This window comes from Tunturiibacter gelidiferens, assembly GCF_013410115.1.
In the GTDB taxonomy this organism is placed as follows: domain Bacteria; phylum Acidobacteriota; class Terriglobia; order Terriglobales; family Acidobacteriaceae; genus Edaphobacter; species Edaphobacter gelidiferens.
Map to the genome: position 1 here is coordinate 2,580,951 of NZ_JACCCV010000001.1, position 230,686 is coordinate 2,811,636.

174 protein-coding genes and 4 tRNA genes (2 of these 178 only partly in view) are annotated in these 230,686 nt (G+C 57.9%); 82 read left to right on the top strand and 96 right to left on the bottom strand.

Annotation, left to right across the window (positions count from 1 at the left end):
* Positions 1-475: the end of a hypothetical protein gene (locus HDF12_RS10925; RefSeq protein WP_257025495.1), read on the top strand. 1,385 nt of this gene lie to the left of the window's left edge; only the last 475 of its 1,860 coding nucleotides appear in the window; its start codon lies off the left edge, out of view; the stop codon is at positions 473-475.
* 80 nt (positions 476-555) lie between these two features.
* Here the strand turns inward: HDF12_RS10925 and msrB are convergent, their stop codons facing one another.
* Positions 556-1,161, bottom strand: coding sequence for a peptide-methionine (R)-S-oxide reductase MsrB (gene msrB, locus HDF12_RS10930; protein WP_179582840.1), 606 nt, complete (start codon positions 1,159-1,161; stop codon positions 556-558).
* A gap of 156 nt (positions 1,162-1,317) precedes the next feature.
* Here msrB and uxaC point away from each other — a divergent pair, with 156 nt between their 5' ends.
* The 4 genes from uxaC to HDF12_RS10950 all read left to right on the top strand — a co-directional run bounded on the left by uxaC (position 1,318) and on the right by HDF12_RS10950 (position 5,703).
* A complete protein-coding gene (uxaC, locus tag HDF12_RS10935) occupies positions 1,318-2,721 on the top strand; it encodes a glucuronate isomerase (protein WP_179582842.1) in 1,404 nt (467 codons plus the stop codon).
* Positions 2,722-3,066: 345 nt separating this feature from the next.
* Complete coding sequence (locus HDF12_RS10940; RefSeq protein ID WP_179582844.1) at positions 3,067-4,341, top strand: nickel-dependent putative hexonate epimerase; 1,275 nt, start codon at positions 3,067-3,069, stop codon at positions 4,339-4,341.
* A gap of 45 nt (positions 4,342-4,386) precedes the next feature.
* Positions 4,387-4,887, top strand: a complete 501-nt coding sequence (locus HDF12_RS10945) for a gluconokinase (protein WP_179582846.1) — start codon at positions 4,387-4,389, stop codon at positions 4,885-4,887.
* Between the two features lie 39 nt (positions 4,888-4,926).
* The gene (locus HDF12_RS10950; protein WP_179582848.1) at positions 4,927-5,703 is read left to right on the top strand and encodes an SDR family NAD(P)-dependent oxidoreductase; all 777 of its coding nucleotides are present in this window, start codon (positions 4,927-4,929) and stop codon (positions 5,701-5,703) included.
* 532 nt (positions 5,704-6,235) lie between these two features.
* Here HDF12_RS10950 and HDF12_RS10955 read toward each other — a convergent pair.
* From HDF12_RS10955 to larE, 5 genes are all read right to left on the bottom strand, one after another.
* Positions 6,236-6,487 carry a hypothetical protein gene (locus HDF12_RS10955; protein WP_179582850.1) on the bottom strand — a complete coding sequence of 84 codons (252 nt, stop codon included), beginning with the start codon at positions 6,485-6,487 and terminating at the stop codon, positions 6,236-6,238.
* Between the two features lie 58 nt (positions 6,488-6,545).
* Positions 6,546-7,307, bottom strand: coding sequence for a nickel pincer cofactor biosynthesis protein LarB (gene larB / locus HDF12_RS10960; protein ID WP_179582852.1), 762 nt, complete (start codon positions 7,305-7,307; stop codon positions 6,546-6,548).
* A 319-nt stretch (positions 7,308-7,626) separates the two neighbouring features.
* Positions 7,627-8,643, bottom strand: coding sequence for an aldo/keto reductase (locus HDF12_RS10965; RefSeq protein WP_179582853.1), 1,017 nt, complete (start codon positions 8,641-8,643; stop codon positions 7,627-7,629).
* A 72-nt stretch (positions 8,644-8,715) separates the two neighbouring features.
* Complete coding sequence (gene larC / locus HDF12_RS10970; RefSeq protein WP_179582854.1) at positions 8,716-10,074, bottom strand: nickel pincer cofactor biosynthesis protein LarC; 1,359 nt, start codon at positions 10,072-10,074, stop codon at positions 8,716-8,718.
* 32 nt (positions 10,075-10,106) lie between these two features.
* Entirely contained in the window at positions 10,107-10,943 is an 837-nt protein-coding gene (gene larE / locus HDF12_RS10975; RefSeq protein WP_179582855.1) for an ATP-dependent sacrificial sulfur transferase LarE, read from the bottom strand.
* Positions 10,944-11,186: 243 nt separating this feature from the next.
* On the opposite strand from larE, the gene glgX reads away from it, so the two are divergent.
* Positions 11,187-13,328 carry a glycogen debranching protein GlgX gene (gene glgX / locus HDF12_RS10980; protein ID WP_179582856.1) on the top strand — a complete coding sequence of 714 codons (2,142 nt, stop codon included), beginning with the start codon at positions 11,187-11,189 and terminating at the stop codon, positions 13,326-13,328.
* On the opposite strand, the gene HDF12_RS10985 is transcribed toward glgX, so the two are convergent.
* The 4 genes from HDF12_RS10985 to HDF12_RS11000 form a co-directional block, all read right to left on the bottom strand.
* Positions 13,325-17,197 carry an alpha-amylase family protein gene (locus tag HDF12_RS10985; protein WP_179582857.1) on the bottom strand — a complete coding sequence of 1,291 codons (3,873 nt, stop codon included), beginning with the start codon at positions 17,195-17,197 and terminating at the stop codon, positions 13,325-13,327. The two genes, glgX and HDF12_RS10985, sit on opposite strands and share 4 nt — an antisense overlap.
* Before the next feature lie 582 nt (positions 17,198-17,779).
* Positions 17,780-18,667 (bottom strand): HvfC/BufC N-terminal domain-containing protein, encoded by an 888-nt coding sequence (locus HDF12_RS10990; RefSeq protein ID WP_179582858.1) that lies wholly within the window; start codon positions 18,665-18,667, stop codon positions 17,780-17,782.
* The gene (gene bufB / locus HDF12_RS10995; protein WP_179582860.1) at positions 18,664-19,557 is read right to left on the bottom strand and encodes an MNIO family bufferin maturase; all 894 of its coding nucleotides are present in this window, start codon (positions 19,555-19,557) and stop codon (positions 18,664-18,666) included. The genes HDF12_RS10990 and bufB overlap by 4 nt, the downstream gene beginning before the upstream one ends.
* A gap of 78 nt (positions 19,558-19,635) precedes the next feature.
* Complete coding sequence (locus tag HDF12_RS11000; protein WP_179582862.1) at positions 19,636-19,920, bottom strand: hypothetical protein; 285 nt, start codon at positions 19,918-19,920, stop codon at positions 19,636-19,638.
* 311 nt (positions 19,921-20,231) lie between these two features.
* On the opposite strand from HDF12_RS11000, the gene HDF12_RS11005 reads away from it, so the two are divergent.
* The 4 genes from HDF12_RS11005 to HDF12_RS11020 all read left to right on the top strand — a co-directional run bounded on the left by HDF12_RS11005 (position 20,232) and on the right by HDF12_RS11020 (position 22,386).
* Positions 20,232-20,810, top strand: a complete 579-nt coding sequence (locus tag HDF12_RS11005) for a peroxiredoxin family protein (protein WP_179582864.1) — start codon at positions 20,232-20,234, stop codon at positions 20,808-20,810.
* Positions 20,811-21,029: 219 nt separating this feature from the next.
* Positions 21,030-21,503: a DoxX family protein gene (locus tag HDF12_RS11010; protein ID WP_179582866.1), complete on the top strand. Its 474-nt coding sequence runs from the start codon at positions 21,030-21,032 to the stop codon at positions 21,501-21,503.
* Entirely contained in the window at positions 21,485-22,120 is a 636-nt protein-coding gene (locus HDF12_RS11015) for a sigma-70 family RNA polymerase sigma factor (protein WP_257025496.1), read from the top strand. Before HDF12_RS11010 ends, HDF12_RS11015 begins: the two co-directional genes overlap by 19 nt.
* Positions 22,111-22,386, top strand: a complete 276-nt coding sequence (locus HDF12_RS11020) for an anti-sigma factor family protein (protein ID WP_179582870.1) — start codon at positions 22,111-22,113, stop codon at positions 22,384-22,386. The genes HDF12_RS11015 and HDF12_RS11020 overlap by 10 nt, the downstream gene beginning before the upstream one ends.
* Here the strand turns inward: HDF12_RS11020 and HDF12_RS11025 are convergent.
* Both HDF12_RS11025 and HDF12_RS11030 read right to left on the bottom strand, forming a co-directional pair.
* The gene (locus HDF12_RS11025) at positions 22,383-22,847 is read right to left on the bottom strand and encodes a hypothetical protein (RefSeq protein WP_257025497.1); all 465 of its coding nucleotides are present in this window, start codon (positions 22,845-22,847) and stop codon (positions 22,383-22,385) included. The genes HDF12_RS11020 and HDF12_RS11025 overlap by 4 nt on opposite strands.
* 90 nt (positions 22,848-22,937) lie before the next feature.
* Positions 22,938-23,636: a 4'-phosphopantetheinyl transferase family protein gene (locus HDF12_RS11030; RefSeq protein WP_179582872.1), complete on the bottom strand. Its 699-nt coding sequence runs from the start codon at positions 23,634-23,636 to the stop codon at positions 22,938-22,940.
* Between the two features lie 445 nt (positions 23,637-24,081).
* Between HDF12_RS11030 and HDF12_RS11035 the strand changes: the two genes are divergently transcribed.
* From HDF12_RS11035 to HDF12_RS11045, 3 genes are read left to right on the top strand one after another with little or no spacing between them, the layout of a single operon-like run.
* A complete protein-coding gene (locus HDF12_RS11035; protein ID WP_179582874.1) occupies positions 24,082-26,025 on the top strand; it encodes an amino acid adenylation domain-containing protein in 1,944 nt (647 codons plus the stop codon).
* Positions 26,022-34,115 carry a hybrid non-ribosomal peptide synthetase/type I polyketide synthase gene (locus HDF12_RS11040; RefSeq protein ID WP_179582876.1) on the top strand — a complete coding sequence of 2,698 codons (8,094 nt, stop codon included), beginning with the start codon at positions 26,022-26,024 and terminating at the stop codon, positions 34,113-34,115. Before HDF12_RS11035 ends, HDF12_RS11040 begins: the two co-directional genes overlap by 4 nt.
* Positions 34,112-36,727 (top strand): condensation domain-containing protein, encoded by a 2,616-nt coding sequence (locus HDF12_RS11045; protein ID WP_179582878.1) that lies wholly within the window; start codon positions 34,112-34,114, stop codon positions 36,725-36,727. The genes HDF12_RS11040 and HDF12_RS11045 overlap by 4 nt, the downstream gene beginning before the upstream one ends.
* Before the next feature lie 24 nt (positions 36,728-36,751).
* On the opposite strand, the gene HDF12_RS11050 is transcribed toward HDF12_RS11045, so the two are convergent.
* The 4 genes from HDF12_RS11050 to HDF12_RS11065 all read right to left on the bottom strand — a co-directional run bounded on the left by HDF12_RS11050 (position 36,752) and on the right by HDF12_RS11065 (position 42,021).
* Positions 36,752-38,221 carry an alpha/beta hydrolase family protein gene (locus HDF12_RS11050; RefSeq protein ID WP_179582879.1) on the bottom strand — a complete coding sequence of 490 codons (1,470 nt, stop codon included), beginning with the start codon at positions 38,219-38,221 and terminating at the stop codon, positions 36,752-36,754.
* Between the two features lie 211 nt (positions 38,222-38,432).
* Positions 38,433-39,350 carry a transcriptional regulator gene (locus HDF12_RS11055; RefSeq protein WP_179582880.1) on the bottom strand — a complete coding sequence of 306 codons (918 nt, stop codon included), beginning with the start codon at positions 39,348-39,350 and terminating at the stop codon, positions 38,433-38,435.
* A 344-nt stretch (positions 39,351-39,694) separates the two neighbouring features.
* A complete protein-coding gene (locus HDF12_RS11060) occupies positions 39,695-40,681 on the bottom strand; it encodes a rhodanese-like domain-containing protein (protein ID WP_179582881.1) in 987 nt (328 codons plus the stop codon).
* A gap of 338 nt (positions 40,682-41,019) precedes the next feature.
* Positions 41,020-42,021 carry an aldose epimerase family protein gene (locus HDF12_RS11065; protein WP_179582882.1) on the bottom strand — a complete coding sequence of 334 codons (1,002 nt, stop codon included), beginning with the start codon at positions 42,019-42,021 and terminating at the stop codon, positions 41,020-41,022.
* 251 nt (positions 42,022-42,272) lie between these two features.
* Here HDF12_RS11065 and HDF12_RS11070 point away from each other — a divergent pair, with 251 nt between their 5' ends.
* Positions 42,273-44,816, top strand: coding sequence for an alpha-galactosidase D (locus tag HDF12_RS11070; RefSeq protein WP_179582883.1), 2,544 nt, complete (start codon positions 42,273-42,275; stop codon positions 44,814-44,816).
* A gap of 26 nt (positions 44,817-44,842) precedes the next feature.
* Here HDF12_RS11070 and HDF12_RS11075 read toward each other — a convergent pair whose 3' ends face one another.
* On the bottom strand, positions 44,843-45,175 hold the full coding sequence (locus HDF12_RS11075; protein WP_179582884.1) for a hypothetical protein: 333 nt from the start codon (positions 45,173-45,175) through the stop codon (positions 44,843-44,845).
* 241 nt (positions 45,176-45,416) lie between these two features.
* Here HDF12_RS11075 and HDF12_RS11080 point away from each other — a divergent pair, with 241 nt between their 5' ends.
* The 4 genes from HDF12_RS11080 to HDF12_RS11095 all read left to right on the top strand — a co-directional run bounded on the left by HDF12_RS11080 (position 45,417) and on the right by HDF12_RS11095 (position 56,375).
* Positions 45,417-48,848, top strand: a complete 3,432-nt coding sequence (locus HDF12_RS11080) for a DUF5107 domain-containing protein (protein ID WP_179582885.1) — start codon at positions 45,417-45,419, stop codon at positions 48,846-48,848.
* Positions 48,849-48,851: 3 nt separating this feature from the next.
* Complete coding sequence (locus HDF12_RS11085) at positions 48,852-50,288, top strand: sugar porter family MFS transporter (protein ID WP_179582886.1); 1,437 nt, start codon at positions 48,852-48,854, stop codon at positions 50,286-50,288.
* Between the two features lie 511 nt (positions 50,289-50,799).
* Positions 50,800-54,216: a TonB-dependent receptor gene (locus tag HDF12_RS11090; protein ID WP_373563889.1), complete on the top strand. Its 3,417-nt coding sequence runs from the start codon at positions 50,800-50,802 to the stop codon at positions 54,214-54,216.
* A gap of 194 nt (positions 54,217-54,410) precedes the next feature.
* Positions 54,411-56,375 (top strand): glycoside hydrolase family 97 protein, encoded by a 1,965-nt coding sequence (locus HDF12_RS11095; RefSeq protein ID WP_257025501.1) that lies wholly within the window; start codon positions 54,411-54,413, stop codon positions 56,373-56,375.
* Positions 56,376-56,414: 39 nt separating this feature from the next.
* Here the strand turns inward: HDF12_RS11095 and HDF12_RS11100 are convergent, their stop codons facing one another.
* Entirely contained in the window at positions 56,415-57,494 is a 1,080-nt protein-coding gene (locus HDF12_RS11100; protein WP_179582891.1) for a LacI family DNA-binding transcriptional regulator, read from the bottom strand.
* 166 nt (positions 57,495-57,660) lie between these two features.
* On the opposite strand from HDF12_RS11100, the gene HDF12_RS11105 reads away from it, so the two are divergent.
* The 4 genes from HDF12_RS11105 to HDF12_RS11115 all read left to right on the top strand — a co-directional run bounded on the left by HDF12_RS11105 (position 57,661) and on the right by HDF12_RS11115 (position 63,771).
* On the top strand, positions 57,661-59,967 hold the full coding sequence (locus HDF12_RS11105; RefSeq protein WP_179582893.1) for a glycoside hydrolase family 95 protein: 2,307 nt from the start codon (positions 57,661-57,663) through the stop codon (positions 59,965-59,967).
* Positions 59,958-60,152, top strand: a complete 195-nt coding sequence (locus HDF12_RS22880; protein ID WP_373563891.1) for a hypothetical protein — start codon at positions 59,958-59,960, stop codon at positions 60,150-60,152. Before HDF12_RS11105 ends, HDF12_RS22880 begins: the two co-directional genes overlap by 10 nt.
* A 145-nt stretch (positions 60,153-60,297) precedes the next feature.
* Entirely contained in the window at positions 60,298-62,484 is a 2,187-nt protein-coding gene (locus HDF12_RS11110; RefSeq protein ID WP_257025502.1) for an alpha-galactosidase, read from the top strand.
* Between the two features lie 195 nt (positions 62,485-62,679).
* Positions 62,680-63,771: an oxidoreductase gene (locus HDF12_RS11115; protein ID WP_179582895.1), complete on the top strand. Its 1,092-nt coding sequence runs from the start codon at positions 62,680-62,682 to the stop codon at positions 63,769-63,771.
* A gap of 25 nt (positions 63,772-63,796) precedes the next feature.
* Here the strand turns inward: HDF12_RS11115 and HDF12_RS11120 are convergent, their stop codons facing one another.
* Both HDF12_RS11120 and HDF12_RS11125 read right to left on the bottom strand, forming a co-directional pair.
* The gene (locus HDF12_RS11120; protein WP_179582897.1) at positions 63,797-64,915 is read right to left on the bottom strand and encodes a lactonase family protein; all 1,119 of its coding nucleotides are present in this window, start codon (positions 64,913-64,915) and stop codon (positions 63,797-63,799) included.
* Positions 64,916-64,940: 25 nt separating this feature from the next.
* Complete coding sequence (locus HDF12_RS11125) at positions 64,941-66,476, bottom strand: FAD-binding oxidoreductase (RefSeq protein WP_179582899.1); 1,536 nt, start codon at positions 66,474-66,476, stop codon at positions 64,941-64,943.
* Positions 66,477-66,807: 331 nt separating this feature from the next.
* Between HDF12_RS11125 and HDF12_RS11130 the strand changes: the two genes are divergently transcribed.
* The 9 genes from HDF12_RS11130 to HDF12_RS11170 all read left to right on the top strand — a co-directional run bounded on the left by HDF12_RS11130 (position 66,808) and on the right by HDF12_RS11170 (position 81,464).
* A complete protein-coding gene (locus HDF12_RS11130; RefSeq protein ID WP_179582902.1) occupies positions 66,808-68,100 on the top strand; it encodes an MFS transporter in 1,293 nt (430 codons plus the stop codon).
* A 71-nt stretch (positions 68,101-68,171) separates the two neighbouring features.
* Positions 68,172-71,336 carry a sensor histidine kinase gene (locus tag HDF12_RS11135; protein ID WP_257025504.1) on the top strand — a complete coding sequence of 1,055 codons (3,165 nt, stop codon included), beginning with the start codon at positions 68,172-68,174 and terminating at the stop codon, positions 71,334-71,336.
* On the top strand, positions 71,333-71,956 hold the full coding sequence (locus HDF12_RS11140; protein WP_179582904.1) for a response regulator: 624 nt from the start codon (positions 71,333-71,335) through the stop codon (positions 71,954-71,956). Before HDF12_RS11135 ends, HDF12_RS11140 begins: the two co-directional genes overlap by 4 nt.
* A 208-nt stretch (positions 71,957-72,164) precedes the next feature.
* Positions 72,165-75,563 (top strand): TonB-dependent receptor, encoded by a 3,399-nt coding sequence (locus HDF12_RS11145; protein WP_373563892.1) that lies wholly within the window; start codon positions 72,165-72,167, stop codon positions 75,561-75,563.
* Between the two features lie 141 nt (positions 75,564-75,704).
* Positions 75,705-76,487 (top strand): RraA family protein, encoded by a 783-nt coding sequence (locus tag HDF12_RS11150; RefSeq protein WP_257025505.1) that lies wholly within the window; start codon positions 75,705-75,707, stop codon positions 76,485-76,487.
* Positions 76,488-76,508: 21 nt separating this feature from the next.
* Positions 76,509-77,813, top strand: a complete 1,305-nt coding sequence (locus HDF12_RS11155) for a selenocysteine synthase (protein WP_179582906.1) — start codon at positions 76,509-76,511, stop codon at positions 77,811-77,813.
* Positions 77,814-77,860: 47 nt separating this feature from the next.
* Positions 77,861-78,334, top strand: a complete 474-nt coding sequence (locus HDF12_RS11160) for a RidA family protein (protein ID WP_179582908.1) — start codon at positions 77,861-77,863, stop codon at positions 78,332-78,334.
* 146 nt (positions 78,335-78,480) lie between these two features.
* Positions 78,481-80,010: a Cys/Met metabolism pyridoxal-phosphate-dependent protein gene (locus HDF12_RS11165; protein ID WP_373563893.1), complete on the top strand. Its 1,530-nt coding sequence runs from the start codon at positions 78,481-78,483 to the stop codon at positions 80,008-80,010.
* A 107-nt stretch (positions 80,011-80,117) separates the two neighbouring features.
* Positions 80,118-81,464, top strand: a complete 1,347-nt coding sequence (locus tag HDF12_RS11170; protein ID WP_179582910.1) for an amidohydrolase/deacetylase family metallohydrolase — start codon at positions 80,118-80,120, stop codon at positions 81,462-81,464.
* A gap of 269 nt (positions 81,465-81,733) precedes the next feature.
* On the opposite strand, the gene HDF12_RS11175 is transcribed toward HDF12_RS11170, so the two are convergent.
* Positions 81,734-84,457: a glycoside hydrolase family 3 C-terminal domain-containing protein gene (locus HDF12_RS11175; RefSeq protein WP_257025507.1), complete on the bottom strand. Its 2,724-nt coding sequence runs from the start codon at positions 84,455-84,457 to the stop codon at positions 81,734-81,736.
* A 305-nt stretch (positions 84,458-84,762) separates the two neighbouring features.
* Between HDF12_RS11175 and HDF12_RS11180 the strand changes: the two genes are divergently transcribed.
* Both HDF12_RS11180 and HDF12_RS11185 read left to right on the top strand, forming a co-directional pair.
* On the top strand, positions 84,763-86,307 hold the full coding sequence (locus HDF12_RS11180; protein ID WP_179582911.1) for a DUF6600 domain-containing protein: 1,545 nt from the start codon (positions 84,763-84,765) through the stop codon (positions 86,305-86,307).
* Positions 86,308-87,329: 1,022 nt separating this feature from the next.
* Entirely contained in the window at positions 87,330-87,923 is a 594-nt protein-coding gene (locus HDF12_RS11185) for a tyrosine-type recombinase/integrase (RefSeq protein ID WP_353071206.1), read from the top strand.
* Between the two features lie 50 nt (positions 87,924-87,973).
* On the opposite strand, the gene HDF12_RS11190 is transcribed toward HDF12_RS11185, so the two are convergent.
* Positions 87,974-88,050 (bottom strand) — tRNA-Met (locus tag HDF12_RS11190).
* Between the two features lie 215 nt (positions 88,051-88,265).
* On the opposite strand from HDF12_RS11190, the gene HDF12_RS11195 reads away from it, so the two are divergent.
* The 4 genes from HDF12_RS11195 (at position 88,266) to HDF12_RS11210 (ending at position 93,574) form a co-directional block, all read left to right on the top strand.
* Positions 88,266-89,546, top strand: a complete 1,281-nt coding sequence (locus HDF12_RS11195; RefSeq protein WP_179582914.1) for a BON domain-containing protein — start codon at positions 88,266-88,268, stop codon at positions 89,544-89,546.
* Between the two features lie 1,080 nt (positions 89,547-90,626).
* The gene (locus HDF12_RS11200) at positions 90,627-91,265 is read left to right on the top strand and encodes a flavin reductase family protein (protein ID WP_179582915.1); all 639 of its coding nucleotides are present in this window, start codon (positions 90,627-90,629) and stop codon (positions 91,263-91,265) included.
* A gap of 8 nt (positions 91,266-91,273) precedes the next feature.
* Positions 91,274-92,299, top strand: a complete 1,026-nt coding sequence (locus HDF12_RS11205; RefSeq protein ID WP_257025508.1) for an FAD:protein FMN transferase — start codon at positions 91,274-91,276, stop codon at positions 92,297-92,299.
* A gap of 33 nt (positions 92,300-92,332) precedes the next feature.
* Positions 92,333-93,574 carry a Gfo/Idh/MocA family protein gene (locus HDF12_RS11210; protein WP_179582917.1) on the top strand — a complete coding sequence of 414 codons (1,242 nt, stop codon included), beginning with the start codon at positions 92,333-92,335 and terminating at the stop codon, positions 93,572-93,574.
* Positions 93,575-93,606: 32 nt separating this feature from the next.
* Here the strand turns inward: HDF12_RS11210 and HDF12_RS11215 are convergent, their stop codons facing one another.
* Together HDF12_RS11215 and HDF12_RS11220 are read right to left on the bottom strand one after the other, a co-directional pair.
* Complete coding sequence (locus tag HDF12_RS11215) at positions 93,607-94,449, bottom strand: ABC transporter ATP-binding protein (RefSeq protein ID WP_179582918.1); 843 nt, start codon at positions 94,447-94,449, stop codon at positions 93,607-93,609.
* 19 nt (positions 94,450-94,468) lie between these two features.
* Positions 94,469-95,248, bottom strand: a complete 780-nt coding sequence (locus tag HDF12_RS11220) for an MlaE family ABC transporter permease (protein WP_179582919.1) — start codon at positions 95,246-95,248, stop codon at positions 94,469-94,471.
* Positions 95,249-95,376: 128 nt separating this feature from the next.
* On the opposite strand from HDF12_RS11220, the gene HDF12_RS11225 reads away from it, so the two are divergent.
* The 4 genes from HDF12_RS11225 to hpnE are packed head-to-tail and all read left to right on the top strand — an operon-like array spanning position 95,377 to position 99,723.
* Positions 95,377-96,432 carry a zinc-dependent alcohol dehydrogenase gene (locus tag HDF12_RS11225; protein WP_179583666.1) on the top strand — a complete coding sequence of 352 codons (1,056 nt, stop codon included), beginning with the start codon at positions 95,377-95,379 and terminating at the stop codon, positions 96,430-96,432.
* Between the two features lie 5 nt (positions 96,433-96,437).
* Positions 96,438-97,370, top strand: coding sequence for a squalene synthase HpnC (gene hpnC, locus HDF12_RS11230; protein WP_179582920.1), 933 nt, complete (start codon positions 96,438-96,440; stop codon positions 97,368-97,370).
* A complete protein-coding gene (locus tag HDF12_RS11235; RefSeq protein ID WP_179582921.1) occupies positions 97,367-98,305 on the top strand; it encodes a phytoene/squalene synthase family protein in 939 nt (312 codons plus the stop codon). The genes hpnC and HDF12_RS11235 overlap by 4 nt, the downstream gene beginning before the upstream one ends.
* Positions 98,302-99,723 carry a hydroxysqualene dehydroxylase HpnE gene (gene hpnE, locus HDF12_RS11240; protein ID WP_179582922.1) on the top strand — a complete coding sequence of 474 codons (1,422 nt, stop codon included), beginning with the start codon at positions 98,302-98,304 and terminating at the stop codon, positions 99,721-99,723. The genes HDF12_RS11235 and hpnE overlap by 4 nt, the downstream gene beginning before the upstream one ends.
* A gap of 171 nt (positions 99,724-99,894) precedes the next feature.
* Here hpnE and HDF12_RS11245 read toward each other — a convergent pair whose 3' ends face one another.
* The 8 genes from HDF12_RS11245 to HDF12_RS11280 form a co-directional block, all read right to left on the bottom strand.
* Positions 99,895-100,281 carry an EamA family transporter gene (locus HDF12_RS11245; RefSeq protein ID WP_179582924.1) on the bottom strand — a complete coding sequence of 129 codons (387 nt, stop codon included), beginning with the start codon at positions 100,279-100,281 and terminating at the stop codon, positions 99,895-99,897.
* Complete coding sequence (locus tag HDF12_RS11250; RefSeq protein WP_306458007.1) at positions 100,278-100,748, bottom strand: EamA family transporter; 471 nt, start codon at positions 100,746-100,748, stop codon at positions 100,278-100,280. Before HDF12_RS11250 ends, HDF12_RS11245 begins: the two co-directional genes overlap by 4 nt.
* Before the next feature lie 43 nt (positions 100,749-100,791).
* Positions 100,792-102,279, bottom strand: coding sequence for a hopanoid biosynthesis associated radical SAM protein HpnJ (hpnJ, locus tag HDF12_RS11255; protein ID WP_179582925.1), 1,488 nt, complete (start codon positions 102,277-102,279; stop codon positions 100,792-100,794).
* Positions 102,280-102,407: 128 nt separating this feature from the next.
* Positions 102,408-103,742, bottom strand: coding sequence for a TolC family protein (locus HDF12_RS11260; protein WP_179582926.1), 1,335 nt, complete (start codon positions 103,740-103,742; stop codon positions 102,408-102,410).
* A 53-nt stretch (positions 103,743-103,795) separates the two neighbouring features.
* Entirely contained in the window at positions 103,796-104,770 is a 975-nt protein-coding gene (locus tag HDF12_RS11265; protein WP_179582927.1) for a tetratricopeptide repeat protein, read from the bottom strand.
* Positions 104,771-104,772: 2 nt separating this feature from the next.
* The gene (locus HDF12_RS11270; RefSeq protein ID WP_246373453.1) at positions 104,773-106,014 is read right to left on the bottom strand and encodes an efflux RND transporter periplasmic adaptor subunit; all 1,242 of its coding nucleotides are present in this window, start codon (positions 106,012-106,014) and stop codon (positions 104,773-104,775) included.
* A gap of 93 nt (positions 106,015-106,107) precedes the next feature.
* The gene (gene recJ / locus HDF12_RS11275; protein ID WP_179582929.1) at positions 106,108-107,928 is read right to left on the bottom strand and encodes a single-stranded-DNA-specific exonuclease RecJ; all 1,821 of its coding nucleotides are present in this window, start codon (positions 107,926-107,928) and stop codon (positions 106,108-106,110) included.
* Between the two features lie 9 nt (positions 107,929-107,937).
* Positions 107,938-108,396, bottom strand: coding sequence for a hypothetical protein (locus HDF12_RS11280; protein WP_179582930.1), 459 nt, complete (start codon positions 108,394-108,396; stop codon positions 107,938-107,940).
* Positions 108,397-108,486: 90 nt separating this feature from the next.
* On the opposite strand from HDF12_RS11280, the gene HDF12_RS11285 reads away from it, so the two are divergent.
* From HDF12_RS11285 to HDF12_RS11315, 7 genes are all read left to right on the top strand, one after another.
* On the top strand, positions 108,487-108,852 hold the full coding sequence (locus tag HDF12_RS11285) for a (2Fe-2S) ferredoxin domain-containing protein (RefSeq protein WP_179582931.1): 366 nt from the start codon (positions 108,487-108,489) through the stop codon (positions 108,850-108,852).
* A 52-nt stretch (positions 108,853-108,904) separates the two neighbouring features.
* A complete protein-coding gene (locus HDF12_RS11290; RefSeq protein WP_179582932.1) occupies positions 108,905-109,183 on the top strand; it encodes a DUF507 family protein in 279 nt (92 codons plus the stop codon).
* Positions 109,180-109,455 (top strand): DUF507 family protein, encoded by a 276-nt coding sequence (locus HDF12_RS11295; RefSeq protein WP_179582933.1) that lies wholly within the window; start codon positions 109,180-109,182, stop codon positions 109,453-109,455. The genes HDF12_RS11290 and HDF12_RS11295 overlap by 4 nt, the downstream gene beginning before the upstream one ends.
* A gap of 98 nt (positions 109,456-109,553) precedes the next feature.
* Positions 109,554-109,630, top strand: a tRNA-Glu gene (locus tag HDF12_RS11300).
* A gap of 28 nt (positions 109,631-109,658) precedes the next feature.
* Positions 109,659-109,735, top strand: a tRNA-Glu gene (locus HDF12_RS11305).
* Positions 109,736-110,438: 703 nt separating this feature from the next.
* Positions 110,439-111,815 (top strand): tRNA (N6-isopentenyl adenosine(37)-C2)-methylthiotransferase MiaB, encoded by a 1,377-nt coding sequence (gene miaB / locus HDF12_RS11310; RefSeq protein ID WP_179582934.1) that lies wholly within the window; start codon positions 110,439-110,441, stop codon positions 111,813-111,815.
* On the top strand, positions 111,815-112,339 hold the full coding sequence (locus HDF12_RS11315; RefSeq protein ID WP_179582935.1) for a bifunctional nuclease family protein: 525 nt from the start codon (positions 111,815-111,817) through the stop codon (positions 112,337-112,339). Before miaB ends, HDF12_RS11315 begins: the two co-directional genes overlap by 1 nt.
* A 9-nt stretch (positions 112,340-112,348) precedes the next feature.
* Here HDF12_RS11315 and HDF12_RS11320 read toward each other — a convergent pair whose 3' ends face one another.
* Together HDF12_RS11320 and aroA are read right to left on the bottom strand one after the other, a co-directional pair.
* Positions 112,349-113,464, bottom strand: a complete 1,116-nt coding sequence (locus HDF12_RS11320) for a glycosyltransferase family 4 protein (protein ID WP_179582936.1) — start codon at positions 113,462-113,464, stop codon at positions 112,349-112,351.
* A gap of 58 nt (positions 113,465-113,522) precedes the next feature.
* The gene (aroA, locus tag HDF12_RS11325) at positions 113,523-114,842 is read right to left on the bottom strand and encodes a 3-phosphoshikimate 1-carboxyvinyltransferase (RefSeq protein ID WP_179582937.1); all 1,320 of its coding nucleotides are present in this window, start codon (positions 114,840-114,842) and stop codon (positions 113,523-113,525) included.
* 285 nt (positions 114,843-115,127) lie between these two features.
* Here aroA and HDF12_RS11330 point away from each other — a divergent pair, with 285 nt between their 5' ends.
* Positions 115,128-116,003, top strand: a complete 876-nt coding sequence (locus HDF12_RS11330; protein WP_179582939.1) for a DUF2076 domain-containing protein — start codon at positions 115,128-115,130, stop codon at positions 116,001-116,003.
* Between the two features lie 140 nt (positions 116,004-116,143).
* Here HDF12_RS11330 and HDF12_RS11335 read toward each other — a convergent pair whose 3' ends face one another.
* From HDF12_RS11335 to HDF12_RS11350, 4 genes are all read right to left on the bottom strand, one after another.
* Entirely contained in the window at positions 116,144-118,027 is a 1,884-nt protein-coding gene (locus HDF12_RS11335) for a SpoIIE family protein phosphatase (protein WP_179582941.1), read from the bottom strand.
* A gap of 930 nt (positions 118,028-118,957) precedes the next feature.
* Positions 118,958-119,749, bottom strand: a complete 792-nt coding sequence (gene deoC / locus HDF12_RS11340) for a deoxyribose-phosphate aldolase (protein ID WP_179582943.1) — start codon at positions 119,747-119,749, stop codon at positions 118,958-118,960.
* A 186-nt stretch (positions 119,750-119,935) separates the two neighbouring features.
* Positions 119,936-121,513 (bottom strand): UdgX family uracil-DNA binding protein, encoded by a 1,578-nt coding sequence (locus HDF12_RS11345; RefSeq protein WP_179582945.1) that lies wholly within the window; start codon positions 121,511-121,513, stop codon positions 119,936-119,938.
* Complete coding sequence (locus HDF12_RS11350) at positions 121,513-122,745, bottom strand: putative DNA modification/repair radical SAM protein (RefSeq protein WP_179582947.1); 1,233 nt, start codon at positions 122,743-122,745, stop codon at positions 121,513-121,515. Before HDF12_RS11350 ends, HDF12_RS11345 begins: the two co-directional genes overlap by 1 nt.
* Before the next feature lie 113 nt (positions 122,746-122,858).
* On the opposite strand from HDF12_RS11350, the gene HDF12_RS11355 reads away from it, so the two are divergent.
* The 3 genes from HDF12_RS11355 (at position 122,859) to HDF12_RS11365 (ending at position 126,311) form a co-directional block, all read left to right on the top strand.
* A complete protein-coding gene (locus HDF12_RS11355; protein ID WP_179582949.1) occupies positions 122,859-123,944 on the top strand; it encodes an LLM class flavin-dependent oxidoreductase in 1,086 nt (361 codons plus the stop codon).
* A gap of 439 nt (positions 123,945-124,383) precedes the next feature.
* Positions 124,384-124,887: an OmpA family protein gene (locus HDF12_RS11360; RefSeq protein WP_179582951.1), complete on the top strand. Its 504-nt coding sequence runs from the start codon at positions 124,384-124,386 to the stop codon at positions 124,885-124,887.
* 449 nt (positions 124,888-125,336) lie between these two features.
* Positions 125,337-126,311, top strand: coding sequence for a YncE family protein (locus HDF12_RS11365; protein WP_373563895.1), 975 nt, complete (start codon positions 125,337-125,339; stop codon positions 126,309-126,311).
* A 106-nt stretch (positions 126,312-126,417) separates the two neighbouring features.
* Here the strand turns inward: HDF12_RS11365 and hpt are convergent, their stop codons facing one another.
* Positions 126,418-126,981, bottom strand: a complete 564-nt coding sequence (hpt, locus tag HDF12_RS11370; protein ID WP_179582953.1) for a hypoxanthine phosphoribosyltransferase — start codon at positions 126,979-126,981, stop codon at positions 126,418-126,420.
* Between the two features lie 65 nt (positions 126,982-127,046).
* Between hpt and HDF12_RS11375 the strand changes: the two genes are divergently transcribed.
* Positions 127,047-127,919: a prolipoprotein diacylglyceryl transferase gene (locus HDF12_RS11375; RefSeq protein ID WP_179582955.1), complete on the top strand. Its 873-nt coding sequence runs from the start codon at positions 127,047-127,049 to the stop codon at positions 127,917-127,919.
* A 157-nt stretch (positions 127,920-128,076) separates the two neighbouring features.
* Here the strand turns inward: HDF12_RS11375 and aqpZ are convergent, their stop codons facing one another.
* Together aqpZ and HDF12_RS22660 are read right to left on the bottom strand one after the other, a co-directional pair.
* Positions 128,077-128,811 (bottom strand): aquaporin Z, encoded by a 735-nt coding sequence (aqpZ, locus tag HDF12_RS11380; RefSeq protein WP_179582957.1) that lies wholly within the window; start codon positions 128,809-128,811, stop codon positions 128,077-128,079.
* A gap of 223 nt (positions 128,812-129,034) precedes the next feature.
* Positions 129,035-129,268: a M48 family metalloprotease gene (locus HDF12_RS22660; RefSeq protein WP_306458008.1), complete on the bottom strand. Its 234-nt coding sequence runs from the start codon at positions 129,266-129,268 to the stop codon at positions 129,035-129,037.
* A 12-nt stretch (positions 129,269-129,280) separates the two neighbouring features.
* Here HDF12_RS22660 and HDF12_RS22665 point away from each other — a divergent pair, with 12 nt between their 5' ends.
* Positions 129,281-129,817: a hypothetical protein gene (locus HDF12_RS22665; protein ID WP_306458009.1), complete on the top strand. Its 537-nt coding sequence runs from the start codon at positions 129,281-129,283 to the stop codon at positions 129,815-129,817.
* Positions 129,818-130,120: 303 nt separating this feature from the next.
* Here HDF12_RS22665 and HDF12_RS11390 read toward each other — a convergent pair whose 3' ends face one another.
* The 6 genes from HDF12_RS11390 to HDF12_RS11415 form a co-directional block, all read right to left on the bottom strand.
* A complete protein-coding gene (locus tag HDF12_RS11390; RefSeq protein WP_179582959.1) occupies positions 130,121-131,506 on the bottom strand; it encodes a Dyp-type peroxidase in 1,386 nt (461 codons plus the stop codon).
* Positions 131,499-132,137: a hypothetical protein gene (locus HDF12_RS11395; RefSeq protein ID WP_179582961.1), complete on the bottom strand. Its 639-nt coding sequence runs from the start codon at positions 132,135-132,137 to the stop codon at positions 131,499-131,501. Before HDF12_RS11395 ends, HDF12_RS11390 begins: the two co-directional genes overlap by 8 nt.
* Positions 132,138-132,160: 23 nt before the next feature.
* Positions 132,161-132,757, bottom strand: a complete 597-nt coding sequence (locus HDF12_RS11400) for a hypothetical protein (protein ID WP_179582963.1) — start codon at positions 132,755-132,757, stop codon at positions 132,161-132,163.
* 223 nt (positions 132,758-132,980) lie between these two features.
* Positions 132,981-133,517, bottom strand: a complete 537-nt coding sequence (locus HDF12_RS11405; RefSeq protein WP_179582965.1) for a hypothetical protein — start codon at positions 133,515-133,517, stop codon at positions 132,981-132,983.
* A gap of 20 nt (positions 133,518-133,537) precedes the next feature.
* Complete coding sequence (locus tag HDF12_RS11410; RefSeq protein WP_179582967.1) at positions 133,538-134,002, bottom strand: hypothetical protein; 465 nt, start codon at positions 134,000-134,002, stop codon at positions 133,538-133,540.
* A gap of 25 nt (positions 134,003-134,027) precedes the next feature.
* Positions 134,028-135,404, bottom strand: coding sequence for a tetratricopeptide repeat protein (locus tag HDF12_RS11415; protein WP_179582969.1), 1,377 nt, complete (start codon positions 135,402-135,404; stop codon positions 134,028-134,030).
* 535 nt (positions 135,405-135,939) lie between these two features.
* On the opposite strand from HDF12_RS11415, the gene HDF12_RS11420 reads away from it, so the two are divergent.
* The 3 genes from HDF12_RS11420 to HDF12_RS11430 are packed head-to-tail and all read left to right on the top strand — an operon-like array spanning position 135,940 to position 137,331.
* Positions 135,940-136,233, top strand: coding sequence for an ArsR/SmtB family transcription factor (locus tag HDF12_RS11420; protein WP_257025515.1), 294 nt, complete (start codon positions 135,940-135,942; stop codon positions 136,231-136,233).
* Positions 136,214-136,723 (top strand): SRPBCC family protein, encoded by a 510-nt coding sequence (locus HDF12_RS11425; RefSeq protein ID WP_179582972.1) that lies wholly within the window; start codon positions 136,214-136,216, stop codon positions 136,721-136,723. Before HDF12_RS11420 ends, HDF12_RS11425 begins: the two co-directional genes overlap by 20 nt.
* A 44-nt stretch (positions 136,724-136,767) precedes the next feature.
* Entirely contained in the window at positions 136,768-137,331 is a 564-nt protein-coding gene (locus HDF12_RS11430; RefSeq protein WP_179582973.1) for a DinB family protein, read from the top strand.
* A 189-nt stretch (positions 137,332-137,520) separates the two neighbouring features.
* On the opposite strand, the gene HDF12_RS11435 is transcribed toward HDF12_RS11430, so the two are convergent.
* The 5 genes from HDF12_RS11435 to ileS form a co-directional block, all read right to left on the bottom strand.
* Positions 137,521-138,060, bottom strand: coding sequence for a DUF4760 domain-containing protein (locus HDF12_RS11435; protein WP_179582974.1), 540 nt, complete (start codon positions 138,058-138,060; stop codon positions 137,521-137,523).
* 63 nt (positions 138,061-138,123) lie between these two features.
* Positions 138,124-140,163, bottom strand: coding sequence for a hypothetical protein (locus HDF12_RS11440; RefSeq protein ID WP_179582975.1), 2,040 nt, complete (start codon positions 140,161-140,163; stop codon positions 138,124-138,126).
* 106 nt (positions 140,164-140,269) lie between these two features.
* Complete coding sequence (uvrA, locus tag HDF12_RS11445; RefSeq protein WP_179582976.1) at positions 140,270-143,338, bottom strand: excinuclease ABC subunit UvrA; 3,069 nt, start codon at positions 143,336-143,338, stop codon at positions 140,270-140,272.
* A 25-nt stretch (positions 143,339-143,363) separates the two neighbouring features.
* Positions 143,364-143,909 (bottom strand): signal peptidase II, encoded by a 546-nt coding sequence (gene lspA / locus HDF12_RS11450; protein WP_179582977.1) that lies wholly within the window; start codon positions 143,907-143,909, stop codon positions 143,364-143,366.
* A complete protein-coding gene (gene ileS / locus HDF12_RS11455) occupies positions 143,909-146,803 on the bottom strand; it encodes an isoleucine--tRNA ligase (protein ID WP_257025618.1) in 2,895 nt (964 codons plus the stop codon). The genes lspA and ileS overlap by 1 nt, the downstream gene beginning before the upstream one ends.
* Positions 146,804-147,357: 554 nt before the next feature.
* On the opposite strand from ileS, the gene HDF12_RS11460 reads away from it, so the two are divergent.
* Positions 147,358-148,329 carry an energy transducer TonB gene (locus HDF12_RS11460; RefSeq protein WP_246373450.1) on the top strand — a complete coding sequence of 324 codons (972 nt, stop codon included), beginning with the start codon at positions 147,358-147,360 and terminating at the stop codon, positions 148,327-148,329.
* Between the two features lie 67 nt (positions 148,330-148,396).
* Here HDF12_RS11460 and HDF12_RS11465 read toward each other — a convergent pair whose 3' ends face one another.
* The 5 genes from HDF12_RS11465 to HDF12_RS11485 all read right to left on the bottom strand — a co-directional run bounded on the left by HDF12_RS11465 (position 148,397) and on the right by HDF12_RS11485 (position 153,541).
* Positions 148,397-150,103 carry a methyl-accepting chemotaxis protein gene (locus HDF12_RS11465; RefSeq protein WP_179582981.1) on the bottom strand — a complete coding sequence of 569 codons (1,707 nt, stop codon included), beginning with the start codon at positions 150,101-150,103 and terminating at the stop codon, positions 148,397-148,399.
* Between the two features lie 102 nt (positions 150,104-150,205).
* Positions 150,206-150,541, bottom strand: coding sequence for an energy transducer TonB (locus HDF12_RS11470; RefSeq protein ID WP_179582982.1), 336 nt, complete (start codon positions 150,539-150,541; stop codon positions 150,206-150,208).
* Positions 150,542-150,701: 160 nt separating this feature from the next.
* Positions 150,702-151,319, bottom strand: a complete 618-nt coding sequence (locus tag HDF12_RS11475) for a class IV adenylate cyclase (protein WP_179582983.1) — start codon at positions 151,317-151,319, stop codon at positions 150,702-150,704.
* A 39-nt stretch (positions 151,320-151,358) separates the two neighbouring features.
* Positions 151,359-152,390, bottom strand: a complete 1,032-nt coding sequence (locus HDF12_RS11480) for an L-threonylcarbamoyladenylate synthase (protein WP_179582984.1) — start codon at positions 152,388-152,390, stop codon at positions 151,359-151,361.
* Positions 152,387-153,541: a DNA polymerase III subunit gene (locus HDF12_RS11485; protein ID WP_348641539.1), complete on the bottom strand. Its 1,155-nt coding sequence runs from the start codon at positions 153,539-153,541 to the stop codon at positions 152,387-152,389. Before HDF12_RS11485 ends, HDF12_RS11480 begins: the two co-directional genes overlap by 4 nt.
* Positions 153,542-153,964: 423 nt before the next feature.
* Here HDF12_RS11485 and HDF12_RS11490 point away from each other — a divergent pair, with 423 nt between their 5' ends.
* Positions 153,965-155,281 (top strand): carbohydrate porin, encoded by a 1,317-nt coding sequence (locus HDF12_RS11490; RefSeq protein ID WP_373563896.1) that lies wholly within the window; start codon positions 153,965-153,967, stop codon positions 155,279-155,281.
* A 123-nt stretch (positions 155,282-155,404) separates the two neighbouring features.
* Here HDF12_RS11490 and HDF12_RS11495 read toward each other — a convergent pair whose 3' ends face one another.
* Positions 155,405-156,169, bottom strand: a complete 765-nt coding sequence (locus HDF12_RS11495) for a CAP domain-containing protein (protein ID WP_179582985.1) — start codon at positions 156,167-156,169, stop codon at positions 155,405-155,407.
* An 88-nt stretch (positions 156,170-156,257) separates the two neighbouring features.
* On the opposite strand from HDF12_RS11495, the gene HDF12_RS11500 reads away from it, so the two are divergent.
* Positions 156,258-156,683, top strand: coding sequence for a TOBE domain-containing protein (locus HDF12_RS11500; RefSeq protein ID WP_179582987.1), 426 nt, complete (start codon positions 156,258-156,260; stop codon positions 156,681-156,683).
* Positions 156,684-156,790: 107 nt separating this feature from the next.
* Here HDF12_RS11500 and HDF12_RS11505 read toward each other — a convergent pair whose 3' ends face one another.
* Positions 156,791-158,266, bottom strand: coding sequence for a cytochrome P450 (locus HDF12_RS11505; RefSeq protein WP_179582989.1), 1,476 nt, complete (start codon positions 158,264-158,266; stop codon positions 156,791-156,793).
* Between the two features lie 308 nt (positions 158,267-158,574).
* Positions 158,575-159,249, bottom strand: a complete 675-nt coding sequence (gene tmk / locus HDF12_RS11510; protein ID WP_179582991.1) for a dTMP kinase — start codon at positions 159,247-159,249, stop codon at positions 158,575-158,577.
* A 113-nt stretch (positions 159,250-159,362) separates the two neighbouring features.
* On the opposite strand from tmk, the gene HDF12_RS11515 reads away from it, so the two are divergent.
* Positions 159,363-159,515, top strand: a complete 153-nt coding sequence (locus tag HDF12_RS11515; protein WP_179582993.1) for a hypothetical protein — start codon at positions 159,363-159,365, stop codon at positions 159,513-159,515.
* A 266-nt stretch (positions 159,516-159,781) separates the two neighbouring features.
* On the opposite strand, the gene HDF12_RS11520 is transcribed toward HDF12_RS11515, so the two are convergent.
* Complete coding sequence (locus HDF12_RS11520) at positions 159,782-160,138, bottom strand: hypothetical protein (RefSeq protein WP_179582995.1); 357 nt, start codon at positions 160,136-160,138, stop codon at positions 159,782-159,784.
* Between the two features lie 19 nt (positions 160,139-160,157).
* Between HDF12_RS11520 and HDF12_RS11525 the strand changes: the two genes are divergently transcribed.
* Positions 160,158-161,030 carry an alpha/beta hydrolase family protein gene (locus tag HDF12_RS11525; protein ID WP_179582997.1) on the top strand — a complete coding sequence of 291 codons (873 nt, stop codon included), beginning with the start codon at positions 160,158-160,160 and terminating at the stop codon, positions 161,028-161,030.
* Between the two features lie 447 nt (positions 161,031-161,477).
* Here HDF12_RS11525 and HDF12_RS11530 read toward each other — a convergent pair whose 3' ends face one another.
* The 3 genes from HDF12_RS11530 to HDF12_RS11540 are packed head-to-tail and all read right to left on the bottom strand — an operon-like array spanning position 161,478 to position 163,973.
* Complete coding sequence (locus HDF12_RS11530; RefSeq protein ID WP_179582999.1) at positions 161,478-162,314, bottom strand: response regulator; 837 nt, start codon at positions 162,312-162,314, stop codon at positions 161,478-161,480.
* Between the two features lie 57 nt (positions 162,315-162,371).
* Entirely contained in the window at positions 162,372-163,388 is a 1,017-nt protein-coding gene (lpxD, locus tag HDF12_RS11535) for a UDP-3-O-(3-hydroxymyristoyl)glucosamine N-acyltransferase (protein ID WP_179583001.1), read from the bottom strand.
* 45 nt (positions 163,389-163,433) lie between these two features.
* The gene (locus HDF12_RS11540) at positions 163,434-163,973 is read right to left on the bottom strand and encodes a DUF6982 domain-containing protein (RefSeq protein ID WP_179583003.1); all 540 of its coding nucleotides are present in this window, start codon (positions 163,971-163,973) and stop codon (positions 163,434-163,436) included.
* Between the two features lie 216 nt (positions 163,974-164,189).
* On the opposite strand from HDF12_RS11540, the gene HDF12_RS11545 reads away from it, so the two are divergent.
* Both HDF12_RS11545 and HDF12_RS11550 read left to right on the top strand, forming a co-directional pair.
* Positions 164,190-166,094, top strand: a complete 1,905-nt coding sequence (locus tag HDF12_RS11545; RefSeq protein WP_179583005.1) for a CCA tRNA nucleotidyltransferase — start codon at positions 164,190-164,192, stop codon at positions 166,092-166,094.
* A gap of 546 nt (positions 166,095-166,640) precedes the next feature.
* Positions 166,641-167,231 carry an NADPH-dependent FMN reductase gene (locus HDF12_RS11550; protein WP_179583006.1) on the top strand — a complete coding sequence of 197 codons (591 nt, stop codon included), beginning with the start codon at positions 166,641-166,643 and terminating at the stop codon, positions 167,229-167,231.
* Positions 167,232-167,333: 102 nt separating this feature from the next.
* Here HDF12_RS11550 and HDF12_RS11555 read toward each other — a convergent pair whose 3' ends face one another.
* A complete protein-coding gene (locus HDF12_RS11555; protein ID WP_179583007.1) occupies positions 167,334-168,161 on the bottom strand; it encodes an isocitrate lyase/PEP mutase family protein in 828 nt (275 codons plus the stop codon).
* A gap of 14 nt (positions 168,162-168,175) precedes the next feature.
* Here HDF12_RS11555 and HDF12_RS11560 point away from each other — a divergent pair, with 14 nt between their 5' ends.
* Positions 168,176-168,472, top strand: coding sequence for a hypothetical protein (locus HDF12_RS11560; RefSeq protein WP_179583008.1), 297 nt, complete (start codon positions 168,176-168,178; stop codon positions 168,470-168,472).
* 301 nt (positions 168,473-168,773) lie between these two features.
* Here HDF12_RS11560 and HDF12_RS11565 read toward each other — a convergent pair whose 3' ends face one another.
* From HDF12_RS11565 to pdxT, 5 genes are all read right to left on the bottom strand, one after another.
* Positions 168,774-169,547 (bottom strand): cytochrome c oxidase subunit 3, encoded by a 774-nt coding sequence (locus HDF12_RS11565; RefSeq protein ID WP_179583009.1) that lies wholly within the window; start codon positions 169,545-169,547, stop codon positions 168,774-168,776.
* Between the two features lie 36 nt (positions 169,548-169,583).
* A complete protein-coding gene (locus HDF12_RS11570) occupies positions 169,584-171,425 on the bottom strand; it encodes a cytochrome c oxidase subunit I (protein ID WP_179583010.1) in 1,842 nt (613 codons plus the stop codon).
* Positions 171,422-172,201 carry a cupredoxin domain-containing protein gene (locus tag HDF12_RS11575; RefSeq protein ID WP_373563897.1) on the bottom strand — a complete coding sequence of 260 codons (780 nt, stop codon included), beginning with the start codon at positions 172,199-172,201 and terminating at the stop codon, positions 171,422-171,424. The genes HDF12_RS11570 and HDF12_RS11575 overlap by 4 nt, the downstream gene beginning before the upstream one ends.
* Before the next feature lie 44 nt (positions 172,202-172,245).
* A complete protein-coding gene (locus HDF12_RS11580) occupies positions 172,246-172,449 on the bottom strand; it encodes a hypothetical protein (protein ID WP_179583011.1) in 204 nt (67 codons plus the stop codon).
* Between the two features lie 83 nt (positions 172,450-172,532).
* Positions 172,533-173,174 (bottom strand): pyridoxal 5'-phosphate synthase glutaminase subunit PdxT, encoded by a 642-nt coding sequence (gene pdxT / locus HDF12_RS11585; protein ID WP_179583012.1) that lies wholly within the window; start codon positions 173,172-173,174, stop codon positions 172,533-172,535.
* Positions 173,175-173,463: 289 nt separating this feature from the next.
* Between pdxT and HDF12_RS22885 the strand changes: the two genes are divergently transcribed.
* Entirely contained in the window at positions 173,464-173,757 is a 294-nt protein-coding gene (locus tag HDF12_RS22885) for a potassium channel family protein (protein WP_179583013.1), read from the top strand.
* A 237-nt stretch (positions 173,758-173,994) separates the two neighbouring features.
* The gene (locus HDF12_RS22890; protein WP_373563917.1) at positions 173,995-174,378 is read left to right on the top strand and encodes an MBL fold metallo-hydrolase; all 384 of its coding nucleotides are present in this window, start codon (positions 173,995-173,997) and stop codon (positions 174,376-174,378) included.
* Between the two features lie 546 nt (positions 174,379-174,924).
* Here the strand turns inward: HDF12_RS22890 and HDF12_RS11600 are convergent.
* Complete coding sequence (locus tag HDF12_RS11600) at positions 174,925-175,632, bottom strand: lipid-binding SYLF domain-containing protein (protein WP_246373449.1); 708 nt, start codon at positions 175,630-175,632, stop codon at positions 174,925-174,927.
* A gap of 290 nt (positions 175,633-175,922) precedes the next feature.
* On the opposite strand from HDF12_RS11600, the gene HDF12_RS11605 reads away from it, so the two are divergent.
* Positions 175,923-176,249, top strand: coding sequence for a hypothetical protein (locus HDF12_RS11605; RefSeq protein WP_179583015.1), 327 nt, complete (start codon positions 175,923-175,925; stop codon positions 176,247-176,249).
* A 108-nt stretch (positions 176,250-176,357) separates the two neighbouring features.
* Here the strand turns inward: HDF12_RS11605 and pdxS are convergent, their stop codons facing one another.
* Positions 176,358-177,311, bottom strand: a complete 954-nt coding sequence (pdxS, locus tag HDF12_RS11610) for a pyridoxal 5'-phosphate synthase lyase subunit PdxS (RefSeq protein ID WP_179583017.1) — start codon at positions 177,309-177,311, stop codon at positions 176,358-176,360.
* Between the two features lie 333 nt (positions 177,312-177,644).
* Here pdxS and HDF12_RS11615 point away from each other — a divergent pair, with 333 nt between their 5' ends.
* A complete protein-coding gene (locus HDF12_RS11615) occupies positions 177,645-178,364 on the top strand; it encodes a glycosyltransferase (protein WP_179583019.1) in 720 nt (239 codons plus the stop codon).
* A gap of 104 nt (positions 178,365-178,468) precedes the next feature.
* Here the strand turns inward: HDF12_RS11615 and HDF12_RS11620 are convergent, their stop codons facing one another.
* The 4 genes from HDF12_RS11620 to HDF12_RS22895 form a co-directional block, all read right to left on the bottom strand.
* Complete coding sequence (locus tag HDF12_RS11620) at positions 178,469-178,996, bottom strand: PaaI family thioesterase (RefSeq protein WP_179583021.1); 528 nt, start codon at positions 178,994-178,996, stop codon at positions 178,469-178,471.
* Between the two features lie 91 nt (positions 178,997-179,087).
* Complete coding sequence (locus tag HDF12_RS11625) at positions 179,088-179,465, bottom strand: VOC family protein (protein WP_179583023.1); 378 nt, start codon at positions 179,463-179,465, stop codon at positions 179,088-179,090.
* A gap of 80 nt (positions 179,466-179,545) precedes the next feature.
* On the bottom strand, positions 179,546-182,107 hold the full coding sequence (locus HDF12_RS11630; protein ID WP_179583025.1) for a RecQ family ATP-dependent DNA helicase: 2,562 nt from the start codon (positions 182,105-182,107) through the stop codon (positions 179,546-179,548).
* Positions 182,108-182,218: 111 nt separating this feature from the next.
* Complete coding sequence (locus HDF12_RS22895; protein WP_179583684.1) at positions 182,219-182,611, bottom strand: energy transducer TonB; 393 nt, start codon at positions 182,609-182,611, stop codon at positions 182,219-182,221.
* A 211-nt stretch (positions 182,612-182,822) separates the two neighbouring features.
* On the opposite strand from HDF12_RS22895, the gene HDF12_RS11640 reads away from it, so the two are divergent.
* Together HDF12_RS11640 and HDF12_RS11645 are read left to right on the top strand one after the other, a co-directional pair.
* On the top strand, positions 182,823-183,824 hold the full coding sequence (locus HDF12_RS11640) for a serine hydrolase (protein ID WP_179583027.1): 1,002 nt from the start codon (positions 182,823-182,825) through the stop codon (positions 183,822-183,824).
* A 122-nt stretch (positions 183,825-183,946) separates the two neighbouring features.
* A complete protein-coding gene (locus tag HDF12_RS11645) occupies positions 183,947-184,393 on the top strand; it encodes a rhodanese-like domain-containing protein (RefSeq protein ID WP_179583029.1) in 447 nt (148 codons plus the stop codon).
* A gap of 92 nt (positions 184,394-184,485) precedes the next feature.
* Here the strand turns inward: HDF12_RS11645 and HDF12_RS11650 are convergent, their stop codons facing one another.
* The 3 genes from HDF12_RS11650 to HDF12_RS11660 are packed head-to-tail and all read right to left on the bottom strand — an operon-like array spanning position 184,486 to position 188,518.
* The gene (locus tag HDF12_RS11650) at positions 184,486-186,726 is read right to left on the bottom strand and encodes a xanthine dehydrogenase family protein molybdopterin-binding subunit (RefSeq protein WP_179583031.1); all 2,241 of its coding nucleotides are present in this window, start codon (positions 186,724-186,726) and stop codon (positions 184,486-184,488) included.
* Positions 186,723-187,730, bottom strand: a complete 1,008-nt coding sequence (locus HDF12_RS11655; protein ID WP_179583033.1) for an FAD binding domain-containing protein — start codon at positions 187,728-187,730, stop codon at positions 186,723-186,725. The genes HDF12_RS11650 and HDF12_RS11655 overlap by 4 nt, the downstream gene beginning before the upstream one ends.
* Positions 187,727-188,518 carry a 2Fe-2S iron-sulfur cluster-binding protein gene (locus tag HDF12_RS11660; RefSeq protein WP_179583035.1) on the bottom strand — a complete coding sequence of 264 codons (792 nt, stop codon included), beginning with the start codon at positions 188,516-188,518 and terminating at the stop codon, positions 187,727-187,729. Before HDF12_RS11660 ends, HDF12_RS11655 begins: the two co-directional genes overlap by 4 nt.
* A 198-nt stretch (positions 188,519-188,716) precedes the next feature.
* Between HDF12_RS11660 and HDF12_RS11665 the strand changes: the two genes are divergently transcribed.
* The 4 genes from HDF12_RS11665 to HDF12_RS11680 all read left to right on the top strand — a co-directional run bounded on the left by HDF12_RS11665 (position 188,717) and on the right by HDF12_RS11680 (position 193,105).
* Entirely contained in the window at positions 188,717-190,297 is a 1,581-nt protein-coding gene (locus HDF12_RS11665) for a S10 family peptidase (protein WP_257025519.1), read from the top strand.
* Positions 190,298-190,439: 142 nt separating this feature from the next.
* Positions 190,440-190,667: a hypothetical protein gene (locus tag HDF12_RS11670; RefSeq protein ID WP_020713518.1), complete on the top strand. Its 228-nt coding sequence runs from the start codon at positions 190,440-190,442 to the stop codon at positions 190,665-190,667.
* Between the two features lie 126 nt (positions 190,668-190,793).
* The gene (gene ribB, locus HDF12_RS11675) at positions 190,794-191,939 is read left to right on the top strand and encodes a 3,4-dihydroxy-2-butanone-4-phosphate synthase (RefSeq protein WP_179583037.1); all 1,146 of its coding nucleotides are present in this window, start codon (positions 190,794-190,796) and stop codon (positions 191,937-191,939) included.
* Between the two features lie 350 nt (positions 191,940-192,289).
* Positions 192,290-193,105, top strand: coding sequence for a GAF domain-containing protein (locus tag HDF12_RS11680; protein WP_179583039.1), 816 nt, complete (start codon positions 192,290-192,292; stop codon positions 193,103-193,105).
* 289 nt (positions 193,106-193,394) lie between these two features.
* Here HDF12_RS11680 and HDF12_RS11685 read toward each other — a convergent pair whose 3' ends face one another.
* On the bottom strand, positions 193,395-194,225 hold the full coding sequence (locus HDF12_RS11685) for a response regulator (RefSeq protein ID WP_179583040.1): 831 nt from the start codon (positions 194,223-194,225) through the stop codon (positions 193,395-193,397).
* A 177-nt stretch (positions 194,226-194,402) separates the two neighbouring features.
* Here HDF12_RS11685 and HDF12_RS11690 point away from each other — a divergent pair, with 177 nt between their 5' ends.
* Complete coding sequence (locus HDF12_RS11690; protein WP_179583041.1) at positions 194,403-195,131, top strand: DUF4440 domain-containing protein; 729 nt, start codon at positions 194,403-194,405, stop codon at positions 195,129-195,131.
* 32 nt (positions 195,132-195,163) lie between these two features.
* A complete protein-coding gene (locus HDF12_RS11695) occupies positions 195,164-196,036 on the top strand; it encodes a hypothetical protein (protein ID WP_179583042.1) in 873 nt (290 codons plus the stop codon).
* Positions 196,037-196,162: 126 nt separating this feature from the next.
* Here the strand turns inward: HDF12_RS11695 and HDF12_RS11700 are convergent, their stop codons facing one another.
* Positions 196,163-202,126: a beta strand repeat-containing protein gene (locus tag HDF12_RS11700; protein WP_179583043.1), complete on the bottom strand. Its 5,964-nt coding sequence runs from the start codon at positions 202,124-202,126 to the stop codon at positions 196,163-196,165.
* A 103-nt stretch (positions 202,127-202,229) separates the two neighbouring features.
* On the bottom strand, positions 202,230-202,892 hold the full coding sequence (locus HDF12_RS11705) for an HAD family hydrolase (RefSeq protein WP_179583044.1): 663 nt from the start codon (positions 202,890-202,892) through the stop codon (positions 202,230-202,232).
* 376 nt (positions 202,893-203,268) lie between these two features.
* Here HDF12_RS11705 and HDF12_RS11710 point away from each other — a divergent pair, with 376 nt between their 5' ends.
* Entirely contained in the window at positions 203,269-206,784 is a 3,516-nt protein-coding gene (locus tag HDF12_RS11710; protein ID WP_179583045.1) for a TonB-dependent receptor, read from the top strand.
* Positions 206,785-206,945: 161 nt separating this feature from the next.
* Here HDF12_RS11710 and HDF12_RS11715 read toward each other — a convergent pair whose 3' ends face one another.
* Positions 206,946-207,812 (bottom strand): hypothetical protein, encoded by an 867-nt coding sequence (locus tag HDF12_RS11715; RefSeq protein ID WP_179583046.1) that lies wholly within the window; start codon positions 207,810-207,812, stop codon positions 206,946-206,948.
* A 129-nt stretch (positions 207,813-207,941) separates the two neighbouring features.
* Here HDF12_RS11715 and HDF12_RS11720 point away from each other — a divergent pair, with 129 nt between their 5' ends.
* Positions 207,942-209,102: a pyridoxal phosphate-dependent aminotransferase gene (locus HDF12_RS11720; RefSeq protein WP_179583048.1), complete on the top strand. Its 1,161-nt coding sequence runs from the start codon at positions 207,942-207,944 to the stop codon at positions 209,100-209,102.
* A gap of 75 nt (positions 209,103-209,177) precedes the next feature.
* Here the strand turns inward: HDF12_RS11720 and HDF12_RS11725 are convergent, their stop codons facing one another.
* The 5 genes from HDF12_RS11725 to HDF12_RS11745 all read right to left on the bottom strand — a co-directional run bounded on the left by HDF12_RS11725 (position 209,178) and on the right by HDF12_RS11745 (position 214,202).
* Positions 209,178-209,807, bottom strand: a complete 630-nt coding sequence (locus HDF12_RS11725; RefSeq protein WP_179583050.1) for an MBL fold metallo-hydrolase — start codon at positions 209,805-209,807, stop codon at positions 209,178-209,180.
* Positions 209,808-209,890: 83 nt separating this feature from the next.
* Positions 209,891-210,190, bottom strand: coding sequence for a preprotein translocase subunit SecG (gene secG, locus HDF12_RS11730; RefSeq protein WP_179583052.1), 300 nt, complete (start codon positions 210,188-210,190; stop codon positions 209,891-209,893).
* A gap of 517 nt (positions 210,191-210,707) precedes the next feature.
* Positions 210,708-211,463: a response regulator transcription factor gene (locus tag HDF12_RS11735; protein WP_179583054.1), complete on the bottom strand. Its 756-nt coding sequence runs from the start codon at positions 211,461-211,463 to the stop codon at positions 210,708-210,710.
* A 257-nt stretch (positions 211,464-211,720) separates the two neighbouring features.
* A complete protein-coding gene (locus tag HDF12_RS11740; RefSeq protein ID WP_179583056.1) occupies positions 211,721-212,680 on the bottom strand; it encodes a UDP-glucuronic acid decarboxylase family protein in 960 nt (319 codons plus the stop codon).
* A gap of 103 nt (positions 212,681-212,783) precedes the next feature.
* A complete protein-coding gene (locus HDF12_RS11745; protein ID WP_179583057.1) occupies positions 212,784-214,202 on the bottom strand; it encodes a UDP-glucose dehydrogenase family protein in 1,419 nt (472 codons plus the stop codon).
* A gap of 701 nt (positions 214,203-214,903) precedes the next feature.
* Between HDF12_RS11745 and HDF12_RS11750 the strand changes: the two genes are divergently transcribed.
* The gene (locus tag HDF12_RS11750; RefSeq protein ID WP_179583058.1) at positions 214,904-216,355 is read left to right on the top strand and encodes a sugar transferase; all 1,452 of its coding nucleotides are present in this window, start codon (positions 214,904-214,906) and stop codon (positions 216,353-216,355) included.
* Positions 216,356-216,673: 318 nt separating this feature from the next.
* Here the strand turns inward: HDF12_RS11750 and HDF12_RS11755 are convergent, their stop codons facing one another.
* Positions 216,674-218,302: a lipase maturation factor family protein gene (locus HDF12_RS11755; protein ID WP_179583059.1), complete on the bottom strand. Its 1,629-nt coding sequence runs from the start codon at positions 218,300-218,302 to the stop codon at positions 216,674-216,676.
* A gap of 72 nt (positions 218,303-218,374) precedes the next feature.
* On the opposite strand from HDF12_RS11755, the gene HDF12_RS22900 reads away from it, so the two are divergent.
* A complete protein-coding gene (locus HDF12_RS22900; RefSeq protein WP_179583060.1) occupies positions 218,375-218,788 on the top strand; it encodes a winged helix-turn-helix transcriptional regulator in 414 nt (137 codons plus the stop codon).
* Between the two features lie 179 nt (positions 218,789-218,967).
* Here the strand turns inward: HDF12_RS22900 and HDF12_RS11765 are convergent.
* The 5 genes from HDF12_RS11765 to HDF12_RS11785 form a co-directional block, all read right to left on the bottom strand.
* Positions 218,968-219,052 (bottom strand) — tRNA-Leu (locus tag HDF12_RS11765).
* Positions 219,053-219,266: 214 nt separating this feature from the next.
* On the bottom strand, positions 219,267-219,956 hold the full coding sequence (locus tag HDF12_RS11770) for a lipid-binding SYLF domain-containing protein (protein ID WP_179583061.1): 690 nt from the start codon (positions 219,954-219,956) through the stop codon (positions 219,267-219,269).
* Positions 219,957-220,203: 247 nt separating this feature from the next.
* Complete coding sequence (locus HDF12_RS11775; protein ID WP_179583062.1) at positions 220,204-222,636, bottom strand: Orn/Lys/Arg family decarboxylase; 2,433 nt, start codon at positions 222,634-222,636, stop codon at positions 220,204-220,206.
* A gap of 105 nt (positions 222,637-222,741) precedes the next feature.
* Positions 222,742-223,272, bottom strand: a complete 531-nt coding sequence (locus HDF12_RS11780; protein WP_179583063.1) for a sigma-70 family RNA polymerase sigma factor — start codon at positions 223,270-223,272, stop codon at positions 222,742-222,744.
* Between the two features lie 350 nt (positions 223,273-223,622).
* On the bottom strand, positions 223,623-224,345 hold the full coding sequence (locus tag HDF12_RS11785; protein ID WP_348641535.1) for an HAD family hydrolase: 723 nt from the start codon (positions 224,343-224,345) through the stop codon (positions 223,623-223,625).
* Between the two features lie 349 nt (positions 224,346-224,694).
* On the opposite strand from HDF12_RS11785, the gene HDF12_RS11790 reads away from it, so the two are divergent.
* The gene (locus HDF12_RS11790; protein WP_179583064.1) at positions 224,695-227,997 is read left to right on the top strand and encodes a serine/threonine-protein kinase; all 3,303 of its coding nucleotides are present in this window, start codon (positions 224,695-224,697) and stop codon (positions 227,995-227,997) included.
* Positions 227,998-228,066: 69 nt separating this feature from the next.
* On the opposite strand, the gene HDF12_RS11795 is transcribed toward HDF12_RS11790, so the two are convergent.
* Both HDF12_RS11795 and HDF12_RS11800 read right to left on the bottom strand, forming a co-directional pair.
* The gene (locus HDF12_RS11795; RefSeq protein WP_373563899.1) at positions 228,067-229,116 is read right to left on the bottom strand and encodes a radical SAM protein; all 1,050 of its coding nucleotides are present in this window, start codon (positions 229,114-229,116) and stop codon (positions 228,067-228,069) included.
* Positions 229,100-230,686: the 3' portion of a methyltransferase domain-containing protein gene (locus HDF12_RS11800; RefSeq protein WP_373563900.1), read on the bottom strand. Its footprint extends 357 nt past the window's final position; the window shows 1,587 of its 1,944 coding nt (coding positions 358-1,944); its start codon lies beyond the right edge, outside the window; it ends in the stop codon at positions 229,100-229,102. The genes HDF12_RS11795 and HDF12_RS11800 overlap by 17 nt, the downstream gene beginning before the upstream one ends.

Below are 230,686 nucleotides of genomic sequence, written 5' to 3' on the forward strand. Positions count from 1 at the left end.
CTACCAGTTCCTGGGATCGCTCGAGCTTCACCCGCAGAAGAAGCTCGATCTCGACCTCTACTATGGTACTGAGTACGCGCAGCGCACCACCTACCTCAGCACCGTGGGTGCAGATGCCGGCAAGCTCGTCGGTTACGCACCCATCAGCAGCTCCAATGCAGGTTGCGGCATCGAGACACTGCCTACCTCTACCGGCAATGGACTCGCCGGTGCCGCTCCCTACAACCCCGGTACACCTGCAAGCTGCCTGGGCGCAACCCGTCAGGTCTCCGAACTTACCGGAGAGTTCGTCTACCGCTTCTACAACAGCCCCAAGTACGGCCGTCTGCAGTACACCGTGCAGTACAGCTACCTCCAAAGGGTCGGCTGGGCCGGTTTGACCAGCGGTACCTTCGGTTCTTCCACCGCAACCTACGGCGCTCCCAAGGCCAACAACAACATGGTCTTCACCGGCCTCCGTTACTACATCCCGTAACGGCTGCCGATTCACGAGAAAGGCACCCCTCGGGGTGCCTTTTTTTCGTTCGCAACCTGTAGCGACAATCGACCGCCAATTCAAGCCTTCATAAACTTCATCGAAGCCGAGTTCATGCAATACCGCAGTCCCGTCGGTGCCGGGCCATCGTCGAAGACGTGCCCTAAATGCCCCTCGCAACGCATGCACTTTACCTCGGTACGATCTATGCCCAGCGAGCGATCCGCCACCTCCGCGATATTCTCTTTCGCAATCGGCGCCCAGAAGCTCGGCCAGCCGGTGCCGGATTCGAACTTCGTCTGCGAGTCGAACAACGCGGTGTCACAGCAGATGCAACGAAAGACACCTTTTCCATGCTCGTTCAGGCTGACGCCCGAATAGGGCATCTCGGTATCCGCCTCCCGCGCGATCTCAAATGAGTTCTTGCCCAACTGTCGAAGCCACTCTCCGTCGGGCTTCACAATCTTTGCAACCGTCTGCTTCCCAAGGTTCTTCCCGTCATTGCCAAAGTTGACGATCGTGACCTCACCCGGTGTCCCATGCACCGCCACGCTCGCCTCGACTCCGGGAGCCCTCCGCATCACAAGCACAGCATAAGAGGCCGCAACCGCAGCGCCGCCGGCCACAAACACTCGTCTTGTCATCTTCCTGGAACCATCGTCGCGGCTGACATCCGAATCAAACATAAGGAGACCCCAGGCTTCTACTATGCGACGGGAGCAATCAAAAAAGGTTACAGGCGACCGATTCCTACCTTTTGTTCGAGCTACGGCTAAATCTTTGGTACGCTTCAATGTGCCGGTATCTTCGGATGCCTGGAGCTTCTGAAGAGGTGATGAAGGATGATTCTCGATCCAAACCGGCTTTTCCCTGCGGACAGCGAGGCGCGGTCAGTCGCCGCAAGATTGTATGAAACAGTTCGCGACCTGCCAATCATCTCCCCGCACGGTCACACCGACCCGCGCTGGTTCGCCGAGAACGAACCCTTTGCCAATCCCACGGCCCTCTTCATTCAGCCTGACCACTACATCTTTCGCATGATGTACTCGCAGGGAATCTCGCTGGAGTCGCTAGGCATCCCTCCGCTCGACGGCACCGCCGCTCCGGTCGATCCAAAAGAGGTCTGGCGTATCTTCGCAAGAAACTACTATCTCTTTCGTGGTACTCCCACTCGTCTATGGCTCGACTACTCGTTTGAAAATCAATTCGGCCTGACCAAACGTCTTAGCCCGGAAAATGCGGATGAATACTACGAAATCATCGCCAGGAAACTCCAGACGCCCGAATTCCGTCCGCGCGCACTCTACGAGCGGTTCAATATCGAGGTCCTCTCCACCACCGACACCCCCCTCGACACCCTCGAATACCACAAGGCCATAAAGGAGTCTGGCTGGAAGGGCCGCATACTGCCAACCTTTCGTCCGGATCCTGTGATCGACGCCGACTACACCGGCTTCCTCGCCAACATCCAGAAGCTCGGCGAGATCACTGGAGAAGATACCGCCACATGGAAGGGCTATCTCAACGCACTCCGCAACCGCCGCGCCTTCTTCAAGTCCATGGGAGCCACCGCAACCGATCACGGCCACCCCACAGCCTTCACAGCAGACCTGGACCCTGACACCGCCGCCTCGCTCTTTGGTCGCATCATCTCCGGCCGCTCCGTACCCCAGGAGCAGGAGTACTTCCGCGGCCAGATGCTCACCGAGATGGCCGGCATGAGCGTCGAAGATGGCCTCACCATGCAACTCCATCCCGGCTCGGTCCGCAACCACAACCGCCAGCTCTACGAGAGATTCGGCCGCGACAAAGGCGCCGACATCCCCTCCCAGACCGAGTACGTCCGCGGTCTTCAGCCCCTGCTGAACCGCTACGGAAACGACCAGCGGCTGACCTTTATTCTCTTCACCCTCGACGAATCCACCTTCTCCCGCGAACTGGCTCCCCTGGCCGGACACTACCCCGCGCTCAAGCTCGGTCCTCCCTGGTGGTTCCACGACTCCGCCGAGGGCATGATGCGCTTCCGCGAGCAAGCCACCGAAACCGCCGGCTTCTACAACACCGTCGGCTTCAACGACGACACCCGTGCCCTCCTCTCTATCCCCTCTCGTCACGACGTAGCCCGTCGCATCGACTGCGCCTTCCTTGGACGTCTCGTAGTCGAACACCGCCTCGACGAAGACGAAGCCTTCGAGGTAATACAAGACCTCACCGTAAACCTGGTCAGAAAAGCCTACAAACTATAAAAATTCTCCGGAACAAGAGGGAGGAATAACGCAGCCGCAAAATCTGGATAGCCCTGGCCAACCAATGGAAAAATAATTCAAAATCTTGGCGTATTTTTCGTGGTCCAAATCAACGCTGTTTTTTCTCCACATCAGCCACACATCTCACCACGTTCTCACCAGCAAAACACCACCACAAACTCACCCATTTTCCATCAACCCCTACAAAAAAACGCAGCAAAGCCGACAAAAAGTACCCCATGCAGACCGTCCAGATTTTTTTTCACGACTCCAGCAAATTTTCGACTTCGCGCATCCCATCGACTCAACGAATTCGCACCAGTACCGGGAGTAAGATCTAAGCCCATGAGCCTATTTTTCGCCGCTGGCAGCGCGACAACGGAGATGTCCCTCCAGGAAGTGCAAACAAACCTCTTCCAGGCCCTGGACAAGCTGGGCCCACGCAGGAAAGTCCTCGCAATCCCACCAGATTTCACGCGCATGCACTCCCAAAGCGGCGTCCTGACTGAACTTGCGTGGCAATACTACGGAGACAAACTCACCGACATCCTCCCCGCCCTCGGCACTCATAAGCCGATGTCCGATCAGGAGATTGCAACCATGTACGGCGCTACTCCGCGAACTCTCTTTCGCGTGCACGATTGGCGCAACGATGTCGTAACTCTAGGAGAAGTTCCCAGCGAATTCATGTACGAAGTAAGCGAAGGAAAGCTCGATTACACATGGCCCGCACAAGTAAACAAACTGCTACGCGACGGGGGACATGATCTCATCCTCTCGATCGGCCAGGTCGTTCCCCATGAGGTTGTCGGCATGGCCAACTACAACAAGAACATCTTCGTAGGCACTGGTGGCTCCATAGGAATTCACCGCAGCCACTTTCTCGGCGCTGTGTACGGCATGGAACGCATGATGGGACGCGCCGACACTCCTGTTCGCCGCGTACTCAACTACGCGAGCGAGCACTTCGCCAGTCACATGCCGATCGTTTATGTGCAGACGGTAGTAGCGAAAAACGCCGATGGAAAGTTAGTCATTCGCGGCCTCTACATTGGAGATGACGTAGAGTGCTTCAAACTCGCCGCAGCTCTTAGCCTGAAGGTCAATTTCAAGATGATGGATCGCGAAATCAAGAGGGCAGTCGTCTTCCTCGATCCCCACGAGTTCAAAAGCACCTGGCTCGGAAACAAAAGCATCTATCGCACACGCATGGCTCTCGCGGATAACGCTGAACTTGTCGTCCTTGCTCCAGGCGTCCACGAATTTGGCGAAGACGCTGCCATCGATGCTCTAATCCGCAAGTACGGCTACTGCGGAACTCCTAAAACACTTGAAGCTGCTAAGGAAGATGCACAGCTTGCTGGAAATTTGAGTGCTGCCGCCCACCTCATCCATGGGTCTAGCGAAGGTCGCTTTACTATCCGTTACTGCCCGGGTCACCTGACGCGGGAGGAGATCGAAGGCGTTCACTTTGAGTATGGCGATCTCGCCGAGATGACCTCGAAGTACAATCCTGCCACGCTGGAAGACGGTTGGAACACAGTGGATGGTGAGGAGATCTTCTACATCTCCAATCCTGGTCTTGGGCTTTGGGCCTATCGTGGTCGTTTTGGGAGCTAGTTACAGAATACTGTCTGTGTCGGTCGGTTGAGAGGATGTCGCTGGATGGTTGTTGTGTTGATGGGAGTGAGCGGATCGGGCAAGACGACGATCGGGACGTTGCTGGCTGAGCGCTTGGGCGCTGTGTTTGCCGATGGCGATGACTATCACCCGCTGGCGAACAGGGAGAAGATGGCTGCTGGACATCCCCTCGATGATCGAGATCGTCAACCGTGGCTTGAGGCGCTGAATCGGCTGCTGCGGAACTGGCTTGCAGAGGGGAAGAGCGGTGTGATGGCGTGCTCTGCGTTGAAGGCGCGTTATCGGGCTACGTTGCAGGCGGGAATGCCGAAGGGTGCGGTGAGCTTCGTTATGCTGGAGGCGTCTAAGGAGATGCTTGCAGCTCGTCTGGCGGAACGAAAACATGAGTTTATGAATCCTGGGCTTTTGGACAGTCAGCTTGCTACGCTCGAGATGCCGAGCGATGCTGTCCGGATCGTGAACGATCGAGCGCCGGAAGAGATCGTGAGTCAGATTCTGGCTCAGATTTCGTCAAGGAAGAACTGAATTTTTGAGAAGATGTTGAAGCGGGAAAGAGGACGTTTGATGGGGCATCCGTTGTTTGATTTGAGTGGGAAGTCGGCTGTGGTGGTGGGGGGTACCTCGGGTATCGGGTTGGCCATGGCGGTTGGGCTGGCGGAGGCGGGTGCTGATGTGGTGGCAAGTTCGCGGCGGCTGGAGCAGGTGGATGAGGCGGCGAAGGCGATCGAGGCGACGGGGCGGAGGTCTCTGCGTCTGACCTCGGATGTGGCGGACCGGGCGAGTCTGCAGGCGCTGCTGGATGGGACGGTGAAAGCGTTCGGCAAGGTCGATATCCTGATCAACTGCGCGGGGAAGATCAAGCGGGAGCCTACGCTGACCGTCACGGAGGAGACCTGGGACGGGATCATGGATACGAACGTGACCGGAACGCTGCGGGCCTGCCAGATCTTCGGCAAGCACATGCTGGAGCGCGGCTACGGTCGCATCCTCAACATTGCTTCCCTGAATACGTTCGTGAGCCTGAAGGAGGTCACGGCGTATGCGGCGAGCAAGGCTGCGGTTGGAGCGTTGACCAAGTCCCTGGCGGTGGAGTGGAGTGCGCAGGGTGTGACCGTGAATGCGATTGCCCCCGGGGTCTTTCGCACGGCGTTGAACCAGAAGCTGCTGGACGAGAGCGATCGGGGCAAAGAGTTGTTGATGCGGACCCCGATGGGGCGCTTCGGCAAGACTGCGGAACTGGTTGGCGCGGCGATCTTCTTAGCGAGTGATGCTTCAGCCTTCGTGACGGGTGAGATTCTTGTGGTGGACGGGGGATTCCTGGCTAGCGGTGTGAACCAATAGCTGTTCCATCCTCCCCCACCCCCCGGGGGTATCTTCGTGTAAGTCATTTATTTGCTTTAACTTGCTAAAATTGGTCTCTTGCAAAATCGTCATAATAAAGCGGTTACGGGCAAAAATGTCTAAACAAACGACTTAGCAGCTTTTGCGTCATTTCGCATGCAAAAACCCGGTTTCGGCCGGGTTTTTTTATGCTTGTACTCATTATATCGGTTTCGTCATAACTAATACGCCAACGGTATGTTGTTGTCACTGCGCGGTTTACCCGGTTTGGGGGCTTGACAGGTTTGCGGGGGGTCGTGCTCGAGGGCGGAAGCGAAGCTGGCTTCGAGGGGTTTTGACGTGGGATGGCGAAGTGCGTCGCTTTTGGGTGACCGGATTTGAGTGTGTGGAGAGGCTAACAACAGATTCCTCCCCCTTCGACTACGCTCAGGGTGCGGAATGACAACAAAAGAACAAACAACGGCAATGACGGACAAGAGGCAGTGACAACAAACCGAAGAGGCCGCTTCTCAGGTGCTGGTAGGCGAGGGGTCTATCGAACGGTGGATTTGGTGGCGCGGTTACTGTTGGATTCGTGGTGGGTTGGGAGAATCCAGGGGTAGAGTACGGCCAGGTTGGGTGGGACGATGGTCAGGAAAAGAAGGAAGATGCCGACCATCTCTGGGATGTGAAGCATGTTGCGGCTGTCGAGGAACAGCGCCAGGCAGACCAAGGCAACAATTGTCAGACAGATGACGGTTCGTGCAAGGGTCTTTGCCCAGGGTTTGTCGTCGTGCGGGAGCATTTTGGGGCCGCCTTTCGTCACGCTTTGATAGCGAATTTGCTAGCAATGCTCCGTTCCTTCAACTACGAGGGACAGAGGCACGTGCGATTAATACGGCAGTGTAGGCTGCGCCGAAGCCGTTGTCTATATTTACTACGGTAACGTTGGGGGAACACGAGTTGAGCATTCCCAAAAGGGCTGCGGCGCCGTCAAAACTGGCTCCGTACCCGACCGAGGTGGGGACTGCGATGACGGGGACGCCGACCAGGCCGCCGACGACAGAGGGGAGGGCGCCTTCCATTCCGGCGCAGACGATGACGACGTCTGCCCGGGTGAGTTGATCGCGGACCGAGAGGAGTCGGTGGAGTCCGGCTACGCCTACGTCGTAGAGTCGGGTGACCTTTGCGTTGAAGAGTTCGGCGGTAACGGCGGCTTCTTCTGCGGTGGGCTGGTCGCTGGTGCCGGCGCTGAGGATGGCGATGTGGCCTTTGGGGTCTGCGGGTGGTGATTGTTTGAGGGTGATGGCTCGAGCTGAGGGGTGATGGGTGGCTTTTGGGTGGGCCGCCAGAACCAGGGCGGCGGTGGCTTCGTCGGCGCGGGTGGCCAGGACGTCGGTGCCAGCGGCGGCCATGCGAGAGAAGATCTCGGTGGTTTGTTGCGGGGATTTTCCCTGGGCGTAGATGACCTCAGGGAGGCCGGTGCGGAGGGTGCGGTGGTGGTCGATGCGGGCGTGGCCGATGTCCTCGTAGGGCATGTCGGCGAGGCGCTGGGAGGCGGCGGCTGGGGTGATGGCTCCGGTCTGGACGGCGGCGAGGAGTTCGAGCAGCTTGGTGGGGTTCATGAAATTATTCGGCGTTCCTTGATTGGGCCGTGTGTATCGGCTAACCCATGCTTCGAGATTTGCATGTTTGCGGTATTTGTCGAGGAGCTCAAGAGAAAATACGGGGGTCTCTCCACTACGCGGTTCACGATGAGGCTGTGAACCGCTTCGGTCGAGATGACGATATTGGTGGTCGGACTGATGATGATTAGTGGTTCTTTCGTGGTGGATTGGTGGTTGCTTGTGGTGATTTTGCGGTCATTTGATGGACTGCTCGTGGTTCTTCGCAGTCACTCGGAACAGCGTGGTTCAAACGCGAACGTCGCTCCCCCTGCTTTTCCTATCCTAGCCACTTTGGGTTTTGTGCGGTGCCGTCGTAGTGGTTGGTGGTTTTGAAGAGTTCGAATTTACCTTCGCTGGCGGCGGTGGCGGTGCGGGCCAGCAGGGAGCTGATCTGGGCCTGGTCGAGGGGTTTGAAGGTGCGTGTGGCTTCGAAGGCCTGGTCGAGAGTCTGGGTGTTGTCGATGCCGGTGATGACGACCGAGACCGGCTGGGTGAGGCCGTAGTGGAGGGCTTCGATGGGCTGGACCGTGTTGCTCTTCAGGATGAAGGGATCGCCGAAGGTCTTCATGGCGAGGATGCCGATGCCTTGTTTGAGCGCGACGGGCATGACCTCTTTTTCGAAGGAGCGGAAGTGTGCATCCATGACGTTGATGGGCATCTGTACGGTGTCGAAGTGGAAGCTGTGTTTTTGTGCGACCTCAAGCATGCGGAGGTGGACGGCGGGATCTTTGTGGCCGGTGAAGCCGATGTAGCGGATCTTTCCTGCGCTACGTGCGGCGATAGCGGCTTCGATGGCTCCGCCTGGGGCGAAGATGCGGTCGGGGTCCTCCATGCGGATGACCTCGTGGAACTGGACGAGGTCGATCATGTCGGTCTGGAGACGGCCGAGGGATTGTTCGAGCTGCTTGTTGTACTCGTCGGCGGTGCGGCCGTCCATTTTGGTCATGAGGAAGACTTTTTGACGGTAGCCGTTGCGCAGGGCCTGACCCATGCGGACCTCGGAGATGCCGTCGTTGTAGTCCCAGCAGTTGTCGAGGAAGGTGATGCCGCGGTCGATGCCGGCGTGGAGGAGTTGGATGCTCTCGGAGGGGTCCTTCTGTTTGCCGAGGTGATAGCCGCCCATGCCGATGGCGGAGACGCGCTCGCCGGTGGTGCCGAGTTCGCGGTAGATCATGTCGGGGGATTCGGGGCGTTTGATGGGCTGGCTGGCGGTGGGAGGGGTTTGCGCGTTGAGCGGGATGGCTGCGCTCACGCCGGCGACGGTTGCGGTTTTTAGAAAGTCTCTACGCTCCATGCTGTGCTCCTCGGGTGAGAGAGTTGACTTGTCGATTTGATGCAGGTTTGTGGGCTATGGGCGGGGTGCGGATTATTTGAGGTAGGCTGCGATGGCTGTTTGTTGAACCAGCTTCAAGGGGACGTTGTGTTTTGTGGCGGCGGTGCGGCAGTCTTCAAACTCAGGGGCGATGTTGCACTGCTCACCGTTGAGGGTGCCGATCTTTACGCGGATATCGCCGTAGGGTGTGGTGACGGTGGCGTGGTGGCGGTCGACGCAGACGCGGGTGTCCTGACGGATGCGGAGGCCGAGGGTGCTGGTCTCGCGCAGGATGAGTTGCTGGAGGGCGAGGCTGTCGGATGGATTGCAGAGGATGGTGAGGAGGGTGCCGGGGCGGCCTTTTTTCATGATGACGGGAGTGAGCATGACGTCGAGCGCGCCTTGTGCCAAGGCGATCTCGGAGACGTAGGCGAGGATTTGGGGGGAGAGATCGTCGAGGGCGGCTTCGAGCACTGTGACGGTTTGTGAGTCGTGATCGTGATGGGTGTGGGGTAGTTCAGTTGGAGATGGGATGGAGTGTGTGGAGTTGTCGGCTTCGCCGATGCTGAGGCGGAGGACGTTGGGGAAGTTCTTCGGGTTGCGGGTGCCGGCGCCGTAGCCGATGTGCTCGACTCGCATGCCTGGTTGGGGCCCGAAGGTTGGGGCGAGGGCTCGGATGAGTGCTGCGCCGGTGGGGGTGACGAGCTCTTTTTCGATGTGCGCGGAGTAGGTGGGAAGGCCGCGGAGGAGGTCGGCAGTGGCGGGGGCGGGGACGGGGAAGCGGCCGTGGGCGCAGTCAACCATGCCGCCGCCGACGTTGATGGGGGAGGAGAACCACTTGTCGATTGCGAGGGCGTGGATGCCGGCGGAGGAGGCGACGATGTCGACGATGGCGTCGACTGCACCTACTTCGTGGAAGTGAATTTTTTCGATGGGGACGTTGTGGATCTTTGCTTCGGAGGCGCCGAGGAGTTCGAAGGCGTGGATTGCGGTTTGTTTGACGGCGAGTGGGAGGGATGCGGCGGTGATGAGGTCGCGTATGACGGTGAGGGAGCGGCCGTGGGTATGTTCGTGGTCGTGTGTGTGGGGCTGGCCGGTCTTGTGCTGGTGCTGGGTTTTGGGGTGGTGCTGATGGGTGTGGGTCTGCTGATGGGTCTGGGCTACTTCTTCGTTTTCGTGACGATGGGTTGGCTCGGCGGTATTACTCTCGGCGAGGCTGGAGCCTTCGTAGACGTGGACCTTGGTGGAGGAGATGCCGCTGCGGTCTACTTTTTCGATCTTGAGAGTTGCGTTGAGGTTCAGGGCGGCTACGGCTTCGTGAAGGATGTTGGGATCGAGGCCGGCGTCGAGAAGGGCTCCGAGGAACATGTCGCCACTGATGCCGGCGAAGCAGTCGAGGTAAGCGATACGCATAGGTTTATTGTTTCATGTTCGGAGTGCGGCGTTTATCGGGCGGCGGGAAGGATAGAGGAGGCGGCGAGGAGGGTGTCGTTCATGGAGCCGGAGCGGTAGCCTTCGGTGTCGAGGGTGACGTAGAGGAAGCCGAGGGGCTTGATGGCGGCGGTGATGGCTTCGAGGATGGGGAGGGTGAGGGCTCGGGGGAGGTCTGCGCGGGCGATTTCGATGCGGGCGAGGTCGCCGTGGTGGCGGACGCGGACCTGGGGGAAGCCGAGGGCGTGGAGGGCCTCTTCGGCCTGCTCGACCTGGGAGAGATTTTCGCGGGTGACGGGGCGGCCGTACTCGATGCGGGAGGAGAGGCAGGCGCTGGCGGGCTTGTCCCAGAGGGTGAGGCCGGATTGCTGGGCGAGGGTGCGGATCTCTTGTTTGGTGAGGCCGGCGGTGACGAGAGGGGCGACGGCGTGGTGTTGCGCGGCGGCTTGCTGGCCGGGGCGGAAGTCGGCGCGGTCGTCGAGGTTCATGCCGTAGGCGATGTGAGCGAAGTTACGGGCGGCTCGGGCTTGCTCCATTTGTTGGAAGAGCTCGTCTTTGCAGTGGAAGCAGCGGTGGGCGTCGTTGCGCTGGTAGTCGAGGTTTTCGAGTTCGTTGGTGCGGAGAATCTGGATGGGGATGTTTTGATCGGCGGCGAAGGCGAGGGCAGCGGCGAGTTCGGCGCGCGGGAGGGAGGGGGAGTCGGCGATGACGGCGTGCATGTTGTCGCCGAGGGCCTGGTGGGCGGCGTAGGCGAGGTAGGCGGAGTCGGTGCCGCCGGAGTAGGCGACCAGAACGCTGCCTAGTTGCTGCAGGGTCTCGTGGAGCTTCGCGGATTTGGCGGCAAGGTCCATCAGTTTTATTGTAGGGCAGGTTGGACGACGGTGGTATTCGGAGGGGCTGGGAGTGCGTCGATTTCAGGTTCGAGTGGGCTGGCCGACCGCTCTGGCTCTGAGCAGAGTCGAGCCCCGTTGTCGCGGCGGTCGCTGTTTGTCGAAGGTGCGGCTAATTCTTGGAGATCTGGAAGCAAGGTGAAATTGAATTTGATTTTTATGTATTCCTCGTAACTACGGATCGTTGGCCGCATCGAAAGGGTTATGAAACGCACACTTCTTCCTGGTCGACCGTATCCGCTTGGTGCGACTGTATCGAGCAAAGGCACAAATTTTGCTATTTTCTCAGAGGGTGCGACCCGGGTTGATCTTTGCTTCTTTGATGCTGCGGGCAAGCAGACGGACTGCGTGACCCTACGGGAGCGAACCGCTTATGTGTGGCATGGACTTGTTCGTGACATCAAAGCGGGGCAGTTTTATGGCTACCGCATTGATGGGCCGTGGGAGCCGGAACGTGGTCATCGCTTCAACCCAAATAAGCTTCTGGTGGATCCGTATGCTGAAGCTCTTACCGGGCAGGTGGACTGGAAGAAGCCCATCTTTGCGCATGACGTTGCCTCTGGGGACGATCTGAAGATGGATACGCAGGACAGCGCGGACGGCGTTCCAAAGTGTGTTGTGGTCGATAGCGAGTTTGATTGGGGAGACGATCATCCGCCCGAGACTCCTCTGGCGGACTCGGTGATCTACGAGATGCATGTGAAGGGCTTCAGCATTCGAAATCCTAGGATTCCAGAGAAGCTTCGCGGGACCTACGCGGGGCTCGCATGCGAGCCGGGGATCGACTACTTGAAGAAGCTTGGCGTGACGGCGGTGGAGTTGTTGCCTATTCATCATTTTATTGATGAGGGGCCGCTGGTGGATAGGGGACTGGTGGACTACTGGGGATACAACACGCTTGGGTACTTCGCCCCGATGGCTCGTTACAGCTCGTGCGGGGATACCGGCGGCCAGGTGAACGAGTTCAAACAGATGGTGAAGGCGCTGCACGCGGCAGGCATCGAGGTGATCCTTGATGTGGTCTACAACCACACCTGCGAGGGCAATCAGTTTGGCCCGACTTTGTGTTGGAAGGGAGTTTGTAACACGACCTATTACAGAGTGAACGAGGAGAATCCTCGTTATTACGTGGACTATACGGGGACTGGCAACACCTTGAATGTGCGAAATCCGCAGGTGTTGAAGATGCTGATGGATTCGCTGCGCTACTGGGTTACGGAGATGCACGTCGATGGTTTTCGTTTTGATCTTGCGGCGACGCTTGCGCGTGAGCTTCACGATGTGAGCCGGCTCTCTTCGTTCTTCGACACGATTCACCAAGACCCTACTCTTGCAGATGTGAAACTTATTGCGGAGCCGTGGGATGTTGGCGAAGGGGGTTATCAGGTGGGGCAGTTTCCTGTTCTTTGGGCGGAGTGGAATGGGAAGTATCGCGATACGGTGCGCCGGTTCTGGAAGGGTGACGGGGGCCAGCTCTCGGATCTTGGAAACCGGCTTACCGGATCAAGCGATCTCTATCAATACGACGGACGGAAGCCATATGCGAGCATCAACTTTGTCACGGCCCATGATGGATTTACGTTGTGTGATCTGGTGAGCTACAACCAGAAGCACAATGAGGCCAATGGAGAAGGCAACAAGGATGGCTCGGACAGCAACGACTCCTGGAACATGGGTGCGGAAGGCCCAACGGATGATGAAGGGATCAACCTGTTGCGAGAGAGGCAGACGCGAAATTTTATGACTACGCTGATGCTCTCGCAGGGCGTGCCGATGCTGAGCGGAGGCGACGAGATTGCGCGGTCGCAGAGGGGGAATAACAACTGCTACTGCCAGGACAACGAGCTTACCTGGCATGACTGGAATCTGGATGAACCACGTAAGCGGGTGCGTGACTTTACGAGTCAACTGATCCACTTCCGTTTGAAGCACCCGAATCTGCACCGGCGGAAATTTTTCCAGGACCGTGAGATTCGCAGGAAGGGCGAGGACCTGATTATCAAGGATGTCGCATGGTTTAATACCGACGGCAACCAGGTCTCCGACGAGGTTTGGAATACTGAGTGGAACCGCTCAGTGGCTGTGCTGCTGAACGGACAGACGCTGCAGGTGACCGATGAGGACGGCAACCCGGTCATCGACGACAGTTTTTTTCTGGTTGTGAACGCGGCCGAGGGCGGCGTCGTCTATATGCTGCCCGCATCGCCTTCCGGGAAGCCGTGGTGTCAGGTGATCGATACCGAGAATATCGACAATCCTTTTGCCCGCATGGAGGTTGAGGAAAAGATTATCGTTGGAGGTCGAGCACTGAAGCTGTTCAGCGATGGGTCTATGTCAGCGAACTAAGGTTTGGGCGTAGTGGGTTCGGGGCGTCTCTTTGGGGCAGCTTTCTTTTTAGCGGATGATTTTGTTTTGGGAGCTGACTTCTCATTCGGAGGGGGGGGCGGTGTCAGCTCGGGGGAGCTGGCTTGTATCTCTTCGCTCATTGCGATTGGTTCAGGACTGAGATAACGGTCCAGATTGTAACCAGCTTTCTTTGCGGAGACGCAGGAGTCTATAGCGGCGGCTTCCAGCTTCGTGAGCGAGTCGACAGAGACAGGGGTCTGTTGTGCAGTTTTTATTAGCGCGGGAAGTTGGAGCCAACCGAGTAGTTCTTCAAATCCTTCCTTGTTGAAGTAAGTAGCGCCAGAGGACTCGTTGACGCCTGTGAGCCATCGAACGTCTGGATCGGACCAGAATCTTTCGGTCTTGGCTGCGGCTGGAGAGATGTCAGTTTGAGACAGCAGAATTCTTACGCGAGCAGCAGCGCGCCAGGTGTTTTCTCCTTCCATCCCGATGGCGCTGAATGTCTCTGATAAAGCAGAACGCAGCTGGAGCTTGTCGAAGAGATCCGCCTGATCTTTATGAGGAAGACTACTCAGAGTGATCCAAGCCAGAATAGGAGCCCAGATTTGTTCCGTATGATTGGGTGCTTTGCTAGCGGGTAGAAAGCTGGTCACTGCAGGCGGCAGGGTAGATGAGAAGTCTTTGACGATTGAGATGAGATGGAGGGCCGCTTTCGTCAAGCTCTCGCAGATGTCCTTATAGGTCAGGGGCGGAGGGGGTTCGGTTGTGAGGGAGGACTCGGCCTCGGCCTCGGCCGCGGAGGCGTGCGGGGTGGGATCTGCGTTTTCGACGGGTAGAGTGTGGAGCACATTTTCAAAGAAGCGCTGACTGCATTTCACGAATGGCTGCAATCGGGGGTCAAGGGCAAGTTGTTCGGGGTGCGTGGCAGAGGCACTGTTGACTTTTTCTGTGGGTGATTTGGCGTCAAGGAGTTGCTGTTGAGCTTTCTCCTTATGGTTTGCGAATGATCTCTCGCCTGCTTTCGGTGCAGCGGGCTTCGTCGCGATCGATACGGTCTCGTTAGCTGCAAGCTCCGAGGCAACGGTTGCGAATGCGCGAATGTGGCTTTCGCTGAGAGCCTGGCGGAAGGCTTCGTGCAACGGGCGCAGGCGAAGTTTGGAGAGCGCCTCTTCGACGCTGTAGACGCCGGCGCCGTTGAGTGCGTCGTAGAGCTGATCCCAGGGTTGATCGACTGTGGCGTGAAGCTCGCGCCAGTTGAGCAGGACTGCATATTGATATCCGCGGAGATCGACGGTGAGGCCGGTGTGGTGGAGATCGGTGCTGCGGCGGAGATATTCGAGACCGTGGGCGGTGTCGCGGTAGGCGAAGAAGGTGAAGTAGTTGTAGGGGAGGTCGAGTCCTTCGGAGAGACTTCTCTGGCGAAGGTGGCCGGTGGCTTTGTCGACCGAGGCTGCGGAGAAGTGGATGGTGCCGCGAGTGCTGCCGTAGCTGTTGTTGTAGAGGATGATGGCGCGCTGGCCGTGGGAGCGGTTGGAGTAGGCAAAGACGTTTTCGTCGACGGTGCCGTGGTCGGTCCAGAAGTCGTAGAGGACGAAGTTGGTGCTCTCGGCGAAGAGACGCCGATTTTTTAGCAGAGGTGCGATCTCATGTTGGTGGCGGGCTACGAGGTGGTCGTTGGGCCACTCTTCCATCTTGGCTTGTTTGAATTCCATGCCGTAGCGCTCGGTATAGCCTTCGATCTGGCCGTGACCGAACATGGGCAGGCCGGGGAGCGTGGCCAAGAGGGTGCAGACGCCGAAGTACTTGTCGCCGGAGCCGAACTGGTCGATGGCGGTGCGCTCGTCAGGATTGCTCATGAAGCTGACGTAGCGTTTGAGGATGTCGGGGTCGAACTCGATTGTCTTTTTTAAATAGGAGCGGTACTTTGCGTTCTCTTCATCGCGGAGCATGTTCATGAAGGCGCTGTTGTAGACGCGATGCATGCCAAGGGTGCGGACGAAGTAGCCTTCGAGGAGCCAGAAGGCTTCGGCGAGGAGGAGGGTGCCGGGGACCTCGACGGCGACTCGGTCGACGACCTCGCGCCAGAACTCGTGAGGCATGAGGGAGTCGAACTGTTCCTGGGTCATCGCGTTTTCGGCGCGTGAGGGGATGGAGCCGCCGGTGCCGGGGAGAGGGAACCAGAGGCGCTGGACGTGGCGTTTGGCGAGGACCATGGCGGCGTCGAAGCGGATGATGGGGAAGAGGCGAGCGACGTGAAGGATGACCTGGATGACGTGCTCGCGAACGGCGGCTTTGGAGTAGTCGAGTTGCGCGGTGTCGTTCCAGGCGAAGGTGGTGCCGTCGTTGCCGTGATACATGTAGCGGGTGGCTCCGTCGCGATGATGGCGGAGGCGGAAGACTACAGCGGCGTCGGACTGGTCGTAGTAGTGGTCTTCGATTTTGATTTCGACGCGGCTGTCGGTTGAGAGGTCGGGGCCTTCGAAGCGGTAGACGGGGAAGGGGCTCTCCCAGCGGTAGAGGAACCAGTCGGGATTCTCGATGACCCAGTTGGAGTCGATGCCCATGTGGTTGGGGACCATGTCGCTGGCGAGGCGGATGCCGGTTCGGGCGGCACGGTCGCGGAGGTTTTCGTAGGCATAGTTTCCGCCGAGGTCTTCGGCGATCTGGTACTCCTTGAGGGAGTAGGCGGAGGCGACGGCGTCGGTGTGTCCGCGCAGGCGCTTGATGGTTTGGGAGGCGACGCTGCGCTCCCACAGGCCGATGAGCCATAGGCCGGTGATGCCGCGGTCGGCGAGTAGGCGCAGCTCTTCGTCGGGGATCTGGTCGAGACGATGGATGTGGCGGAGGTATTTTTTTGAAAGCTGCTCGAGCCAGACGTAGGTGCTCTTGGCCATGAGGACGACGGTGGGCATCCATGCCTGATCGGCGCTGAAGGCTTCGTACTCGTTGAGAGGGGCCTGATAGTCATGGCCGTAGCGGCGTTGCCTGGTGCCGTCCGGGCCAGTGATGTACTCGTCTTCGAAGCCGATGTACTCGTCGCCGACGAAGCCTTCTCCGCCGCGGCCGGGTGCTCCGTGGCGGTATTGGTCGGGGCCCGGGGGATGGAAGCGCATCCAGATGGCGAGGTCTTCTTCGCGGAGGACGTCGATGGCGAGGAGCACGCGGCGGAGGTCTTCGCCGAGGTATTTTGGCCAGTGCTCGCGGATGTAGTCGAGTTGGCCGGTGAGGGAGTCGGGTGAGGCGAGAAGGGGAGCGCGGAGGGCGTCGAGTAGGCTTCCGACTTCGGGGGAGACGTGTGGGCGGGTGATGAAGTAGTTGGGGAAGGCAGCGGTGACCGTCTGATAGATCGTCTGCTGTTTCAGGGGAGTGTCTTCGAAGAGTTCGCGGAAGGGGGTGAAGGCGGGGTTGATGTTCGCCAGCCAGAGGAGGAGGAGCTCTTCGAGGGCTGCTTCGCGATTGGGCAGGCCGTCGGTTGTCCCGTTGAGCCATTGGGCCGGGGTGAGCTCGCCGCGATAGACGGCCACGTTGGGAAACTGGCTGGTGAAGGTGAGGAGGAGGCGTTCGATCTCGGCGGGAGTGGCGTGACCGGTGAACCAGTGTACGGCCTCGGCGAAGACTGCGGGATCGATCTCCTTGCGATAACGGGCGATCATCGCGTGGTTGAGCTCGTCGATCAGGCCCATCGCGAAGAGAGCGCCGGCGTTTACGACTCGAGTTGGATCAGTCTGTTGGGTGCGCAGATCCTGGAGCTGTTTTGCCAGTTTTCTGCTTGCAGCGACGTTGCCGAAGACGATGTTGCCCGTGAAGTTGAAGAGCAGATCGTCCAGGTCCAGTTTTTCTCGGAGAGCGCGGGAGATGTGAAATTCCATGCAGGGTTCCTCGTGCAGATGCCTTAGTCGCGCTCCAATCCTAACGGACCGGTTTTTTGTTATTTAGAGAAAACGACGGCCACAAAGATTGGCCTGTATCGTCGGAAGCCAGCTGCGACGAAATGGATGCCTCGTCAACAGTTTGGAATAAGGATGACAGGCTTCCTCACGTGTCGCAACCAGCGTAGGTTATTGGCACGGAATTCAGCGTCCGTATGATACGCGCTGGATGATGGAGATGGGTATTTCACGCTGTCTTCAGCTGTTAGATGCCGGAGAAGACGTCTCTCGCGGTTAGATTGCGAGCCTACTTGAGTGTTTGAATCTGAGCTCACAACGCACAAAATGAGTTCGGGTGCGGCAACGTCTTGCGAGGGCCGATTAAGAACAGACGACGGCTTGAAAGGCGTGGGTGAAAAGGGATGAGCGGTTTGGGCAGGACGGAGTTCGTCGGGTCCTTCCCCATTCGACTTCGCTCAGGGTCAGGATGACGGCAAAGGCTATGACGGGGGTTCGTCTCAAAGGCCTCCTACTGGGTTTCTCCGGCGAACAGCCTGTTAGGGGGCTTCGTCTGCAAAGAACTCATAGGTTGTTTGCGGGTGGTTTGCAGAACCAGCCGAGTTCCGAGGCGTGGGCGAAGTACTCCTGAATTTTCGCCGCCTGATCTTCGGGTGAGAGGGAGCTTCCGCGGAAGGCGGCTTCGAGTGCCTGGCCGAGCAGAGTACCGCTCTGAAGGGCGGAGAGAAGGCGGAAGGCCTCGTGGTCTATCCGCCGGTAGTAGACGGAGTTGTCGTAGCGATGGACTGCAAGGTGGATTTGAGAGCGGCGCATTGCGGGAAGACGGGTTCGCCTGGCTTGCTTGCGCTCCGTGACGGCGTTGCTCATGATGTCGCTAGGTGCGGTCTGGCGGTGAACGGCCAGGACGAGCTCGTCGACGGGATAGCGGAGGTCCAGCAGTTGGAGATGAGGCTGAAGAAAGAGGGGGGAGGCAGCGCCGAGATCTCCGAAGTCAGCAGCGGTGAGGGGAGCGAGGTCGGCTCCGTCGAAGGCTTCTACGTAGGCCCACTCTAGGCGGGCTATGTCGAGGAGGAGATCGTGACGCCGGGGAGAAAATTCGGGGTGCGATTCGAGCCACTTCGGCAGTTTGGAGCCGAGATTGCGCAGGGTGAAGGAGGTGGATGGATTCTCGCGGAGATAGGCGAGGATCATCGTGTCAAACTTTTTGGCTCCGAGGACGGCGCCGATGGCGGGGAAGTCCTCCGAGACGGCTCCTATGACGCGGAACCAGTATTGGCGGTTGTAGATTTCGAGGCGATCGAAGGAGGAGAGGCGGTCGTTGGGTTTGATGTAGGTGCTGGCGAGGTCTTCGGTTGATTTGCCGTCGGAGGTTGCTGGCTGCATCTGAAAGTCGGGCGTGAGGGGACGCGTTACGTCTTCGGCCATGCGGCGTTGCAGTTCGAGAAGGTTCACGAGTGAACCACCTCTCTGACGTCTGCTTCTGCTGCTCTCTCCGAGGGGATGAGAGATTCTGCTGGTGTGAGATATTGCGTGGCCTTGAGGGCTTCGGAGTGAACCTCGTCGAAGGTCGGGATGTTGTCGTCCCATTCGAGGAGAGTTGCGGTGGGGCCGACACGCTCAATGGCCCGGGCGTAGAGATGCCATACCGGATCGAGTACGGGATGATCGTGGGTGTCGAGGATGTATTTCTCGAACTTCGAGTGACCGGCGATGTGAATTTGCGCTAGACGCTCGGCGGGAACACTGTTGACGTAGTCGAAGGGGTTGAAGCCGTGATTCTGAGAGGAGACGTAGATATTGTTGACGTCGAGCAAGATGCCGCAGTCGGCGGCTTCGACGACTTCATTGAGGAACTCCCACTCGGTCATCTGGGACTCGTGAAACTCCGCGTAGCTGCTGACGTTTTCGACGGCGATGGGTATTTCGAGGAAGTCCTGGACCTCGCGAATGCGTGCGGCTGTGGCCTTCACCGCTTCGAAGGTGTATGGCATGGGGAGGAGGTCGTGGGTGTATCGGCCGTCTACGCTACCCCAGCAGAGGTGATCGGAGAGCCAGGGTGTTTTGGTGCGACGGGTGAGGGTCTTGAGGCGCTTGAGGTGCTCGCGGTCGGCTGGCTGGGCGGAGCCGAAGTACATTGAGACGCCGTGCTGGACCACGCGATAGCGTTCAAGGATCTGGTCGAGGATCTTTAGCGCGCGACCGCCGTCGACCATGTAGTTTTCGGAGATGATCTCGAACCAGTCGACGACGGGCTTTTCGGCGAAGATGTGGTCGTAGTGCGGGACGCGAAGGCCGATCCCTACGCCGTAGTCGCTGAAACCGTTGAAGCGATTGGCTGGCATGTCTCCCCTTTTGTTAAATGATAGTGAAGAGGACTGGAGGCTTGAAGGGATAACCAAGCCTCCAGACAGGGGAGGTGCTTAGGCGAGCGAAGGCTTGGAGCCGTCGGTGGCGCATCCGCCCTTGCCCTTGCAGTCGTTCTTGCCGGGGTGCTTGCCGCCGCCCTGACCCTTACAGTCGTTCTTGCCCTTGCAGGAGTGCTTCGGAAGATCGGGCTTGTCCTGGGCGATGAGGACGCCGGCGTGAACGGTGGTCGTGGGGGTGTTGTTTGGCTGCGCGGTCTGGGCATTCATACGGACAGCGGTGCCGCCCAGCAGACCTGCGAACGCGGCGGCCAAAGCGAGAGATTGTGCTGAATTCTTCATATTGATGAGCCTTTCCTGGTTGAGCCGCACGCAAGAACGTGCCGGACGTGGATGGTGGCTACGCTGATCGTAGCAAGAAGTTAACGGCGAAACTCCCTACTTCGGATTGCATTCGCGACAAGGATCGTTCGCCGATTTTTTCCTTGCCGCTGATTCGACTACGTCAAGGCACAAAGGTTACAGCGACAGTGGAACATCGGAAGCCTATCACTCTCTGTAACCTTTTGGCGCGAGGGTACTCAAACCGGGACACGTTGGATAAATCTGAAGGACGGCGACGCCAGAGCGTGGCGCGTCGTAGGAGTTGAAGAATGATTGCCAGGAATTTCTTGGTATTGGCTTTAGGTGTATTGATGATTGGTATCGCACCGCTGGCGACTGCGGAGACGCCGGAGGTGGGACAGAAGGCGCCGGAGTTCAGCCTGTCGACTCCGGATGGACACCCTCTGAGCCTGTCGGAGTTTACTTCGAAGGGGACGGTGGTGCTGGTTGTGCTTCGGGGATTTCCCGGTTACCAGTGCCCGTATTGCCAGAAGCAGGTGCATGACTTTGTGACGAACGGCGAGAAATTTGTGACGGCAGGCGCGGAGGTGATGCTGGTCTATCCCGGACCTCCGGCCGCCCTCGATCAACATGCCAAGGAGTTCCTGGCGAAGGAAAATCCGCTACCGGCTAATGTGCACCTGGTCGTCGATCCCGACTATGCTTTCACGAATCAGTATGGACTTCGCTGGGACGCGCCGCACGAGACTGCTTATCCTTCAACCTTTCTGATCGATCGTCAGGGCGCGGTTTTCTTCAAGAAGGTGAGTCACGAGCATGGTGACCGAACGACCGCGGCGGATGTGCTCGCTCAACTCGAGCACGAAAAGTCTGCCCACTCACATTAATGCTTTATTGACGGCTGATTCAAGACGCCCGGGGAGATATATTGTCGTTTTGAAGCGATCTCTCTTCGAGTTCCGGTGGAGACTGTAACCAATTCCATCGTCGTGGTTCTAAGTACATGCAGGTCCCAACAGGTTCCTGGCCGAGCCTGCATTTATTGGGGCCTGCGCAAGATTGCTCAGATTTATTCACGCTCGCTGGAGTGGAGAGAAGAGGTTGTGATGAAAAAACTGCTTGAGGTGTATGCACGGTTTGCAGCATTGGCTTCTTATCTCCAGTCCCCATTTCTCTTGGTGGTGCGTCTCTACTGGGGATGGCAGCTTGTCCAGAGCGGATGGGGGAAGCTGCATCATCTGGATAAGATCACCGACTACTTCACGAGCCTGAATATTCCGCTTCCTGCTATAAGTGCTCACTTCGTGTCGGGGTTGGAGTTCGTTGGAGGACTTCTGCTGATTGTGGGGCTCGGCTCGCGGCTTATCGGATTGATGCTTACGGTGAATATGCTGGTGGCATACTGGACTGCGGATCGAGAGGCGCTCTTTGCGGTCTTCTCAGATCCGGGCAAGTTCTATAACGCTGATCCATACACGTTCCTGTTCGCGGCGGCGATGGTTCTGGTGTTCGGTGCTGGGTTGTTCTCCTTAGATGCGTTGTTGAAGAGGCGTTATCGAGGATGGATCGAGAAGCAATGACCGCAATCTCCGAGAACAGGAATGAAGCTCAGATGATCGCCTCCATCCTTGCAGGCAATACGCACGAGTTTCATGATCTGATTCAGCCGTATGAGCGAAGCGTCTACAGCATGGCCCTGTCGATGTTGCAGAACGAGGCGGATGCGGAGGATGCCGCGCAGGAGTCGTTCCTCAAGGCGTTCCGCAACCTTGAGAAGTTCCGCGGCGAGGCAAAGTTCAGCACATGGCTGATCAGCATTACGCTGAACGAGGCTCGGAGCCGGCTGCGGCGGAAGAAGACCGCGAAGACGGAGTCGCTGGATGAGTTGCAGGAAGGCGGGCATGTGTCGCCGGCGTTGCTGCGAGACTGGCGGGAGATTCCCTCCGAGGCCCTGGAGCGGCAGGAGGTGCGGCTGTTGCTACAGGATGCGATTGGCGATCTGCCGCTGATCTATCGGGAGGTCTTTGTGCTGCGTGATATGGAGGATTTGAGCGTCAACCAGTCGGCGGCGGCGCTTGGTATTACTGTTGCAGCGGCAAAGGTGCGGTTGCATCGCGCGAGGCTGATGTTGCAGAAGCGGCTGGCTCCGCAGTTGAGACAGGTGCTGCCGAAGCGGAGGTGGTTCCCATGGTTCTAGAGTGCAAGCATGTGTGGGAGCATATCTCCGGCTATCTGGATGGGACGCTGGATGCAGCGGTGCTGGAAGAGGTGCAGAAGCATCTGGAGCATTGTGAGATTTGTTCTGCGATTCTGGATTCGACGCGCAATATTTTGATTTTGACCGCAGATGAGCGTGTCTTTGAACTACCGCTGGGCTTTAGCGAGCGGCTGCACGCGAGGTTGGAGGCAGAGATGCGGGGTTTTACTTACAGGCCCTCCGGGTCGGGCGAGGGCGATACCTAGGAACCGCGATGAATCATGGAGTGAGTGATCCACTCGGCCGCCACCAGGATGAGGGTGATGACGGCGAGCGCGATCTGGAGGTGTTCCGAGCGCCGTTGGCTGGGAGTAGCTGGCTGGGTGCGCCACTGCGAGGAAGGGCGGGTGCGCAGGGAGCGAATGCGCCAGATGACGTAGAGATTAACGAAGGAGCCAAGGGTCGCGGCTATCATCATGGGGATTCGGATAGCGTCGCGATGGAAGCCGGTAGGGTGTGGGTGGATGCCAAAGGTGGCCGACGCGAGGGCGCTGAGGCCGATGGCGACTCGAACTCCGCTGAGGGCGATGACTGCCGTGCAGGCACTCTGCAAAACGATAAAGACGAGGCTGGTGGCGGTGACGAGCCAGGTTTTTCTGCTCTCCGGTGGGGGAAGGGCCGACGGCGCCTGGGGCGAGACAGTTCGGGAGGTTGTCTGAAGGGCCATCTGTTCCTCAAGTTATAGACGTATCAGCGTGGTTGTCGAGGGACCGGGAGATATAGTGTCGGTATCTTTTGTGCCAGGAGTCGGGAAGGGTCACCAGGGACGGCTCAGGGGGAAGATCAGCTGCCTGACCGGGGAGTCGGGCGATTCGAGTGCGATTGCTCCGGCTGCTTCGATCCCCAGGGATAAATCGCTGACGAAGAACAACTTCCCTTGATCATCTGGCGATTCGGCGATGCGAACGGGGTGCAGGGTTACTGATTCGAACGATATATCGAAGGATGCCAGGGAGGCGATGAGGCCGCGGCCGTCTGCTTTGAGGACTGCTTCTTTGCGGGTCCAGTAGCGGTAGAAGGTTTTGACGCGAGCCTGTGGGTCGGTGATTGCAGCCAGGGAACGGCTTTCGCTCGCCGTGAAGTTGTGGTGGGCGACCTCCATGATGTCGGTCGACCGGTCGAAGTATTCCACATCGACTCCGATGTGGCCAGTGCGGGTGAGTGCGATGAGGATTGTGTCTTTGGAATGAGCTACGTTGAAGGCGATCCTAGGGCCGTTGCGATGGGAGAGCTGAGGTTTTCCGTGAACTCTGGTTGTGATCGTTAGAGAGAGGGGATCAAGTCCCGAAGCGTTTCCGAGAAGGATTCTCAGACATGCCCGTCCGACGGAGAAATGTTCCTGGACCCGTCCCGTTCGGCGACGGCTGGCTTGGAGCTGTTCGGCGTGAGTGAGAAGCGGGGCGAAACGGTCGTGCAGTCCTGTGGCACCGGCCAGGTCGATCCGCCAGAGTTGCACTTCGCCGGCCTCCAGTGGCGGGAGGGTATCGACCTGTTTCCAATCACTCGACATAAGAGACAAAAGGGGCGCGATGCAACCGTGTTGCCATCATAACCAGTCCGTTGGGTACTTTAGTTCTCGTGCGCCCGGGAAGACGGTGAAATACTGGGAAACATACAACTTTCAGGTATTTTCGAGCACGATAGTCTTAATCGGTTTTTGGAATTATGCGTACAATTAGGCAACATGAGCGGGTTGACTTCGAGAGCTTCTGGCAGTACCTTTCGCTCCAGTTGCATCCTTTATTTAAGTATTGAGCGATGTCAGCGAATTAGCGATCGATTAGCCAATGCCGGTAGGGCACTCTGAGTCAATTTCGTTTCTGCTGCGTTTCTGATCTGCGTGGGGCTCGATGGAGAACGATGGACATGTTAAGAATTCGGCCACTGAGGGCGAGCGACTGATGGGTCTTTCCCAGACTCCCGAAGCTCCGGAGTTGAACGGATTGGACGGGAGGGCTCTCGACACGATCGTGAGTGTCTTTGAGCGAGTGGCTGCGGCAAAATCCGACGCGGTTGCGATCGTCTGCGGCGAGACTCGCTGGACTTACGGACTGCTGAACGCGAAGGCGAACCATCTCGCCGGGGTGTTACGGGAGATTGGGGTTCGAACGGACTCCTTTGTTGCCGTCTATCTTGACCGCTCGCCTGAGATGGTGGCGGCGATACTCGGCATCCTGAAGGCCGGAGGCGGGTATCTTCCGATCGACTTTGGATATCCCAAGGCCCGGGTACTGGAGATGGTTGAGGATGCGAGGCCGGTTGCGATTCTAACGACTGCATCTCTTGCTTCGGGGGTATCTGGGGAGTTAGCCGCTTTGTCCGTGTCGGTTGTGGAGATGGATAATTCCGCGGCGGACTCTTTGAGAACGGACGATCCGCCACCTGCATCGACAGGAGAAGATTTAGCGTATCTGATGTATACCTCGGGTTCGACCGGGAAGCCAAAGGGCGTGATGGTGACGCACAGGAATGTACTGCGCCTTCTGGAGCAGACCGATGCGTGGTTTCACTTCGGAGCGAACGATGTGTGGACGATGTTTCACTCCATTGCGTTCGACTTTTCGGTGTGGGAGATTTGGGGACCGTTATTGACGGGTGGGAGACTGGTGATCGTACCGTTCGCCGTGAGCCGCTCGCCAAGGGATTTCTACGAGCTTCTCTCGATGGAGCGGGTGACGGTGCTCAATCAGACCCCATCGGCATTCTTCATGTTGATCCAGGTGGAGCAAGACAGTGCTGTTCTTCCGCTGTCACTGCGCGTTGTCATCTTCGGCGGTGAGGCTTTGCAGTACCGCAAGCTGGCTCCGTGGTTCCAGCGACACGGAGATACGGCCCCGCGGCTGGTGAACATGTACGGGATCACGGAGACGACGGTTCACGTGACGTACCGCCCTATCACTGCGGGAGAGGCGGAGTCGGTGCAAGAGAGTCTGATCGGGACGCCGATACCCGATATGCAGCTTCATCTGCTCGATGAAGCGAAGAGGCCGGTGCAAGCGGGTGAGGTGGGTGAGCTTTATGTAGGCGGCGGCGGGGTTGCACGCGGATATTTGAATCGTCCGCAGTTGAACGCTGAACGTTTTATTGCTGATCCCTTTGAAGGGCCGGCTGGCGCTCGGCTGTATCGTACTGGCGATCTTGCGCGGATTCGCCCTGATGGCGAGGTTGTCTATCTCGGCCGGAACGATAGCCAGGTAAAGATCAACGGATTTCGGATCGAACTAGGAGAGGTTGAGGCGGCTCTGGCCCAGGTTCCAGGGGTGAAGCAGTCGTGCGTGGTGGCGCATACGGATAAGACAGGAAATCAGCGGTTAGCAGCCTATTTTGTTGCGACTCCGGGCATTGAATTAACCGCTCGGACGCTCGGAGAGTTTTTTGTCGCTAAGATGCCTGCGCACATGAGGCCCTCTTCTTATACCGCTTTGAAAGAACTGCCATTGACGGTGAACGGGAAGTTGGATGTTGTCGCCTTGCCTGCTCCTTCGATTGGGTCTGGTGCGACGACGGCGGATTCGGCGTCACAGTCGCTCTCTGAAACAGAGGAGCAGGTGTCGCGGGTGTTTACCGATGTACTCGATCTCAAGGGAATTGGGTTGGACGATAACTTTTTCGATTCGGGAGGTACATCGCTGCTGCTGATTAGTGCTCACCTGCGGTTGCAGGCTCACTTTGAGCGGGTGATTCCCGTTACGGTGATGTTCGAGTGTCCGACCGTACGGTCGTTGGCGAAGCGGCTTTTGGCGAATGGATCCTCCACATCGGAGAAAGATGCGATCCGGCAGCAGGCACAGAGGGCGAGAGGTGCGTTCGCACGAGCCAGGGCAACGAAGGGTGTGGCGTCATGAGTGAGCGACTGAACCATGAAACTCGTATGGTGGACCAGAATGCAGGCGACGATCAGCTGCTGGACTGCGTCGCCATCATTGGCATGTCGGGACGTTTTCCGGGAGCGCCAGATGTGGAGGCGTTCTGGCAGAACATTGCAGCCGGCAAGGTCTCCATCTCTCACTTCTCTCCGTCCGAACTGGAGGCGAGAAACAGTGCGGGACTCGAGAACGGCTCGGATTATGTTGCCGCGCGCGGAGTGCTCGATGACCCCGGGATGTTCGATGCTGAGTTCTTCGGGATATCACCTCGCGATGCTGAAAGCATGGATCCGCAACATCGGATCTTTCTGGAGACATGCTGGAATGCGTTGGAAGATGCGGGCTATGACCAGTCGACCTATGCGGGGCAGATTGGCCTCTTTGGCGGGTGCAGCCTCAATACGTACCTGTTGGCGAACTTGTGCCGTGATCGAGCGTTTATCGATGAGGTGACGGGAAGTTATCAGGTTGGCGAGTTCCGGTCGTTTATGGGGAACGATAAAGACTTTCTGACGACTCGTGTTGCTTACAAGTTGAACCTGCGCGGGCCGTGCATCAGCGTGGCGTCGGCGTGTGCGACCTCGCTGGTTGCGGTGGCGCAGGCGAGTCAGAGTCTGTTGAACTATCAGTGCGACATGGCGTTGGCCGGCGGTGTTTCGGTCACGTTTCCGCAGAGGCGCGGGCACATGTACTCCGAAGGAAGCATTGGATCGAAGGATGGTTTCTGCAGACCCTTCGACGCTGCTGCGACTGGGACGGTGTTCAGCCATGGCGCGGGCGTGGTTTTGTTGAAACGGCTAGAGGATGCCATCGCCGACCGCGATCATATAACCGCTGTAATTCGCGGGTTTGGAGTGAACAACGACGGGTCCATGAAGGCCGGATATATGGCTCCCGGCGTGGACGGTCAGTCGGGTGTGATTGCTGCTGCGCAGGCCATGGCCGGGGTCGATGCGCGCACTATTACTTATATTGAGGCGCACGGAACGGCGACGCCGCTGGGCGATCCGATTGAGGTCGCGGCGTTGACGAAGGCGTTTCGTTTGAGCACGGAGGCGTCGGGCTTCTGCGCGATCGGTACCGCGAAGGCAAACGTTGGGCATCTCGACGCTGCTGCGGGTGTGGCGGGGGTGATCAAGACGGCGCTTTCTCTGAATAAGGCTACGCTGCCTCCTTTGGCGAAGTTCGAGACTCCTAATCCGAACATAGCCTTTGAGGGTTCGCCCTTCTACGTCAATCGCGAGCTGAGCCCATGGCGATCCGACGGGCCGCGACGAGCGGGTGTGAGCGCCTTTGGCGTTGGCGGTGTGAATGCGCATGTGGTGTTGGAAGAGGCGCCCGGCTTCCAGTCGTTGAAACCTTCCTTGCGCTCGGCGCAGTTGCTCTGTGTCTCGGCGAGATCGCAGAGTGCGCTGCAGGTTGCCATCGACAATCTTGCTCGGTATGTCAGAGAGCACCCTGAAGTTCCTCTCGAAGATGTGGCTTACACGCTGGCGGTAGGAAGAAAGGCGTTTGATCATCGTGCTGCGTTTGTGTGTGCGGGATCGGAAGATGCGATCGCGAAACTTTCGTCTGCCGGGGCGCAGGCGCAGCGGGTAATCCCTGCGAAACGGCCGGAGGTAGCCTTTCTCTTTCCGGGGCAGGGGTCGCAGTTTGCGGGTATGGGTAGCTCGTTATACAAGAGCGAACCGGTGTACCGCCGCGAGGTTGATGAGTGCTCCGAGATTCTGCGGCCTTTGCTCGGCCTCGATCTCCGCGACGTTCTCTTTCCGGTCGATGTGGCTGCGCCGGAGGCTGCGGAGAGGCTTCAGCAGACCCAGTTCGCGCAGACGGGAATCTTCGTGACGGAGTTTGCGATGGCCAGGCTCTGGCAATCGTGGGGGATTGAACCGCGTGCCTGTGCAGGCCACAGCATTGGGGAATATGTGGCAGCTGTTCTTGCAGGAGTTATGAGCCGCGAAGATGCTCTTCGGCTGGTGAGCCTTCGGGGCCGAATGATGCAGGAGATGCCACGCGGAGCCATGGTGGGCGTACGGCTTAGCGAGTCGGAGCTTCAGCCGTATCTCGCTGCCGACATTTCGATTGCTGCGTTGAACGCTCCGAAGTTGAGTGTACTGGCGGGTCCGCTTGAGGCTGTTGAGCGGCTGGAGAAGAGGTTGACGTCGGATGGAGCGCTCTTCCGCAGGCTGCGTACCTCGCACGCGTTTCACTCATCGATGATGGATCCGATGTTGGCTGGGTTCGAGGCCGAGGTTGCCAAGGTCACGCTGCACCATCCCGTTCGCCCGTATGTTTCGAGTTTCACGGGGACGTGGATTCAGCCGGAACAGGCTACAAGTCCGCGCTTCTGGGCTGACCAGGTTCGTAATCCGGTTCGCTTCGCCGATGCGCTGAAGAGTTTGATGTCGACCCCGCAGATATTGCTGGAGGTTGGGCCGGGAAATACGTTGGCTACACTCGCGCGTCAACAGCCGAATAGTAGCGCGGCAGTTATCATCTCGTCGCTTTCGCAGCGTGATGAACAGTCCCCGGTTGAGGCGGGTTCGCTTCAGGAGGCGCTCGGGCAGCTGTGGATGGCGGGGGCCACGCCGGACTGGACGAAGGTGTACGGCGAGGAGCAGCGGGGACGAGTCTCCCTGCCGACCTATCCGTTTGAACGCAAGCTGTACTGGGTTGAGCCCCCGCCGTTTACGGCTGGCTCGCAGAGCAAGGAACGCCCAACTGTTCCTGGAGCAGAGATGTTGGATACACCACGCGGAGGCCAAGTTGTTCCCGCCGTGATTGAACCGTTGAAAGAGGCACCAATGCAAGAACGCAAACTGCGTCTGCAGCCGATTGTTGCAGAAGTCTTTACTCAGCTGAGCGGGATTGAAGTCACGCCGGATCAGGTCGATCATCAGTTTCTGGAGCTTGGTCTCGACTCACTGTTTCTCACGCAGGCTACTCAAGGAATTCAGAAGAAGTTTGGAGTGAAGCTGACGTTCCGCCAGATTATGGAGCAGTACTCCACGATTGCGAGCCTTGCCGGCTATCTGGACAGCGTGCTTCCGCCTGATGCATTTCCAGTAGCGGCGCAGGTACAAGCTGCTCCAGTGAATGGGGCTGTATCTCCGGTGGACTTCTCCGCTCCGTCTGCGAGTTTCACGAGTGCTGGTTCGCCGGGGCCTGCGGGGTCAGCAGCGGAGCGGCTGTTTAGTGAGCAGATGGCGATGATGTCGAAGGTGTTTGAGCAGCAGATGGCAGCGTTGCGCGCAACAACGGGATTGCCGGCGGCAGCTACTCAGGCGTCGTCCGCGACGATATCTGCGGCGACACCCTTGTCCGCTCCTGCGTCGCCATCAGCGGCACCGTTACCGACGGGCGAAACCTCAGAGGTTAAGCACGGATCTTACAGACCATTGCAGCCGCGGGTTCAACAGGATCTTAATAGCGATCAGCAACAATACCTCGACACGCTGATCGCGAAGTATGAGAAGAAGACGCCAGGGTCCAAGCGTTTGACCGATAAGGCGCGGCCTCATCTTGCAGATCCTCGTGCGGTCGCCGGTTTCCGTCCGCAGTGGAAGGAGATGGTGTATCCGCTTGTGACCGAACGCGCCAAGGGTTCGAGGATCTGGGACGTCGATGGTAACGAATATATAGACATCGTGAATGGTTACGGCGCAATCATGTTCGGGCACTCTCCGCAGTTTGTGCTGGACGCTGTTCATAAACAAATTGAAGAAGGAGTTGCCATCGGACCACAGTCTCCGCTGGCAGGGGAAGTTGCGGCGCAGATCTGCGAACTTACGGGAAACGATCGTGTGACCTTCTGCAACACTGGGTCCGAAGCGGTAATGGCGGCTATACGCGTGGCTCGCACGGTTACAGGACGAGATCGCATCATTTACTTTGCCGGCGATTATCACGGAACGTTTGACGAGGTTCTCGTTCGCAATACGCCGCGGGGAACGGTGCCGCTGGCGCCAGGAATTCCACTTGCGAATACAGGAAATGTGGTTGTGCTGGAGTATGGTGCGGACGCCTCACTCGACTACATTCGCAAAAATGCGAGTGAGATCGCGGCAGTTTTGATTGAACCGGTGCAGACGCGCAACCCGGGCCTGCAACCCATTGCTTTCATCAAGACAGTACGGCAGATTACCGAGCAGGCCGAGATTGCTCTCATCATTGACGAGGTTGTCACCGGCTTCAGGCTTGCGCCGGGTGGTGTGCAGGAGGCGTTCGGAGTTCGCGCGGATCTGGCAACTTACGGCAAGGTGATTGGCGGTGGATATCCGATCGGCGTTCTCTCGGGCAAGGCGCAGTTTATGGATGCGCTCGACGGAGGAGCGTGGCAGTATGGCGACGCTTCAATCCCTGAGGTCGGCGTAACCTTCTTCGCGGGGACCTTCGTTCGACATCCACAGGCTCTTGCAGCCGCTCGCGCGGTGCTCAATCATTTGAAGGCCGCTGGGCCGCAACTTCAGCTTGATCTGAATCGAAAGACTGCTGAGCTAGCGACGCGGCTCGATAATTTCTTTGTGGAGCGCGGCGTTCCGAGCCGGATCCATCACTTCGCGTCCTGGTTTTACTTCACCTTCCACGGTGACGCTCGACTTGGCAGTCTTCTGTACTATGCGATGCGGGAGAAGGGAGTTCATATTCAGGAGGGGTACCCCTGCTTCCTTACCACAGCGCATTCGGAAGAAGATTTGCAAAGAGTTGAGGCCGTGTTCCGGGAGACGGTCGAAGAGATGCAGTCAAGTAACGCGCTTCCCAGCCATGGGGAGCACCACAGTCAGGCGGTTACGGCGCCAGTGTCCGCGATGCATCCTGCGGCTCTGAAGGATACTCCTGCGCAGGTTCCAATCACTGAGGCGCAGCGTGAGATCTACTTTGCGGCCGCGCTAGGCGATGAGATGAACTGTGCCTTCAATGAGTCGGTAACGCTTCGACTGCGCGGCCATGTCGACGAAGCCGCGCTGAAGCAGGCGCTCGAGTCAGTGTTTGCTCGACACGACGCCCTGCGCAGCACCATCAGTGAAGATGGCGAATCGATATTGATCGCTCCAACCTTTCATGGAGTTGTTGAACAGACGGACCTCTCTTCGATAACAGCCGGGGATCGAGAGCAGACGCTGCACGAGGCGATTGAGAGGGAAGGGAAGACGCCGTTCTCGCTTACAGAGGGGCCGCTTGTACGCGCAACGATCTTCAGGATGTCCGTCGATGAGACGGTGCTGCTCTTTACCGGACATCATATTGTTCTCGATGGATGGTCCGTGAATCAACTCTTCGAAGAGCTCAGCAAGTTCTATAGCGCAAAGGAGAGCGCAAGCGAAAAATTGCTTCCTCTGCTTCCGTTCAGCAGTTATGCCGTTCTGGAGCAGACCCGTCAGAAGTCGGGTGAGTTTGCGGACAATGAAGCTTATTGGGTTAATAAGTTCTCCGGCCTGACGCCGGTGCTTGATCTGCCAACCGACAGACCTCGTCCGATGAATAAGACTTACTCCGGTGCGACTCTGAATGGTAGTCTCGGGTCCGCACTGTATACCGATCTGAAGGGTGCAAGCGCGCGGTTGGGTTGCACGCTCTATGTCACGCTGCTCTCGGGCTTTCAACTTTTGCTGCACCGTCTGACCCGTCAACCGGAGGTAGTAGTTGGGATCTCTACGGCAGGGCAGGCTCTGTTTCAGAATGCGAGTCTCGTCGGACACTGCGTTCACTTCTTGCCGATGTTGAGCCAGTTAGCAGAGGCCGAGACGGTAAAGAGCCATCTCGCCGCAACTCGCAATGTGCTCTTCGATGCGTTCGATCATCAGGAGTTTACCTACGGCAGTCTGCTCCACAAGCTTTCGATTCCGAGAGATGCGGGGCGCCTGCCGTTGATCGAGGTGCAGTTCAATCTCGAAAAGATCGGGAGTCGCATCGGCTTCGACGGTCTGTCGGCGGAGATCAAGGCGAACCCGAAACAATTCGTAAATACGGATATGTTCCTGAACGTGATCGAAACCGAAGATGATCTCAAATTCGATTGTGACTTCAATACGGGCCTCTTTGACGGAGAGACGATTCGCCGCTGGATGCGCCAGTATGCCAACCTGTTGAGCAGTGTAGTAAGAGATGCGACGGTGCGGGTGGATGAACTGGAGCTGCTGGGTCAGGAAGACCGTTTGGAGATAGTAGAGGGTTGGAACCGGACCGAGGTAACGTTCGACCGAGAGTTTATTCCGATCCATCGGTGGGCCGAGACACGAGCCAAGGAAAAGGCGGATGAGTTCGTCGTAGAGTGCGGCTCAACGAGATGGACGGGAAGGGAACTGGATCAATATGCGAATCGTGTTGCCCACAGACTGCATCGGGAGGGGCTGAAGGCGGGCGATCTGGTGGGACTCTGCGTTCCGCGGTCAGTCGAGATGCTGGGAGCGCTGCTCGGAGTGTTGAAGGCTGGGGGTGCCTATGTACCGCTGGATCCACGGCATCCAAAGGAACGATTGGAGATGGTGCTCGAAGACGCAGGCGCGGGGCTTCTGGTTGTGGGGAGTTCGTTTGCCGCTGCACAACCTGGATTCAAAACGTCGGCGAAGGTAGTGACGTTGGATTCACGGATAGCCGAGGAGAGCGATGCGCCTCTTGAAGTGCCGGCCGCAGCGGACTCGTTGGCGTATGTCATCTATACCTCCGGCACAACCGGCCGACCGAAAGGCGTAGCCATTGAACATCGGGCGCTGATGAACTTGTTGCGCTCCATGGAGCGTGAGCCTGGACTGAATCGAGCGGATGTGCTGGTGGCTGTGACGACGCTTGCCTTCGATATCGCAGGGCTGGAACTGTTGTTGCCGTTGTTGACGGGAGCGCGACTGGTGATCGCGAACGAAGAGGAGGTGGCGGACGGCTACTTGTTGCTGCAACTGTTGCAGCGCAGTAAAGCGACCGTGCTGCAGGCCACTCCAGGAACGTGGAGAATGCTGATCGATGCGGGATGGAGCAGCGAGTTGCCGCTGAAGGTACTGTGCGGTGGTGAAGCGCTGCCGCGAGACCTGGCAGATCAACTGGTGGAGAGAAGCGAGCAGGTTTGGAACGTCTACGGGCCAACGGAAACAACGATATGGTCGTCCGCAACGCGGGTCACCGCTGGGACAGGACCGTTGCTGATCGGGCCTCCGATTGCGAACACCCAGTTTTATGTGCTCGATCATCGGCTGCATCCGGTGCCTGTTGGAGTTGTGGGAGAGCTCTATATTGGAGGCACGGGACTAGCACGTGGATATTGGAAGCGTCCCGACCTGACTGCCGAACGGTTCCTGCCGAACCCATTTGCTGAGGGGCGCATTTACAAGACTGGAGATCTGGGTCGCTGGCATGTCAATGCCGAGGGACAAGGACAAGTTGAATTGCTCGGTCGCACCGACTTCCAGGTCAAGATTCGCGGCTATCGAATTGAGTTGGGAGAGATTGAGACCGCTCTGAACAGACACCCCGCGGTGCGCGAGGCTGTGGTGGTTGCGCACACAAGCAAGAGCGCTGGAGCGGCGATCACACGACTCGTGGCTTATGTCGATGCCGGCAATTCGGCGGAACACGCTACCGCGCTCACAGAAGATCTACTTACGATGTTGACCGGTGCACTGCCTGAATACATGATTCCTGCGGTGATCCTGCCGTTGCCGCAGCTTCCGCGATCTCCGAACGGAAAGATAGACCGCAAGAGTTTGCCGGATGCGGAGATGTTTCTCAAAGGAGGTTTTCATTCTGGACAGCGGCCGTTCACTGCACCTAAGACGGCTGATCAAAAGAAGCTTGCGGAGATTTGGTCTGAGGTGCTCATGCTCGATCGCGTTAGCATCACAGATAGTATCTTTGAACTTGGAGCAGACTCTTTGCTCATCTTCCGAATTGCCGCACGCTCTCAGAAGGAAGGTTTGAACGTCACAGCAGCGCAGATATTCAAGCATCGGACTATTCTGGCCTTATCCGATGGTTTGGGGGGGCAAGCGGAGACGAAATCCAACACGATCAAGGTAGCACCGCGAATTGCCGTAGCTCCACGAAAGGCCTATCGCGGTGAAAGCGGGACGCGCGGATGAAGCAACATTCCCAGGCTGCGACGGGGGTTACCACGAATACTCCTGAGGAAACGCCTGTCGTAAGCTCGATGGCGCCGCCGGCGGACGAAGTGTACGTCATGCCTGCCACGCAAGGACAGGTTCGCTTTTGGTCACTGGATCAGATGCATCCTGGAAATCCTGCGTTGAATATGCCGCTGATGTGGCAATGCCGCGGCGAATTGAATGTGGATTTGCTGGCCATGGCTTTTACCCTGGCGGTGCGACGACATGAGATGTTGCGAACGACCTTTGCGATGGTGGATGGAAGACTTTCGCAGATCATCGGGGGACCATACAGTGTTGCGCTGCCGGTCAAAGACTTGCAGGACGTGCCTGATGCGGCAAACTCACCCGAGGCAGGCAGACTGATCCGTGAGCATGCGGCCTACCGCATGGACTTGTTCAACGGGCCGCTTCTCGCTCTCAAGCTGCTGAAGTTTGCTCCGCAGCATCATCTGCTGCTCGTCACGATGCACCACATCATTTGTGATGGCATCTCTCTTGGCATTCTCCTGCGCGACATTGCGGTCTTCTATGAAGCTCTGATGGAAGAGAGAAAGCCTGTTCTGCCGGAGCTGCCGATTCAGTTTGCAGACTTTGCCGTCTGGCAGGAGGAGTGGCGAAAGAGTGAAGCAGCCGAGACTTCGCTGAATTTCTGGCGCGAGACTCTCGGAACAAACTTTGGGCGACTTGAACTCCCACACGATGCGACTCCCGAAGGCAGGCGAGATGTTCGTACGGACTCCGAGTCAGGAGACATCGAGACGCTTCTGATGTCACCGGAGCTAACTGCCTTAGCTCACGAGTTCTGCAAGAATCAAAATGTAACGCTGAATATCCTGCTATTCAGTATCTTCTGCGCTCTGCTGCACCGGGTAACCGGGCAGCGGGATATTGTCATTGGATCTCCGTGCGCCAACCGGAACGAAGATACGGACGAGCTGATTGGGCTCTTCATGAATATTCAAGTGCTTCGTGTGGGGATCGAACCGCAGGAGACGTTTCGATCTCTGCTTACAAAGGTGCAGGACTGGACGCTTGGCGCATACGAAAATCAGGAGCTTCCGTTTGAGGAGCTGATCTACGACTCACATTTCTCGCACAACAATACTTCGTTTGAGATTCCGATCTTCTTTCTGTATCAGAAGTCGTTCATGGTGATTCAGCGGGTTGCCGGACTTGAGATTACGCCCCTGCGATCAATGAGTCCGGGCGCCGTCTTCGAGTGGATGTTCGCCATCGTCGACCGGCCGGAAGAAGGGCCACGGCTGCAGCTTGAATACAATCCCAACTACTTTCGTCCAGGAACAATTCAACGATATCTGACGAGTTTCATTGCACTGCTGGAGTCTGCAGTGCGGGAATCCTCAATCCAGCTGGAGAAGATGGCTCCGGCAGACGATTTTCTTCCTGCCAAGCTGCCCGATAACCAGAGCCGAATCGTATCGCGCAGAAACGCGCGGCCTCTCCAGGAAAAACAATTTGATGGTGGCGCTGCGATCATGGAGAAGTTGGACGACCAGGTCGCGACTATTAGTGACCCGATCGAGATTCAACTGCTTGAGCTTTGGCGCTCGATGCTGGGTGTTGAGGAGATCTCCGCTGATACGAACGTCTTTTCTCTTGGAGTAAGTTCGCTTTCGATCCTTCGCCTTGTCACGCGAATGAACAGCCTGTATTCCATGGGTTTTGGCCTGGCCAGTTTGATCTCTGCTCCGACGATCAAGATGGTTGCAGAGCTGGTCCGCAGACGCTACGCGCCTAACACGGTGACCTCGTTGGTGCCGATTCAACCTGTCGGCACGAAACGGCCTCTTTACATCGTCCATGGTGCGGGAGGGAACGTAGTCAACTTCTATGGCCTTACGACAAGAATTGGTGCGGATCAACCAGTTTACGGGGTGCAGGCACAGGCGCTTGAGCTCGATCAGCCGGCGCTGCTTCGCATCGAGGATATGGCTGCTCACTATCTGAAAGAGATTCGTCGAGTTCAGCCAGAGGGACCTTATCACCTGCTCGGTTATTCCTTCGGTGGAATTGTGGTCCTTGAGATGGCCCATCAACTACTTGCTGCGGGCGAAACGATTGGCCTACTGGGGATGCTGGACACAAGAGCGAGAGATTACATCGAAGGATGGCCGGCCGAACTATCGTCCAACAATGGGCGGACTCAACGCGGCGGTCTTGCGGGATTTTTTCGCAGCCACGCCGGTCATGGAAGCGCCAAAGGATGGTGGGATTTTTTTCTCAAAGATCTTGGGGAACGCAGGGTTCGCTACACAATTACATTCGCTGCGCGAATGTTCTCTACGTTGCCAGCCTTCCTCAAGAATACCCACGAGATCAACTCCGTTGCTGCGCGAAACTATAAAGTGAAACCAGTCTCACAAAAGTTGACTCTATTTCGAGCTGCGAATCAGGCGGATAGCAGTATCCCTTCTGACAACGGCTGGTCGCCAATCTTCAAAGGTGGAGTGGAAATTCATGAGATTCCCGGAGATCACTGGCAGGTTTTGTCTGTGCCGGGAATCGACGTATTAGCGAAGTCGATCCATGGGTGCCTTAGTCAATTTGATGAACCCATGGGGTAGGGTGTTCTGGTCCGCAAAGATGCTCTATCGAAACAGAGTCGGCTTTAGAGCTGTCTCGACTGATGCTGCTTTGGATTCTGGACTCCAGTGCTCTATCTTGACCTCGCGAAACGGGCTAGAAGTTCCTGATTCAAGTAGAGTCGGCTTTCTTTCTCGGATAGTCTGATCGAAGAAGGCGAGCGCGTAGGCGCGAACGATAGTTTCTATGCGTCCCGGTGAAATATGGCTGGGTTGTGTCCATCTGCGCCACGGACTAACGAGAGGATGGTCTGTAAAGTCCATGTGTGAGGTGTTGCTGATGGATACCTTATACCCGCCAAACTGCCGGAGACTGGTATCGACCACGTTGCGGTCGGTTGCGTCTAGTTCAGCCTCGGCGCGTGCGGCAGTTCCCAGCGTTGCTGGATCTGGGGGCGGGGCGCCGCTTCCTAATCCGTAGAGAAACATCGTTGGCTGATTCGCCGCGCGTTGCCGGAGATCTCCGAACGTCCAGCCGTCCATGTTTATAGCGGATTGAATTCGGGCATCCACCGAGCACACCTGTATTGCGGCTGCGCCACCGAAGGAATGACCCAAAGCGCCGGCTCGCTGAGTCTCGAGTCGACCATACCAGGGGCTCTTTTGATCCAGATTCTCGTTCTGCAGCGTGCTTAGAACAAAGACCTCGTCGGCCACCCATTTATTGAGCTCTTTATTCCAGGTATCAATAATTTCACTGGCCGAATGCAGACTGGTATCCAGTGCATCGCCGCCGTTGATATCTTCGACGATACGATCTCCAGGCAAAGCAACCCGGCTGGAGTTGTAGGTGTGATCAATCGAAGCCACCACGTAACCATGGCTGGCAAGGTCTTCTGTAAGAAATGTATCCTGCGTACGTCTTCCCGCCCAGCCGTGATTAAATAGCAGGACGGGAAACGGACCACCCTGGCTTGCCACGGGTGCATCTTCTCTGGAGTTGGTCCATAGGACGCTTCGGTAAGAGGTGGCGAGAATTGTCTCGGACGTTGTCTCATAGGCAGCCAGATGATTGTTCGAAGGATCGGCTGGGTACCATAGTTGCACCACGAGTTCTCTGGACGTTCCGGGCTTCTCCGCCCTGTCTTCCATGCGACTCGAATCCTTGAGATAAATGATGCGTGTTCCGACCGGGTAGGTTCCCGTTGGTTTCGGAAGAGTAAACATGGGTACGATCAGGAGCAGTCCGAACGTTGTGATGGAAAGCAATGCGACGCCGATGGCCACGGGCTTTCTCATCGCTGGATAGCGTGAAGCTCGACGAGATGCCGTTATCAGCTGCCAGGCCACGAGCAGGATGAGTCCTGCAAGGACAGGAAACATCTGCCAGTGTGTCCCCTCGTGGATTACATGCCAGGTAGCGACGAGCACTCCGAACACCGTAAGAGGCCTCGACCAATGGGCGGCCGATTTCGTCATCTGCGCCACGGCGGCAGCAAGCAGGGTTGCAATCAAAATTACTTCAAATAGTCGCATAGCCTGTCGAGTGCACTCATCCGGCGGCATGATGAAGCAGCTCGGATAACTCCGAATCGAACCCAAGTGCTGCCAGTCGGTTGAAGCCAACCATGATGATGGCAGGTCGAAGGTCAGAAACGATCTTTATTGAAATGGAGAATGCATTTAGTGCAAACCAAGTACTTCAGGCCATGAGAATCCACGCCTGCTCTAAGTTGCTCGGACACTCTTACGAAGACTTTCTCAAGGAAGACAGCTTATGCAAAGCAGCCTTCGCAGCAACCACAGCAACCATGGAGTGAGATTTGAGGTAATCCACCGTGGGGGACTGGCCGGGCGGACGCGGAGTTAGGCCGAGTGTTCGAAGGGCATGGTTCGCTCTATAGGTGTTGGCTCGAAGCGTGTCTTTGAACTGAACGTTGACATTAAGCGAAACAGAGACGTTGTCGTCGTTTTCTACCCAGTGAGGGCAATTCACAGGAATATGCACACCATTTCCGGGGCGTAATTTATAGGAAGTAGCGCGGGCCTGAAACTGTGGTTTGTAGACAGGCGCGTTGTTATCAACCGTCCAGAAACGTTCGATCTCCTCTTCAGGAAGAACCTCTCGATCCGCACGGTCGAAGATGTGAATTGTCTTTGTTCCCTTGATCTGAAGCAGGAAACTGCACTCTCGATCTATGTGGTAGGTTGCGATGCGCTTCGGGGAGGTGACAAAGATGAGAGCGTCTTCGCGGAGGATTCGAGACTTCAGGTCTTGATCAATCTTTGATTTGATCCTTTCCCATCCACTGCCCAGAAATATCTTGTATTTTGGGTCCTTCTGAACGTCCTTGAATAGTAGCCACGCGCCACAGGTCTCAATACGTTCCATGGTCTCGACGACCGAGAACTGCTTTGCAGGCATCTGATCCCATCGCTGGTCGACTTTGATATCCCTACCGGCATCGTAGTAGATGCCTCCTGGTCTATCTCTTTTCGTACGATCCGCTAGTTCCATGAGTTCGGGGATCTGCAGGAGCGGATGTTCGGCGAGGGAATGAGTGATCTCGAAGTGTTCGTGATCGAATCCACTGCTTAGCCGGTCGCTGTCGGTCGTAATCCAGCACTCTTCAAGAAGGTCGTTTGAGATGGTTTGAGTTGACATAACTAGCAGGTACTCCTAGGCCAGAAATTTCACGCAAAGTCTATTCTCTAGCTTCGCGTCCGCACAATGAAAATGTAAGTACAGGTTTAGTAACTTACTAAAGTAATTTTTAGAAACTCAACCTTGCGTCGGTTTGTCACTATCTCAGAGGTACAGGGTATAGCTTTTTCTCAGTGGAATCACTCAAAATCTTCGATTGTAATGTGGTTTCGTCTAACGGCCTATCCGCGGGCCTATGGACCGGAACCACCGACAGGCGGTTAAGTGACGAGAGTCGCCGGAACGCCCAAACTCTTTGAAGCTTTGGCTCATGGGTCGCGTTCTAACTCCAGCACAGGGATAAGCTACCGTTCATGAGCGGGATGGATTTTAGAAGGCTCTGCTGGCGGCACAGTCGGCAGCCCCGCTGCGCGCCACGCATGAAATCCACCAACTATGTCCGTCGCGCTCCAGAGTCCGAGATCCTGCAGAGATGCGGCCGCGAGGCTTGAGGTGTAGCCTTCCGAACAAAACACGATTATCTGGAGATCATGATTGGACGCGACCGGCAACCGCGCGCTCGATGCTGGGTCGAACCTCCATTCGAGCACGTTACGCTCGACAACCAATGCGCCCGCAATACTGCCCTCGATCGCGCGCTGGCCTTCGGGGCGAATATCGACGAGTATCGCCTCTGGTTTGATCATCGCCCCATAGGCCTCATCCGGAGATAGCCGTTGCAATCGGGCCCGTGCCGCTGAAAGCACCTGCTCAATGTTCGAGGCACCGGTCCGGTCTACTGGTTTCCGCCTCTGCACTGGCCACTCCTGATCGAGCGTCTCAGCATTCTCAGAAACGCGTTCACGCGGAACCAGTCGACTCCCATCCAGCTCGTACTCGTTCATCTCGTCGAGCGGAGGCGAATAGGCGTGGATACTGATGGCCGGTGCAAGGGAGATATTTCGGACGTCATGCGCGTAGTCGGGACCGAATGCACGCGGCTTACCCGGATAGATCACATGGCTCCGCTCACCAACACGATGCTCTTCAAGAGTCCCAGTCGCCACTACGAAGGCTCCTGAAGACGCGCCGTGATCGTGGAAGCCAGTGGATTGTCCCGGCATCCAGCTGATCACCCATATGTCATAGTCCTGATCGTGATAGAGCCGCTCATACCATCGCCGTTCGGCGCGCAGTCGCACTCGGTCCAGCCATTCATCAGACGCCGCGAACAGCGAGACGATATTTTCTAGCTGCTCTGGCGTTCTCGAAACCACGACGGGAAGGCCTTTCGCTGCTATCAATGTGTTGCTAGCGTCATGGGCAAGTCGTTTGTCTGTTGCAAGTTGCATGGGACTTCTCCTGCAGCAAAATCTTCGCCAACAAGCCATGCACGGATGCCGGCTTCTCGACGGATGCTATGGGTGGACGGTGAGGTTTTCGGATGAGCTTTGGGGAGGGCGCTTCAGGTGTATCTGGGGATGTTGCCGCTCACCCAACGAAGGGCTGGTCACAGCAACAACAATGAAATAGAGAAAACGCCATGTTTGACGCTAGCATGGCATGAAGAATCGGGTCAATGTTTTAGGAACCTTGTTCAAGCAGCTTGATCCTTCGGGGGTGGCATTTTGCGGTCAGAGGCGTGCGACTTCACCGACGCTTACTGGAGGGGCGACCTCGACGGCCTCGGCTAAGTTGCGGCAGGTGCTGGAGTTGATGAGCTAGATCTTACGGTTGCACAGAAGTCATCGAAACTGAGACGCGACGAAGCCCCAATAAGCTGAATCTCGAGTTTCCATCGACATCTCTCTCGCGCCCCAAGGCTTCGGGCGGTGCGGTTAAGTACCGCGGAGGCGAGGGAGTCGACATTTGAAGTAGTGGGTTCGAGCGCCACGGTGTATTGCTTCTCGACTCCGGTTGTAGGCCACGTTCCTGCACAGATCCACATGCCTAAGAAGGGAAGGGCGTTTGGATCAAACCGCACGACGAGCCCCTGGCCCACTTTTTCCCGGTAGAGTGCACCCCAGCCAGACTTTCCCATGCGGGCAAAGAGTTTGTGTGCCGTTCTTCCATCCTTGGCTCCAACTCTGCTGAGGTCCACTACAGCTCCCGAGGACGACTGCGCTCGAGGCCACGCGACGGCACTATTTCGCATGACCAGATCGGCGGCTGAATACTCAACCGTGACTTCTTCGATCTCGCTCGGTAGGACGATACGGTCTCCCGCGTCGACTCGGAGTAGCGGATGGGCGGACCAGAGCCAGGTTGTAGGGGAGTCAGACGGATTGAAGAGGTCGTACTCGAGAACGAGGGAGGACTCCTGCAAGGTGGCGCGTCGGGTTAGGCTCAATGGTCTCGACGTCGCATCGGCGTGAAGGACAATGCCCTCATCGTGAGAGTCGACATTCCAGTTGATCCGCCATAGGTCGCCGTGGTCAGGTACTGGCGCTTCGCATGCAATACTCTCGCAACTCGCAACACTCGGAAGGCACTCGTCAAAACCGCCGCCGTCACTCTCGTCGAAGTTTGCTGTCGACGAGACTCGATGGTAGCTCTGCAACGGTGGCAATAAAAACTCCTCTCCCGTCAACGTGCTGCACAGAGACGTGATCTTGCCGCCAAAAGCAGGAAGAATTCGAACCTGCAGGAGGTCGTTTTGAAGCGAAAGTGTTTGTTCCGTGTTCCTCTCCATAGGTCAATCAGCCTTCATGGTAGACCGTATCAAAAATATCTTGACAATCAGGAATTGACTGTGACACCTTCTTTAGCGGTAACGTTCACGATATTTACACCATTATGCAAATACCGAATTGCTAACGTTGCATCGTGTACCTACACATTGTATTGCGCTTTGCCGCTTTTGCAGAGGATACGCATCTGAAATGCGATCACACTCATGAAGCTTCGCGCTTCAATCGAGTAATAGTAATAAGGAGAGGCGTTATGACGGCGAGGATGACAAGCTCCATTGAATCAAAGATATCGAACCTGAAGCATCAGCACGGCGAGGCAGGAAGTAGATACTTGCGAGTTGTCTTCGCAATCTGTTTTGCGGTCTTCTTCGGATGTGCTTTAGGTGGACGCGCACAGACGCCTGGAATCGCCGAAAAGCCTTATCAGGGTTGGAGCAGCTTTAGTCAGCAGACGATCTCGAGTAACTTTCTGACTCAGGCAAATATGACTGCGCAATCGGACGCATTGTTCGCTTCTGGGCTGCAGGGCCACGGCTTCAACTACATCAACATGGATTCAGGCTGGCAGGGGAGCTTCGATGCTAATGGGCGTCCGATTCCGAATTCCACGATCTTCCCCGATATCACTGCGCTCGTCGCGCACATCCATACAAACGGGCAAAAGGCCGGAATCTATTGGATTCCCGGCGTGGAATATCCGGCTGTGGTTGCGAACTCGACTATCCTTGGTACGCCGTACCATATCCAGGACATTCTGGCCGTCCCTTATACGGCTGGGAATGCCTTCGGTGCGCCTGGAACCTCGCCGTATCACTACAAGATCGACTTCACGAAGCCGGGAGCGCAGGAATATATCAATTCTGTTGTAAATCTCTTCGCTTCGTGGGGTATCGACGCGATCAAACTCGATGCTGTGACGCCGGGCTCGTATAGCGATGACCTGTCGATCGATAACCGAGCGGATGTGGCGGCGTGGGCGGAGGCAATTGCACAGAGCGGTCGGCCAATCTGGTTCACTATTTCGTGGGCACTCGACCAGGACTACCTGAGTGTCTGGCAACAGTTTGCGAACGCACGCAGAATTGAAGGCGACATCGACTGCGAAGGAAACTGCTCCACAATTACGAACTGGGCCATGGCCTCCTGGCGTTTTTACGATCTAGTGGGTTGGCAGAATGCTGCCGGTCCTTTGGTTGGCTGGAACGACCTTGATTCGCTGGAGGTCATGAACAACACCACTTCAGGCTTGAGCTATGAGGAGCGGCGATCAATAGCTACCCTGTGGGCGATGGCCAATGCGCCAATGTATCTGGGTGGCGACCTGACGACTCTGGATGCTTTTGGGAAACAGCTTCTGACAAATGATGAGGTAATTGCTATCGATCAGTCCGCGCATCCAGCGAAGCAGGCTTTGGGTGGTGATACACCAGTCTGGGTGTCTGACATGGAAGATGGGAATTACTACGTGGCGTTGTTCAACTTGAACGCGTTCCCATCCCGAGTGGTCGTCCCCTGGAACAGTCTTGGCTTTGCTCACGCGAGCCGAGTTCGCGACTTGTGGAATCACATTGAGCTGGGAAGCCTAGACCACGGATTCGATACGACGATCCTGGGTCACGGCGTGCGACTTCTGAAGGTTACAGGTGAGGGACGCCCCAGACCAACCGAATCGCAGAGCTATGAGGCCGAGGCGGCGACATTGAGCGGCACCGCCGTTATTGCCGCTTGCTCAGCCTGCTCCGGCGGAGAAAAGGTTGGTGGTCTTGCACTGGGTTGGAACAATGCGGTCACTTTCAACAACGTCGCCACGAGCAGAACAGGGGTCTATCAGATGCAGATTGACTCGTTGACCCAGGGTCCACGGTCGCTGATCTACCAAGTGAACGGAGGGCCACTTCAGACTCTTAATGTAGGCGGTGGCAGCTTCTTTCTCCCGTCCAGCACCACAGTCTCAGTTGCTCTGAATAAAGGTATCAACAGTATTAAATTCGGAAGTCCGACCAGCTATCCGCCGGACATGGACCGCATCGTCGTTAGTGGAGATGGTTCCGGAGCTCCTCCTCTTCCGAGCTCGACGACCTTTGAGGCGGAAAACGCCACGCTGGCAGGAACCGTAACTCCGCCCTATTGCGAGTACTGTTCCGGCGCGGGCGAGGCGGGAAACATTGGCGGTGGCAGCGGAAATACTGTGACCTTCACGCAAGTCAATGTCGCCAAGACTGGGACCTATCTGATGGAAGTTGACTATCTCACAGCCGCGCCACGCTCGTTCTTCATCTCGGTCAACGGTGGTGCCAACACGGAGCTGGATTTGAATGGAAGCAGCTGGAATCTGCCAGCCAGCACGGTGATTCCTGTCCAGTTGCAGGCTGGATCTAATACGATTCAGTTCGGCAACGATTCTGGTTATGCGCCGGCTCTGGACCGCATTGCGATTGCGCCCAGCGTAGAGTCGCCGACGCTGACGGGAGCGATTGCAAGCAAAACAGGTGGAGAGAATCTGCGCGTCTGGAAGATTGCACTGACCAACTCGGGTGCTGGTCGCGCTGAAGGCAGCCAGATCAACACCCTTTCTGTGACACAAGCGGGCGGAGACGGTACTTGTCATCCACGGGTGATTGAGCAGTTGCCGATTCAACTGAACGGAATCGCATCCAGTGGTCATGCTGTCGTTGATGTTCCGATTGACTTCTCCAAATGCGCCAAATCTGCAACGTTCAACGTGAACCTTGTCTTCTCCGCGAACAATGGCGCTGATGTCGGAGATTTAGTGGGAACTGCGGAGCCGCGATAGCGACTGCGAGCGTTTCGTTTCTCAAGTCAATCAACCGAAGTGGAGTTTGCATGCCGCAAGATGCCAAGGGAGCGCTGCAGAATCATCTGCAGCGCTTTGGGCGGTGGGAAACTGCTGGATTGCCGGTCGCTGGAATTTGAGTTGTTGAGGTTGCCGGCGGAGGTGAGGGTGTTGGTTTGCAACTCGATGGTGAAACATGCGGTGACGACGGGGGAGTATGGCAACCGGCGCGGCGGTTCTGCGGCAAGCCGGAGCGCGGCTCCCTGGTAAGAATTCAGAAATGCATCCTCAACCGTCTGAGGGACGGATGTTGCTAATTCTGCGTGTACGAGCACGACAACCGGGGTTTGGTGGCGCATTCCAAGGACGAACTTTGATTCTAAAATCCGAATACGCTAGATTTCATATCGCTGAGGAGCGATGGAAATATCGGCGAGACAAATGAGTGGTGACATCTTTTCTTGACAACGCTGAACTAGCCGCCTAGAGTTTGATTTGCGGTAACGTAAACGTAAATGTAAACGCATGATTCATAACGCGCTCGCCGGCTCTCAATCCGCACTCCAGTCGCGCAGCCGGCACGTTATCGGGGAATAGGACATGGCACAACAGAAAGCTTGTAATGTGGACGGGGACATCACTGGCGAAGGGCAAGGTTCTGCGCGGTTGCAGTTACCAGACGCGCCGCTGACTGAAAAAAATGCTGTGAAGGCATGGGAAGAACCGGTGATGATTCGGTCTTACATGCCAGCCGCACCAGACCTCAATCCGCTCTTTCTCGAAAAGCGTGTGTATCAGGGCAGCAGCGGGCGTGTATATCCTTTGCCTGTCATTGATCGCGTTAATACAGAGCCGCAACTTCGCGAGTGGAAGGCAGTTCACATCGAGAATGAGTTTATACGGCTCATGGTTATGCCCGAGATTGGCGGGCGCATTCATGTCGGTTTAGACAAGCTGAATGGCTACGATTTTTTCTACCGTCAGAATGTGATTAAGCCAGCCTTGGTTGGTCTTGCAGGCCCCTGGATCTCGGGAGGGGTGGAGTTCAACTGGCCGCAGCACCATCGGCCCGCGACGTTCATGCCGGTTGAAGTGACGATTGAGCGTGATCCGGATGGGGCTGTGACGATCTGGTGTAGCGATCATGATCCCATGGCGCGCATGAAAGGGATGCACGGAGTATGCCTGAGACCAGGCAAAGCCTACCTCGAACTCCGCGTCCGCCTCTACAATCGCACACAAGATACTCAGACCTTCCTGTGGTGGGCAAACGTTGCCACACGAGTGCACGAGAAGTATCAATCCTTTTTCCCAAAGGATGTGCGATTTGTAGCCGACCATGCCAAGCGGGCAGTTACGGAGTTTCCACTCAGCGAGGGTTGTTACTACGGCATCGACTATAAGCAGCGTTCGGTTAAGGGAGTTCCGGAAGACGAAAAGCCAGCGAATTTTGTGCCAGATGGATCGTACCCGCCAAACGACCTGAGTTGGTATTCGAATATCCCTGTTCCAACGAGCTATATGGTCGCAAACTCGAAAGGGGATTTTGCAGGGGGATATGACCACGCTGCCGAAGCCGGCATGGTCCATGTGGCCAATCATCACATCGCTCCCGGAAAGAAGCAGTGGACTTGGGGGAATCATGAGTTTGGCTACGCGTGGGATCGCAGCCTTACAGATTCCGATGGACCTTACATTGAGTTGATGGCCGGAGTCTATACCGATAATCAGCCTGATTTCTCTTTCCTCGCTCCGGGGGAGACGAAGGTCTTCAGTCAGTATTGGTATCCTCTCCGCGAAATTGGGCTGCCTGATCTGGCGAATCGTGACGCAGCGGTCCGCGTGGAGAGAGAACGTGGCAAAGTGGTAGTTCATCTCATGGTCACTCGCGAGCTGCCCAAGGCTACGGTTTCTCTAAGAATTAGCGGGAAGGAGTCTTCATCTTGGTCGGGCACATTGAACCCTGCGTTTGCGCTGCACACGGAATTCTCTGTCGCCGATGATGAACAAGAGCTGGAGCTTTTGCTTATCGTCAACGATAAAACTGGCGAGAATGTAGTTCTGCGGTATGCCCCGTCAGAGATTATTGCGGCCCCTTCGCCCGATGTTGCCGAGGAACCTCCTCTACCGGAAGAGATTCAATCAAGCGACGAACTTTACCTGACAGGGCTGCATCTAGAGCAGTATCGTCACGCGACAATGAGCCCTGAAGGATATTGGCGTGAGGCAATCCGGCGGGACTCCGGGGACAGCCGGTCGAACCATGCGTTGGGGCGTTGGCATCTAAGATGTGGTGAGTTTACGACGGCAGAGCGCTACTTCCGCACTGCGATTACCCGTCTGACTGCCCGCAATCCGAACCCCTATGATGGCGAGCCGTACTACAACCTTGGGTTGGCACTGACCTACCAAGGAAGGATTTCTGAAGCATACGAGGCCTTCTACAAGTCCACGTGGAATGCCGCCTGGCGGGGGCCGGGCTACCACCGGTTGGCTGAGATCGACAGCAGTCGCCGGCTGTGGGCACAGGCGTTGGATCATATCGAGCGATCACTCCTGGCCGACGGCGACAATCTGAACGCGCGGAATCTGAAAGTTGTCGTACTACGTCGATTGGGCAGGCAGCCCGAAGCTGAAGCGTTCCTCAAGCTGACTTGTGAACTCGATCCTCTCGATAACTGGAGCCGGTATCTTGCAACGGGTAGTGTCCCACTAGATGGTCATCAACAATTGGATCTGGGTTTCGACATGCTGCGCTGCAATTTGCTGGAGGACGCGTTAGCTGTTTTTTCCGTCGGTTCTACAAAAGCGAAGGACGGATCTTCCGCTATCTTGCTTTATGCGCTCGCCCGCACCTTTGCTCTGCTTGGCCTCAACGAAGATAGCGCCGTGACATATCAGTTAGCCGCCACAGCGGACGCCGCATATGTCTTTCCTAGTCGTTTGGAGGAGATCGCGCTCCTTGAAGCCGCAGTTACGCGAAATTCGAAGGACGCGCGAGCGCCATATTATCTAGGGAATTTGCTCTACGACAAGAAGCGTCATGAAGACGCCATAAGATATTGGGAGCGGGCCTCGGAACTTGATCCTACCTTCCCTACGGTCTGGCGCAATCTTGGGTTCGCATATTACAACGTTCGCAAAGATGAGAAGAACGCGCGTGCTGCCTTTGCTCAGGCACGGCTATTTGCTCCCGCGGACGCTCGTATCCTCTATGAACAAGATCAGTTGCTGAAGCGAACCGGTGAGAGTCCTGGACATCGGCTCGCTGCTCTCGAAGCAGTGCTGGAATTAGTGGCATCGCGAGATGATCTGTCCGTCGAACTAGCCTCACTCTATAACCAGGTTGGTCGGCCTGAGGACGCCTTGAAAGTTCTGCTCTCGCGTAAATTTCAGCCTTGGGAGGGGGGCGAGGGATTAGTGCTGACGCAGTATGTGCGCGCCAATCTACTGCTTGGCCAGAAGGCCTTGGCAGAGAGAGAGACATCCACTGCGATTCGGAGATTCGAGGCAGCGCGGGACATTCCACCTAGCCTCAGTGAGGCCAAGCATTTGTTGATGAATCTGAGCATGATTGACTACTGGCTCGGAGTGGCGCATACGGCAAATCTCGACGAAACGACAGCGAAATTGCATTGGGAGCGCGCTGCGAGCCACCGCGGGGACTTTCAACAGATGCAGGTCCACTCGATCTCGGATACAACCTACTGGAGCGCGCAGGCTCTCGTCAGTCTCGGGCGACACGAAGAGGCGAGGAAGATACTTAAGGGCATTTACGACTACTCGGTCGACCTTGAACATAAAGTTCCTAAGATTGACTACTTCGCTACCTCATTGCCTACCATGTTGCTTTTTGAAGAGGACTTGCTCAGACGGCAGGAAATTTCAGCGAAGTTTCTGCGTGCTCAGGCGTTGTTGGGGCTCGAACAGACAGAGCAGGGATTGATCTTGTTGAACGAAGTGCGCCGGCTCGACGAGAATCACGCCGGGGCTGCAGATCTGTTGGCAGCACTCGAAACGGCAGTGAACTAAGCCATGCAGACCACCCATGTCCCTCTCGATGCGGCCGCTCCCGGATCGCAGGCGCAACAAACTCCATATCTGTGGGCGATCACACTGGTCGCCGCAATGGGTGGGTTGCTGTTCGGATATGACTGGGTAGTGATCGGCGGGGCGCGTCAGTTCTACGAAGCGTATTTTCAACTTACGTCGGAGCAACTTGTTGGATGGGCTAACAGCAGTGCGCTTGTCGGCTGTTTTTTAGGATCATTGGCTGCCGGGTATCTGGGAGACCGCTTTGGCCGCAGGCGTTTGCTTTTGGTCTCTGGGATCCTGTTTTCCATCTCTTCAGGGCTGACTGGCCGGGCATCCTCTTTTTCGATGTTTATCCTTTGGCGAATCGTCGGCGGCACTGCAATTGGGCTCAGTTCCAATATTTCACCTCTATATATTGCTGAGATCAGTCCGGCGTCCGTACGCGGCCGACTCGTCAGTTTGAACCAATTCGCGATCGTTGTGGGCATTTTGCTAGCGCAAATTGCGAACTGGCAGATTGCGAGACCGATTCCTGAGCATATAACCCGCATCGACTTTCTGCAGACCTGGAATGTGCAGTACGGTTGGCGTTGGATGTTCTGTGCCGTTGTAGTGCCGGCAGTTGTGTTTACCGTCATGTCGCTATTTATTCCTGAGAGCCCTCGCTGGCTGCTGACTAAGAGCCGCGACGATGAAGCATATAAGGTTTTGAAACGTGTCGGGGGGTTACCCTATGCGTTGAGTGAACTTCCTGCCATCAAGAAAAACTTGCAGTTGGAAACAGGGATCCAAACCTCCTGGAAAGAACTCTGCGTGGCTGGAATGCGGAGGGTTGTTTTCATCGGTGCAGCTCTTGCCGTACTCCAGCAGTGGACGGGCATCAACATCCTCTTCAACTACGCTGCCGAGGTGTATCGCAGTGCGGGTTACGGTGACAACGACATCCTTCTGAACATCGTGATCACAGGAGCCATAAACCTAGTCTTCACGGTTTTGGCAATGTTGATTGTCGATCGCGTTGGGCGTCGCCCTATGATGTTATTCGGTTGTATCGGGATCGGTCTGTCACACTTGCTATCCGCAATGGCGTATCACGCAAGATGGCACAGCGGCGCCATTCTTGTCCTGACGCTGAGTGCGATCGCGTGCTATGCCCTCACATTGGCTCCCGTCACCTGGGTTCTGATCTCCGAAATTTTTCCTAACCGGATACGTTCACAAGCAGTGTCATTCGCTGTGTGCGCACTGTGGATTGCGTCGTTTGCGCTAACCTATACCTTCCCTCTAATCAATCGAAAACTCGGGAGCTCTGGCACTTTCTTGGGCTATGGAGGAATCTGCATGCTGGGGGCGATCTTTGTTTTGACATTCGTGCCCGAGACGAAGGGGCGAACACTCGAAGAGATCGAGGCGAGTGTGCTGTCTTCAAAGCAGTAAGACGGCTGCTTAATTGAAGCGGGCCTAAATTGATCCCGCCTCGCGTGACTGCACTCCGTATGGAATTCCGAGTCGAACCGTTGTGATGCCAATTTGGTGTTGGCTCTTGGCCGCGTGCGGGTACTGGTGATGAGTGGTGCTTATATTTAAGCTAACGTACACGTTATCGAGGTAAGCGAATCTAGTGAGCGGCTAAGCTTGATAAGGCGGGAGTAAAAGTCTAGATTCCAAAAAGTTCTTGACAGTCTTTAGAAATGAGGATTACTGTGTTTTACGGTAACGTACACAATAGATTTTCAGTTTGAACCTTTCGGTGAAAATCTATTGCTGGCGCGTTCGACTTTTTGAGGGGCCAATGGAAGTAGGACCAAAGAGATTGATAGCTAGAAAGGGCATTAATATGATGACCGAACTGCATAGGATTCTTGAACGGAGCGCACGTTATTCGATTCTGCTCCTAAGCTTTTGTGCGCTTGTATGCTGCTGCTGCGCACGAAGCGCGATAGGTCAGGTGGATCAGGGAGCTATTACGGGGGTCGTACAAGATAGTTCAGGAGCGGCCGTTGCGGGCGCACGGGTCACGGTGACGAACGTCGACACTGGACTGGTGCTGGAGGGGTCAGCGAATAGCAGCGGTGTTTATGTCTTCTCTCCCTTGAAGATTGGCAATTACATTGTGAGTGCCACGGCGAAGGGATTTCAGACGACTAAGCAGGAGAATCTTCACCTTGATGCGCAGCAGCGGTTGAACATTGTCATATCCCTCAAGCTTGGCTCGGTTTCCGAGGTTGTGACGGTAACCGAGGCGCCGCCTCTACTCGAGACGCAGACGAGCGGAGTCGCTCAGGTCATCAGCAGCGAGACCATCAACAATACCCCTTTGAATGGTCGCAATTTCGTATATATCGCTCAATTGACTGCTGGCGTCGCCCCTCCACTCGGGAACACCCGAGGTTCGGGCACGGGTGACTTCGTGGCGAACGGGCAGCGCGCGGAACAGAATAACTTCATCCTGGATGGAGTCGATAACAACACCAATCTTGTCGACTTTCTAAACGGATCGAGCTACATCATTCGACCTCCACCCGATGCTCTGTCGGAATTCAGCCTTCAGACGAGTAATTTCAGCGCGGAGTTTGGACATTCGGCCGGCGCGGTCCTAAGCGCGAGTATTAAGTCGGGTACGAATCAGATCCATGGAAGCGTCTGGGAGTATGTTCGCAACACAAGTTTGGACGCGAAGAACTGGAATGCGTTGACTATCCCTCCGTACCACGAGAATCAATTCGGAGCTACGCTGGGCTTTCCAATTATAAAAAACCGACTCTTCTACTTTGGCGATACCGAGGCTAATCGCATCGCCTACAGCAATCCGGGTACATACAGTGTGCCTACGGCGCTTATGAGGCAAGGGAATTTCTCTGAACTGCTCAACGCGGGTCTTAACGGTCAGAGTGTTCAGCTCTATCAGCCGAATTCAGGCGGGGGCGCATCTAACAAGTTGTCGTGCAACGGCGAGAACAATGTTTTTTGTACCAACCAGATCAACACGGTTGCCCAAAATATTCTTAAGCTTTATCCATTGCCAAATGCTAACGGTGGGAAGACATTCAACAATTACGTTGTCAATGTGCCCACCCACAACAACACGTTTCAGTGGGACCAGCGGCTGGATTGGAACATCAGCGCAAAAGACCAGGCTTATGTTCGATACAGCTATGTGCATCAGATCGCTCAGAACGGCCTTCCGCTTGGCGATCCACTGGACGGAAGCGGATACGGCGGTGAATACGACGTTAACCTAGCCCAGAACTTTGTAGGGAGCGAGACTCATATCTTCAGTTCGACTCTCACCAACGAGTTCCGATTCAGTTTCAATGCAGGCAGGTTCTCTTTCCTGCAGCCCAATGCGAATGTCGACCTGTCGCCTACTCTCGGCCTGGGGGGCATACCCTTCACGCCGAATGAAGGTGGGCTTCCATTGGGGATAGTCTACGGCATTGCCAACTGGGGCTCGCAGGGCACATCAAATGAATCACAGAACGTCTATCAGATACTGGATAACGTATCGAAGACGCTGGGAAATCACTCATTGAAGGCCGGCGTTTCTTTCCAGGCCATCCGCTTCTTCTATCGGTATGCGCCTTCCAATCTTGGCAATTATTACTTCACGGGTCTATATACGAGTGACCCCACGGTGAGTGCAACAACGGGTTCCGGCGTTGCAGACTTTCTCGCGGATCAGATGAACACCGGCGCGATCTCGAGTGCACCGAATGTGAATGACGCCCAATGGTACGACTCAGTGTATTTTCAGGACGACTGGAAGGTGTCACCGCGGCTTACACTTAATTTGGGCGTACGCTACGACTATTACGAGCCATTCAAAGAGAATTCGGGAAGTCAGGAAAATTTCATTCCCGACGTCAACTCGCTCGGAATTGGAACCGGCTCTGGCACCGTCATTTTCCCGAAGAAGATTCAAAACACGGTTGCTCTTGGTAGCGTCTTTCCGGGGATTTTGGCCAAGGATCATATCGGGATCCAGTACGTGGATAACGAACGCCTGACAAGTGCACAGCTGAGTAACTTTGCGCCACGTGTGGGTGTAGCTTACCAACTGGATCCTCAAACGGTAGTTCGAGCCGCTTACGGGATCTTCTACGGAGGATTGGAGAGCAACGGCGGTACAAATATCGGCGATAACTTTCCCTTCCGTGGCCAGATCAACATCAACCCAAAATCCTGTTCTCTGGGGAATTGCCCCTCGAATGGGATCACTTTGGAGTCTGGAATGTCGGCTTACCTGGGCAATGGCATTTTGAATGCAGTCAGTAGTCCTGGTTTCCACGCTGTCGACAGCCAGATCAAGACGCCCTATACGATGAATTACAACTTGTCGTTTCAACGTCAGCTGACTCCCAATCTCGCGGCGACGATCAGTTACGTCGGCAATTCCTCACGCCATCTGGGAACGTACGCCGACCCGAATGCAGTTCGCGCTCTCTATCCTGCGGGGACCAGCACTCAGCAATTCCAGCCGTTCCCGGATCTGGGTGGTATAGGCACCATCCATTACGGTGGTGTAAGTACGTACAACTCGCTACAAGCTAAGGCTGAGAAACGAACGTCACATGGCCTGAGCTTTCTCGCCACATACACTTGGGCTCATGCGATGGATGACACCGGCTCCGCTGGTGGCCTCTCAACCGGAATCGGCGATCGGCAAAGGGCTCTCATTCCGCTCATTGATGAATTGACGAACTCGGTCTACGACATTCGCAACCGCTTCACGTTGAACGGCAACTATATCTTTCCTTTCGGTAAAGGGCGTACCTATTTGAACCACTCTGAGTGGGTCGACCTGATAGCGGGCGGATGGGCCTCGAGTCTGACGTGGGTGTCTCAGAGTGGGACCCCTTTCACGGTTGACGCGAACAACTCAGGAGCTGCTGGAGCGACTGACAACAGGAGAGCGAACGTGGTGCGCGATGCATTCTCCACTGGGGGTTCGCCCGACCCATCGAATACTTCGCTAACACCTGCTGACTGCCCGACGTCGGTGAGAAATCGTACGAACTGGTACAACCCATGTGCCTTTGCCAACCCCCTGCCCGGTAACTTGATCACTGCACCGGTGACCGATACTGCGACTGCGATCGAGTATTTAGGGGGGAAGTCCAACCAGATCTACGGGCCTGGATACTATGGCGTAAATATGTCTCTCTTCAAAAACTTTACAACGTGGCGTGAACAGTACCTTCAGTTCCGTGCCGATGGTTTCAACGTGTTGAATCACCCTACGTTGGCTAATCCATCTACCTACAACATCAATTCCAATGGAGGCAATATAACGGGTCCAAAATCGTTCCAAAACAATACACCGGACGCCCGCTTCTTCCAGCTGTCATTGAAGTACGCCTTCTAGGCTCATTGCGGCGTGGCTCGTAAATCCAGTTTCCAAACGGTGAATGAAGCTACAACTTGTAGCTTCATTCACCTTGATTCACCTCAACGACTGTAATGCGATTGAGCTCGATACCTAAAGCGATCTCGTCTTTTCTGGAAAGGCTATTCCCTATGCGTCGGTGCTTGAGCGGGCCTCTCGTTTTGTCAGTTCTAATGTTGATTTGCAATCTTGAAGGATTTGCGGACCCAGACCCGGTTATTCTTTCTTCTCCCGATCAACAGCTCATCATTCGGTTCGCGACGGTTGCCGGAAACGAATCAAGTGGATCAGGTGGCAAGCTCGTTTACTCTGTAGACTTTCACGGAAAACACGTAATTGATGCATCCTCACTTGCTCTGGAACTGTCAGGCCAGCCTACTCTGGGAAGCAACATGGAGATCTCCGAAAGCACTCCCGCAAAGGGGAGTGATGACTACAACCTGATCGGAGGAAAGGTCAGCAACGTTCACGATCTATATAACAGTGTGCAATTGCGTGCCGTCGAAAGGAGCGAACCGAAGAGGTCGCTCGTGATTGAGGCGCGAGCCTATAACGATGGAATTGCTTTTCGGTATGTCCTACCTGAGCAAGACGCGATGAAGGACCTTCGTCTGAAACAGGAGGACACCGAGTTTCGCGTTAGTACCGATGCCACCACCTGGGCGCTTGCGCTCCCTAACTATCGCAGTAGTTATGAGAGCGAATACGTGAAGTTGCCCACTACAGCCTTTAGTAATCAGGGAGGGGTATCAAGTAGTTTTCTGATCGGCATGCCGTTGCTTATGCATCTGCCTGGTGTGGCCTGGGTAACGTTTACTGAGGCAGATCTTGAAGGCAATCCCGGGATGTACGTCACGAATCCTTCCGGAAATTGGGCAGGCCATTGGTTTGTCTCAAAACTCTCACCGCGGTTCGATGATCCAGGCTTAGCGCTCACAACGACCTTGCCACATCACTCTGCGTGGCGCGTTCTGCTGGTTGCGGACAAGCCTGGCAAGCTCATGGAGTCTAATGTCATCTCGGACTTGAACCCACCGAGTCGAGTGCAGGATACGAGCTGGATTCACCCTGGAAAAGCATCCTGGAATTGGTGGGCGGGCGACATCGGACCGGATGGAAAGTCGGCATATACTACGAAAAACATGGAGTACTACGTAGATTTTGCTGCACAGTCGGGCTTTCCTTACATGCTGCTCGACGCAGGTTGGGCCGATGGGCGCGACATCACCAAGCAGCGCGGTAACGTCGATGTACCCGAATTGGTGCGCTACGCCGCGGCCAAGCAAGTCAAGGTTTGGATCTGGCTCTACTCCACCTCGGTGATGGATCAAATGAAGGAAGCGTTCCCGCTTTTTGAGAGCTGGGGGGTTGCCGGCGTCAAGATCGATTTCATTAATCGCGACGATCAGGATGGAATAAAGTTCTACTATGACGTTGCTCGCGAAGCCGCGGAACATCACCTCATGGTGGACTTCCATGGAGCCAGCAAGCCCTGGGGCATCGAAAGAACCTATCCGAACGTGCTTAGCTATGAAGCCGTCTTGGGAGCGGAGAACAACAAAGTAGGCAGACGCGATAGTCCCGTAGATCGAACCGTCTTTCCATTTACCCGCATGGTTGCCGGTCCCTTGGATTACACACCTGGCGGGTTCACTAATGCCACAGAAGACGATTTTGTTGCCCGCGATCGGAGCCCTATGGTGATGGGCACTCGAGCGCAGCAGCTTGCGCTCTATGTCGTCTTCCAGACTCCATTTCAAATGGTGTCGGACCGACCTCAGGCTTACGCTGATCAGCCTGCTTTTCAGTTTATTCGCGATGTTCCGACGCAATGGGACTCGATGTACGTTCTCAATGGCGAACCAGGAGAGTTCGTGACGATCGCTCGGAATCACGGGAACGAATGGTATCTCGGCAGCATTACCAACTGGACTCCACGCGACCTTCATGTGCCCCTAAACTTTCTCGGTAGCGGACGATACATCGCCGAGATCTATCAGGATGGGGCCGATGCAGGGGGTCATCCAGAGCATGTCACGATCAAAAAACAGATCGTGGACAGAACGGAGCAGCTGACCTTGCACTTGGCCGCGGGAGGAGGATGCGCGATTCGTTTCATTCCCAAGAGCAAGAAATAGAGGGGCTGGTCCAGCGGAAATTCGGCGGCTTAGACGGGCCTAAGACTGCGACGTGTCCGTGAGGTCGTCCAAGCGGTCAGTGAAGAGAGGAAGGTTGCTGCGAAAAATAATATGCGGTGCGAGGCGGATCATAGGAGAGGCCTTTTTCTCTTCGAGAAGATAGGCGACGAGGCTTTCAAACGCAACCTTTCCTTGAGTGAAAGGACGTTGATAAAGCGTTGCGAGAATTTTGCCCGTCTCGATCAGAGGGACCAACTCTTGGAACAGATCGGTAGTGACGACTTGAATCTTCCCAAGCAGGCCTTCCTCTTCAAGCGCCTGGAGAACCGGAACACTGTTCGCTGTGCTGATATACAGGCCTTGCGGCTTCGTTTCACCGCGGAGCAGAGCGATTGTTTGGCGATACGCTTCCTTGGGACGTTCATGCGACTCGACCGCCGGAAGCAAGCTGAGATGAGGAGCAAGCATGGCAAGAGTAGCCGCGAAGCCGCGAAGTTTGTCCGCGTGATCGAGAGTCGTGAGTTCGCCAGTGATGGTCGCCACATGCGCTTTCCGCGCGAGCTTATGAGCCAGAAGTTCCGCCGCCAACGCACCGCTGGTATAGGCGTGCGCAGAAACGAGACCGATCCGCTCGCTGGAGGGTGCATCGCTGGCGACACAGAGCATCGCGGTGCCATGCGCGGTCAAGCGATTGATGATCGAATCAAGCTTCCTCGGATTTCCGGGGGTAAAGATGATGCCGTCGCATTTCTCCTTCAGCCTGCTCTCGAGCAACTCGCCGTCTCCCTGTCCCAAACGCGGATACTCATGAAAGGTGACTTTGACGCGCATTCCGACGGTGGCTTCGGCGGCCGATCTTATCCCCGCGCGCAAAGGATCGAAGAAATGGGAGATCTGCTTGGGAAGAACGACTGCAATTTCGATCGTGCGGTTGAGCTTCAGCGCCTGCGCGGCAAGATTGGGTTTATAGCCCAACTTCTCCGCCGTCTCAAGCACACGGGCCTTGGTCTTCAAACTGACGCCAGTACGGTTATGCAGGACTCGATCGACCGTGCCAATCGAGATCCCGAGTGCTCGAGCTATGTCTTTGATTCCGGCAGATCTGGGTGTGCTATTCATCGGGTCAAAAGTTGTGCCACAAAGCACAAGACTCATGTTACGGTGGTTTCGCATCCGCCGCACAAGCCTTTTATTTTACTTTTATGCCGAGGCTGCCGAGACGTACGTGGTCAGTCAATCCCACAAACGATGAGAGGCATCGAATCTGCCGGTTTTGATCGAGCAGATGACCGTAGATATTGCCCTCTCCCAGCGGGCAGGGGCTTTAGTGGCTCTGCAGAGGGTGTCTGTGTCTCCTACTAGGCGGGAATTTGTTCGGGCCGGTCTGGCTCTCGCTGCCGTTCCGGTCAACGCACGCCTTGCACTCGGAGAGGAGGCGGGGGCTGACCAGGTTCTTTGGTACCGCGGCGAAGCGAGGCGTTGGCTCGAGGCCCTTCCTATAGGGAATGGAAGGATCGGCGGGATGGTCTACGGGGGCGTCACGAGGGAGCGGATCGCCTTAACTGAGTCAACGGTTTGGTCCGGCGCGCCAGGCGTATCCGATATCAATCCAGGAGGAGCGTCGCATCTCGATAAGATGCGCTCCCTCCTCTTTCAAGGAGATTATGTTCAGGCACGAAAGCTCTGTGAAGAATGTCTTCTCAGTCACCCAACTTCATTTGGCACAAACCTACCGCTGCTCGATCTGGTTTTAGAATTGACTCATCGCGGTGACCCAAGCCAGTACCGGCGGACCCTCGATCTGGACGAGGGAGTTGCTCGTGTAGAGTATCGGGCCGACGGGAATCGCTTTACGCGAGAGGTGTTCTCTTCAAATCCAGATGGTGTACTTGTCGTTAACCTGCGAAGCGATACCCCTGGGCATGTCAGCCTCAAAATGATCTTCGAGAGTATCAAATTACCAGGAAAGATCGTTCGGTCCGGATCTGACACTCTTATTTTTCGAGGACATGCATTCGAATCGATGCTCAGTGATGGGAAGCAGGGCGTTGAAGTGGAGTGCAGCGCCCGTCTATTCCACGTGGGGGGAGTGATTACGAGCGGGGAAGAGCATCTGCAGATCAATAATGCAGATGCGGTGACGTTAATTGTCGCGATTGCCACCAGCTACGGTGGTCACGTTCCGGAGATGGACTGCGCTCAGGCATTACAAGGCACGACTTCAAAGAGTTACGCTGAGCTTCGTCGAAACCATATCGCGGACCATCAAACCCTGTTCCGTCGTGTTCAGATCGATCTCGGATCTCGAGCGGGAGCTAAAAGGATTCCAACCGACCAAAGGCGACGGTCGTTGGAGGCAGGAGTCAGTGATCCTGGATTGTGTGCGCTTTTCTTTCAGTACGGTCGTTACCTGACAATCGCCGGTTCGCGAGCGAATTCACCTCTTCCACTTGCATTGCAGGGAATCTGGAACGATGGACTTGCTTCGAGTATGGGTTGGACCGACGACTTTCATTTGGACATCAATACCGAGCAAAATTATTGGCTAGCCGAGGTTGGCAACCTCACGGACTCACAGCTTCCACTCTTCACTCTGATCGAGCAAATGATTGGTTCAGGCAGGCGCACTGCGCGGAGTCTCTACGGTGTGCGCGGGTGGATCAGCCATGTGGTCACAAATCCGTGGGGCTATACGGCACCTGGCTGGGGGTTGGGATGGGGAATCTTCGTCACCTCTGGCATCTGGATATCGCTCCAGATGTGGGAGCACTTCCGTTTTACGCAGGATATAGAGTTCCTTCGCGAACGCGTGTATCCAGTATTGAAAGAGGCTGCTGAGTTCTTCATTGCATATATGGTGGAGCATCCGAAACATGGATGGCTGGTCACTGGGCCATCCGACTCACCGGAGAATTGGTTTCGCACTACCTCTGGTGCCGAATGCAGCGAATCGATGGGACCTACGTGTGACCGTGTCCTCGTTTATGCGCTCTTTAGTATCTGTCTGGAAATTCAGGGGAGGCTCGCAATCGACTCTAGCTTCGGCAGCGAGCTTCGACGGGCGCGAGAGAAGCTTCCCCCATTCCAGATTGGGCGTCACGGCCAGTTGCAGGAATGGTTGGAGGACTTCGAAGAAGCTCAGCCGAATCATCGGCACACCTCACACCTAATCGCCCTCTATCCGGAGAATCAAATCTCCCCAGAAAAGACTCCTGAGCTCGCCAACGCTGCGCGCGTCACACTAAAGCGGCGTATCAATCAACCGGATTGGGAAGATACAGAGTGGAGCCGCGCCAATCTCGTGAACTACTACGCCAGACTCTGGGATGGAGAGGCGGCGCACCGTCACTTGGTCGGCCTCATCGGCAAAGCGACCGAGGACAATCTCTTAACTTACTCACGCGGTGGCGTTGCTGGCGCGACGCAAAATATCTTCGCGGTCGATGGCAATACCGCTGGAGCTGCCGGTCTTGCCGAGATGCTGCTGCAATCGCAGGGTGATTTCCTGCATCTTTTACCAGCCCTCCGGCAGCGTGGCCAGACGGGCGGTTCAGTGGACTTTGCGCTCGCGGTGGCTTTCAGGTGGACATGAGCTGGGGTTCGAATCGACTGATCTCGGCGGCGATTTCGAGCAAACTCGGCGGGACTTGCAACGTCCGTTACGGAAGAACCGTACTCTCGGTTCGTGTAGAACAAGGCCGTAGAGTGCGTTTGACGGATGTGTCCTTCCGAAATAAAGAGAGCATAGGAACACACGAACCGATAGTGTCTTTGTAAGCAACTGTTCGACAATCGGATGGAGCGACGAATGAATGCTGGGATGACGAAGAAGATTGGGATAGGGACTAGCAAAGGGCCTTTCTGTGGGGATGCAATGTACGGACGGAGGCTTCGCTTCATACTCCTGCTTTGCATGGTATTGATGAGCGCGTTCCTTCCCCTCTTTGTCCGAGGCCAATCGAATGCAGCTTTGATTCATTTTGACGGCCGGACGCAGGTCTTTCGTATTGACGCGGGTGACATGTCCTATGTGTTTGGAATTAACGAAAAGAAACAACTGCAGGCGATTTATTGGGGAAAATGTCTGAGTACGGCGGATGCGTTCGCGATGCCGCATTCCGATCCTGGCCCATCTTCCTTTGAATCTTCGATTAACACGACGCAACAAGAGTTCGTTGGTTGGGGAGGAGGACTTTACGTTGAACCTGACCTGAAGGTTACTTTCCCGGACGGAAATAGAGACTTGGTTCTGGAGTATGTCTCGCATCGCATAGACGGGAACCAGCTCACTATTCTGCTGAAGGACGTCTCGCGAGAGGTCTATGTCGAATTGCAGTATCACGTCGATGCAACTACAGGCATTCTGACGCGATCGGCACAAGTACAGAACAGAACCTCTGTTCCGCTCACAGTTGAGGAGATTGCTTCGGGCACGTGGAACCTGCCGCGCGGTACTGATTACCGCTTGCGTTACCTCACCGGTCGTTGGGCAGGTGAGTGGAACCTCCGCGAGCAAATCATTCAGCCTGGAAAAACGATTCTCGAGAGCCGTCGCGGATCGACAGGCGCCCAGAACAATCCGTGGTTTGCTATCGATCGAAACGGCTCAAATGACCAGGACCACGGCGACGTTTGGTTTGGCGCCCTGGGGTGGAGCGGCTCCTGGCAGATCAGCATTGAACAGGATGCCGCACAGCAGGTTCGTGTAACAGGTGGCCCCAATCAATTTGATTTTGGCTATCGTCTATCCCCAGGAGAGCACCTGCAGTCACCCGACTTTTATGCTGGCTACTCGCATGACGGCATCGGAGGTGCTTCAAGACTTCTACACCGCTTCGAGATCTCGAGCATCTTGCCGCACGCACCTAATCCGAAGCTTCGTCCCGTTCTGTACAACTCCTGGGAGGCGACAGAGTTCAAGGTGGATGAGGCTGGACAGGAAGCCCTCGCGGAGAAGGCAGCAAGCATCAGTGTCGAGCGCTTCGTCGTAGATGACGGTTGGTTTGGGCAACGCTCTACCGATCGAGCCGGTCTCGGAGACTGGTACGTGAATCCGGAGAAGTTTCCGCATGGCCTCAGGCCGCTGATCGACAAGGTTCACTCTCTCGGCATGGATTTTGGACTATGGGTTGAGCCGGAAATGGTTAATCCGGACAGCGATCTCTATCGCAAACATCCTGACTGGGTGTTGAACTTTACCGGTCGGCCACGAACCGAGGGCCGGAATCAGTTGATGCTCAATCTCGCTCATCCGGATGTACGCGAATATGTCTTCGAGTTCCTGGATAAGCTGCTCAGAGAAAACGACATTGCATTTCTGAAGTGGGATTACAACCGTAATTGGTCCGAACCGGGCTGGCCCGCGGTAGCGCCGGAGGACGAGAAGAAGGTCTACATCGCCTATATCCAAAACCTATACTCCATCCTCGATGAGCTGCGCAAGAAACATCCCTATGTCGAGATTGAAAGTTGCTCCGGAGGGGGGAGTCGGGTGGACCTCGGCATCATGCATTACACGGACGAGGTCTGGCCGTCCGACAATACCGATGGGTTCGATCGTCTCTCGATACAGGACGGGTTCACCTATGCTTATGCTCCAGGTGTGATGATGGCGTGGGTCACGGACTCGCCGACCTGGGTCAATCAACGAACTCTATCCCTCGAATACCGCTTTCTCTCTTCCATGCAGGGATCGCTCGGCGTCGGTGCAAACCTGAACAATTGGAAGCCGGAGGATTTTGCAACTGCGAAAAAGATGGTGACCCAGTACAAACAGATTCGGGAGATCGTGCAGCGGGGATCGCTCTACCGCTTGATCTCACCGCAGAATGGAAGTGAGCAATCCGTGACTGAATCGGTGTCGAAAGATCAGCGACACGCCGTCGTTTTCGCCTTTCTGCACTCCAGCCAAATGTTATATCCCTTTCCAAGAATTTATCTCCGCGGATTGAACACCGACGCGAAGTATCGGATCGCGGCACTTGACGGGAAGCTGTCCGCAGGCTTGGCGGCAGTTGCCAGTGGGGCTTTCTGGATGCAGCATGGCGTTGATGTTGACCTCCGTGGAGATTTCCAGGCTGCTGCTTTCACATTGGAGAGGGTAGATTGATAGCTTACGGTGAATGCAAACTGGACCAAGACGTAAATAAGTTACCGTCAAGTCCACCGTCAACAATCCTCTCCTTGTGAACTGGCCCGTAAATGGCTTTCTGAAAATCACTGACGTGCCAGAAGCACGTGTTATACAACAATTTAGAACAGGGCGTTACCACGCTCATATTTCGTTGGAAACTCTGAAGGTGTGATGAGCGGAAATTCCAGAAGAATTCGTGTCGGTCTAATCGGCTATGGGTATGCAGGAAAGATCTTTCATGCGCCACTTATCCGCGCGGTTCCGGGGCTTGCGCTAACGATGGTGGGCTCAAGCAGGCCGGAGGTTGTGCGGAAGGACCTGGGTGAGATCGCGGTTTGTTCTCCTGCGGAGGTGGCGATATATCCCGATGTCGATCTGGTGGTGATCGCGAGCCCTAACGACAGCCACTATCCGCTTGCTTCGGCTGCGCTGCGAGCGGGGAAAGATGTGGTCGTCGACAAGCCGTTCACGGTGACGCTGGCCGAGGCGCGCTCTCTGCTGCAAATCGCGGAGGAGCAGGGAAGAATGATTTCGGTCTTTCACAATCGCCGATGGGAGAGCGAGATTCAGGCTACACGCGCGGTGCTGCAGTCGGGCGCGCTTGGTGTGGTCTCACATTATGAGTGCCACATGGACCGCTACCGGCCTCACGTTCGTCAACGCTGGCGCGAGGATGAGGGCCCAGGTGCCGGATTGTGGTTTGACCTGGGGCCACATCTTATCGATCAGACGCTGTATCTCTTCGGCCTCCCACAATCTATTAGTGCAAGCTTTGCCACTCTGCGCGAAGGCGGAAAGACAGACGACTGGGCTCATGTTCAGCTGAACTATGAGCGCATGCGAACTATTCTTCATGCGTCGTTGCTGGTATCGAGAGGCGGTCCAAGGACAATCGTGCATGGGACACGAGCGAGCTGGATGAAGTACGGTGCGGATGTGCAGGAGGCACAGCTGAAAGAAGGCATGGTACCTGGCAGTCCTGGTTTCGGCTACGACCCTCACCCCGGCCTTCTGTATGACGGCGAGACTGGCAGGCGCACAGAGATTCCGGCGCCGTTAGGCAATCAGCAGATGTACTACATGCAGATTAGGGACGCGATTCTCGGAGGGCAGCGGGAGGCTTCGATTCCGGGGATCGATGCGGTTGCGGTGATGGCTGTGCTGGAGACAACATTTCACTCGGCCAAGCAGGGAAGGGTGCTGCCGCTCTCGATGAGCCCAGATGAGATTGCGCAGTGGCGTCGAGCTCATCCTGCTCTTTAGTGGCGCGAATCTGAGGACCCGTGAATTACATGGAGAGTGTCGCGATGCTGAGTGGCTCAGGGACCTCTGCTGCCAGTATGGGACCACTGAGACGTCCGTCGGCGGGATCTGCTGTAAAACGCAGCACGCCGTCGAAGGTCTCGCTTACGACATGGAGGGTATCGCGCTCTGCTGTCATGGCGACGGATCTTCCGGAGTGCAGGTGCCAACTCTGGAATCGATTTAGTATGCCGGGGGAGCGATCGATGTGCCAGACCTGAAGGACATCGTCCTCCCTGCCGCCGATGGTGTAGAGGGCGCGGCCTGATGGATGGAGAGCCAAAGGTCCGCCGGTGTCTTCGGCGATGCGTTGGATGCAGTGGAGAATTCTTCCATGTTCAGGGTCGTATTTGTAACTGCATAGGGAGCGATTTAGCTGGTTGGCAACGAAGAGAATATCTCCTTTGGGATGCAGTACGAGATGGGCCGGTCCGCTGCCTGCGTCTGTGGCGAATCTCTGGTGCACTGTGAGGCTGGTTTCGCTGACTGCCAGGACGCTGATTTGGTCACTGCCTGTGTCAGATGTGAGGACGCGGCCATGTGTCGTGTCAAAGAGAGCCATGCTGGGATGGGCGGAGAGCTGATGTAGTGCATCGGGTCCGCAGCCAGTTTCCTTGAGAATTCCAGCTACCTGTGGGCACTGGCCGCCCTCGAGGAGGGAAAGGAGGTTGTAAGCTCCGCCCCCGTGGATTGCTACGACAGCGCTTTTGCCATCGGGCGATAGAGTGAGGTGCCGGGGGAGGGTAGCGGAGAGCGAGAGGGAAGTTTTACTGAATGCGGTAAGTGTGCCATCGGGTGCGAGGGTGAAGGTTTCGACTGAGCCTGTGGGCAGGTGTTGGTGGTCAGCGACCTGGTTGATGGCGTAGAGAGTACGGCGATTCGGATGGACTGTGAGGGAGGCGGGAACTTTGCAGGCTACGATCTGCTTGAGGGCCCAGTTGAGACCATCAACCTGGAAGACGTGGATCTCGTCGTGGCCGCTCCCGACGTATGCAAGATGAGGAGACGACGGAAGACCACGCGCCATGCTCGTTCGCAGCGCAAGGGAGGCGGTGCCCACGATGCGAAGGAAGTGTCTACGATTGAGGGAGGAGCGTTGCTTCATCGGAGTTCCTTGTTGGTTCGGCTCTTCAGGGTCGTATCGACATGGCGTGATGAAAGATGTTGTTGGGGTCGTACTTGCGCTTTACGGTCTGGAGGAATGGGTATAGTTTTCCGTGGCCATAGTAGAGCTGAGGCCAGTAAGTGTAGGAGAGCATATCCCGATCGGGGTAGTTGATGTAGCAACCTTCATAGCGGGGGCTCCACCAGGGAGTTTCTTTGTGGTCGGGGTCGGAGTCGGGGCCCGAGTAGAGATCTTTGTAAATGTCACGGATCCACTGAAGTCTTCCGGCGTCGTCTTCGGGATTTCCCCAGAAGGACATGAATTGGAGCTTGAGCACCGAGGACCGTTGCGCGACGGAGGTCGTTTCGAGGAGTTCTTTGCGGTTAATCGCTCCGCCGTAGGAGTCCATCTCGATCACTGAGCCCCGAAGATCAACGTTCGGGATCGTCCGGGTCATGTGTTTGTAGATGCAACGAGCTTCAACCTCAGTGAAGCCGCGTTTCATATAGGCAGATTTGTACTTGGCGCGGGCGCTGCTGCCGGAGCCGTTGTTGCCGCCTGTGGCGTCGAGCCAGTTTCGTCGTCGGACGGTGTGGACTCCAGAGCAGAGAGATTCGCCTGCGTCTTTTCTGGCTGAGAGTCCTGCATGGCCAGTGCCATCTGCCGGAGATGCTGGGGAACCGCATTGAAGGAAGCAGTCCAGATAATCGTTGAGCGCAGCCAGATCGCGACATGTGCCGTCGGGGTTACAGAACTGCACGGACATTCCCATGTGCCCGCCGCCCGACTGATGCGAGACCACCAGGACCGCGAACATACCCCAGGCGTCTGGTTCCTGGCCACGAGTCTCCCAGTACTCTCCGAATGTCTTCAAGAGTGATACGAACTTTTCTTCTGTCATACCCTCCCACGGAAAGGAGATGTAAGCCTCGATGACCTCCGCTGGAGGGTGCGGAAGTTTGTTGAATTCGTAGGAGGTGATGACACCCAGGCTACCGCCTCCTGCACCTCGGCAGGCGCGAAAGAGGTCTGCGTCGTGGTGCGCATTTACTCGGCGAGGAATGACCTTGCCACTTCCATCGACCGTCAGGATCTCTACGGCAGTCAGCCAGTCGGAGGAGAGACCATGGAGCCGCGACAAGAGGCCATATCCTCCGCCGCTGATGTGGCCACCTGCCGCGACGGTTCCACAAGTCCCTCCTGGAAGCGTTACACCGTAACGCTTGTACAACTCGAGGTACCCGTTCCAGAGCTGTACTCCGGGACCAATCCGATAGGGCGGGGCACTTCTGCCGTCGTTGACGCCGGAAAGAAGGCTCAGATCCAGAATGGCGCCGCTGGGATTATTTGCGACGAAGTCCTCATAGCAGTGCCCTCCGCTGCGTATGGTTGGCCGCAGGCCAGCGCTCACAATCTGCTGAAGCGCGTCAGCAGCGTCGGCAGAGGATTCACACAGGAAGATCCGTTTTGCAGCGTCGGTCTCTTTCTCCGGGAATCGCGCGTTATGGCCTTTTTGCAAGCTCGCATATCGCGGGTCGTCGCGTGTGATGATAATGGGCATCGTGCTTATTCCGTCTCAGCCGCATATAGGAGGCAACGGGCAGAAGAGTATGTATTAGTAACTAGAGCGAATTCGACAACAATGCCTGTAAATTGTCATCGGACGAGCGCCAGATTTCCAGATAGGCTAAATGACCTAGCCGTCAGATTCCAGTTTTGTTGACTATAGAGAGGCAGCGTGAGCTTTATCCGATGAAGTCTCTGCGAGTGATATAGGTCATAAGTCCTAAAGAGAATTGCTCAAGGCATTGTTCAATAGAAGGTCAAAGCGCTCTGTCAGAAATCGATTGCCAAGATCTGTCCGGGCACGTGTCGCGGTAGGAGGAGCACCAGTGTATTTCGAACGCCATACCCGAGTCAGGTTTCTGCTTGCCTTCTGGCTCTTCGTCCTGAGTGGCGTCGCCTTTCTCGATCGAACCAACATCTCGATCGCCGGGATACAAATCAGTAAAGAGTATGGATTGGGGAATCAGCGTTTAGGCTGGATCTTCAGCGCATTTCTTATTGGGTATGCGGGTTTTCAGCTTCCGGCGGGATGGCTTGCGGCTCGCTTTGGCCCGCGCCGGGTTCTTACCCTTGGAGTTTTGTGGTGGGGCATAGCAACTGCGCTAACGGCGATGCTGCCTTCAGGGATATCCCATGCGGTGATGTTGCTCATTGCGATCAGGTTTGCTCTGGGCGCAGGCGAGGCTGTAATTTACCCCGCGGCGAATCAGTTTGTTGCTCGATGGGTTCCGATTCGTGAGCGCGGCTTCATCAACGGGCTTATCTTTGCGGGAGTCGGCGCCGGCAGCGGGCTAACTCCACCTCTGCTGACGTGGTTGATCACACATCACGGATGGCGGGCGGCCTTTTGGTTCAGTGCGATTGTGGGTCTGATTGCGGGAAGCATCTGGTGGCAGTACTCACGAGATACCCCCGAGGAGCACCCCGAAGTTGGACCGCTAGAGCTAAGCGAAATTCATGCCGGAATCAACGGAACCGTTCAGGAGCACCGTGCACTCAGCTCCGAAACGGTTGAGATTTCGTGGCGTGCGATCTTCCATCGCCGTGATCTTCCAGCGCTGATGATCGGCTACTTCAGCTTCGGCTACGTCGCGTGGATCTTCTTTAGCTGGTTCTTTCTTTACATGGCACAGGTGCGAGGCTTCGATCTCAAATCGAGTGCGCGCTACGCCATGCTTCCATTCTTGTCGATGACGATCTGCTGTCTCGCGGGGGGTGCAATCAGTGACAAACTCACGGACCTGTACGGTCTGCGTATCGGCCGCGCCGGTCTGGCGTCGATGGCGCTTCTTGCAACGGCGTGTTTTTTGGTGGTCGGATCGATGGTTCATAGTCCGCAGCTTGCAGGAGTCATCCTCGCAGGTGGGGCCGGCGCACTGTATCTGTCGCAGAGCTCGTTCTGGTCTGTTTCCATTGATATTGCAGGTCGCAGCTCCGGAGTGTTTTCGAGCATGGTGAATATGGGGGGGCAGATCGGGGGTGCGGTGACAGCGTCACTGACTCCGTGGATCGCTCAACGCTTCGGCTGGACGACTTCTTTTGCACTTGCTGCGATTTTGGCCGTGATTGGGGCACTTTGCTGGTTGACGGTGCATCCAGAGCGTCCGCTCGACGCCTAGACGGATCCGTTCGGAGCGGATTCCCTTGCAACGAACAGAAATATGTGTTCGCCTTGAGGTCTATCTAGATATTGATCAGGCGATTCCATCCCGTTCGAGTGGAGCGTGACCCTCACGCCACGCCGACAGTGTGTCTTCCGCGGGGTGTGGGTCTGGTTTCGGTCGCGAGCCAGTTTCGTCGTAGAAGCGGACTGATTCTGTCTGTTCTTCTTTATGTGGCTGCGGGGATGTTTGCTTGCGGGGCAATGGCGCAGACATCCTCTCCGCTCAGGCTTTCCGAGTATCAGAAGCAGGACTGGCAGATAGAGGATGGACTACCTGACAATAATGTCCGAATGATTGCTCAACGGCCGGATGGACTACTCTTGCTTGCTACCGGATCGGGGCTCGCCACCTTCGACGGACAGCACTTTCACAGTCTTCCCATCGTGGTCGGTGGCCTCGCCGACAATGAAGCTATCAATGCGGTGCTTCCCGAGGGCAACGACGATCTCTGGATTGGAACGGACGGCAGCGGGATACTGCACCGTACAGCATCCGGAACTGTTGCGATCAGCGAACAGGCCGGATTTCATAATGAACGCATTCGAACGTTTTATCGGGATGCACAAGGGGTGCTATGGATCGCTACTCAGAACGGGATCGAGCGATTCGTTAGCAATCACCTCGAGGCGGTTGCGGGTGCCGGAATGATCTCCGGCGATATCACGACGCCCTTCGCCGAGGATGGCCATGGAGGGATGTTCTTCATTACGTCTTCGGGGCTTTATCACTGGCAAGGCGGTAAGGTCCAACGCTATCGGGTTGGAACGTCGGCGTCTGATACTGAGGTCGCGGTGTATCGCGATGCGGCACAGCGGATCTGGGTGGGAACGATGACTCACCTGATGCAACTTGTTCCACGCAAGTGCGCATTATGCGGCGAGGCGCCTGCATTTGATCCCGTGGTGCGTGCAACCCTCGCAAGTCCGATCACTACCCTGCTCGGCGACGCCACCGCCGGGAATCTCTGGATGGGAACCCGCCACGATGGTGTGTGGCGTTTTGGTGCAGACGGCCTCTCGCATTGGGGCTCGCGCAATGGACTACCCGATGACGCCATCCGAACTCTGTTTATGGATGACGAACAGAACCTTTGGGTCGGGATGCTCACCGGCGGCCTGAGCCGATGGCACAAAGGAGCACTCGCGCCGTTTGGAGAGCCTGAGGGTTTCCACGCCTCCTACGCCGCCAACGTGTTTGCCGACAGCCGCGGCGATTTATGGTTTGGCACATGGGGAAATGGTTTATTTCGGCGGCACAACGGCCAGCTTATTCCTTCTACTCCTCCAGGCATGCCGATCACTACGGCGATCCGAGCGCTTGCCGAAGACCAGAAGGGGCGAATGTGGATAGGAACGTGGTTCAACGGAATTTACAGCTACGACGGCCACTCGTATCGTCACTATCTGCTTGGCAACGAGTCGCCAGGCAATGCTGTCAGCTCTATTCTTGCGGACAGTCACGGAGGGCTGTGGGTAGGGACTTACACAGGGGTTTTGTACTTTCCGCAGGGACAGCCGGATCGACAAAATCGTAGGCAGTTCGTCGAGACGAAGCTGATTACATGCCTGATCGAGGATCGGGACGGCTCCATTCTCGTTGGGACGAGTAGTGGCCTCTACAGTGTTCGAGACGGAACGGTATCGGCGGTCTCCGGCCTTCCTCATCCGTATGTGCTCTCGCTGGTGCTCGATAGCGGAGGGTATCTCTGGGCGGGCACCAAGGCGGGCGGAATCGTTGCGATTAGACAGGATCATGCGGTTGCGCTGCCTGGCAACGTCAACGCGCCCACGCAACCGGTAAGCACGGCGACGGAGGATCAGGACGGCCACCTGTGGCTTGGTACCTATCGAGGAATTGTGCGCCTCACCGTAGCTGAGCTGCATGCTGTGATCGAGGGACGACAGCATCCGTTATCAGTTGTGATACTGGGGAAGGCCGATGGGATGCGGTCCTCAGAGTGTGGTGGGCCTTCGAAGCCGTCTTCTACGCTTCAGCCTGATGGTACTCTCTGGTTTGCGACGACCAAGAGCTTTGTGCATACAACGGATGTGGCGGAGAGGCTAGGCACGATAAGTCCGGCCGCGACAATCACGGGCTGGACACTGTCGAGCGATCCCGACGCCGCTGATACCGATACGAGGACGGGCGATTCGCGGATCGAATTGGAAGCGGGGCAGCCCGACATTCTGTTCTTCTTCAACGCGAAGCTGCTCTCCAATCCGGCGCATGTGGAGTATCGCTATCGTCTCGCTGGGTATGACGCGGAGTGGACGAATACTCGCGCTCATGCTGCCCGCTACCGCCGCCTGCCGCCGGGGACCTATAGGTTTGAGGTGCAGGCCCGGGGCGGCGGAGAAGACTGGACCTCTCGGGTGAGCTCGGTTGAGGTGAAACAGCGGCCTTATTTCTACCAGACCTGGTACTTCGCTGCTGGCCTTTGCCTTGTCGTTCTTGCTCTTGCGACGCAATTGTTTCGACGTCGTCTCCAGTTGATGAAAGGGCGGATCGGTATCGTACTGGAAGAGCGGAATCGCATCTCCCGCGAGTGCCACGACACGTTGATGGCTGGGTTTGCCGCGATCTCATGGCAGCTGGAGGCCACGTCGAAGTTATTTCGGGACAGCGATTTGAGTTCTACTCCTGCCGCTCAGTCGTGTGAACTGGCTCGAAGCATGGTCTCTCACTGCCAGGCGGAGGCGCGGCGAATCATCTGGGATCTGCGGGATGCAGACGAGATGACCAATCTGTTGTCACGAGCGCTCAGTCGCGTCCTTGAAGCTAATCCTTTACAGGAGAACTTCAAGACGACTTTTGAGGTTGAAGGTGAGGAGCAGCCGCTTGCTCCGGGTTGCGTCCATCATCTGGTTTGTATTGGTCAGGAGGCGGTCTCGAATGCGATTCGTCACGCCAACCCTTCACGGATTCTCATTCTGCTGAGGTATGAAGCAGATTCGCTAAGCCTCTCTATCTATGATGACGGACACGGTTTTCAAGGCTCGGAGGAGAACAGCTCGCGCCGCGGCCACTTCGGCATTCCCGTGATGGAGGAGCGAGCGCGCAAGATCGGCGGCACGTTCCGGCTGCAGACCTCAGCCGAGGCCGGTACGGAGGTGACCGTGAAGGTATCCTTCAACGCAGCACGGCAATCGCTAAGGCAGGAGCATCATGTTATACGTTGGATAGGGATATGAAACAGATTCGTGTGTTGCTAATCGAAGACCACTTTCTTGCGCGCATGGCGCTGCACTCGGTGCTCTCGGGTCATTCGCAGATTCAGATTATTGGTGAAGCCAGCGACGGTGAGACAGGTGTTGAGATGTATCGAAGTCTGCGTCCGGATGTGGTGGTGCTCGATCTACGCTTGCCACGGCTCAGCGGCTTCGAGGTGATCGATCAAATTCGCAAAGAGTATTCGTCCGCTCGCATTGTTGTGCTTTCCAACTATCAGGGTAGCGAGGATATCTATCGTGCGGTGCGAAGCGGCGCGATGGCATATCTGAATAAAGATGCGAGTGGAGAGCAGCTTTTGAACGCTATCCAGAATGTGGATCGAGGATTAAGGTATCTTCCTCATCTCGCGCTCGACTGCCTGGCCGAGCGCACGCCGGTTCTGGAGTTGACGCCACGCGAGAGCGAGGTGCTCGCCGGAATTACGCGAGGACTTAGTAACCGGGAGATCGCGGAGGATCTTCATATCGCTGAGAAGACGGTGAGAATTCATGTCAGCTCACTGCTCGATAAGATGGGTGCACGCGACCGGACTCAGGCGACGATTTACGCCTTTCAGCGCGGACTTGTCCACCTGAACTGACGAGCCTAGGACATTTGTCCTAGCTAAAGACATGGCAACAGCCTAATGACAATCAGATGACCCCGTAATCAAATCCCTGTTAATCCTCAGCCTGGGATCTGAATCGCTGTACCTGCCGAATCAGCCGACGGTAGGCTACCGCCGTCGCTCTGCAAGCCAGGCGAGTGGACTGTGAATAAATCAACGGACGTCTTTCGGAGGTCATGCTGTGAACAAAGTTCTTCTACGAATTTGTTTGATGTGTCTTCTTGGTGTTTCGGGCGCATCCGCGCAGATCGCTAACAACACAGCTCTGGTGGGGACGGTCGTTGATGCGAGCGGAAGCTCAGTAGCGGGTGCTCAGGTTACCGCCACAGAAGAGGCCACGCAGCTGAAGTACACGGCGACCACCAACTCACAGGGCTACTACTCCATTACCTTCATCAAGAGCGGCGTCTATGATCTGTCCGTCGAAAAGGGTGGATTCAAGAAGGAACAGACGGTGGGTGTTCCCGTATCGGTCGACCTCGCAGTGCGTACGGACTTTGATCTGAAGATCGGGTCCACAACGGAGACCATTACCATCACCGCCAGTACGGCTCCGCTCTCCACCGACGACGCAAACCTCGGAGAGACGTTTTCGACCAAACAGGTTGAGGATCTTCCGGTTCAGGGGCACAATGCGCTCGAGGTGGCTGCGCTCGCCTCGAACGTCACGATCGGATCGAAGACCAGCTACAGTGGAAACCCTCCCGGCGTCGACTTTATTGGAGCGGGACAACGTGAGACGCAGAACGATCTGACTCTCGATGGCGTCTCGATCATGAACAACTTGGGGAACGTCACTCCCGCGCGGCCCGGCACGGATATGATCTCCGAGGTTCAGATGCAGAGCGGAAACTATCCTGCACAGTATGGCGCCTACCTCGGCGTGCACATCAATCTCGTCAGCAAGGTTGGTACTAACGACTTTCATGGTGTGGTCTACGACTATGTTAAAAATACGGCTCTGAACGCGCACAATTTCCTTGATTCTCCTACGCAGAAGAAGGCGCCTCTGAACTACAACCAATATGGGTTTACCTTGGGTGGGCCTGTCTGGATTCCGAAGCTTTACAACGGCCGCAATAAGACCTTCTTTTTTGGTTCCTACGAGAAGCTAAATCAAAAAGCACAGAGCGCTGGTACTTCTACTGTTATGACAGCAGCCCAGGAAGGCGGCGACTTCTCGGCTTTAGGCACCCTGAATCCTAACGGCGGTTGTACGGGCATCTGTCTTAAAGACCCCTATAACAATAATGCTTACTACCCGAACAATCAGATTCCGGTCAGCGAACTGTCGACTCCTGCAGCTTTGATCGCAAAAAAATACGAGGCTTATGTGCCGCTGCCGAACGCCGCTGGGATAAACAACAACCTCAACAATGTCTACTTCCCGAACAACCTGTTTATCGCGCAGACGCTGGAGCGCGTCGATGAGAACATCGGAGAGCGGGTGCGGATCTTCGTGCGCTACCACTGGCAGAACCTAACCTATGCCAATGGAAATCAAGTTCCAGTAGCCGGCGGATACGGGCCTGGCAATAGCCGAAATCTGGCTGTCGGATACTCCCACGTCATTACACCTCGACTCGTCAACGACTTTCACTTCGGCATCAACAAGTTTCTGACCGACTCTCTGAACTACTGGTACGTGAACAACCTTAAGGGAGCAGGCACCTCTCTCGGTATCCCCGGATTCAACTACGACACCACAACGGGAAACCTTGGAATCCCCAATGTTCAGCTGACTAGCGCAAGCGGTATGAACATTGGAAACAATGGAACGAACTGGTTTCAGGATGACCGTACGCTCGACGGATATGACCAAGTCAGCTACACCCGCGGCAAGCACAACATTATGGCTGGTATAGAACTTCGGAAGCTGACCTTAGGCCGCGCTGCAACCAACGAATCCCTCGGCTTATTTACCTTCAATGGAACACTGACGGGTGACAGCCGGGCCGACTTTGCGCTGGGCCTGGCGGCGACTGATCAGACGCCTGTAAGTACTATCAAGGGTTCGGTGGCCGAATGGCGCGACGGATTTTTCGTCCTGGACAACTGGCAGGCTACCTCGAAGCTGACCATAAACTATGGCCTGCGTTACGACCTGCCGACCGTCCCTTACAGTCTGAACGGCTACGCACGTTTGCTGAACCAAACGGAGACCGCGCTGATTCCGCCAACGAGTGCGCTGACTCCGAATACCTTCACTCCTACTCCGGGATTCAAACTCGCAAGCGCAACCCACGACAACTGGGGACCGCGTCTGGGAATCGCATATCGCGCGACCGACAAGACTGTGATTAGAGGGGGAGTGGGTTTCTACTACAACGCCAACCAGCTCAACAGCTTTACCTTGCTCAGCAGCAACTACCCGCTGGGAGCCTTCATTGGATACAGCACGACAGCAGCAAATCTTCTGTCCTTCACAAATCCAACTCCTGGGGCGGGCAGTGCTTCTCCAATTGCCGGTACTCCTGGCACCTTTCAGAGCGCAGTTCAGTATGATCCGAAGAACAAAACGCAGCGCAGTTATCAGTGGAACGTCAGCGTTGGGCAGGAGTTATGGAGGGGGGCGGCTTTTGAGCTTCAGTATCTGGGGTCTCACTCTCTGCATTTGGATATCAGCGACTACAGAAATCTGCCCACGAATCCTAGTGGAAACGGGATTGCATCGTATGCGACTAAGCCCACGCTCAACTCTTTGCGGCCAAACCCGCTCTTTGGTTCGATACGCGATCTTAACAACATCGCCTACTCCCACTACAACGGTTTGACCACAATCTTCCGTCAGCGGCTCTTGTATGGTCTATCGGGACAGGCGAGCTATACATGGTCTCACGACCTGGACATTGGCTCAGACTCGAACGGCGGCGGAACAGCGTCGCAGCCATTCAACATCAAAGCCGACTATGGCAACTCCAACTGGGATATCCGTCATCGCTTCGTCGGCGTATTGACTTACGATCTGCCGTCCTTCCAAGGAAGAAACCGCTGGGTCCGGGAGACGCTTGGCGGCTGGCAGCTCAATGACATCGTCAATCTGCAGACGGGCATGCCCTTCAACGTGGTGCTGGGCTATAACAGCGCGGGGTTCGATCAAGGTACGACGCGGCCGAGTTTTGTCCATCAGGCCAGTGCTCACTGCAGTCTGCACAATTACATTACGGGCAACAAAACGTCGTGCATCGATGCAACAGCTTACACGCTTCCTGTAGCTCCACAAACGCTGAATTCCGCCGGAGCCATCGTTGCTTACAACTACGCGTTCGGAAACACCTCAAGAAATACCCTTCATGGACCTGGCTTCTCGTATGACAATCTGTCGCTCTTCAAAGATTTCGGGCTGCGTGAGCGGATGAAGATTCAGCTTCGTGCAGAGGCACTGAACGTGTTCAACCACCCGAGTGCGGCGAATCCGAACTCTTCCAACGGAAGCGGGAATCCGACGCTCAACGCTGCGTCTCAATCGAGTACTGCCGTGAGTACTAGTGGATTCGGTCAAGTTATCGGGGTCCAGACACTTCCCGGTGAGTTGAGTGGAGCTCGTTCGCTGCAACTAGCAGGTAAGTTCATCTTTTAGCGGCCTGTTCGCTTCGGGCGGCGGCCGGTAGTGCCGCCGTCTGCTGCACGAAGTTCATCGAAGGAAGCGCCGGAAACCTGGAAAGATCGGATCACAGTTGAGATACGAAGCCTATTATTTTGAGGAGGAGAGTTTTCTATCATGACCTCGAACAAGACCAGTTGGATTCGTCCCATCACCGGTACGGTTGCGGCCGTTTTTCTTTGTTGTACGGTGCTTACCCTTATGCAGAAGGTGAACGCCGACGCGCAGAAGACCTCAGCAGAATATGCCGCAGACCCGGCGGCTATGATCGATGCGTATCGTCATGTCGAAGCTGCTTCTGTTTCCGACGCGATCGAACAGCTGCTGCATGAAAAGCGGTATATGTCGCATCGCATGCAGGCAGTGTTTCCCACGAAGTTTGCCGGTGCGGCGCTTACCGTCAAGCTGACTAAACAGGAGAACCACGACCCCGCAGCGTTGACCGGGATGCTTCAGGCGATCGACTCCGGCAGCGCTGGATCCGTGTATGTCATGCAGGTAGAAGACGGGGCAGATATCGCCGGCATGGGTGGACTTATGGGTACCGCCATGTTTGCCAGGGGGTTCGCCGGCGCGGTCGTCGATGGAGGGGTGCGCGATCTACCGCAGCTCAAGCGCATCGGCTTTCCAGTCTATTCCACGGGACCGGTGCCCTCCACCTCGGTGAGTCATTATCGCTTCGGAGGAGTGAACGTTCCCATCCTTTGCGATGGCGTCGCGGTTGCTGCCAACGATATCGTTGTTGCTGATCAGGATGGCGTCGTGGTGGTGCCGCGTGAGCATGCCGCTGACATTCTTGTTCTCGCACAGAAGCTGGATAACAGCGAACACTCCATGTATCCCTTTATTGAAAAGTTTCACTCCATTACGGAGGCTGTCCGCCAATTTGGCAGAATCTAATAATGCGACCTTCACAGAACGATGTTGCTACTGGAGGCTTTGTTGACGCTCTCTGCACAGGATTCACACCTTTTTACGCGAAGACGATTTCTTGGCTGGTCACAGGCCGCACTGGCAGTTCTGGGTGCGGCATCAATCCTGCCGTCGAAATCCAACGCTCTCTCAACCACTTCTGAGGCGCAATCTGCGGATGACTACTACGCAAAGCTCGGCGTCGAGAAGATCATCAACGCCGCCGGAACCTACACCTATCTCACTGCTGCAGTTATGCCTCCGCAGGTGCAGCACGCTGTCGCGCAGGCGGCTCTGCATCCCGTTGTGCTGAAAGATCTGCAAAAAGCCTCGGGAGAATATATTGCCAAGCGGCTTCGATGCGAAGCAGCTCTCGTGAGTTCCGGGGCTTCTGCGGCACTCACGCTTGCAACTGCTGCCTGCATCGCCAACGCGAACGGTGTTGCCGCTAACCTGATTCCGGAGAGTGTCGGCGGCATTAAGAATGAAGTGATTGTTCAGAAAGCGCATCGCTATGAGTACGACCACGCGATGCTGCTCTGTGGAGTGCGCATCGTCGAGGTTACAACGGTGGACGAGTACAGGCGTGCATTCTCTCCAAAGACGATCATGACGAACTTCTTCAATTCAGCCGAAGGGGGTGAGATCGATCGCCGGACCTGGCTTGAGGTTGCGCATCAATATAACGTGCCTTGCCATATGGATGCTGCAGCAGATATGCCTCCGATTGAGAATCTGTGGAAGTACACGGGCATGGGCTATGACCTTGTCTGTTTCTCCGGCGGGAAGGGAATACGCGGTCCACAAAATGCTGGGCTGCTACTCGGCAAAAAGCATCTTATCGATTTGGCAATGGAGAGCAACAACCCAAACTCAGACGCTGTGGGCCGCGGCATGAAGGTTGCCAAGGAGCAGATCGTCGGCATGGTCGCTGCGGTGGACTGGCTGCTTGAGCAGAACGACGAGACGGACCAGGCCGAGTATGCGCGCCGTGCCGATGTGATCGTTCGCGAGGTGAAGGACATTCCCACAATGAAGACGGAGGTCTTCGTGCCTGAAATCGCCAACCATGTGCCGCATCTGATGCTCGCGTACGATCCGCAGGTTGTTGGCATCACACCAAAGCAGGTCCAGGAGCGGCTTCGCGCACAGCGTCCTCGGATTGAACTCAACCCTGCGACCGGTTCATCTGGCCGTTTTGGCTCTCACTCCAACGAAAACACTATCGTCGTCGGAACCTGGATGCTGCAGCCTGGTGAGGCCGAGATTGTTGGCCGCCAGCTTCGTGTAGTCCTCTCTCACCCAAACGTCTGAACATTACGCTACATTCGATCAGCCCAACAACAGAAAAGGAGTCAGCCATGGAAAAGCAGTCCAGAAGAGGTCTTCTCAAAAACGCTGCCAAAGCCGCCGTCATTGCAACAGGAGGCGCGGCTCTTGCGGGGACGGCGAAGGCACAGGTAACCGGCAAGCTCGAGAAGAAATCCTATCCAGCCAAACCAGCTTCAGAACCAGCTCAGCTGTTCTCAAGCGCCGTTTCGTACGGCAACCTTCTTTTTCTTGCGGGAGTCGGAGCGCACTTTCAAGGAACAATTGAAGAACACACGAAACATGTCCTTGATGAACTTGAGAAGAATCTGACCGCAGCGGGTTCTTCGATGGAGAAGGTCCTAAAAGTCAACGTGTATCTCAACGACATCAACGACTGGGCAAAGATGAACACCGTTTATGGGGGCCGCTGGGGCAAGATTCCTCCGGTACGTACTACGATTGCGCCCGCCGGCGGCATTCCGGGAAATTCGCTTGTAGAAATCGACCTCATTGCCTACATCTGATCTTTGATCTAGGTCATCAGGGCACGTTCACAAACACGTCTTACTTCAGGAAAAGGGAACGGGTTCCTATGTCACTCTTTCGCACGACACGGTGGTCACGGCGGGAAGTCCTCAAGCAGTCTGGCATGCTCTCTGCTTTTGGAGCTGTGACTTCAATATCACCTCTGGCTGCAACGGCGCAGCAAAAGGCATCTGCTCAACGGACTATTACGCATGAAGGCACAGAGACCGACAATCTCTTTACCCGCATCGGCGTACGTCCCATCGTGAACGGCCGTGGCACTTTCACCATTATCAGTGGCTCACGATCTATGCCTGAGGTGAAACAGGCGATGTACGATGCATCGTTCTACTTCGTTCATCTCGACGAGCTTATGGATGCTGTCGGCAAAGAGCTGGGGCAGCTGACAGGAGCGGAGTGGGGGATTGCTACGACAGGATGTGAAGCGGCCATTGCACTCGCTACGATTGCATGTATCGCTGGAACCGATCCGGAGAAGTCTCAGGCACTTCCTTACATCAAGGCGCGCGATCAGGTCATCATTCCTAAACATTCCCGAAATCCTTACGACTTCGGCGTTCGCATGACGGGAGTAGAGATCGTTGAAGTGAATTCCGCAGAGCAGCTTCGCAGCAAGCTTTCAGAGCGAACTGCGATGATCTATATCCTATCCGGACCTGATGCAGAGCAGGGCCCGCTGAGTATCCCCAATATCTGCACAATGGCAATGGAAAAGGGCGTTCCCGTCTTCGTGGATGCCGCCGCTGAGGAGCCGCTTGTTCCTAACATCCATATTCAGCATGGTGCTTCGCTAGTCGGCTACTCGGGAGGCAAGTGTATGCGCGGACCACAATCTTCCGGAATGCTTATCGGACAGAAAGATCTGTGCCGGGCGGCTTACTTTCAGGCAGCGCCACATCATAACTACGGTCGTGCGTATAAGTGCAGCAAGGAAGAAGTGATGGGCCTCCTGGCTGCGGTGCGCCAATGGTACAAACGCGACCATGCGGCAGAACAACAGGAGTGGCTCTCCTGGCTTCAGTACATCGAGAGACGAGTGAAGGGGCTTCCTTCGGTGACGACCGAGTACCTGCAGCCGGAAGATCTCTCTAACCGCTCGCCGCGTCTCCGAATAAAGTGGGACGCAAACGTTTTGAAGATTACGGGTACTGAGCTTGTTGCGCGTCTTGATGCGGGCACACCAAGAATTCTTGTCGATGGCGGCACCGGCACTCGTCCTGCTCACATGGCCAGTTCGGTCACTATCATGCCGTACATGATGGATCCCGGAGAAGACCACATCATCGCGGATGCGATCTACGAAGGCCTTACCAAACCTGGCCACTATGAAGATCCCGTGATTCCGACTGGAGCCACCGCACAAGTAAATGGGAAGTGGGCCATTGCGATTCAATATTCGCGTGGAGTCGGGGAGCAACACTTCGTTCTTGAACAAAGCGGAGAGACGCTTACGGGTAGACAGCAGGGTGAACTCTACAAAGCCGATCTGAAAGGTACTATTCATGCCAACCAGCTTGAGTTACACAGCAATGTGACTGTTAGCGGAAACACAATTCCGTGGGCATTTCGTGGAATGGTTGAGGGCAATACAGTCTCTGGAACTGTCAGTATGGGAGAGTACGGAGACGCAAGCTGGAAGGCTACCCGGGTCTGACGTTTGTCTCGTCGAGCATGAAAAGCTTTCATATTCCAGCATAGAAACCAAATGAGTATCACGCATCCAAACTTTGTCTGCGTGGTCAACGCATAGATTGGGGAGTCATGAATTTGTATTTCTGGAAACAAGGTTTAGCGCTTTCCTGTCTCGCATTAATCCTCACGACAAGCGACAGCTTATCGGCTCAACAGGCTTTGCCGGCCTACGATCTGCTACTGAGCAGCGGTCATGTCCTCGATGACAAGAACCACCTCGACGCCATTATGGACGTCGCAATCAAAGACGGTCGAGTTGCAAAGGTTGCCGCGCACATTCCCGCAACCGATGCGCTAAAGACCATTGACGTTAAGGGACTGTATGTCACCCCCGGGCTCATTGACCTTCACGTTCATGTCTACGCGGGCACGGGTGAGCGTAACTCCTATGCTGGCGACAACAGCGTTCCGCCGGATGGCTTCACCTTCCGTGTGGGCGTAACGACCGTGGTCGACGCGGGTTGCTCTGGCTGGCGTAACTTCGAAGACTTCAAGGACCGCATCATCGATCGTTCGAAGACTAGAGTCTTTGCGATGCTCAATATCGTCGGTTCAGGAATGCGCGGGGGTAAGTACGAACAGAACACCGCTGACATGGACGGAGTGGCAACCGCGGCGATGGCTCTCAAGTATCCCGACACGATTGTCGGAATCAAGACCGCACACTTTGAAGGCCCAGAATGGACGCCAGTCGAGCAGGCTGTTATCGCCGGGACCCGCGCAAACATTCCCGTTATGGTTGACTTCGGTGTCGATCGCCCAAGTCGTCCGATTCTCGATCTAATGACCCAGAAGCTTCGTCCTGGCGATATATACACCCACATGTACTCTGGCCTTCGCCATGAGCAGGATCCCGTCACGCTGGGTCCGAGCAAAGCTCTCATCGAGGGTCGCAAGCGTGGTATCTACTTCGACGTTGGCCAAGGAGGTGGCAGCTTCAAGTGGTCGCTCGCAATTCCTATGATCAAGGATGGATTTATCCCCGATTCCATTTCGACCGATTTACACATCACCAGTATGAACGCGGCTATGAAAGACGAGCTGAACGTTGCCGATAAGATCATGGCCGTGGGCGTGCCTCTCAAGGAGGTCGTTGCGGAAATGACCTCTCATCCTGCCCGGGAGATTCGCCATGAAGAACTCGGGAATCTCTCTGAAGGCTCGATTGCGGACATCGCGGTCCTTCGTCTGGAAAAGGGCAAGTTCGGATTTACCGACATGGAGGACAAGCGCCTCGATAGCAACCAGAAGCTTGTCTGTGAGCTCACCATCAAGGACGGAAAGATCGTGTACGACCTGAATGGAATCAGCGCCACGCTATGGACGGTGAAGCCGGACGCTAACGAAAAAGAGGCGTACCGATGGAGCACCTTCGCACCTCGCCACGCAGAGGCAAGTACAGACACCGAACATTAAGTCTTCGGTGTCTTTTAGACTCGCTCACGCTGGACAGTTCAATTCCACAGAGGGGTCACGTTCATCGACTCGGTCTATGTGACGAGCTCATTTGGGAATCAGACGCTCAAGAACTCTTAAGGCACGCGAACGTTAGGATCACGTTGGCGGTGAACTCCCACAAGCGTTCGGCTCGGAGCAAGGTTTGCTAAGATGATGATTCCGAATCTGGATGAAACGAAGGTGCTGTAACCTCAAATCGCTCAATAGGTTTCTTACTAAATCCATATTTAGGGTGGAAGTATTAGCGTATTTTGCACGCTGAAGGCGGCGGTTTTTACAAGACGGCTGTCAGCAGGTTGAGCTCCGCCTACCGCAACAACATAACTACCAGGAACAACAGCTCGATTGCCCTTATCGTCTACTTGGGAAAGGATGCGACAATCAAGAGTAAAAGTGACATGCATCGTCTCGCCGGGTTTTAGGTGTAGGCGCGTGAAACCGGCGAGGGCAAGGTTGGGGGACACCGAGGAGTGAGGTGATATCAGATAGAGTTCCGCAACTTCGTCCCCCTCTCGAATGCCTGTGTTCTTTACATCGGCTTCAGCTGTAAGGGAGTCACCGGCCTTGAGGTTTGAACTAGAGAGCCTGAGGTTTTGGTAAGAAAAAGTGGTGTAGCTAAGGCCATACCCGAAACCATAAAGCGGTTTGCTCTTGAAGTAACGATAAGTTCGGTTGGCCATGGAATAGTCATCAAAGGCGGGCAGTTGTTCGACCCCAGCGTAGAAGGTCACGGGAAGACGCCCACCGGGGTTGTTCTGCCCGCTTAGTGTTTCAGCAATTGCTTCCGATCCGGCTTCACCGGGGTACCAGGCTTCGAGGATGGCTTTGGCATGCTCATGAGCCCAATTTACGGAGAGAGCAGACCCGTTCATGAGAACGACCACCAGCGGCTTGCCGGTTGCCGTGAGGGCTTCCAGAAGTTCTTGCTGCGCAGCGGGAAGCTTGATGTCGGTGCGGTCTCCGCCCGAGAAACCTTCGACATGGAGAGGCATCTCTTCACCCTCAAGATTGGGAGATAAACCTACAAACGCAACAATGACTTCAGATTTCTGAGCGATAGCGACGGCTTCTTTTCGTAGATAGGAAGACTGTGGGGTCCACTCGAGTGAGAGGTCTGCGCCACGGAGGGGAGCATGATGAATGTACTCGACCTTAAAGTCATGTGGATCGGTGTCCACGAAATTCAACCGAAAGTGCGAATCCGAATTCGAGTCACTCCCTGACAGAGAGTCACTCGCAATCAGTTCTCCATCAACAAAGATCTTAAATTGCTCATGTCCCGTGCAAGGATAGCAGTCACCAAAGTGCATAGTGAGCGCAAGGTCCCCCGTTTGAGGGGCTGTGATGGTTCCGGTCCAGCGGACGGCAAAGCTATTGGAGGGGACGCCAGGCGTCGGTGAGGCGGAGTTCCAGTCGAAATCAATTGCTTTGTCAATACGGGTCGTTACAGGTTTGCCTTCAAAGGTGCCCCCGGAAAAGTACTCACCCTTTAGTCCGTTTTCGGTAGCTGATTTGCTGGGATGAAACACGGTGCGAGGAATAGGCAGAGGCACCTGGTCTGCGTACGGCGAGCCCTGAGCGTAGAGAATCCTTGAGTTTCTAAACTCAGCGGCGATGGCGTCCACCGGAAGTTTCGCGTCTTCGGCAATTGCGTTGTAGTTGCCTTCTATGGCCGCCAAAGAAGCCGCATTAGGTCCTACAACGGCAATTGTGCGAGTGTTCAGGTTGAGCGGTAGAAAAGAAGAGTCGTTCTTTAGTAGCACCATTGACTCCCTGGCCGCGGTTTTAGCCACTTCTTTGTGGGAGGGGGAGTTCACTTCAGAGAAGGGAATTGCAGCATAAGGAACCTTGAAAGCGTCATCGAAAAGGCCGAGGCGGTAGCGCGCAAGGAGCAGCCGCTTGAGGGAAACATCGATTTGCAATTCGCTAATGAGATGTTTTTTCAGAGCTTCGGTGAGGGCGAGATAGGTATCGCCGCAGTTTGTGTCTGTGCCGGCTTCAATGCCTGCGACAGCTGCTGCCTCCTTGCTCGGCGAGGTATGATGTGCAGTCATTTCATAGAAGTCGTCGATGGCCCCGCAATCAGAGGTGACGAAGCCTTTGAAGGACCAGTCGTCGCGAAGAATGCTTTGGAGGAGGTACTTGTTTGCGCAGGCAGGATAGTCGTTGATCGAGTTATAGGCGCACATGATCGAAGCGGCTTTGGCTTCGGTAATGGTGGCCCGGAAGGCGGGAAGATAGGTATCCCACAGATCGTGAGGTGAGGGATCAACGTTGGCGCTGTGACGTGTGGATTCTGGACCGCTGTGTACGGCGTAGTGCTTAGGAGTAGCGATTGCCCTCAAATAATCTGGATTATCTCCCTGTAGACCTTCGACGAACGCTACGCCCAGACGCCCGGTAAGGAAGGGATCTTCCCCGTAAGTTTCTTGGCCGCGGCCCCACCTCGGATCGCGGAAGATATTGATATTCGGCGACCAGATAGTGAGACCGTAGTAAATGGAATGAATGTTAAGGCGTACGGCTTCGTTGTATTTAGCGCGTGCTTCGATGGATATGGCTGTTGAGATCTGGTGTATGAGTGGAGCGTCCCACGTGGCGGCCATACCGATAGCCTGAGGAAAGAGTGTGGCGTATCCGGAACGGGCAACGCCATGAAGACCTTCACTCCAATAGTCATAGGCAGGAAGATTAAGACGTGGGATTGCTGGCGCAGTGTTGATGAGTTGAGCGACTTTCTCGTCGAGTGTCATGCGTGACACGAGGTCGTTGACTCGCTCATCGTTGGAAAGGTAGGAATCCAGATAAGGAAGCTGCTTTGACGATTGCGCGAACGAGCCAAAAGGCATAAGACTTAACACGAGAAAAAAAGCGGAGACCAAGCGCAGCCACATAGAACGAGTTTCTCCAAAGACATTAAGCAATCCTACCCTCTTGGTGATCGGTTCCATCCCAGTTGCTTATTCGACTGAATCCTCCATCCGTATTTCATTGGAGAACTTCCGAGCGATCATCGAGATCCCATAAGCTGCACTAAATCGATGCAATCCAATCATGATCTTTCGCTCATTCTGGGGATTACCTCCCTTGCTCCATTGTTGGATTTTGCTGTGCTTAGCTCATGCGGGAATTCGACATGTGCTCCCGCATTGAAAAGTGCAGCTTCCTTTGAAGAATGATGAAGCTATTGCGGGCCGTGCGGACGTATACTTTCCGACATCTGTTGATGCAAATGGTGTGGGTTTGGAGGCAGTTTATGAAGATCCGATCCGGATGCCGGTTACTCCTCGCAATGGCGTTTCCGATGGTGGTCTGCGTTGCGGCAGGAGCGCAAAGTGGAGTGGTTGGGACACAGGCTAGTGAAACTGCCGTTTCACGTGCTGTGCCGGAGGCGAAAGTCGCGAGGGACAGCAACGGGGCGCTTCCAGGCGATTCGCATGTGAGGATCGTCCGACTGAGCGATGTGAAAGGCACGCTGCAACTGGATCGCAAGACTGGCAATGGCTTTGAGGCGACGATGCCAAATATGCCTATTGTCGAAGGCGAGAAACTCCGAACGGGCGAGGGTTACGCGGAGGTGGAGTTCGAAGACAACAGCACTTTGCATTTAGCCCCAAATTCGCTGGTCGAGTTCCCGCTGCTGGCGCTGCGCAGTTCTGGGACAAAAGCCTCAACGGTTAACGTGGTAAGGGGGACAGTCTATGTGAATCTCGAAAGCACCAAGGGCAATGAGTTTCTGCTCTGGGCTTGCGGCAGGAAGATGACGGTTGCGCCTGCAACACATCTGCGGGTGACAGTCGAGGGGGAGAAGACGGTCCTGTCAGTCTTCAACGGGAACGTCACGGTGGAGCGCGGTTCGGAGACAACTCTGGTCAACAAGAAACAATCGCTGACGCTAGGCGCCGATCAGGTGACTGTCGCCAAGAAGATTGATCAGGGTCCCTATGACGCTTGGGATAAGGATTCGAACGACTACCACGCACGATATTCGCGAGCCAATACATTCGCCGGTTCAGGATCCTCGTATGGTCTAAGCGACCTCAACTACTATGGGAGCTTTATCAACGGTGGGGGGTATGGTAGTTTCTGGCAGCCTTATCTTGTCAGCGCAGGCTGGAATCCCTATCAAAACGGGGTGTGGGCTCTGTATCCCGGGGCGGGCTACTCCTGGGTCTCGCCCTATCCATGGGGATGGCTGCCATATCATTCGGGCACGTGGTCCTTCTACCCGGGGTACGGTTGGGGCTGGCAGCCGGGCGGCGTTTGGAACGGGTTGAACAACATAGTGGTCACTAGTGGGCAGACGGCTGGTACACTCGCTCAAAATCCTGTGCGCTCGCCGCTGCGGCCTGCTGTTCCGCAAAAGCCTGGAGACGGCGCATCTCCATCTTCGCTGGTGCTCGCTGGTGACAAGCCGATAGTTTTTTCCAAAGAAGACAAGCCAGGAAACTTTGTGTTTCAAAAGAACTCAGCAGGGTTGGGGGTTCCGAGGGGATCGCTTGGGGACCTGAGCAAGATTTCGAATCATGTTGAGCAGCATGGATCCGCAAGCATGCCAGTGTATGCTTCTTCGCCTTCTCTATCGACGGGCGGGTCCGACCATGGGGCGAACGTTGGGCCAGTAATTCTGAAGGCCGGATCGCCTGTCTCAAGCGACAATTCGTCTTTCCCTTCCGCGTCGCGACCGGGGCCTTACACAGGGTCTTCGTCGCAGACAACCCCGCTGTCGCACAGCGGAGCCGCTTCAGCATCTGGAGGTTCAAGCGGTGGCGGCAGCCGCCCCGGCTCGAGCCCCAAGTGAAGTGTGGAGAGCATAGCGACACTACACCTCTGTAGAGCTGATGGATTTGCGCTTGCGGATATCCGTCCAGACTGGCTCATTTCCATGTCCCGGACTGGTGTACAAAAGAACGGCAACTGAGAAAACCCTGTCCTGCCCTGTAAGAACAATGACGGATATCTTCAGTCTTGTGGCTCACAAGCGACTGAGACCCGTCCTTTGCCTACCCATCCCGGGACCACGCCCTCATCCTCTTCCATAGGCGCCTGATCGTCGATGAGTGCCGTGGCGGTTTGGCAACAAAACCCGCTTCTGCGGATCATGACCCAATTGGTTCGGAGAGCGATTGTCTGTCACCAGGGAAGGCTACATTAGCTCGGAAATTTGACATTAGAAGTTTTGCCAGGACGTCCACGAGTTGGGGGTTTTGGCTCGATTGCTGCCAGCTGGTGTGAACGGTTCCCGAAACACCCAGATAGAACACCTGCAACAGTCCCGTTGGCAGTTGCGCTGCGCTGATTACGTTGTGAGGGAATCCATCCTGGTCCGTTAAACTTATCTCCGGTGTGGGAAATGGCATGAGCGGACTCCACGATGTGGCGTCGTTTGGACTGCTGTACGAGAACGCCCAGTTCGTTCCACGGTTAGCAACCTGACTGCTGCCCCAGTTGGCCCAAAGATAGACGCGCCCCTGACCGTAGCCGTCGAGTCGTGGCTCGATTCAATCTCATTCGCGTCGGGTACCTAACGAGCCTCAACCAGTACATCCGTCCAAGATGGAGTGACACGCTGCTAACAGAGGTCAAGCCCGCTGCTGTCGATGAATGGTTGAGGTCGCTCACCAAGCTTCCGAAGCCATACGACAACAGCACGACTCAGCTGGTCTCACTGTCTCCTAAGACCAAAGGAAACATCAAGTCGATGATGTATCTCTTAATGGAAAGGGCGATGTTCTGGGAACTGGTGCCCCTCGCCAGGAACCCTATCGGCCTTGTCGTGATTAGAGGGGTCAGCAAGCGCAGGAAAACTCCCCTATCCTCACAGTGCAGCAATACCATTCCGTGGTTGAACAGCTAGAAGAACCGTATAAACAGATGGTGCGGGTTGCCATGTGCTTAGGGTTGAGAGTCAGCGAGGTTCTGGCTCTTAAATGGTCAGACTTCGATTTTCGGAGCCTGACCCTAGAAGTTGTTCGGGGCGTGGTTCATGGTCGCATTAGTGATGTGAAGACGGAATATAGCGAGGATCTACTCCCGTTGGACTCCGCTTTCGCTGAAGTCATGCTCGATTGGCAACAACGCTGTCCAAAGAGTGAAGGGAACTGGGTCTTCCCAAACCCAAACACTGGCAAGCTGTACCATGCTTCACCTATCGGCCGGGACTACATCCGTGCTGCTGGCAGAAAGGCGAAGCTTGAGAAGGACATTGGCTGGCATACCTTCCGACACGCATACAGATCGTTTTTGGATGACGCTGGCGCGCCTGTCGGGGTGCAGCAAAAGCTGATGCGCCATGCTCAGGTAAGCACGACCATGAACACGTATGGAAATGCCCAGATGCTGTCCAAACGATCAGCCAATACCAAGGTTGTTCAGATGGTTTTGCCCTCGAAAGGAAGGCTCGAAGAAGCAGGTTAAACAGGGAACCCCACACTAAAGTGGGGTTCTGTGGGTCCTAAACCCCTAAATGGTTGCGGGGGTAGGATTTGAACCTACGACCTTTGGGTTATGAGCCCAACGAGCTACCGGGCTGCTCCACCCCGCTCTTTGAATATACCGTTACTTTTAGCCAAGGTCAAACAGGCTCGAAGTGAAAGCTACGAACGCCTCTTACACCTGCACCGAGGGGATTCAGCGTAACTTTTTTCTGAAAACCGAGTCTGCATCAATAGGATGTTTGCGTGGCGATAAGTGTCGCGCCGGAGGAGCGGAGGGCGTATGTGTCAGTGGATTCAGCGCAAGGTTTTTTCCAAGGTCTCAATGACTACATTTCTGGCGGCGAGTCTGGCGATGTATAGCGGTGTAGGGTCAGCGCAGAACAAGCCAGCGACCGTGCCCGATGCCCAAATTGAAGCAAGTGTTTTGAAGGCTTTGGCTGGCGCGCCGGAGTTGGCCGATCAGGCGATCACCTCGACCACTGTTTACGGTGTAGTGACGCTGAGTGGCACTGTCCGGGATGAGCCGTTGCGTGATCTGGCGGACCACTTGGTTTCGAACACAGCCGGGGTACAAAAGGTTGTGGATCAGTTGGTCATCGGTGCGGTTCCGGCGGTCGCAAACAGCAATTCTTCGCAGCAGCAGGACCCGTCCCAAGGCACGAATCCGAATCTCCAGTCTGATGGTTCGATTGCTCCTCCGCAGACGCGGAGTCCTCCCGCACCGAACAGTCCAAATTCACCTGCTGCGCCGCAGGGTTCGCAGCAGGCCGGTCAGTACCCTCCCCCTTATCAGGAAGGACAGGGTGGTCAGTATCCTCCTGCTTATGGTTCGCCGCAGCAGGGTGGCCAGTATCCACCGCCTTATCAGGGGCAGCAGCCCGGCCAGTATCAGGGGTATGGCCAGCCTTACCGCCCGCAGTATCCTCCGCCACGACCTTATGTGGCGCAGAAGGGTGGAGACGCTGTAGTGGTGCCGATTGGAACCAATCTCCGGGTTCGGATCAACCAGGGTATGAACAGCAAGAGCACTGTGGTGGGGACAACATTTGATGGAGTCGTTCTGAACGATGTGGTGTCTGGTGGTGCGATTGCGATTCCCCGCGGTGCTTCGATTCAGGGAACTGTGGTTGCGGCGCATACCGCGGGTGAGTTGAAGGGCAAGGGCGAGTTGAAGTTGCAGCTCAATTCTGTTTCGTTAGGTGGCAGGGTGTACCCGGTAGCCACGGATTTCTGGTGGCACCAGGGGGTGGACAAGACCGGCAGCACGGTAGGGAATACGGTTGGGCTGGCCTCGGTTGGCGCGCTGATCGGTGCGGTTGCAGGCGGCGGTGTGGGAGCTGCGGTTGGTGCAGGCGTTGGCGGCGTGGCTGGACTTGGCGTATCGGCAGCTTCGGGTCGGGGCGAGGCTTCTTTGCCTCCTGAGGCGATCCTGGTCTTCCATCTGACGCAACCGGCGGATATTACGACTGTGTCTCAGGCTGAGTTGAACCGGCTGGGTGCTGGGGTGCCGGTGGGAGCAGATCCGCAGTTTCGTCGGCGGTATCCTCCTCCTCCTCCGCCTCCTGGCTACTACTACGGGCCTGGTTATTACCGGCCTTACTAAGTTGTCGTTGGGAGAGAGTCGGCTTTTGGCTCTCTCCATCTTTTTCGTCGCAGATTTTGATCCGCCCGTGAATCAGCTTGGCTGGTTTTCGGGCATTTTTTCGGGATGAATGGATCGGACACTACCGCAGCTTGTGGTGAATTTGTGGTGTGAAGCGTGGTCGGTGTGGTGTTTTTGTGGCTATCTTTTGCTGGCTTCGGGCGGCTTGGGCTGGGGGCTGAAGTCCCCTTGGCTGAGGCTCTGACCCCTCCCCCCTCCCCTCTGAGGTATCTTGTGCGTAAGTCTATTGTTGGGAATGGTTTGGACGGGGGTGCTGTCTGCAAAATATTACAACGAAAGGACTTACTTGCAAAATATTGTTTCTAAACGAGTTGTGGGTGAGCCGACGGCTCGGGTAAGCTTCGTGATCTTTTTATTCGCTACTTCTAGTTTATCTGGTTGGAGGTAACTCATACGCCACGCGATTATCCTTGTCTGGCGCGGGTTTTCGTTGTTTTGGGGCTTGACAGGTTTTTTTGAGGATCGGCGGAAGACGCAGTTTGGGTTCCGTCAGTTTAGAGAAATTAGAGAGTGGATGGCGACCAGAGGCGAGGCCTGCCCAATGTCTTCTACGGGCTTATAGAGGAAGAACAACTGCAAGTATAGAGACGAATACGGGGATCCTTCGACTGCATGCTCACGAGGTGCCGTGAGCAACTTCGCTCAGGATGACGACTATCTTTGATTAGCGGCTTTGATGAGCAGCGAGTTTTTTGCAACCGCAACTGCAACTACAACTGCAACTGCAAAGACAAAAACAAAAACGAATACGGGGATCCTTCGGCTGCGTTTGCTCACAAAGTGCCGTGAGCAACTTCGCTCAGGATGACGACTATTTTGGGTATGCGGCAAAAAAGGAGCAACTGCAACAACAGCAACAACAATAACAACAGCAAAGGCAACGCAGATCCTCTTCGGGGATGACAACCAGAACGACAAAGTCAAAGGACACCGCAACTGCAAAGACAACAGCAAAGACAAAGAGGATTGCGAGTACAACGGGCGGCGGTGCTAGGCTGCTGAAGGGTACTAGGAGTACAGATGATTTTTGATGTTGAGAAGATAAAGGCGCGTGAGACCTATAACCTGCTGATCGGTTTGGTTGCGCCTCGGCCGATTGCGCTGGTTACGAGCATGAATGAGGAGGGCAGGATGAATGCTGCGCCTTTCAGCTCGTACAACTACCTTTGTACCGATCCGCCGATCATCGGGATGGGCGTGATGAATCGTCCGTCGGAGCATTTTGTGCCGAAGGATACGGCGCGGAATATTCGGCGGACGGGGGAGTTTGTTGTGAACGTGGTGACCGAGGATATCGCGCAGCAGATGAACATCTGTGCCACGGATTTTCCGGCGGAGTTTGATGAGCTGGAGATGGCGGGGTTCACGACGGCGCCCTCGCAGGTGGTGAAGGTGCCGAGGATTGCGCAGGCGCATGCGGCGCTCGAGTGCAAAGAGTTTACGACGATGGAGATCGGGCGGTCGCGGATTGTGCTGGGGCGGGTGGTGTCGATTTACATCGAGGACAAGTTTGTCGATCCTGCGGGGCCGTATGTGCTGTCGGAGGAGCTGCATGCGATTGGCCGGATGAATGGGCTGGGGGCTTATGTGAAGACGCGGGATTCGTTTTTGAATATTCCGCGGATTCCTTATGAGGAGTGGAAGAAAGGGAAGAGATGAGGCGCTGGTTGGCAGTTGGCTGGCTTGCGATCGCTCTGAGCTTGACACCACTTGCGGTTCCGGCTGCGCCCTCGCAGCTCAGGTTGTTTACAACGACGCATCCCGCGATGGGCACAGAGTTCATGTTGTACCTCTACAGCACGAACCCTGCGGCTGCGGCTGCTGCGTCCGAGGAGGTCTTTGAGGAGATCGACCGGATTGAGCAGTTGCTTTCGAACTATCGCGACTCCAGCGAGTTGTCGCGTATCAATCAGAACGCAGGTGCCGGTGCGGTAACGACTGATCCCGAGATGATGGATTTTTTGCAGCAGTCCGAACACTGGAGTCGAGCCAGTAATGGGGCTTTCGATATCACGGTGGGTCGCCTGATGAAGGCGTGGGGGTTTTTCCGTTACGATGGACGTATTCCGATGGACGCAGAGCTTGAAGATCTTCGTGCTGTAACGGGTTGGGAGAAGGTGAAGCTTGATCCGGCTGCCCGGACGGTGCAGTTCACCTCGCCGGGCATTGAGCTCGATCCGGGCGGCATCGGCAAGGGTTTTGCTGTGGATGCGGCGGTTCGCATCCTGCGAGCCGATCACATTACGGCGGCGATGCTTTCGGCGGGCAGCAGCACCGTGTACGCGTTGGGTGCTCCGCCGCACAAGACCGGATGGCGTGTCGTGGTTCCGGGGCCGTTGCCTTCGAAGAAGACGCTCTCGGTGATTACGCTGCGTGACACCTCTCTCTCGAGTGCCGATTGCAGTCAGAAGAACTTCACGGTGGCTGGTCATCGTTACTGCCACATTATGAATCCGCGCACGATGCGTCCGGTTGAGGGCAGGATACAGGTGAGTGTTGTAGCTCCTTCGGCGACTGTGAGCGACGCGCTCTCGAACGTAGTTTTTGTTGAAACACCGGCGCAGAGTGTTGCCACGCTCAAGGCCTTTGCGCCCGATGCTCACGCACTGATCGTCTCCGGCGGCGCGGAGGCCCGTTGCACCACCTTTCAATGGACAAGCTCGGTCGACCGAACTCATTGTGCTCTGAATTGAACTCGCTCCAAGGGACCCGCTCCAAGGCCAACTATGAACCGTCGTGATTTTCTGCAATCCGCCTCCGCTGCTGCTCTTGCCTCAGCCACGATCGCCCGCGCCGCGGTGCCGGCGGTCAAACCTGTTCGACTGGGTGTCATCGGCGCGGGCAGCAGAGGGCAGGAGAATCTTCGCCAGTTCCTGCGTGTGCCCGGAGTCTCCGTAGAGGCGATCTGCGACGTCTATCCTCCGCGGTACGAGCAGGTAAATCGCCTGATTGGCAAAGAGGTGCGACATACAACCGACTACAACGAGTTGCTGACGCGCAACGATATCGACGCCGTGATGATCGCCTCGCCGGTGGCATGCCACGCGGAACATGTGATTGCCACGGCAAAGACAGGTCGGGCGATCTATGGAGAGAAGGCGCTGGGGTTCACGGTGGAAGACAACCAGAACATTCTCGACGCGGTGATCCGCAACAAGACCCTCTTCCAGATCGGTCACGAGTATCGCTATGCATCATGGGTGCGGGAGGCGATACGCCGTGTTCATGCAGGCGAGATTGGAACGCCGACCCACGTATATGCCTACTGGCATCGCAACGGTGATTGGAGGCGCAGCGTTCCTTCGCCTGATCCCGACGGGAAGCTGGAGCGCCTCATCAACTGGCGTCTGTATCGAGAGAGCTCGGGAGGGCTGGGCACGGAGCTCGGCTCGCATCACATCGATATGGCGAACTGGATCTTTGGCGAACAGCCGGAGAGTGTGATTGGGACTAACAGCATCTGCCGGTACCACGATGGACGTACGGTTGGCGACAATGTGCAGACGGTTTTCAACTACTCCCAAGGGCGGCGGCTGGTGTTCTCGTCGATCACCGATAATGCGAAGGTTGGGTGTGAGTTCTGGATCTATGGCACGGCTGGCAGTGCGCAGATCACGATCGAAGACGCCACGATTTACTACGAGAAGAATCGATCCAATGCACCGACTGCGGACAAGGCAGAGGGCAAGACGGTGGTCGAACGTGGCGTGGTGACGGGGGCGTCGTATTCGACCGCGGGCGAGATGCCGTATCGCGGCCCGGGCGAGAAGGTTGTGGTTGTCAGTTCGGAGGACCCAACGCTGGCGGCGGCTCGCTCATTTATTGAAGCGGTGCGTGGGGAGCATTCGATCTTTGCCGATGTGCACTGTGGGTTTCGGGCAGCGATTGCGTGCTCGGTCGCACATGATGCGGTCTTCACGGAGAATAAGATGCTGATCCCGACGGCGGCTCACCATGACAAGGGTTAGTCGCTTCTAGGTTCCGCTCGATCAGGGTCAGATCAGGAGAGGTATTCCTTGAGCCAGGGATCGTTGGAGTGGACGAGCTCTTCGGTGGTGCCGTCGAAGACGACTTTGCCTTCGTTGAGGACGAGGAATTTTGTGCTGTCGTCGATGCCGTTGTTGGGGATCTGTTCGACCTTGCCGGTCTCGGTGTTGAAGCGGCTTCTGGCGAGGAGGTAGGCGTCCTGAATGCGGTGGGTGATGACGAGGGAGGTGGTTTGGGTGACGTCGCGCTGCTTGATGACGAGGTCGATGATGGTGGTGGAGGTGATGGGGTCGAGGCCGCCGGTGGGGGAGTCGTAGAGGATGAGGTCGGGGTTGGTGATGATGGCGCGGGCGATGGAGACGCGGCGACGCATTCCTCCGGAGAGCTCGGAGGGGAACTTTTCGATGGTGTTCTCGAGTTCTACGAAGCGGAGGGCCTCGAGAACGCGGGTGTGAGCTTCTTCTTCGGGGATGCGATCTTCATGGAGGCGGTAGGAGACGTTGTCCCCGACAGAGAGCGAGTCGAAGAGGGCTGATTCCTGGAAGACCATGCCGATGCGGCCGCGGAGCTTGAAGAGATCGGGCTCGGGCATGGTGGAGACTGGTTCGCCGAAGACATGGATGGAGCCGGTGTCGGGACAGAGGAGGCCGTTGACGAGCTTCATGAGGACGGACTTGCCGCCGCCGGCAGGGCCCAGGATGATGCGGGTTTCGCCGCGCTGGACGGTGAAGGAGACGTTTTGGAGGACCGGTTTTACGTCGAAGATGATGGAGACGTCGTCGACGACTACGATGGGCTCCTGCGAGTCAGGCTGCTGCTGGAGGGTTGCGGAGCCGGATTGGGCGAGGTCTGCCATGGGAGTGTGATTCTGCCTTTTACCTGCCGAAGACGCCGATCATGGCGCGGGTGACGAGGAGGTCGACGATGATGATGAAGACCGAGGAGATGACGACGGCCTGGGTGGTGGCCTTGCCGACGCCCTGGGTGCCGCCCTTGGTGTTCATACCGAAGTAGCAGCCGACGGTTGCGATGATGAAGCCGGAAAAGAGAGGCTTGGCGAGACCCTGTACGACGTCTCCGTATTGGAGAGCACGGTAGGAGTTGTGAAAATAGGATGAGCCGTTGAGTCCGAGCAGGGCGATGCTGATGAGAGCGCCTCCGGCGATGCCGCATGCGTCCGACATGATGGTGAGGAAGAAGAGCATGAAGATGGTGGCGTAGAGGCGCGGGGTGACGAGTTTTCGGACGGGGTCGGTGCCGAGGGCGCGCATGGCGTCGATCTGCTCGGTGACCTTCATAGAGCCGATCTCGGAGGCCATACCGGAGGCGTTGCGGCCGGAGACCATGAGGCCGGTGAGGACGGGGCCGAGCTCCTTGACCATGGAGAGGGCGACGAGGTTGCCGGTGAGGCTGACGGAGCCGAAGGCCTCGAGCGAGGTGGCGGACTGGAGGGCGAGGACGCAGCCAGTGAAGAAGCCGGTGAGAACGACGATGGGCATGGAGCCGACGCCGATGTAGTCCATCTGGGTGTAGATGTCGGCGAGATAGCGGGGGCGGGTGAAGAGATTGACGACGGCGCGCCAGGACAGGATGGAGTAGTCCTGGATCGAGGCAAGTCTTTGCTTGGCGAAGATCTCTGGGGAGACAAAGGGCATGTTTATGTGGCTCAGATTATCAGATGCTGAGGTTACGGGGAGGATTGCATGTTCTTGAAGGATTTGAGGGATGGCGAAATGTGCACCAATCAGGTCGGGAATGAGAAGATAGAAGAGTGAAAGCTGAGATGACGGCGGCGGTGTTGTACGGCAAGGAAGATCTGCGGCTGGAACGCGTAGCGATACCGCAGGCCGGCGCGGGAGAACTGGTGGTGCGGGTGGGCGCGGCGCTGACCTGTGGGACGGATTTGAAGGTCTACAGGCGAGGCTATCATGCCAAGATGCTGAAGCCGCCGATCCCGTTCGGGCACGAGATGGCGGGTGTGGTGGAGCAGGTTGGGGCGGGGGTGAGGGCGTTCAAGGTTGGGGACCGGGTGGTGGCTTTGAACTCGGCTCCGTGCGATGTCTGTTTTTTTTGCACGCATGGGCAGCAGAATCTGTGTGAAGACCTTTTGTTCAATAACGGGGCTTACGCGGAGTTTATGCGGATTCCGGCGCGGATCGTCGAAAAGAATACGTTAATTGTGCCGGAGGGGGTTCCGTTGGAGTTTGCGGCGCTGACGGAGCCTCTGGCTTGTGTGGTGCGCGGGCTGGAGGAGAGCGGCGCGAAGGCCGGGGACACGATGGTGGTGATCGGGGCGGGGCCGATTGGGTTGATGTTTATGCACGCGGCAGAGATTGCGGGGTTAGAGGTGATTGCCGTGGTGAAGCGCGAGGACCAGATAGGGGCGGCGAAGCTGTTTGGCGCGCGCAAGGTGGTTCATGTGGGTGCGGTAGAGGATGTGGTTGCGGCGACGCGCGCCCTGACCCCTGCGGGAAGAGGCGCGGATATTGTGATCGAGGCGGTAGCGGTTCCGGCGACCTGGGAGTGGGCCGTGGATATGGTGAGGAAGGGCGGAGTCGTGAATTTTTTTGGGGGTCCGCCGAGCGGGACCAAGGTGAAGCTGGATACGAATCGGCTGCACTACGGGGACATTACGTTGAAGGCGAGTTTTCACCATACGCCGGCGACCTGCAGGACGGCGTTTGAGTTGGTGACGAGTGGGCGGTTCAAGTGCGCGGAGTACATTACCGGGCGGGCGGGGCTGGAAGAGGTGCCGGCGGTCTTTGCGGGGATGATGCACCGGAATGGGAGCGCAAGGGATATCAAGACGGCGGTGTTTCCGGAAGGGGGGCCGCGGTGAGCGAGATGACTGCGACACAGCACGCGCTGCTGGGGGCTCCACCCGAGTACCTGACGCCGCTGGAGAGGCCGACGCTCGCGGAGGCGCGGGCCTGGTGCAGAGAGCTGGCGACGTCGCACTATGAGAACTTTCATGTGGCGACATTTTTTCTTCCGGCGAAGGTGAGACCGCACTTCGAGAGTATCTACGCGTACTGCCGGGTGGCGGATGATCTCGGAGATGAGGTGGAAGATCGCGAGGTGGCGACTCGTCTGCTGAATACCTGGGGGGCGATGTTGGAGGAGTGTTACGACGCGCCGGAGCGGTCGATGCATCCTGTTTTTGTGGCGCTGCGGGAGACGATTCGCGAGTGCGATCCGCCGCGGCAGCTCTTTCTGGATCTGCTGCATGCGTTTCGAATGGATCAGAACAAGACGGAGTATGAGAGCTGGGAGGAACTGCTGGAGTACTCGCACTACTCGGCGAATCCGGTGGGAAGGCTGGTGCTTTGGGTGTGCGGCTATACGGATGAGGCACGGGCTTTGATGTCGGACAAAGTTTGCACGGCGCTGCAGCTGGCAAACTTCTGGCAGGATGTGGTGGAGGATAAGGAGCGGGGGAGGCGGTACATTCCTGCGGAGTCGATGCTGCGGTTTGGGGTGGAGGAGGGGCAGATTGAAGGGCGGGTTTTTACGCCGGAGTTTCGTGGGATGATGCAGGACCTGGTGGTGCGGACGCGGACGATGCTGCTAGAGGGTGGGGAGATCAGCCTGCACGTGGATAAAGAGCTGAAGGTGGTGCTGGATCTGTTTCGCAAGGGCGGAGAGGCGATTCTAAATGGCATCACGAAGCAGGATTTTGACGTGCTTCGGGGAAGGCCCGTCGTGTCGAAGACGCGCAAGGTGGGTTTGCTGATCGAGGCGTTTGTTGGCAAGCTTCGTGCGGGTGTAGCCTCGTGACGATTGTTGAGGCTTATGCCGTGTGCACGGGGATTGCGCAGCGGCAGGCGAAGAACTTTTATTACTCGTTTCGCGTGCTTCCGGAGCATAAACGGAATGCGATGTGCGCGGTGTATGCGTTCATGCGGCGGGCCGATGATATCTCCGATGAGGAGACGATGCCGGTGGTTGAGCGGCGTGTGGTGATGTCCGAGTGGCTCGAGGCATGGCGTGAGGCACGGCGGAGCGGGGTGTCCGATGACCCGGTGTTTCTGGCGCTGAATGATACGCAGAAGAGGTTTGCCATTCCGGATGCGCTGCTGGAGGACCTGGTGCGGGGCACCGCTATGGACCTCGAGGAGAGTCATGCCAATGTGATTCTTGTAACCGATACAGTTGCGGATAGAACGCAGACACTGCAGGTGTATGAGGACTTCGAGGGACTGTATCGGTACTGCTATCTGGTTGCTTCGGTGGTGGGGTTGGTTTGCATTCGGATCTTTGGATATAGCGATCCTCGAGCCGAGGAGTTGGCGGAGAAGACCGGCGTTGCGTTTCAGCTGACCAATATTTTGCGGGACGTGAGTGAGGATGCGGAGCGTGGGCGGATTTACCTTCCGCTGCAAGATTTGACCGCGGGCAGAGTTGAGGTGAAGCAACTGCTTCAAGTGGTTCGTCGAGAGTCTGAGACCAAGGTTGTGCGGAGCTTGCTTGCGCAGGAGGCTGCACGGGCAATGGTTTATTATGCTGCGGCGGAGGAGTTGCTGCCACTGATCGATAAGGATAGCCGCGCGGCGTTGTGGGTGTTGGTGACGATCTATCGCGGACTGCTTGAGCGGATTATGGCGAAGAACTACGATGTATTTTCGGAACGCATCAGTATGCCGACCTCGAAGAAGCTCTTCATTCTGGCGCAGGGGATGGGGATGGCTGTGCGCAACCGGATGGTGTCGTGAGTGGCGCTGAACATAGCGATGTGATTGTCGTTGGGGCCGGGGCGGCGGGCTTGGCTGCGGCGAGTGCGTTGGTGAGGGCAGGGAAGTCTGTAACTGTTCTTGAACGTAAGCCGTATGTGGGTGGGAGAGCTTACTCGTATGAGCATCCAGCGCTCGGGGAGGTGGTGGACTCGCAGCATGTGTTGCTGGGATGTTGCACGAACCTGATTGAGCTTTGCGAGCAGGCGGGAACTGCGAAGAAGATCCGGTGGTACGACGAGCAGACGTTTCTGGAGCCGAATGGGAACGCAAGCAGGATTGTGACGAGTGATCTGCCAGCGCCGTTTCACTTCGCGCCGAGCTTTGCGAGCATGTCGATGCTGGGATGGAAGGACAAGATTGGGATTGCGCGTGGTCTGATGGAGTTCTTTCGCGGATATCCAAATGAAGATACGGAGAGCGTCGAGCATTGGCTGAAGCGAACGAAGCAGACAGAGCTTTCGATTCGGCACTTCTGGAGTCCGATTGTGATGGCGACGCTGAATGATCGTCCGGCGCACTGCTCGACGAGGTATGCGGGGAAGGTGTTTCATGAGCTGTTTGTGAAGTCGTCTACGGGTGGGCGGCTGGGGATCCCGACGGTTCCGCTGAGCGAGTTTTATGCGGCGGAGGCGCGGATGATCGAGGCGTACGGGGGGAGGGTGCGGCTTCGCGCGAGTGTGGAGGGGCTGGTGCAGGAGGCGGATGGACGATGGCGCGTGTATACGGCGGATGCGGGTTATACGGCGGACGCTGTGATTCTGGCGCTCCCGTTTGAGCAGACGCAGAAGCTGCTGCCGGCGGTTCGGGTGAACGAGGAGTATGCGGGACGGTTTGAGAAGACGAAGGACGATCTCGAGTTGAAGATGGCTCGGCAGATGCACTCTTCGTTTACGTCGATTCTGCTCTGGTATGACCGTGAGATTACCGACCTTGACCATGCCTGGCTGCTGGATACGACGATTGAGTGGTTCTTTCACAAGTCGCGGATCAGACGATATGCGAAGGAGAAGGGAAGCTATGTCGAGTTGGTGATTGCGGGGTCGAAGGCGCAGCTGAGTATGACGCGGGAGGAGATTCTTTCTTCGGCGCTGAAGGAGCTGGAGATGTTTTTTCCTGAGGTGAAGGGGGCGAAGCTGGTGAAGAGTGGGGTGTTGAAGGAGGCTCGGGCTACGTTCTCGGTGACGACGGGGCTGGATCAGTTTCGGCCGAAGCAGGAGACGGAGTGGCCGGGGCTTTTTCTTGCAGGGGATTGGACCGCGACGGAGTGGCCTTCGACGATGGAGGGTGGGGTCCGGAGCGGGCGGCTGGCGGCGGGGGCTGTGATGGGAGATGCTACGCGATTCATGGCGGCGGAGACTCCGGCTAGTGGATTGATGCGGTGGTTGAGCCGGGAGTAAGGCAGTTCTTCTATAAGGGCGAACCCTAATGAGATGTCCTGCCGGACGGGCCCACTGCGCGTGGCGCGGTCACTTCGTGACTTGTGTACCTGATCTTGGCTAGAGAGAGTTAGATGGCTCCCGTTTGTCGGAAGGGGCATACTACTTCGCACGCTTCTCATTTAAACGCTTTTATTTTGCAAGGAGAGCTACGCCGGCGCAGACGAAGAGTGCGGCAATCCAGCGGCGGCTGTCTACGTTCTCTTTGAGAAAGAACTTTGCTGCCGCAGCTGTGGTGATGAAGGTGAGTGAGGCCGTCGCGGGTGCGATGAGGCTGAGGTCTGCGTCGGAGAGCGCGAAGAGGAGCGAGAAGAAGCTCAGGGCCATGCAGGTAATTCCGAGGAGGAACATGCCGCTCGAGAGAACAGCTTTGATGGCGCCGAGGAGGCCGGACTTTGCGCGGATGTCGTCTAGGTCGCCGAGTTTGCGCATGCCGCCTGCGATAAGGATGTCGCCTGCGGTGGCGGTGAGGACGACGGCGGCGATGGTGGCCCAGGTGTGGAGGGTGGCGGGGTTCATGTGAGGGCCTCCACTTCTGCTGCGGCGTGCTCGGTGCGTGAGGGGCCGTTGGCGACGAAGCCTACGCCGATGACGATGAGAGCGACACCGAGCCAGCGAGAGCGTGAGACGTGCTCGTGAAGCCAGAAGCGGGAGAGGATGGTGACGATGACGTTGCCGAAGGCGGTGGCGGGGAGGACGAAGGTGATGTCGGCCCAGCTGAGAGCGGTCATGTAACAGGCCATGAAGCCGAGCAGGACGAGGATGCCGGAGATGATCCAGGGACTTTTGAGGGCCAGGAGGAGCGCGCCGAGGTGGTGAAGCGAGACTGGGCCGAGCTGCTTCATGCCGATGCCGAGGAGGGCGTCGCCGATGGAGGCGCCCAGCATGACCGCGATGAGAACGAGCCAGCGGCGGGGGGTGAGGGTGTGCTGCATTTCGTGATCGATCCGTTCGAGTGGTGACAGCGAAGAGAAAGCGGCCAGCATTTGTATGCTGACCGCCTTTTTAGATGCTGCGAAGACAGGATAGTTACGCGTTCATGCTGACGGATTCCTGCGCCTTGGCGGCGTTGGCTTCCTTGACGGCGCGGACGGCCTTATTGCGCTTGGAACGGAGTTCCATGAATGACTTGGCTTCGGTGTAGAGACGGGGCACATCGCGGTTGACGATGGCCTGCCAGACGACGCGGAAGGCGGCCTTGGGGCGGAAGTAGTACTCGTCGTAGAACTTGTGCACCATCTCCATGACGTATTCGACGGGAAGGCCGGGGTACTCGATGTGCGCCATCTGGTGGCCGCCGTCGTCGCTCATCGCCTCGTTGGTGATGAAGCCGTTGTCCTTGGCGTAGTCGAAGAACTCGGTGCCGGGGAAGGCGTGGGCGATGGAGACCTGGATGGTCTCGCAGTCGAGCTGCTTGGCGAAGTCGATGGTGTTGCGGATCGACTCGCGAGTCTCGCCGGGAAGGCCGAGGATGAAGTCCCCGTGGACGACAAGGCCGAGCTTGTGGCAGTCGCGCTGGAAGTCGAGCGCGCGCTGGACGGTGGCACCCTTCTTGATGTTCTTGAGGATCTGGGGGTCACCGGACTCGTAGCCGACGATGAGGAGACGGCAACCGGCTTCCTTCATGGCTTTGAGTGTGTCGTAGTCGGTAGTGACGCGCGAGGTGCAGGACCAAGTGAGGCCGAGGGGCTTCAGCTTTTCGCAGAGCTCGATGGTGCGGACTTTCTGGATGTTGAAGGTGTCGTCGTCGAAGAAGAACTCTTTGACGTGGGGGAAGAGCTCTTTGGCCTGCTTCATCTCGGCCGCTACGTCGTCGGTGGAGCGCTTGCGCCAGGCGTGGCCGGAGAGGGTCTGGGGCCAGAGGCAGAAGGTGCACTGGGCGGGGCAGCCACGGGTGGAGTAGAGCGCGACGTAAGGGTGGAGGAGGAAGGGGACGTTGTACTTGGTGACGTCGAGATCGCGGTGGTAGATCTCGGTGGCCCAGGGCATCTCGTCGAGTTCCTCTGGGGTGACCTGAGGGCGGTCTGGGTTGTGGAGGATCTTGCCGGTGGCCTTGTCCTTGTAGCTGATGCCGAGGATCTCGTTGAGCGGCTTGCCGTTGGCGTACTCGACGACGGAGAAGTCGAACTCGCGGCGGCAGATGAAGTCGATGGCTGGGCACTCGTTCAGGGCCTTGTCGGGGGAGGTGGTCACCGGGGGGCCAACGAAGGAGATCTTGATGCTGGGGTAGGTCTGCTTGATGACCTCGGCCATCTTCTGGTCGCCGTCCCATCCCATGGTGCTGGTGAAGAGAACCAGGAACTCATAGTCCTTGAGGATCTCGACGACTTCCTGCCACTTGATGTGGTGAGGTGGAGCATCGAGGAGACGGGAGCCTTCCAGCATGCCTGCCGGGTAGGTGAGCCAGACCGGATACCAGTAGGACTCGATCTCGCGGGTTGCGGGCCAGCGGGAGCTGGCGCCACCGTCAAACTTTTCGAAGGAGGGCGGGTTCAGGAACAGGGTCTTAAGAGGCATAATGATATCTCGATTTTACCATTCAGTTAAGGGCTTGAGGGGCTTTTCTGACGTTTCCTGCAGGTATCTACGCCGATGCTTTGGTCGGCCAGACGATTCATTTCAAAAAAGATATTCGCGAATTTAGCTTAGGGCTTCGCGGGGGTGGCGGGTTGGGCCTGAAGGGCTGCGGCGATCCAGCTCTCCAGGTCGCCGCTCTGTCGCATGAGATTGATTTGAGCTTGTTGCAGCTCGAAGTTGGCGTTCAGAACCGCAAGGAATTTTTCCCGTTCGGCGATGCGCGAGGTCTGCTCGTCTTTGGGGGTCATCTGCGTGCCAGCCAGGTTTCCATTGCCTGTGTTCAGTTGAACGGTGAGGACGTCGAGATTCTGCTGGGCGAGCTGCTGATCGAGGGTGGCGATCTCTGCACGAACGGCGAGTTCTGCTACGGCGTGCTGGATTCTGATCCGGGAGTCGAAGAATTGATCGCGGATGGAGTCGGCTTCGTGCTCGGCGTGGGCTGCGTCAGCGTCCGCCTCGCGGGCTTTCGCCTTGTGGGCGGCGTCGAAGAAGGGAATAGTGATCTGGACGCCGATGGCGGCGTTGTTCTGCTGGAATCGGAAGTAGTAATCCTGCAGATTGTTGAACTTGGCGTAGCGGCTGTACTGGCCCTCGAGAACGATCTGCGGTCGCCAGAGGTAGCGGTTTTCGCCGAATGCGATCTCGCGCTTCGCACGTGCATTCGCATAGGCAGACTCGACGGCGGGACTTGTTCCCACCAGCGTTGCAGTGATGTCGGCGGGCTTGTCTTCGGCCAGGGCGGGGATGGTGCTGCTGGATGTGGCAATCCCTTGCGGGGGAAGACCGAGAAGGCGCGCCAGGTGAGCCTGATCTGCAGCGGCATCGTCGTCCATCCGAAGACGGGCGAGATGAATCTGTGCAGCGGTGAGGCGGGCGGAGGTGAGATCGATGGGGGTGTCCTGACCGGCGGCGAGACGGTCCTGCACGATGGCTACGAGATGGTCAGCGAAGCCTTGTTGATCATGGAGGACGGTCTGCCGCTGAAGGTCGCGATTGAGTGCGAGGTAAGTGACGGCTGCATCCTCGGCGACAGCCTCGCGAACGTCCTTCAGGGAGAGGGTGGCGGCATCGAGCGAGGCCTTGGCGCCGCGAACGTAGTCGCGTTGTGAGTAACTGAAGACGAGAGACTGCGTCGCGAGGTTGTAGATGGACGGTTGGCCGAGAGGGAATCCATAGGAGGGAGGACCGATGGAAGATGCACCGACAACATTCGGGATGTAGGCGTCTTTGAGTTCTTCAAGGGTGGCTCGTGCTTTATCGACGTCCGCCTGGGCGGTCAAGACTTTTGGGTTGTTCTTCAATGCGAGACCTATCGCGCTGGTAAACGAAATCTGCGCGATGGCAGGTGTCACCGCACAGGCCAGAGCAGAGCACGCGATCAATAGGCGAAGAAGACGGATCATACTTGCTGAGAGATTCCTTAGGACCGATTAGAGATCATGGTATCGCCTTTTTTCTACGATCCCTGTAATGCTTTGCGGGCGGGTACATAGTTCGATGCGAGGGATAGAGCTGCGAGGTATTCGTTATGCGCTCCCGCGACGTCTCCACCTTGAGCAAGAAGGCCGCCTAGTTGGACGTGAACTTTGAATGCGGGGGCACCATCGGTCTTTCCGGAGGAGGCGAGATAGGTGCGAAGGAGACTGATGGCGAGTTGGGGCGAGCTGTGAGCTTCTGAGAGTGTGCTGGCGGCATCGACCAGGGGAGGACCCTTGCGATGGTCAGCCGCCAGGGCCGATTGAATGGCCTGGAGCATCTTGTCTGGCTGATTCTGACGTTTGTAGAAGTCGCCGAGGTTGATGTAGGCCTCGGTTGTTTTGCCTGCGGCAACAGCAGCCTGAAATTCGGCCTCTGCGGTTGGGATGTCCTTCTTCTTTTCGGCGACGAGCGCCAGCAGACGGTGAGCCTGAGCAGGGAAGTTGGGTTGCATTCTGGCAGCGAGGGCCTGAGCTTTATCGAGGCCACCACCGATCAAGGAGGGGGCTGCGACGTAGTATTCGCCAAGGTCGCTCATGGCCTGAAAGTTTTCGGGATCAAGCTGCACGGCGCGCTCAAACTCGTTGTGAACTTTGATGGCGAGGCTTAGCGCCGAGAAGGGACTGGCGTGCGAGGCTTTGAATCCGTAGGCGCGAGCGAGCCACATGTGGTCTTCGCTACTGTCGGGCGCGTTGGCTACGGCTAGTTCGCACTCATGGATGGCCGGGTCGGACTTGTCCTGGGCGTAGTAGACGCGGCAGAGGAGCTGGTGGGCGTGGGCGTTGTTGGGTTGGGAGGCGAGAAGATCCTGGAGGATGGAGGCTGCTTCGTCGACGCGACCCTGCTGGAGGAGAGCGTTGGCCTGAGTGTCGTCGGCGAGGAGAAGCGGAGTCGCGAATAGGAGAGCAAATAAAAACGCGTGGTGAAGGCGAAACGGGTGTATCGAAAGGGACATGGCTACTCGACTATTTTGACGGGAAGCCCATTGGTAAGTTCACGGTTGTTGATAGCGCTGAGGGCAACCGTATCTTTTTCGGTGAGGCCGCTGACGATTTCGAGGCGAGTGAGATTGACTCCTGCTCCTACCTGAACGGGGGTTCGAACCAGCCTGTTGTTAACTACGCGAAAGACAAAATCTCCGCCCTCTGTGTGGAGGGCCTCGCGGGGGACGCTAAGGACGTTGAAGCGCTGCGAGGTGGTAACGGTGACGACGACGTTGGTGTTGGGCAGGAGGTCGCCGCGCGCGTCGTCGACGGTGATGATGCACTCCCCGACGTTGCGTGTGCCGTAGGTGATGACGGTGGAGGGTGCGCGGCTGATGTGTCCGTGCCAGGTCTGAGTGGGCTTTGCATCCCAGACAATTTTTACAGCCTGGCCTACTGCAAGCTTGCCGATCTCAGGCTCGTCGAAGTAGGCGCGGACCTGAATTCTGTTGAGGTCGGCTACGTCGAGGAGATTTTCGCCGGCGGGGACGAAGTCGTAGTTGGAGACGGGGATGGAGTAGACAGTTCCGGCGAAGGGGGCGCGGATGTTGTCGTTGGCATAGCTGGCTTTTGCAGCGGCGAGAGCGGCGCGCGCATCGGCGAGCTGGGCTTCTGCGCGGGCACGGTCGGTGTTGCTATAGCGTTGAGTGGTGCGCGCCTGAAGGCCTTTGACGGAGCTTTCCGCGGTGAGTAGACGCTGTTCGGCAGAGGCTACCTCGCTGGCGGAGGCTGCGCCCTTTTGCTGGAGGGCCTGAAGGGCTGCGAGATCTTTTGTTGCCTGTTGTTGTTGCTGCTGTGCGCGGCTGAGATCGCCGGAGAATCCTATGCGCTCGTCCTGAGATCCTCCCTGGCCGATGTCGTGAAGAGTGGCCTCGGCAGAGTGCACGGCGGCGTTTGCGGTAGCTATTTTGGCCAGGGCATCGGCATCGTCCATCTTGATCAGGAGGTCGCCTGCTTTAACTTTTTGCCCAACGTCGACATACACCTTTGCGACGACGCCAGGAGCAGCCGCGGAGGCAGGAAACTCTTCGATGGGCTCGACTTTTCCGTTGGTCGATACAGAGCTGACGATGTTCTGGTGATCGACGACTGCTACGCGAACGCCAATCAAGTCGCGGGTGGAGGAGCGCACGATGATGAAACCGATAACGATGATGGCGAGGAAGATGCCCCACAGCATTACAGGATTCAGGCGTCTTGTCTCGGTAGTAGGCATCAGTCGAAGGTTCAGTATATAAGACGTCGCATAGGGTCAGATCGGACCAGAAACTTTTGAGGATAAGGTAGTTAACGGGCGCGATGGAGCGAATCAGGCGAGTCTGAGATCGACTAATTCCAATTCCAGGCCGGGGAACTGGGGGTTGGTTTTGGCCTTCAGCCTGTAGGCAACGTCTACCAGAGAGCCTGTGTCGAGGGCCATTTCCACGCAGCGGGCAGGCCAATCCGTGGTGCGGCTCCAGCCCAGGGCGCTGATATGCGTGGTTTGGCCAGACCTCTGGAGTTGAAGACAGATGTGTCTTTCTTTGATGAACCGCACTGGTGCACAGAGGGTGAGTGCGCGGGTGAGGAAGATGGGCTCGCGGTTGCCGATGCCGAAGGGTTCGCAGCGGGTGAGCCAATCATAGAAGCTCTGCGTGAGGTCGCTGAGGAGGAGTTCGGCGTCGCATTCGAGCGGAGGCGTCATGATCTCAGCGGTGAGCCTGGGGGCGCCGTAACGCTGCATGCGCTCCCGGAGGAGGTTGGTGCGGTCGGAGGGCATGGAGAAGCCGACGGCGTGGGCGTGTCCGCCAAATCTTGTGAAGAGCGGGGTGTTTGATTCAGACACTGGTTCGTGAATCGCGCTGAGGGCATCTAGCAGATGAAAGCCGGCGATGGAGCGGCCGGACCCGTGGGCGTGGCCGTCTTCGTGGGTCATGACGATGGCGGGTCTGCCGGTGCGGTCGACGACGCGGGAGGCGAGGATGCCGAGGACGCCGCGATGCCACTCGGGGTCGTCGAGGATGATGCACTCGGCGAGGTAGTCTCCGAGGGTGTCGCGCAGGGCGGTGAGTTGGATTTCGATGGCTTCGAGAGCCTTTGCTTCGGTGGCGCGGCGCTCGTCGTTGAGGCGGTTGAGCTTCTCTGCGAGGTGGGTGGCGCGGGCTGCGTCTTTGGTGAGGAAGAGCTCGACGACATCGCCGGCGATGTCCATGCGTCCGGCTGCGTTGATGCGTGGGGCGAGTCGAAAACCTACTTCGGTCGCGGTGGGGGGCCGATTGATGGGGATTTGAGCCACTTGCATGAGTGCGCGCAGGCCTGGCTGTACGGGGTTGCGAAGTTCTCTCAGGCCCAGGGTCGCGATGACTCGGTTTTCGCCTTCGAGGGGAACCGAGTCGGCGATGGTGGCGATGGCGACCAGCTTCAGGAACGAGGGAATCAGTCCGTGTTTCAGCTTTGTGCGCTGCTCTTCGGTCTCGGTTGCGGCCAGCAGGAGAGCATGGGCGAGTTTGAAGGCTACTGCTGCGCCGCAGAGATGTTTGAACGGGTAGGGGCAGTTTTGTTGTGCGGGATTTAGGACGGCAACTGCTTCCGGGATGCCGATGGCTCCGTCGGGGAGGTGGTGGTCGGTGACGATGAGGTCCATGCCGAGAGCTGTTGCTTCCTCGGCTGCTGCGAAGGCGCGAATGCCGGTGTCGACGCTGATGACGAGGCGAACGCCGGAGGCTGCGGCCTGGCCGAGAACGCCGTTCTGCATGCCGTAGCCCTCGCGGATGCGGTGAGGGACGTGATAGGTGACGGTGGCGGGGGTCTCTTTGGGGGCGATGCGCTCGATGGCGGTCTTGAGGAGAACGGTGGCGGTGGTGCCGTCGACGTCGTAGTCGCCGTAGATGAGGATGGGTTCGCTGGAGCGGACGGCGTGCTGGATGCGGGCGACGGCGATCTCCATGTCGAGCATGAGCATGGGATCGAGAAGATCGTCGAGGGTTGGGTTGAAGAAAGTTTGGGCAGCTGCGGCGTCGGAGATGGCGCGCGAGACGAGTATTTGAGCGATTGCGTGCGGGCAGCCGAGGGCGTCGACCAGATTCTGAACGGCAGTCTCGTCTGCGGAGCGGGTACTCCAGGCTGGCAGCCCAACGTGGGCGGTGGACATTGGTTTTGCTTACTCGTCGCTGTCGTCGACTACGATGCCGCCGAGGTCGGTTACGGTCTCCATGAGGTTCTGGAAGCTGTCGTACCAGTCGGTTGCGACCTCGAAGATGAACATGACGCCCTGGTGGGCGAAGCCGAGCTGGAGGTAGCCGACTTTGCCGACGTGGTTGACGAGATACTCAGCGTCGTCGAGCTCTTCGGAGTTGTCGTCGGGGAAGGTTTGATCGCGAAGCTGCTCGAGCAGGATGGCAACGTCGGATTTTTCGAGGATGACTTCGCTCATGGTGACGAAGGGGGAGCCGGCCGCTTTGGCGTGCTCGACGAAGTCCTTCCATCCGTCGGGGTTTTCTTCTTCGAAGATGACGGTCGGGACGTCTTCTGTAACGTAGGCATTGAGGCGACGCATGCCGTGGCCGGCGATGAAGGCCACCATGTCGTCTTTGAGCGAGATAAGATTGTCAGGTTGCATTCGATAGTTATTGTCTCAGAAACGCCGGTGCATCGCACGGGAAAGACTCCGCGGCACGCTCGGCAAAGGGCTTCTGGAAGGGAATCAGGATTGGCAAAGTTCAAGCACCACGTTTTTATCTGTACCAATGAGCGGGACCAGAGCGCTTCGCGGCCCAGTTGCAGCAACGAAGGAGGCGGGAAGCTGAAGTCGGCCTTCAAGGAAGCGGTGAAGGATGCTGGGTTGAAGGGGCAGGTTCGGGCTAACGAGCTTGGTTGCCTTGACCAGTGCGAGCACGGCCCGGTCGTTGTGGTGTATCCGGACGCGGTCTGGTATGGGTCCGTTCATGCGAAAGATGTGGAGGAGATTGTGAACCAACATCTGTTGCATGGGCGTCCGGTGGAGCGGCTGCGGCTGGCGGATACATGTCTGAATACAGAGAGTTGCCCGCATAAGCCAGCATCGAAACGCAAGTGATGGATATAGGGCGAGTGCGCCGTTTCGCGTGGTATATTCGAAGGAAAGTCAAATGATTTTTTCAAAAGATTACGTTGGATACCTGGCGCGCCAGACGATTAAGCATTTAGTCGCCGAGAAGATGATTCACACCGACAAACCGGCTTTGGTCAACGAACGCGTTGCTGCGGGAATGGTGGATGAGCTGGCTTTGGAAGATCGGATCAATGATGAGGTTCGCGTGATCCTTGAGGCCTTCCAGGATGACATGCGCAAGACCGGCGCGAGCTATCCCGAGATGTTCAAAAAGGTGAAGAACGAGCTCGCCCGCAAGTACAAGGCGGTGCTGTGAGGATCTCTCGCGACAAGCTCAACAAGCTGGCTCATACGGTGGCCGACACCTTGGCGGAGATCCCGGAGGTCGACTTTCTGGAGGATCGAAATACGATTCGGCAGGAGGCTCGGAAGGCTCTGGAGAAGCTGCTGATGGAAGAGACGAAGATCGACGCAGCGGCGCGGCAGAAGATCGCTTCACAGCGAAAAATCATCGTGGAAGGGTCGCAGGAGTGGGACATTCTGTACCGCAAGTACTACAACGATGAGGTGAAGAAACTGGGGCTGTAAGGGCTTCTTTTTCAGAGGGGCGCGGGTCGCTCGGCAGCGTCGTTAGCTGATATAATTTGTTTATCGCAGTGGAGAAGTTCCTCTCCTGTCTGGTTTCTGGCGTCATGGTGTAACTGGTTAACACGCCGCCCTCTCAAGGCGGAGAGTACGGGTTCGATCCCCGTTGACGCTACCAATCCTTTCCTTCTGCAACTTCGTGTTTTGGCGCCATGGTGTAACTGGTTAACACGCGGCCCTTTCAAGGCTGAGAGTACGGGTTCGATCCCCGTTGGCGCTACCAAACTTTCAACAACTGAGACGTAGAAAGCGGACCTAGCTTCCGCATGTAGTTGGCACCTGTTGGGGTTGCGCAGGCTTGTCGAGCAAAGCCGAAGGTACGCTTCGTCGTTGAATGAATCCAGCATGAAAAGTCAGGATCGTGGGCTCTGAAAATTAGGAAATTGGATGAGCGCCTGCGTCTAAAAAGAGAACAGGGGAAACGTTCTTGAACCCGCAGTCACCATAGGTAGAGGGCCGTCGTGGCTCCGCTAACGGCAGAATGGTAATGCAAATTGAAAGGGTAGGTTATAGCAGATGTCACTTAACCAAAGTCAACTTCTCTCCTCCTGGCCAAACCTTGAGAAGAGGTCGGCGTGCGATGAAGGCATGGAGCTTGCGGGTAGTTTTCTGAAGGCCGCCCGTGAGTGCGTGATCACCTTAGGTAAGGGCAGGACAAGCGGCAGCCGTGCAGACCTTTTGTGGACCTATAACGCGATGGTGCAGCATAGCGACAGTTGTAAGAAGTGTAGTGAGAGCTGATTCCATTGATTCGATCCTGAGAGGCGAGATGGGCACACGGCGAGGTGCCCATTGACGCTTAAGCGGCGAGCCGTTTCACAAAACTTCAAATCTCATGGCGGCAAGCGGTATTGAAGGTTCGGGTGTACCTGGCGCCCTACCAAACCCTTGTCAGTCGAGACTTAGCGAACGGCTATACTGTAGGGGTGAGTAAGACTTTTTATATTGAGACGTTTGGCTGCCAGATGAATGCCCATGACTCGGAGAAGGTCATCGGGACGCTGGAACAGCAGGGGTATGCCCGGGTTCAGGACGAGGATGCGGCTGGGTTGATTCTGTATAACACCTGCTCTATTCGCGATAAGGCAGAACAGAAGGTGTTTCACCGGCTGAATGAGTACAAGAAGCTGCAGGGTGAAGGTAAGAAGTTCGCTGTGCTGGGCTGCGTCGCCCAGCAAGAGGGCGAGAAGATATTCGAGAAGGCTCCATATGTGTCGATGGTGGCGGGGTCGGCGTCCTATAGGAATCTGCCGGAGATGCTGCGGCGGCTGGAGGCGGGGGAAGAGCGGATTACGGGGCTCGATGACCGGCAGACTGATCTGACGTTTGAGACGGAGTTTACGGTGCGGTCAAATCCGCATCGTGGATACATCACGATCATCGAGGGCTGCGACAAGTTTTGCGCTTACTGCGTGGTGCCTTACACGCGTGGCAAGGAGCGCAGCCGGACTGCGGCTTCGGTGCTGGTTGAGGCGAAGAAGATGGTGGATCTTGGGTTCACGGAGATTCAGTTTCTTGGGCAGAATGTGAACTCGTATCGCGATCCTTCGGCGAGGATGTCGTTCGCGGAGCTGCTGGTTGCCGTCGGAGAGCTACCGGGAATTCGCAGGGTGCGGTTTACGACGTCGCATCCGCGGGACTTTACGCGGGATATTGTGCAGGCGATCGACGATACGCCGACGCTCTGTGATCATATTCATCTGCCGGTGCAATCGGGGTCGACCGCGGTGCTGAAGGCTATGTCGCGGGAGTATACGCGGGAGTGGTATCTCGAGCGTATGAGCTGGATCAAGGAGGCGAAGCGCGACATCAGCATCACGAGCGATATGATTGTGGGTTTCCCGGGTGAGACGGATGCGGACTTTGAGGAGACCATCACACTGGTGGGCGAGGTGAAGTATGACGCGGTGTTTGCGTTCAAGTTTTCGCCGAGGCCGAATACTCCGGCGGTGACGATGGCGGATAGTATCCCGGATGAGGTGAAGTCGGAGCGACTGCGGATCTTGATGGACCGGCAACGGGAGATTCAGCGAGAGCACTATGGACGGCATCTGGGCGAGGTGCAGGAGGTGATGGTGGAGAGCTATAACCCTTCGCGCAACCAAGTTGTTGGGCGCAGCTCGCAGAACAAGACGGTGAACTTTACTGTTTCCAGGATTGCTCAGCCTCCGATTGGGAGTTATCTGCCTGTTCGGATTACGCAAACGCTGCCGAATTGCCTGGTGGGTGAGGCGATTGCCGATGTAGATGCTGTGCCGTTTGTTTCTGTACAACGGGTTTCGGATTTTGTGGTGCTCAACTGATGAATCCCTCTTCGGTTCAACCGGCCGTACAGGCTCCAGATGAAGTGGAGATGCAGATTCGCGGGCTTATGATGGACCCGGTTACGAATATGCCGATCATTGTGCTGAAAGATGTGGCGAGCGATCTGGTGTTGCCGATCTGGGTGGGAATCTTCGAGGCCAATGCGATTGCGCTGGAGTTGGAGAAGACGGCGACGCCCCGGCCGATGACGCACGATCTGTTGCAGAACATGGCTCGTGGGCTGAATGCTGAAGTGCGTAAGGTTGTAGTTTCGGAGCTTCGGGACGATACTTTTTTTGCGGTCATCTGGATGGATCATGCGGGCGAGACGGTTGCGATGGATGCGAGGCCGTCGGATGCGATTGCGCTGGCGCTGCGGTGGGATTGCCCGATCTATGTCAATCGTTCGGTGCTCGAGAACTCGAAGCAGGCTGCGAGCGGCTCGCCGAATGTGAATGCCGAGGAGATGCGGCGGTGGCTCGAGAACCTGAACGACGATGACATGGGCCGCTACAAAATGTAACTGTTTTGGTTACAGCCAATTGCAAAGTGTAGCGACGCGTTCGGCCCACTCGTCTTCCGTGGGAAGGTGTGGCTGCGCGGTCGTGTAATGCTTGCCCTCGAGGACGCTTTCGATTGCTGATTGCAGGGCGGGGGTCATGTTCTCTTCGCCGCCGGTGAACACGGTTGCCCAGGGGGTGTCGAGCAGAATGTCGCTGACGCCTGATTCGCGATGCAGCAGGACTGGGATGCCTCGCTGTAGCGATTCGATGGCGGGGATTCCGTAGCCTTGAACGGCGGGCATGAGGAACAAGTGGGTCTGAGAGAACAGACGTTCGAGATCGTCATCGGGAACGAAGCCGTGGAAGTGAATGCGATCGCCGATGCCGAGTGCTTGGGCCATGTTGCGCAGGCTGGGGATGAGAGAGCCTTTGCCCGCGAGATCGAGTCTCCAGTCGATGATGGTGGAGAGTGGTTTGTCGGCGCGCTCCAGCTCTGCGAGGGCTCGGATAATCCAGTCGATTCGCTTGTTGGGCTCGATGCGGCAGACGGAGAACATCTGGAGTTGGCCGTTTAGCGGGTGGGAGGGAGGTGTTGAGGGGCTGGTGCCGAGACCGCCCATGCGGGCGATCTTTGCGTCGATGTTGAAGTCCTTGCGGCATTCGCTGCGGAGGTACTCGCTGGTGACGATGGTGTTGCCGCCGGAGCGCAGGCCGTAGCCGATGATGCGATTTGAGACGGCGATGCGCAGTTTGGTGGGCAGGCGGCGGGTGTCCTGATCTCCGAAGAGAGAGGGCGTGTCGTGCATGAGGGTATGGAATCCGCGCTGTCCGGCGAGGGTTGCGTGAAGGGCAGGTTGATAGCCGGAGGCAAGCGGTTTGGGTGAGTTTGGGGACTGCTGGTTGAAGTAAGTGCGTAGGAAGGCGATCTTGTTGCGTGCTCCTGGTGCGGGATTGAGCTCGACGACCTGCAGGGGGTGGGTGGCGTATTGCGCGAGGTTGCAGCGGTCGAAATAGGTGACGACGTGATTGGGCAGGTTGCGTTGATAGAGCCAGCGGGAGAGCGCGAGGACGCTGCGTTCGGAGCCGCCGAACTGCTCGATCTCGGTGATGATGATGGGGCGGGAGCCGCTTGGAGGTGTTTGCATGGACCCAGTTGGGAGATTGAAGTCAGCTTAGCAAAGTTGCAAGGTTCACGAAGGCGGCTCAGCGTTGGCAGAGATTATCGAGATGGGTGAAGAACTCTGGGAAGCTGATGGCGGCGGATTCGGCTCCGTGGATTTCGGTGTCTCCGGTGGCACGAAGGGCTGCGATGGAGAAGGCCATGGCGATGCGGTGATCGGTACCGGAGTCGATCTGCGCTCCGTGAAGACGCTGGTTGCCGGGGATGACCAGGCCGTCCTCGTGCTCGGTGAGTTCAGCTCCCATGGCGCGGAGGTTTTTGGCGACCAGAGCGATGCGATCGGACTCTTTGACGCGAAGTTCTTTGGCGTCGCGGATGGTGATGCCATCGCTGGTGTAGGGGGCGATGGCGGCGAGGACCGGGAGTTCGTCGATGATTTGGGCGGCGAGGGCTCCGCTGATGTGCATGCCTCGGAGGCCGTTGGGCGAGACGTTGACCTGAACGGTGCCGACGAGTTCGCCATGGTGCTCTTCGACGTTGAGGACCTTGATCTTGCCGCCGAGGGCGGTGATGACGTCGAGCAGGGAAGCGCGAGTGGGGTTCATGCCGACTCCATCGAGGATGAGGTTGGAGTCGGGAAAGAGAAGCGCGGCGCAGAGAAAGAAGGCCGCGGAGGAGATGTCGCCGGGGATGGTGGCGTCGATCGCTTTCAGGGTTTGATTGCCGGGGATGCTGAGTTTTGCGGCATCTCCCGCCGCGGCGATGGTGCGGTTGAGGGTAGCGCCGAAGGCTCGGAGGGCGTGTTCGGAGTGATCACGAGTGCGGATGGATTCGGTGAGGCTGGTGGTGCCGTTGGCCTGGAGGCCGGCGAAGAGAACCGCGGTTTTGACCTGCGCGCTGGGGATGGGGGTGTCGAAGTCGATGGCGCGGAGCGGGCCGCCGTGGATGGTGACGGGGGCGTGGCCTTCGACGAGGTCGATCTTCGCACCCATCTGGCTGAGCGGCTTGCGTATGCGTTCCATGGGGCGGAGGGTGAGGGAGTGGTCGCCGATGAGGGTGAAGGTGTGATGATGAGGAGCGATGAGGCCGGCGAGCATACGCATGGTGGAGCCGGAGTTGCCGCAGTCGAGCGAAGCTGCAGGTTCCTGGAAGCGGCCGCCGGTGCCGGTGATCTCGATGGTCTTGTCTTCTTTGTGAACGACGGTTGCGCCGAGGGCTTCCATGCATGCGAGAGAGGAGTGGGGATCGGCCCCGGTGGAGAAGTTGGAGAGGCGGGTGGTGCCTTCTGCAAAGCCGGCCAGCATGGCGTAACGGTGCGAGATGGATTTGTCGCCCGGTAGGGTGAGGGAACCCTGAAGGGTGCGGGCGGGGCGGATCGTTTGTGTGGTTGAGGAGGAAGACATTTGCTTTAGCTTAAATGCTTTTGGGATCCCTGAGAGGAAGAAGTGAACAGGCGATCAATAACGAGGTGCGAGAGGGAGATGTGCGATGGGCTTGCGGTTGAACCAAGGTGAATTGTTTTGCGTATTGATAACTTGAGAGGATTGCGGAGCATCCCATGTGAGAGTGAAGCGATGCGCGGCAGCGACGTTCGTGTTATTCGTGCGTCCATCAGTCGATAGAGTTAGCGGCGGCTGGTTTCGTAGCGCTGAAGGCAGTTTGGGTAGGATAACGGAAAAGGACGAGAGATGACTCCTCAGGAACAGGACATGATCGGCGGTCTGATCGACCGCATTCAGAAGACACAGCTTGCAGAGAAAGATACGGACGCGGAGCAGATGCTGCAGCAGGGATTGGGACGCAATCCAGATGCGCTATACATTCTGGCGCAGACTGTGTTGGTGCAGAAGTATGCGCTGGAGCAGGCGCAGGCACAACTGACGCAGGCGAAGGCCCAGATCGAGCAGATGCAACAGCATCCCGAGCCGAAGCATGCGACGAGTTTTTTAGGGAGCTTATTGGGACGGCACGATGAGCCTACTCCCCCGCCACCGCCTCCGCCACAACAGGCTTATCCGCAACAGGCGGGGCCGGTATATCCGCCGTATGCTCCCGTGGGGGGCGGGTATGGCGCTGCTCCGGTGCAATATGGGGCTCCGCCTCAGTATGGCGCGCCGCAGGGAATGGGCGGAGGTGGGTTTATGCGGGGTGCTCTGCAGACGGCTGCCGGGGTTGCAGCGGGAGCGTTGGCGTTTGAGGGGGTGGAGTCGCTGATGCATGGATTTGGGCATGAGGCGGGGTATGGTGGCGGTCAGGGATTGGGCGGCTTCGATGGCGGTCAGCGTCCGACCGAGGAGATCGTCAATAACTACTATGGCGATGATCGTGGCGGGCGCGATGTCTCGGCGGATGAGAGATCGCTGGGCCAGCAGGAGGATCGGGACTTCGGCTCGCGTAATGCTTCGGATACTTCCTCAAACGATCGGGATTCGCTCTATGGGTCTGATGACTCTGGTTCTGGCGACGATGCCAGCTTTGATTCGGATAGTTCTAGTGATGACGCTTCGTTCGATGATGGTGGCGATGATGGATCGGGTGGTGGAGACGACAGTAGTTTCGCCTAAAGTGCAGCGCGATTGAAGTGAGGAGAAGAGGTCTGCTCGGTGCAGGCCTCTTTTCTTTTTTTCGTTGATACTGTTGTCCTGCCGGACGGGCCCGCTGCGCGCGGCGCGGTCACTTCGTGACGGGTATACCTTTTTCTGGTTTAGGTGCTTTGCTCGGTGGCGCGGAGGACAACGATGGTCTCGTCGTCGAAGTGGGCGGTGCCGGCCTGGAAGTCGGTGACGGCCTGCAGGACAGTGTCGACCGTGAACTGCGCGGTGGGATGGTGTTGTGATTCGAGGAGTTGAGTGAGGCGTTCGTCACCAAACATATCGCCGGTGGCGTTGATGGCGTCGACGATGCCGTCGGAGAAGAAGACGATGAGGTCGCCGGGGCGAGTGGAGAGGGTGAACTCTTCGTACTCGGCGTTGGGGAAGAGGCCGAGGGGGAAGCCTTCGGCCTGAATGGTGCGGACGCTGGGTGGCTTGGTGGTGTCTGAGTTGGCAGCGACGAAGAGAGGTTGGACAGAGCCGGCATTGGCGATCTGGAGGGTCTGGTTGCTGTCATCCCAGACGGCCATGAGCATGGTGACGTACTGGGAGTCGAGTTTGCGCTCCTGGAGTTGATCGTTGAGTGCGACGAGCATCGCGGCGGGCGAGAGGTGTTGTGGTGCGAGGGAGCGCAGGATTCCGCTGACCAGAGCGGCGTAAAGGGCGGCGGGGGCTGCTTTGCCGCTTACGTCTCCTACGGCGATGGCGATGCGGCCAGAGCCATAGTCGAGATAGTCGAAGACATCGCCTCCGATGGAGCGGGCGGCGACGAAGCGGGAGGCGATCTCGGCGCGCTCGAGCTTGGGCGGGTGCGAGGGCATGAGGCGGAGCTGGACCTGACGGGCCATGTCAAGGTCGCGCTCCATGCGCTGCTCCTCCTCGTGAATGCGTTGGTAGAGACGGGCGTTGGCGATGCTGATGGCGACCTGCGAGGCGAGGGTGGAGAGGGTGCGGAGGTGGTCGTCGTTGTAGTAGTTGACGCGGGTGTGTTCGAGGTCGAGGACGCCAATGACCTCGCCCTTGTAGACGAGGGGGATGGCGAGTTCGGAGCGGACCTCGGGGTTGGCTTCGACGTAGCGTGGATCCTTGCGGACGTCAGGAGCGAGGATGGGTTCGCGTAGCTGGGCGGAGGTGCCGATGAGGCCTTCTCCGAGTGCGATGGTTCGTGCGCGGGTGACGCGTTCGCCGAAGCGGGAGGAGAAGCGGTGCTCGAAGAGCTGGGTGCGGTCGTTCCACAGGAGGATGGTGAACATGTGGAAGTCGATGACGCGCTTGAGGAGCTGGCCGATGCGCTCGAGGAGGTCGTCGGGATCGAGGATGCTGGTGATCTCGCGGGAGATGTCGTTGAGCACGGCGAGGGTTTGGGCCTGGCGGGAGACGCGGGTGTAGAGGCGGGCGTTCTCGATGGCGATGGCCATGCGGGAGGCGACGAGCTCGAGGAGGCGCTGGTGCTCCATGGTGAAGTAGCCGATGGTCTCGGATTGCAGATCGAGGACGCCGATGACCTTGTTTTTGACTACGAGGGGGACGGCGAGTTCGGAGCGGACGGCGGGGTTCGCGTCGATGTAGTTCTCTTGCGTGGTGACGTCTTCGACGAGGAGGGATTTGCGATGGAGCGCGGCCTGGCCGGAGACGCCGCGGCCGAGCTTGATGCGCATGCGCTCGACCTCAGTGGAGTGGCCGATCTGGAAGCGCATGCGAAGGTCCTGCGAGCGGTCGTTGATGAGCAGGATGGCGAATATTTTGTAGTCGATGACGGCGCGGACGAGGTCGGCGACGCGGTGCATGAGGGTGTTGAGGTCGAGGGTGGTGTTGAGGGCGTCGGCGAGGTTGTGGAGGAATTCGACCTGAAGGGGCTCGACGCGAATTTTGGGGTCGGCGGCGTGGGAGTGGAAGAGTTGCGGTGTCGGGGGGCGGTAGTCACCTTCGTATGGGTGCTGGGGTGCGGGCGCTTCGGGGGCGGCTGGCGGAGCGTTCGGTTTGATGGGGGAAGGCATTCTGCTTTGCGTTGATATTACCGGGTGAGGTTGGGTTTGGGGAGTGCGCGATTGGGATTGCGGGTCGTTGGGGACGACCGGCTTGAATAGTGTGGGTTCTTCTGCCGGGTGCGGGTGCTAACTTTAGCGGCTCCATATTGGGTTATTCCTTCGCTCCCGCCAGTCATGGAATATCCCCCCATATTATTGTCGCGGAAGTAGTTTATTTTTGTTTGATTTGCAAAGACGGGCTACTCGCAAAAACTTCATTGCAAAAGGTTTAGCTGCAGAATCTTCATTCCAAAAGGGTTAGGGCTAATTCTCCTTCGACGGCTTGCTTAAACGAGACGACCCCGATGGCCGGGGTCGTAAGAACGAATACTGTAGTCATTATAGCGGAGTGCGTGGAACTGATACGCCACGCCTATGTTATTGATTTTGAATGGGATAGTTGTTTTTGGGCTTGACAGCGAATTGATGGTTGGTTTGCGGGCTGTTCACGATGAGGTGGTGAACAGGCGTTGAGATGAGGATCTTTGAGGGGAGAGCGGCAACGTTGGAGTGTTTGGGCTGGAAGGTTCGAACGGTATGCATGGGGTGGAATGTGTCGGGATCCTTCACTCCGTTCAGGATGACGGCGAAGAGCAGACAACGGCAAATGCAAAGGCAAGGCAAAGGCAAAGGCAACTGCAACTGCAAATACGGGGGTCTCTCCACTACGCAACGAACGATGAGGCTGTTCGTTGCTCCGGTCGAGATGACGCTTCTCTTAGACGGTTCTTCGCCCGACGTCCTTCGCTGGACGTCTCTTCGCTCGATGCCTCTTTGCTGGTCGTCTCTTTGCTAGATGCCTCTTCGCTGGACCACTCTTCGCTGGATGTCTTCTTTGCAGATGCGTCTTCGCTAGATGCCCGGGTCTTTAGGGGCCTCGTTGCCTCAAGGCGGGTGGGCTTAGTAGCTGGGTACTGCGGCGGCTGGGTCGATCGCGTGTCCGGCGAGTTCGTTGAGGATCTTGACACTGGCGCTGGCTCCTATGCGCGAGGCACCGGCGCGGAGCATGGTGGTGGCGTCGGCGAGGGAGCGGATTCCGCCGGAGGCTTTGACGCCTGCGCGGGTGCCGGCTACGCCGCGGAGGAGGCTGATGTCGTCGGCGGTGGCGCCGCCGGTGGAGAAGCCGGTGCTGGTTTTGAGGAAGTCGGCACCGGCGGAGAGGGCCAGCTCGGAGGCGCGGAGCTTTTCTTCAAAGGTGAGGAGGCAGGTTTCGAGGATGACCTTGACGATGGCTCCGGCGGCGTGGGCGATCTCTACGACGCCGTGGATGTCCTGGCGGATGGCTTCGTAGTCTGCGGACTGGGCGGACTTGAGGAGGCCGACGTTGAGGACCATGTCGATGTCGTGGGCACCGTGTTTGAGCATGTGGGCGGTCTCTTCGCGCTTGGAGACGGAGAGGGTGGCGCCGAGGGGAAAGCCGATGACTACGCCGACGGGGATGCCGGTGCCCTGGAGGGCGGCGGCGGCGAGCGAGACCCAGGTGGGATTGATCATGGCGCAGGCAAAGCGGTGTTCGGCGGCCTCATTGCAGAGCTGGAGGACCTGGGTGCGGGTGGCGTCGGGCTTGAGGAGAGTATGGTCGAGGACGGCGGCGAGGTTCTGGGGGGAAGAGAGGGTGTGGGCGGCGAAGGCTTCGGCATCGAATTGCTCTGGGCCGTGGGGAAGGGGATCTGTGATGGACAGCGTGTTCAAAAAAGTGCTCCTTCGGCGGGGGAGGTGATCGCGCCGGGTTACTTTCTATCATACGAGGGTTGCGGCTGGTTTAAGGGGGGCAGCCTGGGGCTTCGCTGATTGTTATGGCGAAATATAGGGATCTCTCAACGGCGGCGGCAAAGTTCGTCGCCTTCGGTCGAGATGGCGCGATTTTTAAGGGTAGGATTAGACGGCTTTCTGTGCGGTGTGCCAGGCGAGGGCCATATCATCGCGGAGGAAGTTGTAGAGTTGTTCGCCGGATTCTTGGTCGCGGGCTCTGAGGACTGCGCTGGGGTGAATGGTGGCGATGACCTGATTGGCGTAGGGAGTCTGGAGGATCTTTCCGTGGTCGCGCATGAGGGCGAAGGTTCCTCCAAACAAAGACTTGGACGCTGAGGCTCCGAGGCAGAGGATGACGCGGGGGTGGATGGAGTCGACTTCGGCGAGGAGCCAGGGGCGGCACGCGTTGATCTCGGACATGCGGGGATTCTGGTGGAGACGGAGCTTGCCGCGCTGAACGAATTTGAAGTGCTTGACGGCGTTGGTGACGTAGATTTTGGAGCGGTCGATGTTGAGGTCGGCCATGACGCGGTCGAGGATTTTGCCGGCGGGGCCGACGAAGGGTTCACCCTGGAGATCTTCCTGGTCGCCGGGCTGTTCGCCGACGAGGATGAGTTTGGCGTGGGCTGCTCCCGCGCCGGGGACGACCTGGGTGGCGTGCTGGTAGAGGTCGCAGCCTTTACACGCTGGGAGCGCTGCGCGAAGAGTGGACAGCGAGTGATTTTCCGGTACGAAGGGTTGGGCGGAGGGCTGTTGCTGCGGACGTGTGACCATGTCGGAGACTCGGCTTTGAGATTTGATGATGAGGTCAGGCAGAAGCGAGATTTCGGGAAGGTTCTTCCAATAGCGAACGGGCATTTCGCTGCGCATCATCTCGGAGTTGAGGCGCGCGGGGTTGTAGATGCTGGCGTAGTAAGAGCGCCAGAGATCTTCGAGCTCGTCTTCGGCGGGGGCGGACTCGCGGGGCAGGCCGGGGGCGAAGGTGAGTTGCTTGCCGGTGGGATCCCAGGAGACGGAGGCGTCGGGAGTGAGAATGGTCCAGCGCATGACGCTGAAGCGTTCGGCAAAGAAGGGCGCGGCGAGTGGGAGGATGCGGTGGTCGGGCTGGTACCAGGCGATGAAGTGCTCGCAGGTGTCGGGCTGGGAGGGGGTTGGGGTGACGTGAGGATCGGGGTCGCAGTGTGGGAGTGCGGTGTGGTTGAGCCCGAAGGGCGTGGGGGTGGCGAGGACGAGATGATGGGGGCCGGGTTCGTTAGGCAGGGACTCGTCTACGACGATTGGGCGGCCGCTGGGGTCGCCGGGTTCGAGGACCATACGGAAGCGAACGAAGGCGTGCATCTTGTGGAGGTCGCGGCGGACCTGGGATTCGAGGCGTTCGAGTTCGGCGATGTCGGGGTCGACGGAGATTTTGAGGAGGTTGCGGTTGGTCTGGAGGCGATAGAGGATGCGGTAGAGGAGATTCCAGCGCTGGGGATCGCGATGCACGGCGGCGTACTCAGCAGATTCGAGGAAGGCTTTTGAGGTGTGGGGCGTTGGCAGTGGCGGGCCGGTGGGTGCGTCGGAGGATTCGAGAGTAAGGTCCAGCGTGGAGGGGATGGTGGAGTCTTGAAGGTCGAGCTCCTCGGGACGGTAGCCGAGATGAAGTGCTTCGCGTGCAGCTTCGCGCCAGGCGTTGAAGTCGGGTTCGAGGGGGATTCGCTTCATTAGATGGAGCCAGTGAGTGCGCTGACGGATGCGAAGAGGTCAAGCTGTGTGGTGAGTTGCGATTCGTGGGTAGAGGGTTGCTGGCGCGGCGCGTGATCGATGGTGATGAGATAGGGTAGGGCGCTTTTGATGCGGACGCGGAGTTTCTTCAGGTCGTCGAGGAGAAAGAGATGATATTTGCGGATGCTGAGGATGCGTTCGACGTTGCGGTAGCCGATGCCGGGGACACGGAGGAGGGATTCGCGGGGAGCGGCGTTGACGTCGACGGGGAAGAACTCTGGGTGGAGTTTGGCCCAGGTTGTTTTGGGGTCTTCGGTAAGGGAGAGTGAGGGGTTCTCTTCGGAGGTGAGTTCGGCTGCGTTGAAGCCGTAAAAGCGCATGAGCCAGTCGGATTGATAGAGGCGGTGTTCGCGCATCATGGGTGTGGGCTTTAGTGGAAGACGGGCGTCGGCGGCGGGGTATGGGCTAAAGCCGGTGTAGTAGATGCGGCGGAGTTTGTACTGGCCGTAGAGGTGGGTGGCGGTGGTGAGGATCTCGCGGTCGGTTGCAGGGGTGGCTCCGATGACCATCTGTGTGGATTGGCCAGCGGTGGCGAACTTAGGAGCTGAAGGGAGCTTGCGGCGGTCTTCGTCGGCCTCGTCTTTGCGCAGGGCGATCTTGTTCATCGTGGATTCGATGACGGTGGTTTTCTTTTCGGGGGCCAGTTGGACGAGATCCTGCTGGGTGGGTAGCTCTATGTTGGCGCTGAGACGGTCGGCGAAGAGGCCAGCCTGATCGATGAGGAGTTCGCTCGCTCCGGGAATTGCTTTGAGGTGGATGTAGCCGCCAAAGTGATGCTCGGTGCGGAGGGCTTTGGCGACGTGGATGAGCTGCTCCATGGTGTAGTCGGGGGACTGGATGATGCCGGAGGAGAGAAAGAGGCCCTCGATGTAGTTGCGCTTGTAGAAGTCGAGTGTGAGTTTGACGACCTCCTCGGGAGTGAAGCGGGCGCGCTGGATGTCGGAGGAGATGCGGTTGACGCAGAAGATACAGTCGTAGGTGCAGAAGTTGGTGAGGAGGATTTTGAGCAGGGAGACGCAGCGGCCGTCGGGGGTGTAGGAGTGGCAGATTCCCGTGCCATCGGAGTGACCCACGCCCTTGCCGTTGCCGCTGCGCCTGGCTCCGGAGGAGGCGCAGGAGGCGTCGTATTTTGCGGCGTCGGCGAGGATCTCGAGTTTTTGCTGGGTGTTCATGCAGGAGCGTAGATGCGAGTCGTGGGGTAGTTCGATGCTTTATTGTAGCGAAGAAAAGACGAAGATTAATTTTGCGGTTTGATTCGATTTGAGCTCTTCAACATCCAACAGAGGTGAACGTAGATAAGGTAGAAAAAAAGCTTCGACTTTCGGTTTTGGATCAGTCGCCGGTGCCGGCGGGAAGTATGCCGGGACAGGCTTTGCAAAACTCGATCGAGCTGGCGCGGCTGGTGGATGGGTTGGGGTACGGCCGGTTTTGGATGTCGGAGCACCATGCGATGGATACGCTGGCGTGTACCGCTCCGGAGGTGATGCTGGCGCGGATCGGCGCGGAGACGAAGCGTATTCGCATTGGGTCGGGTGGGATCATGCTGCCGCACTACACGCCGCTGAAAGTGGCGGAGTGTTTTCGGATGCTGCATGCGCTGTATCCGGGGCGAGTGGATTTGGGGATCGGGCGTGCGCCTGGCGGCGGGCCAATCGAGGCGCTGGCGCTGAAGCGTGATCGGAAGACGAAGATGCTGGATGATTTTCCAGACCAGGTGAGCGAGCTGCTGGCGTTTCTGGGGCGTCGGTTTCCGGAGGGACATCCGTTTGCGGGGATTCGGGTTTCGCCGGAGATGCCGGGAGCTCCGGATGTGTGGATGCTGGGGTCGAGTATGTGGAGCTCAGCCGCGGCGGTGGAGTTTGGACTGCCTTATTCGTTTGCGCACTTCTTCAGCCCGGTGAATACGCGGGCGGCGATTGAGACTTATCGGCGGAGCTTTACCGGGAGCATCTATCGCAAGGAGGCGGAGGCTACGGTGGCGGTTGGTGTGATCTGCGCGGAGACGCAGGATGAGGCTGAGTTTCTGTTTTCGAGTGTGCGGCTGCTGCAGCGGCGGATCAGGCAGGGGGATCGGCGGCCAGTGGCGTCGCCCGAGGATGCGGCGCGGGAGTTGTACCTGTTAGGCGATATCCCACAGGAGGAGGGCGAGTGGCCGCGGTACTTTGTAGGGACTCCTGCGGTGGTGCGGGAACAGCTGGAGTCGATGGCTGCAGAGTTGGGGATTGGGGAGCTGATTGTGAATACGATTGTTTGGGATCAGGCGAAGCGGCTGCGTAGTTATGAGTTGTTGGCGGGAGAGTTTGGGATGGGATCGGATCGGTTGAGTTCACTTGAGGGTCGTGAGCTGAGAGAAGCTTCACCTATAAGTTGATTTTGAGGGGATGTACTTGAGCGGTCCAGCGTTAAGGTACATAAGCGATCTCGGTAGGGTTTCGGTATATTTTGACTCGGTACTGCGCCAAGTAACGCTGCATTGCGCCAAGTAGCGCTGAAGTTTTGCGCCCAAAAACCTGAAACAACACTCAAGCCCACTCTCTCAAGATCGGGCGAGATTCTGGATGAATGAGCCGGGCGGTCGATGGTTGAACAGTTGTGCTCAGCGTATCCGCCGGAACTTCGTGTCGGCGAGAATTTCTTGTCTCTGAAACCCCGCTGTCATTTTGTCTCGGAAAGGCTGCTGTTATTTTTGCTAATATACGCGATCGTTCGGATCGATTAGCTTCGCAATAACGAGCGTCGATGTACACACTGACCTCGGTTGGCAGGTAGCACAACGACAGGCGCATCCTAACGGAATGGAGGTTTTATCCATGAAATGCCGACTTGTTTTCGTCTCCGTCACAATGCTCCTTTTGACCAGTATCGCGGTGTTTGCACAGAGAGGCACTCTGGGGTCATCCGCTGATGTTGCCTTTTGGGTTGACTACTGGGGAAAGCCGAGAGTGGCTCTCTACGGTCCCGAGGAGCAAGCCTTCAATCAGAACGTGCACGAGATCATGTTTCCCGTGAATGTTTTTGATCGTCCTTTGGACCCGAACACACTGAACGAGAATGTTCAATGGTTGAAGGATCATCCGAATGCTCGCTTTTACATCGACGGCTACGCCTCCTCGGACGGCCAGGAGGGCTACAATCTGAATCTCTCAAGACAGCGGGCGGAGTGGGTCAGACGAGCGCTGATACGCAAGGGCATTGCGGAGAATCGGATTGCGCTGGCGGTGCCATGGGGACAGTTGTATCCAACTTGTGCCGAACGTGACCATGAGTGCTGGAGTAAGAACCGGGTTGTCAGGTTTGTTTACTCTGCCAATTGAAGTCCCGCGCCCAGGATGCGTCCAAGCCTCATGATCGACGCTCGTCTCGAGTGTCAGCGACAGGACTGTGACCGCGGTTTGCGTGGGTAAATTTCCGAGGAGCCGTCTGCCCGGATGCAAAGGGTTGCATGTGTCACGGAGTTGTAAAGAGTTTGTCATTAGTTATGCTCTCGACAGACATTGCTGATGTGGGTGGGCTATCGTTCGTTTGCTGCTGAGAGATGGGTGCTGCTTTGGTCTCACTCGAGGCAGAACTATCTCGCTTCGAGGTAAACGATATGCGAATCCACGAATCTTTCTCGCGCCGTGAAACTGATGCGCCGCTGCTTCGCCAAGGAAGCAGGTCTGGTTGGAGCAAAACTCTTACAGCCGTTACGCTGCTGGCCTGTGGGACTGGAGTGGTACTAGCGCAACACCATGACAGTGACGATGCATTTTTGCCGAGCCCGGTGAGAAGTGTCTCGACGGTACCGGGTAATGGGGATGTGAATCCGTACGGAGTTGCGTTTGTCGGGGACAATTTTCAGACTGGATCCGGACCGTTGAAGCATGGGGACATTCTGGTCTCGAACTTCAACAACAGCATGAATCTGCAGGGTACCGGAACGACTATCGTCAGGGTTCCGAAGAGTGGATCGCCGACTGTGTTCTTCCAGGGTAAGAAACCGCTGGGGCTTTCTACGGCGCTGGGAACGCTGCAGTATGGGTTCGTGGTTGTCGGGAATGCGCCGACGGTGGACGGTACCGCGGCGACAGCAGGGCCGGGGTCGTTGCTGGTGATCAACAATCAGGGCAAGCTGATACAGACGTTCACGAGTGCGGAGATACAGGGGCCCTGGGACATGGCGCTGGTGGATGGTGGAGACACGGCAATTGCATTTGTCTCGAATGACCTGACCGGGACCGTGGTCCGGTTGGACTTCAAAGTAAGCTCCAGCGGTCTGACGCTGCTGCGTACGAAGACGATTGCTTCGGGGTATGTTCATCGCGGCGATCCGGTGACGCTGTTTGTGTCGCCTACGGGTCTGGTGTATGACGACCGGCGCGACGTGCTGTACGTTGCTTCGACGGGAGACAACGCCGTCTTCGCGGTGCGAGATGCGGCGGATCGTCACACGGATGGCGGACTGGGAACCATTGTTTACCAGGACAACGTTCATCTGCATGGGGCGCTTGGGCTGGCTATGGCTCCGAATGGACACCTGCTGGTGACGAACAACGATGGCATCAATCCCGATCCCAATCAGCCGAGCGAGATCGTGGAGTTTACGAAGGACGGGAGGTTTGTGAAGCAGATCCCCGTGGATCCGGCCCAGGGCGGATCGTTCGGCTTAGCGGTGCGCACGACCGAAGACAAGGCAATCCTTGCGGCGGTCGATGACAATACTGCGACGTTGACTATCTGGACGCTGAACTTCGAGTAGACCGGGCAAGGGCAGCTTCTGCTGCGAGTGGATGAGTTACGTACGGCTGCCATTGGCGTGAGGAGGGTCAGAGGGCTGGGATCGCCAGCCGTTCGAGAATTTGTGCCTAGTGGCCGGCGACGTCGGCGGGGAAGATGCGGATGTCTTCTACTCCGCGGTAGCGCTCGGCGTAGTCCATGCCGTAGCCGATGACGAATTTGTTGGGGATCTTGAAGGCTACGTAGTCGGCTTCGATGGGGACGAGGCGGCGCTCGGGTTTGTCGAGGCAGGATGCAATTTTTAGGGATGCGGGTTTGTGTTGCAGCATGAGGCCGCGGAGGTAGCTGAGGGTGAGGCCGGTGTCGAGGATGTCTTCGACGATAATGACGTGCTTGCCTTCGATGGGATTGTCGATGTCCTTGATGAGCTTGACGGCGCCGGAGGAGACGCGGGCGCGGCCGTAGCTGGAGACGGCGACGAAGTCGAAGGTGTTGTCGACCTGAATGGCGCGGGCGAGGTCGGCGAGGAAGATGGCTGCGCCTTTGAGTACGCCGATGAGGACGATGGATTGGCCTTTGTAGTCGGCTGAGATCTGGGCTCCAATTTCGCGGGTGCGGTCGGCGATCTGTTGTTTGGTGAAGAGAATCTCCATCTCTGCGGCGGGGGGAAAGACGGGCGTGCTGGTGGACATAAAGGATAGGCTAACCCGAGTAGGGGGCTAAGGCAAAGGCCGCTATACTTTATAGAGCGAGGATTATGTTTCCCTATATCGATATTGGCCCGATTCATCTGGGTACATTTGGGTTGTTGTTGTGGCTGGCGGCGGTGGCGGCGACGGTGGTGCTGCACAAGAACTTTGTTCGGAACGGCGTGGATGCCGATGCGCTGAACGTGGTGGCGTTGGTGGTGATCGCTGGAGTGCTGGGTGCGAAGGCGTGGCATGAGCTGCAGAATCCGGCTGATCTTTATGCGGCGTACCGGCAGATTATCGCTCCGGGATGGCATCGGCCATTTGCCGTGGCGATGGATTTTCTGCACTGGTTTCAGGCGGGGTTCGCGTGGTTTGGCGGAATGCTAGCCGGGATTGCGATGCTGATGTGGCAGGGCCGGATGGCGAGATTCAAGGGGGCTCTGGAAGGCACTCAAGGTGCAGTGGTGGGACCCCTGCGAATGCTCGATTTGGCGGCTCCGGCAGCTGCGATAGGGTATGGCGTGGGACGGATCGGCTGTCTGCTATCAGGCGATGGGGACTACGGAATCAATACGACTCTGCCGTGGGGAGTGCATATGGCGAAGAATGCGCTGGTGCTGCCGACTCCTCCTGATGCGCTGGTGCAGCCTACGCCTGTGTATGAACTGATTTTCTCGTTGGTGTTGGCGTGGTGGTTGTGGCGGCGTGGCACGAAGAACCTGTCGGTGGGTACGATCACGGGCGAATATCTCGTGTTCAGCGGAATCGGGCGGTTTCTGGTGGAGTTTGTGCGAGTTAACCCTCGACTGTATTGGGGTATGAGCAATGCTCAGGTGGCGGCACTGGGATCGGTCGTAGTGGGATTTGTGCTCATCGGAGTCGCGAAAGCGAAAAAGGTGCAGTGGGCTCCCGAGCTTGCTGCTGATCCTCGAACCTGATCTGAAAGACGAGACGGTGAGTTCGTAGGGGATTGGGTCCTGCCGGACGGGCTCGCTGCGCGCGAGGCGGTCACTTCGTGACTTGTATACCGCTTCGCCTGGTCCTCCCGTTGGTCGGAATTTTGATTGGGTGAGCGGGAGGACCAGCTTAGGGTGTTTAGGGTTTGTCGCGGGCCATCTCTTCGCGGAGGGGTGGCTGGGGGGCGGCGAAGAAGGCGGTGGAGATGAGGCCGCCCAGGATCGCTCCCAGGATTGGCGCTACCCAGAAGAGCCAGAGCTGGCCTAGCGCCCAGCCGCCGACGAAGATGGCGGGGCCAGTGCTGCGGGCGGGATTGACCGAGGTGTTGGTGACGGGAATGCTGATGAGGTGGATCAGCGTGAGGCAGAGGCCGATGGCGATGGGGGCGAATCCTTTGGGGGCGCGCTCGTCGGTGGCTCCGAGGATGACGAGAAGGAAGAAGGCGGTGAGGACGACCTCGGCTACGAAGCAGGCCAGGAGTGAGTAGCCACCGGGGGAGTGGTCGGCGTAGCCGTTAGAGGCGAAGCCCGCTGCTAAGGAAAAGCCGGGCTTGCCGCTGGCGATGAGGTAGAGGACGCCGGAGCCGGCGATGGCTCCGAGGACCTGAGCGATGATGTAGGGCAGGAGTTCAGACGGCGCGAAGCGTTTGCCGACGACCAGGCCGATCGAAACTGCGGGGTTCAGGTGGCAGCCGGAGACGTGGCCGATGGCGAAGGCCATGGTGAGGACGGTGAGACCGAAGGCCAGGGCTACGCCGACGAAGCCGATTCCCAGGTTGGGGAACGCCGCAGCGAGGACGGCGCTGCCGCAGCCGCCGAAGACAAGCCAGAAGGTACCGAAGAACTCCGCTGCTGCGCGTTTCGAGAGATCCATAAGGGGTTACCTGCTCTTTCTCTTGATCTGAATTTTTCGCTGACCGGAAAAGATAATTGGATGATGGGCCCGTGCGACTGGTGGAGCTGGCAGTGCGACAAGATTCGGTGATTCATGCACTTCCGATGGAGGGAAGGCTGGTGTTTTGCGTAGCGGAATCGTAGCACGGGATTTTGTCCCTGAGCGTGAAATTTTAGCTTGGAGGGGATTGCAGGGGAAGGATTTAGAGGCGCTTGAGATAGGCTTTGGCGGCTTCGAGCTCGGGGAAGAGGCGCTCTTCGGCCTGGAACTCGCGGGAGTGGACGCAGCGGCGGCCGGCTTTGACGCGGACGGGATGCTTGAGGTGGAGCATCTCGTGGTAGAGGAGGTACTCGATGGCGCAGCGGGGTGTGTCGGGGCGGTCGAAGACGCGACTGACGACGATGGTGTTGTGGGCGGCGTCATAGTGGCCCAGCATGCGGCGGGCGTGGTGAGCCGACCAGGTGAGAGTGGGTCGGCCGAGGAGGCCGTGGAAGAAGCGGGTGTTGAGGGACTCGAAGACCTCGTTGAGGTCGTAGTGATGGCCGGAGGGGGTGGAGAGGCGCTTGCGGCCGCGAGTCTGGCGGATGTGTTCGGCCTGGCGCGAGATGGCTTCGGAGGAGACGTGGCGACGGTAGCGGTCGGCGTGGGTGGGGGCGATGGGCTTCTTGTAGAGCTTGGCGAGGAGGATGTGGGCGATGGCGTGGTGGATGGAGTCGGGCGCGGACTCGAGGATGTCGGAGAGGCGGACGTGGAGACGGCCTTCGCGCAGGCGGATGGTGGTGTTGAGGGAGGTGAAGCGGCGGAAGCGGATATCGAGCGGGGGAATGGGAGCGCGGGGGCGGAGTTCGCGGTACTGCTCTTCGAAGACGGCAACGAGCGAGGTGGGGGCGGTGGACTTCGATTTTGCGGTGCGGGGTTTTCTGGGGAGGCGGGGTTTGAGAGGCGTCGCGAGGGATTGGTGAATCTCGTGTGCGGGGAAGAGTGACGGAGTTGCGGACGAAGAGAAGATCTGCAGGAACTGTCGCAGGGGTGAGGGGCCGGGATGCTTCGGTGGGTTCAGGGCTTGTCCTTTGTGTGGAGAGAGTGCGCAGGCAACTCCATACAGAACGATTTTATAAGCACCAGTCCAAGAACGAAACGCTCAACTTGGATTTGCACAGATGAGAGGGACTAATGAACAAACAAAGGCAAGAGCAACGACCAAATACAGGGATCCTTCGACTGCGTGGCTCACACAGTGCTGTGAGCCACTTCGCTCAGGATGACGGCGCAACCGGTGGAGTGCGGGCTAGCGTGGATCGACGAGGCCCATGCCGATCATTCCGAGCGCGGTGATGCTGGGGAGAAAGAAGTAGTCGCCGCCGCGTAGCTCTACGAAGTTGGGTAGGTCGCTGCAGACGAAGGGAGCGTTTGTTGGGGTGGTATCTCCCTGCACGAAAAATCTGCCGTGGCCGGTGTGATTACCCATGAGCATATCTTTCTCGTTGCCGAGGCGGGCGTCGTTGCCGTAGTTGATCCACTGCTGCTGGACGAACTCGAACTGTCGCGAGATGTTCGCGTTGAGGGCGATGAAGATTACGCCGCGTTCTTCGTTGTCGTTGACGGGCTGATCTTCGGGGGTCCATGTTCCGTAGGGAAGGCCGCGACGGGTGATGCGGCGGCGATTGATGAGCTTGCCGTCGAAGCCGAAGGCGTCGCGCGGATTGACACGTCGCACATGCGCTCCCATTGGGCAGCGGGTGCCTGCGGGGTCTGCGGCGAAGGTGAAGTTCGTGCTGCGGGCGGGGTCCTGAGTGATGGATTGGTCCTGGGTATCCGGAGAGAGTTCGATGGGCGTGCCGTCTCGCCAGCGGCCGATGAATTTTGCTGCGAGTTTTTCTTTGCCTCCGGCGTAGAGAGCGGCGTGCTCGTCGAGATAAGTGCGGAAGGTCGCGAGGTTCTGATGGAGCTTGCGGTAGACCATGAAGGTTCCGTTGCTGGCGAGGATGTGGGGCACGGGACCTACGGGGAGTTCGCCTGCTTCGTCGGCGTAGCCCAGGAGTAGCTCTCCTGTAGCGAGCGGAGCCCAGGTTCCATTTGAGGTCAGCTTGCCCTGGCCGGGCTGCGAGCTGCGCTCGACGCCGAGATAGTCGGGGTTGCCGAATCCGTCTGTGTAACCGAAGTGCTCTTTGGTGGTGGAGACGCCGTTGACGACCAGCGAGGCTGCGTCCTGCGCGTCGAGGAGGATGGCACCGTTGGTCTCGCGCATCACGTTGAGCATGTCGGCGCAGCGGGCGTTGAGGGCTTCGGGGGACGATGCGTTGACCCCGAGCCATGCGTGGACACGATCGTCGCGCCAGAGTTCGTCCCAGGAGTCGGGAGAGTTGCGCCCGGTGTCTCCGAGGATGGCAGCGCGTTTCTTCATGCCTTGCTGGAACTCGACGGGAAAGCTGAGGAGGGTGGCATCGGGTAGTTCGAGAGCGGAGAGGCCGCGGTGGGTGAAGGCGACGTTGACTGTGCTCGGAGGTTTGCCGGCGTCCCAGCGCTGGCCGGTGGTGACTTCGCGCATGAGGCGGTGGATGAAGGTGGCAGCGCGACCCGCGTCTTCGAAGTGCAGGAAGAGATATCGCGCGAAGGGCATGTTGTAGCCGCGGAGGACGAAGCCCTGGATATCGGTTTCGTTGAGTTTACTCATTGCGGCCTCCGGTCTTGATGTCCCGGTCGGGGGCCATTGCACCTGGCTTTTGAACGGGCATGGCTTTGAGGTCGGCGAGGAGTTGATTGAAGTCTGATTGGAGGAGTGCGGGGTCGGCGCCCTGATGGTTCGCGATGAAGTCTGCGACGGCGTGTTGGGTTTGCAAGGCACGGAGTGTTTCGGGAACTGATTTGTCGTTGACTGCGGCGAAGAAAAAAGTTGTTTCGATCTGGCAGGACTTCATGTAGTCGAGGAAGGCTTGTAGATTCGCTGCACCGGGGTAGCCGACGCAGTGACTCCAGATGGCGTCGAGGTGCTGGGGGATGCTGGTGGCGAGACCGTTGAGATAGCTGGTGAGGTTGCCGTCGCAGTTAGATTCGAAGATGAGGTACTTCGACTTGAGGTGCTCCTCACAGGCGGGCATGCCGACGTAGATGACATCGTCCATGACGACGAGACGGGCGAGGTGAGTTGCGGGTGCGAGTGCGAGTGCGAAGGGACTTCTTTCGTCGGTGGGAAGTTTGGCGAGGTAGTTTCGGATTTGCAGGTCGTGAGAGGGCGTTGCCTTTTCGTCGTCAATGATGGGCGAAAGGATCGTGAGTCCGTAGACTTTGCCGTTCTGGTTGGGCATGGATGCTTGCTCTCGCTGTTTTGTTATGAGACGACCGGCGCTTCGCCCGTATTTCCGAGATGTGCCTGGACCTGAAGGACGAAGCGGAGGTAGGCGTCGGCGAACTGTTGCGGGGTGGAAGTTTGTGCCTGGGCGGCTAGTTGATTGAGAGACGATTGGACGATGTGAGCGGCCTTGAGATCGTTGGCGGTGGCGTAGGGATAGGCGGTGTAGTAGTAGTCGGTGTCGAACTGGACTTGGGCTATGTATTCCTTGAAGGGTGTGACGGGGACTGAGCCGGGAAACTTCTCGCTCCAGCGCCAGATGAGATTTAGTCCGCGACTAAGCACAGAGGAGAAAGCGTCGATGTACTGGTTCCAGGTGCCGTTGAAGTTGCTGAAGAAGAGCAGGTAGTCGTACTGAAGATCTTCCTGTGCTTGTCCGTTTCCGAGGAATGGAAATCGACGGCGCGGGACGATGACCCAACGAGCGAACTCAATGAAGGAGAGGTTGATAAGGTCCTTCTGCTGGGATTTGATATTCCAGAGAATGAAGAAGAGCAGGCGCAGGATCCACGTCTTCCATGGCTTCATGGGAGTTACGACGTTCATTGCGTAAACTTTGCCGTTGATGTTGCTCATAGGGCTCCGATGCAGAGGGCGTCTTCGTTCGATGCATGGGCCCGGTCTCTTCTACAGCGCTACTCCAGAATGACTCGGCACTCGCAGGGGACAAGAAAGTCAGTGAATTATGCCAGAAAGACCACGCGACACACACGATATTTCTTGCTTGAGTGCAGTTGCGGAGGCTCCCGCGGGATAAGTGGTGCGGACGACCGGAGAGGAAGCCAAACAACACTGGTTGTCAGCGGGGCAGGTCGATGGGAGCGTTCTTGTTTTCTTTGGGCGGAGGATGCGCGAGGAACCAGGCTTTTTGCTCTTCGATGAGTTGAGTGGCCTGGTCGTGGAGGTCGCGGACGGCTTCGAGGGCGAGTCGGCGGGAGACGTTGTAGGTTTCGTTATCGGGTGGGGACTTCAGATTAGAAGACCAGCGCTCGGTGGCGTCGACGAGCTTGGGAAGAGCTTTGCGGATGTCGCGGTGGCGAGGACCGTAGTCGTCGAGGTTGTCGTTGAGCTCGTCGGCGATGGCGGTGAACTCTTCGAGGAGATCGTGAGTGTCTTGTTCGCGGCCGGGTTTGCGCGGGCGGGCGAAGAGATCCTGGATGGATTTGTTACGAGCGTCGAGGAGTTTGATGAAGACGAGAACGCGGTCGCTGGGATAGTAGGCGACCTCTCGGAGCTGTTCGACTTCGCCCTCGGAGAGTGCGGTCTCGTTGCGCTGAGCGCGAAGGTGCGGAGCAAGGAAGAGCAGAAGGAGGACGAACGAGAGTCTGCGGGGCATCGGTTCCTGGTGTTTGGTTCCTAGTGTTTGAAGACCTGAGCGAGAAGTTCGTCGTGGACCTGGTCGAGCTGCTTGAGGGTGGCTTGCAGCGTGTCACGATCTTCATTGGAGGCTTTATGGAGATACTCCCCAAGACGGTAGGAGGTGTGATGCATCAACTCTTCGGCGTTCTTGAGGCGCTTGGAGTTATTGGCCATGTCCATGTGGATGAGCATCGCGTAGGCGTTGACCTTCTTGAGGGTCGCGGTCGCCTGATCGACGTCGCCGTTGAGCATCTGTTTGCCCGCGATCTCGGTCATGACGTGGACCAGTTCGGTGTAGAGGAAGCACTGATCGCGGGGATTGGCCTGCTGGGCGCGCAGCTCGAGCTGCATGAGGGCCTGGGCATTGGGAAGATTGTCGTCGACGGAGGCGGCTCGGGAGGTTGTTGGGAGCGATAGAAGCGGCAGAGAGAGAAGGAGAGCGAAACGAAGGATCGATTTCATAACGCACCTCGAAGGGAGCGCTTGCCTACTTCATGTGATCGAGGGTGAGGAGACGGTGGCGGGCCTCCCACTCCTCGTCCGGAAACTGGCCGTTTGCCACGGAGAGGAACTGTTTGTACAGGTCGGTCGCCTGTTTGGTGTGGTGCAGTTTGTCGTGCGCAGTTGCCGCAAGGAACAAGGATGACGGCGACTGTGGCAGCACTTTATCACGAATCGATAATGCTTGCAAGGTTGTTGTCGGGTCATTGTTTACGGACGCTGCGAAGGCGAGATGGCTGGCGGCCTGGGCGAGGTCGTCTTTGGTGGGAAAGTTGTCAGGCTGGGCGATTGCGCGTTTGAGGAGGGCTTCGGCGTCGGCGAAGTTTTTGAGGTGGATCTGGACATCGGCGCTGTCGTCGAGGAGGGTGGGATCCTGCGTGGATTTGGTCAGGAGAGCGGCGTAGAGGGGGGCAGCCTGGTCGTACTGCTGGTTGCGGCTGTAGAGACGGGCGAGGAGGCGAGTGATGGCGGCGTCGTCGGGATGGGCGGCGTGGAGTTTGGCGGCGAGGGGAATGGCCTGGGCGGTCTTGCCCTGCTGCTCGTAGAGGCTGGCGAGCTGGGCGTTGAGGGTCGGGTTTTCAGGATCTTTGGCGAGGGCGGCGGTGAGGAGGGATTCGGCTTGGTCGGGGCGCTGCTGATGCAGGAGGAGATGGGTGAGGGCGGCTGTGGCGTCTTGATTTTGAGGGTCGACGGCGAGGAGGCGGCGGTAGGCGAGTTCGGCGGAGGTGGCGTCGCCGGAGGCCTCGGCGAGCTCGCCGGAGAGGAGGATGTCCTCGGGGGTCTCGGGGGTGATTTTGATCGCAGAGAGGAGTTCGTCGCTGGCTGCGGCGGGGTTTGCGGTCTGGTCGATGCGGGCGAGGGCGCGGAAGGCGCGGCCTTTGAGGGCGGGGTTGTCGGTGGTGAGGGTGGTGGCTTTGAGGAGTTCGCTGTGGGCATCGGTGAGGCGGCCGCTTCGGGCCAGGAGGAGGCCGAGCGCGAGATGGGGGTCGAAGTAGGTGGGATCGGCGGCGATGGCGCGGCGGTAGGTGGACTCGGCGGCGGTTGTCTGGTTGAGGGCGTCCTGGGTGAAGGCGAGGTCGTAGAGGAGATGGGCGTCGTTGGGGGACTTTTCGGAGAGGGTGGTGAGGAGTTTGAGGGCGGTGGGGTAGTCCTGCTTGTCGAGGGCTTCGTTGGCCTGGGTGCGGAGGGAGTCTTGGGGTGCTGTCTTGGGTGCGGCGGTGGTGTCGATGGCCCCTGCCGGGAGCTGGGCGGCGATGGGCCGGGAGGTGAGCAGGAGGGCCAAAAATATATAGGCCGGCAAGAGAGAGAGGCCGCCATACAGTAAAGCCAGGTGCGTCGGTTTGTTGCTTCGTGCGTCTTGCATTGCCGGTACTCCCCCTCCCACCCCAAAAGTGTGCAAAGTCTTCGATCCTGATGGTTTAGGTCTGGACTTTGTATAACTCCTTAAGTGCGGAAGCCCGGCCTGGGATGGCCGGGCTTCAACAGCTTTCTCTGAATCAAGAATAACAGACGAGTCAAGAGGGGTGCGGCTCGAGAATGCTACGACTCTACGTGTAGACGTATCTCATCTCCTGGCTGGTATACCCTCCAAAATCCGACAAAGCGGAAGTCGAAAACATGTTTGATATCGCACTTCAATAAGTGACTCGCCCTGTTGGCGTCAACCGAGGATCACGCCTGGGAAAGGTCGCCGGACACTGGCCGACTTACGGCTAGCCGTCTTGTTCAGTGAGTAAATGGGCGATCTATCAAGCGTCGGTCTAAGGGTTCAGAGACCAGGGAATGGAAATCCGACTCGCGACAATACCAATTGACATTCAACGGAAATCCACTACCATATGGTTGTGGATAGGTTAGGTACGACATTTGCAGCTTTGTCTGATCCGACGCGGCGGGCGATGATTGAACGGCTCTCGCGTGGGCCTGCCTCAGTGCATGGATTGACGGAACCGTTTGCGCTCTCGCAGCAGATGATTTCAAAACATATTGCGTACCTGGTGCGGGCGCGGATTGTGATCAAGACCAAGCGTGGACGGGAGAGCGTATGCACGCTTAGGCCCGAGGCGATTAAAACAGTCAGCGACTGGGCGATCAGCTATCGCCGGTTCTGGGAAGAGAGTTTCGACAAGCTGGAAGCAGTTGTAAATCAAATGAAGAAAGAGGAGGTCAGAGATGACAAAAAACACGGTTAACGAAGTTGAGCGGATGGTTGTCACAAGAGTTTTTGATGCCCCACGCGAGTTGGTTTGGAAGGCGTGGACAGACCCGAAGTACATCATGCAGTGGTGGGGACCGAAGGGTTTTACTTCGCCTGTTTGCAAGATGGATTTTCGCGTTGGAGGAAAGCTTCTCTGCTGCATGAGAGCGCCGGATGGGCAGGAGGGCTGGAATGCGGTTGAATACCACGAGATTGTTCCCTACGAGAAGATCGTTTCCCTCATGTACTTTTCCGACTCGAAGGGAAACAAGATTGACCCTGCGGAATTAGGACTTGAAAATGAGGCCATAGACGGTGCGTACGACGTGACCCTCTTTGAGGATCTCGGAAACGGCAGGACGAGACTCACCCACATTGGAAATGAACCCATGGAGAGCGCAAAGAATAGCGGGCAACTCGAGGGCTGGAACGAGATACTCGAAAAAGTTGCCGCAGTTGTTGCGGAGCTGGCGCAGGCGAAATAAGAAACTGAAGCTTTGATTCGCGAAACTCAATCGTGGAGGAAGAAATGAAAAGAACACCGTTTCTCGCTATCGTCCTGCTGGCATTCGCATTTGCCGCCCATGCCCAGGACACGATGAAGAAAGATGCAGCCGTCAAACCTGCCGATCCGGAATCGAAAGTCGTGCTCGATTCCTGGAATGAGATTGGCCGCAAGCTGACGGCGATGGCTGAAGATTTTCCCGAGGACAAATATGACTTCAAGCCGACACCTGAGCAGCGGAGTTTCGCCGAGCAGTTGCTGCACGCGGCGGGCTCATGCTACTACTTCACGAATCCTGTGATGGGGCAGAAGCCTCCCGCGGCAGAAGATCCGAAGCGCGACCAATACAAGTCCAAGGCCGACATCGTTGCGTTCGTCAAGAAAGCCTTCGCCGATGGCGGAACCGCCATCCAGTCGAAAGGCGAAAAAGGCCTGATGACGGAGGTTGTTTATTACCCTCAGCAGAAAGCGCGCGTTATCGACATTGCATACGGCATCATCGAGCATAGCGGAGAACACTACGGCCAGCTCGTTGTGTACTACCGCCTCGCAGGGCTCGTGCCGCCGGAGTCGCGGCCCAAGAAGTAAAGCTCAAGTTCGATCCTTCGATCTTCCACAGGGTGTCAATGAGTGCATTATCGCCGAGTCACTCATCGAGCACTCCAGGCCTTACGAGGCCCGTTCAATCCTCCAAGTTCCGGGCGGATTACGGGCACTCGGAAGTTTCTCCGGGGCGCTCTAGTAAAGGCTACTTGCAATAACTACTAATGCCTCGGCCTAGAGGTTGCTGCTGGTGTTCTCAGGAAGGGTTCTTCGTTGTTGGACCGTGCTTTTTGGGGTTGGAGCTATTTCTTTGCGCGTTGCTTTGATGGAGGATGGCTTCGTGTCGGCGATGGCTGCAAGATTCTTCTGCATCGCTTCGAGACGCTTGCGGCCTGGCCTCGATCCTTCTATGAGATGTTCAACGTTTATCAGGAACTCGGGCAGGTTCATCGCTTCGCGAAACTGCGCCAGATAGGGCTGAATTTTGGCGTATTGGAAGTACATCTCGGGGCAGGTGTTGTAGAGCAATTCGGCGTCGAGGGCACCGCTTGTTACAAAGGCGGCGACCATCTCCCAGTATCCGTAGACTTGAAGAACGAAGCTGCTCTGCCTGTTACCTGCACTGACGATCTGGATCAATTCGCTGGGTAGAAAATCGCCGCCGACGTAGGAGCGGGCTTCGCGCATGACCGTCTCCCGCCGGAGCTCATAGAGCTTCAGAATGAGTTCGGCCTGCTGAATGGCGTTGGCGGTCGCTGCGCTCTTTTTTTTCATCGGCTCTACGATAACAGCTGTCTGATTGCTGAGCAGGGATGATCCTGCGCAGGTCTGGTTTGCTCAATTGATCGGAGTCGCGTTGCGCTGATCCAGCGAGAGTGTGTTTGGCCCGGGCTTTAGTTGTATCGGGTGATCCCAGACGAGGGCCTGGTTGTTGTAGCGGGCTGAGATCATCAGATAGTAGGTTCCGGGAGAGACGCCGGGGAAGGTTCCGCTGCCGTTGGCGTCGGCGCGGATGGCGGAGGCGGCGTTTGCCTTGACCGCATCTAGAATCTTCTGGCAGTCGGGGGTGTGATTTCCGCAGGCGATGCCGAGAACTTTATAAGGGTTCGAACCCTGGGGAACTGCGATGCCTTGCTTGGCGAGTATGTCGGCGACGCTGTTGCGCAGAAGGGTGTAGGGATGTCCGGCGAGAGGGTTGGGAACGTCGGGTTGCGGGGGGAGTCCGGAGACGATGGACAGAGTGGCGTTGCCGAGGGGCGCGGCAGAGGAGGAGAGAGCGCCGCCGCTGTTGGATGGGGTTGCGGCTGGATTTCCGGCGGATGCTGTCGGATTTCCAGCCGATGCGAGCATTGTTGTAGCGCCGCCGCCCGAGGAGGGGATGGTCTTGCTGGGGGTGAGGGTGGCGAGGTTGCAGCTCTGTTCGAGCGGGGCGAAGGTGAAGTTGTCGTTGTTGTCCTGGCCGGTGACGATGCGTCCGTGGACCTGGTAGGGGTTGGTGTCGCCGGGGTCGAGTGAGCCGTCGGGCTTGATGGTGAGGGCGAGGGGGTGATCGGGTGCGGCGATCTTGATGGCTACGCCGGTTGCGCCGGGCTCGACGGTGTAGGGATAGGCGCGGGCGGCATCGGGGCCGCAGCCGAGGATGGCGGACTCTGGGAAGAACTGAACACTGAAGCCGGTGGAGGCGGCGAAGATGCCGTGCATGCGGATTCCGGGAGGGGTGGGTGGGCCTTTTTCGCCGCCGAACGCGGTCTTGAGGAGATCGGTTTGCATCGTCTGGATGCCTGTGCCGGCGCCCTTGGAGGAGAGGTTGATGGCGGGGCAGGTGGCGCGCTTGGGGACGAAGTTGGTGTAGCCGGGGGTGGATGCGCCTGCGACGTAGGTGCTGCTGGTGTGAGTGGTGGCGGCGTCGTATTGGTTGTTGCCCTGGTAGGTGAGCTGGGATTGGCCGTAGTTGCCGGTCTGGCTCTTATCGACGATTTCGTGGGTGGTGGTCTGGGAGGTTTCGGTGTGGCCGGGGGAGGAGCTACCCGGGGTGTAGCCGCCGGCGACGACGCCGTCGATGGTGACGGGGCCGGGCGGCCCGGTGATGGTTTCAGTACCGTGGAGGGTGAGGACGAGGGGCCTGGGCCTGGTGTTGATGGTGAGGACAGCGTGGCCGCCTTTGAAGTCGAGGGAGTAGGCCTCTTGATTGGGTGAGAGGAAGGAACAGTTGACGAGGACGCCGCCGTCGATGAAGTCGAGACGCCAGTGGCCGGGGCCTTCGAAGACTCCTGCCATGTCGGGGCCGGGGGTGGGCTCTTTGTTGGCGCCGGGGAGGACCTGGGAGAGCATCTGGCCGAAGGCTCCGAGGAGTGAGTTGCCGGTGCAGGTGGCGGGAAGTCTGCCGGAGGAGACGCAGCGGCGCATGGCGCGTTCTTCGGCGTTTTTGGGGGGAGCGGGTTGACCGTAGCCGCCGCCGGACTGGGCTTGTTGTTGCTGGATGGCGTTGAGCTGGTCGTTGGCCTTCTGGGCGTTGGCGTTGTAGGTGTCCTGCTGGCGCTTCTGGAAGGCCTGGGCCGCGGCGGCCTGTTTGGCGGAAGGCTGGGTGCAGGTGGGGAAGAGCTTCTTCAGCGCTCCCTTGGTGACGTAGGTGTATTGCATGATGCCGTTTGCGAGGACGTGATCGGGATGGCCGACCATGCAGGTTGCGTTGTCGGAGGTGTCGCGGATGTTGCAGTTTTCAATGAACATTCGCTCGCCGCTGCAGACGTAGATGACGCCGGGAAGGAGTGGGTCGTTGGTTTGAGCAACGGCGACAGAGAGAACGCACAAGCCAAATAAGGTTGCTGTGACTACTCGAAGGCTATGACGACGTCGGTTCGGACAGGACGGACCCATAATATCCCCCTGGGTTTTCTGAGGTGCGTGGCCCGGAGCCTGGGGAGGAGAGGAATCTGATACTAGACCGATGGAACGCGAAAGAGCAAGCGAGGGATGCTGTGAGCTACGCGGTGGTCTGGAGTTCTGGTTCGGCCTTCGGGGCGGCGAGGTTGAGGACGTGGGCCAGCCAGTGGCCGGTGTGGGAGGCGGGGTTGGCTGCGATCTCTTCCGGGGTGCCTACGGCGACGATCTGGCCGCCTCCGCTGCCGCCCTCGGGGCCCATGTCGATGACCCAATCGGCAGACTTGATTACGTCGAGGTTGTGCTCGATGACGAGGAGGGAGCCTCCGCCTTCGATGAGTTTTCGGAAGGCGGCGAGGAGTTTGGCTACGTCGTCGAAGTGGAGGCCGGTGGTTGGCTCGTCGAGGATGTAGAGGGTGCGGCTGCGTGCTTTGGCGGCGGTATCGTTGACGCTGCGATTGGTGATGGAGCGAGCGGTGGCGAGGTGCGAGGCTAGCTTGACGCGCTGGGCTTCGCCGCCTGAGAGGGTGGTGGCGGATTGGCCGAGACGCACGTAGCCTAAGCCGACTTCGTCGAGAACGTAGAGTTTGTCGACGATCTTCGGGTGGCCGGCAAAGTAGACGAGAGCTTCCTTGACGGTCATGTTGAGGACGTCGTTGATGTTCTTGCCCTTGTAGCGGATGTCGAGGATGGTGGATTTGTAACGTGTGCCATTGCATTCTTCGCAGGGGAGTTCGATGTCGGCGAGGAACTGCATCTCGACGGTGACGGTGCCATCGCCTTCGCAGACGTCGCAGCGGCCGCCGGGGACGTTGAAGGAGAAGTGGCCCGGGCCGAAGCCTTTGCGCTTGGCGTCGGGCTGCGCGGCGAAGAGGGCGCGAATGTCGTCGAAAGCTTTGATATATGTAACTGGATTGGATCGCGGGGTGCGACCGATGGGGGACTGGTCGACGAGGATGACGTCGTTGAGGTGTTGGGTTCCGGAGAGTTCGCGATAGAGGTGGGCTGGGTCGGCGCCTTCGGTTTGGCCGAGAGCCTGCATGAGAGCACGGTAGAGAACCTGGTGAACGATGGTGGATTTGCCGGAGCCGCTGACGCCGGTGACACAGCAGAGCAGGCCGAGGGGGATGTCGATGTCGGCTCCGCGGAGGTTGTGGATGCGGGCCCCGGTGAGTTTGAGGTGCTCGCGGCCGGGTTCGCGGCGGTGTTTGGGCACGGGGATGGTGAGGCGGCCGGAGAGGTATTTTCCGGTGATGGAGTTTGGGTTTGCAGTGACTTCGGCTACGGTGCCGGAGGCGAGGAGTTGGCCGCCTAGTTCGCCGGCTCCGGGGCCGAGGTCGAGGAGGTGGTCGGCGGCGCGGATGACGTCAGGGTCGTGCTCGACGACGAGGATGGTGTTGCCGAGGTCGCGGAGGTCTTTCATGATGCCGATGAGCTTGGCGGTGTCGCGGGTGTGGAGGCCGATGCTGGGCTCGTCGAGGACGTAGAGGGCTCCGACTAGGCGGGAGCCTAGCGAGGTTGCGAGTTGAATGCGCTGTGCTTCGCCGCCGGAGAGGGTGGAGCTTAGGCGGTCGAGGGTGAGGTAGTCGAGGCCGACCTGATGGAGGAAGTGAACGCGCTGCCGGACCTCTTCGAGGATCTTGCCGGCAACTTCTAATTGTGCCGGTGTGAGTTGCAAATTATCGAAGAACTGCTGGGCGCCGGTGATGGTGAGGGCGGAGGTCTCGCAGATGTTCTGGGCTGGACCATTTTGAGGCGCGATGAGGACGGCGCGGGCTTCGGCGCGGAGGCGTTGGCCGCGGCAGTCGGGGCAGAGGGCGTAGCCGCGATATTTGGAGAGGAAGACGCGGACGTGGAGCTTGTATTTTTTGCGTTCGAGGGTGGCGAAGAAGCCGCGAATGCCGGGGAAGGTGCTGTTGCCGTCTTCGATGAAGGCTTGCTGGGCGGGAGTGAGGTCGTACCAGGGGACGTCGGTGAGGATGCCGGCGGCTTTGGCAGCGCGCTTCATCTCGCCGTGGTGCGGGCGATATTTGGTGGTGGTCCAGGGGGCGATGGCGCCTTCGTCGAGGGTCTTGGATTTGTCGGGGATGATGAGGTTGGGGTCGAAGTCGATGGTGTTGCCGAAGCCCTGGCAGCGGGGGCAGGCGCCGTAGGGATTGTTGAAGGAGAAGAGGCGCGGCTCGGGCTCGCGATAGGCGCGGTGGCAGGTGGTGCATTCGAACGCGGCGGAGAAACGGAGGTTGGGTGAGGTGCTCAGCGAAAATGCGGGGGTCTCTCCACTCCCCCTCGACTCCGCTCGGGGTTCGGTCGAGATGACGGCTGTAGGGGAAGGAACGGTGTGGAACTGGACTTCGCCGGATTCGCGGTAGCCGGTCTCGATGGCGTCTACGATGCGGGCGCGACTGTCGGGGCTGATGGAGAGGCGATCGATGAGAGCGAAGATGGGTTGGGTGAAGTCGAGTTCGAGGAGGGATTCGGGGGTGGAGAACTCTACTATTTTGCCGGACTGGTAGAGGCGGTTGTAGCCGCGGCGACGGAGTTCGGTGAGGCGCTCTTTGAGGCTGTCGGTGAGAGTGAGGGTCTCGGGTGCTGCGGATTTTGTGTTTTTTGAAGATTTTTTTGTTGCGGTCTTCTTTGGTTTGGGGACTTCGGCTTCTGGCTCCGGGGTTGCAATCTGCATGGGCTCGAGTTTGACCTCGGCGCGGACGATGGGGAAGAGGACGTAGGTGCGGGTGCCTTCGGGGAGAGCGAAGAGGGTGGTGACGATTTCGTCTACGGTGTCGTGTTTGACGATGCCGCCGCAGTGGAGGCAGGTGACGGTGCCGCAGCGGGCGTAGAGGAGTCGGAGGTAGTCGTAGATTTCCGTTGCGGTGGCGACGGTGGAGCGTGGGTTGCGGGTCTGGTTTTTTTGCTTGATGGCGATGGCGGGGGCGAGGCCGTCCATGTGGTCGACGTCGGGTTTTTCGATCCGCTCGAGGAACTGGCGAGCGTAGGCAGAGAGCGATTCGACGTAGCGGCGCTGGCCTTCGGCGTAGACGGTGTCGAAGGCGAGGGAGGATTTGCCGGAGCCGCTGACGCCGCTGACGACGGTGAGGGCGTTGTGCGGAATGTCGACGTCGATGCCCTTGAGGTTGTGGGTTCGTGCGCCGCGGATTGTGATCTGGTCATTCATGGAGAGGGTTTTCAGTTTGCAGGTCTCAGTTGTCTGATGGTTGTGGGCGGAAGATTTCGATGAGGAGAAGACATGCGCCGATGACGATGCAGCTGTCGGCTACGTTGAAGTCGGGCCAGTGATAACTGCCGATGTGGACTTCGAGGAAGTCGACGACGTAGCTGTAACGGATGCGATCGTAGAGGTTGCCGACAGCTCCGCCGAGGATGAGTGCGAGGGCGACGGAGCTGAGCGTGAGGATGCGTCCCGCTCGCCAGAGCATTCCGATGAGGACGATGGCGGCGATGACGGAGAATGCGATGAGGATGTTGCGGACGGTGGAGGGGGAGGCGGATTCGGCAAACATACTGAAGGCCGCGCCCGTATTGTGGACGTCGGTGATGCGGAAGATGCCCGGGATGACGGTGTGGGCCTGACCGTCGGGGAGTTGCTGGACGACGATGCGCTTGGTGATGCGGTCGAGGAGGACGACCGCAGCGGCGATGAGGAGCGTGAGGCCGCGCTGATCGCGTCGGCTCGTCTCGATGGCCGGGGTTGTTGTTTCGTAGGTCGTCTTGTTCGTTGAGGACATCAGGCTTGCTGCTCCGTGGCGTTGCTTGGCGATGCTTCGTAGGGCTGGTAGTGGATGGCTTCGAGGGCTTCGGCGCAGCGAAGGCAGACGGTCGGGTAGTTGGGTTGATGGCCCACATCTTCGGTGAAGCGCCAGCAGCGTTCGCACTTCGAGCCTGCGGCTGGTTTGGCCTGAACGTAGAAGGCTCCTTTTTCTACGTTGCCTTCGGTGACGATGGCGTTCGAGATTTGGACCTGCGCTACGCCGAAGAGCTCGGGGAGGATGGATTTGTACTGCTCGAAGACTGGGTTGGGCCGCTCGGCGACGCTGTTGAGCCAGCCGAGGACGATCTGGGTCTCGGAGGGTTTGTTGCTGATGGTCTTCGCGGTGCGTTCCTCTTCGAGGACCTTGAGGACTTCGTCGCGGAGGGTGAGGAGATGGTCGAAGTCTTCTTCTAGTTTGCGGGTGCTGCCAGGGATGATCTCAGACATCGCGGGGAAGAGGGCGAGATGAACACTGGACTCGCGGTTTTCTACTTTGGGCAACAATGCCCAGACCTCGTCTGCGGTGAAGCTGAGGATGGGTGCGATGAGGCGGGTGAGAGTCTCGGCGATGCGCCAGAGAGCGGTTTGTGCGCTGCGGCGTCCGGGGTGGTTGGGCGCGAAGGTGTAGAGGCGGTCCTTGAGGACGTCGAGGTAGAGCGCGCTGAGATCGGTGTTCACGTACTCGTTGAGTGCGTGGTAGGCGCGGTGAAACTCGAAGCTGTCGTAGGCGGCGCGGATCTTGGCGTCGAGCTCGGCGGTGCGGGCGAGGATGTACTGGTCGAGAGGCTGCAGGTTGGCGAAGGCGATGGCATCTGTTGCGGGATTGAAGTCGTGGATGTTGCCGAGGAGGAAGCGCAGGGTGTTGCGCAGCTTGCGATAGTTGTCGCTGACGCGCTGCATGAGGTTTTCGCTTGCAGCTACGTCTTCGCGGAAGTCGACGGAGGCTACCCAGAGACGGATGACTTCCGCGCCGAGACGCTTGGCGATGTCGACGGGATCGACGCCGTTGCCGAGGGATTTGGAGAAGGCGCGGCCTTGTTCGTCGAGGGTCCAGCCGGAGGTTGCAACCATCTTGTAGGGGGCGTGATTGCGGACGGCGACCGAGGTGAGCAGGGAAGAGTGGAACCAGCCGCGGTGCTGGTCGCCGCCTTCGGTGTAGAGGTCGGCGGGGGAGTGGAGCTCGGGTTCGAGGTCGAGGACGGCGTGCCAGCTGGAGCCGGATTCAAACCAGACGTCGAGGATGTCCATCTCTTTGCGGAACTCCTGGTGGTGGCAGCTTGCGCAGGCGGTTCCGGCAGGGAGGAGGCTGGCGGCCTCGTGAGCGTACCAGGCGTCGGCACCATCTTTTTTGAAGAGGTCGACGATGCTTTTGTTGACGGAGGGTTCGTTGAGCGGCTCGCCGCACTTGTCGCACAGGAAGACGGCGATGGGAACGCCCCAGATGCGCTGGCGAGAGATGCACCAGTCGGGTCGAGTGGCGATCATGTTGGAGATTCGCTCTTCGCCCCAGGCGGGATCCCAGACGACGTGCTTGATCTCGTCGAGGGCGCGCTGGCGGAAGGTGGTGAGGGTGCCTTCGTCGGTGATCATCGGAGTTTCCATGCCGATAAACCACTGCTCGGTGGCGCGGACGATGACGGGGTTGTGGCAGCGCCAGCAGTGGGGGTAGGAGTGCTCGAAGCTGGTGTCGCTGAGGAGTGCGCCGCGCTCGCGGAGGAGCTCGATGATGGGTGCGTTGGATTTGAAGACGGTGAGGTCTTCGTAAGGTTGGGCAACTCCACCTCCGCCGTTCGTGCCGGTGTGGCGCTGGCGGCCAGCGTTGTCGACGTATTGGATCTCGGGGAGGTGGTAGCGCTGGCCGGTGTAGAAGTCGTCTACGCCGTGGGCGGGTGAGGTGTGAACGGCTCCGGTGCCTTGCTCGGCAGTTACGTAGTCGGCGGTGACGCCGAGGATGCTGCGATCGAGGAATGGGTGTTGGAAGGTGGCGTGCTCGAGATGGTTGCCGATGAAGACGGCGACGATGTCGGCCTGCGACGCTGGCTCGGCGGGGTTCTTCGCGCTCATCAGACGGCAGTGGGTGATGACCGAGGACATGAGCGCCTGGGCGATGATGTACGTGCCGCCATCGCATGCGAGAGCGACGTATTCGAGATGCGGGTTGAAGGCTACGGCTTGCGAAGCGGGAAGGGTCCAGGGTGTGGTGGTCCAGATGATCGTGTAGAGATCTTTTATTCCAACGAGCGACGGGGCGATGACAGCTGGGTCGCTGGTGAGGGCGTAGCGGACGTAGACGCTGGGCGAGGTGTGCTGGTCGTACTCGACTTCGGCTTCGGCTAGCGCGGTGCGGTCGTGGATGCACCAGTAGACGGGTTTGAGACCTTTGTAGACGAATTTCTTCTCGAAGAAGTCGTAGAAGGTTTCGACGATGCTGGCCTCGTAGCCGAAGCTCATGGTGAGGTAGGGATCGTTCCAACGGCCGAAGACGCCGATACGTTCGAACTGGCTGCGCTGGAGGTCGACGTATTTTTGTGCGTACTCGCGGCAGGCGCGGCGGACGGCGATCGGATCCATCTCGAGTTTTTTGCGGCCTAGCTGCTCGTCGACTTTGATTTCGATGGGGAGGCCGTGGCAGTCCCAGCCGGGGACGTAGGGGGCATCGAAGCCGGCCATGGTCTTGGTTTTGACGACGAAGTCCTTGATGCACTTGTTGAGGGCGTGACCGAGGTGGATCGCTCCGTTGGCGTAGGGAGGGCCATCGTGGAGGATGTACTTGGGATGACCAGCGCGCGCGGCACGTATCTGGGCGTATAAGTCACTTTGCTGCCACGCTTGGAGGCGGGCGGGCTCGTTCTGGGGCAGATTGGCCTTCATGGGGAAGGCCGTCTGGGGCAGATTTAGCGTCGACTTCAGCGCTTTAGGTGCAGCATCTGATGCGTTGTCTCTCCCGCGAGTGGGCTGGTTCAAAGTGGACTTCAGCGCTTTGAGCTCGGGTTTTGCCTGGGTTGCTTCCGACATTCGGTCCTCTTGGTTGCTGATAACAAAGTTGCGGTTTGTGGCAAACCTCTATTGTAGACGGCGAGAAGGGGTGGTACATAGGATGCCAAGGAGACATTCGCATGGTGGCGTGCGTCCAAGGGAACAAGCGCCGGTCGGTGAATGTTTGTAGAATGTTTTAATGACCAGGCGATATTAGCCAGAGCCGGGAAGAGAACTGACCTGGCATCTGGCACGTATGAAAAGAAGCAGGTTGAGGCGGGCGAGATTTTTGGAAGTGGTGTGCGGAGGCTGCGGCTTACTGCACCGAGGCGAAGCAGCTTATGGCGAATAGTTTATTGACACCACCACCGCAGATAGATCCGGAAAAAAAAGGCCCGACACTGCGTCCGGCAAATGCCCCGAATTTGAACGAAGAGACCGACGGGTCTATGTGGTCCTCGTTTTTCGCGAACCTGCGGGATGCTTTCAGCAGGTCGGACGAAACGCCGTTGCACCTTGATTCGAGGCCGGCCGAGAACGATCTGATTATCGAGGAAGAGGGCGTCTTTGCCTCTCTCTGGAACAGCGTGCGGGATGTGTTTTTCCCGGTAAAGCTTCCGCCGCTGGTTCTGGAATCGAAGCCGATCGCTGTTGTCGACCGGATGAAGACGAAGCAGAATCCTATTGCGATTACGTCTGCCGTAGTGATCTATGGGTTGATCATTTTGCTGATCGCGTTTCTGCTGGCGAAGAAGGTTCAGTTTGCCGCTCCTGTGAGGACGCTGCAGGTGACTGAGCTTTCGGTTCCGCCGCAGGCTCCGCCCAGGGCTCAGGCGATGGGTGGAGGCGGCGGACAGCGTGGGCCTACCCCGGTGACGAAGGGAACCCCGCCGAAGGCTGCGGATACGCAGATTGTGCCGCCGAGCAAGCCTCCGCTGGTGGAGCCGAAGATCAAGATTGACCCGACGGTGGAGATGCAGAAAGACATCAAGATGGCGACCAGCATTCCTCAGATCGGTGTGGCGAACTCGCCGCTGGTGGGGATGTCGATGGGAAATGGGAGTGGCACGGGACTCGGGTCGGGCAATGGCTCGGGGATTGGGCCGGGGTCAGGCGGCAACACCGGTGGTGGACCGAGGCGGATTGGCGGCGGTGTTTCGGCTCCGGTGCTGATCTTCTCGGTTGAGCCGGAGTTCTCTGAAGAGGCTCGGAAGGCTAAGGTTGCCGGGAATGTTCTGGTCAACCTGTGGGTCGATACAAATGGAAATCCCAGCCACGTCCACGTGATTCGCGGTGTCGGTATGGGTCTGGATGAGAAGGCGATGGAAGCGGTGAGACAGTACAAGTTCAAGCCGGCGATGGAGAACGGTAGGCCTGTTCTGGTTGAGCTGAACGTTGAGGTTAATTTCCAGATCTTCTAACGATGGTTCTTTCAAAAGGAGAGGCCCGCTGTTCGCGGGCCTCTTTGTTTAGAGAGTGATGGTTTGGTTATGCGTGTTGGAAGGTGGCGTGACGCTCGGGGGAGTTTCCGACGCGAACCAACCTTGAGTCGGGTGCTGTGCTGAGGCTGAAGCGCTCGACCTGCTGCTCGAGCGTCACGGCGGTGGTGCGGAGTGATTCGATTCCGGCTGCGGTGGTGGCCATCTCGGTGAGATTTTCGTGGCTCAGGGAGTGGATGGAGTGCAGGCTGGCGCTGGACTGGTCCGCTGCGGCGGTCTGCTGGGAGGCGGCTATTGCGATCTGGGCGATCATGCGATCGACACGCTCGGCCATGCCGATGATGCGCTCGAGGGCTTCGCCTGCCTGGTTGGTGGTGATGACACCCTGCTGAACCGTTCCGGTGCCGCTCTCCATGCTGGCGATGGCGGTGAGGGTGCGGTCCTGAATGCCTTGAATCATGCTGGCGATCTCGCCGGTGGCCTGCGCGGTGGATTCGGCGAGACGGCGAACCTCTCCGGCGACTACAGCGAATCCGCGGCCCTGATCTCCTGCGCGAGCAGCCTCGATGGCTGCGTTGAGGGCGAGGAGGTTTGTCTTGCGGGCGATCTCATCGATGACGGTGACGATCTGCGAGATGCGGCGCGAGTCGTCGCCGAGGAGGCCGACGGTTGCGGAGGTGTCGCTGACGGCGGTGGCGATGGAGTGCATGCTGCCGAGGACCTGCTTGACGATGGTGCCGCCTTCGCGGGCGGTCTCGGCGGCGCTGCGGGCGGTTTCGGCGGCGGACTGCGTGTGGCGGGAGACCTCGGCGATGGAGGCGGACATCTCCTGCATCGCAGTGGCGGCCTGCTGGGTTTGCTGACTCTGCTGGTCCATGCGGCGATGGATCTGGTCGCTGGCCGAGCCCATGGTGGCGGCGCTGCCGGTGATGGTGGAGACGGTCTGAGCGAGGGTGCCGATGATGCCGGCTAGATTGGACTGCATCTTCTGGACGGCGTTGGCGAGGGCGCCGGTCTGGTCGGTGGTGTCCAGGACCAGAGGCTGTCCGCTGAGGTCGCCGGCGGCGATGGCATCGGCACGGTGCATGACCATGTTCAGGGCGTAGGTGATCTTGCGAGCCAGATAGACAGATACCGAGATGCCGATGAGAGAGGCGATGATGGTGCCGAGCCAGAGGATGATGAGGGTGAAGTGATTGGCTTCGCGGAGGTGCGCCTGCTCCTCGTTGGCGAGGCGGGTTTGCGACTGGGCGATCTCGGTGATGTTGGAGAAGAGGGTGTTTTCGAGTGGCAGAATCTGGTTCTGCAGGGTGTCGTAGGCTGCGGCCGAACCCTGTGGGGTCTTCGATTCGTTCAGGGTTTCGACCTTCTCTTCGAGGGTCTTGAGTGCTGCGAGGTCGGTGTCGAGGGCGATGAGCCGCGGGGCATCGGAGCCCAGGTCGAAGTGCGAGGTCTGCTGGTGGAGTTGGGCCAGCGAGGCCTCGGCCTGCTCGAACTCTTTGCGCCGGGCGTTGCGGTAGGTAGCCGAAGCGTTCGCGTCGATGCCGAAGAGCATGTAGGACTCAAGCAGACGAACGGTGTCTGTGAAGTGGGAGCGGATGTCGCGACTGGACATGATGACGGGGATGCGGTTCTCCGTGACCATGTTCGAGAGAGCGTTGGCCTCGTCGATGTAACGGTGAGCGATACATGCGCTGAGAACGGTCGTGGCGACGATAGCGCCAGTCATCAGGAACATCTTCGACTGCAGTTGCATGAGGACCTCGGAGCAAAGTTGAAGGGAGGATTATTTTCAGGGTTAAGTGTCACCGCCAGGATTAATCCCGACGGTGGTTTCGGTCGCGATGAAGTTTTTGGTCTACTGTCCGTCGATGTTGAAGTTCACTTCAATCTCCGATTCGGAGGCCTCCGGGTTCGGAGCAAAGCGCCAGTGCGTGACGGCGTCTTGTGCGGCGGGAGCGAGGAGAGCGTGGCCTGACTCTACCTTGGTGCCTGAAACAGTGCCGTCAGCTTTGATGGAGACGAGAAGGATGACCTTGCCGCCGACGTGCATACGGCGCGCCAGTTCCGGGTAGGCCGGGGATGTGCGGGAGACGATTGCGCGGTGAACATCGCCTGCGAAGGCAGTGCCAACGCAGAGGGCAACGCTTCCGGCAAGAAGAAGGGGGCGCGAATAGCGAAGTGGGATTGCCAAGGAAAACCTCCGGGTACAGAGGTTGTATCGGCGGAGACGGGAGAGGCTTTAGCAATTTCCCTGTTGCTGTGGGGCGGAGGATTTACCGCAGTGCCGTTTTCCTTGATAGAAAACGGCCATGAATGCATTGGCTCACCTGTACACCCACAGGGAAATGGCTTTAGCGGAGGGAGAGTACGGGAGAGGTGATTTCGGCGAAGGTGAGGTGTTCGGCGGGGCTGGCGGTGCGCTGTTTCCAGTCGAGGAAGAGCTTGCCGTAGCTGTCGGTGAGGCAGGTGGCCGGGTCTATGTTGAGTGCGGCGAGGGTCTGGTCGATCCACGCGGTGGGGCCCTCGAGTTCGGCGTAGGTGCCGATGGGGGTCTCGTCGATGACGAGATGGGCAAGAGTGTTGGGGTCGAGGCCTGCGGAGTGCGACCACTCGGTGCGGTACTTTTCGTAGATGAAGGCTGGAAGGTAGCCCATCTGCTTGAAGATTTCGGCCATGGCCTCGCATTCGGCCACGATGGTTTCGGTCTCGACGCGAATCTTGTAGCGGGTGCTGTCGACGGGGTCCTGCTGGTCGGGGAGACGCTTGTGAGTGACGGTGCAGAGAGTGCCGTACTTGCGGAGACGCAGGATCTGTTTGCGGGCGCGAAGGTCGCGGTTGGGAGTGTCGTAGAGGGTGTTGTGCTCGAAGGTGCGTGGGGTGACGAGATGAAAGCCAAGTTGGGAGAGGCGGGTCTGGAGAGCTTCTGGATCAGGGACGGGAAACTTTAGTTCGATCTCAGAGTTCTGCATGGATGAAGTATACGGCTGACGCGGTGCAAAACGAGGACTCTACTTTGCTCTTGCGGCTTTTTTCAGGCGGTCGCGGATGGCGAGGCCGAGGCCTTCGGGTTTGGGCATGGGGCAGAGGATGATGGCTACGCCGCGGGAGTCCAGTTCGCGCAGGCCGACGAAGAGAGTTTGAGCGAGGGCCGTGGGGTCTTCGATGGAGTTCCAGGGGAAGACTTCTAACGAGGTGGTTGTGATGGTCCACCCTTGAGGGAGCATCACGCCGATGCGGTCCTTGGTTGTTGCGTGGGTGGCTGCGAGTTGTGATTTTAGATCGGCTTCGCTGTCGACCAGGATGAGGCGGGCGCGGGGGGCGTAGTGGCGGATGCCGACGCCGGGGGAGGGTTGGCTTTGAGGTTCGGAGGGTGTCTGGTGTGGCGGCTGATAGATGGTGACTGGGCCGGCGATGGGTTCGAGCATTGCGGGGGTGATGGCTCCGGGACGGTAGAGGATCATCGGGGATTGGTTGGGATCGAGAACGGTGGATTCGACGCCGACCGTGGTTGCGCCACCGTCGAGCACTGCGTCGATGCGGTGGTCGAGATCCTGAAGGACGTGAGCTGCGGTGGTGGGGCTGATGCGGCCGAAGCGGTTGGCGCTGGGGGCGGCGAGGGGAAGGCCTGCGGCTTCGATGAGCGCGTGCGCGAGGGGATGGGCCGGCATGCGGACACCTACGAGAGAACGACCGGCGGTTACTGCGTCTGAGATTTTTTCTGTGCGCGGGAGGAGGAGGGTGAGGGGGCCGGGCCAGAAGGCTTCGATGAGGAGCTCTGCCTGCGCCGATACGGTGGCTACTTCGTCGAGCATGGTGCGGTTGCTGACGTGGACGATGAGGGGGTCCCAGTGGGGGCGGTCTTTGGCGAGGAAGATGCGCTCGACTGCTGCGGCGTCTAGTGCGTTGGCTCCGAGACCGTATACGGTTTCAGTGGGAAAGGCTACGGTGCCGCCGTTGCGGAGGATCTCGGCTGCGCGGGTGATGTCCTGTGGGCTCGAGGTCAGGCGCTCGGTTGTTCGGGTCGGGACGGGATGGTTCATCTTGCGGCGAGTTGTCCGGCGAAGGCGTCGAGGGAGAGGCTGCGGAGGAGGTTGCGGCGCATACCGCTTTGCACTTGGTCGAGGCCGCGGGAGGCGGATTCGATCCAGGCGAAGTTGAGGGTGGAGCTTAGGCGGTCGAGTTCGGGGCGCAGATCGGTGTTGCGGAGAAGTTCTGGTGTGCCGGCGCCGAGGAGGAGGAGATCTTCGAGGAGGAGGGAGAGGCTGCGGAGGAGGGCTGTGGTTTTTTGCTGGCCTTCGGCTCCGGCGCGGTAGGTTTCGGTCATCTTGAAGAGGGCGGTGTGGTCGGGTTCGGCGGAACCACTGCTGGAGGCGGCGGCGTTGCGGAGGAAGAGGAGTGCGTCGGCGCGGGAGGCGGTGTAGGCCTCGAGGTCGAATCCGAGGGCCTTGCCGGCGGCTCCCTGGGCGAGGCGCGCGATGAGGGTGCGCTGCTTTGGCGGCACGTCGGGGCGGCGGTCGGTGAGGAGCATCTCGATCTCTTCGACTGGAAGCGCACCGAGGCGTACGGTGGCGCAGCGGGAGCGGATGGTGGGGAGGAGTTCGCCGGGATTCTCGGCGAGGATGATGATGTGGACCGTCTCGGGCGGCTCCTCGAGGACCTTGAGGAGGGAGTTGGCGGCTTCCTTCATCATGTTTGCGGCGGTGAGGATGAAGATCTTGCGCGGGGCCTCGTTGGGGAGGTAGTGGGAGCGCTGGATGACGGTGCGGATCTGGCCGAGTTTGATGAGGAGCTGCGGGGGGTCTGGTGGAACGATGAGGACGTCTGGGTGTGGCTGGACCAGGATGCGGGTGTCTTTTTTGTCGACCTCGCGGAGCTCTTCACGGGCGGCTACGGCTTTGTCGATCTCGTCTTCGAGGGTGGCCGCAGAGGCGATGCGGGTGCAGTTGTGGCAGACGCCGCAGAAGCTGGCGAGTGATTGACCGTTGGACCAGAGATCGCGGGGCTGGCGCTGGCACTCGACGGCCATGGCGAGCATGAGGGCGAGGGTGTACTTTCCTGCTCCGCTGGGGCCGGCGAGGATGAGGGAGTGGGGGAGACGGCCGGCGGCGATGGCGGTGCGGAGGTGTTCGATGGCGGTGCTGTTGCCGAGGAAGTCGTTGAAGGTCGCGGGTAGAGCGATTTGTGCTGTCACGTCTTGCTGACTCCTCTTCGGCTTCGTTCGGTACGGTCTTCGTACTACCACCCGGGGGGTACTGATTTGGTGCTAAAGTCTTCCATCGAGGAAGGTTAAGTCTGGACTTTCCTCTTGACTATCCCAGAGAGGAAGCTTTGGGTTCCAAGTTCTTTTGAGAAATCTCTTCTGCCTCTATGATACGCGTTTGAAGAGGGGTAGTACGCCAAACCGGGAACGCTCTAAAAGGTGCGTCGTTAGCGGGTTTTGTGCTGTGTCTGAAGATTTGGGGGCTTGACAGAATCTTCCGCTTCGGGGGAAAGACGCTATGGCGGCGTTGCGCTGTCAGCACGAACATTGATGACGCCAACGGTGTTGATTGCGCATCAGTTTTAGTTCAGGACAAGTTTAGTTCAGGACAAGGGAACTTCGGCAAGGAGTGGCGTGGACGTCAGGAAGCACGTAAGAGAGGCCGTTACGTTGGTCCTGATGGGAGCTTCCACTGCTCTTGTGGGGCAGAATACCGAGCCGGTGAGGCCGGGAGCGACGTCGGAGACCAGCCAATATCAGCCTCAGGCGGAACCGGCTGTTGTGAGACCGCTGCCAAAGTTTGCGCAGATGCTGGACTCTGCTTCGGCAGCTTTAGGAAAGGTGCCGGCGGATCCTCTTTTGGAGACCGATCCGCTTGGCTTCGCTACGAGAGCGGCTGACAAGGGGAGTCGTTGGCTGGAAGGCGTTGCGCGGCTCAGATTCGGAGCGACGTATACGTTTCTGAATCAGTATGCGACGGTGATTCCTGATACCGCGACGCGACATGACCAGTTGAGCGGGCGGCTGGACTTTACCGGGAACTGGGTCGTGTATGACAACGAGAGCACGGCCGGTTCGATTGGACTGCTGGTGCGCTCGGGTACGAATATCGGGATGAGTCAACAGTTCAACCTGAGCGACCAGATGGGGTCGGGAATCTTTTTGAACTGCCTGCAGGGTGGTGGTGCGCAGCGGCCGATCAGCGTGAACATTCTGTATTGGCGGCAGGATTTTATGAACAAGCGGCTGTCGTTTTATGTGGGCAAGATTCATCCGAATCAGTACGTCAGCCTGAGTTTTTACAACAATGATGAGAGAACGCAGTTTTTGAATGGAGAGAACGACGGCAACCTGGCGGTTGCTTCCGATGGGACCTATGCGGGCGGCGGAGCGGTTGATCTCCAGATTACGCACCATCTTTACATGCACGCTCTGGCAATCGATACGATAGGTTCGCAGCAGACTGGCATTGGGACGCTCGCGGACAAGAAGTATCTGGAGGGTGTGGAGTTCGGATGGTTTGATGGCGCGCCCGGCTCTCGGTATCTGAATGTGCGCGTTGGGGTGTGGCGTGACGATACGAAGAATCTGGGAAGCGGACATGGTGTAGGGATCGGCTTCGATCGTGAGTTTTCGAGTGGCTGGGCACCGTTTGGACGGTATGGCTTTGCGACCGAGACGGGAACGTCGATCAGACAGACCGACACGCTGGGACTGACGAACGTTCGTCCGTTTGGGCGAAGGGGCGATATGTTTGGTGCGGCGTTCAACTATATCCAGCCGAACCATACGGGGAGACGGCATGAGAGTCTCTTCGAGACGTTTTATCGGCTGCGGCTGACGAAGAGTATTGAGGTGGGCCCCGACATGCAAGTTTCGATTCACCCGATGTATGCCGCGAAGGCGTATACGAGTGTGCTGCTGAATGCGAGGATGCGGATTATCTTTTGAGCTTGAGTTCGCCCTGCGCGGGCAGCGGTCACTTCGTGACTTGTATACCCCTTCGGTTGGCGCTCCCGTTGGTCGCGATTCGATAGCTGGGGTAGACGTTCGGTATCTAACTCACCAGCGGCTCTAATAGAGTAGGACGGCTACGTTGTAGGTGGTGAACTGTGGGTTGGGTTGTTTGCTGCCGCAGACTCCTACTTCGGCTGAGGTGTATTGGCCAGTGGCGATTGCGCGCAGGAGAGCGTCGGGCAGCAGGGTGGGATCGGGGCCGTCCCACTGTACGACGAGCTTGGGAGAGCCTGCTGCGCGGGTGGGCATGGTGCAGGTTTGACGCGCGTCGGCGTTGGATGGAGCGGGGGCGATGCCGTGGGATTGGAGGGTCTGAGATACGCGTCTTTCGAGGCCGTCGTAAGACTGGACGGGAGCGCTGTGAGAGAACTCCTCGACGGCGGTGAAGAGGCCGTTGTCTGCGATGACGGCGACTCCCAGTGCGTTGAGGTTGGGGTCGAGGATGTTGGCGCGGTGGGTGGGTGTGCTCATCCAGGTTTGATGGAGGGTGGCGGGGTCGGGGCCGCGGCCGATGTTTTCGGCGATGGTGGTGAAGTGCGCTCCGGCCTGAGCGCCGCGAGTGGTCATGTCGGGCTCGCCTGGATATTGATGCTGTAACTCGCCTTGCTCGTGCACGACTCGCTGGGCGTGGACTCTGGCGGCGTGGGCGAGGTCGCTGTCCCAGTGGACGGGAGGAAGATTGTGAGCGGCTCGAGTCTGATTGGTCAGTTGGAGGATAGTCTGCTCGGCGCGGGAGGGGAGGGTTTGAGCGATAGCGGGAGATGCTGCGAGGGACAGAGCAGAGAGGAGGAAGAGACTTCGTGCGTGGCTTGCTTTTTGCATGTGTTTGTTGGAACCCCTGGTGTTGGGAAAGTTGGCTGCGTGCGCCGGGCTTTCTCAGTTGAGTACGATGGTGATGAGGAGAATGTACATGAAGACAAGTGCGCGGAATACTCTGGCGGGAACGATCAGCCGGATCACGAAGGGTGCGGTGAACTCCGAGGTTTTGCTGGCGACAGCGGGTGGCGATGAGATAGCCGCGATCATTACGAATGGCAGCGTGGATGCCATGGGGTTGAAAGAGGGGATGAAGGCTTATGCGCTGGTGAAGGCTAGCTGGATCATTCTGGGGAAGGATTTGGATAAGGGGAAGATCAGCACGCGGAATATTCTGCGTGGTGTGGTGGAGAGCATTCATGAGGGCAGCGTGAATGATGAGGTTTCGATCAGGCTACCGGGCGGAGAGAAGTTGACGGGCGTGATTACTGATGGGAGTGTGCATCGTTTAGAGTTGCATTTGGGTGAGCCGATTTGTGCCGCGTTCAAGGCTTCCAGTGTGATTGTTGCGGTGGATTGATTGCTTGTCCTGCCGGACGGGCTCCCTGCGCGGGACGCGGTCACTTCGTGACTTTTGTACCGGTCTTGGGTGAGGAAGGACCTTGGGGTCCTCCCGTTGGTCGGGAGTTAGCGGGGGATTAGCTGCATCATGAGCGGATCGCGGGGGCGCAGGGTGATCTTGGCCTGGACCTGGGGGGGCGCGGAGCCGAGGTAGGTCATGCGCCAGCGCTGGGCGAGAGTGGCGATGCTGAAGACGCCCTCCATCCAGGCGAAGCTCTCGCCGATGCATTGGCGACTGCCTCCGCCGAAGGGGAAGTAGGCGAACTTTGCGCGAGCGGCTTTATTCTCCGGGGTGAAGCGGTCGGGGTCGAAGCGGAGTGGGTCGGGGAAGTATTGCGGGTCGCGGCCCATGATGTATTGGCTGAAGAAGAAGTGCGCGCCGGAGGGGATGGTGTAGGGGCCGAGGGTGACGGGTTTGGTGGACATGCGGCCCATCGCCCAGGCGGGCGGATAGAGGCGCATGGATTCGGCGAAGACCTGTTCGGTGTAACGGAGGGCAGGGTAGTCGGCTAGCGTGGGGAGGCGTTGAGTGGGGCCGGTGCCCAGGACGGCGTCCAGTTCGGCGTGGAGTTTGGCTTCGATGGCGGGGTTCTGGCTGAGGAGGTACCACGTCCAGGCGAGGCCGTTGGCTACGGTTTCGTAGCCGGCGAGGAAGATGGTGAGGACTTCGTCACGGACCTGCTCGTCGGACATGCCGGTTTGCTGGGTGGGGTCGTCGGACTCGTATTTGCTGGCTAGGAGCATGGAGAGGAGGTCGCCTCCCGTCTTTTCTTCGCCGCCGGATTCGGCCTGGACTGCGGCTTCTCTGTGCTCTCGGATGAGGCGGTCGACTACTGCGTCGAGGCGAGCTTTGGAGCGGCGAAACTTCATGATGCCGGGGATGGGCAGGTGGAGGAAGGATTCGATTTTGGGGAAGGCGACGATGAAGTTGTAGAGGTCCATGATGGTGTTGACCTCGTCGTTGATGCTGCGGATGTCGGCGGTGACCTCGGTGTTGAAGAGGGTGCGGGCGACGATCTCGAGTGAGAGCTTCATGCTGGCGGCGGCGATGTCGATCGGTTGGCCGGAGGGCATTTCTCTCTGCCAAGTTTGGCGCTGGTGGGCGGCACAGGCCACGATCTGGTCGCCGTATGCAGCGATGCGCTGGCGATGGAAGGCGGGTGCGGCGATCTTGCGCTGACGCATGTGGATGGGATCGTCGGAGGTGATGAGGCCTTCGCCGAGGAGGAGTTTCATGCGGCGAACGGTTCGCTCTTTGACGAAGCTGGTGGCCTGGGTGACGAGGATCTCGCGGATGTATTCGGGGTCGTTGATGAAGACGATGGGTGTGCCCAGGAAGCGGTAGCAGGCTATGTTGCCGTAAGTCTTGAGGAGGTGCTCGAAGAGGAGGATGGGGCTGCCGAGTTTGACCCAGGGCTTGAAGGCGTAGAAGGGAAGGGAGTGCTTGAGGCCTGGGGGCATGCGACCCGCGTTGCTGACTGAAGATGCGACGGATGGGGCGGGTTCTGGGGGAGCTTCGAGGGTGGGGGGAGGGGTGGTCATGGTGTCGTCTTAGGTGGCTTTGCCTTAACTGCCTTAGAAACTGTCCTGCCGGACGGGCCTCCTACGCGGAGGGCGGGCGTTCGCACGCCTTTTTACTGCTTCGCCCGGTCCTCCCGTTGGTCGGAGGAGAAGTTGATTCCGACTAACGGGAGGACCGGCGCCGATAACCTACCAAGACACGATATACGCGTCACGAAGTGACCGCTCCGCGCGTAGCGGGCCTGTCCGGCAGGACAGCTTCTTAGACGAGGAGAACATACTTCGGGTGGGCGCGGTGGGCGGCGTTGACGCGGTGGAAAGAAGCGGGATCAGGCTTCGGTGGCGTCGAGTCGGGAGAGGACGATGTTGCGAATGATCTCTTCGATGTGGTCGATGGAGGAGTCTTCGCGGATGGTGGCGACGCGTTGAGGTTCGCGGGCGGCGATCTCTTCGTACTTGTTGTAGATGCGGCGATAAAAATCGTCGGGTTCGCGTTCGAAGCGGTTTTCGTCGGTGCCTTGCTTTTCGACGTGGCGCTGATTGCGGCGGCGGGCGCGGCGAAGGGAGGATTCCAATGATGGGAGGAGGAGGAGGGTGAGGTCGGGCTGGAGGTTGTCGCAGGCGGCGGCGTGCATGGCGAGGATGCGTTCGCTGCCGAGCTGACGGCCTCCGCCCTGATAGGCCTCGGAGGAGTCGGTGTAGCGGTCGCAGAGGACGAGGGAGCCGGCGGCGAGGGCAGGGAGGATGACCTCTGCGATGGACTGGGCGCGGTCGGCGAACATGAGGGCCATCTCGGCTGCGGGGGCGATGGGGCCGAGTGCGGCTTCGGAGCGGGAGTCGAGCAGGATGCTGCGGATGCGGTCGCCGAGGGCGGTGCCTCCGGGCTGGCGGAGGGTGATGACGGTGTGGCCTTCGGACTCAAGTGAGGTAGCGAGGCGGCGGAGCTGGGTGGTCTTTCCGGAGCCGTCGAGGCCCTCGAAGGTGATGAAATATCCGCGGGGCATGGTCTTCAGCTTACCGCAGATGAGGAAGATGGAATCTTAGCGAGAAGGCAGGTGCGGCGGGTAAGAGAACGCTGCGGCTGTTGCGCGCCTGCCCTGTAAGCGGCGAGGTTGAGATGCTTATCGTTATTTTTCTTGTCGCGGTCGTCCCACTCTTAGCAGTGGGAGGGGTGTTTGCTTTTATGGCTAAGGATCAGAAGCGCAAAGGACAGAGCGGTACTGTTAGAGCCGGAGAGATTACGCAAGGACGGGCATCGGGGCTGGACTAGCAGCAAAGTGGCTGTGCGAGTTCTTGCCAGTGCTGATTGGGAAAGCCTATGATGTTGCGCGCTGCGGAAAGTGAGTGCAGCAGAGGGCCCCGACGTATGATGATGGTCGTGATTTTTGCAATGGTGTTTGTGCTTCTGGCATTGGGTTTGGTGATTACTTTGATGATTCGGTCTCACGGTCGCCAGTTTCATCGTGGATCTTTGAAGGCCGGGAGTGGGACACACGGAGTGAAGTGAGCCTGCCGGGCTCGAACGGATGATGGGATCTACCTGGCGCTGGTGACGGTGGGCGCGGGTTGCCAGGTGACCCCGATGGTCGTAATGGCGATGGCCAGAGAGCCTTCTGCTCCTTCTTTGAGGAAGGGGCCGTCGGACTTGTGTTCCTGGTGGGCGCTGTCGGTGTAGAGGAGCTTGGTAGGGCCGGAGCCGAGGACCTTGAAGCGATAGTGGAAGTCGGCGCCGGGGGCGAGGTTTTGCGTGCCGAAGCTGGCGCTGGGGTAGTCGATTTCGAGGAGCTCGATGGGCTGGCCGGTGCGATTGCTGACTGTGGTCTCGACGTAGGGGGAGTGGCATCCGGTGGCGGTGAGGCTGGCGAGAAGGGCGAGCGCGAGCAGGGAACGCATAAGGTTCAAGGGTATCAGGGTGGATGGTGACCGCCGTTTTGCACCAACTCTGATTCTGCAAAAATCTGATTTTGCCAAAAAGATGGTTATCCTTTTGGCAGATGGAGATTCCAGAAAACTCATGAATAGCAAACGGAAACTACCTTTCTGCACCGTCTTTGGGTTGGCGGTTTTGTATTTAAGCGTTTGCAAATCTTCTCTCTCACAGTCTGCTCCAGTGTCAGTAGCGACGAGTAGAGATGGAAGATTCAAGTATGAGATCTTTGGAAAAGATGACCCTGGGAAGCCGCTATTGATTCTTCTTCATGGCGCGAGCGGGCCAAGTGTGGGGTTCTATCGCGAGCAAGCCGAGTATTTCTCGAGCAACGGCTATACCGTCTTTCTACCTCATTATTTTGATGCGACAAAGTCCAGCGATCCGACAATGGACAATTATCATGCCTGGGTGAACGTAGTGAAGACGCTGCTCAGCGAGCAGAGAGCACCTACCGGATCCGCTCACAGAAAATCAGTATTGGTTGGCTATTCTCTTGGTGCATCGGTCGCCGTGGCGGCGGGCTCTGAAGAGGTACCAGTAGATGCGATTGCTGAATGGTACGGGAGCCTTCCGGATGATTTCTTTTACCATCTGCAGGGGATGCCACCACTTCTAATCCTTCATGGCGAGCGCGACTATAACATTCCCGTTGAGAACGCCCAGCAACTTATAAAGCTCTGTGGAATAAAACAGTTTCAGTGCGAAAGCCATATCTATCCTGATCAGGGTCATGGATTCTCGGGAGCAGCGTTGAAGGACGCGGATTCAAGAACACTGTCGTTTTTCTCTCGTTCTGTACAACGTGAAGAGGCTCAGAATGACAACGGAAAAAGCAGGAAAATGCAAAACCGCTGAGGCAAAGGCGAAATACGGGGGTTTTGACGGATACCGCGGCATGAATCGGTTCGCTGCAACTTAGAGCTGTGGCTGCAATCCACTGCGTCGCGCGATGAGACTGCGCGACTTTGGTCGAGATGACGCGTCACGCGGGTTGACCAAGTGTGCTTAGGGGCGCCGATTGTTTTGGTGGGGAGAACGAACGATGCAAAAGCAGATCCCTGCGGGATGACAACAAATGAACGGACAACTGCAAAGGCAAAGGCGAAATGCGGGGGTCTTGACGGGTACCCAGCATGAATCGGTTCGCTGCAACTGAGAGCTGTGGCCGCGATCCACTGCGTCGCGCGATGAGACTGCGCGACTTCGGTCGAGATGACGCGCCATCAGGCAACAGCAGATCCCTACGGGATGACAACAAAAAGAAAACGGACAACTGCCGAGGCAAAGACAAGCAAAACTGTTTTAGAGGAAGGGTAGGAGCTCGGAGGTTCGGGTCGGAGGCTTGTCGAGGATGCGGGCGGTGAGGACGGCTCCGGAGCGGTTGTCGTGAAGGGTGATGGGGAAGGCGAGGACGCTCCAGGTGAGTTGCGGCTCCTGCGGGCGGGGCTGAGCGAGCAGGCCGCGATGGGTGCGATCGATGTAGGTTTCGCGAGTGAGACAGACGGTCTGGAGGACGTCGCTCCAGTCGCGCATGAAGGGACGCATCTCCTGAAAGACACTGCGGCCGATGAACCACTCACGCGGTTGGCCGAGGTATTCGGCGACGCTGTCGTTGCAGTACTGCCAGACGCCCTTTTCGTCGAAGATCTGGACGAGGACGTCGGAGCCGATGGCCATGGCGATGCGGGAGTAGAAGAAGTCGCGGGCGTCGACGACGACGGGTGCGCCGCGGCGCTTCGCTTCGAGAGAGCTGAGGGCGTCGAGAAGATCTTCGACTGAGCTGTGGCCCTTGAGGAGATGCATGTCTTCGACACCGCCGAAGTAGCGGTCGATGGTTGCCGAGAGGATGATGATGGGGACGTGAGGGCGGCGGCGGCGGAGGAGAGCTGCTACCTCGGTGCCGAACTGACCTGCTCCGAGATGATAGTCGAGGACGGCGATGTCGATGTTGTTGAAGAGGTCGGTGGCCTCTTCGATGGTGGAGGCGGGGACGCACTCGTAGCCGTGCTGCCGCAGTATGGCGGAGCGGAGATGGAGATTGGTGGGCTCGTCATCGAGCAAAAGAACGCGAACGGGTTGGGCTGTGGTGCTTTGCATCTCGGTGGAGCCGCTGCGGAGACTTTCAGGAGGTTCCATCATGTCGTACCCCCAAGTACCTCTATGAGTTATATACGACGAGGGTCACCGCATGAATGGTTATTTTAGTTTCGACTTTATGTCGCGTAGTAGTTCGGGAAGTCGATTGAAGAGCGCGACGGAACGAAGCCACTGCCGGTTGTCGATGGCGGGATAGCCGCTGACGACCTTTCCGGGGGCTACATCGTTGGGAATTCCGCTTTGGGCTGTCGCGATGGCTCCGTCGCCGATGGTGCAGTGTCCAGCGACGCCGACCTGGCCGGCGAGGATGACGTTTTTGCCGATGATGGTGGAACCGGCGAGGCCAACCTGGGCGCAGAGGAGAGTGTCTTCGCCTACGGTTGAGCCATGGCCAACCTGGACGAGATTGTCGATCTTGGCTCCGGCGTGGACGCGGGTTTCGCCGATGGAGGCGCGGTCGATGCAGGCGTTGGCCTGGACTTCGACGTTGTCTTCGAGGATGGCGGGGCCGGATTGGAGGATCTTGTACCAGCTGCCGTCGGATTGGCGGGCGAAGCCGAAGCCGTCGGCCCCTACGATGGCACCGTTCTGGAGGGTGACGTTGTCGCCTAGCTGGCAGTGTTCGCGAACGATGGCGTGGGCGTGGGCGAAGAAGTTGTCGCCGATGCCGGCGTGGGGGTAGAGGACGACGTGGGGGAGGATGATGGCGTTGTCACCAATGGTGACGTGCTCGCCGATGACGGCGTAGGCGCCGATGTGGGCGTTGGCTCCGATCTGCGCGGTAGGCGCGATGGCTGCGGTGGGGTCGATGCCGGGGGCGTAGGTGGGCGGCTGATAGAAGAGTTCGATGGCGCGCGCAAAGGCCAGGTAGGGGTTTTTGAGGCGGAGGGTGGCGGCAGGGATCTCAGGGAAGTCGGGTTCGACGAGGACGGCGGTTGCCTTTGTGGTGTGGGCGAGGGAGGCGTACTTCGGGTTGGCGACGAAGGCGAGGGCACCGGGAGTGGCGGTCTCGATGCCGGCTACCTGGGTGATTCGGGCGGCAGGATCGCCGTGCAGGGTGGCGCCGAGATGATCGGCCAGGGCGGCGAGAGTTACCGATTTCGGACTGGATTGCATGGGGTGGATTGTAATGGACGAGACAACGAAGGGTCTGTGATGGAGCTAGTTGGGGCGGCTGTTGGGTGGGATGAGGTTGGTAAAGAGGTCTTCCTGCAGGCTGGGGACTGAAGAGGCAGGGAGGGGTTTGCGGCGCGACGGGCTGGTGATGACGGCAAGAAGCTGGAGGTCGGTGATGGAGGTGCGGGGGACGAAGATGCGCTGTGTGTTGGAGCGGACGTCGGGTGGGGTGAGCTGGAGGCCGGTGTCGTTGATGAGGTCGTCGGCGAGGGTGAGGTCGATGGGAGCGAGGCCCTCGAGGAGGTCGCCGGAGCGGAAGGTGAGGCGGAGCCAAAGGCCTTCGGTGCGAGGCTTTGCGAGGAAGGTGCGGCGGGTGAGGCGTTCGGGGTTGGCCGTGTCGTTGAGGTTGTAGTCGCGGACGTAGCAGATGTGCTTTATGTCGTTGATGGCGAGGGAGATGACACGACCGCTGAGGTCGAGGAGGTCGATGGCGCGGTTACGCGTGAAGCCGGAGAGCGGCAGATAGCCGGGGAGAGTATCTCCTGTGAAGCGGCGGACGATGACCTTCTTGTGCGCGGAGGACATAAGGACTCGCGGATTGTCGCATACCAAGGGTTAGAGCAACGAAAAAGGTGCAACCGGAGTAGTCAATTCGCTAATGCTGTGTTACATTGGCCTTTTGCGTTTACCTGTGCTCACCATTATAAACGCTTGATTCGTCGGAGCTTAGCCTGCATTGGATAGGGCTTCGATGGGTTGCGGCGGTCCGGTTTGAACCGGCTTGGAGTAAAAGTACCAGTTATGGCCGACTACATCTACCTGCTCGAAAATCGTCTCTCTCAAGCGCAGCGTGACTCGCTGCTGGCAGTGCGTGAAGTGGCTCGCGCTAAAGGACTTACCGTGTTTCTGGTGGGCGGCGCGGTGCGGGACATGACCAGTGGATCGCCGGTGCGGGATCTGGATGTAGTGGTTCAGGGGAATGCTCTCAAACTGAAGAAGGATATAGAGAAAGCCCACGGCGTCATCACTGGGGAGTCAGAGTCTGGACAGGCGCTGTTTGTTCGGTTTCCTGGTGGTGTGAGGATGGAGATTGGCAGCACTTTGACGGTGACTTATCCGAAGCCGGGTAAGCCGGTGGTCAAGGCTGCAACGATTCTGGACGATCTGCGGCGGCGCGACTTCACGGCCAATGCGATGGCGCTTTCGCTGAATGACGGATCGTATGGCTTGTTGATGGATCCTTTGAATGGGGTGGCGGACATCGAGAATCGTGAGTTGCGGCTGGTGAGCAACTATGGGTTCATCGAAGATCCGGTGAGGATGATCCGGGCGGCAAGGTTGATGGCGCGGCTGGGCTGGCAGATGGATGAGAAGACCCAGGCGCGTTACGAGACGGGCAAGCAGGAGGGGTACATCTCGGCGATGGGGGAGTTTCATCGCGGGTATGAGACCGAGGAGATCTTCCATGAGGAGGATCCACTGCGGGTGTTGCGCAAGCTTGAGGCTGAGGGCTGGATGAAGGATCTGTTCCCGGCGTTGTCGTCGGCCAAGGCGAATGTGACAGAGTTGGAGAAGCTGCGGGATGTGCAGTCGCAGTTGCAGATGCAGGGAGTTCATCCCGAGGCGGCGGTGGCGAACTTCCCGTACCTGACGGCGAAGATGTCTCCGAAGGAAGTGGCGGCTCTGAAGAAGAGCTTTGCGCGGCAGGGGTTCGTGCATGAGATCGAGGCGCTGGAGGACGAGGCGAAGGCGTTTGCAGCGGAGTTCTCGGGCAAGGGCGCGGCTACGCCTTCGCAGGCGTGGAAGCTGCTGCACTCGGCTAAGCCGGAGTCGATTTTGTGGGTGGCGCACACCTCGAAGAATGCCGGAGTTCAAAATAAGTTCAAGGGGTTCTTTACGGAGTGGTCGCAGGCGAAGCAGAGGCTGCCTTACGCGTTGATGCAGGAGATGCGGATTGTTCCTGAGCTGCCGGGGTATGGCGAACTGTTGGACAAACTCTTCTTCGAGCTGATGGATGGCAAGCTGGGAACGGTTGAGGAGATGAAGGCTTACCTCGAGCCGTACTCTCCGCCGGCTCCGCCGCCTCCGGTTCATCTGCGCAGACCGCGGGTGGCGAAGAAGGATGCGAAGCCTGCCAAGAGCCGCAAGAAAGCCGCTGCCGGTGAAGAAGGCGGTGAGAGTGCGGAGGCGTTGGCCGCTTCGGATACGAGTGAGGTTCAGGCGATCGCTCCCGTGCCTGCGAAGAGTGTTGCTGCGAAGAGCGGAGCTGCAGGGAAGGTTGCCGCGCCAGTGAAGGCAGTTGCGAAGAAGGTTGAAGAGCCGAAGAAGACTCCCGTCACGAAGGCGGCTGCTGCTCCGGCGAAGGGCAAGGCTGTTGCCAAGGCGCCGGTGAAGGTTGCGGCCAAGGGCGTGGTTGCGAAAGCTTCGGCGAAGAAGGCACCCGCGAAGACGACTAGCAAGACTCCGGCGAAGAAGGCTGTCAAGGCTGTGGCAAAGAAGGCTCCAGTAAAGGCCGCGGCTAAGAAAGCTCCCGCGAAGCCGGTGAAGAAGGCGCCAGCGAAGAGCCCTGCCAAGAAGACTGCGCCTGCCAAAAAGCCAGCAGCTGCGAAGAAGGTGGCGGCGAAGGCTGCTCCGGCGAAGAAGAGTGCGGTGAAGCATGCTCCGGCGAAGAAGGCAGTGAAGGTGGCTCCGAAGAAACGCCGGTAACGGGTTTCTGGTCCTGTGGATACATCTATGCTGAATCTTCTTTAGACGGAGGTTCGGAGACCTTTTGGCGGAAATGGTCGGAGGGTTGTGATGGGTGGAGACCTTCGGGATCCTTCGCTGCGCTCAGGATGACAGCAGAGAGCGGAACGATGACAGGCGAGGCATGGGACGATGACCTGCCGCGGTGTGGAAGGTTCGGGAGTCTTAGGCGGAAAGGTTCGGAGTGTTGTGACCGGGTGGAGACTTTCGGGATCCTTCGCTGCGCTCAGGATGACAGCAGAGAGCGTTGACAATGGCGGCCGCGGCGTGTGGCAATCGCCGGACACGGCGTGGACGATGATCTGCCGCGGCACGGGACGTTGCGCCGGCAGAGACTTGGGGCGGTGAACGGTTGCGGCGTGACGGAAGAGCAGCGGCGGGCTCGGAGCGACAAGCTATGGGGAAGGCAGAGGCATGTGGGTTTGGCCAGAGTTTGATCTCGAAATTTTGATCACTGTTAGCTCTTCGTAGCGTGTGGACGCATCTCACGGGGTCGAGGTGGTTTTCATGGTGGTTGCGGTGTTGCTGGGATCGGTGCGTCGTGATCGAATGGGCGATCGTGCCGCGAAGTGGGTTATCAGGGAGTTGGAGAAGCGAGGGCATGAGGCCGTGCTGGTCGATGCTGCGGAGTTGAAGTTGCCTTTGCTGGACAAGATGTGGAAGGAAGTTAAGAAGGATCCTCCGGCGAAGTATGAGAAGTTGCGGGAGAAGCTGGCTCCGTTGGCGAAGCTGTATGCGCGGGCCGATGGTTTTTGCATCGTGAGTGCGGAGTATAACCACTCCGTTCCGCCGGGAATCACCAATCTGATCGATCATTTTCTGGAGGAGTATTACTTCCGGCCTTCTGCGATTGTGTGCTATTCGGCCAGCCAATATGGTGGAGTGCGCGCGGCGATGCAGCTGAGGGCGTTGCTTCCTGAGGTTGGGATGCCGTCGATTCCTTCGCTGCAGCCGATTCCCTCGATTGGAAGTGCTCTGAGCGCAGATGGAGTTGCGCTGACGCAGGAGCTGGCGGAGAAGAGTGGGAAGTTTTTTGATGAGTTTGAGTGGTATATGCGGGCGATGAAGGCGGAGCGGGCGAAGGGTGTCCCGGATTAGTGTCCAGGCGAAATTTTCAGATTTAATCCGTCGCCTTTTTTCGCGGTCGATCTCCAATGATGCGCCAGGAGACTTGGACGGATTCGTGAGGTTCGATGTCGACTATCTCTTTTGGCTGGTCATGTAACTGGTGACCTCGGAGGTCGGGATAGCGTCGGCTGCGAACTTGAAGGTTCCGTGATCTTTTACTTCGCGCGCCGCGCGCAGAAATGCTCCCAGTGCAGCGCGGGCGAAGGCGCCTCCTACGCTGATTCGCTTGACTCCTGCTGCTGCGAGCTGTTCCACGGAGAAGGTTGCGCCTCTCAGACCCATCACAACGTTGACTGGCTTGGAGACGGCGGCGCAGACCTCTCGGATCGCTTCGAGGCTGGGCAGGCCCGGTGCGTAGAGAACATCGGCACCGGCGTCGGCGAAGGCCTGCAGGCGGCGGATCGTGTCGCCAAGATCCGGTAGACCGTGAAGAAAGTTTTCGGCTCGTGCGGTGAGGAAGAATTGATGGTGGCTGGCGGCCTCGGATGCTGCTGCGATCCGCTCTATAGCCAGTTGCAGGTCGTAGATAGGATCGGTCGGATCGCCTGTTGCATCTTCGATCGATCCTCCGACGAGTCCGGATGCGGCAGCGAATCGAATGGTCTCGGCGCAGCTATCAGGAGAATGGCCGAATCCGTTCTGGAGATCGGCTGAGACGGGGAGTTCGGTGGCTTCGACGATCTCCTTTGCGTTTTGCAGAATTTTATCGCGCGTGACTTCGATCGCGGAGTCAGGATATCCGGCGGAGAAGGCGTAGCCGGCGCTGGTGGTGGCGAGGGCTTCAAAGCCTAATGCGGAGAGGATCTTTGCGGTTCCCGCATTCCATGGATTGGGAATCACGAAGGCACCGGGGCGCGCGTGGAGTTCTTGAAATGCTTTGTATTTTTGGTCGCGTGTCATTCTCGGAGTCTCCCTTGGGGAAACAATCTTGTCCAGAGGTGGGGCTAGCGATGGCGTTTGAAGAGGGCGACGGTCCCTACGAAGAGGCCGGCGGCGGTGAAAGTCATCAGGATGATCGCATGACGATACGCGGCTTGGGTTCGGGGTGGTGTCGCGGCGGTGTTGTCCTGACATTGAGTGCAGCCCTGGGCGCGGGTGGGGATGGGCATGAGGAGCATGGTTGTGACCAGGGCAATCGCTACTGGCAGGTGGTTTTTTCCTTGGGGGCGCGGTGGAGTGGCGATTTGATTCTTCGCTCTGGTAAGCGTTGATCGAAGTTGCGAACTTTTCTGTCGAGTGAAGTGCATGGTTTTAGCGACTGCGAACGTGGAAGAAGAGATCGTCGGACTGGATGAAAGGACTAGAGCAGGAATAAGACGAAAGCAAGGGCAAAAAGCAACAGCAGATCCCCTTTGGGGATGACAACTAGAAAGGCAAGGGCAACAGCAGATCCCCTTCGGGGATGACAACTAGAAAAGCGAAAGCAAGGACAAAAGCGAAATGCTGTGGTCTTCCCCTGCTGAGGCCCCGTGTTGATCGTTTGGGTCGATTGACGTGAAGGGTGCGCCGGAGTTATTGGAAGAACACGAGCAGGGTGAAGAGGAAGAGCCATAGGATGCCCATGGCGTGCCAGTACCAAGCGGCACCGTCGACCAGGATCTGGCGGGTTTCGAGCTGACGGGAGACGTAGAGGCCGGTGAAGGCGGTGATGAGGGCTGCGATGCCGAAGAAGAGATGGATCGCGTGAACGCCGGTGATGAGAAAGAAGAAGTGGCTGCTCTGATTGGTCTTGAAGAAGATGTGCTGGAGGGCGAGTTGACGCCAGGCTATCCACTGGCCGGTGAGGAAGAGGGCGCCGAGAGCGATGGTGGCGGAGAGCCAGGGAAGGGCGCGGCGGGTGATTGGTTTGCCGAGGCCAAGCCACTCGTCCATGACGTCGGTCTCGCGGAACATGTTGCGGCGGGCGAATTCTATGGTGGCGGAGCTGAGGAGAAGGACAGCGGTGTTGAGCCAGAGGATGGGCGGGATGGTGGTGGGGAGCCACTCGTTGACGTAGCGGTTGTAGGCGTCGAAGTGGCCAGTGGATTGATTGACGAAGAAAGTGCTGACGATAGCGACGAAGAACATGAGGTCGCTGGCGAGGGCGAAGAAGATGCCCATGCGATAGCGATGGAGGCGCTCGTAAGGGCCGCGGCGACCGTTTGGGCGATCGTTCCAGTTGTCGTTGTCGCCACCGCCTCCGGTGCGTTTGTCGGTTGGCGGGCGTCGGCCGGAGCCGTTGTCGTGATCTTCTACGCGGCGTTTTCGTTCTTGCTCGGTTTTATTGGGAGTGATGGTTGCCGGCATGAAGTTGCCCCTTTGGGTGCTCGCGTAATGGACAGCTTACTCCGGTTTTGTGTCTGTGGCGTCTTCGATTTCATCTTGCGCGAGTGGGATGGGCTCCCATTGCGGCAGGAACGAAACTTCGGGGTTATTTGCTTGATAGTGGCATGGAGCGCGATGGACTGACATCTCTGGAGTATCGGATGCGGATAGTGAGGTGAAAGGATTCATGGTTGGATGCCATTCGAGCGTGGTGGCTTGCCAAGGATTAGACGACGCAAACTTTCCTTTGCGCAGGCTGTGGGTGAGATTGAAGAGAAAGACAAGCTGGGCGGAGGCGAGGAAGATGGCGGCGTAGGTGATGAACTGGTTGAGCGGGAGGGTGTGGGAGAGGAGAGCTCCGGCGGGGCTGAGGGAGCCGCCTGGGCCGGGGATTCCGGTGAGCTGGGCGTAGTGGCGGGGTTCGCCGGCGAGGCCGGTGAGGTGCATGGGGAGGAAGACGGCATAGGCTCCGAGGAGGGTGCACCAGAAGTGGAGGTGGCCGAGGGGTTCGGAGAGGAGCCGGCCAGGGTGGTTACGGGTTGCGGTAAGGAGGGGGAACCAGTAGTAGGTGGCGGCGTAGAGGCCGAAGACGCCCGCCACCGCCATGATGAGGTGGAAGTGGGCGACGACGAAGAAGGTGTTGTGGAGGTACTCGTCCAGAATGGGCTGGGCGAGGATGGGGCCGGTGAGTCCTCCGGTGATGAAGAGGCTGACGAAGCCGAGGGCGAAGAGCATCGGGGTTTTGTAGGACGGGCGGGAGCGCCAGGTGGTGGCGAGCCAGCTGAGGACCTTGGCGGCGGCGGGAAGAGCGATGGCCATGGTGGAGATGGAGAAGGCGGAGCTGGCGAAGGGGTTGAGGCCGGCGACGAACATGTGATGTCCCCAGAGGAGGATGCCCAGGAAGCCGATGAGGAGTGTGGTAGCGATCATGGTGCGGTAGGCGAAGACGCGGCGGTGGCTGAAGTTCGCAAGGAGCATGGAGGTGAGGCCCATACCGGGGAGGATGGCGATGTAGACCTCGGGGTGTCCGAAGAACCAGAAAAGGTGGAGCCAGAGGAGGGGGCTGCCGTTGCCGCCTTTGTGCAGGATGCCGTTGACGAGGTCGCCGTTGGGGACGAAGAAGCTGGTGCCGGCGTGGCGGTCGCAGAGGAGGAGAAGGATGGCGGCGAGCAGGACCGAGAAGGCGATGATGCTGAGGAGGGCTGCGGTGAACCATCCCCAGACGGTGAGTGGGAGACGTTCCCAGGTCATGCCGGTGCAGCGGTTGCGGAGGATGGTGGTGAGGGTGTTGATGGAGCTTGCCGTGGAGGCTATGGCGAAGAGGGCGATGCTGGTGAGCCAGAGGTCCATCCCGAGAGCCTGGCCTGGGCCGGCGCTGGTGATTGCGCTGAGGGGTGGGTAGGCGGTCCAGCCGGAGATGGCGGCTCCGCCGGGGACGAAGGTGGAGCCTAGGAGTACGACGAGGGCGGCGGCGGTGAGCCAGAAGCTGGCGGCGTTGAGGGCAGGGAAGGCCATGGTGCGAGCGCCGATCTGGGCGGGCAGGATGAGGTTGCCGAAGCCGGATTGAGGCGCGGTGGTGAGGACGAAGAAGAGCATGATGGTGCCGTGGATGGTGACCAGGGCGAGGTAGTCTTCGGGGAGGATTGGACCGTGGAGAGGGAGGGGCCAGTTGGGCCAGACGAGGTGGATGCGCATCAGGAGGGAGAGGAGCGTGCCGATGACTACCGAGATGAGCGCTAGGACGAGGTATTGAATGCCGATGACGCGGTGATCGGTCGTGAAGACGACGGCGCGGAGAGTTCGGATGTTGACGGTCGTGGGATGCGGATGCGCTGGTGGGGTGTTGAAGGGGGGAGTCATGGGGCCGCCTTTTGTTTTGCGGCCAGCCAGGTTGCGAATTGGTTGGGTGGGAGGATGAGGAGTGTGGCGTTCATGCGGTAGTGGCCGAGTCCGCAAAGCTGCGTGCAGAGGATGGCGTAGGTGCCGGGGGTGGTGGGGGTGAAGTGGAGGTGGATGGTCTGGCCGGGGACTGCGTTCTGCTTGAGTCGCATCTCTGGGATGGAGAAGCCGTGGATGACGTCCTGGGCGCGGAGGCGGAGGTCGACCTCTCGGTTGGCGGGAAGGACGAGTTGGGACGTGACCTGGTCGTCGGCGGAGTGAGGATCGGATGGGTCGAGGCCGAGGGGATTGCCTTCGCCGGGGGCTACCAGGCTGGGGCGGGTGATGCCGAAGGTGGCGTCGGGACCGGGGTAGCGGAAGTACCAGGCGAACTGGACTCCGGTGACCTCGACCTGGAGTGCTGTGGGGGAGGCTCCGGTGTAGCGGGAGGCAGCCCAGAGGCGTTCGGCCTTGAGGGTGAGGGAGGCGAAGAGGAGGGCGAGGGCGGCGAGCGGGAGGTGCTCGATGCGCCAGAGGCGGGTTGGTTCGGAGTGGCGCCGGGCGAGCAGGCCGATGAGGAGGATCAGGTGGGCGAGAGTCAGGAGTGCGAGGGCGACCCAGAGGTTCAGGAGGAGGTGGTGATCAAGTGCGGGGCCGTGGGCACTGGCGTCTGCAGGCAACAGCCATGGACTGTGGATTGCGGCGCGATCGATCCAGAGGCTGGGAAGACAGGCGCTCGTAAGGCGGGAGCAGATCACCTATGCAGGATAGCGTGTCCGCGAGGTGAGAGGAGAGGGGTGCCTCAGCCTAGCTTTCCCAGGAGGAAGGCGTAGAGGACGACGACGAGAATGGCCGCGACCACTCCGACGAGAAGAGGGGCGAGCATATTGATGTCGATTGTGTTGGCTGCGCCGTCGAGCTGCTTCCTGTTGCCTTTGAAGAGGAGGAATTGCGCTTCGGATCTTCCTGACTCGAGAGTATCCGTTTGGATGGGCCTGGTACTCATATGTGGAAATGTTAGTTACGAAGGCATAAATAAGTCATAAAGATTCGGCCGTGGAACAGGTGGGCGGCGTGGGTTTTAAGGACCTATGTCCTTAGGGAGTCTACGCTGAGTTGATTTTGAACGAGTTGGAGGAAGAGCTGGTGGACGCGGGGGTCGTGGCCGAGTTCCGGGTGAAAAGTGGCGGCGAGGAGGTTGCCCTGGCGGACGAGGACGGGGAAATCGTCGCGGGTGGCAAGGGTTTCGACCTCCGGGCCCACGCGGGTGATGCGGGGTGCGCGGATGAAGACCATCTCAAGGGGAGCGCCGGGCAGTTTGGTGGGGGCGGTAAGGATGGTGGAGTCCAACTGGCGGCCGTAGGCGTTGCGTTCAATGGTGATGTCGAGGGCGGCGAGGGAGATCTGAGGGGGATTTTGGACGTCATTGGCGAGGAGAATGGCTCCGGCGCAGGTGCCGAAGGTGGGGACGGTGCGGACGAAGGTGGTGAGGGATTCGAGGAAGCCGTTGCGCTCGAGGAATTTGAGCATGGTGGTGGATTCGCCGCCTGGAATGATGAGGCCGTCGATGCTGGGGTGGCATTCGGGGGTGAAGAGCTGGTCTGGGGTGCGGATGAGTCGGGTGGTGACTTCCAACGTTGCCAGGATCTTCGCATGGGCCTCGTAGGCTCCCTGAAGGGCGAGGATGCCGATGGCTGGCGGTCGGTGTTGTGGCGATGATTGTTCCGTCATGTACTCTTTGGATTTCGCCTCTGTTATGAATGAATTACGGATGACTGAACCGGCAAAGCCCTTCTAGAAGCGGCTTCTATTTATATGATTCAGACAGTCGACCAAAGTTGTTGTTTTTGGTCTTCGGCCGCCGTCGGAACGCGGCTATCTCAAGTATAGAAGACCCTACGGAGTAGTTTTATGAGGCGAATGACTCCGCCGTGCGTATGCGCAATTCAGTCATTTTCTGCATCTTTGGCCGCTTGGCGAATGTCGTCGTTTCTTTCCAGGTTCAGACCACTGGGCACCTATGGCGTTCCAAAACTTCTATTGGGCATTCGTCACAGCAACGACAGTCGGTTACGGTGATTTCCGTCCAACCAAGAGACGATCAAAGCTAATAGCCATTCTCACAGCCGTGCTGGGATTGCTGACTATGGCATCATCATCGCATTGGGAGTGCATGCCGCGACAAAGGCTTTTGATAGAACCTGAGGTCCTGGACGGTCTGCGCCCCTCGGAGAACGCATCGCCGCAAAACGTCGATATGTACGGATTAGCAGGCCGACTTCTGATGACCGCTTCGGATATTTTAAAGAAGTGAGGCGGATTGTCGGAGTGATATGGAAACCAGCGGCGTTTCGGGTTCTCCTGTACGACTGTGGGTAAAAGCGATTCTTGCTTTTGCGGTTTTCTGTTCCGTGTGTGAAGTTCTGCCGGTAAAGGCACAATCCTGCGGATCAACGGGATTGGCAGTTCAGGACTCGGCTCCGGCGGCCCAGAGTTGCAGGACAAGCGCGCATCTACCAGCTATCTCATATGGGATCACGGTAGTGCGCGAGTGATCGTTGATGCGGGAGGAGGAAGCGCTCTTCGTTTTGGCGAGAGCGGAGCGCGGATGTCCCAAGTGGATGTTGTTTTGTTTAGCCATTTTCATATCGATCACAGTAGCGATTTTCCCGCCCTGATCTTTTCGTCCTGGTTTGAAGACCGGAAGAGTTCTCTGCCGGTCTTCGGCCCTCCTGGAAACGAGTTCATGCCTTCGACGACTGAGTTTGTGCGTGACCTCTTCAATGAGCCTCATGGAGCCTGGCGCCACATGAGTGAACTAGTGGACGCTGGCAGAGAAGGAAGCTACAAATTGGACCGCATAATGTTTTGGCTGGACCGGTGCCGGTTCTCGTGTTTCGCAACTCCAAAGTCTCTGTGTATGCGGTGCGGGTGATTCATGGCGCGTTTCCAGCTCTGGCATGGAGAGTAGAGGTGGGCGGCAAGAGGATCGTATTCAGTGGAGACACCAACGGCGAGGGAGACGGACTGACACGGCTTGCTTTGGACGCAGATCTCTTCATTGCTCATAACGCCGTGCCGGAGAGCGCTACGGGAGTGGAAAGGCGCCTTCATATGCCACCGTCGGTGATCGGAACAATCTCAGCTAACGCTCGTGTCAAGCGATTGATACTGTCTCACCGAATGCTGCGGACTTTGGGAAGAGACGATGAGACACAAGCGGAGATAAGACGCAGCTACTTGGGTCCGATCGTATTCGCCAACGATCTCGACTGTTTTCCTCTGCAGTGAGCCATCGAAGGACTATCGGTTCACACAAGTCACGCAAGTCACGCAAGGGCGATCGGTTGATAGTTACTAAATTTTATTGTGTAACTGCGGAGGGAACAAATCCAGGGAGAGGAAGGAGGCGATTTGGCAAGGCCTCCTTCCCCTCATGTCTGCTCGGGGCTTCCCAGCGCGAGGGAACTATGCGCGGAGCTTAGTGGGCACCGCTCGCGTGGAACATCTGGTTGACGGTACGGATGAAGTTCAGGGAGTCAGGCTTGGGTTTTACGCTGCCCGACAGGATGGACTCGTAGGTGACATCGCTGCCGTAGTAAGCGGTGGTGTCTTCGGTGTTCTGGTGGACTACATCGCCGGTAAGGTCGATGCCGGCGAAGATGCCCTTGTTGCGGGAGTAGGTGAGGAAGGCGGCGTTTGCGGTCTCGGTCGTGGAGGCCTGAGAGTCGCGTCCGACGGGTCCGGCGGCTACTGAGGCGTCGCCGCCGAGCTTGATCTTGTCGTGGAGAAGGCGCTCGAAGGAGTCGTGAGTGGTGCCGACGAGGACGAGATCAGTGGATTGGCCCCCTGCCTGAAGGCCGAAGCTAGCGCCGGTGAGTTGGATGAAAGCTGGAGCGCTCCAGCCATGGCCGGTGCGGCAGCTGACTACGCCCTGGCCGTACTGGCCGCCTACGATAAATGCTCCTTTTTTGAATCCGGGTATGACGGCGATGCAGGTGGCCTTGGCGGCGATGTCATTTGGTATGCCCTTGTCCGGGGTGGCCATGAGATCGTGCAGGACCGCGTGCGCCGCTTCGATGCGTTCATCGAGCTTTTGCGTGTCAGCCGCGGAGGCGGCGATGGTCATAGACATGGTCAGGGCCGCAGTGGTGCAGAGTGTTTGAACAAACTTTCGTATCATCATCATCTCTCCCTTTGTACCGCTGGTTTTATATCGCTCGTAGTTTCAGCGTCTGTAGTGCGATGCGTATGTAATGGGCTAAGTTGTGCAGGAAATGATTTGGCAAGCGAGCCTGTTGAAGATAAATTTGCGGAAAATTGCAGGGGCGAGGCAACGCAGGTCGCGTGATCTCGGACACGGCGGGGAACTTCACGAGATCAACCCGGTATGCATCGTTTGGGGGATGGCCGCAGAGGCGCAGCTCAGCTATAGGTAAAAGGGTGCGAGTTCATCGGGCCAGAGTTTATTTGTGCGCAATGCCTTTGCTGACCGGGTTATATGCCGAGGCGTCGGTTGTGCCGTTGCTCCGGCCTGACGTTGTTGCTTCGAGAAGGATAGTCGTTGCAGCGCCCGTGGACGATGCGGCCGCGATGCAGGAGAGTCTGCGGCGAGATGTTGCGGAGCATCCTGAAGAGTTCGTCGTATTTGCGACTGAGGCGGGAGCGAATCAGTTCATGACGGAACATCGCTTTTCCGTCGAGATGGAGACCAGTGGCAGGATTATGTCGCGCGGGGTAGTGGGGTACTGGCAGGGGAAGACGATTGTGGTGCTGCCGTGGGAGCCGCTTAAAAACTTTCAGTAACTTTCCGTAAATGACATGGAAAGACTCGTCCTGCCGGACGGCTCCCTGCGCGGGAGGCGGTCACTTCGTGACTCGTGTACCCCTCCCGTTGGTCGGCAAGTGGCGGCTCTACCAGCCGCGGGTTTGCATGAGGTCTTGCTCTTCGATGGCTGCTGCGGCGAGACCCTTCATGGAACCGATGACGGCTTCGCTGGCTTCGGCGACGATCTTGGGGTCGTTGAAGTGCGTGGTGGCGATGACGATGGCGCGGGCACGGCTGACGGCTTCTTCGCGCTCCTTCGGATCGTTCTCGACATCGAGCGGGGTGGCGCGTTCCTTCATGAAGATGCCGGAGCCTACGAAGACGGTCTCGGCGCCCAGCTGCATCATCAACGCCGCGTCGGCGGGGGTGGCGATGCCGCCTGCGGAGAAGTTGGGGACGGGGAGTTTGCCAGCTTTGGCTACCATGCGGACGAGCTCGTAGGGCGCGCCATGGACTTTGGCGGCGTTGTAGAGCTCCTCGTCGCCGAGGACGGTGAGTGCTTTAATCTCGCGGACGATCTGACGCATGTGCTGGACGGCGTGGACGACGTCGCCGGTACCGGGCTCGCCTTTGGTGCGGATCATGGCTGCGCCTTCGGCGATGCGGCGGAGAGCTTCGCCGAGGTTGCGTGCGCCGCAGACGAAGGGCGTGGTGAAGGCGTGCTTGTCGATGTGGTAGGTCTCGTCGGCGGGGGTGAGGACTTCGGACTCGTCGATGAAGTCGACGCCGAGGTGCTGGAGGACCTGGGCTTCGGCGAAGTGGCCGATGCGGGCCTTGGCCATGACGGGGATGGAGATGGCGCCGATGATCTGCTTGATGAGCTTGGGGCTGGCCATGCGGGCGACTCCGCCTTCGGCGCGGATCATGGCGGGGACGCGCTCGAGGGCCATGACGGAGATGGCACCGGCCTCTTCGGCGATGCGGGCCTGCTCGACGTTCATGACGTCCATGATGACGCCGCCTTTGAGCATCTCGGCGAGGCCGAGCTTGAGGCGGAGGGACGGGGTGCCGAAGTTTCCGTTTTGGGTGTGGTCTGACATGGGGCTCCTTATGCGCGGCGGTGGGCGCACTGTGATGCGTGGGTGTCCGCGAGACTTTTAAGTTTAGCAGTTTTGAGCGGTGGTGACGTGAGGTATTGGCTGCCGTGTTGCCGACCTTGTGTTTCGCAGCCATGCAGTCGAACTGGTGCGTATTCGCGCAGAGATTGGCTGACGATCATTCCTCTTCGGGTGCAAGGGAGAAGTAAGTTAGCCAGGTTGGTTCAGGGCGAGGCATTTTGGCTGAAAATTCAACTGGGGTTTATTCGGAATACGGCCCTGCGGCCTCAAGCTGCGCTTACGGGGCGGTGTGTGGGCCTCGACGGAGGGGTCTGAATGGTTGGTGAACTGACGATCGTGATTCCTGCCAAGAACGAAGTGGCGATGCTGCCTAGACTGCTGGAATCTCTTTGCAGGCAGGACTATTCGGGGATGGCGCAGACGCGGGTGCTGGTGGCGGATGCGGGTTCGACTGACGGAACGGTGGAGGCGGCGCTGGGCTTTCGCGACCGGCTGGCAGTGGAGGTAGTGCCGGGTGGGTTGCCTTCGGTGGGGCGCAATGCGGGGGCTAAGCTGGCAACTACGAAGTATGTGTTGTTTCTGGATGCGGATGTGGAGCTGCCGGAACCTACGCTGTTGCGGCGAGCGCTGTGGCGGATGGAGCGGCGGGAGCTTCATCTGGCGACGACGAACATTGCGTGCCGGCAGGGTAGCTTTTTTGATGATCTGCTGTATGCAGGAAATAATTTGATGCAGAGAATTGGATCGTTTACCAAGCCGTTCGCTACGGGGATGTTTATGTTGTTTGACCGCGAGGTCTTCTGGGCGCTGGGTGGGTTTAATGAGCGGGCTTTGTTTGCAGAGGACTATCTCCTGTCGAAGGGCGTGGCGCGGCAGCGGTTTCGTATCGTGCGCGGTCGGGTGCTGACGACGAACCGACGATTCCAGAAGCTGGGGCACTGGCGCATGGTTTGGATGTTCTTCAAGACCATGGTGCATACCTGGGATGAGGAGTATTTTCTCGAGGACCAGGGCTATTGGGGTGAGGCTGGGTAGAGTTGTCCTGCCGGACGGGCCCACTGCGCGTGGGGCGGCCACTTCGTGGCGAGTATACCGGACTCGGTAGGTTCGGCGGCTTGGGTCCGGCCTTCGGCCGGGAACTATGGGGTGATGCCGGCGGCGAAGAGGAGTTTTTCGTCGATGGCGATGAAGAGGCCTTTGCTGCGGGCGAGGACTGTGCCGTCGGGGTGTTGAATTTCGGCTTGATGGAAGAGCTTGCGGCCGGGTTTGCCGTCGGCTTTGTCGGGGCGGTTGAGGTGGCGGCCTATGAGAACGAGAGGCTGGTAGAGCGGGACGGGGCGGAGATAGTCGATCTCCATGTGGCGTGTCATCGCGAGGACGTTGAGGGGGCGGTTGAGCTTGCTCATGGCTTCGTCGAGCAAAGCGGCGACGATGCCGCCGTGGATGTGGCCCGGGGGGCCTTCGTGCATGCGGTCGAGCTGGAAGTTGCAGGTGGTGGTGATGGCTTCGGGGTTTGAGGTGTCGGTGGTGAAGGCGAGATGGAGGCCTTGCGGGTTGGCCGGGCCGCAGCCGAAGCAGTGATTGGCGCGCTCGTCGATGGTGGGGTTGCCGTCCATCGAGATGGGGGTGTGGCGGGCGGTGTCGGATGTGGGCTGGTGTTCGCTCATAGGCGGCCTGTGCTTCGGACGTTAGCACAGTGAGGGGTGAAATGAATAGTGATTCATTTTTCCTGGCAACCTAAGTCGGAGCCCGTCGCCGCTAGCCGGGAGTGGGTTCGCCGACGAAGACGAGGCAGTCGTTCGGGTCGGAGATGTGAAACTCCGTCATGCCGTAGTCGCGGTCGAAGAGGTCTCGGATGCGGTAGCGGTCTTTGAGGGTTTTTACATGCTCCCAGAGCGGGTGGATGTTGGAGACCTCGAGATAGATCTCGGTGTGCCCGCGAACGCATTGCATGACCTTCTCGGAGGCTGCCTTTTGGAAGTGAATGGTCTGGCCATCACGTTCGACGATGGAGTATTCAGGGGAGTTCATGGTGAGCTTGAAGCCTAGAACTTCCTGGTAGAACGCGAGAGTCTCTTCCATGTCAGCGACGGCGAGCATGGGACTGATGCGTTTTGCGATGGTTGCAGTTGGCATGTGTTGCCTCCGCGCGGCTGCTTTAGCGACTGAAGACAGGGTGCCATAGAGCGCGGGCTTCGACTAATGCTCGAGTGTCTTCAGGCGGTGCAGACCTGGATGATGCCGGGGCCGAACTTTTCGATCTTGTCCAGGCCCAGGCCTTGAATGGATTTGAGCTGGGTTAGGTTTTGTGGTCGGGCGAGGACGATGTTGCGCAGTGTGGTGGAGGCGAGGACGAAGAAGAGCGGGAGGCCGAGGCGGTCGGACTCGGCTTTGCGCCATTCGCGGAGGCGTTCGTCGAGAGCTTGTTGCTCGGGGGTTAGGGAGTCGATGGGGTCGGGGTTGGTGGTGCGTTGGCGGTGGAAGGTTTCGGCGGATTGAGAACTTGCCCCACCACTCTCTTCGCTGGCTGTGAAAGTCAGGGCCGAAGACCTGGGGGACTTTGATGCAACGGTAACTGCTGAGGCTGAGGAAGGATGTTGGGTAGCTCGGGCAAAATGCGGGGGTCTCTCCACTTCCCCTTCGACTCGCTTCACTCGCTCAGGGTCCGGTCGAGATGACGATTCTTTTCTGGTCGTGATCGATGGAGAGAAGGGATCTTGGGTGCGGCAGAGAGCGATGATCGCGGCGCCATGAGTGTCGGCAATGCGAGGACCGATGCCTTGTAGTTGCAGGAGTGAGGGAATGGTGGTGGGGCGACTGAGGACTATCGCGTTGAGGACAGCATCGGAGAAGACCATGAATGCGGGTTTACAGGTTTTGGCGGCTTCGATTTTGCGCCACTCGCGGAGGTTGGCTTCGAGTGATTTTTGTGCGGGCGTGTAGGCTGCGGTGGTTTGGTCGCGCTCGGCTTTGAGCGAGGCCTTGGAGGGTCTAGCGCTGTTGGTCGCTCGTGATTTTTTGCTGGAGGAGGACATTGTGAAAGCGGTGGTGTCTTTGAGAAGGAGGTCGGGTGGGAGGGGGCCGGTGAGGGTGCGGCCTTCATGGGTGAGGGAGGCCTTTTTGTAGGTGACGACGTTGCCTTCGGGGTTGGTCCACTGGTCGGTGTTGAGCGCGATGAGGCCGGAGCGGGTGAGGGCGTCGAGGAGGGTGTCGAAGACTTTGCGGTCGGCGGCGGGAGTGTTGCGCAAGGGGCCGGTGGAGAGTTCGGTGTGGAGTTTGCCGGTGGCGCGGGTTTGTCCGTCTAGTGCGCGGAGGATGGCGCGAAGTTGGCGGTCTTCTTCTGTGGTGGGTGGGCGGAAGGTTTGTGCGGTTGCGTTTTGCGGGGCGCAGAAGTCGCAGTGGCCGCAGGGGCGGAGGCCGTCGGCGGTGTCGCCGAAGTGCTGAATGAGAGCGGCCATGCGGCACTGTGCGGACTCGGCGAACTGGACCATGCGGTCGATCTGGGAGCGGCGGAAGTTAATCTGATCGTCGTAGCCTTTGCGCCAGGCTGCGCTGCGAGGGGCGTCTTCGGCGGCGCGGACGTTGCCGGCCATGTCGATGTTGGCTGCGCCCTGGGCGATGAGTTTTTCGACGGCTTTGTCGAAGGTCTCAGCATCCATCTTGAGGCGCTGGCGGAGGAGGTCGGGCATCTGGTGGTCGTCGGAGAGGAGAGCGGCAACGCGGGTGAGGTCGGTGATGGCGGGGTAGTCGCGCTCGAGGAAGAAGTCGTGCATCTTGCGGTCGGCGAAGGAGTGGAGGAGGACGGTGCGGGAGGGCTGACCGTCGCGTCCGGCGCGGCCAATCTCCTGGTAGTACTGCTCGACGGAGCCGGGGAGCGCAGTATGAACTACGGTGCGGACGTCGGCTTTGTCGATGCCCATGCCGAAGGCAATCGTTGCGACGACTACTTCTAGTCTGCCGGTGAGGAAGTGGCGCTGGACGCGTTCGCGGGTGGCGGGGTCGAGGCCGGCGTGGTAGGCGGCGGCACTTCCGCCCAGGGAGGCGGCGAGTTCTTCCGCGGACTTGCGTGAAGGCGCGTAGACGATGGCGGGCCGGTTGGATTTTTCTTTGAGGAGATTGGCGGTGAACTCGTTGCGGCGGGGCTTGGAGAGCTCGACGACCTCGATGGCGAGGTTGTGGCGGCGGAAGCCGTGGATGAAGAGGTCGGGTTGGGTGAGCTTGAGTTGGGTGATGATGTCGCGTTGGACGGTTGGCGTGGCGGTGGCGGTGAGGGCGATGACGGGGGCGGGGCGCAGGGCAGGGAGGAAGTCGCCGAGGGTGCGGTAGTCGGGGCGAAAGTCGTGGCCCCAGGCGGAGATGCAGTGGGCCTCGTCGATGGCGATGAGAGACGGCTTCTTCTTTGCGAGCATCTCGGGGAAGTTGGGGACGCGCATGCGCTCGGGTGCGATGAAGAGGAACTGAAGGGTGCCGTCGAGATAGTCGCGGCAGGCCTGACGGGCCTCGTCGCGGGAGAGGCCGGAGTGGATGCGGCCGACGCGGAGGCCAGCGGCGGTGAGCTTGGTGGCTTGATCGTCCATGAGGGCGATGAGAGGGGAAATGACGAGTGCGGTGCCGCCGCGGGCGATGGCGGGAAGCTGGTAGCAGAGGGATTTTCCTGCTCCGGTGGGCATGACGAGGAGGACGTCGCGGCCCTCGGTGGCGGCGCGGCAGACAGCCTCCTGGTTGGCGCGAAACTCTGCGAAGCCGAAGGTTTGATGGAGGAGAGTTTCGAGGTTCATTCTGCTAGCTTCGAGTTTCGCATATTGTTCGCGTGAGGGCGAAGTGGCTTGTGAGGAACTCGAGGTGGACAGTTTGAGTCCTGAAATGGAGTTGCGGGTTAGTGAAAAGAGCTAGAAGATCTGGTAGTTCACTTCGACTGTCGTCCGATACGGAACAGGTGTGCCGCGGTAGGTTGCGGGAGTGAACCGATACTGTGCTACGACTTTGACAGCATTTTCGTCGAGGGTGAGAGCTGCTCTCGTTCCTTCTTGGACAAGGGTATCAGCGATCGACTTCGCAACGTGTATGTCGGTAGTGGTGCCGTCGATGCGAACGATGAAAGAGACGAGGCAGTTGCCTCCAATCTTTTTCTTTCTCGCCTTTTCGGAAAATTCTGGCTCTACCGAGTAGATGAGCTTCGGAGGCGTAACTCCGTCTCCAGCGTGATAGATGCCGAAGAAGTCTGGATTGGGAAGCGTTTGGGATTTGCTTGTGGGTCCGGTTTCTTGCTCTCCGCGGACGATGCGGCGGGTGGAGCTTGTTGCGAGAGAGCCAAAGTTGGATTCGCCAGGACGGTTGGAGTCATGAGTCCTACGACGACGGTTATGACGCTGAGCTTGGTACGGTCATGATTTGTTGTCCGAAATCAGAGAGAGAGTAGCATGTATCGCGAATCCAAATGTTTTCAAATTTCAGCTCTAGGTGACACTCGCGGTGCGAGTGGGAAGGAAGAGTATGTTGAATTCGCGGCGGGAGTTTTTGGTGAAGAGTGCAGCGGCGGTCGGGACGATGCAAGTGGCGCGGCCTGCGATGGCTGCTGAGGATAAGGCGACACCCGATGCGATTTTGTCCCTGTTCAAGGGGCTTCCCGGAGATGTCGCAGTGAAGATCTATGCGCCGGCGGTGAATGGAAAGCCAGAGTTTCTGGCGGAGTTGAACTCGGCTAAGACGATGTTTGTGGGAAGCGCGATTAAGACTTTCATCTTGTGCGAGGCGCTGCGGCAGGTCGATGCGCCCGATGTAGTTCAGACGCTGAAGGCTCGGCAGCTGAGTCTGGATGCGAGCGTGTGGTCGCTGGACAGCGCAATGTTCAATCCGCCGAATCTGATCGGTAAGGTCTCGGAGAGAACTGCGCTGGAAGCGATGATCATGCATAGCGATAACACAGGGACAGATATGTGTCTGAAGCATGTTGGCCCTGAGAAGGTTCGTGAGTTTGTTACTTCGGCAGGATTGAAGAGCTGCATGATTCCCGAAAGCACGCGGTCACTCTTTGGTTATTTGCTGGGAGCGAAGGACTATAGGACTTTTAGCTGGGAGGATTTGGGGGCGGCAGCGAATCAGACGATGGTGAACGTGCCGATGAATAACGTGCAGACGATGGCTTGTTCTGCCGATGACCTTGTGTCGTACTATTCGCGAGCGCTGCAAGGAGGTTTCTTCAAGGCTAAGGAGACGCTCAATGAGTTTCGCCGAGTTCTTTCGCTTGGGGATGCGATCTGGCTGCTTCCGCTACCGCTGGGAGTGAGCGCGTTCGTGAAGGGCGGGAGCATCGATGTTCCGGGATTTCATGCGCTGTGTGCGCCGGGAGCGATGCTGTTTGACGGGCGGTGGGTATACTTCTGCCTGACGATCAACTGGGAGGCAAAGGATGTGGCCGACCCTGCTACGGCGGGCGCTTTCGCCGCGGCTGCCAGCCGGGCGCTCTCTCTGGTGAAGGATAAGCTGTCTACCTGAGCCCGGCGGAGGCGGTGTCGCTGGATATGAGGGGTGTTGGGCAGGTGGTGTAGCTGTAATTTCCAGCATCTTTCGAAGCAACGGAATGATCAGATAAAACGGAGATGCATGGAGGAGGCTGTATGTATCTGATTGCGATTTGTGTGGTTGGGTTCCTTGTGTTGCTGTTTGGGTTGTTGAGGATCAGACAGCTGCGGCGGAGGCGTGAGCTAGAGGAGCACAGTATCGAAGCGGATGCGCTTCATGATCTGCTCGAGCAGAATCAAGAAATTCTGCTGTTCGATGTTCGCCAGCCGCTGGATCTGCTGGCACATTCGGAGATTATTCCCGGCGCGAAGAGGATTCCACCGAAGGAGGTCCTGGAGCAGGCTTCGCTGATTCCGAAGGAGAAAGATTCAGTGATCTACTGCACGTGCGTGAGCCAGAGCACCAGCCGGATGATCCTGGAGAGGGCGCTGGCGTTGAATTTTACGAAGATCAAATTTTTGAAGGGCGGCTTGGATGCCTGGAAGGCAAAGGGGTACCCGGTGGAGAGATACACCACTCCGTTTCATCTTGATACGGCTTGAGGGGTCCTGCCGGACGGGCCTCCTGCGCGGAGTGCGGTCACTTCGTGACTTGTCTACCTTAAAACCTCTCTCGGTCGGGAGGATGATCACGGCTATGCCTGCATGATCTTGTCTATGGTGATGGGATAGTCGCGGATGCGTTTGCCGGTGGCGTTGTAGATGGCGTTACCGATGGCTGCGGCTGCGCCGGTGATCCCAATCTCTCCGATGCCACGTGCGCCTAGAGGATTGAACTTTGTGTCGGGAATGCCGGTGACGGTGACATCGATGGTGCCGATGTCGGCGTTGACGGGGACGTGGTATTCGGCGAGGGTCTCGTTGACGGTGCGGCCGTGAGTGGGGTCGATGTGCGCCTCTTCGTGGAGAGCGGAGCTTACACCCCAGACGATGCCGCCCTGGAGTTGGTTGATTCCAGTTTTTTGATTGACCAGGGTTCCGATGTCGTAAGTGGCGACGATGCGTCGGACCTGAACCATGTGGGTGTCGATGTCGACGGCGACCTCTGCGAAGACTGCGCCGAAGGACTGCGCGGTGTAGGCGGTTCTGTCTTCGCCGGGTTCAGCGCTGCCTGTAGCTTCGATGGGCTGGCCGCCAGCACGCTGCAGGATAGCGGTGAAGGTGTCCGACTTATTGGGTGACGATTTAGCGAAGACTTTTCCGTCTTGTGTGTCGAGACTTCCGGCCTGGAGGCCGTGAAGGGGTGACTGCGAGTCGTTGACGGCGAGTTCGAAGAGCTTGAGTTTGGCCTGTGTTGCTGCTGCTGCGGCGGCGGGGCCGATGCTCGCGGTGGACTGCGAGCCGCCGGAGACGGGGGCCTTTGGGAGATTGGAATCGCCGAGTTGAACGTCGACTAGCGCGGGATCAATGCCGAGGCCCTGGGCGCAAGCCTGTGCGAGAACGGTGTAGGCGCCAGTGCCTAGATCCTGTGTGCCGCATCCGATGTAGGCGCGGCCGTTCGGGAGGATACGCACGACGGCGGAGGCAGCGGAGCGGTTAGCCCCGTAGGTTGCTGTCGCCATGCCGTAGCCGATGAGATTGTTGTCTTCGCGTAGTTGTCCGGGTTCTGGATTGCGTTTGGACCAGCCGAAGCGATCGGCGGCATCGGTGTAGCACTGGCGAAGGCTCTTCTCGGTCCATGGACGATCTTTGCTGTGATCTTTTTCCGCGTAGTTGATGAGACGCAATTGGACGGGGTCGATGTTGAGTTTGTGGGCGAGCTCGTCCATGGCGCACTCGAGAGCGATGGTGCCGGTGGCCTCGCCTGGTGCGCGTTGGAAGGTGCCGACGCCGAGATTCATGTCAACGAGGCGGTGACTGGTGACGTTGGACTCGCTGTTGTACAGGAAGCGGGTCTGCATCGCGGAGGGCTCAAGGAAGTCCTCCATCAGTGAGGTGTGGACGATGACGTCGTGCTGGATGGCGAGCAGCTTGCCGTCGGCGGTGGCGCCTAGTTTTATGTTTTGCGCGGTGGTGGGGCGGGAGCCTACGGGGCCGAACATCTGTCCGCGTTCGAGAGCGAGCTTGACGGGTTTGCCGACGACCTTTGCCGCCATCGCGGCGAGCACGACGTGGCTCCAGGTGGAGCCTTTGCTGCCGAAGCCTCCACCGACGAAGGGGCATTGAACGCGAACGTCATCGACGGGAATACCGAAGGTGCGGGCGAGAGTCTGGCGGTCGCCGGTGATGTACTGCGTGGCGTCGTAGACGTTGAGCTTGGAACCGTCCCACCAGGCGATGGTGGCGTGCGGCTCCATGGGATTGTGATTCTGGATGGGTGTGGTGTAAACGACGTCGAGGGTGACGGCGGAGTTTGAGAGTGACGTGGCGATGTCGCCGCGTTTGCTGTCGGCGGGTTCGCGGCCGGGTTGTTTGGGAGGACGGGCTTCGGCGAGCCGACCTTTGAATTCGAGTTGTGCGGGCTGGCTCTTATAGGTGATCTTGAGCAGGGTTGCAGCGTGCATCGCCTCTGGGAGCGAGCGAGCGACGACGACGGCGATGGGTTGGCCGTTGTAGAAGATGTCCTTCTCCTGCAGGACGGTGATGTGGCGGCGTGCGGGAGGTTGAGGAGACGCTACGGGAAGTTTTGGTGCGTTGAAGGGAGTGAGGACGGCGAGAACGCCTGATGCTTTGCCAGCCGCGGTTTGGTCGATGGAGACGAGGGTGCCCTTGGGGATCGTGCTTTGAACGATGTAACCGTAGGTGACGTCCTTAACTGGAAATTCAGCGGAGTATTTTGCTTTGCCGGTGACCTTATCTCGGCCATCGTAGCGGTTTTTGAGCTGACGCTGCGGGGTCTTGGGGGCTTCGTCTTGAAAGAGAGCGGGGGCCGTCATGCTTGTGCTCCTTGTGCGGCGAGGGTGAGGGCGCGCACGATGCTTTGTTTGGCGAGTTCGATCTTGAAGGCGTTGTGTTCGTACGGTCTGGCTCCGGCAAGGGCGAGGTCGGCAGCTTTTTTGAAGGACTCTGGGCCTGTGGTCGCGCCGATGAGAGATCTTTCAGCTTCGACGGATCGCCATGGCTTGTGGGCGACTCCGCCCAGTGCCAGGCCAGCCGATTTGATGGTGCCGCCTTCCAACTCGAGACCAGCGGCGACGGAGACAAGAGCGAAGGCGTAGCTCTGACGGTCGCGGACTTTGAGGTACCAGGAATTCTTCGCGAACTTCGGTGCCGGGAGCTCGACTGCGATGATGAGCTCGTCGGGCTTGAGGTTGGTTTCAAGATGTGGGGTGTTGCCTGGAAGACGGTGGAAGTCGGCGAGGGGGATGGTTCGTTTGCCCTTCGGTCCTTGCGCGTGGATGGTGGCGTTGAGGGCGGCGAGAGCGACGTTCATGTCGGATGGGTTGGTGGCGATGCACTCCGCACTTCGACTGCTTCCGCTGCTTGCGCCGAGGATGGCGTGAATGCGGTTGAAGCCTTTGATTGCGGCACAGCCGCTGCCTGGAGTGCGCTTGTTGCACTCGGAGAAGGCGGTGTCCATGAAGTAGTAGCAGCGGGTGCGCTGCATGAGGTTGCCGCCTGTTGTGGCCATGTTGCGCAGTTGCGGGGAGGCCCCGCTGAGAAGGGCTTGCGAGAGCAAAGGATAGTGGCTGCGGATGATCGGATGATTGGCGAGGTCGCTGTTGCGGACTCCGGCGCCGATTAAGGTGAGGTCGCCAGTTTTGGTGATCTGGGTGAAGTCGAGATGGGTGACGTCGACGAGAGTGGACGGGTGCTCGACGTTGTACTTCATCAGATCGACGAGATTGGTGCCACCACCGAGGAACTTCGTGCCTCGCGCGGAGAGCGCGTGAACGGCTTCTTCTGGAGAGGCGGCGCGCTGATAGTTGAAGGGATTCATGAGCGGGCTCCGAAGCTGGTCGATGGTTTTATTTCGAGTTCCGATACCGAAGGACCGCAGCCTTCATCAGGAACGAGAGCGCGGACTGCGGCGACGATGTTGGGGTAGGCTCCGCACCGGCAGATGTTGCCGCTCATGCGCTCGCGAATCTCCTGATCATTAAGGCTTGGACGGTCGCTGCAGGCACTGAGGCGTTGCTCGAAGGAGACCGCACTGAGAGTGCCGTGTTTGTGTTCCTCGAGAAGAGCAACGGCGGAGCAGATCTGGCCTGGGGTGCAGTAGCCGCATTGAAAACCATCATGCTCGAGGAAGGAGGCTTGTACGGTATGAAGGGTGTCTCCGTCGGCGAGACCTTCGATGGTGATGATGTCGGCTCCGTCGGCGGTGACTGCGAGGGTGAGGCAGGAGTTGACGCGGCGGCCGTTGAGAAGGACGGTACAGGCTCCGCATTGGCCGTGGTCGCAGCCCTTCTTGCTGCCGGTGAGGGCGAGATGTTCGCGAAGCGCGTCGAGGAGGGAGGTGCGAGTGTCGAGGGAGAGCGACTGCGAGGTGCCGTTCACCTTGAGGGTGAGATCCATCGTGTGGGGCGTGGTGGCGGCTGCGGCGTGAGCCTCTTCTGCAGCCGCCGCGATACGCGGGATGCCTGCTGCTACGCCGGCTCCGAAGATGCCGGCGGCTTTCACGAAGGTTCGGCGGGAGAGTTCGACGTCAGAGGACTGCTCGGAGAGCGTGTGCTGATCGTGTTCCTGGATGTCGTCTTCTTTTTCGGTGCAGGGAGGAAAACTCATGGAGGGCCTCAGTGTGGTTGGCGATGCGTGGTTGTTTGACGCGGTGCACCAGTAGACGTAGACGTGAAGGCTTGGAAAAAAGATGCACGCAGATGGCGTGTGGTCAGGGGTGATCGAAAAGGTATGATGATCGCGTCCACAAAGCCGTAAAGTAATTTACACGGCGTCGGGTTTAGACGACGGTACGGGAGAAACGAATTGATTCATCTCGAAGTTTCGAAGGGTTTATTGGTATCTCGCATACCAGGTTTGATTGCTACGCTTGCTTTGGTTGTGATGGTGATGCCCGCGCTACCGCAGGCGCGAGCGGCGGGGGATGCGGAGGCGAAGAAAGACGAGACGACAGTTCCAATTCCCGCAGAGACGAGTTCAGTGACCAGGCATGAGTGGGCCGCCGGGGGCCGGTTGGTGCACTACACGGCGACCGCTGGGAATCTGCTGATACGGGACGATCAGGATAAGGCGAATGGGAGCATCTTCTATGTGGCTTACACGGAAGATGGAGTTGAGGCGAAGAGCCGGCCGGTGACCTTCTTCTATAACGGTGGGCCGGGTGCGGCGACGATTTGGCTGCACATGGGATCGTTCGGGCCGGTGCGCGTGGTGACGCAGAGTCCAGAGGCCACGGGGCCGGCGCCGTTCGAGTGGGTGCAGAATCAATACAGCCTGCTGGATAAGAGCGACCTGGTGTTTATCGATGCGCCGTTGACGGGCTACTCGCGCGCGGTGGGTAAGGGTACGGTCAAAGACTTTGCTGGGACCGATCAGGACATTCTGGCGTTCAAGAAGTTTATTGTGCGTTACATTACGGCGAATCAGCGGTGGAACTCTCCGAAGTTTCTGTTTGGTGAGTCGTATGGAACGACGCGGTCGGCTGGGCTGGTGAACGCTCTGCAGAACGATGGGATTGAGTTCAATGGCGTGACGTTGCTGTCGTCGATTTTGAACTACAACCGACGGAGTCCCGGGCTGGACTATGAAGCGATCGGGTACATGCCTTCGTTCGCTGCGATCGCGTACCACTATCACAAGGTGAAGACGAATGGGAGTCTGGCTGAGTGGGTGGAGCAGGCGAGAGTCTTTGCTCGCGGACCCTATGCGGAGGCTCTGCAGCAGGGAGATAAATTGTCCGTGGCTGAGTTCGACACGATGGCGGCAAAGGTCGCGGCGATTACGGGGTTGAGCGTGGAGTATGTGAAGGAGGCGAAACTGCGGATTTCGGCGACGCGGTTTCGCAAGGAGCTGCTGCGTGGGGATGAGCGGACTTTGGGTCGGTATGATGCGCGGTTCATGGGATGGGATGTGGATTCAGCGGGGGAGAATCCGGGTTATGACCCATCGGATACGGGGGTCAGTGGAGTGTATGTTGGGGCATTTCACGACTACGTTCAGAGGGAGCTGAAGTATTTGAGCCAGGAACCGTACTACACCTCGGGTCCTGGGCTGAACGAGAATTGGGACTTTAAGCATAAAGCTCCGGGCGGCGGGCCGGGGAGGGCTGGGGAGCAGACGGCGCCGGATGTGGCGGTAGATCTGGCGGATGCGATTCGCAAGAATCCGAAGCTGCGGGTGTTCTCGGCCAATGGATACTTTGATCTGGCTACCCCATTCTTTTCAACGGAGTACGACCTGAGTCATATGGATTTGCCGGAAAAACTGGTGAACAATGTGCAGTTTGGTTACTATCCGGCGGGACACATGGTCTATCTGAATGTGGATGCCTTGAAGGAGATGAAGGCGGATGTGGCGAAGTTCTACGCTTTGGCTCAACAGCGCTGAATAGCCTACGCCTGGTGAGCGCAGGGCTGAACACGCCCTTGCTTTTGCTGCCTAAATGCCTTAGAATGAAGGTTGCGTTTATTTCCCAGAGTGCATAACGCGAAGTGCGGAAATCAAATTTTGAAGAGGTACTGATAAAGATATGGCAAAGCGTCGTGGAAATCCCAATTGGGGCAAGCCTGAGCCGATCGGGCCGGTTGTTCCAACGGTAACATCGTTCGAGCAGGTTGTGAAGGAGTTCAAGCTCACGCCCGACCAGTACATTCGCTCCACAAGACTTCGTGAGTGGGCCCGTAGAAATAAGAACTCGAAGTACATTCCTGAGGCGCTGCTTGAGGCGTGGGGATTCGAGATCGAATCCACACTGTAAGTGTTTGATTTGAATTTTGTAATTCGGTTGTAAAAAGAGAGCGCTGCCCCTTGCGGGTGGCGTTTCTTTTTTGCGACGGACGTAAGATGGGATGCGTCGAAAGAGATGCATGTAGGAGGCGGGATTATGTTTGCTGACGTGACAGAGGCAGTTGCGGAGATCAAAGCGGGTCGGATGGTGGTCGTCGTGGATGACGAGGACCGCGAGAATGAGGGCGACCTGACGCTGGCTGCGGAGTTTGTCACACCGGAGGCGATCAACTTTATGGCGAAGTATGGGCGCGGGTTGATCTGCTTAACGCTGACGGAGGAGCGTGCGGATTATCTGCGGCTGGGGCCGATGACGCAGGAGAATACGTCGCGGTTCGGGACTGCGTTTACGGAGAGCATTGAGGCGCGGGAGGGTGTGACGACGGGGATCTCTGCTGCTGACAGGGCACATACGATCAAGGTGGCCATCGATCCGCGGTCGACGGCGCACGATCTGGCGCGGCCGGGGCATGTGTTTCCGCTGCGCGCGCGCAAAGGCGGCGTGCTGGTGAGGGCTGGGCAGACGGAGGCTTCGGTGGATCTGGCGCGGATGGCGGGGCTGGTGACGGCGGGCGTGATCTGCGAGATTATGAACGATGATGGCACGATGGCGCGGGTGCCGGACCTGGTGAAGTTCTGCGCGGAGCATGGGCTGTTGATGGTGACGGTGGCGGATCTGATTCGCTATCGGTTGCAGCATGAGCGGTACATTCATCGTGTGGCGGAGTCGCTGATGCCTACGGCGCATGGGGAGTTTCGCATGATCGCTTATGAGAGCGAGGTGGATGGTGGGGAGTCGCATATTGCGCTGGTCTTTGGGGATGTGAGCGGCTCGGAGCCGGTGCCGGTACGGGTGCATACGCATTGCCTCGCGGGAGATGTTTTTTCTACGACGCTGTGTGATTGCAGGGCGGTGGTGGAGCAGTCGCTGAAGATGATTGCGGAGGCGGGCAAGGGCGCGCTGGTGTATCTGCATAATGGCAGCGCGGGTTTTGGCGTGGATCGAGGTGTAACGCCGGCGCGGATTGTGCTGCATCGAGAGCAGCGGGCTCGGGAGGGAAGCGATGATCGGGCGCATAGGACGCTGCGGCAAGTGGGTCTGGGTGGGCAGATTCTGTCGGATTTGGGGATTCACAAGATTCGGCTGCTGACCAATACACCGACGCATGTGCCGGCGCTGCAGGGGTTCGGGATCGAGATTGTGGAGCAGGTTCCGGTATCGATCGAGCCGGTTCGGCGGTAGATTCTTTCAGAAAAAATTCTGGTGTGGTGGCGATGGGGAGAGCTCCGCTTTATGGGCGGTTTTGAGGGGTGTTTTGCGAAAAAGGCTGTTTTGGTTGTGGTGTTTTGGTGGTGAAAGTGTGGTGGAATGCGTGGCTGGCGTGGTGATTAGGCCGCGTGATTTTGGGGGCAAAAAAATACGCCACGGTTGAAGAAGATTTCGTGAGTTTTTTGGGGGACGTGGATTATTATCGACTGTACCTCCCTGAACGTTATGATTGATGATCCCGGATCTGTTGAGAACCGGTTCGATGTGACTGACGTCATGTCGGGTATTTGGCACGGGAGCAACGGGACAGGGAAGGATTTGAGATGAGCGCGCTTACTTCGATGGTAGCTGACACCGGTTTGGAGGTGGTCGACCTTTTCGAGGATGCGTCATTTGCGGGCAGACGGCTGCATGATCGCGATGTCGCGATGCAGATGGAGGGGATGCATCGGTTGGCGCGCGCGTTCGTGGAGAGCCCTGACACGATTTTGCAGGAGTTGGTGAATTCAGCGGTTGACCTGTGCGGCGCCGACAGTGCAGGCATCAGCATTGAGCGGGAGAACAAGAGCGACGCGGAGTTCTATGAGTGGGTGGCAACGGCGGGCGAGTATGCGGGTTTCCTGAATGCGACGCTGCCACGGAGTCCCAGCGCGTGTGGGGTGTGTCTGGAGAGGGGGCGACCTCAGCTGTTTCGCGTCACGCAGCGGTTCTTCGATCTGATGAGGATTGAAGCTCCGACGGTGACCGATGGCATTCTGCTGCCGTGGGAGGTAGGCGAGACGCGGGGCACGATCTGGATCATGGCGCATGGACGCGGAGAGGCGTTTGATGGGAACGATCTTCGTATGATGCTGGTTCTGGCGAACTTCGCTGCGATGGGCGTGAGACAGCAGCGACAGCAGAAGTTGCTGATGGAGCAGGCGATGGTGGGCGCCGCGTCCGGGATGGCCAATGAGCTGGCGCACCGGATCAATAATCCGCTACAGAGCATTACGAACATTGTGTATCTGGCGGGTGTGGGTGGGTTTGCTGGGGATGCGAAGACGCTGGCGGAGGAGTTGGCAGAACCGATCAAGAGACTATCTGTTCTGGCGGCTCGAATATTGGTATTGCCGACGGCGGCGAATCGTCAGGAGTGAGTGAGTGTCTGAGGAGAGGACGATTTCTGACGGTTTTTCGGGGAGATAGAAAACAGACAACGGCTGGAGAGGGTGGGTTGAAGGGACGGGCGGTTCGGGTAGGTCTGAGTTCTTCGGGATCCTTCGCTGCGCTCAGGATGGCGGCAAAGGCTTATGGCGATTTGCCTGATGGTGTATTGACTGCAAAACGCAGATTCCCTTCGGGAATGACAAACAAAAAAGCGAAATCGACTCTACACCAACTGCGGCGTTGCTCAATGCTATTCGCCTCCGCTTTCGCCTCTTGTGGCTATGCCGGAAGCGCGTCGACGATCGACTCTGCAAGGTAGCTCTTCATCGCCTGGCTGAGCTGTGAATCGACTTCGTCGGCGATGGTCATCACTCCGATGAGCACTACGCTGAAGTCTATGTTCGCCAGGTTTTTCTGGAGGGTGTTGAAGACGCTGACCTGAAGGATGCGCGACTCCTCGACCATCATGGCGGCGCTGTAGCCTTGCTTGCGGCGGACGGTGCCGTGCTCTGTGGCGGCTGCCGAGAATAACTCTTTGCTGCCAAGACTCTTTGAAGAACGGAGGCGGAGGACGAGGTCCCGGATGACCTGGGGGAGATGGCCGGAACGTTGTTGGAAGGTCATGGGAATTGCCATCAAGGTCTCTTCTTTTTCGACAAGTTCGTACCAATCGTTGATGGTGCTGTCTGAGGAACGTTCGAGGATGGCTGCGACACTCTCAACGAGGCGGGCACGAGTGGGGCCTGCGGCGAGCCGCTGTTTGATGGCCTCCACCAACATGGTTACGTCCATTGGCTTGACGAGAATTTCGTCAGTCTGCAGCAGGATCGCCTGAGCGGCGGCGTCCATATGGGGAAACGAACTGAGCAGTATGGTGACGGCTTTTGGGTTGGCATGACGCATGGCGCTGACGACCGTGAGGCCGTCTCCTGCACCGGGCATGTGAAGGTCGCTCAGGAGGACGTCGAAGGCCTCCGAACTGATGTGTTTGAGAGCTTCGGTTACCGTTGCAGCGACCGTGACTTTGAAGCCGTGTTTTCTGAGAATGATGCCGAGGGTTAAACGTATCGTCTCGTCGTCGTCGACTAGTAAGAGCTTTGCAGGTGCCATCGTTCTTTCCTCCAGGAGCTCGCGACGGACTGGAGCTCGCGGACAGATGGTATCTGTATCTTACTCCTATGTGCTTTGGCCGACAGAGCGCGCTGAGAGAACGCGGAACTCTGAGCTGCTGGACGGCGTATCTACGAACTCGGGCATTGGATCGGTCTTCGTCTTCAGGAGGAAGAGGTGAAAAGAGGTCTGGTTGCTGCGTTCGTCATCGTCCTAGCCGTATGCTCGACGGCACGCGGCGCCGACACCCCGAAGATAACGGAGTCGAAGCTGGTGCAGCGGACCCAGGAGCTGTTCGATGCTGTGGCTCCTGGCAATCAAGCGCCGTGGAAGATGTATGTGGCAGAGGATGCGATGTTCTTCGATGAGAAGGGCAGGTCGATGGACAAGGCTGCGCTGCTGGAAGATCTGCAGCCACTGCCTGCCGGGTACTCCGGTACGATTCGCGTGATGCGGGCGAAGTCCCGGTTTGCGACGAATGTTGCTGTTCTGAGTTACGACTGCGATGAGGTGGAGACGGTGTTTGGGCGGGAGCTGCATGCTCGCTATTACACGACGGATACGTGGTTGTATCGGAATCAGGCATGGCAGATTGTTGCGAGCCAGACGTTGCGGTACTACGAAGACCCGGCTGCGGGTGCGGTTTCGGATGCGATGCTGAACGACTATGCAGGTGCGTATGAGCTTGCTGCCGGAAACGTGGTCACGGTTACGCGGCAGGGTAGTGAGCTGTATGCGCAGCGTAACTCGGGTAAACCGTACCAGCTTCTGCCGGAGTCTCCGGATCTGTTTTTTCGTGCGGGAGTTGAGGGGCGGCGGCTGTTTCATCGCGATGCTTCGGGGCATGTGGACATGATGATCGATCGCAGGAATAACGAAGATCTGCTTTGGAAGAAGATTCGATAGTGCTCTGAATTTTGGATAGGGAAGAGGTGTTTGTGCCGCCGAGCTCTAATGTCTGGATATGTGCTGCGGGAGTGGTTGTTCTTGTTGTCGGGTTTGTTGCCGCGAGAAGAGAGTTGCAGGCGGCGGCGGGGCTGGACAAACTTGTTGCCGTTGGAAGAGTGCTGTTTGCGGCGCCGCTGGCGGCCTTTGGGGCGGAGCATCTGGTGCTCGGTCAGGTGATCATTGGGGCTGTTCCTGTGTGGATGCCGGCGCGTTTGTTCTGGGTGTACTTCGTTGGCATTGCGTTGATTGCTGCGGCTCTGAGTCTGGCGCCTGGGATACGCGTTCGGTTGACTGCGACGCTGCTGGCTGTCATGTTTTTTCTTTTTGTGCTGATGATTCATGTGCCGAATGTGGTGGCGCAGGTGCACGACAGAGTTATCTGGAACGTGGCGTTGCGGGATCTGAGTTTTGGTGCGGGAGCGCTGGTGCTTGCGGGATCTTTGGGGAGTGGGTCGCGGAAGTTCGGTGAGAATGTAGCGGTGTGGATTGGGCGAGGGATTGTTGCTGTTGTGCTGATGGTGTATGGCGTGGAGCTAATTCTGTATCCGCAGTTTGCGCCGGGGGTTCCGCTGAGTAAGTTGACGCCGTCGTGGGTGCCGGGGCCTCATGTGTGGGCGCTTTTGACGGGGCTGGTTTGTATTGGGGGCGGGGTGGGGATATTGATTCGGCGATATTGCCGCGACGGGGCGACGGCGGTGGGTTTGGTGATGACGCTGCTTACGGTGGTTCTGTATCTGCCGATTCTGCTGATGGCGTCTGGGCCGCCGGCAGTGTTGGAAGGGGCGAACTACGTCTGGGATACGTTGCTGTTTGGTGGAGCGGTGTTGCTGGTGGCGGCGGGCGCGCCGAAGCTACGCTCGTGAGATGGTATGCACTCTTGCTGAGGATGCGGAAGAAGCAACCGCAGATCCCCCGTGGGGATGACAACAAGAAAGGCACGGCAACAGCAAAAGCAAATGAACAAAAAGCGAGTCTTGTCGCGTGACTGCTTAGTGGCGGGCGGTGACGACGAGGTTGAGGGTTACGGTCTGGCTGAGTTCGACGCCGGTGGTGGAGGTGGCGGTGACTTGATATTGGTAGGTGCCGGGTGGGGTGAAGCGGAGGTTGGGGTCGGTGGCGCCGCTGCCGCAGCCGGAGAGCCAGAGAGCGGGCAGGGTGAGGAGGATGGCGAATAAGAGCAGGCGGATGGGGTGGGATTTTTGCGGGCTGCGGGATGTTGATTTCCAGAAGAAGAGGAGCGAGAGAGGGAGGAGGCAGAGCAGGGTGCGGTTGCGCGTGTTGTGAGTGTCTTGGGAGGTAGTGGGTGGGACGGACTCGGCTACGGTGTTGAGGTTGGCGATGGAGTTTTGTGCGCCGCTGTTGAGGGCGATGCTGGAGGGCAGGAGAGAGCAGGTGGCGTAGGCGCCGGGGTTGATGGGGGTGCAGTTGAGGATGACGGTGCCGGAGAAGCCGGACTGCGGGGTGAGCTGGAGGGTGTAGTCGGCGGCCTGCTCGCTGGGGATGGTGAGGGTGGCGGAGGAGCCTCCGTTGACGGTGAGGGTGAAGGTGCCGCCGGAGACGCCGGTTCCGGTGAGGGGGATGTTGAGGTTCTGGAGGCCGGTGTTGGGGTCGGTGGAGGTGATGGTGCCGTTGCGCGGGCCGAGGGCGGTGGGCGCGAAGGTGACGGTGATCTGGCAGCTGTTGCCGGGGGTGAGCGTGGTAGAGGTGCAGGGGACGGTGATGTTGTAGTCGCCGGTGATGGTGAGGGCGAGGTTGGTGATGGGGGCGGTGCCGGTGTTGGTGAGGGTGATGGTCTGGGCGGCGGAGGCTCCGAGGGCGATGCTGCCGAAGTTGAGGGTGGAGGGGGTGGTTTGGAGGTGAGATTGGATGCCGGTGCCGGTGACGGGGTATTCGATGGGCAGGGTCGAGGCGGAGGAGCGGATGGAAAGTAATCCGTTGATGGTCGCTGCGGTGGTGGGGGTGAAGGTGACTTGCTCGGTGCAACTGGTGGAGGGGGCGAGAGTGTTGCCTTCGGTGGGGCAGTCGCCAGTGGCGGTGTAGGGGCCGACGGCGAAGATTGTCTGGATGGCGATGGGCGCCGTGGTGATGTTGGTGATCTGGACGGGGAGGGTGGCGGTGGTGCCGACCTGGACGCTGCCGAAGTTGAGGGTGAAGGGGGAGAAGTCGAGCGGGGAAGGGTTGGCGACGCCGAAGAGCGAGATGAACTCGAGTGCGGTGCTGGAGTCGGAGGTGATCTCGAGTGCGGAGATGCGGTTGGAGATGGAGTTGGGGAAGTTGGGTTGCGGGGTGAAGCTGATGTTGATGACGCAGCTGGCGGAGGGGACGAGGGCGCCGAGGCAGTTGGTTTGAACGGTGAAGTCGGGGGTCGATAGGATGCGGGTGATTTGGATGGTGGTGGTGCCGGTGTTGGAGAGGGTGACGGATTGGGTGTCGCTTTGGTCGCCTACCTGGGTGGCGGGGAAGGTGAGGGAGCTTTGGGAGAGAGCGTAGGAGACTAAGGGGGCGGTGTTGGAGGGGGCGGCGACGGTGATGGGGGCGGCTCGGCCGGTGAGGGTGAGGAGGTCGGGGCCGGTGAGGGCGTCGCTTTCGATGATGAGGGTGCCGGAGTCGGGTGTGGCGGGGCCGGGGGTGGTGCTGGTCTGGTTGATGGGGGTGTAGGTGAGGGTCGCGGTGCAGCTTTGGTTGGCGGCGAGGGTGTTGCCGCAGTTGGTGGCGGTGATGAGGAAGGGCCACTGGCTGGTGAGGCGGCGGATGGTGAGGGTGGTGGTGCCGGTGTTGGTGAGGGTTACGGTCTGCGTGGCGCTTTGGCCGGAGCTGACCTGGCCGAAGTCGAGGACGGTTTGGCCGGGAATGATGTTGCCGGTGATGGTGAGGGTGGCGGCGCCGATGCCGAAGCCCTCGACAAAGCCGAGGCCGTTGAGGGTGGCGGAGCCGTCGGTGGGGGTGGCCTGGGCGAAGAGGGTGCCGGTGATGTCGCCATTGGTGAGGGGGAGGAAGGTGACGTTGAAGTTGCAGGAGGCGTTGGGGGCGAGGGCGGCGCAGGCGGGCCCGTTGAGGACGAACTGGCGAGGGAGGGCGATGTTGAGGGCGAGAGATTTGGCGGTGAGGTTGGTGATGGTGAACTGGCGGGTTCCGCCGAGGGTGCTGGTGGGGGCGGAGCCGTAGTTGGCCTGGTTGGGGAGGATCTGGAGGCCTGCGCTCTCGGTGGTGTAGGCGCCGGAGAGCGGGACGGTGTAGGTGGTGGGGCCGGTGGCGGAGCTGGTGACAGGGATTTGGAGGGCGTCGGTGACGGTGGCGGTGGTGGGGATGAAGTTGACTGTGATGCTGCAGGCTGCGGCGGGGGCAAGGGTCGTGCAGTTGTTGGTGGAGGAGAAGCTGGCGGTGGTGTTGGTGGGGGTTCCGATCTGGAGGACGGCGGTGCCGGTGTTGGTGAGGATGATGTTTTGTTGCGTGGCGGTGGGGCCGGGGACGTTGTTGAAGGTGAGGGCGGTGGGGTTGAGGGACAGGCCGGGGTCAGGGGCGGCGAAGCCAGTGAGGGTGGCGGTGATGGGGCCGGTGGAGGCCTGAAGGGTGAGGGTGCCGGTGCGGGAGCCGGTCGTGGTGGGGGCGAAGGCGACGTTGAAGAAGCAGGAGGCGTTGGGGGCGAGAGGGCCGTTGCAGGCGGAGCCGCCGGTGGGGGCGGTGCTGACGGCGAAGTCGCCGGTGAGGGTGGGGGCGGTGAGGGTGACGGGGTTGGTGGTCAAGTTGGTGAGGGTGAAGAGTGTGGGGGCGGTGGTGCTGTTGACGGGGACGGTGCCGAAGTCCTGCGTTGTGGGGCTGAGGATGAGGCCGGAGAGGGCTATGCCGGTTCCGGTGAGCGTGAGGGGCGATGGGGTACCGGAAGAGGAGGAGGTAAGGGTGAGAGAGGCGGTTTGGGCGCCGGGTGTGGAGGGGGTGAACTGCACTCCGAGCCAGCAGTTGGTGCAGGAGCCGGTAAAGGTGGAGACGAAGGCGGAGGTGGGTGGCTGGCCGTGGCCGAAGCCGATGTCTTCGATGAGGATGGTTTTGAAGTCCGGGGCGGAGGTGGTGGCAGTGAGGGTGCTGAAGGGGGAGGTGATCTTGTACCACTGCACATCGGGCTGGCCGACGAGGACGCTTCCGAAGGCAAGGGTGTTGTTGGGGGCGGTGACGATGGGGGAGCCGGTGCCGCTGAGGGTGACGTACGCGGGAGTAGAGTTTCCGGCCGTGACGGAGAGGAGGCCCTGACGGGTGCCGGGTTGTGACGGAGCGAAGGTGAGCACGACGGTGCAGGTCGCGTTGCCGGCGAGGGTGGCGGGGCAGTCGGTGGCGTCGGTGAAGTCGCCGGTGAGGGTGAGGGCGAGGGGGAAGGCGACGGGGCCGATGTTGCCGATGGTGACGGTCTGGGTGGTCGAGGAGGTGCTGGTGACGAGGACCGCGTTGGGAAAGCTGATGGTGGCGGGGGTGACGGTGAGGTTGGGGTTGGCGGATTGGCCGATGCCGGTGGGTTGGGGTTTGGTGGTGCCGGTGATGAGGACGGTGAGGCCTTCGTCGAGGGTGAGGGTGGTGGAGTCGGCTGAGGGGGCGACGGGGGATTGGTAGTCGATCTCGAGCTGGCAGACGGTGTGGGGGTTGAGCGTGGTGGGGCAGAGGTCGGTGAGGGTGAAGGGAGCCTGCAGGGTGACGGGGGTGTGGGTGACGGCGTTGGCGGAGTTGTTCGAGAGATAGAGGTAGCGGGGGAGGCGTGGGCTGGCGTTGCCTGCGGTTCCGAATTGGGTGCCGAAGTCGATCTCGGTGGCGGAGAGGTTGAGGTCGGTGGGTTGGGTGTAGGCGGTGAGGAGGACCGCGTCGGTGCCGATGATGCGATAGGCCGTGACGAAGCTGCCGGTCGCCGTGGCCGGGGCGGTAAGGGCAAGGGTGAGGTGACAGACTCCGCCTGGAGGAAGGACGTCGTCGCCGGGAGTGGTGGAGGCCGGACAGTCAGTGGATTGCACGCTGAAGTCGTACTGCGGGGGAACGGGTTGCAGGGTGGCGTCGCCTGCGTAGAAGGTCTGGGGGAGCTGGCTGAGATTGCTGATGGTGATGGTTCGTGTGGTGGCAGGACTGGTGGCGGTTTGAATGCCGAAGTCCAGCTCTTTGGGAGAGACGACAATGGGGTTGGGGGAGGAAGCTGTGGCGGGAAGATTCACGGTCTGCGTGATGGCGTTGGATGCTTGCGCGGTGACGGTACCGGGATTGCTGCTGGTGCTGGTGAGGGCGATGCTGCAGCCTGCGCCGGGGGCTAGGGTGGTGGGGCAGTCGCTGGCTAGGGTGAAGTTGGTGGCGGTGAGCTGGAGGTTGGTGGCGGCGATGCTGCCGAGGTTACGCAGGGTGAGGTTGGGGGCGTCGTCGGTGGAGAGGGCAAGGCTGGGGGCGGCGGTGTTGGGGTTTAGTTTTGCGAGGTAGGCGGCGGATCCGGCGCAGAGGCTGCCGGTGCAGGAGGCAGCGGGGAGTGCGGCGGAGCGCAGGGTCGATGGGAGAGCAGAGGTGGGAGTGTTGGTGAGCGGGAGATCGTAGGTTTCGGTGGCGAGCAGGCTTGCGCTGGCGGTGGGAGATGCGCTGCCGGCGAAGGTGGGTTGGCCGAGGGAGTCGACGGTGAGGCCGGTGAGTGTGACGGGTGCGCTGGCGAAGGGGAGGTTGGTGGTGGGAAGGCCGCCGAGGCGGATGGTCTGGTCGATTGTGTTCTGCTGAGTCACGCGGAGGGCGTAGCTGTTGCCGATGTTGGAGAGCGCGGTGAGAGGGAGCAGCCATGCGGGGTTGGCTGTGAGTTCGCCGGTAAGGGTGCCTGCGACCCATGCGGCGCCGGAGGGTCCGGGTGCGACGGAGGATTGTGTGCCGGGTGCGAGGAGGTCGGAGGTGAGGAGGGTGCTGCCGTCGAGGGAGAGGCGGAGGAGGGTCTGATAGTTGGTGTTGACCAGCGGGGAGGAGACGGTTGCGATGGGGAACTGGCCGGGGGCGATGGAGCCGGTGAGGAGGAGAGTCTGGGTGGCGGGGTCTTGCGGCGAAGGAGCGATGACGAGCGAGGAGATGCCCGGGCCGGGGATGAAGGTGGAGAAGACGATGCCGTCGCCTGCGGGGGTGAGTTTGGTGAGGAAGCCGGAGGTGGCGGTGAGGAGGTCGGGGATGATGGCAGAGAGGGTTGGGTAGCCGCTGGAGGTGGTATAGCCGGCGATGTAGGCGTTGTCGGATGTGTCGGCGGCGATGGCGGCGGGGGCGGTGTTGCCGTTTTGGCCGCTGAGGTAGGTGGCGAAGAGGAGTGTGGTTCCGGTGGTGTTGAATTTTTCTACGAAGCCGTTTTGCAGAGAGCCGGAGGCGGGGGACTGGATGATGCCGGAGGGGGTGACGGGGAGCGCGGAGCTGAAGATGCTGCCGGTGAGGAAGACGGCGTCGGCTGTGGCAGCGATGGCGGAGGCGGCGGTGCGCGGGCTTCCGGCGTAGGTGACGAAGAGCGCATTCAAGTTCTGATCGAATTTGCCGATGTACGAATTAATAGACGTATCCGCCGCGTTGGGAAAGGCTGCGCCGGCGGTTGTGTAGAGGTTGCCGGAGGTTGTGGTCCCGGTGATGTAGAGGTTGCCTGCGGGGTCAAGCGTCATGGCCAGGCCGATGTCGCCGCTGGAGCCTAGATGAGTTTGTGCGAGGATGTTGGTCGCGGTCGGATCGGTTTTGAGGAGGCGGATGCCGTCGCCCTGGTCGAGCAGGAGGTAGAGGTTGCCGGCGGAGTCAGATTGGATGGCGTTGAACTGCGCGTGGTGCGAGTTTGCGGGATCGGGGTTCGATGAGCCAAGCAGCCCGGCGAAGAGTAGCTGCTGCGGGCCAGTGGCCTGTGCGGCCAGGGGCAGGGAGGCGACAAGGAGGAGAGCGGTGACGCCGCAGAGACCGGCAAGTACACGTCGGAGAGAGAGCGGTGTCTTCATGTTTTGTTAGCTGCGGGCGGTACGCTGGTGCAGCCTGACCTTAAATATTCCTTGTGGCGGAACTGTTGTGATGGAGGAATTTATCGAAGACGTTACGGAAGTACTATAGCTTCCCGTTTTGGGAGTCCGTATGCCGCTCAAGTTGTAGGAGGTAGTTGAGTCCGCGGGCGCGCATCTCCTGCTCGAATGCGGGGTGTGTGGAGTACTGGATGGCCTGCATGCCGGTGGCGATAGCAGCGGCGATGTTCTCTGATTTGTCGTCGATGAAGAGGATATTTTCGGGCTGGGTCTGGAGGCCCTCGGCGGCGTGCTGGTAGATTTCGGGCTCGGGCTTTGCGCGATTGACGGCGTGGGACCAGGTGTGGTGGTCGAAGGATTCGATCCATGCGTGGCGGGCGCGGAGGCCGGTCTCCATGGCGTCGGGCATGTTGGAGAGGATGCCGGTGCGGATGCCGGCGCGCTGGAGTTGGTCGACCCAGTCGAGCATAGGCGGATTGAGGGTGGACCAGAGGTCGGTGTCGGCGGCGATGAGTTGGGCGAGTTGCGTGGGCGTGATGACGATGCCAGCGCCTGCGGCGGCTTTGTGCCAGAAGGATTCGGCGTTGAGATCGCCGCGGTCGTAGGCGTGGCGGTGAGCCCAGTACTCGCGGTGGAGCACCTCTTCACTGAGGCCAGTGATGGTGCGCAGGCGGGTCCAGGCATTGGGATCAGGCTCGCCGGAGAGGACCATGCCGTAGTCGAAGAGGATTGCTTTTACTAATGCCATGAGAGGCCATTGTAAGGCAGTGGTTTGAACATCGGCACATCCGCCTGGTGATGGGATGGGAGGATGAGGTTGAAGTGGTAGGGCCATTTGGAGCGTCCGAGAGATCTCTTCGAGCGTGTTCGGAGCGCGTGATTTCGATAGGAAATAGGTGTCTATACAGAATAAAGATGGACTTCAAACAAATGTCTTGACAGTGCTTCTTGCTATGCGGTCTTATAACTGAGTTTCAAACGTATAAGCTCGATCGCCCAAGGGATAGCGCTTCTTGCGAGCCGCCTTGCAGAACCAGGGAGGTGGTCTTGGGAAGTAGGAAAACCGCCCTCGAGAGCTGGCCATACACAAAGACAGACGCCGTATTTTTTAGGAGAGCCGTTCCATGAAAAGCAGAGTGTTGCAAAAGAGTTCGCTCTTCGCACTATTGATCGCGACTATCCTGGCTGGATTTACCGGGCCGAATGCTTCCGCACAACTGAGTACTGCGACGATGTTTGGTATTGTCACAGATTCGACGGGGGCGATCGTTCCCGATGCCACGGTTACGTTGACTCAGACGCAGACGAACTTCGTTCGCGTTACGAAGACCAATGACCAGGGCCAGTACCGCGCTGAGTTTCTACCGGTGGGACAATATACGGCCAAGGTGAGCGCAAGCGGATTCAAGGAGATTGTCCAGAACGGCATTGTCTTGACGGCGACGCAGCAGGCCGCGGTGAACTACGCGCTTGATATTGGCGGCGAGAGCACGATTGTGGAGGTGACCACGGAGATTCCACTGGTGAATGTTGGGAACTCGGTGCTTGGACGCACGGTTGATAACCGTGAGGTCGACAATCTGCCGATTGTAGGGCGCAACGTTTATCAACTGCTTAGCCTGACTCCAGGAATTCAGAACAGCCAGACGGAGAATACGATCGGCTTTCCCGGACAGCACGTGATTATCAATGGCTCTTCTGACAATATGGTCGGGCAGGTTACGTATTATCTCGACGGCGGCCTGAATATGACCGGGGTGCGTAATACCGGCAACGTTCTGCCGAATCCGGATGCGATCGATCAGTTTGCGGTACAGACGAGCAACTTCAGCGCGGAGTATGGGCGCACGGGTGCGGGCGTGGTTTCGGTACTGACGAAGTCGGGGACGAATCAGGTACATGGTTCGGTCTTCGAATTTCATCAGGAGACGAACTTCAACTCTAACGCGTGGCTGCAGACGACGAGGACGCCGCTGCACATCAATCGCTTTGGCGCTACTCTGGGCGGCCCGATCATCAAGGACAAGACGTTCTTGTTTGGCAGCTATGCCGGGTTGAGACAGGTTAGTCCGATTGAATTCAATACGGTTGTACCTGATGCTCTCCAGCGAGCCGGCAACTTCTCTGAGAACCTTCCTACGTCCACGACGATCGCGAAGGGGCTGGGTGCGTGTGCGACGGCACTGTCGGCCGCGGATAAATCGGTTACGGCTTATGGCGGAAGGTTTATCGTCTGCGACCCCGTGACGCATCAGCCTGTACCGGGCAATCGTCTCGATCTGGACCCGAACTATCATCCTGATCCCGTTGCTGCGGCGGTGCTGGCGAAGAATGTTCCGCTGCCTACGCCAGGTAGGACAGACAACAGGTTTATCGGAAATGAAGGGCTGCCGAATCAGACGGATGAGTTTCTGATCAAAGGCGATCAGCAGCTGACTGCGGCGCATCGATTGACGCTCGACTACTTTCAATCGAATGGAGCGCAGAGCAACCTTCCTTCGGGATCGAACCTGCCTGGATGGGCGGTGAACAATTATGTGTACAGACAGCAGACGGCTAATGTGAGCAATGTCTGGACGGTTTCGGCGCGGTCGGTGAACCAGGTGTGGCTGAGCTATACGCGGATGAATGCCGGCCGTGACAGCACGCCGGGAACTTCGCTGGCGGCTTATGGGTCGGACCTGAATGTGCAGGGGACGGCTTCGTTGCCGGATATCAGCGTGGCTAACTTCTTCCATCTTGCCAATGCGATCAGCGGCCCGGTTGCCGGGGATAACGTGTACGGGTTGCGGGACGTCTTCAATACCACTCGCGGAAAGCACTCGATCTTTGTGGGCGCCGAGATTTATCTGGAGAAGGACCGGCTTGAGACGCTGCTGAATAACTATGGCACCTTCAGCTTCGCAAACTCTACGGTTCCAAATACGGCATCCGGGCAGGCTACTTATGTGAAGACTGGAGCGGCGATAGCTGATTTTCTGATCGGTCACCCGAATACGATGGGTCAGGATTCGCCGGACGATGCGAATGCGAATTATTGGAACTATGGGTTCTTCGGGCAGGACGATTGGCGTATCACCCCGAAGCTGATACTCAATCTTGGGTTGCGCTATGACGTGCAGACGGCTCCTACCGATACGCAGCGTCGGTATGCCGTCTTCAAACCTGGTGTGCAATCTACCGTTTCGCCGAATGCGATTCTAGGGCAGTTGTTTCCTGGAGATCCAGGAGTACCGCAAGGCGGTGTCGATACGAACTACAACCACGTTTCGCCGCGTGTTGGTTTTGCGTTTGACCCGTATCGTGACGGCAAGACCGTCTTCCATGGCGGCGCTGGATTGTTCTTCGACACTATCGGCGGAAACGAGTGGATGCTTTCGCAGAACTTTCAGCCGTTCGCGGTGAGAGAGACAGCGGCGTTCAGTCATGTAACCAGCTTGCAGAATATCTACTCGACCGACTGCCAGGACTTCCAGGGTTGCACTTCGCCGTTTCCATACCTCTACGACAAGGTGAATCCACGGTACGTGTCTCCTGCGTCGCTGGTGTTCCTGCAGCAGGGGATGCGTTGGCCTTACAACGTCCAGGCCAACTTTGGGGTGCAGCAGCAGTTCACCAAGGATCTTGCTGTCAGCATCAACTACGTAGGAGCTTTCAGCCGGAAGCTGCCTCTGTACATCGATGCGAATGCGCCGATCTACAACACTGCGAATCCCGCGATGAACACGGCGACTAACTACAATTGTCGCCGTCCTTTCGACGCCCTTCCGTTCGGGAAGGGAACATCCTGCGCGAATCCTGCGGTGGGCTCGAAGTACATCAGTAATGCGTATGTGATCGAGGACGGACAAAACACAAACTACCATGGCCTTCAGGTCACGGTGGAGAAACGTCTGAGCCAGCACATCAGCGTTAATGGTTTTTATGTGTTCAGCAAGGCATTGTCGAGTGCGTCGCTTCAGACGACGGGCAACATTGGGAACAGTGGCGCGACCGAGCCTGAGGATTACTACAATCTTGGTCTTGAAAGACAGCGCACGGACAGCGACCAGCGCCATCAAGCGGTGATTGCTGCTGTGTGGAAGCCGGATTACTTTGGCAAATCCAACCGAGTGGTTCAGAACCTGCTGAATGGATGGTCCATCTCCGCCATTGTCACAATGCGAAGCGGGGTGCCGTTCAATATCACCAGTGGCACCGACGACAATATGGATGGAAACAACAACGATCGCCCGAACGTTGTGCCTGGAAAGATGGAGCGGGTGAACAGCTTTGGCGGGTCTCGCTCGCTTGAGAGAACGCAGTGGTTCGACACGAGCGCGTACTGCAGAGTGGGTTCCGCAGGATGTTCTGCCGGTACTGGAGCAGGAAACGTCGATGGCACCGTGAGCCCGAACTCCCTGAGCGGCCCTGGATACAAGGACATCGACGCGGCGATCTTCCGGGATTTTGCCATCTACGAACGAGTGAAGTTCCAGTTTCGTGGCGAGGCGACCAACGTTTTCAACTTCGTCAATCTGGGTACTCCCGGCGCGGTGCTGAGCAGTCCGAGCAATTTCGGTGTCATCTCCGCTCAGGCGACCACTCCACAGGGTTCAGGGATGCGAGTGATACAACTGGGAGGACGAATCCTCTTCTAACGCAGTTTGGAGAAAGCATAGGCGGGCGATGCGATTGCGTCGCCCCCTTTTGTTTGCGCGCCTATGCAGTAGCTTGGACTCGATTGATGGAGAGGGGCGTTACTTCATTCATAGATGAAAAGGCTTTTGTCTATGGGTAAGGGAGCGTTTTTTTGCGCCGATCAGGATTGGACGGCTTCCTTCACGTCTAGCTGGCTGGGTTGGGCATCTTTAGCGCGCATGTAGTAGTGCAGGCGAAGAAACTCCTTGCCCCAGAGGTGAAGGACATGGTCGGCGCGTGAGGCACCGTGCTCTGCGGCGTAGACGTGAATTGTCTCCTGCATGCTTTTGAGGTATTTCGTCCAGATGGTTCCGTCCCCTGCGTGAACGACGAAGTAGAAACCAGGGTCGCCGAATGTGTTTCCGGCCGAGGTGAGGAAGAATGATCCGTCAGGGCGTACTTCAGGTCGCATGACGACGACTGCGTTGCCGTTGGGCAGAGGGAAGACAACCTTGATACACGGAGTGGGATGACCGGGGATGGCGCAGATGGAGTAGGTGCCGGCGTAGATGACATTGCGTGTGGCATTCAGTTCGCGAACCCATGCGGTTTGAAGGAGGTCGCCGGTCGGCGTGTCGCGCAACTGGATGACGTTGCTGGTCATTCCCCTGGCGCTGTCGAGCGGGGATAAGGGGATGTTCATCTGTTGCAGACGACGGCTGAAGATAATTCCGAGAGCTTCTCCGAAAGGTTTGAAGAGTCCGTGCCACTGAGACCAGGCATCGATCGTGTACTCGGATGTGCGTTCGTAGAAGTTGCGAACTGGCGCTTCGACTTGGGTGATATCGGCAGAGCTTCCGGAGAGAAGAGTTAGATCGTCGACCAGGCCTCGGCCTCCGGTTTGAACTACTTGGAGGTTGTGTTGCCGGGCGTAGTTGAGGAAGAAGTCTTTGCCGATCAGACGAGTGTTGCCTATGGGGCCGTCGAGCCAGAGATGATCTTTGAGGAGGAGACGGCGGCCAGCGATCTGGACCCATCGCTGAGTCACCCAGTCGCTTAGATTTCCTCGTCTGTCACCCAGCCAGATCACGCCAGATTATTACACACGGCCTTGAAGTTGGTGGCTGATGGTGGACGGACAGCGAGCTGGGTTCGCTGACCGATTTAGCATGGGAGGGTGAGCTATCGGTTCTCGGCGCGGACGGGTTGGGATGTGGGGGAGAGTGGGTTCGCGGCTGCGATTCGCGAGGCGCGGGCGGCGGGGCGGGAGTTGGTGGATCTGACGGTGTCGAACCCTACGATTTGCGGGTTTGACTATGACGCCGAGGCTGTTCTTGCTCCGCTGGCGAGCAGGGAGGCCATGACGTACGATCCTGATCCGCGAGGGATGCGCTTTGCGCGGGAGGCGGTGGCGGGGTACTACGGGGATCATGGTGCGGCGGTTGATCCTGATAGCGTCGTGCTGACGACAAGTACGAGTGAAGGGTATGGGTTTCTGTTTCGGCTGTTGTGCGATGCGGGCGATGAGGTGCTGGTGGCGCAGCCGAGTTATCCGCTGTTCGATTTTCTGGCGGACCTGGAGGATGTGCGGCTGAAGCCTTACCCACTGTTCTATGACTACGGATGGTGGATCGATTTTGCGGAGCTGGAGCGTCGGATTGGGCCGAGGACAAAGGCAATTGTTGTAGTGCATCCGAACAATCCGACGGGGCACGCTACGGGGGCAGGGGAGCGGGGACGGCTGGAGGAGATCTGTGCGCGGTTTGGGTTGGCGCTGATTGTGGATGAGGTGTTTCTGGATTATCCGCTGGAGGAGGGTGCGAGGCTAACGAGCTTTGCTGCGGGTCCGCATCCGGTGCTGACGTTTGTGTTGAGCGGGATGAGCAAGATTGCAGGGCTGCCGCAGATGAAGGTTGGTTGGATTGTGGGGTTCGGGCCGGAGGGGGATCGAGGTCAGGCGATGGGGAGGCTGGAGGTCGTTGCGGATACCTTCTTGTCGATGAACGCGCCGATGCAGAGGGCACTGCCGGTGTGGTTGGCGAGAAGGCGGGGGATTCAGGGACAGATTCTGGATCGGGTAAGTGGGAATCTGAAGATTGCGGTTGGGGGTTTGGTTGAGGTGCTTAGGGTGGAGGCTGGGTGGAGTGCGATTCTGCGGTTGCCCCAGCGTCTCGGCGAAGAAGATGATGCGGGGCTGTTGCTACGGGAGGCGGGGGTGGTCGTGCATCCGGGGAGGTTTTACGGGATCCACGAAGCTGGGCGGGTAGTGGTGAGTCTGCTGGGGCCTGTGGGCGATTTTGCGGAGGGTATTTCGAGGATCAAAAGGGTAACTAGGTAGAACCACGGTAGTTACTAGTTCATGTGATGCATGTAAAGCTGTAATTTCATTTTTATCTATAACTCATTGTTTTTATTAGGTTTGAAGGAATGGGTTAGAATCCTTTTCCACGCCGATCGTTGTTCTGGAGCCGTGGCCGGGAATGACAGTGACGTCGTCGGGCAGGGTGAGGAGGCGGTCGTGGATCGAGGAGAGAAGCTTGCGGATGTCGCCGCCGGGAAGGTCGGTCCGGCCCACAGAGCCGGCGAAGAGGGTGTCTCCGGCGAGGAGGAGGGTTTGGGCTGGAAGGTAGAGACAAACGCTGCCTTGGGTGTGGCCGGGTGTGTGGATGATGGAGCCGGCGAGACCGGTGATGGCCATCAGCTTGCCGTCTTCGAGTGTGTCGTCGGGGGTTGGAACGGTTGGGGTTGGGATTCCTAGCCAGCCTGCCTGGATGTCCATCATTTTGACCAAGGGGAGGTCTTGCTGGTTGTAGAGGATGGGAGCGCCTGTTAGCTGCTTGAGGCGATGGGCTCCGGCGATGTGGTCGATGTGGGCGTGGGTGATGACGATCTTTTTGACGGTCAGGTTGTGGGTGGCTAAGACGGCTATGATTCGTGGGATGTCGTCGCCGGGGTCTACGACGATGGCCTCGTGAGAGGTTTCATCTCCCAGGATGGAGCAGTTGCATTGCAGCGGGCCGACAGCGAGAATCTCGTGGATCATGGGGGGTTTGAGCCTTCATGGGGAGTTTTTGGGAATGAAAAATGCGCAAGCCGAGGGCCTGCGCATCTCTGAAGATTTATGAGCTACTTCTTGGCGGGCGTCGTCTGGCTGGTGGGGTGAGCGGTGCCGGAGAGGACGGAGTGGTCGCCACTGGCGCGCGAGAGCAGGATGGTAAGGCCAATAGAGGTGAGCATGAAGACGATCGCCGAGTAGGTGGTGAGCTTGGTGAGAAGGTTGGCTGCGCCGCGAGGACCGAAGGCGGTCTGCGATCCCTGGCCGCCGAAGGCTCCCGCGAGGTCGGCGGACTTGCCCTGCTGTAGGAGGACTACGCCAATGAGAAAGAGACAGACGATAACGTGAATGATGACGAGAAGAATAACCATCGGAGCTGCTTGCTACCTCTTGAGGCCCGGAGAGTTGATGTCCGGAGAATGTTCGGGATCGGTGCGGAGCAGGAGATGAGCCCCGCGCGCCTTGCGGCGTCGCACCTAAACCTAAGACCTAGTGTATCACCGGGTATTGAGGAAAGCCCAGCTGGCGCTGGCCTTGGGGCGCTGGCTTTTTAACGGATTTTGTGTGCGTCCTGACCTATAAGACGGCGGCTTCTGGCGGAAATGGGTTGATACGGGGGTGGTGTTCTGAATCGAAAGTTCACAACAGACTGAATGGGGTCGGTGGCAGCAGAATCTTGCCGGACGATAAGGAACAGGCAACGGCATGAAGAAGTGGGTCGGAAAGGGACGAGCGGTTTGGGCAGGATGGAGTTCATCGGGGATCCTTCCCCTTCGACAGGCTCAGGGTCAGGATGACAGCAAGGGCGTGATGCGGGCTTGAGTCAGGTCGTCGGGGTCTTCTCCTTTGAGAAGATCAGGGCAGGTGACAGCAGGGGCATGATACGGACTAGGCGGTTTTGATGATTGCGATTTTGTTGGAGGCTGGGGGGTGGGTGGGTCGATGTTGTATCGGATGCGTGTCGCGAGGGGTGAGTGCATACAAGACCGCCTCCATGCGATTGGAGACGCCCAGCTTGTCGTAGATGCGAAAAAGGTGATTCTTTATGGTGTGTTCGCTGAGCTTCAGCACGGTAGCCAACTCGGAGTTGCTGAGGCCGTCGGATAGAAGATGCAGGACCTGTTGCTCACGGGTGGTGAGCAGCGGCTTGCCGTGGCGGTCTATGACATTGGTAGATCTGGGATGAGAGAGGGAAGACACGAGGTGGGCGAGCAGCTCGTTTTTTGCCCATATCTGCCCTTGGTGGACGCATCGGATGCACTTGCAGAGGAGTTCGAAGCGCAGATCGGCGCTGCCAAAGATTCCTTTTGCTCCGGCACGGAATAAGGAGATGACTTCGGCGTAGTCGGGATCCTGCGTGAGAACGACTACGCGTGCACTTTTGTAAAAATCGGGGAGGGATTGAAGAATGGAGACGGCTCCTGGCGTGTTGTCCATTCTTGAGGAGCCGATGAGGATGACGTCGGCTGGGATGGGCCTGGTCGCACTGAGGAGATGCTGGACGTCATTAATCGGGGTAACGATCTCGATATCGCGAACCGCTTCAAAGGCACCCTGCAAAAGCTCGCAAAGCATTACGGGCAGGTTCGCCACAATGACTTTAATGACATCAGGGGAGGTATTGCTTTCAGTAACTCGCTTCATGAGTCTCTCCAGCACGAGGTTGGTCGCTCAATTGAGAATATCTTCTCACTATCAGAGATGATCTCCAAACGAAAAAGTTACATGATTCGCTACATTCAATTTTGAGGTAAGTGCTCATCAAGCGTTGCTTACGGCAACTCAATTACTCGGAAAATTAACATTGGAATCGTTGGAGTCTACTGCTGTCGCAAATCTAAGTTCTTTGTTTTGCGCAGAGACCTATTTACTAAATTTGCTATGAGAAGAACCTCTCATTCTTACGAGTTTTGAACCAATCCAGTTTCCGCGTGCGCCTGAAAGTAGGCTAACGACATCTCGAGTCCTTGACGCAGCTGAATCTTGGGGGTCCATCCGAGGAGACGGGTCGCTTTGCTGATGTCTGGCCTGCGACGGGTGGGATCGTCCTGGGGAAGCGGCTTGAAGACGACTTTTTTGTCCGATCCGATGAGCTTGAGAATCTCTTCGGCACAGCTCAGAATGGTCCACTCCTCCGGATTGCCTATGTTGACGGGAAGATGCTCGTCCGAGTCGGCGAGTGCGAGGATGCCGGCAATCAGATCAGAGACGTAGCAGAAGCTTCGTGTCTGCATACCGTCGCCGTAGATGGTGAGCGGCTCGCCGCGAAGGGCCTGCGACATGAGGTTGGAGATGACTCGGCCATCGTTGATCTGTAACCTTGGTCCGTACGTGTTGAAGATTCGCACCAGGTGGGTGTTGACTCGATCATAGCGGTGGTAGGCCATGACCGCGGCTTCCGAAAATCGCTTGGCTTCGTCGTAGACGGAACGCGGTCCGATTGGATTGACATGTCCCCAGTACGTTTCCGTCTGGGGATGAACCTCGGGGTCTCCGTAACACTCGGAGGTAGAGGCGTGGAGGTATCCAGCGTGATACTTCTTTGCGATTTCGAGTGTGTTAATGGTTCCGGCAGACCCCACGAGCAGGGTTTCTACGCCGAGCCGGGCATAGTCTACAGGGCTTGCGGGTGAAGCAAAGTTAAAGACGAAGTCGACTTTACCAGGGTCGAAGGGCTGGCATATGTCGAGGCGATCAAAGTCGAAGCGGGGCTCATTGCGTAGATGAGCCAGGTTTGCTTCATTGCCTGTGCTGAGGTTGTCAACGCCGATCACACTGTTTCCGGCGTCCAGCAGGGAATCGCACAAGTGCGAACCGAGAAAGCCTGCCGCTCCTGTTACAAGAATTCTTTTGGCGTTCATATCTCCCTCGGATGCGAGATTCAGTCGGGCTTATCTTAGGGAAACCCAACCGGCTCGCGCAAAATGTTCAGTGGATCGAAGAAACGACTTGAGCAGGGGTCGACTATCGAGAGCGAGATGCGACGGTTGCGAGCTCCTGCGTGTGATGTCGGGTAGGTCTACCTACACTGAAATAAGTAATCTCATTTTCTAACATCAGTTCGGGATCATATAGATTGCGGCCATCCAGGATGATCGGAAAACGCATTGCTGCGCTGAGACGCTGAAGATCGAGACGTGCAAACTCCGCCCAATCTGTGAGGATCAAAAGAGCATCGACATCGTTGGAAGCGTCGTAGGGGTCAGACGCGTATTGAATCTCGGGACTTGGGGGCAGTATCTGCTCAGCACGCGGCATTGCGGCGGGATCGAAGGCGCGGATGGAGCATCCTTCCTCGATCAACATTCGGACTAACTCGATAGCGGGAGAGTCGCGTATATCGTCGGTTCCGCCCTTGAAGGCAAGACCGAGGACGCCAAGTTTTTTGCCACGGAGCGTCCAAAGCGCTGAGCGAACTTTGTTGAGGAATCGCCGCTTCTGGTCTGCATTAATGTTTTCGACTTCGGTGAGGAGAGCAAAATTGACTCCGAGTTGCTCGGCGACGGAGCGGAAGGCGGCTACGTCTTTCGGAAAGCAGGATCCACCGTACCCGATGCCGGGCCGCAGGAATCTTGGACCGATGCGACTATCGAGCCCCATGCCCTGGGCAACCTGTTCGACGTCGGCGTCTGCGGCCTCGCAAAGATTGGAGACTGCGTTGATGAAGGAGATTTTGAGAGCGAGGAAGGCGTTTGAGGCGTGCTTGATGATCTCGGCGCTTTTGGTGGAGGTACGTAGCAGAGGCGGTGGCGTGTCGTGATTGCAGGCACCGTCGATCGCTCCTGCCTTTGCGTAGTACCTGCCTGTGGTCAGGGGTTCGTAGATCCTGGACATGATGTCGGCGGCACGGTCACTATCAGTTCCTACGACGATTCGATCGGGATGGAGGAAATCTGAGACGGCCGTTCCTTCGCGTAAAAACTCGGGGTTCGAGACGACGTCAAACATCTCTCGCGAGACGCCGTTGCGTTCCATCACCCTGCGAATCCACTCATTCGTATAGACGGGAACTGTGCTTTTTTCCGCTATCACCTTATAAGTTGTGATCGAGCGCGCTATTTCACTGGCGACGGCCTCGACGTAGGACAGGTCCGCATCTCCTGTTTCGCTCTGGGGTGTTCCTACCGCGATGAAGATTGCTTGTGCTTCACGTGTGGCAGCAGACAGGTCGGTGGTGAAACGTACCCTGGCATTGCGATATCGCTGGAGAAGTTCAGGCAGGTGCTTCTCGTGAATTAGACTCTCTCCGTCTTGCAATGCGGACACTTTTTGCTGGTCATTATCCACGCAAACCACGCTGTGACCCATTTCGGCAAAACAAACAGCAGCTACTAATCCGACGTAGCCGGAACCGACGACTGCAATGTGAATCGAATCACTCATAGGGTCTCCCAGGATCTATTTTTTATGCGCAAAATCGAGCTTGGCGATGCTGCTCGCCTCTATTCTTTTTCTGTGTATGAACTTGGTCCGTACAGGCTTCTGCCATGTGTAGGACGATGGAAAACGTGGAGGAGTTGGCTGGATCACTGAGATATCTTAGATATCGGGAAGGGCTTCGCGTTGTGTCCTCGGAATCGTGGTACGACGACCACGGCAGGTCGAGATTCGGGGTGAGGAGGGGGATGGCACCTGCAGGAGCCATTTTCATTGTTGAGTCTATCGTTGAGTCTATCCATGAGCCCTCCAGCACGGATGTTTGTCGCCGAATGAGAATTTTTCTCATGTTTGATATCGCTCTGCTGCAGAAAAACCGTCAAGTCTCCTTATACCGCAGGTTGCAGTGTGGACGCTATTTTTATTTTGTATTCGGTACCTTGTTCACGAACAAGTTGAGGGACCCAACGTCGGGTATTCGACGAATGTCTGACTGTCGAGCGAGATGACGACACTCCGGTTAACGGTGAGAATTTACAGTTTTGCAATCGTATCCTCTCGCGTGAGAAATACTTCTCGGGTATTTTTCATCATTGCTTGCAGGTGTCGAGACAGGTTACTCTGGGGCCTAGCACATTCGGGCTCAACTTGCTGCTCACCAGTTCCACCAACTTTGCGAGAAGGCACTCTCAGAAGGGGCTTCCCCAATGACACCTTCCAACAGAACAACCATTTTAAAGCTTGCTCCAATCGGCGATATCGGGCTGTTGTTCTGCTGTCTCGGCCTCTCTTATGTCACAGCGGTTCACCAGCGAGTATTTGATGTCTTCAATTCGTTGGAGACCCACTATCCCATTCAGGTTTTTGTGGCGACGCTCGCGCTGGCCGGAGGATGGCATGTGGCACTCCGGTCCAATGGGTTTTATCGTTCACGTCGATTGAACGGCTCTCTTCGAGAAATACTGGATGTCTGCACAGCCAGTTCGCTCTGCGCGTTGTTGAGTTGCGTCTGGCTATGGCTGATCGGCTCGCGCTCCATACGCAGCTCGGTAGATATGGCCGTTGTCGCAGCTCTCTTCGGCATTATGAGCTTCGCGGCATTTCTTACAACGCGTCTCGTCGCTCGAGCGACGATGCAGGCGTTTCGGGCCCGGGGACACAATCGCCGACATGTCCTGATCGTGGGCACCAATCGCCGAGCCAACAGCTTTGTCCTAGAGTTGGCCAGCCACCCTGAATGGGGATACTGCGTACAGGGTTTTGTGGATGATCAATGGTGGAGTAAGCAAACGGCTGACTCCCAACTGGGAGCTTTAGTTGGTGGCCTGGATTCCGTTCCCGAACTACTGAGAACGCTGCCGGTGGATGAGGTAATTGTCGCTCTGCCTCTGGCGTCGTTCTACCAGCAGATTGCGAGCATCATCTCCTCATGTCGCGATCACGGGATCGCTGTCCGCTTTCTTGGTACTTTTTTCGATCAGGACGAGTCCAAGCGAACCGCTTTTTTGCGCGGAACCATTGGCACCATTACTCTGCATGATGAATCCTGGAATGCGTGGGCGTTCATGATCAAACGTGCGACCGATGTCATAGTCTCCATGCTGTTGCTTGTGGGGCTGGCTCCGCTTTTCCTGCTGATCGCGTTGTTGATCAAGCTGACATCTTCCGGCCCGGTCTTCTTCAGGCAGGTCAGGATGGGATACGGCAAGCGGCCTTTTGAGATTTTGAAGTTTCGCACGATGGTTCAGGATGCGGAGCGTCTTATGTCGCAGGTCGAACATCTGAACGAAACCCAGGGGCCAACGTTCAAGTTGAAGAATGATCCGCGGATTACTCCGGCGGGAAGGTTTCTTCGTAAGACGAGTCTGGACGAGATCCCGCAGTTACTGAATGTGCTGGTCGGAGATATGAGCCTTGTGGGGCCGCGGCCGCTTCCGCTTCGCGACTACGAGGGATTTTCGCAGGACTGGCACAGACGACGATTCAGCGTCAAGCCTGGAATTACTTGCTTGTGGCAGATTATGGGTCGGAGTTCGATTGGATTCGATGAATGGATGGCTTTGGATATGCGATACATCGATCAGTGGTCGGTGTGGCTTGATATCAAAATTCTTTTTCAAACGATCCCTGCGGTGTTCCGCGGATCTGGCGCTGTCTAGAGATTGATCATCTGCGAGATCGAGTGAAAAGGTCGCAATAACAGGTGGCAGCACCGGCTGAATCGAGAACACCCAACTTGCACCGAGCGATCAAACGCTCACATCGAGTGCGGATGGAAGGGTGGCACAGTATTTACTCGGCAGCACATAGGACCGTACTAATCACAAAGGAGCGTTCGTCGTTTTCCTTTGCAGACACAAAGCCAGTGTGTATGGAATCATAATGCACAATTGGACAAGGGTCGCGGTCCGACAGATCGTGAGAACGAAACGGATCATGGGATAACGAATTTTTTCTTCGCCTATGCTGTAGCGCGATCAATTGTGCGGCGGCAGACTATCAGCATCTTCCACGATCTCCAGCCGGCCATCCGGTGCAAGGGTAAGCGTGGGTGAGTACTGGCCGAGCAGAGTGCGCCGCCACCACTCGCCCGTGCTACGCTTCTGTTCTATTGACGTAAACCAATACTGCCACAGGACAGTGCGCACAAAGCGCGGTGCACCCTGTGGAAACGGATTGCCGGCAAACAGTCCCAGCACATCGCTGTCCCCCTCGAGCAAGCGTTCCTGTGTTAGAGGAACAAAAGAGTTCTGCTTCCAATTTCCCAATGATGCGAACCAAAGGTTCCAGTCAAAGCGTGGCTGGTACGGCGCGTAGATGCGCGGGCGCTCAGCCAAAGCCTGTGGCTTGTATTGGAAGGCATACGGCTTCCAGTGAACACCATTCTCCGAACCCTGAAACTCGATCTCGTACCGGCCGTGCGTCATCACGGCGAACAGTCCATATTGGTTTGCAATGCGAAACGGCTCCAGAATCGCTACGGGGCTTTGTGGGAGCGGATTGCGCGGAGCAACCATAGCAATAAGTTCGACTGTCGTGACATAGCCGACCAGCAGCAGGCAAGGGGTCGCAATAACGAGCTTGAGATAGCGCAGGGCTGAGAGTCGCGCTGGCAATGGCACAAAACCCTGTTCCTCCTTTGCCTCATCCAGGCTCTGCGGATGCCAACGGCGAGCCACCAGGCGCAGCAGTTCGAAGTCAGACAGCAGAAGAAATCCAAGTGAAAGCACGATGTAATTTAAGAAGGCATAGTTGCCGGTGAGAATAACGCCAACCTGCCAGGGCGTCACAATGAAGAAGCAGATCAGCCGTGCGCGTCGCCCCGCAAACAGCAGAAATACCACTACAAACTCCATCACCAGAGTGCCGTCTGTGGTGGCAATCTGAAACCAGCGCGGCGCGTGTCCCAGGTACCATCCTACCCAGGAGGGTAGCGGGCTGTTCTGATAGTACTCGTACATGGCTGTGCCGTTGTGCCACCCCGGGTCACCGGAGAGCCACTTCGCCAGGCCTGACTCGAAGTAGATGCGGAACCATTCCCATTGCAGCAGCCACAAGCTCAGCCGTGAGGTAGGTCGTTCGGCTCCCCAACCGGGGAACAGACCAGGAGGAGCAAAAAAGAGCGAGAGAAAACCCGCTTCCAGCAGCATGCCATCGGACTGATAAGCCGAGAAATCCTGCGCAGCGACCACAAAACTCAAGAAACACCAAAAACAGACAAACAGGTTCAGTCGCGGCCAGAGGTTGAGGAGCGCAAGAACAGACGCTACAAGACCAAGCCACATCAGAGCGATCAGCAGATGTGACTCTGGAGCCAGCCAAAGCAGGGTAGGCGCAAACCAGAATCTGCGCGCCCCGGTCATCTCAGCGATCTGTTTCAGATAAGATCCGGCAGGAAGAATACCGTTCGGCCCAACCAACCCTTTCACTTGAAAAAGTAGTGCGAAAAACGCTGAGAAATAGATGCCGGCGATCGCGCGGATAAACAGCCACCGGGCTACAAGCATGTCTCGCGGGCCACACATCGGATCCAGCACCCAGCGCAGCGAATGGCCTGCGCGTCCCGAAAGCCGCCGGGTATCGAGCTCCACCATGGATTCAAACATAACCCAGTTGGGAGCGGGCCAGCGCCTAGCGCTCACACAGAGACTGATAAGTCCACTATTGAAATCGGAAAGATGAGCGTTGGGGCCAACCGAAGGACAATTTCTTGGAGATTTTCGCTAATTGCAGACCGAAAGGATCATCCTCTCCTTACGACGCTTCTTTACGCCTTCGATGAGATTGGCATTCACGAAAAGTGGAGGATACAAATCCTCTGCGTAATGAGGGAAGGGCCTGTTCGTCTCGGTCAACTCGGATGGCTGATTCCGTCGGCCTCTAAAGAGGTTTTGACGGAAAGCCTCAGAAACCTCGAATCGGCTGGGCTGGTTGTTAGGACGGATATGAGCCGCCAAGTTCGGCACGTCGGATATGATTTGGCCGAGTCCTCTAAATTGGCAACGTATGAACTCCTGGATTCCCTGGCGAAGTGGGGAGAGGTTTATAACGTACCGAGGCGGAGGCATCCGAGGAGACCGGTAATCTCCTAAGGTGAGAGGCTATCTGTTACGGCGGGAAAATCAGGATCGCAGACTCATCTTTAGTCAGCATGACTAGCGCCCTAGGTGATTGTCTTTTTTTTGCAACCGTGACAAAAACCGTGACAGTGACAAGAGATAAGGCCAGCCGGTTAGGGCTGGCCCTCTCGTATCTGATTGATTCTTTGGATTGGTGCGGAGGAGGGGACTTGAACCCCTATGCCTTGCGGCGCTAGCACCTCAAGCTAGTGCGTCTGCCAATTTCGCCACCTCCGCGCCTTATCTCGACGCTGGTGAGCGCGAGGTGCGGTAAGCAATCCGAAGGTAAGTATAGCATTCGGGGGCGGGGATTGGGAGTGTGGATTTGAAGCGCGCCGAGAGTCATACCGTCGGAGCGAAGTCGGACGGGTCTCAACAAAACTGCCTCTTCCGATTGAGAAGAGGCAGTTTTGTTAAGAAGAGGCAGTTTGCTGGTTGGTTTCCGTGCCGATTACATATCGCGCTTCGGTGATGCCTTGTTGAGGACGCCGTCCAGGGCTTTTCCTGAAGGGGTTATGGTAACGGCACCATCTCGGACGATCTGAGAGGCGGTGACGTCCTTGCCATACACGGCCTTATTGGCATCATCGTCGGTATCCATGGATGCGCTGGCCAGAGAGGCGCCGGCAAACAATCCACCCTTGGCTCTCGAGTAGGTCAGGACATCGACGTTTGGATCGTTTGCTCCCACGGCCTTCGCTCCGGTAGGACCAGCAACGGCAGTCGCGTCCGCACCCAGCTTCAGTTTGCCGGAGAGGATCTTCGAGGCGCCTACGTTGGTTTCGACCACCAGCACATAGTCTGTGGAAGAGCTGCCGAGCTGCACGCCGAGGCTGCCGACGTCCAACTTGTACATAGCGGGAGCCGACCACGGGCCGCTAAAGTCGGCGCCGGAGCGGCAGGCGATCACGCCTCGTCCATAGGTCACGCCGAGGCCGATTCCAACCTTCTTGACGGACGGGAAGACGAGCACGCATGCGGATTTATTGAAGAGGTGTTTCGGTATGCCGTCGGGTCTGGCGAGAAACTGTCTTAATACCTCGGCTGAAGTTCCAAGGCGATCATCAATCTTGTTTTGCGCAACAGCCGGTAAGGTAGCCCCAATGCACACCAGAGCGAGTAGAAGTTCTTTTTTCATCATTGAACCTTTCTTGGTTTTTTCTGATTTAGTGCCGGTTGCCGCTTTGGCGTTTCTCTGTTCGCAAGGAGTGGCCAGATTCAACCGGTGAAACTATCGAAATACCAGGCCGTGATGCAGAGGAGAGTGAGAGATACGGGGACAGGAGACAGAGATCAATCGCGAACGACTATGGTGGCAAGTTAAAGGGAACGGCCTATTCTGTCAATAGAAAAAGGCCATTCGAGTTGACTTAGAAGAGCTTTGTGAATCACCTTTCGGAGGAAAGGCCGTCTCCAGGGACGACGGGTGCGGTCGCTGGAGTGCGCTTTTTCTTCTGGACTGGTGGCGCTGCGTTTGGTGGGCGTTGCTTCCCGTGGCCATTGCCGTTCTTCTTCTTCCCGGGAGTTTCGACAACGGCGCGCATCCAATAATTTCCTTCGGCGTCGGCCTCGATGCCGTGGACCTCGCGTTCGAAGCCTGGGAAGCGCTTGCCGAACTCTTCCATGGCGAGGATGAGCTTGATGACAGGGCTTTCGGCGCTGCCGAGACGTTCGCCGGGCATCGACATGGGGATGCCTGGAGGGTAGGGAACGAGCATGACGGCGGCGATTCGGCCGGCCATCTCCGAGAAGCGGATCTTCTCCGTTTCGTGGCGGAGGAGCTTCTGGTAAGTCTGAGCGGGAGTGAGGATGGGGTCGAAGTCTTCATCGCAGGCATCATTGACGAGGCCGGAGAGGTTGAGCTGAACCATTGCGGCGTGCATCTCGTCGGAGAGCTCTTTGAGGGTGACGTTGCGATAGCGATGAGGATAGCGGGAGACGAGTTCAGGGAGGGCCTCTTCGAGGGGAGCTTCGGAGTCGTAAAGGCGTTTGAACTCGAAGAGGTTTTCGAGGAGGGCGCCCCACTTACCTTTAGAGGTGCCGACGGAGAAGAGAACCAGGACGGTGTAGTCGCCGGTGCGAGCAATCTCGACGCGGCGTCCGTCGAGGAACTCGGTGACGATGGCTGCGGGTATGCCCCAGTCGCTGACTTTTCCCTGAGCGTTGACGCCGGGGGCAAGGATGGTGACCTTGGTGGGGTCGAGCATGCAGTAGTCGTCGGAGATGTCTTCATCCTGGAAGCCGTGCCACTCTTCGCCGGGCTTTAGGGTCCAGGCGCTGGAGCGATTGGTAAGGAGGCCGTCTGCGGCTTCTTCTAGGAGGTACGTCTTTTTGTCGAGGGGATCGAAGACGTACTCGGGTTGATAGAGGCGGAAGAACCAGCCTTGTTCGGCTTCGCGGAGACGGTGACCGATCGAGGACATGGCCTTGCGGAAGCTGATCGCATCTTGCAGGGTCTCGCTCATTAGGGTGGGACCAGCTGGCTCGTCCATCATTGCGGCGGCCACGTCGAGCGAGGCGATGAGCGGGTAGAAGGGCGAGGTGGTGCCATGCATCATAAAGGACTCGTTGAACTGATCGAAGTCGAGATTGGCGCGAGGGCTTAGCTTGACGTGGATCATGGAGCCCATCGAGAAGGCTGCGAGCATCTTATGCGTGGACTGGACTGCGAAGATGGTGGGACGATCCGGCATGTCGTCGGGAACACCCATGGCGAATCGACCCTGGTAGATCTCGTGGAATTTGGCGTAGGCGTACCAGGCTTCATCGAAGTGAATGCGCGGGACGGACTTCGAGAGCTCGGTGACGACGCGGTTCACGTCGTAGCAGAGACCGTCGTAGGTGGAGTTGGTGACGACGGCGTAGGTGGGATTCTGGTTGGCGACGCCGGTAGTGAGCGGGCTCTTGTCGATAATGCCGCGGATGAACTCGGGGCTGAAGCGCTTGAGGGGGACGAGGCCAATCATGCCGTAGCCGTTGCGCGTGGGCTTCATATAGACGGGGCGCGCGCCGGTGACGGTGAGGGAGTGGCAGATGGATTTGTGGCAGTTGGCGTCGGCGAGGACGATGTCGTCCTGCGCGATGACGCCGTGGCCGACGATCTGGTTGGAGGTGCTGGAGCCGCCGAGGACGTAGAAGGTCCAGTCGGCTCCGAAGATGCGGGCGGCGTTGCGCTCGGATTCGCCAGGAGGTCCGAGGTGATCGAGCCAGGAACCGAGCGGCGAGGTAGAGATGCCGAGGTCGGAACGCATGATGTTTTCGCCGAAGAACTTGTGAAACTCCATGCCTACGGGATGCTTGAGAAAAGCGACGCCGCCCATGTGGCCGGGAGCATCCCAGGAGTAGGCGCCCTGATCGTTGTACTTCTTGAGTTCGCGGAAGTAGGGAGGGAGGAGTTGCTCGTGGTAACGCTCGACGGCGAAGTCGACGCGGTTGGCGATGAAGGCGGGGGTGTCGCCGAAGAGGTGGATGTACTCGTGGACCTGCTTGACCACTTCGAGGGGGAGTTCGCTGACGAGAGTACGGTCGGCGATGAGGAAGATCGGAATTTTCTTGTTGCGACGGCGTACGGCACGGAGGATCGCAAGCGCCGCTCCTTCGGCGAATTGGTTCTCGCCTTCGAGGTCCCAGTCCAGAAGGATGGTGCTGTACGACGGGTCGGATGTGACCAGAGACAGACCGTCTTCCGGGGTAGAGGTGCGGACGACCTCATAGCCTTCGAGACGAATCGCCTCGACGAGCCGCTCCATAGCGCGGTCTGACACCGAATCCGTGCCACCAACTTCACTCGCAATCAATAAAACCCAACGACCTTCGCTCATACACCTCTCACTTCTTGTGTTAATCCTCTTAGATGTTACAGGGAAGTTTCGTGGGGTGTTTATCGCATGTGAATGTTGGGCAAATTGTGCGCAGATGAGAATAGGTCAGGCGCAGGTGCAGTTGACGCAGCCGTAGTGAGCGCAGAGTTTGCAGACCAGGATCAATTGCTTCTTCAGTGCCTGGCGCGCGCGGTGTACGCGGACTGCGGCGTTGCCGGCCGTAATGCCAGTCTTCTTCGCGAAAGCCTTCAAACTGGCTCCGGCCAAGTCAACTTCGCTAAGAATCTCACTGTAGGAGGGCTTCAGAACGGGGAGTACTTGATGGATGCACTCACACTCGATCTCCTCTGACTTTGGAGGGGGCTTCATATCTGTTGAGTCACGAGCCAAGCGTTCCAAGGCGCGGTCTTCGGCGGAACGGTGGCGATAGTAGTCGATGATGGCGTTACGGAGGACACGGTAAAACCATGCAGCGGCAGACTCCTGTTGCCGTAACATCGAGACATTTTCGATAGCTTGGATGTAGGCGTTCTGAACGATGTCTTCAGCGGCTGCTGCAGAGGCGACGCGCCTCTGCACGAACTGCAGGAATTGTTGTCGGTTGAGGACGAGTTGTGCGATAGCTTGAATTTGCATGGGGACTGTTAAGGGACGTGGTGCGGAGCTTTGTACCGCACCACGCCCTAGTCATTTGGATGCGGGACAGGTGCAGTTGGAATCGCAGGGGCAGGGGGGTGTGCATTCGCACTCCGGGCAGCACGGCATATAAGGCGAGTTGTCATGTGATTCTCCTTTGATCGGGCGTTTTGCTCCGAACACTACTGTTGACGGATGAGGAAGGCGCAAATTACAGTCCAACAGCTTGTTCACAGACAATAGGACGTGAGAGCGCACCGAATCCCATGCCCTGCTTGAGAAGGTAAGGGTATTAGATGAGTAATCGTGTCGCGATGTGAACTGCCTCGCATTCCTGAGAACGGGCTGATCTAGAAATGACGGGTGAGGTCGGCGAAGCTCGCAAGTTCGAGTAACTGTTGCCCTGCAGGAGGCTGGTTCACGACCTCATGCTCGAGGACCCAGGTGAAATCGTGCGGAATGAAGATGGCATTTAATCCGGCTGAGAGCGCTGGGTTGACGTCCGAGCGGGGGCTGTTGCCGACCATCCAGGTATTGCATGCCTCGCAACCGTGGTGAGAGGCAAGCGAGAGGTAGGCCTGGTGGTGTTTTTCAGGCAGTACCTCGACAGCAGCGAAATGAGGAGCGAGGCCGGAGCGATGCAGCTTGTCGGTTTGCTCGTCCTGGTCTCCCTTGGTGACGAGAATGAGGCGGTGACGCGTGGCGAGTTCGCTGAGCGTGGGGCCAACGTTGGGGAGAAGCTCGATCTCCTGCTCGGCGATGGACTGGGCGAAGCTTTCAATGCGACGGTGCTTTTCGTCTGTCATGGGGACGTCGCTGAGCTGTTCGAAGCAGGCGACCAGCGACCTGCGGAAGCTGTGAAGCCCGTAACCGTGGGCGCGGATAGTGTCGTGTTCGACTCGGTTGAGGTGGCCGCGGACCTCTTCCGCGGTGTGAATTCGGTGATCAAGGTAGGAGATGAAGCTGGTGATGGCACGCTCAAAGTAGATGTTGTTCTCCCAGAGAGTGTCGTCGGCATCAATCAGTAGGGTCTGGTTAACAGGATGGCGGACGATTCGGGTAGGAGGGTTCACACACTGATTATAAAGTGCTCCCGACAGCGCTGGATGTGTGGAAGATGGGACATGAACGGCATGCCACGCTTGGGGGATGTATTCCTCGAACTGGCTATGCGAGAGTTGGAAGCGATCACGAGTCCTGGTCTAGCGCCGGGTTGAAGAGGTTGCACGAGGCTTGTCCCGTCGTCAGCAGATTTGTTTATCGAGTATGGAACCCTTTCGAGGTGGTTCTGCGATCGAGTGGTGATGGACATTATGATCAACTCGCACAAGGCCTTACGCTCGCGACTCCGGTTACGAGGATGATCGCAAAGCGAAGATATTGGTTCCGATCGACGCTGGGAGAATAGAAGGCAACCGAGGCATGATTCCAGAGGCTGGCCAGAGGTTCGGTCCGTACGAGATCCTGGGTAGACTGGGCGGCGGAGGTATGGGCCTCGTCTTTCGAGCCTGGGATGAGCGGCTGCATCGCGAAGTTGCGGTGAAGCTGCTGCATGAGAGCTACAAGATGCCCGGGATGCGAGAGCGTTTCCTGCAAGAGGCGCGGGCTGCTTCTGCACTGAATCACCCAAATATCTGCATGGTGTTCGACATCGGCGAACAGAATGGCACGCCTTATCTAGTGATGGAACTGCTGGAGGGCGAAACCGTAAGGTCCCGAATCGAACACGGCGCGCTCTCTCCGGACGAGATTGTTCGCTATGCGCTCGAGATATCTGACGCGTTGGCAGCCGCGCATACCAAAGGGATTGTGCATCGAGATATCAAGCCGGCAAATATCTTCCTGGTGAAGATGCCGAGTGGAAAGAGCCAGGCGAAGGTGCTGGACTTTGGCCTGGCGAAGATCGGACTCGAAGTGCGCGGAGGGTGGGAGTCGCGAACGCTTGATATGACGCTATCGGGGGCGACCGTTGGGACGGTGGCGTATATGTCGCCGGAGCAGGCGCGGGGCGAGTCACTGGACACACGATCGGATCTGTTCTCGCTGGGGGTTGTGCTGTATGAGATGGCGACGCGACGTGTGCCGTTCGAAGGAACGACGAGTGCGCTGATGTTTGTGCAGCTTCTCAGTCATACGCCGGACTCTGTCCGTAACTGGAACCAATCGATTCCGCGTGACTTGGAGCGGATCATCCTCAAACTGATGGCGAAGAATCGGACTGAGCGATTCCAGAGCACGCAGGAGTTGCAGGAGGCCTTAACTAAGGTCGGGGGAAAGCTGGGTCGAGGAGGATGGCTACACAAGGGATCATTGTCAGCAGTTCCTCTCGTTCGTGCTTATGATCCAGTCGCTCTGCATAAGGGACCGAAACGCAAATCTGATTCAAGCCAGGGGAATACGCCGGGTGGGAGGGTGCCAAGGCTCCAGGCCAGAGGGTCACTTGATAGCAAAAAGCTGACCCGCCCCGCGGTCGGTCCGGGGGGCGATTTTGGTCGCGCTCCAAAGCGCTCGCATCTTGTACAAGCGGGCGCCTTGGCATTTGAGAGCGAGGGCTCTCAGCGGTTTCGGCGCTCTGTATATGATGTGGTGCAAAGTAACGCTCAAGATGCAACTGTCCAACAGGTTGGTCATAGCCCGTTGACGGGAGTGAAGATATTACCTTCTCAACCAGAATCGATAAGATCTCGACGGGGGTTGACGCGTTTTGAAGAAGATCGCGATGACATGGCTGAGCGGGATGTACCGGAATGGCTGGTATCTGAAGACGATTCTTTAGCAGAGTTGATGGTGGAGCATAGAAAAAAAGCCTGGGTGCGAATGGCGGCCGCAGTGACCCTAACGCTCGGCGTCGCGATGGCAATCTCTCTATTGATTGGCAGAAGCCTCTTTCGACCGATGGTGCTAAAGCCCACTGATCGTTTGCTGCTAACTCTTGTTCAGAACAAGACTGGAGACAAGACACTCGACGGAACGGTGATGGAGGGGCTTGAGATCGCGCTGCATCAATCGAAGACTTTGAATGTTCTGGGTGGTCAAGCGTATCGCGCGGGCCTAATGCAGATCAATCCGGAGAGCGCTGTAGCGATGATGACAGTCCCTGTGCAGAGTGTCGCGCAGAAGATTGGCGCCAGGGCTTATTTGTATGGTGAGATCAGTGGATCGGAGGCTCCCTATACGATCAGCGTCGACGTGTTGAGGGCTGATTCGAACGACAAAGTGGCAAGCCTCGATGAGATTGCTGGGAGCAGGGAAGAGATTCCCGCGGCGATCGGCCGACTAGCGTTGGCCGTGCGGAGAGAAGTGAGTGAAGACAGTAAAGCCGACATGCGAAGAACAATTCCGTTTGTCGATGAGGCGTCAGGAAATCTGGATGCGTTGCATGCTTATTTTGTAGGGGCGACAGCAGAGCAGAATGGCCGAATCCCCGAGGCGTTAGAGGCGTATCAAGAAGCGGTAAATTTCGATCCGAAGTTTGTTCAGGTGCAGATGCGGCTTGCGTGGCTTTATCGTGAGGAAAAGGCTGAAGTGGCATCCGCGAAGGCCGCCGGGTTTGCACGCGATGCCGCAGTTCACGCCAGCGAGGCGGTCAAGTTGCTGGCGAAGTTCTGCTTTGAAATGAATGGGAGTGGGGATCTGGTTCAGGCTACCAGAACGATCCGCGAGTATGTGTTGCGATATCCGCTCAGCGTTGACGGGAGAAGAGGGCTGGCGCTGGTGTTGCGAATGCAGAGGCTATTCCCGGAGGCTTTGCAGGCTGCGCAGCAGGGATATGAGGAGAATCCGTTCGATGCGGAGACTTATGTCGAGGCAGAACGCGACCTGGTCGGGATGGATCGATACGGAAGCGTCCTTGAAGTGGCGTCACAGGCTGGTCACATCGGGGTTGCGAGTAGTACCAACGTCCTGACCGCGGTATATCTGGACGGGAGGGAAGATCTTGTGACAGAGCAGGTAAAAGAATTGCAGGATGCGCTCGCCGGACCAACGATTGGCAGCCGCGCGCAGGTGACGTACGCAGACTTGAATAATTACGGCCTTTACCTGGATAACACAGGAAAGAAGGGCGCGGCTTTGGATCTGTGGCGGACGGCGGCTGCAAAAGCTGGTGACGACGCCGAGCTATCTGGCACCCAGGCATCTTTGTTGGCGCAAGGCGCGCTCGATCAGGCTCTGGCAGAGAGTTGCTCCGCTGCACTCGCGATGGTTGAGGAAGTGAGAAGCTTGCCGAAGGGACCAGTTGCAAGCTTCAACGCAGGAATGGCTGCGGCTCTCTGTGGAGATCAGCCGTATGCGATGAAGACTGCCGGCATACTGCAGCAGCATTTTCCGCGAAATACCGCAGTGGTCCAAAACTACGTACCTGAGTTGAAAGCTGCAGCCGAGATTGGAATCAATGAACCTGGGGAAGCCATCCCGAGTCTGGATATTGCCGCACAGTACGAGGAGACGGTGTTCGCGGCATATTTGCGTGGCATGGCTCACGCAGCATTGGGTCAGACGTCTCAGGCCATCCTCGCTTTTCAGACAGTATTGGCTCGGCGCGGCGAAGCATCGATGCAGGAAGGAGATCTATATCCGATGGCGGGGATAGGAGTAGCGCGGGGCTACAAGAACAGCCGTAATCAACCGGAAAGTGTCGAGGCTTATCGGAGATCTTTGAATCTATGGAAAGAGGCGGACCCAAAGCAACCTCTGATGACCGAAGCATTGGCCAGAAGTAGATAAAGCCAACACAATTGATTCATATGGATGGGCTATTAAAATATCTCGTTACACTCGACGTATAGAAGGCCTTCAGTTGGTTGGGTTATCACTGACTGTACTGTAATTCAATGAACATACGCATCGCTGACAGATTGGGTTGGTTTCTACGTTGAGCGATGCTCGGAACTCTTTGGCCATTTTCCCGTTAACTACGTCTTCCAGTGCAGAGTGAGTCATATTTCCTATTGAGTTATGAAAGAAGCAGGGGCGGACGGCACCATCGATTTCAAGCACGGCCGAGACCCAGGGGGCGTTACATACGGGAGCTTTAGGAGAGAGTTGTCCTAGGTGCTCGCGGAAACGTCGCGAGATTTTTCGCAGCTTTGCGGCCGACTCGACTATGAATCTTTGGTCGAAGTCTACTCTATATTCGAGGATCAGATGTTCGATTTCAACTTCGAGAACCGTTATCTCGTCCGCGCTCAGACCGATCTGGCTCTGTCTCTCAATAGGCCATACTAGTGGGCGATTGAACGCTTCGGAAGTGAGATCGGCTGCTAAAAAGGAGATTGAGTTTAGCCCCATAGCCTTAGCTGCATTGACTGTCTCGCGTAAATGATTATGGTTGGCTTTCTGCACAGTGGTTCGGCAGGTTATCGGGAGATATGGGTTGTATTGGCGAAGAGCGGCTATGCCTTTATCGATGAGGTCGAAAGCTCCGCCGACTTTGCGGATGTTGTCGTGAACTTGTCTTGGGCCATCGAGGGAGATGATGATGTCATCAAATAGATTGGCAACCTCGTTCGCGCGTTTGAACAAAAGTAGACCTGTGGTTAGAAGAGTTATGCGAATTCCTTGATCTCGAAAAAATGTGCACAGCGCCGCGAGATCGTTATGAAGCAGCGGCTCGCCGCCGGTGAGAACCACTTGTCTAACTCCAAGATTCTGCAGCGAGAGTCGGTGGCGTTCCAAATTCTCCACTTGGATCTGCTCCCTGGTATCACGCTTCCAGATGTCACACATGACGCAGCGGCAGTTGCACAGGCTGTGGACATTCAGGATCAGGATCGGCATGTTTGTGATTGCCGATACGAGCGAAGTAATAGATTGCGGAGTTGACACCTCATGCAGCACTGACACGCTCCACCCTCTTTCCGCCGACTCGGATGTCGTTTCCGAGCGTTTTTCTTGCACTACTTAAAAGTTCATCAATCGGTGCCCGGAGCCACCGCTTGTGACCCTCGATGAGTAGGGGATACAGGCCAGCCTGAAGTGGTTTGGCAAGGCAGGCGTAAAGTGCATCGCTCGCAAGTTGGATTCGCCCCCCAAGGATGACAAGTTCGATCTGGTCGAAGGTAAGCTGCGAAACAGTCTGTGCCGGAGTAAGACCTTTATCGCGCACGGCGATGACGTCGGCTACAGAGCCTGGACGGAGCCGCCCTTCTCCGTTGCGCAGACGCAAAACACTGGCTGATCTTGTAGTAACCATTTCAAAGAGAGACTGGTCATCGAGGCCAATCTCGCGACGCGCAAAACTTATTTCATCGAGCAGATCGCCGGCCGAGGTAAGCGGAGAATCGCTGCCAAGGACCACCGCGTTGAGAGACTTGATCAACGTCGCGGAAGGCGCGGAGGAAAAGAGGAACTGATTTGAAGTGGGACAGACGACGAGAGCTGAACGACGTTGATTGATAAGCGAGACCGCCTTCTTATTCAGAGCGAGGCCATGCACAAGAACTGTTCGTTCGTCGAGAACTGCCAGTCGATCGAGATCAAAGATTTCTTGGGCACTCTTTGCATCGAGTCCTTCGGCGGCATGAAGCAGGAAGGGTAGATGTGGCGGTGTGTGATCGAAGTTGTGCAAGAGATTGGGATCCATCGTAATGGAATGGGCCCAGCCAAATCTGGACAACACACGAACTGGAAAGTCAGCTGCGACTAATTCGCGCGAGAGTGGGTTGTGATGGCAGACAGTGGTCACACCGCAGAGCAGATTGCGGATGGCTCCCCACACTAGCCGAGTCGGCTTTGGGACCTTACGATGACAGGCGATGACTGAAGCGTAAGTCCGATGGATCTCTCTTGCCCACTCGATCGAGTTCAAATACGGTCCTGTTCCCAGGTTCGGGAAGAGGCTGAACTCAAGATGATCATGTGCGTTGATGAGGCCTGGGAGCAGTAAATAGTTAGATAGGTCGATTGTTTCGCTCGAACTAGATGACATCCCTGTGCGACGGGGCATCTTGTGCGAGACGAAGGATATTTGTCCGCGTTCGATCTCAATCAGAGCTCCGGTTGCTGCGCAAGGCCCGAAAGTACATCTTCCCGCTATAAGACGTAGAGTTCCAAAATTCTCGCTTGGAGCTTTCTGCGGGAGCACTTTTTTTTGCAGCTGTAAAATATAAATGGCAGGGAGCTTCGCACAAGCTTCGTACAACTCCGGTCTTCCGTTATCTTCGAAGACCTTTTTCTCCTCTGAATCAAAGTCCGGCTGGATATTCGTAAGTAACTCGAACCCGTACGCCTGAAATATGTCAGTAATCTCCTGGAGTGAGTATCTGTGGGCAGGGACGGTTTCAGTCGAATCCTCGTGAGTAAAAGATCTTTTCCAGTCACATAAAGCTGCCGTCTCTGGATGCATGTCCGTCAAAAAGACAGTGGCACCAGGCCGGGTAACTCGGTGCAGTTCCCGAGCGAAGTTCTGCAGGCT

Excerpts from the sequence above, each read along its gene's own strand:
- msrB (WP_179582840.1), bottom strand. The coding sequence starts at position 1,161 with ATGTTTGATTCGGATGTCAGCCGCGACGATGGTTCCAGGAAGATGACA.
- uxaC (WP_179582842.1), top strand. The coding sequence starts at position 1,318 with ATGATTCTCGATCCAAACCGGCTTTTCCCTGCGGACAGCGAGGCGCGG.
- HDF12_RS10940 (WP_179582844.1), top strand. The coding sequence starts at position 3,067 with ATGAGCCTATTTTTCGCCGCTGGCAGCGCGACAACGGAGATGTCCCTC.
- HDF12_RS10945 (WP_179582846.1), top strand. The coding sequence starts at position 4,387 with ATGGTTGTTGTGTTGATGGGAGTGAGCGGATCGGGCAAGACGACGATC.
- HDF12_RS10950 (WP_179582848.1), top strand. The coding sequence starts at position 4,927 with ATGGGGCATCCGTTGTTTGATTTGAGTGGGAAGTCGGCTGTGGTGGTG.
- HDF12_RS10955 (WP_179582850.1), bottom strand. The coding sequence starts at position 6,487 with ATGCTCCCGCACGACGACAAACCCTGGGCAAAGACCCTTGCACGAACC.
- larB (WP_179582852.1), bottom strand. The coding sequence starts at position 7,307 with ATGAACCCCACCAAGCTGCTCGAACTCCTCGCCGCCGTCCAGACCGGA.
- HDF12_RS10965 (WP_179582853.1), bottom strand. The coding sequence starts at position 8,643 with ATGGAGCGTAGAGACTTTCTAAAAACCGCAACCGTCGCCGGCGTGAGC.
- larC (WP_179582854.1), bottom strand. The coding sequence starts at position 10,074 with ATGCGTATCGCTTACCTCGACTGCTTCGCCGGCATCAGTGGCGACATG.
- larE (WP_179582855.1), bottom strand. The coding sequence starts at position 10,943 with ATGGACCTTGCCGCCAAATCCGCGAAGCTCCACGAGACCCTGCAGCAA.
- glgX (WP_179582856.1), top strand. The coding sequence starts at position 11,187 with ATGAAACGCACACTTCTTCCTGGTCGACCGTATCCGCTTGGTGCGACT.
- HDF12_RS10985 (WP_179582857.1), bottom strand. The coding sequence starts at position 17,197 with ATGGAATTTCACATCTCCCGCGCTCTCCGAGAAAAACTGGACCTGGAC.
- bufB (WP_179582860.1), bottom strand. The coding sequence starts at position 19,557 with ATGCCAGCCAATCGCTTCAACGGTTTCAGCGACTACGGCGTAGGGATC.
- HDF12_RS11000 (WP_179582862.1), bottom strand. The coding sequence starts at position 19,920 with ATGAAGAATTCAGCACAATCTCTCGCTTTGGCCGCCGCGTTCGCAGGT.
- HDF12_RS11005 (WP_179582864.1), top strand. The coding sequence starts at position 20,232 with ATGATTGCCAGGAATTTCTTGGTATTGGCTTTAGGTGTATTGATGATT.
- HDF12_RS11010 (WP_179582866.1), top strand. The coding sequence starts at position 21,030 with ATGAAAAAACTGCTTGAGGTGTATGCACGGTTTGCAGCATTGGCTTCT.
- HDF12_RS11015 (WP_257025496.1), top strand. The coding sequence starts at position 21,485 with ATGGATCGAGAAGCAATGACCGCAATCTCCGAGAACAGGAATGAAGCT.
- HDF12_RS11020 (WP_179582870.1), top strand. The coding sequence starts at position 22,111 with ATGGTTCTAGAGTGCAAGCATGTGTGGGAGCATATCTCCGGCTATCTG.
- HDF12_RS11025 (WP_257025497.1), bottom strand. The coding sequence starts at position 22,847 with ATGGCCCTTCAGACAACCTCCCGAACTGTCTCGCCCCAGGCGCCGTCG.
- HDF12_RS11035 (WP_179582874.1), top strand. The coding sequence starts at position 24,082 with ATGGGTCTTTCCCAGACTCCCGAAGCTCCGGAGTTGAACGGATTGGAC.
- HDF12_RS11040 (WP_179582876.1), top strand. The coding sequence starts at position 26,022 with ATGAGTGAGCGACTGAACCATGAAACTCGTATGGTGGACCAGAATGCA.
- HDF12_RS11045 (WP_179582878.1), top strand. The coding sequence starts at position 34,112 with ATGAAGCAACATTCCCAGGCTGCGACGGGGGTTACCACGAATACTCCT.
- HDF12_RS11050 (WP_179582879.1), bottom strand. The coding sequence starts at position 38,221 with ATGCGACTATTTGAAGTAATTTTGATTGCAACCCTGCTTGCTGCCGCC.
- HDF12_RS11055 (WP_179582880.1), bottom strand. The coding sequence starts at position 39,350 with ATGTCAACTCAAACCATCTCAAACGACCTTCTTGAAGAGTGCTGGATT.
- HDF12_RS11060 (WP_179582881.1), bottom strand. The coding sequence starts at position 40,681 with ATGCAACTTGCAACAGACAAACGACTTGCCCATGACGCTAGCAACACA.
- HDF12_RS11065 (WP_179582882.1), bottom strand. The coding sequence starts at position 42,021 with ATGGAGAGGAACACGGAACAAACACTTTCGCTTCAAAACGACCTCCTG.
- HDF12_RS11070 (WP_179582883.1), top strand. The coding sequence starts at position 42,273 with ATGACGGCGAGGATGACAAGCTCCATTGAATCAAAGATATCGAACCTG.
- HDF12_RS11075 (WP_179582884.1), bottom strand. The coding sequence starts at position 45,175 with ATGCGCCACCAAACCCCGGTTGTCGTGCTCGTACACGCAGAATTAGCA.
- HDF12_RS11080 (WP_179582885.1), top strand. The coding sequence starts at position 45,417 with ATGGCACAACAGAAAGCTTGTAATGTGGACGGGGACATCACTGGCGAA.
- HDF12_RS11085 (WP_179582886.1), top strand. The coding sequence starts at position 48,852 with ATGCAGACCACCCATGTCCCTCTCGATGCGGCCGCTCCCGGATCGCAG.
- HDF12_RS11095 (WP_257025501.1), top strand. The coding sequence starts at position 54,411 with ATGTTGATTTGCAATCTTGAAGGATTTGCGGACCCAGACCCGGTTATT.
- HDF12_RS11100 (WP_179582891.1), bottom strand. The coding sequence starts at position 57,494 with ATGAATAGCACACCCAGATCTGCCGGAATCAAAGACATAGCTCGAGCA.
- HDF12_RS11105 (WP_179582893.1), top strand. The coding sequence starts at position 57,661 with ATGACCGTAGATATTGCCCTCTCCCAGCGGGCAGGGGCTTTAGTGGCT.
- HDF12_RS11110 (WP_257025502.1), top strand. The coding sequence starts at position 60,298 with ATGAGCGCGTTCCTTCCCCTCTTTGTCCGAGGCCAATCGAATGCAGCT.
- HDF12_RS11115 (WP_179582895.1), top strand. The coding sequence starts at position 62,680 with ATGAGCGGAAATTCCAGAAGAATTCGTGTCGGTCTAATCGGCTATGGG.
- HDF12_RS11120 (WP_179582897.1), bottom strand. The coding sequence starts at position 64,915 with ATGAAGCAACGCTCCTCCCTCAATCGTAGACACTTCCTTCGCATCGTG.
- HDF12_RS11125 (WP_179582899.1), bottom strand. The coding sequence starts at position 66,476 with ATGCCCATTATCATCACACGCGACGACCCGCGATATGCGAGCTTGCAA.
- HDF12_RS11140 (WP_179582904.1), top strand. The coding sequence starts at position 71,333 with ATGAAACAGATTCGTGTGTTGCTAATCGAAGACCACTTTCTTGCGCGC.
- HDF12_RS11150 (WP_257025505.1), top strand. The coding sequence starts at position 75,705 with ATGACCTCGAACAAGACCAGTTGGATTCGTCCCATCACCGGTACGGTT.
- HDF12_RS11155 (WP_179582906.1), top strand. The coding sequence starts at position 76,509 with ATGTTGCTACTGGAGGCTTTGTTGACGCTCTCTGCACAGGATTCACAC.
- HDF12_RS11160 (WP_179582908.1), top strand. The coding sequence starts at position 77,861 with ATGGAAAAGCAGTCCAGAAGAGGTCTTCTCAAAAACGCTGCCAAAGCC.
- HDF12_RS11170 (WP_179582910.1), top strand. The coding sequence starts at position 80,118 with ATGAATTTGTATTTCTGGAAACAAGGTTTAGCGCTTTCCTGTCTCGCA.
- HDF12_RS11175 (WP_257025507.1), bottom strand. The coding sequence starts at position 84,457 with ATGGAACCGATCACCAAGAGGGTAGGATTGCTTAATGTCTTTGGAGAA.
- HDF12_RS11180 (WP_179582911.1), top strand. The coding sequence starts at position 84,763 with ATGAAGATCCGATCCGGATGCCGGTTACTCCTCGCAATGGCGTTTCCG.
- HDF12_RS11195 (WP_179582914.1), top strand. The coding sequence starts at position 88,266 with ATGACTACATTTCTGGCGGCGAGTCTGGCGATGTATAGCGGTGTAGGG.
- HDF12_RS11200 (WP_179582915.1), top strand. The coding sequence starts at position 90,627 with ATGATTTTTGATGTTGAGAAGATAAAGGCGCGTGAGACCTATAACCTG.
- HDF12_RS11210 (WP_179582917.1), top strand. The coding sequence starts at position 92,333 with ATGAACCGTCGTGATTTTCTGCAATCCGCCTCCGCTGCTGCTCTTGCC.
- HDF12_RS11215 (WP_179582918.1), bottom strand. The coding sequence starts at position 94,449 with ATGGCAGACCTCGCCCAATCCGGCTCCGCAACCCTCCAGCAGCAGCCT.
- HDF12_RS11220 (WP_179582919.1), bottom strand. The coding sequence starts at position 95,248 with ATGCCCTTTGTCTCCCCAGAGATCTTCGCCAAGCAAAGACTTGCCTCG.
- HDF12_RS11225 (WP_179583666.1), top strand. The coding sequence starts at position 95,377 with ATGACGGCGGCGGTGTTGTACGGCAAGGAAGATCTGCGGCTGGAACGC.
- hpnC (WP_179582920.1), top strand. The coding sequence starts at position 96,438 with ATGACTGCGACACAGCACGCGCTGCTGGGGGCTCCACCCGAGTACCTG.
- HDF12_RS11245 (WP_179582924.1), bottom strand. The coding sequence starts at position 100,281 with ATGAACCCCGCCACCCTCCACACCTGGGCCACCATCGCCGCCGTCGTC.
- HDF12_RS11250 (WP_306458007.1), bottom strand. The coding sequence starts at position 100,748 with ATGCTGGCCGCTTTCTCTTCGCTGTCACCACTCGAACGGATCGATCAC.
- hpnJ (WP_179582925.1), bottom strand. The coding sequence starts at position 102,279 with ATGCCTCTTAAGACCCTGTTCCTGAACCCGCCCTCCTTCGAAAAGTTT.
- HDF12_RS11260 (WP_179582926.1), bottom strand. The coding sequence starts at position 103,742 with ATGATCCGTCTTCTTCGCCTATTGATCGCGTGCTCTGCTCTGGCCTGT.
- HDF12_RS11265 (WP_179582927.1), bottom strand. The coding sequence starts at position 104,770 with ATGTCCCTTTCGATACACCCGTTTCGCCTTCACCACGCGTTTTTATTT.
- HDF12_RS11270 (WP_246373453.1), bottom strand. The coding sequence starts at position 106,014 with ATGCCTACTACCGAGACAAGACGCCTGAATCCTGTAATGCTGTGGGGC.
- recJ (WP_179582929.1), bottom strand. The coding sequence starts at position 107,928 with ATGTCCACCGCCCACGTTGGGCTGCCAGCCTGGAGTACCCGCTCCGCA.
- HDF12_RS11280 (WP_179582930.1), bottom strand. The coding sequence starts at position 108,396 with ATGCAACCTGACAATCTTATCTCGCTCAAAGACGACATGGTGGCCTTC.
- HDF12_RS11290 (WP_179582932.1), top strand. The coding sequence starts at position 108,905 with ATGATTTTTTCAAAAGATTACGTTGGATACCTGGCGCGCCAGACGATT.
- HDF12_RS11315 (WP_179582935.1), top strand. The coding sequence starts at position 111,815 with ATGAATCCCTCTTCGGTTCAACCGGCCGTACAGGCTCCAGATGAAGTG.
- HDF12_RS11320 (WP_179582936.1), bottom strand. The coding sequence starts at position 113,464 with ATGCAAACACCTCCAAGCGGCTCCCGCCCCATCATCATCACCGAGATC.
- aroA (WP_179582937.1), bottom strand. The coding sequence starts at position 114,842 with ATGTCTTCCTCCTCAACCACACAAACGATCCGCCCCGCCCGCACCCTT.
- HDF12_RS11330 (WP_179582939.1), top strand. The coding sequence starts at position 115,128 with ATGACTCCTCAGGAACAGGACATGATCGGCGGTCTGATCGACCGCATT.
- HDF12_RS11335 (WP_179582941.1), bottom strand. The coding sequence starts at position 118,027 with ATGCCTTCCCCCATCAAACCGAACGCTCCGCCAGCCGCCCCCGAAGCG.
- HDF12_RS11345 (WP_179582945.1), bottom strand. The coding sequence starts at position 121,513 with ATGAAGCGAATCCCCCTCGAACCCGACTTCAACGCCTGGCGCGAAGCT.
- HDF12_RS11350 (WP_179582947.1), bottom strand. The coding sequence starts at position 122,745 with ATGAACACCCAGCAAAAACTCGAGATCCTCGCCGACGCCGCAAAATAC.
- HDF12_RS11360 (WP_179582951.1), top strand. The coding sequence starts at position 124,384 with ATGAAATGCCGACTTGTTTTCGTCTCCGTCACAATGCTCCTTTTGACC.
- hpt (WP_179582953.1), bottom strand. The coding sequence starts at position 126,981 with ATGTCCACCAGCACGCCCGTCTTTCCCCCCGCCGCAGAGATGGAGATT.
- HDF12_RS11375 (WP_179582955.1), top strand. The coding sequence starts at position 127,047 with ATGTTTCCCTATATCGATATTGGCCCGATTCATCTGGGTACATTTGGG.
- aqpZ (WP_179582957.1), bottom strand. The coding sequence starts at position 128,811 with ATGGATCTCTCGAAACGCGCAGCAGCGGAGTTCTTCGGTACCTTCTGG.
- HDF12_RS22660 (WP_306458008.1), bottom strand. The coding sequence starts at position 129,268 with ATGCTGGGCCACTATGACGCCGCCCACAACACCATCGTCGTCAGTCGC.
- HDF12_RS11390 (WP_179582959.1), bottom strand. The coding sequence starts at position 131,506 with ATGAGTAAACTCAACGAAACCGATATCCAGGGCTTCGTCCTCCGCGGC.
- HDF12_RS11395 (WP_179582961.1), bottom strand. The coding sequence starts at position 132,137 with ATGCCCAACCAGAACGGCAAAGTCTACGGACTCACGATCCTTTCGCCC.
- HDF12_RS11400 (WP_179582963.1), bottom strand. The coding sequence starts at position 132,757 with ATGAGCAACATCAACGGCAAAGTTTACGCAATGAACGTCGTAACTCCC.
- HDF12_RS11405 (WP_179582965.1), bottom strand. The coding sequence starts at position 133,517 with ATGCCCCGCAGACTCTCGTTCGTCCTCCTTCTGCTCTTCCTTGCTCCG.
- HDF12_RS11410 (WP_179582967.1), bottom strand. The coding sequence starts at position 134,002 with ATGAAATCGATCCTTCGTTTCGCTCTCCTTCTCTCTCTGCCGCTTCTA.
- HDF12_RS11415 (WP_179582969.1), bottom strand. The coding sequence starts at position 135,404 with ATGCAAGACGCACGAAGCAACAAACCGACGCACCTGGCTTTACTGTAT.
- HDF12_RS11420 (WP_257025515.1), top strand. The coding sequence starts at position 135,940 with ATGATTGAACGGCTCTCGCGTGGGCCTGCCTCAGTGCATGGATTGACG.
- HDF12_RS11425 (WP_179582972.1), top strand. The coding sequence starts at position 136,214 with ATGACAAAAAACACGGTTAACGAAGTTGAGCGGATGGTTGTCACAAGA.
- HDF12_RS11430 (WP_179582973.1), top strand. The coding sequence starts at position 136,768 with ATGAAAAGAACACCGTTTCTCGCTATCGTCCTGCTGGCATTCGCATTT.
- HDF12_RS11435 (WP_179582974.1), bottom strand. The coding sequence starts at position 138,060 with ATGAAAAAAAAGAGCGCAGCGACCGCCAACGCCATTCAGCAGGCCGAA.
- HDF12_RS11440 (WP_179582975.1), bottom strand. The coding sequence starts at position 140,163 with ATGGGTCCGTCCTGTCCGAACCGACGTCGTCATAGCCTTCGAGTAGTC.
- uvrA (WP_179582976.1), bottom strand. The coding sequence starts at position 143,338 with ATGAATGACCAGATCACAATCCGCGGCGCACGAACCCACAACCTCAAG.
- lspA (WP_179582977.1), bottom strand. The coding sequence starts at position 143,909 with ATGTCCTCAACGAACAAGACGACCTACGAAACAACAACCCCGGCCATC.
- ileS (WP_257025618.1), bottom strand. The coding sequence starts at position 146,803 with ATGAAGGCCAATCTGCCCCAGAACGAGCCCGCCCGCCTCCAAGCGTGG.
- HDF12_RS11460 (WP_246373450.1), top strand. The coding sequence starts at position 147,358 with ATGTGGTCCTCGTTTTTCGCGAACCTGCGGGATGCTTTCAGCAGGTCG.
- HDF12_RS11465 (WP_179582981.1), bottom strand. The coding sequence starts at position 150,103 with ATGCAACTGCAGTCGAAGATGTTCCTGATGACTGGCGCTATCGTCGCC.
- HDF12_RS11475 (WP_179582983.1), bottom strand. The coding sequence starts at position 151,319 with ATGCAGAACTCTGAGATCGAACTAAAGTTTCCCGTCCCTGATCCAGAA.
- HDF12_RS11480 (WP_179582984.1), bottom strand. The coding sequence starts at position 152,390 with ATGAACCATCCCGTCCCGACCCGAACAACCGAGCGCCTGACCTCGAGC.
- HDF12_RS11495 (WP_179582985.1), bottom strand. The coding sequence starts at position 156,169 with ATGCAAAAAGCAAGCCACGCACGAAGTCTCTTCCTCCTCTCTGCTCTG.
- HDF12_RS11500 (WP_179582987.1), top strand. The coding sequence starts at position 156,258 with ATGAAGACAAGTGCGCGGAATACTCTGGCGGGAACGATCAGCCGGATC.
- HDF12_RS11505 (WP_179582989.1), bottom strand. The coding sequence starts at position 158,266 with ATGACCACCCCTCCCCCCACCCTCGAAGCTCCCCCAGAACCCGCCCCA.
- tmk (WP_179582991.1), bottom strand. The coding sequence starts at position 159,249 with ATGCCCCGCGGATATTTCATCACCTTCGAGGGCCTCGACGGCTCCGGA.
- HDF12_RS11515 (WP_179582993.1), top strand. The coding sequence starts at position 159,363 with ATGCTTATCGTTATTTTTCTTGTCGCGGTCGTCCCACTCTTAGCAGTG.
- HDF12_RS11520 (WP_179582995.1), bottom strand. The coding sequence starts at position 160,138 with ATGCGTTCCCTGCTCGCGCTCGCCCTTCTCGCCAGCCTCACCGCCACC.
- HDF12_RS11530 (WP_179582999.1), bottom strand. The coding sequence starts at position 162,314 with ATGATGGAACCTCCTGAAAGTCTCCGCAGCGGCTCCACCGAGATGCAA.
- lpxD (WP_179583001.1), bottom strand. The coding sequence starts at position 163,388 with ATGCAATCCAGTCCGAAATCGGTAACTCTCGCCGCCCTGGCCGATCAT.
- HDF12_RS11540 (WP_179583003.1), bottom strand. The coding sequence starts at position 163,973 with ATGTCCTCCGCGCACAAGAAGGTCATCGTCCGCCGCTTCACAGGAGAT.
- HDF12_RS11545 (WP_179583005.1), top strand. The coding sequence starts at position 164,190 with ATGGCCGACTACATCTACCTGCTCGAAAATCGTCTCTCTCAAGCGCAG.
- HDF12_RS11550 (WP_179583006.1), top strand. The coding sequence starts at position 166,641 with ATGGTGGTTGCGGTGTTGCTGGGATCGGTGCGTCGTGATCGAATGGGC.
- HDF12_RS11555 (WP_179583007.1), bottom strand. The coding sequence starts at position 168,161 with ATGACACGCGACCAAAAATACAAAGCATTTCAAGAACTCCACGCGCGC.
- HDF12_RS11565 (WP_179583009.1), bottom strand. The coding sequence starts at position 169,547 with ATGCCGGCAACCATCACTCCCAATAAAACCGAGCAAGAACGAAAACGC.
- HDF12_RS11570 (WP_179583010.1), bottom strand. The coding sequence starts at position 171,425 with ATGACTCCCCCCTTCAACACCCCACCAGCGCATCCGCATCCCACGACC.
- HDF12_RS11580 (WP_179583011.1), bottom strand. The coding sequence starts at position 172,449 with ATGAGTACCAGGCCCATCCAAACGGATACTCTCGAGTCAGGAAGATCC.
- pdxT (WP_179583012.1), bottom strand. The coding sequence starts at position 173,174 with ATGACGGAACAATCATCGCCACAACACCGACCGCCAGCCATCGGCATC.
- HDF12_RS22885 (WP_179583013.1), top strand. The coding sequence starts at position 173,464 with ATGGCGTTCCAAAACTTCTATTGGGCATTCGTCACAGCAACGACAGTC.
- HDF12_RS11600 (WP_246373449.1), bottom strand. The coding sequence starts at position 175,632 with ATGATGATGATACGAAAGTTTGTTCAAACACTCTGCACCACTGCGGCC.
- HDF12_RS11605 (WP_179583015.1), top strand. The coding sequence starts at position 175,923 with ATGCCTTTGCTGACCGGGTTATATGCCGAGGCGTCGGTTGTGCCGTTG.
- pdxS (WP_179583017.1), bottom strand. The coding sequence starts at position 177,311 with ATGTCAGACCACACCCAAAACGGAAACTTCGGCACCCCGTCCCTCCGC.
- HDF12_RS11615 (WP_179583019.1), top strand. The coding sequence starts at position 177,645 with ATGGTTGGTGAACTGACGATCGTGATTCCTGCCAAGAACGAAGTGGCG.
- HDF12_RS11620 (WP_179583021.1), bottom strand. The coding sequence starts at position 178,996 with ATGAGCGAACACCAGCCCACATCCGACACCGCCCGCCACACCCCCATC.
- HDF12_RS11625 (WP_179583023.1), bottom strand. The coding sequence starts at position 179,465 with ATGCCAACTGCAACCATCGCAAAACGCATCAGTCCCATGCTCGCCGTC.
- HDF12_RS11630 (WP_179583025.1), bottom strand. The coding sequence starts at position 182,107 with ATGAACCTCGAAACTCTCCTCCATCAAACCTTCGGCTTCGCAGAGTTT.
- HDF12_RS11640 (WP_179583027.1), top strand. The coding sequence starts at position 182,823 with ATGTTGAATTCGCGGCGGGAGTTTTTGGTGAAGAGTGCAGCGGCGGTC.
- HDF12_RS11645 (WP_179583029.1), top strand. The coding sequence starts at position 183,947 with ATGTATCTGATTGCGATTTGTGTGGTTGGGTTCCTTGTGTTGCTGTTT.
- HDF12_RS11650 (WP_179583031.1), bottom strand. The coding sequence starts at position 186,726 with ATGACGGCCCCCGCTCTCTTTCAAGACGAAGCCCCCAAGACCCCGCAG.
- HDF12_RS11655 (WP_179583033.1), bottom strand. The coding sequence starts at position 187,730 with ATGAATCCCTTCAACTATCAGCGCGCCGCCTCTCCAGAAGAAGCCGTT.
- HDF12_RS11660 (WP_179583035.1), bottom strand. The coding sequence starts at position 188,518 with ATGAGTTTTCCTCCCTGCACCGAAAAAGAAGACGACATCCAGGAACAC.
- HDF12_RS11670 (WP_020713518.1), top strand. The coding sequence starts at position 190,440 with ATGGCAAAGCGTCGTGGAAATCCCAATTGGGGCAAGCCTGAGCCGATC.
- ribB (WP_179583037.1), top strand. The coding sequence starts at position 190,794 with ATGTTTGCTGACGTGACAGAGGCAGTTGCGGAGATCAAAGCGGGTCGG.
- HDF12_RS11680 (WP_179583039.1), top strand. The coding sequence starts at position 192,290 with ATGAGCGCGCTTACTTCGATGGTAGCTGACACCGGTTTGGAGGTGGTC.
- HDF12_RS11685 (WP_179583040.1), bottom strand. The coding sequence starts at position 194,225 with ATGGCACCTGCAAAGCTCTTACTAGTCGACGACGACGAGACGATACGT.
- HDF12_RS11700 (WP_179583043.1), bottom strand. The coding sequence starts at position 202,126 with ATGAAGACACCGCTCTCTCTCCGACGTGTACTTGCCGGTCTCTGCGGC.
- HDF12_RS11705 (WP_179583044.1), bottom strand. The coding sequence starts at position 202,892 with ATGGCATTAGTAAAAGCAATCCTCTTCGACTACGGCATGGTCCTCTCC.
- HDF12_RS11710 (WP_179583045.1), top strand. The coding sequence starts at position 203,269 with ATGAAAAGCAGAGTGTTGCAAAAGAGTTCGCTCTTCGCACTATTGATC.
- HDF12_RS11725 (WP_179583050.1), bottom strand. The coding sequence starts at position 209,807 with ATGATCCACGAGATTCTCGCTGTCGGCCCGCTGCAATGCAACTGCTCC.
- secG (WP_179583052.1), bottom strand. The coding sequence starts at position 210,190 with ATGGTTATTCTTCTCGTCATCATTCACGTTATCGTCTGTCTCTTTCTC.
- HDF12_RS11735 (WP_179583054.1), bottom strand. The coding sequence starts at position 211,463 with ATGAAGCGAGTTACTGAAAGCAATACCTCCCCTGATGTCATTAAAGTC.
- HDF12_RS11740 (WP_179583056.1), bottom strand. The coding sequence starts at position 212,680 with ATGAACGCCAAAAGAATTCTTGTAACAGGAGCGGCAGGCTTTCTCGGT.
- HDF12_RS11745 (WP_179583057.1), bottom strand. The coding sequence starts at position 214,202 with ATGAGTGATTCGATTCACATTGCAGTCGTCGGTTCCGGCTACGTCGGA.
- HDF12_RS11750 (WP_179583058.1), top strand. The coding sequence starts at position 214,904 with ATGACACCTTCCAACAGAACAACCATTTTAAAGCTTGCTCCAATCGGC.
- HDF12_RS11755 (WP_179583059.1), bottom strand. The coding sequence starts at position 218,302 with ATGTTTGAATCCATGGTGGAGCTCGATACCCGGCGGCTTTCGGGACGC.
- HDF12_RS22900 (WP_179583060.1), top strand. The coding sequence starts at position 218,375 with ATGAGCGTTGGGGCCAACCGAAGGACAATTTCTTGGAGATTTTCGCTA.
- HDF12_RS11770 (WP_179583061.1), bottom strand. The coding sequence starts at position 219,956 with ATGATGAAAAAAGAACTTCTACTCGCTCTGGTGTGCATTGGGGCTACC.
- HDF12_RS11775 (WP_179583062.1), bottom strand. The coding sequence starts at position 222,636 with ATGAGCGAAGGTCGTTGGGTTTTATTGATTGCGAGTGAAGTTGGTGGC.
- HDF12_RS11780 (WP_179583063.1), bottom strand. The coding sequence starts at position 223,272 with ATGCAAATTCAAGCTATCGCACAACTCGTCCTCAACCGACAACAATTC.
- HDF12_RS11790 (WP_179583064.1), top strand. The coding sequence starts at position 224,695 with ATGATTCCAGAGGCTGGCCAGAGGTTCGGTCCGTACGAGATCCTGGGT.